Here is a 230,686-nt window from a genome sequence, read left to right on the forward strand (position 1 = left end):
CAATGGCAATATCACCGACAAAGAATTGAACAGTTTCACCCAATTTGTAGCCGAACATTCCGCTCTCGTCGGTCATCCCTTCATACCGGCCAGATACCACACGTAAACCGGCTACCGGACTATCCACCAATTGTCCATAGGCGTCGGGCGTTGCTGCAGCCAGTTCACAAACTCCTTCATTATTACAAGAAGGATACTGCTGTGGCGCAAACTGAAAACAAGCACCGCTTGTATCTTCATTTACGGCAGCATGATAAATATCTGCTTTGGTGTCGATAACACTGTCACGCTCCTGAGCCAGCATATCGAGTTGTTCAAGATTAGTTGTAGTGCCTGATAACACGCGTTTATCATCCAGAGCGGAACAGAAAACTACGTCAGCACTGGTAAGGCTATACTCCTTACACTGACTATCTTCTGTACAACCAGACGTATTCAGAGTTGCATCAATCTCTACATCAAGTTCACTGATAAAACCATCAAGAGTCGAGGAAAAATGTAAGTACGCCTCCTCAGCTGCAACGGTATAACGAGCACCGGCGCTGCTTTGCGCGGTCAAGGCATACATCATTTCATCTACTGGCGAATCACCGTTACCGGCTGATTCCCAATCTGGCGAGGAAAAATCCAATACGCGACTTGCGGCACTTTGATGAGTAAGAGTAGTAATCTGGATCCCGTTTTCAGGGTCGGCATCATCATCCAGCGTTTGTAAAAAGCGGGCAATATTGAGTGCGGAATAAGCGTCATTATTGGCAAGGTCTGCCGGCGTCAGAACTGATTTTGGCTCAACCTGCTCACCCACAGCAATATCACCAACAAAAAACTGAACCTGCTCGCCGTTTTTATAACCAAAAGTACCATCCTCACTGGTAATGCCTTCGAACTGGCCAGATACAACACGGATACCAGCCACCGGACTATCCAGTAACTGACCATATGCATCAGCTGTTACTTCCGGTGGTACATTAACCTGCTCTTCAGAAGAGCTACCACTGCCGCCACAGCCATTCAACACAACTAATAACGCCAATACTCCTAACGGCTTTATATCCATATTCATCACTGCTCCATCATACTGAAACTTAGCCTTGTTTTTCGCTAGCATATACTAACATCGGTTCTATAACCGAGTCACCACCACCACACCTGTTATCACCAGCCCCACCAGAATATTTAGCATGGTGCCCTCGCGCACCATAGTTTGAATGGGGATCCGGCCGCTGCCATACACAATGGCATTGGGGGCCGTCGCCACCGGCATCATAAACGCACAACTGGCACTGATGGCGGCAGGCATCATCAGCACAATCGGATCCACACCAATCGCTGCCGACGCACTGGCCAGAATAGGCATCAGCAAGGTCGCGGTTGCAGTGTTCGAGGTAATTTCGGTGACAAAACTCACAGCCAGGCACAATACCAATAACGTTAACACAATGGGTAGTGTTGAAAGTCCGGTAAGTGCTTCGCCCAATAGCAAGCTTAAGCCAGATGCAGTAAATGCCTTGGCCATGCATATGCCACCTGCAAACAGCAATAACATGCCCCAGGGGATCGCCTCGGCGGTTTTCCAGTCGAGCAGTTGACCCGGTTTTTCTTTATCGCCATCAGGCACTAAAAACATCAGCACCACGCCGGCAATAGCAATAGTACTGTCGCTCACTAACGTCATGCCGGTCCATACCGACCAGTACGGGCGGAATATCCACGCCAGCGCCACAATGCCAAACACTGCCAGTACCCGTTTTTCCGCTGAGCGCCAGTCACCGGCTTTCGGTAAGTCGCAATCCGGCATATCACTTAATTTGCGGGTCAGCCACAAAGCCATTATCGGAATCGCTATCAGCACAATGGGTACTCCGGTCATCATCCAGTTAATAAAACTAAGTTCTGTGCCGGTGGTTTGCTGATACACACTCATAAAAATAATATTCGGTGGCGTGCCGATGGGCGTGCCCACCCCACCCAAACTGGCTGAATAGGCAATACCGAGTAATAAAGCGGCCGCCAACTTAGGCGAATTCATCGAGGTAATAATGGCCATGGCAATGGGCAGTAACATCAACGTTGTGGCCGTATTGGATATCCACATGCTCAGCACCGCCGAAGTGAGCATAAACCCAAGCACTAAGCGCCTGGCACTGGACGCACCGCATAAGCGCAGCATATACACCGCAATTCGACGGTGTACGCCCGACTTTTCCAATGCTTTAGAGAGCATAAAAGCGCCCATCAGTAGCAGGATCACATGGCTTCCCAGCGCCGATGCAGCCTCTTTATAATCAATGACTCCTGCCATAGGAAAGGCCACAAACGGAATCAACGAGGTAACCGGAATGGGCAGTGCTTCGGTTACCCACAAAATAGCAATTAAGAGCGTAAGCGCGGCTGTCAGACTGAGCGCCTGATCAAAACCATTAGCAGCCAGAGCACCCCACAACAGGGCGCTGACGACAGCGCTAAATACGATAACTTTATTTTTAACTTTCATAGCGTTGCCATACCTTACATGCTTGTTCGTAAGCTTGTTCTGCGGTTGCCGAAAGTTGCCAGCCGGTAAGTCTGTTCAGTCGATGAGAGGGCTCAGTAGTGCCTGGCAGGCCGTTTAAAATAGCCAGCGCACCGGCTGTATTGTTACACGCCAGCACCATATCGCAGCCAGCAGCCAGGGCGTGTTGAGCGCGTTCAGGGTAAGAGCCGGCCACCGCAGCGCCTTCCATAGACAAATCATCCGAAAATATGACTCCGTCAAAGCCAAGCTTTTGACGCAAAATGGTTTGAAGCCAGTAGTTTGAAAACCCCGCAGGTTTATCATCTATGGCCGTAAAACGCACGTGGGCGGGCATCATGGCATCAATTTTATGCTGCGCGATTAACTGGACAAAAGGCACCAGATCCTGTTGTTCTATGGTTTGCCAGTCCCGCTCATCCACCGGGGTATCAATGTGTGAGTCAGCCACCACGCTGCCATGACCGGGAAAGTGCTTGCCGGTAGAGGGCATTCCCACAGCATGCATGCCGTCTATCAGGCTCCCGGCCAGACGGGTAACCGTTTCTGGCTCAGCAGAGAAACCGCGATCGCCTATCACGTTGGACACGCCGTTAATATCAAGCACCGGCGCAAAACTAATATCGATATCCAGTTGCTTCAGCTCGTAGGCCATAATGACGCCGCAGGCATAACTTAATGTCTCGGCTTCATTATCATCAACGGTAAGGTGCAGTATCTGTCCCATGGCCGGTAGCCGGGTAAATCCGTGGCGAAAACGCTGCACCCGGCCCCCCTCGTGATCCACCGCAATGATCAGCGGTTTGCCCGCCGCAGTACGAATATCCCGTATCAACGCTTTGAGTTGCTCTACCGACTCGTAGTTGCGTGTAAACAGGATCACACCACCGGTAAGCGGGTGCGCTAGCATGTCGCGTTCATCTTGCTGTAAACTGACACTGCGACAATCGATCATTACTGGTCCCATGCTGACTCCTGGACTCCAATGCACTGTTTTAAAATGCTAAACTGCTTAGGACGTGGCGACAAACAAAAGATAAACCTGACCCGTGCAGCACAACGCTTTGGCCCGGCCAAAAGCACTGTGAAACGGGAGAGCTAAACCACCAGACTGCCGCCGAAAGGCTTTAAGCATAAGAAAAAACAGGGAGTATTACACGTGTTAAATTGGTTAAAACGGATCACACTGGCTGCGATTGGCCTGCTTATCATTGCCGTGATGGCAATTTACTTTACCCTTCGACAATCGCTACCGGCCCTAGACGGTGATCGGCTTGTCAGTCAGGTTCAACAACCAGCCACCCTGTCTCGTGACGCCCTTGGGCAGGCAATTATTCAGGCCGATTCACGCAAGGAAGCCATGTATTTACTTGGTTTTGCCCACGGTCAGGACCGCTTCTTTCAAATGGATCTGCAACGTCGGCTTGCCGCTGGCGAATTGTCCGAGTGGCTCGGCAGTATGGCCCTCGACGTCGATAAAACCGGTCGTTTTCATGAATTCCGTCGCCGTGCCAATACCATATATTCACAGTTACCGCAGGCACAAAAAGACATTCTTCTTGCTTACAGCGAGGGAGTTAATCAGGCCATCGCCGAACAGTCTGCCCGCCCCTTCGAATATCTCCTGACCAATTTTGAGCAAGCCCCCTGGTCGCCCCAGGATAGCATACTGGTTATCCTCAGCATGTACCTGGATTTACAAAGTGGTAATGTCAATCGAGACCTTACCCTGACCGAAATTAAGCATCAGTTTGGCCAGCCCATGGTCGATTTCATTCTGCAGCCAAGTCAGTATCAGGCTGCACTGGATAACAGCCAGCTCAGCGATGATGTGGAAATTCCATTGCTCAAAGCGCGGGCAGCCGCCGTGAGCAACAGCACGGCTCAAATGGCATTTCGCACCGAAATTGGCAGTAACAACTGGATTGTAGGCGGCGCGCTAACCGAAACCGGTGACGCTCTGTTGGCCAGTGATATGCACTTAGGTATGCGCGTACCCATTATCTGGTATCGCGCCCAGCTCAATTATGCGGTGGAGCAATACGACGTGTCGCTTACCGGTGTTACCTTACCCGGCGTGCCTGGCGTCATTGCCGGCACTAATGGTCATATCGCCTGGGGCTTCACCAATGCCTATGTGGATACCGCCGACTGGGTGCTGATTGACCGCAGCGAAGTAACCGCTGTGGATGAAACCATCAGCGTGAAAGGTGAGCCAGAAACTTATCAGCGGCTAACCAGCCAGTATGGCCCGGTTCGTCAGTTGGGTACGCGCTTTTACGCATTAAAATGGACCGCTCAGGAACCCTACGCGGTTAATCTCATGCTTAACCAGCTAGACACCAAGCTGTCGGTGCTGGAAGCCATTCCGGTAGTCAGAAAGCTCGGCATCCCGGTGCAGAACATTGCGCTTGGCGACACTGCCGGTAACATTGCCTGGATGCCAGCTGGTGCAGTCCCTGGCCGTAAAGTGCCTCATAACACGGCCATTGCACCAGCGCAGCTGGACGGGTTATGGAGCGTCGATGAAATGGACCTGCCAGTGGTGATGAACCCGTCATCACATCGTATCTGGACCGCTAATTCAAGGGTAATAGGCACTGACGACCTCGCCCGCTTTGGCGACGGTGGTTATGCCCTTGGCGCTCGTGCTCAACAGATCCGCGACCGCCTGTTCGATTATGAACAATTTGACGAACAACGTTTCTATCAAATCCAGCTCGATAATGAAGCCCGTTTTCTGCAGCCCTGGCATGCCCTGCTCCGGCAGTTGTTAAAGCGCAATTCCGGTTACTTTGCTGCTGATATCGAAGCACTGGATAACTGGCAAAGCTGCGCCTGCGCTGATTCGGTGGGCTATACCCTGGTGAAGCACTTTCGTCGTCAGGTAATCAACACCACTTTTGCGCCTGTTAGTGAGGCCCTTAAACCCAAGCATCTGAGCCTGCGTTTTGTATCCAGTAACCTCGAACCGGCTATCTGGCAGCTTATTCGCAGTGAAAACACTCAGTGGTTACCTGAGGACCATAACGACTGGCAAAGCTATATGCTGAGTCAGTATGAGCAGGCTCGCCAACAGTTGCTGGATAAACACGGCGCGTCGAAGGACTTATCGACCCTGGCCTGGGGTAAGGTCAATAAACAAGCAATCACTCATCCCTTTGCCGGCCAGATCCCGGTGTTCGGCAAGGCGTTAAACATGCCGGAAATTCCCGGCTATGGCGATACCTTTATGCCGGCGGTTCAGGCCCGCAGCTTCGGTGCATCCCAGCGCCTGTTTGTGCGTCCCGGCCATCTTGATAAAGCGGTATTAACCATTCCCGGCGGGCAGTCCGGTCATCCTTTATCGGCGTTTTATAAAGCCGGTTTCGATGACTATGCTAAGCATCGAATGACGCCATTACTGCCAGGTAAGCCTTTGCATACGCTCACTTTTATGCCAGAGTAAACAACTAACCAGTAAGTTGAGAATGACCTAAATGACCCCTGCAATAACACTGCTAGAGCGCGGCAAACATGCTCACAAGGTGCTCAGATATGAGCACGATAAACAGGCCGAGTCCTTCGGCCTGGAAGCGGTTGAAAAACTTTCGCTAGAGGCGCCCACGGTATTTAAAACTCTGGTTGCCGAACTGGACTCAGGCAAACTCGCGGTAGCCATTGTGCCGGTAACCCACCAGTTAAATCTCAAACAACTGGCCAAAGCAGCCGGCGCGAAAAAAGCGCAGATGGCGCCACCGGCAAAAGTGGAAAGCACTACCGGCTATGTGCTTGGCGGTGTCAGTCCGCTGGGCCAAAAAAAAGCCCTGCCCACGTTTATCGATGACAGTGCGACCCGGTTTGAACTGATTTATTGCAGTGCTGGCAAACGGGGCCTGGAAATCGAACTCGCCCCGCAATTACTTGCCAGCCTGACCCGCGCTACCTTTTCACCACTGACCGCGTAAAGGCCCAATGAACATTTCGCTACGGGATATTACCCGGCATAACTATGAAGCGGTTTGCGATATGGACGTCAGTGCGGCGCAGCAGGAATACGTGGCGTGCAACATGTGGTCTTTGTTGGAATCCCATTACAACGAAGGCTATACCTGTAAAGCCATTTACTGCGACGACAAACCTGCAGGCTTTTTTATGTGGGTGCAGGAAAACCCGAGCAAAGTCTCCATCTGGCGTTTTATGGTAAATGAACCGTTTCAGCAACGGGGTATTGGTCGGATTGCCCTGCAACTGGCAATTGAGCAAATAAAAGCCTTGCCGGGACTGGCAACCATTGAAATTTGTTATCACCCTAATAATCCGGTAGCCGGTACTTTTTATGCTTCCTTTGGCTTTATTGAAACCGGTCTCGACGAGGACGGCGACGACATGCTGGCAGAAATTACGTTAGCCACTGAGAAATAACATAAAAATACAGGGAAAACCAATGAAGTGCCCGCGAACTCACAATGAACTCACGCGTATTAATGTCGGCAACGTACCGGTGTTTGTAAGCGAGGCTTGCGGTGGTGTGTTTTTAGAAAATCAGACACTCGCTTTGTTTGAATCTCCCCAGGAAAAGCGCGGCCAGGCGCTGGAAAAGCACCTGCGCCAGTTTCACCATCAGCAGTCTGAACTGAATAGGCGGTGTCGCTGCCCAATCTGTACCGACACGGTTATGCTCCGTCGCTACTATAGTCCGCTGCACGTGGTAGAAATTGATGAATGTCCCGGCTGTGGGGGCATTTGGCTGGATACCGGCGAATTAAAGCAACTACAGTCTTTACTGCTAAATGCCAAAGAAAGGGCTATTTTACGTCAACAACTCATGCACGATCATCAGCCTGTCAAAATCGAGAGAATGGAACACTTGCGAGACCGTTGGATAAAACGCAGCGACAAAATCGACAAGCTGTTGGAACTGGCCGATTATCTGACCCGCTGGTAACGCCTTACTCGGGGTTTACCGGCTGGTCAGCTGACTGACGAAACCGTTCTTGCCACAGTGCTCTGGCTTGTTTGATATCGGCTTCATCGGGCGTCTCCGTTTCGCTTAACTCCCGCGCAATATCCATAATAATGGCGTCGCGCGCGGCAATCAGACGGTCTGCTTCAGCAAATAAATCACGGGCTTGAGGGTATTTGGATTTTAATGCATCAATCCCCTTAAGCTCATAATAATGCTGCTCAAAAGCGTCATTAAATAAAGCTCGTTTGGCGTGAAAAATCAGGTATTCCCGACCTTTTTCTGAGCTGACAAAATCGATATCATTTTGCGTCAACTCGGCCGCTTTGGCCACCTCTACTGCTTTTTGTTGCCATTGCGCAATAGCTGCCTGGTCATTATTTTTAACCGCACTGGCCATACCGGCCACCAGATCACTGGCATGCAGAATTTGTTGCCGAAACGCCATTGACGCCAGCTCTGTCTCATCGTATTCCGGCATCGCGGGCTCATCAGCCCCGTTAAACTGCCAGAATGCGGCCACGGCTAGCAGGACTACACCAATAAAGACGACGATTTTCTTAGAAAACATAACAACCTGTATGACACATTGGAAAGAATTTTTGAATGGATAGTTTACTATGACTGAACACAAAACGCATTGCGCGCCTTCACCGTATTAACGGCCATCAGCAATATTTAAAAGGGAAAATAACGAGCCAGCAAGTTGCTGGCCCGATTTTTATACCGTGTTTACTCTGACGGTGGCTTAGAGTTTTCCACCCGGCTTTTCAACTTTTGACCCGGGCGGAACGTAACCACCCGGCGCGCTTTAATCGGAATGTCTTCGCCGGTTTTTGGATTCCGGCCCGGACGTTCGTTTTTGTCGCGCAAATCAAAATTACCAAAACCGGATAGTTTCACTTGTTCACCGGATTCCAGTGCGCCTTTAATTTCTTCAAAAAACGCTTCTACCAGATCTTTGGCGTCCTTTTTATTAATACCCAGTTTTTCGAATAAGTGTTCAGCCATTTCGGCTTTGGTTAGTGCCATAAAATTTACTCTCTTAACGCTGCCCCGAATTCTGACTCAAGCCTTTGAATCACTGAATCTACTGCTGCTTGTATTTCCGCATCTTCCAGAGTTTTGCCTGGATCCTGCAGGATTAAAGACAATGCCAGGCTCTTATAACCGTCAGCAATTCCCTGTCCAGTGTACACATCGAACAAGTTTAGGCCAACTAGTTGATTTACGCCAATTTTTTCAACAAATTTTATTATATCGCCTACTTTTACGGTTTGTTTAACCGTAATGGCGATATCACGGCGGTTTGCCGGGTACTTGGAAATCGGCTGTGCCTGAGGTAATTTGCGGTCAGTAAGGGCCGCTAATTCAAGCTCAAACACAAATACTCTTCCGTTGGTGCCCAGTTGCTTACTGAACTGCGGATGTACCGCGCCCAACCAGCCAACACATTTATCGTCCAGGTAAATCGCCGCCGACATCCCCGGATGTAATGCAGAATGTGTTTCTGTATTAAAAGTGACCGTTTTTTCCTTTCCCGTCAATGCTAAAAGTGCTTCAACGTCTGCTTTTGCATCAAAAAAGTCAACCGGCTTGTCATTCGCATCCCAATGTTCATCGTAACGACGACCCGCAACAACCCCTGCCAGCATTGCTTCCTGACGAATACTGTTAGGCGCTTCTGCATCCGGAACAAACCGTAGTCCGGTTTCAAACAAACGAATACGCTGTTGCTGACGCTTCTGATTGTATGACGTAGCCTGCAGCAAACCCGGCCATAAACTCACCCGCATAATCGACATGTCTGCCGATATAGGATGTGGCAGCACAAGACCATTACTCTCAGGGAAAAGTGCATTTTGTATTTTCGGATCAACAAACGAATAGGTAATCGCTTCGTTGTAACCACGGTTTAACAGCACGGATTTCACGGCATTAACCGATAACTGTTGTTCTGAGGCCGGCAACATCGACAAGGCCGCTACCGGGGCTTCGTTTGGAATACTGTTGTAACCGTATACCCTGGCCACCTCTTCAATGAGATCTTCCTCAATCTCAATATCAAAACGATAGCTTGGTGCCGTAGCAACCCAGCCCTCGTCCGTTTCTTTGGCATCCAGCCCTAAACGCGCAAGAATCTCGCTCACCGTGTCAGCGGCAATATCAATACCCAGCACCTTAGCTAAGCGCGCTTTACGTAAAGTCACCTCAGCACGTGCCGGAATATCACTTTCGCTCACCGCTTCTACTACAGGGCCCGGTCCACCACCACAAATTTCAACAATCAGTTGTGTAGCCCGGTCCATCGCCGCAGCTTGTAATTGCGGATCAACACCACGTTCATAGCGGTGTGACGCATCGGTGTGCAGGCCATACTGACGGGCTTTACCCATAATCGCATCAGGGTGGAAAAACGCACTTTCCAGCAGAATGTCGGTAGTATTTTCGTCAGTCCCCGAATGCAGACCACCAAAGATGCCGGCCATAGCCAGCGCTTTTTTATCGTCGGCAATCACCAGGGTGTTGTCTTTTAACTCAACTTCGGTTTCGTCCAGTAAGGTGAGCTTTTCACCCGCCGTAGCCATACGTACGTTAATACCGCCTTCAATAGAAGCGAGATTGAACGCATGCATCGGATGACCCAGCTCCAGTAGTACGTAGTTAGTCACATCCACAATCGGGTCAATACTACGAATACCGCTGCGACGCAGCTTCTCGGTCAGCCATAAAGGCGAATCGGCTTTCACGTTTACGCCTTTAACCACCCGGCCAAGATAACGCGGACACGCCTGGGGAGCACTTAAGGTAATCGCGAGTTTGTCTTCAATGGCCGGGGCAACCGGCGCGACAACCGGCTCGCACACATCGGCTTTATTGAGTACGCCCACTTCACGAGCAATACCACGCAAACCTAAGCAATCTGCTCGGTTAGGAGTAAGGTCAACTTCTATAGTGACATCATCCAAACCAAGGTAGTCACGGATATTTTCGCCTACCGGTGCGTCCAGCGGCAATTCAATAATGCCGCTGTGGTCGTCACTTACGCCCAATTCAGAATAGCTGCACAACATGCCAAAGGAGGGTTCACCACGCAACTTGGCTTTTTTGATTTTAAAATCGCCCGGCAGTACCGCACCAACCTTGGCAACGGCTACTTTTAGGCCCTGACGACAGTTTGGTGCACCACAGACGATATCAACAAGTTCATCATCGCCCACATTAATTTTGGTGACTCGCAGTTTGTCAGCATTAGGGTGCTGACCACATTCCACCACTTCACCCACAACCACGCCGCTGAACTCACCCGCAACTGGTTCAACACCGTCGACTTCCAGACCAGCCATGCTCAATTGTTCGCACAACTCATCCCGTGATACGGCGGGATTCACCCACTCTCTTAACCATTTTTCACTGAATTTCATTTCGCTTTGCCTTAATTGAACTGCTTGAGGAACCGGAGATCGTTTTCAAAGAATGCGCGCAGGTCGTTAACGCCATAACGCAGCATGGTTAAACGCTCAACGCCCATACCAAAGGCAAAGCCAGTATATTCTTCCGGGTCGATGTTCACAGCACGCAGTACATTAGGATGCACCATACCGCAGCCCAGCACTTCCAACCACTGACCGTTTTTCCCCATCACATCCACTTCTGCAGACGGTTCGGTAAACGGGAAGTAAGACGGACGGAAGCGCACCTGCAACGACTCTTCAAAGAAGTTTTGCAGAAAATCATGCAGAATGCCTTTCAGCTCGGTAAAGCTCACGTTCTTATCTACCATCAGACCTTCTACCTGGTGGAACATCGGGGTGTGAGTCTGATCGTAGTCATTACGATAAACACGGCCGGGAGAGATGATCCGCAATGGCGGTTTCTCGGCTTCCATGGTGCGAATTTGCACGCCTGAGGTCTGCGTACGCAGCATGATTTCAGGGTTGAAATAAAAGGTATCATGGTCGGCCCGGGCCGGGTGATTAGCCGGGATGTTCAGCGCATCAAAGTTGTGAAAGCTGTCTTCCACTTCAGGGCCGGTTTTTACCGCAAAGCCAAGTTCGCCAAAAAACTGTTCGATGCGCGCGATAGTGCGCGATACCGGATGCAGATTACCGTTTAATTCGGTACGGCCCGGTAAGGTTACATCAACCGCTTCTTCGGCCAGTTTTTTATTTAATTCAGCGCTGCGTAACGCTTCGCCTTTGGCACTGATAGCCTGCTGAATGTCTTGTTTGGCTACGTTAATTTTTTGTCCGGCCAGAGGACGCTCTTCGGCTGACAATTGCCCTAACCCTTTTAACAGGTCGGTCAGCTTGCCTTTTTTGCCCATGAACTCAACTCTCACCTGGTCGAGCGTTGCTGCGTCATTGGCAGCGTCAATCTGCGCTTTGGCCTGACTGACTATCGCTTCAAGCTCCATGATTTCCCCAACTTGGTACTTAATATGCTGCAAACACCCGCTGCTGTGATTACCCACCCGGGTCAGCCGCAGCAGCGGGTAAATAAAAGGCCGTTATTTTACACAAAGGATAAAAGCCGCGGCTACCCTAACAAGCTGATTTCAGCAAATAAAATCAAAAAAAACGGGAAATGGTGCGAAAACCACCCTATCCGGCGATTTTTTTGCTCCGTCAGGCTACTTTATTAACGGTAGAATCGATTTAAACTGATCAGTATCGGCTCTTTCAAGCAGTTCAAACAACGCCATTTCCACACAGCTCAGCTGTGCCCCGGCGCCCTGCATCTTTTGCAGCGCCAGTTGTTTGTTGGCAGGGTTGCGTGACGACACGCAATCACTGAGCAAATGCACCTGTTTGCCTAATGCCAGCAGGTCTGTCACAGTCTGGTACACGCAGATATGGGCTTCGATGCCGCACACCAGCCACTGTGAACGATTCAGGGCATTAATTTGCTGCTCAATACTTTCGGTGCGAAGTGCACTGAAGGTAGCCTTCGCAAAGGCTTCGCCGGCAGGCATAAACTGATTAAGTTCCTCTACCGTCGCCCCCAGTTTGTCGGGCAATTGCTCGACAAACAACACTGGCATCCCCAGGGTTTGCATGGCTCTTATCATGGTGGCTATGGATTCAATCATGGCATCACTGTTGTCGACCAATCTTGCCAGTTTGCCCTGCACATCAATAACGATAAGGCCGGTTTGTTGTTGACTTAACAAGGGTAACTCCATTTTCAAAAAATTATCGTAAGACTATAACAGACAATTTGTTTGGAAGGGACGGCTGCAACACGGTTATCCTTAGTAAAAAGCCCCGGCATGATGCCGAGGCTGTGACTGAATCAATGGAACTCACAGGTTTAACTGTTCAGTGAATCAAATTCCTGACGCGCTTTGTCGCGGCTCATGCCATATTTTTCCTGCATTTTGCCGTAGAACTCTTCGAAGTTACCTTCCATTTGTTCCACTTCGTCATCAGTAAGTTTGCCCCACTTCTGCTTTACTATACCGGTTAATTGATTCCACTTACCTTTAGCAATATCGGTATTCATGTCTTGCTCCTTGTGTTTGAAAAATTGCGCAAACGTTGAAAAACGGATGCGCATATGAAAACAACACGAGAAGTGATGCTAGAGTCATACCAGAAATTAACCCTATAAATTTCAATGCATTAAAAAATTTAAAGACAGAGACAAAGGCATGATAGAAAACTCTTACAGGCTGTTAGTGCAAGAGTTACAAGGCAGGTTGCACACGCAACCTGCCGGCGGGCTATTTGTGAATTTTAAATACCAGACTGTAGAGCACCGGCACAAACACCAGTGTTAGCAGTGTGGCAAAGCCTAATCCAAACATGATCACCACCGCCATGCTGGCGAAGAAGTCATCGAATAACAGCGGTATCATGCCCAGGATCGTGGTAATCGCGGCCATACAGACCGGCCGTACCCGGCTAAGTGTGGCATGAAACAACGCAGAATAAGGTGCTTTACCCTCTTCCAGTTCCAGCTTCACCTGTTCAACCAGTACAATACCGTTTTTGATGATCATGCCCGACAGGCTTAAGAAGCCCAGCAAAGCCATAAAACCAAACGGGGCACCAGTGATCAGCAAACCATAACTTACGCCAATCAATGCCAGCGGGATACAGGCCCAGATAATGCCGGCAATCCGCGCAGAGGCAAACAACAGCACCGTAGTAATGAACATGATCAGATAGCCCAACGGTAGCGAGCCAAAAATCGCTTTCTGCGCTTTACTGGCGGCTTCAAACTCACCGCCCCACTCCAGCTCATAGCCATCAGGTAACGGGACCGCTTCTATTTTGCTCCGTACCCGGGAGAACAGTTTAGCTGCGGTTTCATTACCCAGAATGTCATGATCGGCCATTACGGTTAGCGTGCGCTTGCGGTCGCGACGCATGATAATGGGATCTTCCCAACTCACATCAAAGCGTTTTACCACCTGAGTTACCGGGATATACTGCTGGGCCGTAGCAGAATATATTTGCAGGTTTTCCAGGTTATCGGCAGTTAAGCGCTCTTGTGGTGGTGGTCGGCTGATAATCGGCAATAAATCTGTGCCATCGCGGTACACACCAATTTGCGCGCCGGAAAAACTGGTGAGCAGCAGATTGTCCAGATCCGCTTTACTGATACCGACCTTGCGCGCAGCCGCTTCATTAAGGATTGGACGGATCACTTTGGTTTGCTGACGCCAGTTGTCGCGAATATTACGTGCCCCGTTATCAGCCGCCAGAATTGCTTTGGCTTCCGCTGCCAGGCGACGCAGTTCGGTTGGCTCAGGCCCGCTGAAGCGCGCTTCAATCTTGGCGTCGGTGGAAGGGCCAATCTCTAGCCGTTTAATTTTATAAAAGACTTCGCCGAATTCTGCCTCCATGTAGTCACGTAAGCGCGGTAACTGTGCTTCCAGAGCATCCCGATCACGCATCCGGATCACCAGTTGAGCATAGGTCGGATAGCTTTTCTCGGTCTGGTAGGTCAGCATAAAGCGGGTTAGCCCCTGACCAACCGTAGAAGTGACTTCCTCCACGCCGTCTTCGTTTAACAGGTGTTGTTCAATGTGATTAATTTTATCGGCATTCACCCGAATATCGGTTCCGGCCTTATGCCAGATATCCACTAAGAACATGGGCGTAGTCGACGGTGGGAAAAAGGACTGTTTAACACTGCCAAAGGCAATCACCGCGCTCACCAACAAAGCCACCATGGCCACTACCGTAACCACCCGAAACTTCAGCGCTACGTGCAGTATGGTACTGAATACGTCAAAAATAAGGCCGTTGTAGAGCTCTTCGCTGCCTTTGAGTTCGTCGTTGCCGGCATTGCCTGTATCTTTAAACAGCAATGAGGCAAAAAATGGGGTAAGCGTAATAGCGGTCACCCAGCTCAGCAACAAGCTGACAAACAACACCCAGAACAGGCTACCGGCAAATTCACCGGTGGCATCACTGGATAATCCGATAGGCGCAAAGGCAATAATGGCAATCACCGTGGCACCCAGTAACGGCCACATGTTCTGACTCACCACATAAGAGGCCGCCTGGGATTTGCTGTACCCCCTTTTCATGGCGATGAGTATGCCCTCGGTCACCACAATGGCGTTATCCACCAGCATCCCCAGCGCAATGATCAGCGCCCCCAGGGAAATGCGCTGCAGATTAATCTCCATTTGCTGCATAAAGATAAAGCTGCCGAGTACGGTTAACAGCAGGATGAGGCCAATCAATAAACCGGATTTAACCCCCATAAAAATCAACAGCACCACAATAACGATGCCAACTGCCTCGGCCAGGTTGAGAATAAACCCTTGCACCGAGTTATCCACTTCGATGGGCTGATTGTAGATAAAGCTGGTTTGTATCCCGACCGGGCGCATGTATTCAAGCTCGTCGAGACGCTGCATAATGCGTTCGCCCACATCAACCACGTTTACGCCATCGGCAAAGGATATGCCCAGCAACAAGGACTGCTCGCCGTTATAGTGAATAAGGTTAGAAGGGACTTCTTCATAGCCACGGTAAATGCGCGCTACATCACCAAGGTAAATACGTTCCGAAGCACCAGCCTGGCTGATTAACAGGTTTTCCAGTTCCTGTACCGATTCAAACTCACCAGTGGGATTAATGCGGATATATTCATCACCAATTTTCACCTTACCGGCATTAGACACCTGATTCTGACTGACCAGCAAGGCACTGATGCGGCTCGGACTGATCCCCAGTGAGGCAATTTGTGAACGGGCAATCTCAACAAACACCTGTTCCTGCTGTTCGCCCTGCACGGTTACCTTGCCCACGCCTTCAACCAGTATCAGCTCACGCTTAAGATAATCCACATAATCGTTAATATCCTTGTACTGATACCCTTCGCCATTGATGGCAATGAGCATACCGTAGACATCGGCGAAGTCATCCATCACTTTGGGCGGATGCACACCGGATGGCAGTGATGGCGTATGGTCGTTAATCTTACGGCGCATTTCCTCCCAAATCCCGCGCAGCGCCTCTTTGCGATAGATGCTTTTCATCTCTACGGTAATTTGCGACTTTCCCGCCGTGGAAATCGACGTGATATTATCGACGTAAGGCAATTCCTGGATGGCGTTTTCGATAGGATAGGTCACTTCCTCTTCGACCTGGGTAGGCGAAGCCCCTGGATATTGGGTGATCACCATGGCTTTTTTAATAGTAAACTGCGGATCTTCCAGTCTGCCCAGACCAAAAAAGGCAATGGTCCCGCCAATCAGCAGGATCAACGTAACCAGCCAGCTCGTGGTGCGGTTTTTTACAAAATATCCGGCGATATTCACCCTTACAGCCCCCGCTCTTTTTGCCAGACCCGAATGGTTTCACCGGTCTTTAAGCGGTGCACGCCAGCGGCGACAATTTGCTCGCCATTTTCTAACCCGCTGGTCACCACAAAACCATCGTCGGTTATGCTGCCGAGAGTAATGGCGCGCTTTTCTAACTGGTTACTGTTGGTTACCACGAAAACGTAGCTCTGCCCGGCCTTTCCGGTGCCATCCGAAAAAATGGCCGCAGCGGGCACGTTCCAGCCGCCGTTTTTCACTTTCATGATCTGATCGAGTTGCGCTCTGACAGTGGCCGACATGCCGGGGAACACATTGAAGGTTTCTGGGCGGGAAAGCTGAAATACCACTTTGTAAGTATTGGTCGCGGCATCAGCATCGGTGTTATATTCTTTTAGCTTGGCTCTGAAGACTTCGTCGGGGTGTGTATCAAAACGGACCTCAGGCTGATACTGGCTGTCTTCGTCAACGTTCGACAACATGTCTTCCGGGATTTGCACTGCAACGTCCACTACGGTGTTTTTCTGCAACGAAAAGACCGGCTGCTGAGCCGTGATACTTTCGTAATTTTCCGCATAGCGCTGCGCAACCTGACCAGCAAACGGCGCATGCAGCTCGGTATAAGCCAGGTTGGTCCGGGCCGACTTTAACGCCGCTTCGGCTACTTTAAGCTGCGCCTGTGCTTCATCGAAACCGGCTTTAGAAGCCAGTTGTTTATCGAGCAGGGTTTTGGCGCGGTCAAACTGCACTTTGGCCAAATCGTAATTGGCTTTGGCCTGATCCACGGCTATCTGATAATCAGTGGGATCCAGCGTAGCCATGATGTCGCCCGCTTCCACATGCTGACCGGCGGTAACATTAAGTGAATTAAGCTCTCCTGATACCCGAAAAGCCAGGGTTGCTTCCTCACTGGCTTCAACCACGGCTGGAAATTCACGGTAACCACCGCGATCCACACTACTGAGGGTAATGGTCTTCACCAGTTTGTTATTTTGGTTTTCCACGGCCGTGGGTTGTGCTTCACCACTGCAACCGGTAGTGGCAATCAACAGCGCAGCGATCAGGCTGCTGCGAGTCAGACTTATGGGGTTCACTTCATCTCTCCTGATAGTAGGTACTGGCAATATACGCCAACTTAAACCAAAATAATATTTAATCTATTTTACTGATAACTTAAATTTAATTTATGACATTAGAGCAATTACGCATGTTTGTTACCGTAGCAGAACAAGGCAGTATCGCCAGAGCGGCGGAAATATTACATAAAACTCAGCCTGCCTTGTCGATTGCCATTAAACGTCTTCAGGAAGAACTACAGCTCACCTTATTTAGTAAAGCCACCAATCGATTGCAGCTGACTACTGATGGTCAGAGCTTGCTTCCCCATTGCCGATACTTATTACGTCAGGAAAAGGATATTGGCGCACTGGCCTTCCATTTGAAACAGGGGCATGAAAGTAAAATCGAATTTGCCTTTGACAAATTTTGCCAGCAGGACGGCTTTTTAGACGCCATCATACAAACCCAACAGCATTTTCCTCAGACCGAGGTAAACGTTACAGCGGTCGTGAAACGACTGGGGGCAATACAGCGGCTTATCGACGGTACGGCGGATATTGTCGTGTCACCCTGGACGTTTTCGTTTCATGAACTGGCGAGTTTCGAAACCTTACCCTTTGCACGCTTTGAAGTCGTGGCCGTGATCCATCGGCAATTGCTTCGTCGGCCCGACAGAGTGCCTGTTTCCTCCAGTGAAATGCGCGATATTCCGTTGCTGATGCCACAGTCTTTTGATATTGACCTGAATCTTGAAAAAGTCATGGGCGTTGTTCCCAGCTCTACTATACGTACTAACGACACCACCATGCAAAAGGGCTTATTATTACGTGGCGCTGGCTGGGGATATATCACTAAAGACCGGATAGTCAATGAGTTACAGCAGGGCGAGTTAATACAATTACAATTGGACGACGTCAATTCGACGTATCAGGGCGAGGTAAATCTGGTCCGGGAGAAAAAAAGACCCAAAGGGCCAGTGGCGACGTTCTTGTGGCAGGCATTAATGGCTCTGGCAACGTCTTAACCGGCTGTCAGGCCGGTTAAGACACACTGATTAGCGGTTATCAGCCACTTTGCTCTCATTCCCGGCAAGCCAGTCCAGACGCATATCCCAGTGATAGCGATGTTCCGGCAATAGCGGCGGTTGCTGGGCATCGATTTCGCTCAACACATTAGCCGCTTCGGTAATAGTGGCATCACGGCCAAACAGATAGCTCTGTTCCTTTACAATAGTCTGATAAGCTTTGTTCAGCGCCAGCGCGCGCTCCGGGCTCGGTGTGATAAGCTCATAAACAGAATTGGCCTGCTTCACTTTTGCTTCGTTTACCTCACCGTCTGCATTAAACCAGCGTGCCAGCATTTCAGCATTCTGGCGGAATTCATCCCCCCCACCCACACGTTTCATGTAAGTGAGAAATTCGCCTTCCTGTTCATTGATATTCGGCACATCATCAATCTCGTGCAGGTTAATGTAACCCCAGCCTTTGGCACCAGGAACCTTACGGGCAAAAGAGAAAGTCTGATCAAAGGTAGACCCCACCGTTTTATGGCAGCCATTACAGAAAGCCAGCTCCTGCTCATGCTGCGGACGAAGTTGACCTTCAACATCCTCAATATAAGCATTCAGCGTCCAGCCAAAGCCATTATCGATGCCCTTTTCCTTGCCCAGATAACGCGTTTGAGGGAGCTTCTCAAAGGCTTTGTCCTTGGCTTCAGCATAGTAAGCCGAAGCCAGACTTTCTTTGCTACGAAACAGTGCTTTTTGCATATAGCGCACTTCTTTCATCCGCGGCGCGTTATAAATCTGCCCCTCGTCATCCACACCAATATAACGCACCGTGTGTAATAGCTCGGTACCCTGCGGATAGAGCTGATAACTCAGCTCTATACTGCTGGCATCGCCAATATAATGGCTCTGACGCTGGATATAAGCGATTTCTTCACTGAGTGCTCCGTCACCATTTAAATCCATACCAATGGCCTGTTCATTGAGTGGCGGCACCGCCAGGGTATTCACATCTTTGAGGGCCATTTCCAGCAGTGTCAGGTTGGCCAAATACACATCTTCGCTGTATTCGCCCTTATGCTGCTGAAACGCTACGGGCAAACGGATCATGGCATCGCCGGTTGAACCGTTGGTGGGCCAGAACGTACTTGGGAAAGGCTTATAGTTATACGCTACCCAACCGCTACCATCATTAGCAATACCATGCTCACCGAATGCTTTATCGGGGTAACTGAGTTGCTTAATTTGCATCTCGGCCGGTAGGCCAGCCGCCGCCTCAGTGCTGGCGGTGTAATTATCTTCGCCAATGTATTCAAGAATCGCTTCGTCACTAATATCGGCAATCAGTTCGCGGCGATCGACAAACAGGTTTTTCCAGCTGTTGGTGAGTCCCACATCAGAAAATTCATAGTTGCCCTGCAACGTACCGTCACCCATCTGGTTGGGCCGGTTCTCGCTTCTATCGTAACTCTGGTGACAAGCGTAACAAGGGTTATTTTTACCGTTAGTCTTGGTATAGCACTGCGGCGGAATGACCGACTCAGGGTTATATACCTCATTATGTTCCAGGTACGCCAGAGCGGGAATGTCATCCCCTTCCGAATAGGGATAAACGGTGTCTTGCGTGCTATTTTGTGCAGCACTTTCGTCGTTGCAGGCACTGATTAGCAATGAGCTCAACAGTGTTAGCAGTGATACTGATATCGATGTTTTTTTCATAGTTTTATAAACGCAAAAATCCGGGTGCCAGGGCACCCGGACAAATTGAACAGTGTGTTACTTATTTTTGAGCTGGCTCATACATCCACAGGGTGTTGTTTTCCTGGAAACCGTCTTCACCAATCAGAATACGTCCGTCGTTCATGACGATAACGTTATCCGGCTGAGAAAGCTGATCCACATCACAACGCTCTGCACCAGTCAGGCTTGACCGGTAAGTAGACCCCATCACTACAGGCTCAATACGAGAGATATTGTAGTTCTCGCCAAGACGGGCACGGTACACGCCGCCACAGTCTTTAACGCGGGCAGACAGTTGCATGTCACCTTCACCGTCTACCATGGTGTTGTCGATGTCAGAAATACCAATGTAAACGTAAGCATCGGTAATAATTTCGCCTTCGATAGTATCTACACCTTCAACGGCTTCCTGAGCACGTTTGTGGTTAACCGAGATACCTTCCAGCTTGCGCCATTCAGCCGTTGCGCCCTTGGCTTTAGCCGCGGCACGTGATTCAAGGAACGCCACACGGTCATCCATTGGCTGACCGGCAGTCACTTTGCCACCGCCATTTGCAACAGTAGGGTAAGTCGCATCGCCGTTGGCCCAGGCTGCAACATCGGCCAGCGTGATATAAGAGCTTTCGCCTTCGACGTAATCGTCGGTGCCGATACCGTTGTACTCGTCAATCCAGGCACGGATCGTCAGGTTATCGCCACTTGCCAGCTCTACCCACTCTACGTCAAAACCAGTGGTGGCCGGATCATTCTGCCCCACATCCTGAGTCAGTTTCGCACCATATAAGGTACCGGCGCTTAAGTCTTCCGCCACATCAGCAACAAATTTAAACAGTACACCACCAGTGTCGTCCTGAGACAGGTAGACAGTGCGGCCATCAGGCATTACAGTTGAGTTTTCGTGCTCATAACGGCCCATCGTGAAGTGTTTAACAATCACCGGTTCAGCAGCTGCTGGCTCCGTCACTTCAGCGATGTAGCCATAGTTATAGGGGTTTGGTACGTCTGGCGCGGTCATTTCCCACATACGGCCGATGCGCGCATTGGTGGCCACTGCGTTGGGATCATTCCAGCTGGCATCTGTGGTGCTGTCGACTGACGATTCGACTACCCACTCTTCTGATGTCAGTGGTGTACCCCACGGTGACATTGAACCAAAGCAGTTAGCTGCGGTGCCCCATACCGGCGAGAAATCCAGCATCATCACATCGGTCACTGTCCACATGCCCTGTTCATCACGTTCGATCTGCATACGGCTCATGCCACCTGGCAGCTCTTCCCAGTTAGAAAACAGGTAGCCCTGGCCTTCGCCCGTTGGCAGGAAGCCGTTAAAGTCAGGCATATCGTTTTCCAGTACCAGCGTTCCGCCATCAAGGGTATAAATGTGACCAAGACCTTCAGGCAGATCACCGTTGTAAGTGTCACCAGTCTGACCTAACACCTGATACTGACCAATCGCAGTGGTGACCAGTTGCTTTTCTTCTTCCGATGCTGGTACCGGTGAATCCGGTAAAGTAGCTGGCAGGTTATTAAAGTTAACGCCGGCCAGTACCCCTACAGTACCGGTATTGATTGGCATGCTGTTAATGCTGTTGGTGGCAGTATTGGTGCCCGATGGGTGCTGTACGTTAAAGAACAGATCGCCCTCGTCAGTCAAAAAAATACCGGTCACTTCAGCACCCAGTGGTACAGTGGCGATACGGGTTAATTTACCTACTGAATCGCCACTTTCTCCTTGTGGACCTTGTTCGCCTGGTGCGCCCTGTGGGCCTTCTGCACCAGGTGCGCCATCAGCACCGTCATCGCCATCAAGTGAACAAGCTGATAAACCCATTGCGATAGCGAGCGCTAACGCAGAGTAACGAATACCGCGAAATAGTTCTTTTTGCATTATTTTTTCCATCTTGTATGTGCATGAGTACAACGGCCTGATTGCTGTACCCGGATTAATTTTGCGCGAATAGGTTGAACACAAGGTGTGAAAATGCGGTGACAGCCACATGACAAATGGGTGAAGGTTTTATTAATACAATATGATAATCAGCAAGTTAGAAAAGCCTTGCGGTGATAAGACAGGCCAGCAGCCATGCAGCATCCGCCTCTTTTGAGCAGCGGTTAATGCGCCTGTGCTTTTTTTGTGAGAAAGCGTTTTTTAATTGCGGGCTTAAAAACTACGCGGCCTGCTTGGCGGCATTAAAGCCTTCAATAAAGCCACTGATAAATTCAGGAGCAGCCAGCCCGATTAGCAGGCATAAGGCAGATATCAGCATCATATTGCGGTTATTTTTTCTGTAGCCCAGGGTCATTAAGACGATAAAGAGAATAAGGCCGGTAATTTCCAGATAGACCATGGTTAAATCCTTTTAACTTATAGAGATATTACGGCAAGCCGCGTACCAGACAATTTGATCGCAGTTATTACAGTGGCCAGCTTCTATACTTAGCTGAAGTGCTAGTATTGCCGGTTTTATTTTTGTGGTCAAGTGTACTAGCTGTGGAATCTTCGTTGCAGAAACGAAAAACGGCGAGCATCCTGCTCGCCGTTTTCCGAAAGAACTTAAACTTAATTAGTTAATAATTAAGCTAATGCGCCTTTAGCCGCGTCGACTAATGCGCTGAAAGCCGCTTTGTCATGAACTGCGATGTCGGCAAGGATCTTACGATCGATTTCGACAGACGCTTTTTTCAGACCGTTAATGAAACGGCTGTATGACATACCGTTTTGACGAGCCGCAGCGTTGATACGTGCAATCCACAGTTGACGGAATTGACGCTTACGCTGACGACGGTCACGATAAGCATATTGACCAGCTTTAGTTACAGCCTGTACCGCTACGCGATAAACGCGTGAACGAGCACCGTAATAACCTTTAGCTTGTTTTAAAACTTTTTTGTGACGTGCACGTGCAATAGTGCCGCGTTTAACTCTTGCCATTATTCAGTCTCCTCGATTAAACGTAAGGCAGCATGCGCTGAACTAATTTAGTATCAGAGTCATGAACCAGTTTTTTGCCACGCAGGTGACGTTTACGCTTAGAGCTCTTCTTAGTCAGAATGTGACGTAAGTGAGACTGTTTGCTTTTAAAGCGGCCTGAGCCCGTTTTCTTGAAACGTTTGGCAGCACCACTAACAGTTTTCATTTTAGGCATTGCTAAAACTCCGCATTGTTTAGGGTGGCTAATTATCGGTGTGCAGTCACCTTTATAGCCAGTTAATGTTTGCAGCAGGGTGTTTTGGGGTGCAGATTCCCAAAAACTTTAAACCACTACTACTTCTTAATTGGGGCGAGCACCATGATCATCTGACGGCCTTCCACACGACGTGGGAAAGACTCGCAGTTAGCAATCTCTTCCAAATCACCTTTTACGCGGTTTAAAAGTTCAATGCCAATCTCTTGGTGAGCCATTTCACGTCCGCGGAAACGGATCGTGACCTTGGCTTTATCGCCACCTTCCAGAAAGCGACGCAGGTTGCGCAGTTTTACCTGGTAATCGCCTTCATCAGTGCCAGGGCGAAATTTAATCTCCTTGACCTGAATTTGCTTCTGTTTTTTCTTCTGCTCTTTCTGAGCCTTCGATTTTTCGAAGAGGAACTTACCATAGTCCATAACTTTACAGACTGGCGGCTCAGCGTTCGGACTAATTTCAACAAGGTCTAAACTTGCTGCTTCGGCAGAACTCATTGCTTCACTTATCGAAACAACGCCTACCTGGCTTCCATCAGCGCCAATTAAGCGCACTTCTCTTGCAGTAATTTCATCGTTAATCCGGGCTTTATCACCCTGAGCCTTATTGTTAGCGCCTTTAATGTGCTATTCCTCCAACTACTTTAATCTTTACCTGATTCCCTGTTTTCAACAAATTATGTGGAAATCAGACACTTGCTTATTTACATACTACAACGACAGCCACGCTGCATAATTAGATGCGCGAGTATACCGTTATTTGATGATTTTTCCAGCGATTTCTTCATTCGCTAACGCAATAAAGTCTTCCACAGGCATACTGCCTAAATCTTCACCACGACGGGAGCGCACAGCAACCTTGCCTGCTTCCATTTCTTTATCGCCAACCACCAGCATATAAGGTACGCGTTTTAGCGTATGTTCACGAATTTTAAAGCCAATCTTCTCATTTCTCAAGTCGGTCTTCACTCTAAAGCCCTGCGCTTGCAGAGAATCGACCACCTGTTGGGCATATTCGGCCTGATTATCGGTAATGTTCATCACCACCATTTGCTTGGGTGCAAGCCATAATGGGAATAGCCCGGCGTACTCTTCGGTCAGAATACCAATGAAGCGTTCCAGTGAACCCAGTACCGCACGGTGAATCATCACCGGTACTTTACGCTCACCGTCTTCGGCAACGTAAGAAGAGCCTAAGCGACCCGGCATGGAGAAGTCAGCCTGCACCGTACCACACTGCCATGCGCGATCCAGACAGTCGTAAAGGGTAAACTCGATTTTCGGACCGTAAAACGCGCCCTCACCCGGCAAGTATTTAAATTCAATGTTCTTGCTGTGCAGCGCATCGGCCAGGGCTTTTTCGGCTTTATCCCAAATTTCGTCACTACCAACCCGTTTTTCCGGACGAGTAGACAGCTTGACTTCAATTTTTTCAAAGCCAAATGTGCCATAGGCATCGTAAATCATGTCGATACAGCTACACACTTCGTCGAGCATCTGTTCTTCGGTACAGAAAATATGCGCATCGTCCTGGGTAAAGCCACGCACCCGCATCAACCCGTGTAAGGCTCCGGATGGTTCATTACGGTGACAGCAACCGAACTCAGCCATGCGTAATGGCAAGTCACGGTACGACTTAAGCCCCTGGTTAAAGATTTGCACGTGACCCGGGCAGTTCATGGGCTTAATTGCATATTCACGCTTCTCTGATTCGGTAGTGAACATGTTTTCGGCGTATTTATCCCAGTGTCCGGATTTTTCCCACAGGGTGCGATCCATCATCAATGGCCCTTTCACCTCATCGTAAGCGTACTTCCGCAGCATCTCACGAACAAACTTCTCCAGCTCAGTGTAAATGGCCCAGCCATCATTATGCCAGAACACCATACCTGGAGCTTCTTCCTGCCAATGGAACAAATCCAGTGTTTTACCAATTTTACGATGATCACGCTTTTCTGCTTCTTCCAGACGCGTCAGGTAAGCCTTTAACTGTTTCTTATCTGCCCAGGCAGTACCGTAAACCCGTTGCAACATTTTGTTATCGCTGTTGCCACGCCAGTAAGCACCGGCTACTTTCATCAGTTTAAAGTGATGACAAAACTTCATATTCGGTACATGCGGGCCACGACACATATCCACGTATTCTTCGTGGTGATACAGGCCTGGCTTGTCATCCTGGCTGATATTTTCATCCAGAATTTCGATTTTGTATGGCTCATGGCGTTCTACAAACGCATCACGGGCTTCCTGCCAGCTAACGGTTTTCTTCACCACATCGTAGTTGGTTTTAGCCAGTTCCAGCATGCGCTTTTCGAGCTGCTGAATATCTTCCTGGGTCAGCGAGTGCTCCATATCCACGTCGTAGTAAAAGCCGTTGTCGATAACCGGGCCAATGGCCATTTTGACATCCGGGTAGAGCTGTTTAATCGCATGCCCTAATAAGTGCGCGCAGCTGTGACGAACGATTTCCAGACCTTCTTCGTCTTTAACGGTGAGGATCTGTAAGTCTGCATCGTGTTCAATGATATCAACCGCGTCAACCAGTTCGCCATTTACTTTACCGGCAACGGTGGCTTTGGCCAGACCAGGACCGATATCGTTAGCAACATCTAAAACTGAGACAGGGTTATCGAAGGAGCGCTTGCTTCCGTCAGGAAGAGTAATAACTGGCATGAAATATCCTTACAGTGGTGACACCTACTCTGTGCCACTTGTGTTAACGTCTGATGTGAAAATACCGCTGACCGCGGCTATGGGTAAGTTCCCAATAAGGCTCGGATTATAACCATTGAGACGCCACATGCAATGGCTGAGTGACCGGTTTAGCCGTGATTTTAGCCAGCGCTGCGATTTCGCCGTTTTTTTCACCTGTTTTTGACTCTTTTGGCAGCTGGTAACACTGTTTGCGGCAGGTCACAACAAATTATTTATGAATTTTAAATAACCATATTGCAATAAAGTATTTTTATTTCTGCAACTTTATGTAACAAATTAGACTTTACATTAATGCGCGCAGCACTTTCACTCATTAACAGCAGGAAAGCTATGAACGCGTTAACCAAAAAGACTTTAATACCCTCTTTGCTGGCAACAGCAGTATTAACCGGATGTGGTAGTGACTCATCTCCCACGACGCCTGTAACCTCTCCCAGCGAAACGCCTCCGGAATCAACCACGCAGACAATTGAGCCTTTTACTATCGGATTGTTGCCCGACACTCAGGGCGGCACAGACGCCACAGGTCAGGCCCATGTATCGGTTTATCCTATGCGCGAAGTACTGGCACATCAGGCTGATGCCGGAGTAGATATGGTTATTGCAGTGGGCGATTTAACCGATAAAGGCTCAGATCTTGAGTTTGCCGAATGGCGTTCGGTTGCTGATGCATACAAAGAGCAAGGCATTGAATTTATGCCGTTGATGGGTAATCACGAAACCAGTTATGCTTACACCTATAACTGGATAGAAAACATGAAACACTTTATCCCGCAAGATGCCGTACACATGCCGGATTATGAGTGGATAAACTACTATGTTATTCGCGATAACGTGCTGGTATTTGCCCTCGCCTATTACAATTTGCCAGTGGCGTTTGAATGGATCAAAGAAACAGTTGAAGCAACCAAGGACATTGACCATATTGTTGTGGCCAGTCACGATGGCCTGATTGGTGCCAAATACGGGCAAACCCGGGAGCAAATCGTTGAAGGCACTAAAGATGATGACTGGGTGTATTCAGTTCAGCCTCAAATCCGCAAATTTTTTGCCGATCATGACGTGATTTATGTACAAGGTCATGAACATCAGTATCAGCGGTCACTAGTCAGCGCAAAAACCACACTGCAGACCACCCCGTCAAGTTCCACGCCCAGCGGTGGTAATTATCGTATGGATACCTACACCCAAATCATGTCGGGTAATGCCTCATACAAAGGTTATGAATTCCGCTACGGTGAACGTGAGCTGGTACAAATGATCGTAGCGCAGAAAAATGCGACAATGGATAAGGGTTCCGAGCATTTTGATGTAAACTCAGCGCTATTGACCTTCACCGGCGAGCGCGTCGACTATCAGGCCTATTATGCGCCGCATACCGCAACATCCAACGATCCCGATCAGGACTTTTCCGCAGATTGGCACTTGATGGACAAATTTTCACGAACTAAAAACCGCTGTGAATCAGTTATATACCCCAACTCCATTCTACCCAACACCAGACCGGTGTTGGTATTCCAGACCCACTATCTTAGCAATGAATGTTACGCCGATGATGGCAGTTACGTTAATCTGGTTGGCGGTCAGAACAATACCTTTAATCGTACTGACACCCGTACAAGAGACATGGGCTTTACACCCGGTATTACCCGGGCAGAGTCAATGAACGATCTGCTTCGACTAGCTTACCAGTGGCTGTATCAGGCGCATGAAAGCTGGAGTCCGAACCTGAATAGTCCGGTTCGGGTGATCCCCGATTATGACGCAAATGAACTGTTGATCCCAGAAACCACTATCGACCTTAAAGAGCACGTCACTCTGAGTTGGCAAACCGGGGCAGATACCGCTTCAGATATCCTAATTATCAGTGGTACACAAAATCAAACCGGTGTCTATCAGGATGACTACGGTGTGCCAATAGATATAGAAGCAGAAACCGGATTAGGTAACTCACAGACTGACAGCACCGCAAAGCAGCCTATTACCTTACCGGCCACAGCCACCAAAGACTGGGATATCAGTACTGCGGTAAGCGATGCTTATGCCGTTCAATTTACCGGGGCAGAATCATTCGATGCAACTACAGTAACTCTTGGTATACAAAACAACGGGACATGGCAAGCATTAGCTCCGGCCAACTGCATAGTCGATTCGGCCTGGACAGATACCTACCTCAGTGAACCTCCTGTACTTGATACTGAGTGTGCAGACTATCCGTTAACCGGTTATGACAGCGATTTTGGCAATCGCTGGTGGGTAGTACTGAGCAAAGATGCAGAAATCGCACTAATCAACCAATAACGCCTCAACCAAGCGGCCGGAACTTACTCTCTGGCCGCCTCCTGCCTTTCTGAACCACAAACGCTTACTACTGTTTAAACCCTGCCGGAAAGCCATTCAGATCAAAGCCCCATAATACGGGCAATAGCCAGTACACTGCGAAGGACAATAAAATAATTGAAATAAAGTTCATCCAGATACCGGTTTTGAACATATCGGCAATTTTTAAATAACCTGAACCAAACACAATGGCATTGGGTGGCGTGGCGACGGGCAACATGTATGCGCAGGAAGCCGCAACGGTTACCGCTACCATCAAAGTATAAGGATGCACATCCAATGCCAGCGCCATGGGTGCCAGAATAGGCAATAGTACGGTGGTAGTGGCCAGATTGGAGGTGATTTCAGTCAGAAAATTCACCGCCGCAATTAAAATCGCCACCAGCAAGAATAACGGTAAGGCTTCCAGTAATACCAAATGCTGACCAATCCAGTTGGCCAGCCCGGATTTCTGGAAACCGCCGGCAATGGCAATACCACCGCCAAACAACACAATGGTCCCCCAGGGCATTCTCACCGCTTCCTCCCAGGTCATGATGGGCTGTTTTTTATCTTTAGAGGAAAACAAAAATAAGCTGGTCGCGGCGGTAATGGCAATAATGGTATCGTCGAGTTGCGGTACAAAGTGTTGCAGATAAGAGCGGAAAACCCACATCAAAGCGGTCCCTACAAATACCGTTAGCACCAGTTTTTCTTCATAACTCATGGGTCCGAGGTCATGGCGAAGTTTAGCAATTTCTTCACGTCCGCCCGGGAACTGACTGTCTTTACACGCAAAGGCAAAACGGGTGAGGTATACCCAGCATATCGTCAGCAACACCACACTGATAGGAAAACCAAACATAAACCAGGTGGCAAAGCTGATATCAATACCGTAGATTTGCTGCAAGATGCCAGCTAACACCAGATTAGGCGGCGTACCGATAAGCGTAGCCATACCACCAATGGAAGCCGAATAGGCAATCGCCAGCATCAGCGCTTTACTGAACTGCTCCCCCTCTTTGGGATTTAAGGCAGAATGCCCCAGAAACTGACTCGCTACCGCCACACCAATGGGTAACATCATTACCGTGGTAGCGGTGTTAGAAATCCACATCGACAAAAAGGCGGTAGACAACATAAAGCCCAGGATAATACGCGGTACGTTACTGCCTACAACATAAATAATGGTGAGCGCGATACGCCGGTGCAGGTCCCAGCGCTCAATAGCAATCGCCAGAATAAAGCCCCCCATGTATAAAAAGATGTATTTGTGGCCATAAGAAGCCGTAACATCGGCGATATTCACGCCACCAAATAAGGGCAGCAGCACAATGGGTAACAGTGCTGTGACGCTAATCGGTATGGCTTCTGTGATCCACCAGATTGCCACCCACAGGGTGACGGCCAGCACAGCAACGCCCTGCTGACTCAGATTGTCAGGACTAAATCCCAGTAAAATACCCAGAAAAACCGCCGGGCCAAGTCCCAGCCCCACTTGTTTGGTTGAAAGCGCCATAAGAAGAAACAACGTGTTGTTATGGTAGTACTTGTTATAAAGACAAAAAAAGTGCATTAAATCAAGCGCTCTAGTTTGTTATGTTGAATTATTTGTCGGACTCAGACTGTTAATGTCGCCGAAAACACTACTATTGGTCATGGCTGGAACTGGCAAACAGGCCAATATATTCCATACTCAGGAAAAGCGTGAAGATGCATACAACCATGTGGCAATTTATCAGCGAACAAATCAGTGAGCACTCCGGCCACTTATTTGTCTGTCAGAACCGTCAACCGGTAGCCGGAGGCGACACTCACCAATGCGCGGTTATTCGCGATGACAGCCAGCGCTACTTTGTTAAATACCGTCCCCTGACCTCGGTTGACAATACCGAACTGGACGCCGAAGCCGACGGTTTAAAAGCGCTCGCCAATACCGCTTGTATTCGCACTCCCAAAGTGATTTGTTACGGCGTACTGGAAGAGGACCGCCAGTTACATGAGTATCTGGTAATGCAGTACTTAAAACTGTCGCAAAGTGCCGGCGAAGACTGGCTCACCTGTGGTAAACAACTGGCCCATTTACACCGAACCAGCTGCGGCCCGGAATATGGCTGGCCCCGGGATAATTACATCGGCCGCTCGGTACAGGTCAATACTGCCACCAACAGCTGGGCGACGTTTTTTGCGGAAAGCCGGATCGGAGCCATGCTGGAACTACTGGCCCGGCAAGACCATGTGTGGTGTAACATTGATGTCTGTACCACGCAGATTTACCATTTTCTGCAGGACTATCAGCCGCAGCCATCCTTATTACACGGCGATCTGTGGCGCGGTAACCTGGGCTTCCATCATCATCAACCGGTATTATTCGATCCGGCGGTATACTTTGGAGACAGAGAAACTGACCTCGCAATGACCGAGTTATTTGGGCGCCTGCCCGACCCGTTTTACGAAGGGTACAACGCTATCTGGCCGCTCGATGAGGGTTATCCAGGCCGGCGCAAGTTATACCAGCTTTACCACATCCTTAATCATGCCGTATTATTTGGCGGTCACTACCTGCAGGCCGCGCAGGACGACATTGTACAACTGAATCAACAACTACTTTAAGGGCAGTTCATTGCAGGAGTCTGACTGGCAGCACAGTGCCAGGGGGATGCTATTTTCCCTCGCTATCTTAGTTTGTATCACCGCATGTTCACGGCATCAGGTAAGCGACGATATCAACGAATACAGCGAACGGCTGAGCCGGGTGCTGGACACCGAATTAATCGCAGCCGAGGAACCACCAGGAGCTGATTATCCACAGCGTGAGTTGTTGTTTCTGGAACCGGTCCAGCTGGATATTAACCTGACCCGTTTTTATCAGCTTCAACAGTGCGAGCTGGGCAATCTGGTGGCCGAGCGCAACACGGCACTGGGTAAAATACAGCACTATTCCCAGCGTTTGGTCTATGAACGCCAGCTATTGGCGGCACTAGCAGACTGTATCACTTTTGTCGGCAAGCAAAGCGATCAACCCGCTCGTGAATTGCTGGCGGCTATGCAAACCTGGTACGCGGCCAAGCAGGCTGCTTATCCTGAGCACTGGAGCAATATGCTGGTACTCAGTGATGAAACCCGGGCTGCCTTCGACCGACCTCTGCCAGCCCAACTGCTTACTGATACCATGGATATTGCCGGCCAACTCACACTGTTTCAGCAACTGGACAGTTATTTATCGCCCCGCGCCGGTGCAGAAGCCAACCTGGAAGCGCCGTTGCAGGCTATTGGCGCTACCCGTCTACCCGCCTCGGTATGGCAGGCTCAGCATCAGATAGCGACACGCTTACCGCCACTCACCGCACAGCTGGATCCCCTGCTAGCTAAGATAGCCTGCCCCGAAGGCAGCGCCACAGAGCAGGCAGACATTTTACGTAATGTGTTTTATTTGTTTTTTATTGAGCGGATCCAGCCCATTGGTGGTCACATCAACGATTTTAACTATCAGTTTGCCCCGCTGCTTAGCAAATGGCGTCATGAAGACACACTGCCCGAGCCATTCAGACAGTTTTTAAGCACCCAGCAAACTCGCTTTACCGCCTACCAGCAGGCCATGCAGGATCATGTGAAATTATGGCAACGCTTTTTGGGGCGGTGTCATTTATCACCTACCGCCCCCGGGTAACAGAGTAAACCCTAAACCGTATGTTGCAAAGAGAGGTACGAACCCAGGCCGATGGTAAACAGGAAACAACCCCATAAGGAATGCTCAATTACCACTACCACCGTGGAGCGACTTTGCAGATAGCGTATACCAAACATGGCTCCGCCAACCGCCGACAACGCCACTGCCAGCCAGTTACCGTAAATCGCATGAGCAAAGCCAAATAAAAAGGTACTCGCTCCCAGCCGTAAGGAGTGCGTGGGCAAGATAGATTTGTAGCGGTGAAAGAAAAACGTGCGGTAGATGATTTCCTGAGGGAGCACCGAAAACAGCGGATAAAGCAGCAAGGTTAACAGCCACAGAGAGGTTTGTTCGGCCGGCCACTGCAGAAATGACTCTGGTAACCAGAAGTAAACAATGGCAGCGGTTGCCAGCGCCCAGGGTAAAAACAGGCGCAACGAAGCTTTGAGGTGAGGTTTACCCTCCTGCCAGTTCCATAACCGGACCCGCTTAAACGTGTGATCAGACATGAGTAACCACAAACAAACGCCCCCGACCCCTGCCAGTAGCACCAACAGATAAGGACCAAATTGATTTACCCCGGCCAGGAACAGCAGCGGCAGAACAATAAACAGGCTGAACAACTCTAGCCAACGTTTTGCTTGCATTAGTAAAACCCACATCAATGTGAAAAATTTATGACGTTATGATGAATTTTATACTATTTTCCCGTGACAAACGATGAGTCAGCGCATTTTTTATACTTTTAACCAAACTCTGGTAGCTAGTTCACACAACGCTGTTTGTACGGGTGATTTACGCAAACTATGAGCCCAGCAGCCATACAAGGTTGAAAATTAAACAAAGTATTTTTAATATCAATTAGTTAAAGCAACGGCCGTCGTCATCGACGCAACCGTTGTACAAGTAGATGTAGCGCAAAAGCTAACATGAAAGGTAAATACGGCTTTGTTCGCGGTAATCACTGCCAGCCATTCTTAGCTGCCTGGAAGTAACTAACTGTCAACTTTTACCGCATGACCAAGACTGTCGGACAGGATGCGCCGGATTTCATTACCCAGTTCGCGGAAAAACACCCGTCCTGGCGCGGTGTTCCGCCACACCAGATTGTGCTGACGTTCAATCGGCGTGTCTTTTAACTCACAAACATGCAGTTCATCTGGTTGATGCAGTTCGGAATGAACATAAAGGCCCGGCAGAAATGCTACGCCCATGCCCATTACCACCATTTGCCTGAGTGTATCCAGACTCGTGCCCTCATAATCCCGCGTTACCTGAGCACCGATTTTCATACAGATCTCATGCACCTGATGGTGAAAATGGTGAGCCTCTTCCAGCGTCAGTACCGTTTCGCCATGAATCTGCTCCGGCTCTATATACTGTAAACCGGATAAAGCATGGTCACTGGGCACCACAAATTTTAAGGGCTCAATAAACAGTTTACTGGCTACCAGTTGGGAAGATTTCTGTGAGCCCGGAGAAATAATGATATCAAAATGACCATCGAACAAGCCCTGCACCAACTGTGTGGGCGCAGCCTCACGCACGTAGAACTTTAATTTAGCGTAACGTTTGTGCAGTTGCGGCAGAATAAAAGGCAGTAAATATGGTCCTAGTGTGGGCGGTACACCCAGCCGGTAGGTGGTTTGGTTACCACCGGCTATGTCCCGGGCTTTCTCTTCAAACCGAATGGACGATTGCAACACATCTTCTGCCAGCGGCAACAAGGCACGGCCCTCCGGCGATAACAGAGTACCACTGCGGGAACGTTCAAACAGTGATATGCCGAGACTTTTCTCCAGCACATTAATTTGTGATGTCAGGGTTGGCTGACTTATACCCAACACCTGGGCAGCGCGGCGGTAACTTAACTCCCGGGCCAGTGCCACAAAATAACGAAACTGCGTATAAGTAACTGACTTGGATGAGGCGACCATAATCTTAAGTCCAAATAAATAAAGTCAACATATAGTCAAAAACTATCACGAATTGAACTATTTTTCTATTAACCTATCAGGTAACAATGATTTGGTATTTTGTATAATTTTCTATTTTCATATTTAGGAGCGACTAAATGGACCACGTTATCTCTGGGGTTGCAAAATTCCAACAAGAAGTTTTTCCAGAAAAGAAGGCTGCATTTAAAAAGCTCGCCACTAGTCAAAATCCTGAAGTACTTTTCATTACCTGTTCTGATTCACGTATCGACCCTAACCTGGTCACTCAAACAGAACCGGGCGACCTGTTTATCTGCCGTAATGCCGGTAACGTAGTGCCGCCACACAGTAATCAAACCGGTGGTATGACAGCCTCAATAGAGTTTGCCGTAGCGGCCCTGGGTGTCACGCACATTGTTGTGTGCGGCCACTCTGACTGTGGCGCCATGAAAGGCGCCATTGCCCCGGAAGCGCTTACCTCGCTACCGCATGTAAAAGAATGGCTGGGCCACTGCCGCGTTGCTACCGATGTGGTAAAAGAACGTTGTGGCTGTGACTCACTGAATAAAGATGACCACTTACAACTGGTTACTGAAGAAAACGTGGTACAGCAACTTCAACATCTGCGCACTCACCCGGCGGTAGCGGCTAAAATCGCCACCGGTCAGGTAGAACTGCACGGCTGGTTCTACAACATTGAGACTGCTGAAGTGCTTAACTACGATGAAAAAACTGGTAAATTTGTGCCTATGGAGTCTGCTTTTGCCGCCGAGGAGCAATTGGTAGCAAATAAATAACGGGATCTTTTAAATGAAATTGGACCTATCTTTCAGTGAAATAAAAAACGATTTACCCGCGAGTATCGTGGTGTTCTTCGTTGCTCTGCCGTTATGTCTTGGTATTGCGCTCGCCTCTGGTGCGCCGCTGTTCTCAGGTATTATTTCAGGTATCGTCGGCGGTATTATCGTCGGCCTTTTCAGTGGTTCACGACTGGGCGTAAGTGGCCCGGCTGCGGGCCTGGCAGTTATTGTATTCGACGCCATTGGTACACTGGGAAGCTGGGAGTTATTCCTGGTTGCCGTAGTGCTATCCGGAGTCATCCAGCTCATTATGGGCTTTGCCCGGGCTGGCTTTATTGCGTACTTTATTCCCACATCAGTGATCACCGGTATGCTTGCCGGTATTGGTTTACTGATCATCCTTAAACAAATCCCTTACCTGTTTGGCTGGCATGCCGACTTTCTTGGCGAAGAAGCCTTTGTTCATGCCAATGGCGAGAATACTTTCTCTGCCATAGAGCATGCGCTAGGCCTGATGTCGCCGGCAGCGATATTAATTTCCGGCGTGTCGCTGGTTCTGCTGGTAGTTTGGGATAAGTTTTTGGTACCGCGTCACAAAATCTTCCAGCTTATCCAGGGCCCTATTGTCGTGGTGCTGTTAGGTATTCTGGCATCAGTGATGATGCGTCAGGCTGGTACTCCGCTGGATCCGAGCATGCTGGTATCACTGCCTGTGATTAACAGCTTCAGTGACTTTACCCAGGAACTCGCGTTCCCTGACTTCTCGCAGATCTTCAATATGGACGTGCTAACTATTGCAATCGTAATGGCTGCAGTGGCCAGCATTGAGACACTGTTATGCGTAGAAGCTACCGATAAACTCGATCCGCACAAAAATGTCACGCCGACTAACCGCGAACTCAAAGCGCAGGGTCTGGGTAACATTATCTCTGGTCTGGTGGGCGGTCTGCCGATTACGCAGGTTATCGTCAGAAGCTCAGCCAATATTGCTTTTGGCGGTAAAACGAAGATGTCTGCCATACTACACGGTGTATTCCTGCTGGTGGCGGTTCTGGCGATTTCTTCCATGCTCAACCTGATTCCGCTGGCGTCATTGGCTGCAATCTTAATAGTTGTCGGCTATAAGCTGACCAAGCCGGTGATGTTTAAGGTAATGTACAAGAATGGCTGGGAACAGTTCCTGCCGTTTATCACGACCATTGTGGTCATGATTTTTACCGACTTATTAACCGGTGTATTTGCAGGTTTAGGCGTGAGTATTTTCTTTACCCTGAAAAGCAGCTTCCTTAATGCCTATCAGTTTAAAGAAACCATCAATGAAGACCATGGTGAAATGACACATCACATTGTACTGGCCGAGGACGTATCATTCTTTAACAAGCCAAGCATTCTGAAAAAGCTCAATTCAATTCCGGGCAATTCTAAAGTGGTGCTGGATTTTTCTAACACCAAGTCCATTGCATTTGATGTGAAAGAAATGATTAAGGATTACATCGACCAGGCACAGACCAAAAATATTCGAGTCGAAACCATTAAGTTCTGATCACACGCCAAAAACCGGGTATCCCAACCTACCCGGTTTCACACAGCGTCGTTAACGTAAAAGGCAGCCATTTGGCTGCCTTTTTGTTTTGTCTGTCCCACTATAGTTGAAGAAAAAAGCCCACTCTTATAGCTTTTAACTATCATGAGGTACGCTATTTTTCTATGAGACTATAATATAACAATCTTTTAACAAATATGAATCTTATAAACGACGAGGAGTTAGTTGGTATGGATCATGTCATTTCTGGCGTAGCAAAGTTTCAAAAGGATGTGTACCCAGGTCAAAAAGCGGCATTTAAAAAGCTGGCGAATGGCCAAAACCCGGAAGTTTTGTTTATTACCTGTTCCGATTCACGTATTGATCCTAACCTGGTAACGCAAACCGGTCCGGGTGATCTCTTTATCTGCCGCAACGCGGGTAATGTCATTCCACCACATAGCAACGAAACTGGCGGCATGACAGCGTCGGTAGAATTTGCCGTGGCGGCTCTAGGCGTTACCCACATTGTGATTTGTGGTCATTCGGATTGCGGTGCCATGAAAGGTGCTATCAATCCTGAAGCATTATCGAGCCTGCCCCACGTTAAAGAATGGCTTGGCCACTGCCGGGTAGCAACCGAAGTGGTGAAAGAAAAGTGCGGTTGTGACGAACTTAACGCCAAGGATCATTTGCTGTTGGTCACCGAAGAAAATGTTATTCAGCAGCTACAACACATCAAAACGCATCCTGCCGTTGCTGCCAAATTAGCGACGGGGCAGGTGAAATTGCATGGCTGGTTCTACAACATTGAAACCGCAGAAGTGACCTGTTACCAGGAAGAAACCGGTAAATTCGGGCCTATGGACGAAAAATACACCGCAGAGCTGGTTTCCAAACACAAGTAAACCTAACGGTTAAGGAAAAGTCATGAAGAACTTATTTGCTAATGTTCGTGGCGATATCACCGGCGGTATTACCGCCGGCGTTGTTGCTCTGCCGCTTGCACTGGCACTGGGCGTAGCGTCCGGTGTTGGTCCTATGGCAGGTATGTATGGCGCCATTGCGGTGGGCTTCTTTGCGGCACTGTTCGGTGGCACACCATCTCAAATTTCCGGTCCTACCGGGCCGATGGTCGTGGTACTGGCGGGTTTGTTTGCCAGTTTATCCGGGAACGTAGAACTTATTTTTACCGCTGTAGTACTGGCGGGTTTATTCCAGATATTGTTTGGATTTTTAGGGATTGGTAATTATATTCGGCTGGTCCCCTATCCCGTAATTTCCGGCTTTATGTCGGGGATCGGGGCCATTATCATTATCCTGCAAATTGGCCGTTTACTGGGCCACGAGCCACCGGGAGGTACCCTGGGGGCGCTGGGTTATATCCCTACTGCGTTGGCCGATATTAACTTTGCCACCCTCGCACTGGGTATCGGTACGCTGGTGATTGCCTATAAGTGGCCACCCAGCCTCGGTAAATATGTACCGGGCGCATTGGCTGCACTGATTATCGGTACACTTGTTAGCCTGTTCGTTACCAATGTCCCCATTTTAGGCGACATTCCAACCGGACTACCAAGCCTACACTTGCCCACTTTTGAAAGCTCAACCCTATTACTAGTGCTCGAGGCGGCATTTATTCTTGCCATTCTGGGTGCCATAGACAGCCTGTTAACGTCACTGGTTGCCGACAACATGACCCGTACCCGTCATGACAGTTCCAGGGAACTGATTGGTCAGGGAATTGGTAACACTGTTGCCGGTTTGATCGGCGGTATTGCCGGTGCGGGGGCTACTATGCGTACGGTAGTTAACATTCGTAGCGGAGGTAAAGAGCGCTTATCAGGCATGATCCACGCACTGGTACTGCTTGCTGTAGTGCTTGGCCTGAGCCCATTGGCCAGTGCTATTCCCCATGCCGTACTGGCCGGTATTCTGGTAAAAGTCGGGTTGGACATTGTTGACTGGAGTTACCTGAAACGGGCACACAGTGGCCCGCGCTGGGACTTTGCTCTGATGCTGCTGGTGCTCGGTCTTACCGTATTTGTTGACCTGATCACAGCCGTAGGTGTTGGTGTGGTGCTGGCTGCGCTGGCTTATGTTCGTCAAATTGCTCAGTTGCAAATTGAAGAGCTGAAGAAAATCCCCGACACGCTCAACGATCCTAAAGAAAACGCCCTGCTTGAGAAAGCCAAAGGCAAAGTCAGTATCTTTAGTTTTGGTGGCCCGTTAAGCTTTGGTGCGGCGGCCGATTTAGGTCACCACGTACGCGAGTGGGTCAAACCGGGCTCTCGGGTGCTTATTCTGGACTTCTCAAGAGTACCTTCCATGGACGTTTCAGCGTCAATGGCAGTTGAAACGGTGACTTCAGATGCCAAAAAGTCAGGGCGTCAGTTAATCGTATGTGGTGCTTCCAACAAGATAAAAGAGGTACTGGGTAATGTGAATGCCTCTTCGTCGGAAATCCTCACCTACCCGACTTTACTTGAAGCGCTGGAGTCGGCTGTGTCGATTATCGAGGATAGTGGAAAAAAGTCGCCAAGGCATGACGGCAGTTCTACACTCTCTCATGCTTAACGTCTAACCTGAAATACTAAGAGCGCCGCTTGGCGCTCTTTTTTTGCCGCGAAAAACAGATATCCCTTTAGCGGTTTGTCGGCTACACTAATTATGAATTATACGTAATACCTGGACTTTGAAGTGGCTGATAATAATGGTGTTTTAGCGCGAATTCGTGACAAGTATACCGACTTGTCACCCTCTGCGCGGGCTATCGCCAATTACCTGCAACAGTTTCCGCTGACCATCATCAGCGACTCCACCGCCGAAATTGCGGCCAAAACCAATACCTCAAAAGCGACCGTTAGCAGACTGTTTCGTCAGTTGGGTTACGCTTCCCATCAGGATGCCAAACAAGACGTAGTGCTGCAGCGTGACGCCGGCATTCCGGTTAAACAAACCCTTACTCAGCATGATTACATTGCCGCCGAGCTTGGCAATCTGCAACGCACCCTGGAGTCGATCCCGGCTGAGGAAATCAACCAAATCGCCGCTATACTGGCTAAAGCGCCACGCATTACCTTAATTGGCTATCGCAACAGTTACCCAGTGGCCCTGCATTGCCGCCAGCAACTGAAACAGATCCGGCCGAATGTGCGCCTGCTGCCGCAACCGGGCCAGAGCCTGAGCGAAGATTTAATGGATCTCGCCGATGACGAAGTGATAGTCGTGTTTGGCTTTCGCCGTCGGCCGCGTATCTTTGCCCGCATGATTGAAGCCTTGCCAGCGCAGCGCACGATTTTACTTACCGACCCCACAGGACAGGTTTATCAGGACCAGGTGGGTCATACGCTGGTGTGTCAATTGGGCAACCAGTTTGCTTTTGACAGCTATGCCGCGCCTATGAGCCTGGTGTCGGTCATCTGTAATCAGGCTTACACTCTGCTTGGTGAAGAAGGCGATCACCGCGTTTCCACCATCAGCCAGCTCTATGCCCAAATGGGTGAGCTCGACCCCGAGTGACTACATTCGTAATGAACAATAAGTGCCATTGAGATGGCACTTATCACAATCACAGCCCTTTAAATTAAGGCTGATAAGGAAGTGATGACTGATGCAGGATGATGCGTATTTTACCATCTTCACAGGCTTTAAACACAAAGCTCTTGTTAACAAAAATATGGCTATCGTCCTGGCCAATAAAATGGACATTACACTGCACCATCGCTAAATCCCCATGCAGGATAAAATCTTCCTTGCTGTACCAAACTTTCACCCAGGGCTTGAGTTTGAACCCGTTGTCATCCGGGAAATCGCTATTGCCCCCAACAAAATATGACAAAGCACCTTCCTTTGTGGGACGGAACGTTTGCTGACCAAAGGTTAAAGTTGGCTTAAACAATACCTTACCATTGTCGTAGTCGTAATTATCAGACAATACCTGATTGGAAAATGCCTCGACGTCGCCGCCTTCCGAATAGACTTTACCGACTTTTACCACATTGTCACACCAGGTTTGTAATGCAGTATGGACCATTTCTTCAGTAAACATGTTGTTTCATTTCTCCTAATAGATTTTCTTATTGGGCATAGCTGGTACTAATTACGAACCGCGCTATCTTCTTATTTAACCGGGTTAGTCAATCTTCAACCCACTTTATTGCTTGTTTCATCCTGCCGATTTCGCCCAAATGTCTGTTTAAAGGGTAAAACCTCTCACTCAATTTACGTTATAACGTTACACGCCATTGTTAATAGCATGCACTCTGACTTGCTGATAGTTATAGGCTATGAATTATCGACCGATGGGTTTGATTTAGTATCAAGTATCTTCCGCTATACCCACAATGTCTTGTGCATTGCAATCAATATACGTTATGTTATAACATAATTTACAGTAGCTGGGTTTAGTCAGGAAGGTGCAGTGATCAGTCAGAATTCGCAACGCCGTAGTAACGTAAAAGACACACTGACCATTCAAGGCCACCCAATGTTACGAGACAGTGAAGCGTGCCACGCCTCTTCCTCTTATGCGGTGGCACTGGCAAAGCAATTTAACAGTCAGTTAGATGTTTTGCATATCACAACAGCCAGGAGACTCGCTTTATTTGACCAGGGGCCAGTAGAACATAAACACATGACTGCAGAAGCCTTTGTTCATCACCTGTGGTTTAGCAATGAGAACTACGATAGCCCGGCCAATTTAATCAAATGTAATCCGGCGATTAAAATCCCGGCCGATCGCAACGCGTTAATCACCGCTGTAAACAAGGATGTGACCGATATTACTGCTACCGATCACGCACCTCGTAGCTGGCAGGAAAAACACGCTGAATATTCCGCCCCCGCTGGTCTGCCATTAGTGCAGCATGTATTACTCACTCTGCTTGAGCACGTTAAGGCGGGCAAAATGTCACTCCCAAAGGTGGTTAAGAAAGCGACCCATAATCCCGCTAAGCGCTATGCTCTGGTAGATCGGGGCTTTTTGAGGGAAGGCTGTTTTGCAGATTTGGTTTTGGTGGATCCGCAGAAACAAACGCCGGTTACCCATCAAAACAGCCTGTATAAGTGTGACTGGACACCTTTCGATGGTCATATTTTTTCAGCACCAATTGCCGCCATCGGGGTAAACGGTCACCTGATGTTTGACGGTAAGAGCCTGATTATCCCAGGCACCGCAACCTAAAGACTCTCATTCAATAAATCATAGAGGTACGGAAAATGACAACACCCGTTATTGCCACTACTTACGAACAATGGAAGCACTGCATTACCGTAGAATGTGGCATTCCAATGACGAAGCCTTTTATCGAAACAAGAATCACGTCATTAACCAACAGACAAAATGAAGCTACCCGCCAGTTCATCCGCTTATATGGTGAATCTCATTATCAGAATGTGCTGGGCTGGATGGACCAGGCACGCAGGGGGTTTCAATGAGTTCATTACTAACCAAAGAGCAGCTGTTGAATGCTGCTGAAGACGACTATATGAACGACGAGCAACTGGCTTTTTTTAAAGCGATGCTGCTTGACTTAAAACACCAGACCATGAAACACATCGACGCGGTTAAAACAGAGTTCGGCAGTCCCCCGGAGCAGAACGATGAGGTCGACCGTGCGCAATATGAAGAGGAGTCTCGCCTGGCTTTGCGCATGTTAGACCGGGAGCGGCAACTACTGGTAAAAATCGACAAGTCACTGAAACGTATCGCCGATGGTGATTACGGCTTTTGTCTGGAAAGTGGCGATCCCATTGGTATACCCCGATTATTAATCCGTCCGGTTTCAGAGTACTGTGCCGACATAAAACAGATTAACGAAGGAAAAGAGCAGCACTTTGCCAGCAAACGCGGGCACAGTGTAAAATAAAATCAAGACAAGTAACCCGGTAAGCGGGTTACCGGACATTCACGCACAATAGTTGCGAACAACAATACGACAGAAAACAGGAACTTCAATGCAAAAAAAAATCATAACACTTGCCATACTTTCAGCACTATCAATGGTAGGGTGTTCTGACGCCCCGATACAAGCGGAGAACGCAGACACCATGCCCAGCGAGAGCGCAACAGAGCAAGCGCAAACCAATCCATTATTTGCGGCCAGCACCTTGATCTATCAGGCGCCGGCATTCGATAAGATTAAAGATGAGCATTTTTTACCCGCCTTTGAGGAAGGTATTAAGCAACAAGCCGCCGAAATCGACGCAATCGCAGAAAACCCGGCCCAACCGACTTTTGAAAATACGTTGGTGGCAATGGAGAGAAGCGGCAAATTACTGACTCGGGTCAGTCGTATTTTTTATAATCTCGTCGGCACTGACAGTTCACCAGAACGTCGGGAACTGCAAAAAACACTGGCACCAAAACTGGCAGCCCACCGGGATAATATCAACTTAAACAAAGCCCTGTTTGAACGTATTGAAACACTGTACAACGCCCGTGATTCACTTAATCTTGATGCCGAATCGGCCCGTTTACTAAGCGAAGTGTACAGTAACTTTGTTCATGCCGGCGCAAAACTCAGCGATGACGATAAGCAGATCATTCGCCAAATAAACGAAGAGCACTCCACGCTGACCACCCGGTTTTCCCAGAATCTGCTGGCCGAATCTTCGGCCATTGCGGTGCGGGTCAGTGATGAAACAGCACTTGCCGGCTTGTCTGACAACCAGATTAAAGCCGCAGCCGACGCTGCCAAAGCAGCAGGCTACGACGGGCAGTATCAGTTCAATATTACCAATACAACTCGTCAGCCAATACTGGCGTCTTTGCAGAACCGTGAGTTAAGAAAGCAGATTTGGCAAGCCTCAGCCTATCGGGCTCAATCAGGCGAAAACGATAACAGCGATGTGATTATCCGTCTGGCAGAACTGCGGGCACAAAAAGCCGCGCTACTCGGCTTTGAGAACTGGGCCAGTTACAGCCTGGCACAACAAATGGCAGGCACCCCTCAGGCAGTTTACGATATGTTTGCCAGCATGGTGCCAGCCGTGGTGAACAATACTAAACAGGAAGCGGAAGATATCCAGGCATTTATCAACGCAGAAGGCGGCGATTTTAGCGTTCAACCCTGGGACTGGGCGTACTATGCTGAGAAGGTGCGTCAAGCCCGTTACGATATTGACGAAAGTGAAGTAAAACAATATTTTGAAGTGAACCGGGTGCTGGAAGACGGCGTATTTTTCACCATGAACAAGTTGTTTGGTGTGCGCTTTGAACCCCGTCCGGATTTACCCGTTTATCACCCGGATGTAAAAGCGTACGAGCTGATAGATGTTGATGGCGAAAGTCTGGCTATCTTTTATGCCGACTATTATGCCCGGGAAGGTAAACGTGGTGGTGCCTGGATGAGTTCATTCGTTGGCCAGTCAAAACTGCTTAATCAAAAGCCCGTAGTGGTTAATGTTATGAACATCACCAAAGCGCCTGAAGGTGAGCCTACGCTTATCAGCTACGACAATGTAACCACCATGTTCCATGAAATGGGACATGCCCTGCACGGCATGTTCTCTGATGTTCGCTATCCTTCACTGGCAGGCACCGCCGTCTCCCGTGACTTTGTTGAGTTTCCTTCAACGTTTCAGGAAGACTGGGCCGCTTACCCTGAAGTGATAGCCAATTATGCCAGGCACTATCAAACTGGCGATCCTATTCCGGCAGAACTTCTGGACAAAGTGATCCGCTCCAGAAACTTTAATATGGGTTTTGACACCCTGGAATACATGTCTGCCGCACTGCTTGATATGGCATGGCATACACTTTCTGTCGATGAAGTACCCAACGATATCAACAAATTTGAAGCCAGCGCGTTAGCAAAACATAGAGTAAATCTAGCGTATGTGCCGCCACGCTATAAGTCTGCCTTTTTCGCACACTCCATGGGCGGCGGCTATTCGGCGGGCTACTACGCCTATATGTGGAGTGAAATTCTCGCCGCAGATGCCTTTGCCTTTGTTCAGGATAATGGCGGCCTGACCCTGGAAAACGGCATGCGATATCGCAAACACATACTGGCAACAGGTAATACACGCCCTACCATGGAGTCTTACCAAGCATTTCGAGGCAAGCTGCCTGAAACCGACGCTCTGTTGATCCGACGCGGCTTAAAAAGTCAGGTAAACTAGCCCTAGCAATACAAGGTGGTGGTTTTTAGCCGCCACCTCTGCTCAGGCTTTGTTTGTTGACCCAATAGCATTACTCGTCTTTTAAAAAATTCATCAGGACTGTTTTACCAATGATTTTCTCAAAAAAATCGATGCTGATCTTCGGTGTTTTGGCAATAAGTGCCTGCTCAACGCAAAATCCAGCGGGACAAATCTCCCCCGTTCCCATGTCAACTCAAAGCGAAGAACTTCGCACGATCTCGCCCATTACACTCGCCACATGGAATGTTGAGCATCTTGCTTACCCGGCCGAACTCGGCTGTAAGCCCAGAGATAACGAGACGCTTCAGGCCATGCAAACGTATGTTGATAGCCTCGACGCCGACATTATTGCACTGCAAGAAGTGGCATCTGTCGAAGCGCTCGCCCAGATATTTCCGCCCCGGCAGTGGCAACTTATTCTCTCCGAACGCCCTGATAGCAAAACCTACGAATGCAGAGGAAACGGGCTGATCTCCAGCCAACAAAAAGTCGCTTTTGCGGTGAGAAAAACTCTGCCCATAAACAGTACGGCGAACCTCAAATCACTGGCACTGGATAATCCCGGCCTTCGTTATGGTTTAGAAATTAACGTCGACACGCCTTTGGGCACGCTGACAATATTAAATGTTCATATGAAAAGTGGCTGTTTTAGCGATGATTATCTGCAACAGGACTCCTCAGCCTGCCTAACCTACGCGCAACAAGCACCTGTACTGGATAATTGGATAAGCAAGCAGGAAAACACCGGACAGCCTTACGCAGTGCTGGGAGATTTTAATCACCGTCTCTCTGCCCCCTACAATCGCTTAACCCGCACGTTAATAAAAGAAGACCGCAATCTAACCATTGCCACCCGTGATTTACTGGGGTGCCATCCGCGCTACCCGGCCCCCATTGATCACATCTTACTCGGTGCCCTCCCTCCTCAAATGGCCTTTAATAACCCCCGCTTTCACGCCTTTGTCGATATGGCCCCCGAGTCCATGCTCAGTGACCATTGCGCGGTATCGGTTGAGCTCACCGCCAAAGCAGTAGAATTATCGTCAGCTGTACGCTGGCAAACAACCAGTAAGGAATACCAGGCTTTAACCGAAGGGTTGTATCAGCAAGCCACGCAGGCTTTACCAGACAATGCGTCTGCTGATGACTGGGTGGTAGTCATGGATGTGGATGAGACAATACTGGATAACTCGCCCTATCAAATCCAAACAGAGCAATCCGGGCGTGGCTATACGACTGAAAGCTGGACTGCCTGGGTGGCACGGGAAAAAGCAGACCTGGTACCCGGCGCGAAAACATTTATACAACAGGTGTATGCTGCTGGCGGCAAGATTGCACTGATCACCAACCGTGACCGCACGCAGGACCACCATACCTGGCGTAACCTTGTTAGCCTAGGCTTGCCCATTACGGCGACCAATACCTGCCTGATGGGGCGAACAGATGAAGACATACAAGCTGTCGACGGTAGGGTGTTTTTCAATGATAAAGACTGGCGACGGGAGCAAGTGCGTCGCGGAACAGCAACTTGCTTTAACCCTGAAGGTTCTACAGGAAGTAACTGGTCACAACCGCATCAGGTCCTGATGCAGATAGGCGACAATATAGAAGACTTTGCCGGCGTTACCCAACAAAATGTCGACATCAATCAACTTTTGCCTGCATTGGGTAAACAGTTGTACTTGTTACCTAACCCTATGTACGGCTCCTGGTAAGGCTGTCATCTACGCCTAATGGCTGTTGTCATCATTGCAGCAGCCTTTATTTTGCAAGCCCCTGACCTTTGCACTTGGTTACACGATTTTGATGTATTCACAGGCCACCGGACAGTAATCGGGATCACTCAGCGGCTAATCACAAACTAAACCGCCAAAGCCGCATAGTGTTGCCGTGATGGCCATCATGGAGATTTTGCAGATTGGTAGTCCAGAGTACTGGGTGTCCCCCCTTGAGCTACATGATGATCTCAGCACTCGCTGGCTGCGAAGCTATGCGTTTACAGACTTTTTGGCTGGCGCCAGTAGTAGCAACAGGTCTGTTGTGGCTCAGTGCGCTCAGGCTATACGAGAACAAACGAGCAGGTTAAGTACGGTTATCGCCCACTTTTTAGTGGTTGCAGCGCATTGGTTAACAAAAAACACAACCTGTTAACAAACGTTTCACTTGACTTATTGGTGAAACGATTGTTTCATAGAGCTATCCTTCTGTAATAGTAAACTTCATGGATCATTTTACCGTTAGTTCGCCATTTGTCTGGCAGCCAACGTCTGCTGTGGCGCCTGTCGAACAACCTGATATTGCACCTGATAGCGCTAGAGCGCTGTCCGGGTTGGGTGTTGCTGTCAAAGACTTATTCGCTATCAGCGGTGCGCCGACTACCGCGGGGAATCCTGACTGGCTGAACAGTCATGCAGTGCCCGACAGCACAGCAAGCGCTCTAACCAAACTGCTTGCTGCCGGCGCTCATGTGGTGGGCAAAACCATCACCGACGAGCTGGCTTACAGCCTAAACGGGCAAAATATTCACTACGGTACGCCACAAAATCCAGTCACGCCGGACCGCCTGCCCGGCGGATCATCGAGTGGTTCAGCGGTAGCGGTTTCAGCGGGTCTGGCTGATATTGGTTTGGGCACCGACACCGGTGGTTCTATCCGGGTTCCGGCCAGTTACAATGGTCTTTGCGGCATGCGCCCGACCCATGGTCGCATCAGTACCGACGGCCTGGTTGCCCTCGCCCCGGGCTTCGATACCATCGGCGTCATGGCAAAAACGCTGGATGTGCTTGAATGCAGTATGAATTGTTTGTTCGATGCGCCGGTGAAAGATGTCTCCGCTCTCACTTCACTGGTGGTTTATCAATCGGCAGTAGATTTATGTGAACAAGCAGACGTTGCCAATCAATGGCTCGCTTCGCAGCCGGTAAAATACCGAGCAGGCGACTTCAGCCAATTGGAACAACAGCCACTGGCTGAAACGTTCAGAGTGTTACAGGGGCGGGAGATCTGGCAGACCCACGGTGAGTGGATCACTGCCGTACAGCCGGTATTTGCCCCGGACATTAGCGAGCGATTTAACCAAAGCGCGCAAATAAGCGACGCTGAGATAGAAAATGCAACACACATACAACAACAGGTACGTCAGCTGTTAGCCTCACTGCTTGGTACAAGCAGTGCTATTGTACTGCCCACCACACCGGGTTGTGCGCCACTGTTAACCGCCACTGCGGCCGAACTGACTGACTACCGCAAACAATTATTATCATTAACTGCCTTAGCCGGACTGGCGGGTTTACCGCAACTGCATTTGCCGTTATTTCGCCTGAATAACGCCCCCTGTGGCTTATCACTGATAGGCCCGGCGGGCAGTGAAACTGGTCTGTTCGCTCTGGCTCGTACCCTTACGGAATAAGAATAGAAAGCATGACAAAACAACAACACACTGCTTTTACTGCGCCACATTATGCTGCATCGACAGTAGGCAACGATATCCTCCAACGCGGCGGCACCGCCATTGAAGCCATGGTCGCCGCAGCGGCTTCCATCGCGGTGGAATACCCGCATATGAACGGCCTTGGTGGTGACGGTTTTTGGCTAATTAGTGAGCCGGGCAAAGCGCCGGTGGCTATCGACGCCTGCGGCACGGCGGCCGGACTGGCCGACAGCGACTTTTATCAGGGTCTGAACGCTATCCCCTCGCGTGGTGGCAAAGCAGCATTAACCATGGCTGGTGCGGTGGCAGGCTGGCAAAAAGCCCTTGAAATCAGTGCCGACTGGCAATCCGCCATGCCGCTACAGGACTTACTGGCCACCGCAATCAGTCAGGCTAACTGGGGCATTGAAGTGACCCAGAGTATGTCGGATGCCAGTTTCAAAACCTTCGATGAATTAGCCGCTGATGAACACTTTGCGCAGTTTTTAATTAAAGGCAAGGCCCTTAAAAAAGGCAAGATCGTCAAACTTACTAAACTTGCTAACACCCTAAAGCGCCTGGCCGACAGCGGCCTTAACGATTTTTATCATGGCGATATCGCCCGCGAGCTGGCCGCCGATCTTGAAGCGGCAGGCTCACCTATTCGCTTAAGCGATTTTGAGCAATATGAAGCCAAAGTGGTCACGCCGCTAAGTGTATCGACCTCAAAGGGTAAGCTTTACAACCTGCCGGCGCCCACCCAGGGCATCGCCTCGCTGATTATTCTGGCCCTCTATGACCGCGTGGTCAGCCAGGGCAACAGCGACGCCGATATGGTTCATCTGCTCATTGAATGTACTAAACAAGCCTTTATTAAGCGCAATGAATACCTTACCGATCCAGGCCGTTTGAGTGTTGACCTCGACAGTTTCCTGACCGATGAAGCATTAGATGAAATGGCCGCGGCCATTAAGCTGGACAACGCTCTGCCCTGGCCTCAGGAAGCCAAACTCGGCGATACTATCTGGATGGGAGCCTGCGATAACCAGGGCCGTATGGTCAGCTATATTCAAAGCCTGTACTGGGAATATGGCAGTGGCGTGGTAAGCCCGCAAACCGGTATTGTGTGGAATAACCGCGGTACGTCATTCAGCCTGACGCCTGGCCACTTACAACAACTCAAGCCCGGTTTAAAACCGTTCCATACCTTAAATCCTGCGTTTGCTGAGCTGAACGACGGCCGCCGTATCAGCTACGGCACCATGGGTGGCGAAGGGCAGCCACAAACTCAGGCCGCCTTGTTTAGCCGCTATGTGTACCACAACCAGCCACTGGATAAATCTATCGCCCTTGGCCGCTGGCTACTGGGTCGCACCTGGGGCGATCAGTCACATAACCTTAAAGTGGAACGCGACCTCAACGAATATGTTGGCGAGGACCTGCTTGCCCGCGGTCACGATATGGTAGTAGTCGATGCCTGCAATGAACTGATGGGTCATGCCGGCGCGGTAGTATTGCATCCGGATGACACCACTGAAGCGGCCACCGATCCACGCAGCGACGGCAAAGCCTTCGCACAAGCTTACACCCCAGCAGGAGAAGTACAGTAATGGAAGCATTTATGGAGTTGCTGCCTACAATTCTGGCATTAATGGCCACCGGTGTCTTTGCCGGAATTCTGGCCGGCCTGCTCGGCGTAGGTGGCGGTATTGTGATTGTACCCGTACTGTACTTTCTGTTTCAGGCCCTCGGCGTGTCAGCCGACTCCGCCATGTTGATTGCCACAGCGACCTCACTGGCCACGATTATTCCCACTTCAGTAAGCTCAATCCGCGCCCACCGCAAAAAAGGCAACGTGGATACCGACCTGCTCAAACGCTGGGGCCCGTTTATTTTGCTCGGCGTATTGCTGGGCAGTTACGCGGTAACCCAGGTCAACGGTGAAGTCTTAACCCTACTGTTTGGTACCATTGCCAGTTTATCTGCCATCAATATGTTTGTGGGCAGTAAAAGCGCCTGGTTTAACGATCTGCCCGGCGCTCTTGGCCAGCGCATTATTGCTATCTGTATTGGTTTATTCAGTGCCATGGTGGGAATTGGCGGTGGAACGCTCACCGTCCCCACCCTGACGTTTTGTAATTACCCGGCGCATCGTGCGGTGGGTACCGCCGCCGCGGTTGGCCTGATCATCTCGCTGCCAGCAGCGGTAACCATGCTGATTTTTGGTCAGGCACCAGCCGATGCCCCCGATGGCACCATCGGCCTGGTTAACTTAATTGGCTTTGCCGCCATAGTCCCCCTTACTGTGTTATTTGCACCGGTTGGTGCTGGCCTGGCCAGCAAACTGGATGCCGCAAAGCTCAAGAAAGTATTTGCCGTGGTACTGCTTATCACCGGCGTAAGAATGCTTGCTCAGAGCGTGCTCTAGGAGAAAAAATGAACCCCTTATCCATGCCGCCCCGACTACTGATGGGTCCGGGCCCGATTAATTGCTATCCACGGGTGTTAACGGCCATGTCACAACAGCTGGTTGGCCAGTACGACCCGGCCATGACCAGTTGCATGAATGAAGTCATGGCGTTATATCGCCAGGTTTTTCAAACCAACAATCACCATACCATTTTAGTGGATGGCACTTCTCGTGCCGGTATCGAAGCAGTGCTGGTTTCCGCACTGGAACCCGGCGATAAGGTGCTGGTCCCCATTTTTGGCCGCTTTGGACACCTGTTGTGCGAAATTGCAGAACGTGCCGGTGCCGAAGTACACAGTATCGAAGTGCCCTGGGGGGAGGTATTTGAGCCGGAGCAAATAGAAAAAGCCATCCATGAAGTACAGCCGAAAATGCTGGCCGTGGTGCAGGGCGATACCTCAACTACCATGTTGCAACCGCTGGAGCATTTAGGCGAAATATGTCGTCGTTACGATGTGTTGTTTTATTCTGATGCCACCGCTTCCATTGGCGGCAACCCGTTTAAAACCGACGAATGGCAGCTCGACGCTGTATCAGTTGGCCTGCAAAAATGTTTGGGTGGCCCTTCCGGCAGTGCCCCGATAACGCTGAGTGATCGCTACGTTGAACTGGTTCGTAAACGCCATCACGTAGAAGCTGGTATTCGCGAGTCGGCCCATCAGTCTGGCTCTGGCAGTCGTATTCGTTCTAACTATTTTGATATACCTATGCTGCTGGATTACTGGGGTGAAGAACGACTTAATCACCACACGGAAGCGGCTACCATGCTGTTTAGCGCCCGGGAATGTGCCATTAATCTGATTGAAGAAGGTATTGATAACAGTATTGCGCGGCACAAGCAGGCCGGTGATGCCATGCTTGCCGGTGTTGAAGCCCTTAACCTGGAGCCCTTTGGCAATCTTAAGCATAAGATGCACAATGTGGTCGGCGTAGAAATACCCGACTGTGTGGATGGCGAGCTGATTCGCCAGCAGTTGCTGATGGATTTCAACATTGAAATCGGCACCAGCTTCGGCCCGCTTAAAGGCCGGATCTGGCGTATCGGCACCATGGGTTATAACGCGCGTAAGGACGCAGTGCTGCATACCCTGCAGTCGCTGGAAACGGTGTTACGCCGCGCCGGGCATAAACTGCCTGCCGGTGGTGGTGTGGATGCCGCGCTGGATAGTTTTTCGGGTTCATCACTATGATGGATTTTGCCAGCCTGGCCAACCAGGTGATGTTACGTTGCGATCAGCTCGGTGCGATTACTCAGTCGCCCGGCATCGTTGACCGTCGCTACCTTACCCCCCAGCACCGTCAGGCGAATGATTTGGTTGCCCAGTGGATGCGCGAGGCCGGTATGACAGTCTGGCAGGACGCCGCAGGCAATCAATGGGGCCGCTATCACAGTACCGATGCCAATGCCCGTTCACTGGTGCTTGGCAGTCACCTGGATACCGTGCCCAACGGCGGCAAGTACGATGGTATGCTGGGCGTTGTGGCGCCGCTGTCTGTGGTTCACCATTGTTTCGAAAACGGCATCCGCTTTCCGTTTCATATTGATATCGTTGGCTTTGGCGACGAAGAAGGTACCCGATTTGGCTCAACGTTGCTGGGCAGCCGCGCGTTAACCGGCCGCTGGAAAGAAGACTGGCAGTTATTGCGTGACGAAAACCATTTATCCCTGCCTGAGGCAATGGCCGAATTTGGTCTGGCTTTTGACAAAGTCAGTGACGCTACGCTCAAACCCGACAGTGTGCTCGGTTATCTCGAAGTGCATATTGAGCAAGGGCCGGTGCTGGAAGACAAAAACCTGCCAGTGGGCTGGGTTACCGCGATTGCCGGTGCCAAACGGCTGAATGTGCAGGTTAACGGTATGGCCGGCCATGCCGGTACGGTACCCATGGGCATGCGTCAGGATGCGCTGACAGCCTCCAGTGAAATGGTATTGGCAGTGGAATCCATTGCCAGCCAGTTTGGTATTGTTGCCACTGTAGGAAGGCTTGAAACCCGTCCCGGCGCAGTGAACGTTATCCCCGGTCAGGTGAATTTTTCGCTGGATATCCGCAGCGAACATGACCATAAACGCGATGCCGCATTGCAATTGATTGAAGAGGTATTCCGCGATATTACCCAGCGTCGCCATGTGGATGTTAACTGGCAACAAACCCACCATGCCGATGCGGTGCATTGCGATCCTTACCTTTCGCAAACCTTATCTCAGGCTATTCAGCTTAGCGGCCATAACGCCGTAAGCTTACCCTCGGGCGCTGGTCACGATGCCATGGCGATGGATGCGATCTGCCCGGTAAGCATGTTGTTTGTACGCTGCAAAGGCGGCATCAGTCACCATCCCGGTGAGTCAGTCACCAGTGCCGATGTGGCCGCCAGCTTACAGGTTATTTATCGATTTTTTGACGCTTTTTCGCCTGATTTTTAGGCCATTTATCAAGTAGAAGGATGATACGCATGAAAATACCCAGAATTTATAATGATGCAGACGGCAAAAGTCATTTTGGTGAGGCCGATATCCCGCTTAAAGATGGCGGCCCAATCGGCTTGCTCTCAGAGAAGCTCCCCGCCGGCTCGATTATTTTTCGCGAAACACCTGCCGACTACGATTTTAAATGGCACCCGGCTCCGGCGCGTCAGTTACTGTTTATTTTAAAAGGCCGGGCAGAATTTACCGTATCAAATGGTGAGCGCCACGTGTACGGTGCCGGTGATGTACTATTACTGGAAGATACCGAAGGGGAAGGCCACTGCAGCCGCGCCATGTACAACGAAGTACGTCATTCTATTTTTGTTACCCTACCCGACGGCTTCCCCTATTAATGACTTGCATTGAGTTCTCCGAAGGGGCTGGCTGCTAATGAGTCAGTCACGCCCCTCTCTGGTGCAATCGCTTTTTAAAGCCGCCAACCTAAACCACATTGTGTAATTATAATCCTTTAATTACAGCAACTTAAATATCACCACACCATCCGGACCAAATGGTCAGATTATTGCTTCATCCGTAACGTCTTTTTTTTACGTCTACAGTGAGCAATATGTGCAGTATGTTTTACCGGTGGAATAGCCGCCGTTCAGCCCTTCCATTTTTACGTTTCCTGTTTGCCACCTTACTGTCGCTGGCTTCGCTGTCGGTATTCAGCGCCGACATGAACACCTGGTTCCGGGAATTTAAGCAAACCGCCAGTGATAAAGACCTCTATCAGATGCTTTGGTCGTTGCCTAAAGGCGGCGATCTTCATCATCATTTAAGTGGTGCGGGATTCAGCGAGTGGTGGTATGACATTGCCACCCGCCCAGAGCAAAACGGTGGTTATATCTACTACACTAAAACCCGTCTGCTGCAATGCCGTGGATATGGCACCAATGAGTATGGCCCTAACCCGCAAAACCTGCTATTTCGTACTATTCAGGCTTCCACCTACAACAGTCTGAACGACTGTGAAAAGGATGAGTATGAGTTACTCAGCGACCTGGATACCACAGAAAAACAGGCCTGGTTCAACAGTATCCGACTGGATAAAGCCCACGAAGGGCGCAATGAGTTTTTCGAACGTCACTGGCAACGACTCAACGAACTCACCAACAATCCGCACGTTGGCGCTTACATCCTGCTCAAAAATATGCAGGCTTTCGCTGCTGAAGGTTTGCAATACCTTGAAACCCAGGTAAATGTCGATCGCAGTATTACTCCGCAAGGCGAGTTAATGTCGCCGGCGGCATCGCTGAAAGTCTATACAGATATGCTTGCCTCAAAAGCCGCATTACAAACCGGCGTTACCGTGCGCTTTCAATACGCTTTGCTGCGGTTTTTACCCCACGCTGAACAGCACTTGCGCTGGATGTATGATTTTGTCGATCAGCACCGCGACCTCTATGTAGGCATCAACATGGTGGGCCGCGAAGACAACGACAAAGGCTATCCGCTGCGCTTCCTACCGGTTTTACGGGAATTACGCCGCCAGTATCCGACTATCAATCTGGCCATTCACGCCGGCGAAGTCGATGAACCTAACCAGCACGTGAAAGACACCTTGCTGCTTGGTGCCCAGCGCATTGGTCACGGCCTTAACACGATTACGGATCCGGACACCCTGCTGCTAATGCGCCACGGTCCGTACCTGATTGAAATTAATCTCATCAGCAACCGTTTACTCGACTACACCGAAGACTACGCCACCCACCCGTTTCCGGAATATTTACGCACCAACATTCCGGTGGCACTGACCACCGACGATCGCGGTATGTGGGACAGTACGCTCACCGATGAATATTACGTGGCAGTTAAAGAGTTCAACTTGTCCTGGCAGGAGCTGACCGGCCTTGCCCGTCAGTCTCTGCAGCACAGTTTTTTAGCCGAACAAGATAAACAACAAGCGCTTAAGGCCTATGAGCAGCGATTACGTCAATTTGCAGAAACCCTTGCTGATGAAGGCATTTTGTCACTACCTCAAGCCGCAGCCAAACGACGTTTTATCTGCGACTATCAACCCACTTTGTGCCATCAAGGATAGCGAATGTCACAGCATCACATACTCTATACACTGGAAGATAAGCCCGGATTTATAGTTAGCCTGACCGCAGCTGTGCAGCATGTACTGGCCAGTTTTATTGGCGTAGTTACACCGACACTGATTATTGCTTCAACACTGGGCTTACAAGCTGAGATCCCTTACCTGATAAGCATGGCGTTACTGGTTACCGGTATTGGCACCTTTATTCAGACTAAAGGGTTTGGCCCTGTGGGCAGCGGGCTGGTAGCCATTCAGGGGACCAGCTTTGCCTTTATCAGCGCATTGTTAATGGTCGGTACTACGATTAAATCACGCGGCGGATCGAACGATGAGGTCCTGGCAATGATGTTTGGCGTGTGTTTCTGGGGCGCATTTGTAGAAATCATCCTGAGTCAGTTTATTACTCAGCTCAAACGCATAATAACCCCTATCACCACCGGTGTAGTGATTATTGCCATTGGTATTTCACTAATCAAGGTGGGCATGACAGACCTGGCAGGCGGTTTTAACAGCAGCGATTTCGGCAGTGTGGCGAATTTAAACCTGGGTCTGACTGTGTTGTTGATAATCATCACCTTTAATGTCCACAGGAACCGTTGGTTGCGTCTATCCGCCATTTTTATTGGCATGAGTATTGGCACACTGATCGCTTTCTTTGCCGGTATGACCGACTTTACGTCGCTAACTTCACTGCCAGTATTCAGCTTTCCACAACCGTTTAAATACGGGTTTAATTTTGACTGGGCGCTATTTTTGCCCGTCGCATTGATTTACTTTTTTACGGCCATTGAAACCGCTGGCGATCTTACCGCCAACAGTTTGTTTTGCCAGTTACCGATTCGCGGCGAAAAATACCTTAAACGGATCCGCGCCGGTATTCTGGGCGATGGTTTTAATTCATTAATGGCTGCCATCTTCTGCACCTTTCCAAATACCACCTTTGGGCAAAATAACGGGGTCATTCAGATGACCGGCATCGCCAGCCGCAAAGTGGGCTACTTTGTGGCGGCAGTATTTGTTTTTCTTGGTATTTTTCCATTTATTGGCGCGATGCTGCAAGCCATTCCCAAACCCGTTCTAGGTGGGGCCACGCTGGTAATGTTTGCTATGGTGGCTGTGGGAGGCGTAAAAATACTCACCAGTGAACCACTGAATCAGCGTAACAGCCTGATTACTGCCTGTTCGCTGGGAATGGGATTGGGCGTGATGATGGTTGGTGACGTGCTCGCCCAGTTGCCGCCCTGGTTGGGCAATATCTTTATATCGCCGGTCACCACTTCGGGGTTAACCGCAATCGTTCTCACCCTTGTATTACCAGAAACTAAAGACGCCAACACCAACAATGAAAGTCTGCAGCCCCACGACTCACAGGCAAAAGCTGCTACTGAAGTATAACCCACAGGCCCTCCCCTATCGGGCCTTAGATTTACGTGGTGCAAAGTTCAGATAATGCTCCCTTAATTGGTGCAATGGACTGAACAATCTTTCACCATTAACAATTAAGTAACGAAAAAGACCACTCAAGAAATGTTTTTATTTTTAAATATCAATCACTTAAAAACAAAACAAACCCTGACCACATGGACAGGATTTTGGCACTAAACCTGCAATGTGCAAGTCTGCATAGCTATATCTCACTTACATTTACAAAAATACCGAGAACATGAGGAACACCATGAAAACGACCAAATTTAGAGTGGCGCCGATTGCGCTGGCCGTCACCAGCAGTCTGATGCTATCAACTGCTGCCTTTGCGCAGGAAGAGCCATCTGATGCTGAAATCGAAAAAATTGAAGTAAAAGGTTCACTGGGTAGCTTACCTGGTCAGGACGTAGAAGCGGTTTTCGGTTTCGGTAAGTCAATTCTGGAAACCCCTCGTTCCGCATCTACCATTTCCGCCGAAATGATGGATCGTTTCGACATCGCCGATATTGATGAGTTGGTCGCCTTCGCACCGGGTACATTTACCCAGTCATTCTTCGGTGTTGCCGGCTCATTGGATGTTCGTGGTACTCCGGGTGAAGCTTATTTTCGTGGCGTAAAACGTTTGGATAACCCAGGGAACTACCCTACCCCAATCGGCGCATCAAGTCAGATTGATATTGTCCGTGGTCCGGCATCGCCTATTTATGGTCCGGCAAAAGTAGGTGGATACCTAAACTTTATTCCGAAGGCTGCCCGTTCCAGTCGCGGACAATACCTTGAGAAAGAAACAGGTGCATTTTCATACACTACCGGTAGCTGGGATAAAAATATCCTGACCGCAGAAGTGGGTGGTCCCGGGGAAATCGCGGGCAAGCAAATGGGTTACTATGTCTACGGTGAGATTGAGAATTCAGATAGCTACTACGACAATACGGCTACCGACCAAACAATTCTACAAGCCTCTTTCAACGTTGATGTAACCGATAACCTGCGTTTCGAATTTGGTGGTATGTACCATGATTACGATGGTAATCAGGTTGCTGGTTGGAACCGTCTGACCCAAGAACTGGTGGACAATGGAACCTACACCACAGGTTCAGCACAACCACTGGATGCCAATGGCGATGGCCTGATCTCTCACGATGAGTTTGATGCTGTTGAAAGTGGTCTTGAGTACTGGGCATATTTAGGTGGTGCGACCACTAATGCCAACCTGGCTGATTATGAGGCGCTAGCTTTGGTTAATCCAGGTACCGCTAAACTAAAACGTAACCAGGTACTGGTTGCAGAAGAAAACCAACTAGGTAATGAATCACTGACATTATATTTCGATACGATTTATTACATGGCCGGTGGCTGGGAAATGAAAAACCAGTTGTTCTTCGACAGCTATGACAACATTAATGAAAACCTCTACGGTTTCTCTCAGGAACACCAAACCTGGGCCGTTGAGGATAAGCTGGTATTTTCTAATCAATTTGATTTTGATTCACTGGTAGCATCTGTGCAAATCTCACCGTCATTCCGCTACACCGATTTTGAACACGGTGATGATTTTCATGATGAGTATTTTGATCGTCGCGATCTGACTGTTGGCCCTACTGCGCTGGATAAAGTACAGTTAGCCTCTCAAACCGGCCAGGATTACAGTAACTATGTCAGCGGTAACTTTATGGATTATGGTATCGCTGCCATGACAGATCTGACCTGGGAAAATGGTCTGAATATGGTTTTAGGTGTGCGCTATGACTATCTGGATATGGAAAGTAAGTACCATATGGATAAACTTTACGCCCCTGAAGAAGTGGATGTTGTAGAAGCTTCAGATACCGACGGCGGTGTGTCCTGGACAGCCAGTATCTCGTATAAAACAGAGTGGGGTTTGATCCCCTACGCGACTGCGTCAGAGCAAACAACGGTTGTTGCCGGTCAGGGTAATGAGCTATACGCAGGTGATATTGCCGGTGGTACTGCGTTATCGGCCTCTGAAATGCAGGAATTTGGTATTAAAGGCAGCTTACTGGAAGACACGCTGTATTTCGCATTGGGTTTCTACACTCAGGAAAGAACTGACCGTAATGCTCAAAATACCGTAACGAACAACACCACCAAATCTGAGGGTACCGAATTTGAATTACGTTGGGTAGTGACCGACCAATTAGTCGTGAGTGCCGCCTATACCAGCTTAGAAGTCTTTAATTTAACAGCAGCCGCTAACGGTAACCAGTACGGTCGCCTGGGTGCAGACGATTTACCATTGGTTGATCCATACTTACTGTACGGTGGTTATGTTGATAACCTCAACTCACTGGAAAACAACCCACGTGCGAAGAAAGCGGGTATGCCAGAAAATATCTACTCTGTTACCGCTACCTATGATTTCCAGAACGGGATCGCTGCCAATATTAACGTTGTAGACGTGGACTCAACGGTTGCTGGTTTCACCGGTTCCGTTAAACTACCTGGTTATACACTGGTTAATGCCGGTGTGGTATATGAGTTAGACAACTGGAAATTCAGCGTAAACGTGAAGAACTTAACGGACGAAAAATACTTCCGTGCTAACTTCCCGGATCTGTTTGGTAACGGTATCGTGTTACCTGAATTACCACGTAACTATACCGCGAAAGTGTCTTATAAATTCTAAGTGTAGAATCACTTTAGCTTAATCGGCATGCCTTGGCATGCCGTTTTTTTATACTCACTGGAGATATCATGCGAGTTTTATTATTAAGTTTATTAAGCTGTCTGGCTATAAGTGCCTGTCAGCCGGGCACGGATGCGCCTGCACAATCCACGGCCGCAGAAACGGTAAAACAATCGGCTGAAAGTGCCGAAAAAATACAGGTGAAAGCGGTTGTCGTGGCCATGTTTGAAATTGGCGCAGACGAAGGCGATCGCCCCGGCGAATTCCAGTTCTGGAAAGAACGCTACGGCCTGACTGAAAAGTTTGCCTTTCCTCACGGCTTCCATGACCTCTACTACAATCCTGAAAAAGGCGTGCTGGGCATGGTCACCGGCATGGGTATTGCCCGGGCCTCATCGGCATTTACCGCGCTGGGTCTGGACCCACGCTTTGATTTAACCAAAGCCTACTGGCTGATTGCCGGCATAGCCGGTATCGACCCGCAGGATGGTTCAATAGGTTCTGCGGTATGGACGGATTATCTGGTCGACGGCGACCTGGCGCATCAGATTGATGCCCGTGAAATTCCGGAAGACTGGTCAACCGGTTACTTCCCACTCTTCGCCAATGAACCGTATCCAGAGCAGGAAGGTGAGGTTGTCGCCCGGAACGGTGAAGTCTTTCAGCTCAATACTACGTTAGTCGACTGGGCTTTTAACCTCACCAAAGATATCGAGTTAATGGATACCGATGCCATGCTGGCTTTACGCAGCAAGTACACCGAAATGCCAGCAGCGCAATTGCCCCCTAAGGTTTTACGAGGCGACCACCTGTCCGCATCAACCTTCTGGCACGGCAAACTGCTTAACGACTGGGCGAACGACTGGACCGCCTTCTGGACCAATGGCAAAGGTAATTTTATGACTTCTGGTATGGAAGACACCGGCAGTTATCAGGCGCTAACCTATCTGGATAACGCCGGCCTGGCTGATAAACAGCGGGTACTGGTGTTACGCACAGCGAGTAACTTTACCATGCAGCCAACCGGTATGACGGCAGCAGAGAATCTGGCTTCAGATAGTTCGGGCGCCGGTTACGCAGGCATGCTGCCCTCACTTGAAGCCGCTTATAAAGTGGGTAGCACCGTGATTGATGAAATCGTGCTGAACTGGGACACCTATCAGGATACCTTGCCGGGTGAGCAATAATCCCGGATGATTAATGCAGACGATTAAAAAATGAAGGGGCCATAAAGGCCCCTTTTGCTTAGTCAGTGCTAGGCGGCTTTAGTCACCAGGTTATCGATACAGCGTAGCCATTTGTTCTTTTCATCGGCGGGTAAAAATGAGCCAACAAAACTGTTTTTAACCAGTTGAACCAGTGCTGTTTCATTCATGGCCAGATGAGTCATCAGGGCCTTGTAGTTATCGTTGAGATAGCCGCCAAAATAGCTGGGATCGTCAGAGTTTACCGTGACGCACAACCCTTGTTCCAGTAAATCCAGAATATTGTGTTGCGCCATATTATCAAACACACACAACTTAATATTACTTTGCGGACATACGGTTAATGCCATGCCACTGTCACGCAGACATTTGATAAGTTGTTCGTCTTCTTCAGCCCTGACGCCGTGATCAATCCGATCGACTTTTAGCAGATCCAGCGCCTGCCAGATATACTCCGGCGGACCTTCTTCACCGGCATGGGCAACACATTTAAAGCCCAGCGCCCGGGCGGCGGTGAACACCTTAACGAACTTTTCCGGCGGGTTCCCCTGCTCCGAACTGTCCAGACCCACCGCCTTAATCACCGGATAATAATCCCGGGCCTGATTGAGGGTTTCAATGGCCGACCTTTCCGACAAATGCCGCAAAAATGACATGATCAGATAGACACTCATTCCCATCTTAGCTTTCGCTTCATCAATAGCGCGCTGAAATCCTGGCATAAAGACGTCAAACCCCACTCCGCGTTCGGTGTGGGTTTGCGGGTCGAACATGATTTCAGTATGGACAACATTATCGGCATGACAATGTTGTAAGTAGCTGCGCATCAACAGGTAAAAATCCTCTTCGTCGCGCAGTACATCTGCGCCCTGATAATAGAGATCCAGAAAGCTTTGCAGGTCCTGAAACTGGTAGGCCGCTTTAATCGCCTCAACAGAATCGTAAGGTAACGACACACCGTGTTTTTCTGCAAGCGTCCACATAAGCTCCGGCTCCAGTGTACCTTCTATATGCAGGTGCAACTCTGTTTTTGGCAACTGCTCAATTAAATGAATTAGTCTCATCGCGTAACGGGCTCCCTCGCGCACTGTTGTCAGGCAAATTCACCATTAAGGTGCATCTTTGAATGGCTCCATGCCAAAATAGCCTGCATCAAACTGATTTATAGTAAGATTGGTCTGTTCGGTACCAACCGTTTATTGTGATATATAAAAGTCTAGCAGATACCAGACCAACTCTTTGACTAAATGGTCAGTTTTTTGCTTGCACTAAGCCAACACACTCAACAATTACAAACCATAAAGAGATTCACTATGTCATCGACGCTGATAGAGCGGCTTTTCAAACTTGAGGCCCACGGTACCACCATTAAAACTGAGGTAATTGCCGGCCTGACCACGTTTGCAGCAATGTCTTATATTCTGGTGGTTAATCCGGGCATTCTGGGTTTAAGCGGTATGCCGGCTACCGGCTTAATTACGGTTACAGCACTGGCTGCCTGTTTAGGTACCATGCTGATGGCGTTTATGACCAACTACCCTATTGCACTGGCTCCGGGTATGGGCCTTAACGCCTTTTTTGCGTTTACCATTTGTATGACCCGTGAAATTCCCTGGGAAGCAGCCCTGGGCATAGTGTTCTGGAATGGTGTGTTATTTTTACTATTAACCCTGACCGGGGTGCGAACCTTAATTGCCGAAGCCATTCCGCCGTCACTGAAAATAGGTGTGCAGTGCGGAATAGGTTTATTTATCGCTTTTATCGGCCTTAAAAATGCCGGTTTAATCGTATCGAATCCGGCCACGTTTGTGACCATTGGCGATCTGTCAAATCCGGCAGTAATGCTTGCCTTAGCAGGTATTCTGTTAACCGTAATACTGGTTAAGAAAAACGTCACCGGCGGGATTCTGTTATCGATTATTTTACTCACCCTGATGGGATTTATTATTCCTACCGAAGACGGCATGTTAACGCCCACACCAGAGGCTATTGTGGGCATGCCTGAGCCTATCAGCGACACCTGGTTTGCTATGGATATTATGTATCCGCTGGAACATTTCACCGAAACCTGGGATCTGATTTTTGCGCTGATGTTTGTCAATATGTTCGATACCATCGGTACCTTGATCGGCGTTTCGCGCCGGGCTAACCTGCTCAATGAAGAAGACAAACTGCCGAAAATTGGTGCCGCAATGACCGCCGATGCATCTGCCAGCGTGGTCGGGGCGGCATTAGGTACCTCACCGGTCACCAGTTATGTGGAATCAGCAGCCGGCGCTTCAGCCGGTGGCCGCACTGGGCTGACAGCCATCGTGGTGGGTATTTGCTTCCTGTTGGCGCTATTTTTAACGCCACTGATGAAAATCATCCCGTTGATGGCTACCACACCGGCACTGGTGATGGTAGGTATCCTCATGATGGAATCGATTCGTCATCTGGAGTTTGATGATCTTGGCGCCACCGCCACAGCAGTGGTAGCACTGATGGCTATGCCCCTTACCTTCAGCATCAGTGAAGGGATAGCGCTGGGTTTTATTACCTATGTAGGCGTGAAACTGGGCACCGGTAAACATAAGGAAATCAGCATGATTACTTATATGCTGGCGCTGGTGTTTATCCTGCGCTACGCCTTCGGTCTTTAAAGTAAAAAATAGACCTGATTGCAAAATGCCTCACGGATGAGGTCTCAGCCGATAACGGCGATGTTTGAACTCAGCCCCCCGTCATGCCGGAAGCGGCTCCAGCCGCTATCCGGTATCTCCTGAATAGTTTGGCTCACTCAATAATACAGGTTCGGGTAGTCAGCCTTCCAGGAAGATACCGGCTAGAAGGCCGATACGACAGTGATGTTTGAAGGCTGCAATACGATGTCAAAACATCCGCTTTTTACCCGTTCGGTTATTGCGAACTATTGGCCGACAAAAAGTTTCAGGTAATCCGTAGGTTTGCCCTGTTTGTCTGCAAATTGGCTTTTTCGCAATTTAGAACTGCGGGGGGTCAAGGGGATCACCCGCTCAGCGGTCGCCCTACGCCCCTTGTTGCTGTCGGCAACCCGACGAATGCTGAGACTACTTCAACGTTGTGGCTGTTTTTGCGGAGTCGTTCTGTTCAGGAGATCCTGGCTCAGAGGCGAGGATGACTGCCTAAATCAGACAGTATGACGGTAATGTTTGAAGGCTCAGATTCTGTGCCTTAAAAATAACAACGTCTCAATGTGTTAACAGAATTATTCTGAATAAGGGAAATGCTTTGCCCAGTGCTGAGCGATTTGCTCTCTGGTACAACACCACACCTGTTCATGGCTCTGCACATATTCAACAAACCGCTTTAATGCAGCAAACCGGGCCGGACGGCCAATTATACGATTATGCAGACCTATGGATAACATTTTTGGGGCATCCTGCCCTTCTTCATACAAAACATCGAAAGCATCTTTGAGATAAGTAAAAAACTGTTCACCACTGTTAAAGCCCTGTGGGGTGGCAAACCGCATGTCATTGGTATCCAGTGTGTAAGGTACCATCAGCAAGGGCTTACTGTAATGCGTATCATAATAAGGCAAGTCGTCTGCGTAGGAGTCAGCGCAGTAAAGAATATCGTCGCGCTCGGCGATTAGCGCCAGCGTATTCGGACTTGTTCTGCCGGTATACCAGCCTGCAGGCGGTTTGCCGGTTAGCATTTTATGACGGTTCACCGACTCTTCAATCTGGGCGCGTTCTTCGTTGATATTCATGTTCTGAAAATGGATCCAGCGCAAAGCATGACTGGCAATCTCCCAGTCTGCTTCCAACATAGCCTTAACGGCTTCAGGATGGCGCTCAAGGGCCATGGTCACACCAAATACCGTTAGCGGAATACTCGCCTGGGTAAACAATCGATGCAGTCGCCAGAAACCAGCACGAGAGCCATATTCATAGATAGATTCCATGCTCAGGTGTCTGTCCGGATAGGGTTGCGCACCAATGATTTCCGACAGAAAGATTTCAGAATGGCTGTCACCGTGCAGCACACAATTTTCTCCACCTTCTTCGTAATTCAGGACAAACTGCACTGCCACCCTGGCATCACCGGGCCACTGGGGATGCGGTGGGTTGGCACCGTAGCCAATCAGATCTCTAGGATAATCACTCATTTCGCGAACTCCGCGTACTTTTCAGGCACAGTGAGACCACAGCCTGACAATATCAGTTGCACCAGTTGCCGGGTTGCTTCATCAAAGTCTTTCCGTTTCATCGCTTTGCCTCGCAAACTGGTAATTTGTGCCGAAAAATCGGCGTAGTGTTGGGTGCAGGCCCAGATATGAAACAGCAGATAAAGCGGGTCTACCGCAGTCATCCGCCGCTGTGCAATCCAACTGTTTAAAATGGCCACTCGGCCTTCCATCCAGGCTACATGTTCATTGCTAAAAAATTTATTCAGGTAAGGTGCACCATTGAGCACCTCCATAGCGAAAATTTTAGACGCTTGAGGATGGGTCCGCGACATGGTCATTTTATCCGCGATATAGTCGGCCAGGGATTCTGCCGGATCGTCGTCTTCGGTTACCTGATCGAAACGTGAATTCCACAGCGACATAATGTCCTGCAGCATGGCCACGTATAAGCCCTGCTTGGATTTAAAATAATACAGAATATTAGTTTTCGGTAATTCTGCTTCATCAGCAATTTGCTGAACTGAAGTCCCCTTGAATCCATAAGTCGCGAAAGCCTTTTCAGCCGCGGTCAGAATTTTCTGTTTATTCTTGGTCCCGATACTACCGTCCATTTTCGATTTACTCGCCATTAATACTGCATTCCTTGTTTTCCACTGAAATTGACTGAGCCATTGAATGTCATCTGGCATCGCCCCTGAGATACCGGGCGGATGTGCAATCATACCAAAGCTTGTCACTTTCTCGTTACATTGTCTCAGTACTCATCCTGTTTTACAGCAAATTCCTGACCAATTAGTCATTTTTTAACGAACCGAGTGGTCAGTCCACGTAATTGTCGTAACAGTGTCCTACACTACACTTAACAGAGACCGTACATACACCTAACAGGCACCGCTTATGATGACGGCCTTTACGCATGCCGGTTAGGCTGCAGCGCTATTTAAACATAAAAAACTGACCAACTGGTCTACTTTTTGAATAGTATTTCCGGTATGGTATGCGCTAATTCGCCAGCCATCTCAGGCCCGGAGCACAGGATGATAAAATTTTTACTTAATAATGAATTGGTTACGCTAGAAAATGATGCTGCAGAAGTGTCTGTACAGCAGTACTTGCGTGACCAGCAAGCGCTGACAGGCAGCAAGGAGGGCTGTGCAGCGGGCGATTGTGGTGCATGCACGGTCGTTCTTGGTGAAATTGCCCCTTCCCAGACAGGCATTTTTTACCGCAGTGTGAACAGTTGTATTACGCTGATAGCTGCTCTGCACGGTAAACAGTTGATCACGGTAGAACATCTCAGTGATGGCAACACACTGCATCCGGTACAGCAGGCCATGGTAGAACATCACGGCAGTCAATGTGGTTTTTGTACTCCAGGTTTTGTGATGTCGATGTTTGCGCTTTATCATACTGACCAGCCCGCCACTCGTGAAACCGTTAACACCGCCCTGTCCGGCAATCTGTGCCGCTGCACCGGTTACCGGCCGATAATCGAAGCTACGCTGGATAGCTGTGCTCACCGCGAAGCCGATAAGTTTACCGCACAGGAAGCCAGGGTACTTGAGCAGTTACAAGCTATCACAGACGAACCGACCATTCCGGTGTTAAATGACGTGTATTTGCCATCAAACCGTGAGGCGATGGCAGCCTTGTTACAGGAACATCCCAATGCACGTATAGTGGCCGGAAGTACCGATTTATCGCTCGAATATACCCAGCAGTTAAAAACATTTCCAACCCTGGTTAGCACTACCCGAGTGAAAGAATGCCGCGAGATAATTGTGGACCAGCAGGCAATCACCGTTGGCGCAGCATTACCGCTAAATGATATTGCACCGGTCCTGCACAAGCATTTTCCTCAGTTACATGAACTGATTGACCGCTTTGCTTCTCTGCCAATCAGGAATCAGGCCACACTTGGCGGTAATGTCGCCAATGCGTCCCCCATTGGCGATATGCCACCTGTGCTACTGGCGCTGAATGCCACCGTCATTATGGATAACGGTAACACATACAGCGAAGTTCCGGCCCGCCAGTTCTTCACCGGCTATCGCCAGACCGTTTTGGCCGATAAAGAGTGGATCAGCGCTATCCGCTTCACCCCTCTCGATGACCAGACGCAGTTAAAAGCGTACAAAGTATCGAAACGCCACGAAGATGATATTTCAGCAGTCTGTGGTGTATTCACGGTAACGCTGGATAATGGCGTAGTGAGCGCCATTACTTCAGGCTTTGGCGGCGTGGCGGCGACACCGGTAAGTTGTGAGGCACTGGAGCAACGTTTACTCGGTAAAACCTGGAGTGAACAAAGCACCCGCCACCTGGGCATGGAAATCCTTGCTGAGGCATTTTCCCCGATTGATGATGTGCGGGCCAGCGCCAGCTATCGTAAACAACTTCTCGCCAATTTATGGCAGCGCTTCTGGTTTGAAACACAATCTGAATTATTAGCCACAACCCGGGTGACAGCTTATGCGTAAACTTGTTGATCAACCTTCACACAAGGCCGAACACTCACCGCTGTTACGTTCAGAAAAGCATGAAAGTGCGATCAGACAAGTCTCGGGAAGCGCGCGCTATGTCGACGATATCCCCGCCCCTGCATCGTTATGCTATGCCAGCGTTGGAGTTACCAATGTCACCAGTGGCACGCTGACCTCACTGGATCTCAGTGCTGTTAAACAATCTCCCGGGGTTATCGACGTCATCACCATCAGCGATATTCCCGGCCACACCGATATAGGCCCGGTGTTTGGTGGCGATCCCATTTTACTCGATAGCGAAGTCAAATTTCATGGCCAGCCGGTGTTCGCCGTGCTGGCAGAAACCCAGGAGCAGGCCCGAGTGGCAGCCACCCGGGCTACTATGACCTTTGCCGAGTCAGAAGCGATTCTGACCACCGATGCAGCGCTGGCTGCCGATGCCAAAGTTCGCCCCACCCACGAGTTTGGCAGGGGCGATGTCGGTAAAACCTTCGCATCGGCCCCTATGACAGCCACAGGCCACCTTTCGGTAGGCGGGCAGGAACATATGTATCTGGAAGGACAGGTTAGCCTGGCGATCCCTGAAGAAGAAGATCGCATGAGCATTTTCACTTCCAGTCAGCACCCCAGTGAGGTGCAAAAACTGGTTGCCGAAGTACTCGGTGTGAAGTTGCACCGGGTGGCGGTAGACATGCGCCGCATGGGCGGTGGTTTTGGTGGTAAGGAATCCCAGGCGGCCCAGTGGGCCTGTTTAGCTGCGGTATTTGCGCTGCGTACCCGGCGAGCGGTAAAAATGCGCCTGCCGCGTATGATGGACATGCAGGTAACCGGCAAACGCCATCCTTTTGAAAACGACTATGACATTGCGTTTAATGAAGCCGGCAAAATGCTCGGTGCCAAAGTCACCGTATCGGGCAACTGTGGCCACTCTCCGGATTTGTCTGATGCCATTGTCGACCGCGCTATGTTTCACGTCGACAACGCCTATCAGTTAGGTGACACTCAGATCACCGGCCACCGCCTTAAAACCAACATTGTGTCGCATACGGCATTTCGTGGCTTTGGCGGCCCCCAGGGGCTGATTATGGCCGAGCTGATGATGGACGTAGTAGCACGTAAAACCGGTCTGGATCCGCTAAGTGTGCGTAAGCTTAACCTGTATGGTGCCGAGAATGGCAAGGTCACACCCTACGGCATGCCACTGGAACAGGATATTCTGGCCGATCTCATTGGCAAGCTGGAAACCGATAGCAATTACTGGCAGCGCCGCGAAGAGATAAAAGCCTTTAATGCATCGAGCCCGATAATCAAGAAAGGCCTGGCCCTGACCCCGGTAAAATTTGGTATTTCATTTACTGCCAAACACCTTAATCAGGCCGGTGCACTGCTGCATATCTACACCGATGGCAGCATTCAGGTAAATCACGGTGGCACCGAAATGGGCCAGGGCCTGCATACCAAAATCGGCCAGATAGTCGCTCATGAGTTTGGCGTGACGCTGGATAATATTGAGGTGACCGCGACACGTACCGACAAAGTACCGAATACCTCGCCCACTGCGGCATCAAGTGGCACCGACCTTAACGGCAAAGCCGCACAAAATGCGTGTATTACCATTAAGGAGCGTCTTGCCGTTTTCTTTGCCGAACAATTTAACGTGCCGGCTGAAGATGTGATCTTTGCAGCGGGTCAGGTGAGCGCAGGCGGCCATCACCTGCCCTTCACTCAGTTGATTCAGAATGCTTATATGGCGCGAATTTCACTTTCAGCCACCGGCTATTACCGAACCCCCAAGATTTATTACGACCGCGATACCGGCTCTGGCCGACCATTCTTTTACTTTGCCAACGGCGCCGCCGTTTCTGAAGTCAGTGTTGATACCCTGACCGGCGAATATACGCTGGATAAGGTGGACATTCTGCACGATGTCGGCACCAGCCTTAATCCGGCCATTGACCGCGGGCAAATCGAAGGTGGCTTTATTCAGGGTATGGGCTGGCTCACCACCGAAGATTTACGTTGGGATGACACGGGCCGGTTAATATCCAATAACATGGCGACCTATAAAATACCGGCGATTGGCGATACGCCGGCACACTTTAACGTTGCTCTGTATGATCGGCCTAACGCTGAAGACAGTATTTATCATTCCAAAGCGGTCGGTGAACCGCCCTTTATGCTGGCCATTTCCGTGTGGTGTGCCATCAAGGACGCCGTAGCCAGTCTGGCAGATTACAAAGTAGATCCTGACTTGCCCGCCCCGGCCACACCTGAAAAAGTCCTGATGGCCATTAATGCCATCCAGTCTGCCGGTGGAGAGCGGTAATATGCAAAACGAAAAATGGCAGGTACGGCGCTGGTTTGAAGCCATTCACTATTGCGAACAACACGCCGAAGGTTATGCCCTTATCACGGTGCTAACTACGGCTGGCTCAACACCTCGTGAACAAGGCACAAAAATGGTTGTAACCTCCGACCGGCAATTTGACACCATTGGCGGCGGACATCTCGAGTTCAAGGCCATTGAACTGGCACGCCTGGCGTTGGCTGACAGTGTTAAACAAGGTCATAACCAGCAGGCCGTGCATAGCTTTCCGCTGGCCAGTAAACTGGGGCAATGTTGTGGTGGCGCAGTGAAACTATTGATTGAGACCCATGTCAGCCATCGTCAGGTGCTGGCGCTGTTTGGTGCCGGTCATGTTGCTCAGGCGCTGGTGCCCATCCTCGCGCAATTACCTCTTTCAGTACGCTGGATTGATAATCGCGAAGCTCTTACGCCGACGCAACCGCTGGCGGCCAATGTAGATTACTTATGTGACGACGAGCCAGTCGGAGAAATTCCCTTATTACCCGACGGTAGCTGGGTAGTGATCATGACCCACGATCATCAGCTTGATTTTGAACTGGCAGAAAAAGCCCTGAAACATCCGAATTTACCCTACGTCGGCATGATTGGTTCACAAACCAAAGCCAAACGTTTCGTACACCGCTTAAAAAGTAAAGGGGTTAGCGAACAACAACTCGCGCGATTCGTGACGCCCATCGGCCTTAGTGATATCCCGGGCAAACTGCCTGTGGAAGTAGCGGTATCGGTCAGTGCACAAATTATTCAGCGTCTGCACGGTGCTACCCCCTCTGCACCTACCAGCGCTGCCGACATAAAAAAGGAACTTCTTCATGACACTCAATGAACTTAATCAACTGGATGAAAACGCCGCTTACGACTGGTTTGAAGCCAGTTGCGCGGCTGAGCGCTGGGTTAACGCTATGGTAACTGGCCGACCGTATAAGAGCCCCGCCGACGTGTACAGCTATGCAGTAGAAGTGTGGGAGTCTCTCACTGAAAACGATTACCGCCAGGCTTTTGAAGCGCACCCGATGATTGGCGATATCAACAGTTTAAGAGCCAAATTCGCTACCACCAAAGACACCGCAGCATCGGAACAACAGGGTACCGCGGTGGCCAGTGAAGCCACACTACAGGCGCTGCATACGCTCAATTATGAGTACCTCAACAAACATGGCTTTATCTTTATTATCTGTGCCACCGGGCTTAGCGCCGATACGATGCTTGACGCGCTGCAACAACGCCTGCCCAACGACACGGTCAGTGAGCTTGAAAATGCCGCTGCAGAACAAATCAAAATCACCCTGCTACGCCTGACTAAAGGGTTAAGCACACCAACACAGGAATCTTCATCATGATCAGTTTATCCAGCCATGTGCTAGATACCACGTCAGGTAAACCGGTTGCGGATATGCCGGTCACACTCACCGGCCCCGACAGCAGTCAGGTAACCGCCGTAACCAACAGCGATGGACGTTGTAATAACTGGCCAGAGATGACACTCAGTGCCGGTGTTTATACCATTCGTTTTGAGTGCAAAGACTATCTGATTGCCAATCATGGCCAGTCATTTTATCCCTTCGTCGATATCCATTTTGAAATGACTGAAGACGGTGGCCACTACCATGTGCCACTGCTTATCTCGCCTTACGGCTTTAGCAGTTACCGGGGTAGCTAGTGGCAACAACACAACTCATTCGCGGGACCATTTATCATTACCCGCACTCTACAACGCAGTTCCAGGGCGATCTGCAGAGCTTCAAAGATGGCGCGCTGCTGCTTAATGGCGGTAAGATTGCCGATCTTGGCGACTTTTCAACGCTAAAAGCGCAATATGCTGATGCTAATGTCATCGATTATTCAGGCCGGATTATCATTCCGGGACTGATTGATACGCACCTGCATTTTCCGCAAACCGAGATCATTGCCAGTTACGGTGAACAATTGCTGACCTGGCTGGACAATTTTACATTTCCGGCTGAACGTCAGTTTGAAGATGGCGAATTTGCCGCAGCCATGGCAGATGCCTTTTTAACCGAATGCCTGAAAAACGGCACGACTACCGGTTTAGTGTATTCAAGCGTACATAAGGTAGCCACTGAAGCGCTGTTTGAAGCGGCCAGCCAGCGGAACATGCTTACCGTAGCCGGTAAAGTGTGCATGGACAGACACTGCCCGGACTGGTTGCAGGATACGCCCGAATCAGCCCAGCGCGATAGTGCCGACTTAATCGACCGCTACCATGGCAAGGGGCGCAATTACTATGCCCTCACCCCGCGTTTTGCCCCCACCAGTAGTAGCGCACAAATGGCCGCATTAGGCGAGCTTGCTCAGCAGTATGAGGACGTTTTCATTCAGACCCATCTGTCGGAAAACCACGATGAAATCGCCTGGGTAAAAACCCTGTATCCCCAGTGCGAAGATTATCTGGCCGTGTATGAAAAATACCATATGGTGCGCCCCAGAGCCGTTTATGGCCATTGTATTCACCTGTCTGACAGTGAATGGCAACGCATGGCCGCTAGCGGCGCCATCGCCGCATTCTGCCCAACGTCTAATTTATTTTTAGGCAGCGGCTTATTTGAAATGAGCAAAGCCGATAAGTTTGGCGTGCCGGTCACCCTGGCCACCGATGTGGGCGGCGGCACCAGTTTTAACCTGTTAAGAACCCTGGGCGAAGCTTATAAGATTTGTCAGCTAAGACAGTATAATCTGTCGGCTCTGCAAGGGTTTTACATGCTGACCCAAGGGGCAGCTGATTGTCTCGGTCTCAGTGATAAAATTGGTAACCTGAATCCGGGAAGTGATGCCGACTTCGTGGTGTTTAATCCCCGTTTTGATACGCTTACGCAGCGACGAATCGATGCCGACAGTACCTGCGAAGACACCCTTTTTGCCCTGACCATGCTCGGCGACGACCGCGCTACGGTGGCCACCTATGTGGCAGGTCAGCCACAATATCAACAACAGGAGCTCTAACCATGCCGTGGCTTGATTGGCTTTCTTTATTTGTCCGCTGGTTTCACGTAGTTGCGGGTATCGCCTGGATTGGCGCTTCGTTTTACTTTATCTGGCTGGATAACAGCCTGGAAACACCGCCGGAATGGAAAAAGCAAAAAGGCATCAAGGGCGACCTCTGGGCTGTTCATGGCGGCGGTTTTTATGAGGTTAGCAAATATGCCTACGGCCCTGAAGTAATGCCAAAAAACCTGCACTGGTTTAAGTGGGAAGCCTATTCCACCTGGCTCAGTGGTTTCGCATTGCTGATCATCGTGTATTACTTCGCGGCGTCGGCGTATCTTATCGATCCTTCTGTCATGGCGCTGAGTGAAGGTGAAGCCATTGCGCGAGGACTAGGTTTGCTCGCCGGTGGCGTAGTACTGTATGAACTGGCATGCCGTACGCCTCTGGCTAACTACCCCAAACTGTTTGCCATTGCGCTGACCGCCCTGCTGGTTGTGGCCAGCTACCTTGCCACTCACTGGTTCAGTGGCCGCGGTGCCTACATCCATGTAGGTGCACTGGTTGGCTCCATAATGGTGGCCAATGTATGGCTTAATATTATGCCAGCACAACGTAAAATGGTCGATGCGGTAGCGGCTAAACAACCTGTTGATCCAGCCTGGGGCGCAGGCGCAAAATTACGTTCGGTACACAATAACTATCTGACATTACCCATCCTGTTCATCATGATCAGTAACCACTATCCGATGACCTATCAGCATCCGCAAAACTGGTTAGTACTGGTGGCTATCATGGCGCTATCCGCCTGGATAAGACACTTTTTTAATCTGCGCCATGTAGGCAAGTTCAGCCCGGCAGTACTGGTAAGTGGCTTGCTGGGTTTACTGGCTGTAGCGCTGTGGGTGTCCTGGCCAACACCGCAGCCTGAGGTTAGCGCGGCGCCGGCGGTGGCTGTCAGTGAACAACAAACAGCTTCGTTGTCGTCGTTGGATAAGCAGGTGCTCGCACTGGTGCAAACCCACTGTGTAGGCTGCCATTCAGCTAATCCAACCGACGACATCTTCAAGGTTGCGCCACTGGGGGTTAAGCTCGACAGCTGGGCCGATATAGAGCGCCAGGGGCGCCAAATTGTGAATCGCACCACCATTACCCGGGATATGCCCTTTTTAAATAAAACCAAGATGACCGATAGCGAAAGGGCCATTATTGCTGCCTGGGGTAAAGCACAAGGTTATTAGACTTACGCCAGGCCATGTAACCTTACCTGAGTGTTAGACGCATAAAGGTAAGGCTACTGTGCTGTGCAGCGCGGCTAACAAAGGTGATAGTTAACCAAAGTGACATAAGTTAGGACGCCTTATTGCCTTTAACGTGATACATCTGTCTGTCTGCTTCTTCAATCCATTGCTTAACACTTTCCAGCTCGTGATGCCACTGAGACATACCTATAGAACACTGAATGAGGATCTCCCTGGAACGTTCATCCCGAACTATCAGCGGTTCCTCAAAAATGCGATCAATGAGATGCTGGGCTTCATAGTCTCGGGTATCTCTTAACAACAGCAGAAATTCATCGCCGCCATAGCGCCCTACCAAATCATTTTGACGCATCGTGGATTTTATCCGTTCGGTAAGAAGCACCAGCGCCTTATCACCCGTCGGATGGCCGTACTGGTCGTTGATCTGTTTAAACTTATCAAGATCTAAGAACGCCAGGGTGGACGTGGTGCGTTCGCCAATCCGCCGCAGGCGTTTAAATTCTGCATCCAGCGCATATAAACATTCGCGGTGATTATTTATCCCGGTCAGGCCATCAGTTCTAGACAGTACATGGAGTCTTTCGTTGGCTGATTTAAGCGCTTCATGCATTTGTTTATCGTGGGTAATGTCATCGGCGGTGATAACCAGACTTATTACCTCACCACCCGGGTCGCGGATCACTTCGCCACGTTCACGAATGTAACGTAGCTCACCGTCATCCCGCATGATGCGATATTCAAAGGTCCAGGGTTTGGTAATGGCATGGCGGTAAAAATCCATCACCCGGGGCCGATCAGCCACATGAATGTGACTAATAAAGGTTCTTGGGTTTTCATAGAGTTCTTTGGCACTGCGCCCCCAGATACGCTGATAGCCCTCATTAATGTAGACTAAAGTAGTTAAATCCGGGCTAACAACACTTACCGCCATACGGTCTGACAACGAACTGATAATAGAACGAAGCGTTTCCTGGGACTCAAAATAATCCTGCTCTATACGCTTCTTATCGTCGATATCCTCCACCACAGAGATGAAAAAATCCGGGGTATCATCCTCCTTTCGCACCAGTGTAACGGTCAGGGTACCCCACACCATATTGCCATTTTTGTGGATATAGAGCTTTTCCATTTGATAGGAATCGTAGAATCCGTCCAGTAACTCCGCCACATGCTGAAGGTCCTTGTCGAGATAATCAGGATGGGTAATATCCTGAAACCCCAGCTTCACCAGCTCTTCTTTACTGTAGCCAAGAAAGTTACTGAAAGCGGTGTTTACACGAATGATTCTCCCTTCAGGGCTAACATGGGCCAGGCCTATGCCACACTGTTCGAAGGTTGATTCAAATACTTTCGTTGTTGTCCCACTAGCCATTGATTCCTCCACTTTGAACCGGCTGTAAACGTCCTTTTTGTTACCCTGCACTCTCTTTGCATCGGTTATTCGCTAACCCGCGGTAAACGGATCAAAAAGCAAGTGCCTTTCGCATTGCTTGATTCAAGCTGTAACTCGCCACCATATTTTTCAACAATGGCTTTTGATATTGACAATCCCAGTCCGGTTCCCATTCCCACGGTTTTAGTGGTGAAGAATGGATCAAAAATTTTGGCCGCCACCGCAACCGGAATACCTGGGCCGTTGTCTGCTATACGGCAATCCACGGTATTTTTTCCCACTTGAATAGTGATGGTGACCCTACCTGATTTATCGGTTATCGCCTGAATTGCATTAGTCACAATATTGATAAATACCTGGGCAAGCTGATTGGCGTTAACATGAATGACAGGTTTTTCTTCGCAACGCTTAAAATCGATATCCACTACCGTTTTTGCCTGGGTTTTTATTATTGTCAACGCCAGTTCAATAACGGAGTTCAAATCCAGATCAACCCGGGTTTTCTCATCCGGATGTGAGAAGGACTTAAGATTGGCAATAATATCGCTGGCACGCCGAATACCCTGCAGCGATTCATCAATCAAATCGTCCGTATCTGTTAAAATATAGTCTATATCCATTTTTTTGTGCAGCATTTCCATCGCCACAGACGATTTTGTTGCCTTGCTGACAAACTCACTGATATCGCCAATATAGTCCTGCAAACTGGACAGATTGCTGTTAATAAAACCCAGCGGGTTGTTGAGTTCATGGGCGACCCCCGCAGCGAGCTGTCCCAAGGCAGCCATTTTGTCCTGGTGTATCATCGATTTCTCAATACGATCTCGTTCCTCAAGCAGGGTTTCGCGCTCGCGGATCAGACTACGTTGTTCAAAATGAGACAAGGTATTCGCAACAAACGCACTAAAAGACACGAAGATATCTTCGTATTGTTTAGAAAATGCCCCCATACTTTTATCGGAAATCAGCCAGATATATTTTGCCTGAGAGGTACTGATAGGGTGAATAAGCACTGAGTTCGCATCCGGTAACCAGTTGCCAAGATGAGTTTTCCACCCGGGGATCAAAGCTACATTAAATACGTTCATGGTTTCTTCAAAAACGTTGGTTAAATCGGTATACCGCAAGGGTTTGAAGGTTTTACCCTCAACACTGCTACAAACCGGAATCACCGTACTTTGCTCTTCATTATGATGGGCAATGAGTATTTGATTACAAGGCAATATCTCACCAATTACCTCAAATAAACGTGCAAACACCTCACTTCGGTGAGTCGATGTCATGATCGCATCCAGGCTATGCAACATTAATTGATTAATCTGCTTAAAACGTTGCAACTGGCCATTCTCGTATCGTAATTTTTGAATGATTTCGTGGAGTTTTTCTACATCGCTCACAAATTATTACACCCTATCGCCGTTGCAGAAATCATCAAATTACCGTGGCGACTGATACCGTCAGAAAAACACCCCTGTTCGCCAAAGGTAAATCCCACAATAAATGGCACATCCTGGACCAATACCAGTAACGAACGCTGAATCTCATCAAGATGCTCTTTAACGGCCAGCATACAGCCGCCGCAAAAAACAATAATTAACGCCTTAGGGCGACATTCATAATTAAGCTCATGAGTTCGCAGAACAACTTCCGTGACTTCGGTTGCCCGCCGCATAAGATTATCCGGTTGCCCGCTCATCAGAGTGACTTGCTCCCCGACGTCCAGGCTGGCAAACAGTTCAATGCTGCCATCGTCATTCAGCCATGCCGGATGGCTAAGCAGCGGCACACCGAGGCTCATTGTTCCCTGGTGACGACTAATCGGGAAATAGGTACTTGCCTGCAGTATATTGCCCGGCGTCAGTGGCGTTTGTTCCATTAGTTTAAGCCAGCGGTTGTAGACCGTGCCAGCCGGTTCTCCGTCAAGGGTGTAAAGTCTCCGCCCTTCCCCTGCTGTGACCCGGGCAGACAGTTCTGTCGGCTTGTAACCGGAACTAAAATAACAGGACACCGGCTCGCTCATATAAAGTACCGCAACGACAATACCGTTATGATGCAGCGCATGACCATCAAATTGTACCCACTTACCTTCGATACTGTTGTCCGCACTGCTGCCACCAAATATCGGGACGCTATCACCAAGCACGCCATGCAGGCCGTTAAGCACTTCTTCTTCGTTACCCGGCGCCACAATCAACCAAACCAATGAAGGCATTTCACCCAGCTTACCCACGTCCTGCATCGCTTTCACCAGTGTCGCCTCGGCGATAGACCGTTCCTTCCCCGAGGCCAGTTCTGCTGAAGCCACACCCGCGCCGCCATCAATGTCAGTCACAGACAGTACATGCAGGCAACTTTCGCCTTTATCAGTGCCTAAATGACTCATCGCGCCCAGGCAGCTAGAGGAAGCAATCCATCGCGCTCCAGAGCTCTGATTGTCGGCGTTAGTCGTTTCTGCCAGAGCGGTCACCGCAGCGACGTCACCGAAAGCGATATTGATGTCAGCTGTATCCAGTTCAGATATCACGCACGTTTCGCCATAGGTCCCGTTCGCGTCCAGAGGGAAGCGATTGACATTGATATGCATAGCCAAAACCCTTTGAATGTCACAATTGTCACATTTTAAACAAATATAACTTTGTATTTTTATTTTTACATTGATTTATATAGGTTAAGAACAGTAAACTTGCAAAAAATATCGTATAACTAAGCATAACAAGTAATGCCAATTATTTCCTTTGAGTCGGGTGTAGCGACTCAAGCGGGAATAGATGCACGGCGGCGGGCAGGGTTACTTTCGCTTTTGAGGCTGGCAGTAAAGCAACGATGACGAATAATTACTATGCAGTGTTTATCGACGACGATGAACTGATGCTCAAGGCGATTAGGCGTACAGCAAGGCGCCTGATCCCAAGCTGGGATGCCACTTTCATAAATCAGCCGCTGACATGGCAGCACTCACTGCGAGAAAAGGCTTATCCGGACATTGTATTTTGCGATTACCGGATGCCGGGAATCAACGGCGCGGAGTTACTCCAACAAGTCGCCCAAAAGTATCCGTTGTCTATTCGAGTACTGATGACCGGCGATACCCGCGATGAAATCCTGCTCGGTAATAGCGGAAATGCCCACAGTCTACTCAATAAACCATTTAGTGACGAACACATTGGTGAACTGTTAAGCCACGTAGAAAAGCTTAAAGCTCTGCCGGTAACCCACTCCCAACAGAAATGTCTGGGTCAGTTAAGCCAACTGCCGGTATTACCTGAAATTATCGAAAAATTACGTACCGCGTTGAACGATGAACACACTAACGCCAGTCAGATTGCCGATATTATTCTTGAAGAACCGTTAATCGGCGCACGTATCATGCAGGTTGCTAATTCGGCATACCTGGGTTTCCAGCGCACAACCGACACCCTGGAAGAGGCCATTAGTCGACTCGGTACACAATTGCTTTATGCCCTGACCATCAGTTTTGTACTGGAGAGCGAAACCGCGCACCTCATGCCCGCCTCACTTCATCAGCAAGTCTGTGACAGCACCCGTCAGATGGCCGCCTGTGGTAAAACGCTGGCAATTGCGCTGAATTGTCCGGCCAAATGTAAGGAACAGGTATTTACTGCTGCAGTATTAAACGGCACTGGCCGGTTGGTGCTGGCTATGGTTAATGAAAACTCACCGCAACTGGCTGCCCAGCTTAACAAGGTTAGCACTCACCCGGATATTCTTATTACGGTATTTTTACTGACCCTATGGTGTTTCCCGGAAGAGTTAATCGCGCCGTTACTGGACATTCAGGATGCGCCGTTTGATGATAAAACCTGGATTAATTTGCTCTATTATGCCCACCAGTTTATTTCGGTAAAAGACGACGAACGACATCTGGCAGCGTTTACCAGTACATTGCCCAAGGAAGTAAAGGAAGCCCTGTTAAACACCTGAATTCAACGCAGCCAGCTCTTCCGGACGGTTTATATTTATCAGCTCTGCCGATTTGCCGCTGAATGCTACTGACCGGGCATTCAGGCTGGCCAGTAATTTACGTACCGATGGCGACGAATCAGCCGCAATCAGAGACCGGGCGGCCTCCTGAGTTTGCGGGGTAACCGGGATAACCAAAGGTAAATAGTGCGCGCAGTAATAGACGGTCTGTTCGTTACGCCTGGCACACTCCAGCAAGGTATTAATGCTAAAAACAGTAAGACGGGGCATATCAACCGGCATAAACAAAGCCAGTCTCTGACTATCCTCCGCAGCGGAAAAACGCGCCAGCACGTCACAAATGGCACTGGCAGGCCCGTGCCCCGACTGCTGTTCGACTAAATCCGCCGCAACGCCGCCCACCACAAAATGCTGATTGACCGCCGCCGTTCGAAGTACATCAGAGGCGATATCCAGCATGGTTTGCTGACCCACTTTGAGTTGTGCTTTGTCACTTCCCATTCGTCTCGAGCTGCCTCCAGCCAGGATGAATCCCAGGCTGTAATGTGGAGGCTGCTGGATCAGCTTGTCTATTACGGCTGCTGTCATTGTTAATTAAAATTTAGTGGCTATCCATACCCATAGTTTATCAGTATCGACCTTGATGTCGCCTGCTGAATAATTGGCATATTTGGCACCAAAGCTAAATTTTTCAGCTATTTTGGTGGTATATTGAATATTGATCTCACTGCCCAGATCGTCAACTGTGCTACTTGCCTCATCTGCACTGAAGTCGTGGTACACAAACAACCAGTTGCCACCGGCAAACTTGGTTGCCGCGCTTACGTAAACATCCTGTAACCCTTGCGCTGGTGTGCCTAACCATTGATCAGACCAACCGTTAAATTTATGCAGGGTCGCCAGTGGTGTGGCAAAGCCGTACATCCCCTCATCAGATCCCAGCAACTCGTAGCCTAGTTTAGCGGTAACACCTGAAATCACAGCGCCAGCTTCTAACATTGCGTAAGTAGCAGAATAATCAGTTGCTGCCGCTTCGCTTGACTGGGTAGCAAACTCGGCGCTGTAAAGCCATTTAACGGAATCCGTTTTATAAGCGCCGGCATAACTTACGCCGTAGGTATCTAAACTGTTATCGGTGTTGTTATCCACTTCAAGCAGGTACGCATAAGCGGTTAACTTACCAAAATCGTCCTTATAGCTTACATTGAGTAAGTGATCTTTAGAATCAATATCGGCGGCTTCTGCAAAGATGCGGTTACGCTTGTTAAGATAGGCATAAAACGCGTTCAGCTTTTCACTCACCTTGTAGTTTACCGACACCGCATCATAGGTTTGCCAATCCTGACGCCAGCCAACGTGACCAACAAAACGGTGGCCGTCGAGCGCGATAATCTGACGCCCGGCTTTCACAGTCAGGCCGTCACTTTTAAATTGCAAATAACCCTGGTTTAGTTCGGTGGTTTCCGGGTCGGCAATCACTGAATACTCGCCGGGGTTATAGCCCGCCGGCCCTACGGTGTAATCCCCTTGTCCCATCACGATAGTGACATCTTCTAAATCTGCTTTAAATGAAAAACCGTTGTACTCGCCGGATTCGAAGCTCAGCAAGGTACGCAGCGTCAGTGCACTGGCATCCTTTACCGCATTATCCTGATTCGCACCTTCGTATCGCAGGCGAAAACTGGCTGATGTCTTGGCGTCAGACAGCGCGTCATGCCATTCAGTCGCGGCTTGCGCAGCGGGCAATAACGAAACAGAAATTACAGTAGCTAACAGGCCACGTTTAAAGACAGAAACTGGTGTTTTCATGATAAATTCCTAAATTGAGCGTGAGATTACCCGGCCCGGCCCTTTAAGGCCGAGCTAAAAATTTGTTTTTTTAAGATTACTTAAGCGGCGTCAGATTTTTTTTGGGCGCCGGACTGCTTTGCTTTTTTATGTCCCGAAACGGTTTCTACCTTCTTTTGTTTTTCATAAAGGAAGGTCAGCACTTCATGCCGGTAATGGTTGTACTCCGGGTTATCAGCCAGAGCCAGTCGGTCACGAGGGCGTTCAAGATGAACGTCAAGAATTTCGCCAATGGTGGCAGAAGGACCATTGGTCATCATTACAATGCGGTCGGATAACAACACGGCTTCATCCACGTCGTGGGTGATCATAATAACGGTATTGCCCAGATCCGCATGGATCTCCATCAGCGAGTCCTGCAAATGGGCCCGAGTCAGGGCATCAAGGGCACCAAAGGGCTCATCCATTAACAGCACTTTCGGCTCCATGGCAAGCGCCCGGGCGATCCCCACCCGTTGCTTCATTCCGCCGGAAATTTCTGCAGGCAGTTTGTCCAGTGCGTGAGTCATGTGCACCAGTTCCATGTTGTGCATTACCCAATCACGGATTTCCTGTTTGGATTTACCTTTCTGGGTTTGCTTCACGGCCAGCTCAACATTTTTGTAGCAGGATAACCAGGGCAACAGGGAGTGGTTCTGAAACACCACTGCCCGCTCAGGGCCTGGCTCCTTCACTTCTGCACCGTCAAGAATAACGCCACCGGTGGTCGCCTGATGCAGGCCAGCTACTATGTTTAACACCGTAGATTTACCACATCCTGAGTGACCAATCAGGGAGATAAACTCGCCTTTCTGAATCTTCAGGTTAACGTCGGTTAATGCAGTAAACGGCCCTTTTGGCGTAGGAAAATCAATGCCTACCTGACTGAGTTCTAAATATCTGCTTTGCATAATTTAATTCCTCGAATGTGTTAGCCGCTTAGCGCAGCACTGCGTTTTTGTCCCAACTCACCAGACGCTGTACAGACAGCATCAGACGGTCCAGCAGGAAACCAATTAAACCAATGGTGATCACCGCTACCATGATGCGCGCCAGCGACTCTGAGCTGCCATTCTGGAATTCATCCCAGACAAACTTACCCAGGCCGGGATTCTGTGCGAGCATTTCAGCCGCTATCAGTACCATCCAGCCAATGCCCAGCGACAATCGCAGGCCGGTGAAAATCATTGGAATTGACGCTGGCAAAACGATTTTCTGTACATGACTCAGAGGCTTTAAGCGCAGCACCTTACTGACGTTCACCAGATCCGAATCGATGTTAGAAACGCCTACCGCAGTATTAATTAGCGTGGGCCATAAGCAGCACAGCGAAACCGTGAAAGCGGAGGTGATAAACGATTTGGAAAACATCGGGTCGTCGCTCACATACACCGCACTCACCACCATGGTGACCAGCGGTAACCAGGCCAGTGGCGACACCGGTTTAAAGATCTGGATCAGCGGGTTCATGGCCGAGTACGCTGATTTACTCAGACCACACAAAATCCCCACCGGCACCGCCACGATGCTGGCAATAAAAAAGCCCACCATTACGGTGTATAAACTGGTCCAGATTTGATCGAAGAACGTTGGCGCGCCGGTGAAATCACGGATTTTAGGCACGTAGGTGGGATCTTTTGCTACCCGTGCAGCGTTGCGTTCTTCCTGGCGGACATAGAAAGCTTCTGCTTTCTCACGTTGGGCGCTGTGTTCATCGATTAACGTAAAGGTTTGTTCCCATACCTGTGCCGGACCAGGAAACTGTCCCAGCGACGTATCGATGTTTTTGGCTACCACATTCCAAATCGCGAGGAATAATAATATGCCAACAACAGGCATCAATAATTTGGGTACGGTGGACATAATATTCCCTAACACATTTTTACCGCGGATCTGGCCAATATGGCTGACAACTGGTACCGATTTACTCATCGTCTTTACCTTTTATCATCGAGGGTCCGAGAGACACGGTTATAAAACCGTGTCGCCTTTCAGACCAATTGAGAATTGCTCTAAATATTCATTGGGCTTGCTGCCATCAAACGTCACGTTGTCGATAAACTCAGTTTGTGGCTGCTTAAAGCCGGTTTCACTATCGAAATCAGGGAAGTCTTTAGCATCAGCAACGCCTTCATCAATAAGCGCTTGTGCCGCGACAGCATAGATATCAGGACGATACACACTCTTAGCCGTTTGCATATACCAGTCATCAGACTTAGGCTCAGCAATCTGACCCCAGCGGCGCATTTGGGTTAAGTACCAGATCGCATCACTGTAGTACGGATAGGTGGCGTTATGACGAAAGAACACGTTGAAATCAGGCACCTCTCGCTTATCGCCTTTTTCATATTCAAAAGTGCCGGTCATACTGTTGGCAATAACGTCGGCATCGGCACCGACATAGCTGCTCTTGGCAAGAATTTTTACCGCTTCCGGGCGGTTAGCGTTGTTGTTAGCATCTAACCACATGGCCGCGCGGATCATCGCTTTGACCACACGGATATGCGTATTGGGGTTTTCTTCCGCCCATTTTTTGCTGACACCGAAGACTTTTTCCGGGTTGTTTTTCCAAATCTCATAGTCGGTAATCACCGGTACCCCGATACCTTTAAATACCGCTTGCTGGTTCCACGGCTCACCTACGCAGTAACCATAAATGGTACCGGCTTCCATGGTCGCTGGCATTTGCGGTGGTGGCGTAACCGATAGCAGCGCCTGGGCGTCGATTTGGCCAGACGTATCGCCTTTGTGCGGCGCATAGTAACCAGGGTGAATACCGCCGGCGGCTAACCAGTAACGCAGTTCATAGTTATGGGTGGAAACCGGAAACACCATGCCCATTTTAAAAGGCTTACCCGCTTGTTTGTAGCTCTCGACAACCGGCTTTAAATACTCGGCTTTGATCGGGTGGACCGGCTTGCCATTTTCAACCGGAATGTGCTTTTCCATTTCAGCCCAGACATCGTTGGAAACGGTGATCCCGTTACCGTTTAAGTCCATGCTGAAAGCGGTAATAATATGTGACTGGGTTCCAAAACCAATAGTAGCGCCTAAAGGCTGGCCAGCCAGCATGTGTGCACCGTCCAGTTGTCCGTCGATAACACGATCAAGAAGCACTTTCCAGTTAGCCTGGGCTTCCAACGTGACATACAGCCCTTCATCTTCGAAATAGCCTTTTTCATAAGCTATGGCCAATGGCGCCATATCGGTAAGCTTGATAAAGCCAAACTTCAGCTCTTCTTTTTCTGGCCAGCCAATATCCTCAGCAGACACGGTAGTCACTGAGGCAGTAAATAATGACGCAACCAGTGTCAGCGAACCTGCCACCTGCTTGAACTTATGTTTTACAGTCTTGTGTAACATGTACTTTCCTTAAGCCAAAAAAAAACCCACCCGTTCGAAATGACAGCGTCATTGTGAACGGGTGGGCTTCGTTGCCGTGTACCTCGCCTCATAAGAAGACCGCAAGGTATCAATAAATTGTTTAGGTTTAGCGCATACTCGTATTGCTAAAAAGAGTTATTCATATTTAGTGCCAACATTAAATAACATTAATTTTCAAAAACTTATAAGAATGGGTTATTTGTCGTTGAAATTCAGCGACTCATCGTAGTGCATTTTGTGCACTGTCAGTGCTCACTGTGAAAAGGTAATGCCTGCTTATAGCGCATTTGCCATAGCGCTGATGCCCGCTGTAGGGCCTCTTGCTGACTTAATTTTTCCAGTAACATCAGATACACCGCCAGCGAAGCAATTACCGCCTGACGGGCATAACCATGCTCCAGATCACCGCGCCACACGGCTAACAGGGTCGCGACCGAGAAATCACGCTCTTTCATTGCCCAGCCCTCGGCCTCAGGCAACACAACCTTTTCGGTTTTACCCTCGCATGTGTAATAAAGGTCTGTGGCACGGTCCCGGTTAACTTCGGGATCACCACCGTCACCGCGAAACACCAGGGAGTGCTGCGAGCTAAAGGTTTCATTAACCTGCGCATGCCGCTCATCCAAATGGGTATGGTAAACCCCCTGTACCGCAAACGGTGCACCACTAGGGTTTAACAGCCTCGCCAGGGTATTGGCGCAGGACCGCAAACCAAATAATTCACGCAGTTTAATGATGCGATCAAGCTCAGGTAAGGCAATGCCTAAATCCAGATAACAGGCATTCAGGGTGTCCATAGTCTGCGCGGCGTGTTGCACCGACGTTGCCAGTGGCAGCCCTAACTCCGCCAGGGCATGGCTGGCATAAAAACGTTTTGAACCGGGCTCGGAGGCACCATGCAGGCACACCCGGTAACCGGTGCGAGCAAGTAACGCCACGCTCAGCAAATACCAGGGTAATTGACGGCGCTTGCCAGCATAACAACCAATATCCACACTGGCTTGCATTGCGCTTAATGCGGCGGGTAATTTTCTGCGACAAGCAGCAATAAAGCCGCACAACTCTTCTACAGATTCCTCCTGCATGCGCAGCAGCATTAAAAAAGCGCCGGCTTGTTCCGGCGCAATAGACTGGTTGAGTAATTGAGAAAAGGCATCGAAGGCTTCAGATTGCGTAAGATGCCGGGCGCCCCGCTGGCCTTTGCCGAGGACTTTGATGTATTCGCTAAATGGCGCGTTGCTCATAGGTATGATGTAACAAATCGGCGGTGATGGGCTGACGGGCAGAAACCACATGACCTATCACGACGAGCGCCGGTCCTTCGATTTCCGCGTCGACCACGCGTTGATAAATATCGCTGACGGAACCAACGATAACCTGTTGATGATTACAACACGCGTTCTCAATCACTGCAACGGGTAAAGTGCCCTCGACACCCGCTTCATCCAAACGCCGGGCGAGCAAAGCCAAGCGTTTTAGCCCCATATAAACAACCGTTGTTTCACGCGCACTGCTCTGAGCAATGGCCCGCCAGTCTGCCTCTTTGGCCGGCTCCTTAAACTGCGCGGTCATAAATCGCACAGACTGCGCAAAGCGGCGGTCGGTTAACGGAATACCGGTGTAAGCAGAGGCTCCGGACGCTGCGGTAATACCGGGCACAATGGCGAACGGTATGCCCGCCTGATGCAGCGCATCGGTTTCTTCACTGGTGCGGGCAAAAATCGCCGGATCGCCGCCCTTTAAGCGCACTATCCGCTTGCCCTGTAGCCCAAGCTCGACCAGTCGCTGACAAATTTGTTCCTGAGGCACACTGTGCTTACCGCAACGTTTTCCCACAAATTCACGAGCGACATGTCGCGGGATGCAATCCAGTACTGACTGATCCACCAGCCAGTCAAATAACACCACATCGGCTTCCTGTAATAAGCGGTGCGCCTTCAGCGTGAGTAATTCAGCATCGCCCGGCCCGGCACCAACGATAAACACTTCACCGGGTTGAGCAGCCTGTCCGCAAGCTTTTCTGCCTGTCGGTGTAGCATTTTGCTGGCCAAACAACGCCGCGCCCAAACGGGATACTTTTAGCATCAGCGGCATCACAAGTGTATTAAAGCGCATAGTCATTGGTCTTTTCCTCATTGTTTTGCACATCGACCGATGTCGATGCAATCAGGCTGGCCAACTCGGTTTTGCACGACCCACAATTGGTCCCGCATTGCAGTGCCGTACCGAGCTCGCTAACTGTGTTAGTGCCATCGCTAATGGCTAGTCTGATGGTATTTTCACGCACACCAAAACAGCTACACACCACTTTCCCCAGGCGAAATTCTTCATCTGGCTGTTGTTCCAACAACCCGTTTATCTGTTCGGCAGTTAGCGACTCACTGCTATACACAGAGTCCAGCCAGTCACGCGGAATATCGTTGGGCCGGTGGTTAATAAGAACGGCGAGAATAAGCTTTTCTTTCCGGGTCACGACAACACTTAACAGCTCAGGGCCTTGCTTAGTAGCCCACTGTGCATCACGGGGTAAGCATGACAGGACATCGCTGAGCATTTCCTGTGGCATACGCGGGTCAGCCACATCGATGCTTTGCGCAACGGGCGTTGGCATCTTCAGAAAATAATAAGCAGCCTTTTGTAAATTCTGTACCAGCGTCTCATCACCAAAAATAACGCCGTAACTCTGCATCATTGCCGGGCTTAATTTAATTGCCCCGTGTTTTAATTCTGGCTGACCAGACAACGGATCATTTGCACCGTTCAACAATGCGCCTACCCGGGCATGAGAGCCCCAGGTAGCAGACCAGTGAAACGGCGCAAAGACTTCACTTCGACGCTGTTTGCTATCGATTTTTACCGGCAGAATAACCTCAATATCATCACTGCAGGCGGCTTCGGCTTTTACCAGTTCGCCCTCTTTTAACCGCAATGCCCGGGCATCTTCTGGATGCACACTCAGCCATGGACGGTCGATATGTTTCAACAAACGCGGCGCATTGCCGGTGCGGGTCATGGTATGCCACTGATCGCGCACCCGACCGGTATTTAACACAAACGGATAGTCGGGGCTGGTTAACTGATCAGGTAAACGTGGCGTAATGGCCACAAAATTCGCTTTGCCATTTGAGGTATAAAAAGACCCGTCAGCAAACAGGCGGGCTGTCCCAATACGGTGGGTGTCGCTCAGGGGCCATTGCTGCGGGCGCAGATTATCGTATTGTGCAATAGTCAGGTTAGCCAACGGGCCTAAATCCAGTGCGCGGGAGCCGTTATTGTTGGCTGCGGTTAATGCACAATGCTCTGCAAAAATCTCGGCCGGATGCTGATACGCAAAGGCATCTTTAAAGCCCATAGCCCGGCCTACCAACGATAGGATTTCCCAGTCGTGTTTAGCTTCACCCATGGGTTCAACCAATCCTCGCTGACGGGAAATGCGCCGCTCAGAATTGGTCACTGTGCCGTTTTTTTCTGACCAGCCAGTGGCTGGCAGGGCTATGTGCGCGTAGTTCAGCGTGTCGGTTTGTGCCGCTGTGTCAGACACGATAACCAGCTCACAGTTTTTTAGTGCAGCTTCCACTAACGCTCGGTTTGGCATACTCGCCACCGGGTTGGTTGCCATGATCCAAAGGCACTTCACCTTGCCCTCGGCCGCAGCCTGAAACATATCCACCGCCCTTAAGCCGGGCTTAGTGATTAGATTCGGCGCCTGCCAGAATTGCTTAACCGTGGCTTGGTGCTGTGGATTATCGATATCCATATGCGCGGCCAGCATATTGGACAATCCCCCCACCTCACGGCCCCCCATGGCATTGGGCTGACCGGTAATCGAAAACGGACCGCAGCCCTCTTTACCAATTTTGCCGCAGGCAAGATGGCAGTTAATAATGGCATTGCCTTTATCCACACCACTGGTTGACTGATTAATGCCCATGGAGAAAAAGGTGATAGCCCGGGGCAAGTTGGCAAACCAATTGAACAACTGCTTTATTACAGCAACCGGTACATCACAGGTATTCGCAACTTTTGCAACATTCCACTGCGCAGCATCCGCCAGGGCTTGCGCAAAGCCGTTAGTTGAGCTTTGAATAAACTTATCATCGAGGGCCTGATGATTGGCCAGATAATTCAGCAAGCCACAAAACAGCGCGGTGTCGGTGCCGGGTTTGAGGGCAACATGCAAATCGGCCAGTGAACAGCTGTCGGTCTCTCTTGGATCCACCACCACCACTTTCATGTCCGGATTACGCAGTTTAGCCCGTTCTATGCGTTGGAATAATACCGGGTGCGTCCAGGCCGCGTTGCTGCCGGTTAAGATCAGTAAATCGGTGTATTCAAGGTCTTCGTAATTACACGGCACAATGTCTTCACCGAATGCCCGTTTATGGGCAACCACCGCAGAAGACATGCACAGCCGCGAATTCGTATCGATATTCGCCGTTCCAATAAAGCCTTTCATCAGCTTGTTGGCAACGTAGTAATCTTCGGTGAGCAACTGCCCTGAGCCATAAATCGCCACAGCATCCGGCCCATGTTGCTCAACAATACTTTTCATTTTGGCCGCAATAACAGACGTTGCCTCATCCCAGCTGGCTTGTTGGCCATACACTACCGGCTTGAGTAAACGCTTATTGCCGTCCAGGGTTTCCAACAGATGAGTGCCTTTGATGCAAAGGCGCCCAAAGTTAGCCGGATGTTCAGTGGAACCTTGCAGCTCGCTGAGGCTGCCTGCCATGCCGCCGCTTTGCACTACATCCACACCACAGCCCACTCCACAGTATGGACAGGTGGTTTGCACCAGCTTACTGGCTGGTTGGCCTTTGGGAGTTACATTTGGCAGCGCGGCATTCATAGTTTCACCCGTGATTAAAGTTCGATAAACACGCGGTTGTGATCAACACGCACCGGATAGGTGTTAACGCTGATATCATCACGTTCCAGACACGTTCCCGTTGCCAGGTCGTAGTGCTCTTTATAAAGCGGTGAAGCCACCACAATTTTATCAGTCAGCGTGCCTACAATGCCGCGGTACAGCACATTGGCTTCACCAATAGGATCCCAGTTGCTGATTGCATAGAGGTTCTCTTCGCCATCGAGCTGGACACTGAAAATCGCTACCTGCACCTCGCCGATTAGCGCACACACACCACTGTTAGTGACCAGGTCATCCACATGACACACATCATGCCATGGAGCAATAATATTAGCCTGAGCCTGCATGATAATTCTCCTAAACGAGTTCTACGGGAATGGCTTTACCAGCCGAAAATTTTTCGGCCTTGGTGGCCGGACGAATTTGCTCGCGCTCAGTCACAAATTGGATATTCGAATCCGATTCATCACTGTTAACGAACTGACGAAAACGTTTTAATGCTTCAGGCGATTCAATAGTGGTTTTCCACTCGCACTGGTAAGAGTCAGCAATATGCTGCATCTGCGCTTCAAGCTCTGCACAAATACCCAGCGAATCGTCAATGACCACTGACTTTAAGTACTCCAGACCGCCTTCGAGGTTTTCCATCCACACCGATGTCCGTTGCAGGCGATCGGCCGTTTTGGCATAGAACATCAGCACGCGGTCCATGTATTTCACCAGCGTTGCATCATCTAGATCAGTGGCAAATAAATCGGCGTGGCGCGGCTTCATGCCGCCGTTTCCACATACGTAAAGGTTCCAGCCGTTTTCGGTGGCAATTACACCGATGTCTTTACCCTGCGCTTCAGCGCATTCACGGGTACAACCGGAGACGGCAAATTTAATTTTGTGCGGTGCACGCAGCCCTTTATAACGGTTTTCCAGATCGATAGCCTGAGTCACCGAGTCCTGCACGCCGTAGCGGCACCAGGTACTGCCCACACAGGATTTAACAGTTCGCAACGCCTTGGCATAAGCGTGACCGGTTTCAAAGCCACCGGCCACCAGCTCTTCCCAGATAGCCGGAAGCTGCTCGACGCGGGCTCCGAACAGGTCAATACGCTGCCCACCGGTAATTTTGGTGTACAGGTTATAACGTTTAGCCACGTCGCCGAGCAGAATAAGTTTGTCGGGGGTAATTTCCCCGCCGGCAACCCGTGGCACGATGGAATAGGTACCGTCTTTTTGCATGTTACCCAGATAGGTATCGTTAGTGTCCTGTAACGGCTGATGCTGTTTTGCCAGAATGTAATCATTCCATACCGAGGCAAAAATCGACGCGGCAGCCGGTTTACAAATATCGCAACCTAAGCCCTTGCCGTGTTTTTCCAGCAGCGCTTCGAAACTCTGGATTTTCCCTACCTGAATCAGATGATAGAGCTCCTGACGAGAGTAGTTGAAGTGCTCACAAATGGCTTTGGATACTTCTACGCCGCGTTTTTCCAGTTCGCTGTCAACCACATTCTTCAGTAACGCTGCACAGCCGCCACAACCAGTGGCCGCTTTGGTACTGGATTTAACATCGCCTACTGAGCAGCAACCGCCATCGATTGCACCCACGATGTCGCCTTTAGAAACGTTGTGGCAGGAACAAATGGTCGCCGTATCGCCCAGTGCATCCGCCCCCAGGAGAGGCTTTTCTCCTGCCGACGGCAGAATTAACGACTCAGGACTGGCCGGTAAAGCAATACTATTAAGGGCATACTGCAAAAGGGTGTCGTAATCGCTGGTATCACCAATTAACACAGCACCCAGTACCAGTGATTTATTGGCATCCACCACCAGCTTTTTATATACGCCCTCCGGTTGGTCATGATAAGTGTAAGACAACGCGCCTGGCGTGCGACCGTGGGCATCACCAATAGAGCCCACTTCCACGCCCATCAGTTTCAGTTTGGTACTCATATCAAAGCCGGCAAATTCGCCTTCATTACCGATGATATTGGCGACGGCAGCGCGTGCCATGGCATAACCGGGGGCGACCAGACCATAGATTTTCTTATCCCATAGCGCACATTCACCAATGGCATAAACATTCTCATCAGAGGTTTTACACTGGTTATCGATGACGATGCCACCACGTTCACCGACAACCAGGCCAAACTCACGAGCCAGTTGATCGCTGGGGCGGATCCCGGCGGAAAATAGCACCAGGTCGGTTTCCAGGTGCGTGCCGTCTGAAAACTTCATGCGGTAGCGACAGGTTTCACCGGCTTCGATACATTCGGTGGCTTTTTGCGTGTGAACCTGCACACCGAGCGCTTCAATTTTGTCTTTCAGCAATTCACCGCCCATGGGATCGAGCTGTACCGCCATAAGCTGCGGGGCAAATTCCACCACGTGGGTATCAAGTCCAGCCTGTTTCAGCGCATTCGCCGCTTCCAGTCCTAGCAGACCACCGCCCACCACAACCCCCACTTTGCTTTGTGCGGCAGAAGCGCTGATAGCTTCCAGGTCCTCTATAGTACGATACACCAGGCAATGTTCCTGATCGTTACCAGGAATCGGCGGTACGAAAGGGTAAGAACCGGTTGCCAGTACCAGGGTGTCGTACTCATAAGTCTCGCCTGATTGGGTGGTGACGACCTGCTTGTCACGATCGATGTTGGTTACCCAGCCGTTGGTGACGGCATTAACGCCCCAGTCCTGATAGGTTTGCTCATCAGTAAGCGCCAGATCGGCCGCGGTTTTGCCGGAAAAATAAGAAGAGAGATAAACACGGTCATAAGCCAGTCGGCTTTCGCCACTTAATACCGTGATATGGCAGGTGTGCTCACTGTTAATCAGTTGCTCGACAAAGTGGTGACCCACCATACCATTACCAATAATAACGATGCGTTGTTGCCTTGATGACATGTTCATTTCGTCCACCCTTTTTAAAGGCAAAAAAAAAACCCACAACCATTCCTGGTTGTGGGCTTCATTGCCTGTTTAAGCATTTGCTAATCTGTTTGTTCAGGCCTTTGGGTCTGTCACTGGCTAATAGCAGACAGGCCACAAGAGTCTTGATATAAATACTGATACAAATTAAGTGCCAATATTTATAATTAATTATTTTCAATTACTTAGTATTTTTCATCTCCCTTGCCCCATACTAATACGCACCAAAACAAAGCAAAATCCTGTTCTTGGTGCACAACCCTGGCTACTCTAGGCTGCGCCAAAAAGCAGCACCAGCAGTATTAATACTGCAATAACCAGTATGCCAGAGATGCCCTGCCACACTCGCACCGGGTGCCGCTCTATTAGCGGTAGCGTGCGCCCATAGGCCGGATTAGGATGATGCAGATCATAGACAAACTCCGATAAACTTTCGTAGCGTTTGGAAGCCTGGGGCTGACAGGCACGCTTTATGGTGGCATCCACCCACGCCGGCACCGAGACATTACGTTGATTTAAGCTAATGTAACGCAGCGTGAGTAAACCTGAATAACTGGTCTTTTTGGCAACATTCGCATCATAGGGATATTCCCCCGACAACAGGTAATACATTAATATCGCTAAAGAGAACTGCTCGGCGCTCTCATCTGGCCACAGGCCAACGAAATACTCAGGCGCAGCAAACAGCAAATCGCCGGGAATAAACAACTGCTCACTGGCCATTAAAAAGTTGTGACCGGACAAGCTCGCTGCACCATAGTCAATCAGCGTCAGGGTATTGTTGTCGCCAACCAGGACGTTCTCAGGTCGAATATCCTGATGCAAAATCCCCTGCCGATGCAGCGCGGTTAAAGCGCCGGATAGCTGCGTAGCCCAGTCTCTGAGTAGCATCAGACCAGGTGCACCGTTATCATCACGCCACTGCCGCAAGCTAATGCCCGGGCGGTATGCCAGTACGACGTAAAAACAGGTACGTGAAAACGCCTCACTGACACCGTTAAGTAATTGCGGGTGAGTAACACGCTTAGCCACCCACTCCTCTTTGATCATCTCATCCAGAAAGCCGCGGTTTTCCTGCATCGACACGGCCGGCACTTTAAGCACCACCTGCTCATTTGAATGGCTATGGCGGGCAAGATACACGCTACTGCGTTCGGTGTTGCTGAGCAGCCTTTGGACACACCAGTCATCAATAACACTACCAGCTGTGATTGGGCTCGTAATAAATGGCAGATAACCGGATGATTCATAGCTGACCGGCACCGGCTGATTAATGGCCTTAACGTTAACCGCGGCGATGGTCAGGTTATCATTGCAACCAAAATCCAGAGCCATGTTAGCAACCTGTTCACAGCCTTTATTTAAGTCGGTGTCAGCTTGTTGCAAAACGGCTAACCAGTCCTCAACCGAGAGGGTTTCGGCGATACCGTCGGTCATCACCACGAAGGTATCCCCGGGCTGAATATCCCTGGCGGTAATGTCTACATTTAATTCGGGTTTAATGCCCAGTGCATTACTCAGATAATGATGGCCGCCTTCACCTTGCTGACGATGATCCTGCGTACACAGTTCGACCTGATGTTGACGAATGTGATAAATACGGCTGTCACCGCAGTGCAGTAAAATGGCTTTATCACCGTGCAGAAGCACGGCACTAAAGGTACACACGTAGCCCTTATCCGGATTCTCCCGATAGGGGCTAAGTTGTGACTTGATATATAAACGGGTGTTAATGGTTCGCAGGACCAACTCGGCGGCCCGTGCCGGTGACCATACGTTAGCCGTCATCAGGTAATCGCGAACAAACTCATTAATGGCCAGTTCGCTGGCGTATTGACTCACCTGACTACTGCTGATCCCGTCTGCCACGGCGGCAATAATGCCACGACGCTGCAAACGCGAAAAATCAGGCACTGTCACAGCGTGACAGTCCTGATTGATGTTTTTTATTCCTTTGCCGGAGAATGCTCCCCAGCGAACTTCAGGCATAGGAGCTTATACTTTATCGTTCACTTTCGCCGCCGGCACTGCTTTGTTAGTGCCGCCAGTGGCCAGTATACGCTTAGGTGCCGTTTTAACGTGAGTGGAATAAAGCGTCAGACCAGTAAATGCTAAGCCTCCTACCAGGTTACCTAACGCGGTGGGGATTTCATTCCAGATAAAGTAATCCATGATTGAAAACTCACCGCCCATGATCAGACCAAACGGGAACAGGAACATATTAACCACTGAGTGTTCAAAGCCCATAAAGAAGAACAGCATGATAGGCATCCACATCGCCAGTACCTTGCCACTGACATGGGTAGAAATCATCGCGCCAACCACGCCCAGTGATACCATCCAATTACACAACATGCCGCGAATAAAAATAGTAAACCAGCCAGCTGCACCGTATTCGGCGTACCCCAGAGTTCGAGCTTCACCGATCCCGGCAACTTTAGTAGCAATAGCTCCGCCATCGGTGTTGTAACCCATGGTAAAGATAAACGACATCATTAAGGCAACCGTTAACGCACCGGCAAAGTTACCCACAAACACCAGCCCCCAGTTTCGCAAGATTTGCGGCCAGGTAACCCCGGGCCGTTTTGCCAGCCAGGCCAGCGGCGCCAGTACAAATACACCAGTTAACAGGTCAAAGCCCATCAGATAAAGCATACAGAAACCAACCGGGAACAGGATAGCCCCAATCAGAAACACGCCGGTTTTAACGGCGATAGTTATAGCAAATACTGCCGCAAGTGCCAGAATAGCACCGGCCATAAACGCACGAATTAACGTGTCGCGGGTCGACATGTAAATCTTCGACTCACCCGCATCAACCATTTTGGTTGCAAACTCAGAAGGTAGTAAATACGCCATATTAATCACCTAAATATATTGAACAAAAACACACCCACAAACACTTCATTACAATCGTCAGGCACAAAAAAAGGCGTCCGCACTCACTCCTAAGAAGTAAGTTGCGGACGCCTTTATCCGAATTCTATTCCAATTGTAAAACCATTACGGTTTGCTGATTTTACCGATACAATTTCGATGCCAACTCAAGTGAAAATAAATAAACAATAATTATCAACAATTTAAAATAAAGCGCCGATTTTTTGAAACGCTTACCCTTAAGTGTGGCGCGCCACGATAGCGCAGTTTCACCATTAAAGTGCATTATTAACGGTGCAACTTCCTTTGCTGCGGTAATAATTGCGCGTGTTTTTGGCAAAACGCGCTATTACTGCCTATTTAAAACACAAACTGCATTCTTTGCGACCAAAGTATTACATGGGAATAAGAATTGCTTGCCTCCAAAGTTAATTTTAATAGCTGGTCTACTTTACGGAGCGCCTGATGAGCAAACACAGTGACATTACCAAGCGATTCTTATTGTCGGCGAAGCATCAGGAAATTCAGGCATTACAGCACCTGTCATCGAACTGTAGAACCGTAAAAGCGGTTAAGGACATGATCCATCAGTTACAGCGCGAACGTGGGCTCAGCAATGTTTACTTAGGCTCAAAGGGCGACCGGTTTTGTAAGCAGCGTCAGCAGCAAATAGCAGCCAGTGAGCGGTGTGAGCAGGATTTACGCAGCCTGCTGAAATCACTTTACCTTGGTCAGCAGGATAACGGCCAGTCCATGCGTTTACTCAGCAGTATCACCTTTGCCCTGCAAGGTATGGATCACCTACCCGATTTACGCAACAAAATTGCCGCTCAACAACTTACGCCTTTGGAATCCACTAACGCCTACTGCCGCTTAATTACCGGTTTACTCGACGTTGTTTTTGAGGCGGCCGATGTGGCCAGCGATCCCACCATGACCCGCTTACTGGTAGCCCTGTTTAACTTTATGCAGGGTAAAGAATATGCCGGGCAGGAACGGGCGTGGGGCGCTATTGGTTTTGCCGAAAGTCACTTCGACAGTGATCTGGGAGATCGGGTTAATGCCCTCAGTGACTCGCAGCAGCACTGCTTTGAAACCTTCGAAAACTTTGCTGATGAAGAAGAAATGCAAATGTGGCAGGGACAGCAAACCAGCGATACGGCCTCTCAAATCACTCGATTAAGAGCGATGATTCAGTCACTGGCCGCAGGCGGGGAATGCTCAGCTGAGCTCAGTGAAATCTGGTACGACATCGCTACGCAGCGCATCGATGCCATGCAGTCTATTGAAGAGCATCTGACCGACCGTCTAACCGACCAGGCTAGCCTACGCATTCAACAGGCCGAAGAAGAACTGCGCAATCATGAGCTGCTGATCGCTTCCCTGAACAGTTCGCCGCCACTTACCGATACGCCTATTACCATGCTTTATGACAATACGGTAAAGGGCCTTAAGGGTGCCGACAGAGAAGCGAATAAACTGCCCGAAGGCTCAGCCCTTTCGGCGCATAAATCGTTTTACGATCTGATTCGCGGCCAGGCTCAGCGTATCGAGGATATGGCCGACGAACTCAGTGCCGCCAGACAAGCACTCAATGAACAAAAAGTCATCGACCGGGCCAAATTGCTGTTGATGCAACAAGGCGAACTTTCTGAACAGCAGGCCTACCGCAAACTGCAAAGTACCGCCATGGAACAGAATATGCGCTTATCCGAACTGGCCCAACGGGTAGTGAGTCGTGTTGGTTGATGACACACTGCTAAAATTTTGCTATAAATCGCTGCCAACTAAATTTAGCTAAAGGATTTAGCAATGAAGAAAACCCTTTTTATCAGTCTGATTAGTCTACTCGCTGGCTGTGCGAGTAACCAACTGACCACAGATTCACAAGATAGTCGTAACAACGAAAACAACTTTGCACACCTCTCACTGACCACCGACGCCGAGTTTAATACACTGTGGACAGTTCAACGACGTGTGGATCCGGGTTATACAGCAGATGCGGCCAGAAACGGCCTGTCAGGTTGTGTAACGGTAAAATTTGTAGTGAACAGCCAGGGTAAAGCAGTGGTTCAGAAGATCACCGACTCATTTCCATTTGGTGTATTTGACAAAACAGCGATTAAAGCCATAAAGCAATGGCGCTGGCAGCCCACAGCGGCGAACACCGATAAAACACCGGCCCTGACTGAGGTTAAGTTTGATTACATGGTAGAAGGCACACAAAATAAAGCGTCAGCGGAAAAACACTGCAATATTACCCTTCCCTCTTCCTACTAAATGCACTTAATACTTTATTGGGTGCTGCCATCAGTAGCCCGTTTACGTTCATTTAACAAGGAAATCTCTGATGCGATTATGGACCTATCGACGTCCCTTCAAATATAACCACGACAACTATGAAATCCGCTATACCTTTACTATGACGACTTATACGTCGCGCCTGTACAAGGACGGAAAGGTGATTGATGAATTAACCGGTAACTTTATCGACGAGCTTAAAGTTCTTACTCACACCGTCCGTTGTGATGACGCAAACAATACGCTAAAAGTGTCGGTGGGCTACATCAACTGGCTGACCGTGGGCATTGAGGTTTACCAGGACGATAAGTGTATCTATGCCAGTCACCCGGGCAAAGATATTTACTTTGCCGATAAAACATTACAAAAACTAGCCGGTGCACAAGATACCGAAACGCTCAAACAAGAGCGCCAGCAACAAACTGACCTGTGGCAGAAAAACAAACACTCTATCTTCGCCGATATCGGCTTAGGTGCTGCGTTTTTTATAGTGTCCAAAACAACGGGCGATTTAACCGTTGCGGCATTTACCAGTATTGCTCTGGGCTTAGCTCTGGTTGTCATTCAACGTTTTGTTAAAGTTGACTTACTCGGCGGCTTTGCTGTTTTTGGTACGGTTATGCTATTGATATCCGCACTGTTATCACTCACTTTCGACAGTGAATTTTTTGTCCAGCTCAAAGGCACCATCATGGGAATTTTAGGTGCCGGTGTGCTATTAGCTGACGGCGTGTTTCGCAAGGGTAAATATTTCGCACCGCGTTTTGAGCGTTACCTTAACTCGCCGGTTAAACATCAGCCTTTCGTAATAGGGCTGAGTGTTCTAGGACTATTGATGGCAGCAATGAACTACGCCATGGCGCTGCTGCTCACCGAAAATCAGTGGTTAACCTACACCACGTTTATTGATATGCCACTGTACCTCATTTTGTTTTTTATTTTGATTTCGATAACGAGTCGTAAAACCACGCCGCAAGGTGGCTGAAGGGTATTTACCTTTCAGCGAGTGCATCAGCTAATTTTTCCCGGGCTGGACAACTTCAACTCAGTAACCGGTAAGTTCCATATAGCCCTTACCAGCATGGCTGCCGCTAAACGAAATTGCCCCTTCGTAATAGGGAAAGCGGCTGTTATTCCATTGGTCGGTTTTAAACGCTTTAGTGGTGATATCTATTTGCTGTTCGGGAATACGCACTTGCCATACAACCGGTATGTCTCGGCCTGCAACCTCACTGGTGGTAAGCGGTGAAATCTGTAGCTCATCCGGGCCCAGCGGTTGCGTCTCGCCTTGTGCACTGATTAACGTACCGGTGGTGTAAGCCTCGCTACCTTCTACGTACATGGTAAAGGCCATCAGTTTTCGGCCGTCGTCAAAGTGCAGCGAAAACCAATCCCAGCCCAACGCGTCTTCGTCGGCCAGTTGCGATGTCCACTCGTGATCGTACCAGCCTATGCCGCTAATACTGTGGGTTACGCCATCAACGGTGATCTGACCGCTGGCGTTAATAAACGGCTGGCTGTAGTAGTACGAGCGATAGCGCCCGTCACCAGTTTTAAAACTTACGCCCTGTTGGCCGTGCTTAACAAAGGGTTTGTCGGCAGTCATCGTCAGTTTAAGCGCTGCGGGGCCAGAGGTGGCGTTAAGTTCGGCGGGAAACAGCGCTGCTTCCTGCTCACTTTGCCATTGCCAGTTATCAATATAAAACGTTACCGGCACCGTGCTAAAGCTGGCAATACCCGTACCCTGCTGAGCAAATTTTTCATCAAAATAATGCTTTGTTTGCGTATGCAGGGAAGAATGCCCCATCCACACAATCCCTTCGCCCCAATTAGAGGCTAATTCAGGACGGGCAAATTTAAACAAGGTAAACTGATAATTAAACGGCTCACCGGCATCATTCTCCAACAGCAGCGTAAGGTACCACCACTCTATCTGATAGCCCTGATGCGGGGCATGGTCGGCGGGTAAAGACACGGGTTGTGTAGTGCTTACCTGTGCCTGGTTATCAGCCTTGAAGCCGCCAAACAATGAAGAACGATTGACTTGCTGAGACTGTAACGACCCGGAAAAGGCGCTGATTACAACTAACAGTATCAGCCATAGTCTGTTCATAACGCCTCCTGCTGCGAGTAAAACCTGGCCTGCAACCGGCCAAGGGGTAACGCCATGAGCAGCACCAACAGACCCAACCCAATGAACAGGCTTTGCGAAACAATGATTGGATCCAGAATTAATGGATAGGTCCAGTGAAAGGCAAAACGGTTAACCTTGTTTACCAGCAACCAGGCCAGTAATAGCGCAAATGGCAGAGCCAGCAACGCACAGCTCACCGCAATAAAACAATACTGTGAAAACAGTGATAATTTAATACGAAATGGGCTGACACCGACGCTGCGCAGCAGTAGCAGTTGCGGCTTAATATCCATTACCAGCAGCGTAATCGACACAAAAAACGATAATGCCGCCACCAACATAGTAACCAGATTTAACGTATCAGTGGTTAAAAAGGTGCGGGAGAACACCATCATGGACTGCTCAATCAGGGTACTTCGCGGGATCAGGCGCGCTGATTGACTTTGCTCGCTGAGCCAGCTTTCCAGCGCCGCCTGTTCTGAAGGGGATGCAAAGGCGGCATAAGCTGAAATCAGTTCATACTCACGAGAAAGCAGCGCCTCTGGCAGTAACACCTGCGCTTTGGGATTACCGTAATCAGGATAAACGCCAACGACTTCAAAAGCCCGTAACCCAGCGCTTAAAGGCAGGCTAACCATATCGCCGGTTTCAAGGTTTTGTCTGTAGGCCAACTGTTGGTTTATGAATACCCCGCTCTGAGCATAAAAAGCAGACCACGCATTGAGTGACTGACTATCTAGCATTAAGTACTGTTGATATTCAGCAGCATCGGGAAAACTGCGCAGCTCGATAGTTTGCCCGGTAACATGAACGTCTTTACCATACCGGGCTAGCAACGGCACTGGCGCGCCCTCCTCGGCCGACAGATCACCTGCAAAATCCGTGTAGAGATAAAACGGCGCAAACAGGCGTTGCTCAAGCCACTGCTCAGTGGCCTGTCGAAAACTGTCGACCATCACATTCATGCCGATATTGGCCGCCAGGGCAATAAAAAATGCACAGGCCGCCAGCCTGGTGCGTTGTGACAGACTCACCGCATTGTGCATACTCCAGTGCAGCAGCGGCTTTGTTGTACTTACCCGCCGCGCTACCAGGCTCATTAACTGCGGCATTAGCAACACCACCGTAGTGCAACCAGCAATCAACACCAAACCAATGTATAAAAGTGCCTGTAACTGGCTGGCTAACAACAATGCCCCCAGCGCGACTATCACTAAACCCACCACTAACCACAGCGTGTAGCCTGATTTAAACCGAACGTTAAAAGCGGCGGTTAGATAACTGCGACGGGCCAGACTATGTGCCAGACGCTGTTTAATAAGCAGGCCCATTACCAACACCGCGACGGCGCAAAACACCACGGCCAGCAATATCAAACGTGCAGCAGAAAACTGACTACCACTAAACTGACCATCCAGCAACAACCGGTAAATATTACTGAGCACCGGTGTAATAACGCTAACTAACCATGCCCCAGCAATCACGCCACAAACCGCGCCAGCCAGGGCCAGAATCAACATTTCCAGTTGCAGAACCCGTAACAATACAGCCTGACCCACTCCCAGCTGACGTAACTTCACCAGCACCGGCGTGCGCGCGGCCACCAGAAGGTTAAAGGCATTGAACACAATAAAAATGCTAACCAGCACCATCAATGCACCCATGGCCCACAGATTGAGGCTGAAACTGTCACTCAGGTTGTTGGCGGATGAAGTAAACACAAAGGGGGTTAATTGCAGGTGTGAAGGAAGGGATGCCTCCAGCAGCTTATACTGCTCGGGCGACAGCTCACCCACAACCAGCAGACCGCTTAGCGGATGGGTTTGTAGAGTGATTTCTTCGCGGTAAAACTGATTGATATCCTTAATACCGCTCAACACCGCCTGTTGTGCAAAGCTGTTTTGCTGCGACGAAGTGCGATTGGGGGAAGGTAACAGATTAAACAGCGTAACCGTATCAACCGCTAACTGCCCATTAGCGGTTTGAGTATAAGCCACTAAAAAGTCCAGCCCCTGGCGGCGAAGATCGGCATAGTCCGAGCGTTTAAGCGGTCTGTTTTCGCTGCGCGGAACGATATGAAAATTAACGGGCACATCACCCACAGAAAACTGTTTAAGCTGAGAGGACGCCCCGGCGTTGATCAGTGTAACTGCAGTCAGGCCGGCACTGGCAATAAAGATCGCCACGATGATCAACAAGGGCTCCCAAAACCTTTGCCGATAAGTAGCCAGTTGAGTTTGCAGTGCCAGGGTAAGGATTCGCATGGCCTGTTAAATCACACTTGTATCAACCGGCCCTGATGCAACCGGTACTGCGTTTGTGCGCGTCTGGCAACATCGCCACTATGGGTTACTACCACTAACGACGCGCCCTGCTCCTGACAGTAATTAAACAGCAATTGGCTCACTACCTCGCTGGTTTGTTCATCAAGGTTTCCTGTAGGTTCATCAGCAAGCACCACATCAGGCAGGTGATTAAGGGCGCGAGCTATAGCAACCCTTTGCTGCTCACCTCCGGAAAGCATACTGACCGGTGCGTTATGCCGTTCCGCCAGTCCCAGATTATTCAATAAGGTTTGCTGCCGAGAGGCCTCGTAATTACCTTTTAAACGAGCCGTAAAGGCGATGTTATCCCACACATCGAAACAATCGAGCAAATTGAACTGTTGAAAGATAACGCCAAGATGATGCATACGAAATTTATCGGCCGCCTCCTGAGAAAGACTCTCGAAAGGATGCCCGGCAATCACTATCGAGCCACTGTCGGCCCTTTCAAAGCCAGCCAATAGCGCCAGTAAGGTAGATTTCCCGCAACCGGATGCCCCCTGAATACTCACCGATTGGCCAGCGGCCACTTCTAACGAGAGTTTATCGATAATGGGCGAAGTCGCGTTCGGATATTGTTTTGAGAGGTTAGCTACTGCGATCATTATTCGCTTTAATTCCTTAATTGACCTTACCTCACGAGACGCTGAGCCCCCTTTTTAACGTAAGTTAATCTATTTTAGTTTAATTACAAGCTAACCCGCTTTATCAATAAAGCAATTTTCAGTAATAAAGACTCTCTAACGCTAAATTAAGTGCCACCACTGTCTGACAGTTCACTATGATCAAGCGACCCTGCTCGTCCCAAATTTTGCCGCGGTATTCGCATAGTCATTGGCAGCAAAGGTCGCGCGCCCCTGCCCTGCTCACCAGGCCAACCGGGATAAGTTACCTGCCATTGGTTATCGCTTTAACGGCAGTCATGCCCGCAATCAACTGATCTATAAGGTGCATAGGTCTTTTGCTTGTTGTTACCGGTTATCAGAATGACAATGGCTGCGTAATACGAATACGTTATCGGTATCTGATTGTTTTAAACTAAGTATCAGATAGTTAGGGAAGACGAACCGCTCATTGCCGCCGCTCTCCCTTTCAGCACACACAAACTGATAACATCCCACTGTGATAACCTTCTGATTAGCAAGAGATTTGGCATGCAAAGTGCTTCTTCCACTGACTTATTCGTGAAACGCACTGTTAGCACTGCAGTTGCGCAAAGAGAGTGCAAATGGTCCTTAATATCTCCCCAAAGCTGAGCTTTCCCTTACGGCGTTCCGGCCTTTTTCTGACTTGCTGGTTATTCGCTCTGGGATTGAGTCCTTATTCCTTTTCCCAGGCGCAGGTATTTACCCGTGATCTGGCTGCCGATATCATCGACGACCGATGCGAAACCTGCCACAACGATTATGAGTTTGCCGGCAACTGGTCTGTCGCTGATATTCATGTGAGCGATTTAACCAAAGGCAAAAATCAAAAGCTCTGGGAAGGCATTCTAAAATCGGTCGCCATGGGCGATATGCCTCCAGCCGATAAAAAACAACTAACCACACAGGAAAAAACAGCCTTTCTGGACTGGCTGGAAGGTTCGCTGGATGATTACAGTACCGCGAATCCTAATCCGGGGAGAGCAACTATCAGGCGATTAAACCGCGATGAATATGCCAGATCTGTGCGCGATCTGCTGGCGCTGAATGTGGATATTGCCGACTCACTGCCCGGTGATGATTCTGGCTATGGTTTCGATAACAACGCCGATGTACTGGGTGTTTCCACCACACTGCTTGAACGCTACCTATTCGTCGCTGGCAAACTAAGCAGGCTGGCTACCGGTACTGCTGGCGAGTCAGCCGGAAAAGAGAGCTACGTAGTCCCCAAGGACGGCCCGGTAAAAAATAGTGGCGTTCCTGCATTTGATTTACGCATGAATGATAACCTTCCGCTAGACTCCAGAGGCGGCGGTAGTTTCGATTTCTATGCACCGGTGAGTGGCCGTTACGAAATAGCCGGGTATTTAAATGCCAATACCAACAACGAAGTAGACCGTCTGGATATTCATCGTTATAGCCATACGCTGGAACTGAGTGCCGGCAGTCATCAGATTGGCATGGCGTTTCGTAAAAATCTGGCCCTCAGTGAGCATGTGCCGACCATTCGTAAAGGCACAGACTACGTAGTATTACCGGACAGAAAACCAACCGAACTGGATCTGGATTTTATTATCGATGGTGCTCGCCGTCATTCCACCAAAGTCCTCTCATACCACATGTCAGCACGCTTTTCACAAGCTACATTTTTGCGTGACGTGCTGGAAATAGAAGTCATAGGGCCATTTAACTCAGGTAGTACTCCTGCGTCTTCTGAAACCGCCAGTACCCGTAAAATTTTTAGTTGCCTGCCCGGCTCTAAGTCTTCTTCAGCGTCGGAACTGAATTGTGCCAGGCAGATCATCAGTAAATTATCCGCAGAAGCATATCGCCGCCCGGTTACCGACGCGGATATCCAGCCATTACTGGCCATTTTTCAGCGCGCCCGGGAGGATGTAAACTTTCGCGCCAGCATTGCCACCACTCTGCAGGCTCTGCTGGTGTCACCCCAATTTTTATACCTGCAGGAAACTCCTCCGGCCCATGTGACGCCAGGCAGTATTTACCGCATCAGTGATATGGAGTTCGCCGCCAGACTGGCCTTATTTTTGTGGAGCAGTCTGCCGGATAAAGAACTCACAGTACTCGCTACGGCCGGAAAATTAAGAGAACCTCAGATCCTCAGACAACAGCTAGAACGCATGCTGGCGTCAGACAAAGCCAATGCGCTAACCGATAACTTTGCCGGGCAATGGTTGTATTTGCGTAACCTGCCCTACCATTTTCCTGATGTTTTTGAGTTTCCGGAGTTCACTATCCCACTGCGACACTCCGTTAAGCGCGAAACAGAACTGTTCTTTACCCGTATTCTGCAAGACGATTTACCGATATTCGATTTTTTAAACGCCAATTACAGTTACCTTAATGAGCCTCTGGCTAAACATTATGGTATCGACGGCGTTAAAGGCTATGCACTGCGCAAAGTTTCCTTAAGCGAGCAGTCTCATCGCGGTGGATTGTTGGGCCAGGCAAGTATATTAACCCTCACGTCTAATCCTAATCACACATCGCCAGTAAAGCGAGGCAAGTGGATCCTGGATAATCTGCTTGCCGCCAGCCCTCCGCCACCGCCACCGGACGTGCCGGCACTGGTGGCCGAGCACGATGGTATGGCGCTATCGGCCAGAGAACAGTTAAAGCGGCACCGCGCCGATCCGGTGTGTGCCGCCTGCCATGTGCGCATGGATCCGCTCGGTCTCGCCCTGGAGCAGTATGATGCCGTAGGTGCATTCCGTACCCGTTATGCCAACCAGGCCATTGATGTTTCAGCCACCATGCCCGATGGCACGCAATTTGAGGGCTTAAGCGGCCTTCACGATGTGCTGTGGGATAGACGGGAGCGCTTTACCCAGGCCTTTATCGACCGCCTGCTCACCTATGCGCTTGGCCGCGGATTAGAAGCCTACGATCAGCCCGTCATCCGCACCATCGCCAGACAAGCCAGTCAAGATGATTACCGCATACACAGCATTATCGAAGCGGTGGTTACCAGTACGCCATTTAACTTTAAAAAAGCACCAGAGGCAGCAAATGAACCACAACAATTCACTAAAGCGCCGTAATTCAGCGTTATCTCGCCGCACCTTTTTAAAAGGCCTGGGCGTTAGCATGGCGCTGCCGGTGATGGAATCATTGGTGCCTGCTGCCATGGCCAAATCCCTGGAGCAACGCCCCAAGCGGATGACCGTTTTTTACTCTCCTAACGGCGTAAGAATGCAGCGCTACACGCCAGCAACTGCAGGCAAACATTACGCGATGACGCCCATTTTAAAGCCCCTTGAAAAAGTGCGTGATACGTTTTCGGTCATCTCGGGGCTGGCTCATTACCAGGCCAGTGCGTTTGGTGCACCACCGGCCGGACATGGACGCAGTTGCCCGGCCTTTTTAACCGGAGTTCATGCCAAAGCGACTGAAGGTGCCGATATTCAGTGCGGTATTTCTGCCGATCAGGTAGCCGCCAGTTACTTCGCGAAAGACACGCAACTCGCCTCGCTGGAGTTGGGTATCGAGCCCCCCAGTTTAATGGGCAGCTGCGATATTAATTACAGTTGTACCTATACCAACACCATTTCCTGGAAGAGTCCTACTCAGGCATTACCCGCCATGGTTGCCCCCAGCGATGTATTTGAACATCTCTTTGGCGACGGCAATAAAATCGACGAGCAAACCCGCCAGATGCGACTGGCGCATAAAAGCAGCATCCTTGATTTTATTAGCGATGAAGCCAAGCGGGTGAATAAACGCTTAGGCATCAACGACCGGCATAAAATGGACCAATATCTGGAGTCCGTGCGCGATGTAGAACGGCGCATTGCCAACGCCCGGAAAACATCTATCGAAATGGATTTGGAAGGTCTGTCGGTGCCGGCTAACATCCCAGCCGACTACGAAGAACACGTGAAGATCATGCTCGACCTTCAGATGCTCGCATTACAAACGGATATGACCCGGGTTAGTACCTTTATGCTCGGCCGTGAGCTGAGTAATCACGCCTATAATAATCTGGGTATACCCGATGGACACCATGCCCTGAGCCACCATGCAAATATCCCGGAGAAAATCGATAAGCTGGTCAGGATTAACACCTATCACATGCAGCTGTTTGCCGACTATCTGGAAAAAATGGCCAGCATCCCGGACGGTGAATCAAACCTGCTCGACAATACCTTTGTGATTCGAGGTGCCTGTATTGGTGAGTCTAATGAGCACGACCATATGGATCTGCCCATTCTTCTGGCTGGTGGTGGTCTCGAAGGAAACCGCCATATTGCCGCCCCAAAACATACACCAATGTGCAACCTGTTGCTCTCGGTATTGCAACAAATGAATGTGCCTGTCGACAGCTTTGGCGACAGTACCGGGCCGCTGGACGGTTTGATTGCCTGAGGAGTAAGAAATGAAATCAATCATTAATCACCCGGTTAAAGCTCTGCTGGTTGCGCTGGGCATTGTTGCGTTATTGGCCTGTCAGTCAGAGTCACAGCGAACAAATGTGAAACCTGCGCTATCCAGCCAGCAACATGATAGCTTGCTCACCCAGGCCAAACAGGCCATTCTTGCTTCTGATATTAGCCGACTCGCTGAGCTTAGCAGCCGGATTGACGTTAATCGCCCGTTACCTGATAACGCCAGTTTGCTGGCCTGGGCAGTGGAAACGCAGGATCCGGCCATGGTAAATCTGTTATTAGAAAGCGGCGCCAACGCTAATCCAACCGGTGGTAACCGTTTTACGCCTATCATCCAGGCGTGCCGTTACGGCAACCCTGTGATCATTAGTGCTTTACTGGCATCCGGCGCAAATCCTGGTAACACAGTAGAAGACGGTACCACTGCATTCCACCTGTGTGCGGGCTCAACTAACAGTGAAGTGTTGGCTAAGATGGTAAGCCTTGGCGCTGATATCCATGCCACCAATCAATATGGCCAAACCGCGCTAATGTTTGCCGCTGATCAGGGAAATACTGGCAACCTGTACTACCTGGTCAACGCCGACGCCGACATCAACAAGCAAACACTTGAAGGCTATAGCCCGTTGTTTTTCGCTATTAAAAGCCAGGATCTCAGCACTGCTCAGGCTGCGATATTACTGGGGGCCGACGTATTTGCAGCCGCCCGTGACGGCACCACAGCCACCCAGCTTGCTGTGTATGCCAAAAACTTTGAATTTTTAAACTGGTATCTCGGCCAACTCACAGAATTAATGGATGAACAAGCCATTGAAACCGTTCTAACGGCCTTCGATCGGGATGGTTATCAACTGCTCCACGCTGCCGTTAAAGCAAATCAGCCTGGGTTGGTTGCAGCGCTGCTCGCCCTTGGCGCAAACCCTGGTCAGCGCAGTGAACCTTCAACTCTGACCTGGCGCTATGAAGCCAACTTTAAAACGGAAAACTATATTCCACCCCAGCTGACGCCCATAGAAATTGCAGAGCAAAATAACTTTTCACAAATTGCCACCATGCTACAAAAAGAAGACTCGCCACTGGCTGGTATTTAATAGCGGGCCGTAAGGCCCGGTAACCAACATGTTACAGTTGCTGAGAACAACATGATTGCCTGCCGTCTCTGTCGTAACACCTGCAAAGAGCTAAAAAGACAGACCAGGCATACATACCTTGTCGCTGCAGCATTTAGCTGTTTAGTACGAGTTAAAAAGGTATTTTCTGCCAGAAACCGTCAAACCATCTCTACCTGAATGACTTCGACTTCGCCGGTTATTTGCCAAATTTAAAAATAAAGCGATCGGTTTTGCCACGAATATCAGGTGCAAAGACCGATTTTTGCAAATCATCTTCCGGATTACGCAAATAAAACGCCTCTTCTATTAAATTAAAGCCTGCGGTTTCAAACTGGTACTTAATAATATTGGGATCAATACGATGAATAGTGTTCGCGGCGTGAATACCTGAGCCCGCCCTGGCACTGTGATCAATAATGACGACCACACCATCGTCTTTAAGAATGCGTTTAAAGGTACTAAGCACTGGCATGTAATCAACAACCTCGTCGCGGAAAGTCATTACATTTCCATCGCGGACAGTATCGGTGAAATACATATCGTGATAGCCCAACGCGGCAAAAATAATATCCACCGAATTGTCAGGAATTGGCATTTCAGCAAGTGCAACGTTGTCCAGTCTTACCACATTGGGCAATCTGTTATCCTGGGTGCGTTTGATGATATCTTTTTGCGCAAATTGCCAGTAAACACGGTCATTTTGCATATAAACGGTACCTGTTTCCCCCACAGCTTTTGAGAAAAGTTCGGTGTACCAACCACCGCCAGCAAAAAAGTCCAGCACCACGTCACCCTGACCAACGCCTGTAAAAGAAAGCACTTGCGCCGGCTTTCTGGCGTCATCCCGCTTGCTGTCTTCCTGCGGCCTTTCACTGGCACTAATAACATCATTAATTTGCTGTTGGGTTAAAGGTGCGCTGGCAGCCTGAATTTGAAAAGACGTCGCTGAAACGGTAAGGATAAAAGCAACGGATTTGCAGAGACTACCTGTGAACATACTGTTTTTCATTGAACTTAGGCCCAAATCGCTAAATAGACGCACAAGATTATCCTCGACTGTTCAGTGTGTGTACAAAAAACTGTAACAGAACAATTCAAATGTCGAGTAGCTTCACTGCGTTGGTAATTTAACGGTCAGGGTTCATTTACTGTATATAAAATTCGAACCTGGAAAGCCAAAGTGTTCAGTAAGTTCATAAATACTGTTTTATTTGTCGTAGTAATTGGTCATCAGGGTAGTATTGCCCAAGAAGAGATAAAGCATTACTGAGCGACTCTCTATCTTTTGTCTGAAACGCATACTTAACCAACGTGACAATGGTGTCATAATCTGTCGGCCACCGTTCTGTATTCATAGTAAGGGCTTCGATTGCTTGTTTTGTTTGCCCGGTTTGCCAAAGTGCAACGCCGTATACAAAGCCAAATCTAGCCATTGCATCCTCGCCCTGAGCTGCCCGAGCCAGATGCGGTAGTGCTGCCTGATAGGCTTTTTCCCGGATCTTGTGTAACCCATATGCAAACTGGACAGCTGCTGAATCAGCACCATAACGAAGTGCTTTTTCATAAAGTTCTGCGGCGCCATCGGCATTTCCCATACTGCGCATTAAATCAGCATAGCCCAGCAACGAAGGCAGATTCGATGGTTCAATCGCCAACGCAGCATCAAAGGCATGTTTGGCAGCTACAATATCACCCTGAAATAAAGCCAGTTGTGCCAACCCAAGATTGGCGGCCGGATTATCAAGCCCTGACCTCAACACATTTTTATATTCCGCCATCAACGGGTTTACCGCGGCATGATTTTTTAACGTATCAGGCGGTAACGACAATAATATACTGGCAACTTCCATCCGAACCGACTTTTGTTCATCGTTGATCAATTCGCTTAGCAATGATTTCTGCACTGTCGGCGGGAGTGACAAGGCAGCATTAGCGGCCCCTCGTCGGGCTATGGGATCATCCGACTTAGCCAGCTTACGCGCAGCCTTAATTGCTTGTTCAGGTACCAGGGTTACCAGTTTGTTAAGTAGCGCGACCTGTTGTAAGGAAGGTAAATCATCCGCCAAAATAAGGGCATTTGCACCGGTTACCGCATTTGTATCTGAGTCAGCCAACGCCTGGTTAATCGCCGCCCAATCTCCATGGGTATCTGGTGCTGCCCCTTTACGTTTCGGCCAGCTTTCCAGCGCTTGTATTAACCACTCTTGTGACGCATCCTGATGGCAACTGGTACAGGCTGAACCGCTGTTTGCGTGTTTAGCTGAGGGGCGGTGAAAACGATGATCTCGCCTGGCATCAACGCCCATGTATACACGCTCCGGCATATGGCAACTCAAGCAGTCTGCATTACGATGACCATTGGTGTGAGTGGACGTTGCAAAGGTCTCAGCCTGATGGCAGGTCAGACATACCTGAGGCCCCGGTAAGATTGTTTGCCCCGAGTGAGGATCGTGACAATTGGTGCAGGTTACCCCGGCCTGAGCCATTTTACTTTGTAAAAAGGAGCCCAGGATAAAAACTTCATCGTGAATTTGACCATCGTTAAAATAAAGCGGCTCATTGATACCATCGAGCTGATATTGCTGATGAAATGGTTTACTCGTATCCGGTGCACTTAACTCAGCCCGGCGGGCATGGCAACCGCCACAGGTATCACGTGCCAGCGATGGCCCCTGCGAGGCGGTCTTCGGCCGGGCGATAGGATCACCCTGATTAAAATGAAACTCCAGTTGTTTACCCAATGCCTGTAGCCCTGAGCCCTCGGTCAAAGCCGGGTTAGCTTTTACCAGCTTAATATGCTTCTCCCCCGGCCCGTGACAACTCTCACACGCAACGTTCACATCAATCCAGTTTGAATTGAATGTGCCGGAATCTGAGTCATAGTTTTTGGAGAAAGCTGTAGAATGACAAGCCCCACAACGGCTATTCCAGTTTTGATAATATCCGGTCCAGAAAAACGGATGTTCAGGATCGGTAACGTCGTCATCCTGTAGCTGATACCAGCGCTGTCCCCCCTGCTCGGCAGGCCGACTATCCCAGGCAACATCAAAAGCTTGTAAGCGCCCGTTACCAGTATCCAGTAAATATTGCTGGAGCGGACGATAGCCAAAGGTGTATTTAACTAAAAACCGCGCAGTTTCGCTGTTTGCATCAGTTGTCTCAACATAGTATCGGCCATTTTCGGTGAAAAAACGGCTGGTACGTTTACCTGCGCTAAAGGTGACATCACTAAAGTCTCCCAGGACTAACTCAGCCGTTGTTGGTAACATACTGTTGGCATGGTCGGAGCTTGCCCACAATGTCGCCTCCCGCTCATGGCAAGACACACAGAGTTGCGCACCGACATACCCTTCAAACGGTATTGCCATGCAGCTATAAAACATCAGCCACAGCGCAATAATTTTTACACCCGACAACCTGTGAATCACTGAGTCCCTCAATCATTTATTGAAACGGGTCCCTTTTTTACATTTATCCTTCGGGTTTTCAACTTCTTTTACGCCTTGAACAGCTATGAGCTAGTACAACTAATGGCAATTACACAGAATGTGTTACAGGCTCGGCTTTGTTGGCTACAAAATGTCGTGTGCACACAACGCCACCGCTATTCAGTGACAGATAGGTGCCTTTATAAATGGTAACGTGGTCACGAGCTGTAACCATCAGAGACCAAACTAACAGCACTCTTATGATTTTAAGGAGTATCCACAAAGCATGAAAAAATATAATAAAAGTACGTAATATGGGATTTTTTATGCCGTTAGTAACTGAGCAAATAACAAATATTACATAACCAATGGCTGAACGACTTTTTTGGAGAAAAATAGATGGTGCGTCTACCCTGATTCGAACAGGGGACCTCTACCATGTCAAGGTAGCGCTCTAACCAACTGAGCTATAGACGCAAATCTGAACGCCGGTGATTACCGAGTGGCGCGTATAATAGCGATGCCCCTGTCACTGTGCAAGCAGAAATTGCAAGAAAGACTCTAATTGCCTGTAGTTTAACCAATCACAAACTAACTTGCCCGGCACAAGAAAGGCAAAGGCTGGATAACATCCATTATACTGCCCTTGCGATAGATATTAGCAAAACATTCACCTAAACGGTCTGACTCGCTGATTACCGTTTGCCAGTACTTAATGCGAGTGCTGGCATCCAGCTTTTCGAAGTCTTTTCGGTCCGGAATTTTACCATAGGGTAAGGATGCCACAAATTCATCAGATGGCACCAGCATCACCACATTGTCGAAACTGCTAGCGTGGGGAATACGTCGTTTCAGGGCTTTGTCAAACCAACCGGGAATTGCCCGAGGATAAAAATGCGGATACAACACCAGACCGTCCTGAGGACCGAACGATAAATCAAAGTGATAATCGATAATCCCGCCGTCGCGGTACATTCCCTCTGGCGCAGCCACCATACGCTCTACCCCGTCAATCACCAGAGGAATCGAGCCAGACGCTAACAGTGCATCCTTAACGTTATTAAAGCCCAGCTCAATATATTCGGTATTTAACTCATAGGGATCAGTAATATGCAACTCACTGTCCGGGGCCGAAAAAACACTGCGGGTATACAGCCTTTTAAGTAAACGGCGATTCATGGTGTTCGCGGCCGCACTCACGCCCAACCCCAGCATCTGGCGATATCTGCCGTAATGTTGCATTAAGCCATGGCAGCGAGCGGCAATGACATGTAACTTGAAACGTCTGTTAGTCAATACCTCCATCACACCATTACGCCCCATCACATAATCAATCAGCTCACGGGCTTTATACGTGATCTCGGCAGAATTCGGCCTCGGAGAATACACCGTTTGAGAATAATTCTCGGCCAGCCGGTTGATGGCGGCAACCGGATCGCGCTGCACAAAACACGCAGAACGAAAAGCGCCGGCGGAGGATCCAATAACATTTACCGGTTGTTTAGAAGCGGCAAAAAACGCCGGAAACAGGATACGGTCGATACCGGCCAATACAAACCACTTTGGGCCACCAGAGGCGCCCAGCACATGAGAGAATAACGCGGGCGTCAGCCCGTGTTCACGAATACGTGCCAGTGCGGTTGGCCCGGCGTAAATGGAGAGCGACATTCCCAAAACGGTATGTACCTGTACGGTGAAATTATGATTTTATTACGCAATCCTACCCTAATGGCCTAATCACGTAAATTGCCCCGAGGTACAGGTTTTAAGCACCGTAAAAAGTTGTGAAAAAGTCTGGATTCCTACTCTGATTTATGCACATCTACATACTGAACATATATTATACAGAAAGATAAAATCATTAATTTCATCAACTTACAAGTTACCACATAACTACTCAACAAAGTTATCCACAGATATAGTGGATAACCTTAGTCTGGCTAAATAACGCTTGGGTTCGTTTTTTGATTAAGGTATAAATGGTGGGGAATTTAGTCACCCGGCCATGTATGACCTTCTCAATTGCAAAATCGCTCATTTATTCTGCGCCCGCCTCCGGTGAAGCGGTAATGCGGCTCAATGCACCTGCGACCGGCGAAGTTCTTCGGCTCGATGAATTGCCTCATCCGCTACTTCAGGCTGGTCTGCTGGGTACCGGCGCAGCTATTAAAATGACAACCGGTGAAGTGAGTACTCCAGTTGCCGCCGTGGTACACAGTATTAATATTGCCAAAGCGCAATTAGTGTTGGTGCATTCCAAAGGCCTTAAACTCCAGTTGCAAATTGGCCAGCCAGGTGAGATCAGCTACGGTGAGAGACTGCGATGGCTGGTAAAACAAGGTCAGCAGTGTGAAGCCGGTAGTCCATTAATACAATGCGATCCGTTGTGGATAAAACAACAGGACGCACTTCCGGTGTGCGTCCTTACCTTATTGAATGCTGGCAAGCTCAGTGCCATCGTATTGACCTCCGATCCGAAGATCAGAATGAATGACGAAGACTTTCTGACCCTTTACGCCTGATACAAAACCCACTATTTATTCAGCGTGTAAGTCAGGGTAATATCGGCATTCAGTACTTTTGAAATCGGACAGTTTTCTTTTGCTCCACTGGCAATTTCCTTAAACTGTTGTTCCTCAATGCCATCGACTACCGCATCAAGTACCAGGTCTGATTTTACCACGCTGAATCCATCGCCATCTTTTTCCAACGTCACATGTGCTTCCACTGAAAGTTCGCCATCCTCGAAGCCCGCGTCGGCAAGTGCAAACGATAAGGCCATGGCAAAGCAGCTGGCGTGGGCACTGCCCAGCAACTCTTCCGGATTCGTCCCGGGCGCATCTTCAAAGCGGGTGTTAAAACCATAAGGCTGATTTTGCAGCGCGCCGCTCTGGGTACTGACTTTGCCTTTCCCCTGTTTACCCAGTGGCTGATAGTGTGCAGATGCCGTTTTCACAATGCTCATCGTTGACCTCCGATAGTCTGTTTTGAAGCCGGCGCTGAATCGGCCGGTAAAAATGATGTATAAGTTAGGAAGCATGCACCATGCCGATGTGAGTTAATGCCCTACACGCCTTTATTGGCAAGCAATAAGGTTAACCATGAACTATCAAATAGTTAAAATCCGCCGGCTGTCTGTGTCATAATTACCGGCATTGCACAAAATTTTCATACTGGCAGTGGCCTCTTCGCCCGGCAGATTTTACAGCTCGAGATGGTCAGGATAGACTTGCCAGCATTTATCGATTCAACGAGGCAACAGCATGACGGTAGTGATGTACGGTATCCCAAATTGCGATACCATCAAAAAAGCAAAAAACTGGTTAACTCAGCACGATATCTCTTTCACTTTTCACGACTATCGCAAACAAGGTGTGCCTCAGGATGTGCTCTCTGAAGCGCTTAATGAACTGGGCTGGGAAAACGTGCTGAACAAGCGTGGCACCACTTACCGCCAGCTCTCCGACGAACAAAAAGCCAGCCTGTCGGCATCTACCGCTTTGGCACTACTGATAGAAAACCCGGCAATGATTAAGCGCCCCTTACTGGTTGCCGATAACGCCATGCATCTGGGCTTTAAACCAGCGCAGTACGAGGAGATTTTTAGCTAATGACCGACGTTCTCGAGTTAACCAAAGCGCTGATTAATCGACGTTCTGTGACCCCTGAGGACGCGGGTTGTCAGGACTTTATGAAAGCCTGGCTGGCCGAGTCAGGATTCGAAAATGAAACCATGGTGTTTGAAGATACCACCAACCTATGGTCCCGTCGCGGTACCGATGGCCCCGTGTTTTGTTTTGCCGGTCATACCGACGTGGTGCCCAGTGGTCCCGAAGATGCCTGGCAAACACCACCGTTTGTGGCAACCGAAAAAGACGGTAACCTGCATGGCCGCGGCGCAGCCGATATGAAAGGCTCATTGGCCGCGATGCTCGCGGCTACCAAACAGTTTGTGGCAGATTATCCGGATCACCATGGCAGCATTGCTTATTTAATTACCAGTGATGAAGAGGGCCCTTTTATTAATGGCACTACACGGGTTATCGATACACTGGAAGCACGCAATGAAAAAATCACCTGGTGCGTGGTGGGCGAACCCTCCAGTACCGATATTGTTGGCGATGTGGTAAAAAATGGACGTCGTGGCTCGCTCACCGGTGATTTGGTGGTAAAAGGCATTCAGGGACACGTGGCTTACCCGCACCTGGCCCGTAATCCTGTGCATCAGGCGGCACCGGCCCTCGACGAACTGGCTCAAACCCACTGGGATGATGGCAATGCGTTTTTCCCTCCCACCAGTTTTCAAATCTCCAATATTCACGGAGGTACCGGCGCCGGTAATGTGATCCCCGGCGAACTGCATGTTTGCTTTAACTTCCGCTTTTCAACCGAAGTCACCGATAAGCAGCTGATTGCCCGGGTTGAAGAAATACTCGATAAACATGCACTGGCGTACGAGATAAAGTGGACCTTTAACGGTCAGCCATTTTTAACCGATCATGGTGATCTGTTAACCGCTACGCAAAAAGCCATTGCCAGTGAAATGGATTTTGACACCTGTTTATCGACTGCAGGTGGTACTTCAGATGGTCGTTTTATCGCGCCTACCGGTGCTCAGGTAGTTGAATTGGGGCCGGTGAATGCTACCATCCATAAAATAGACGAACATGTGCGGATTAAAGATCTGTATCATCTGGAGCGTATTTATTATCGCCTGCTGGAAAACCTGCTGACATGAACCTGGAACAAGCCTGGCTGGGGCGCGATGACAGCGCTCTGATTACTGTAGATGAACAGCATCGGCTGCTGCCGGCGGTTGCCGAGGCGTTTATTGCCATGCAACAGCAGGCCCGGAAGGCAGGCCAGGATATGCAAATCATTAGCAGCTATCGTAACTTTGACCGCCAGCTGTCTATCTGGAATCGCAAATGGCGGGGCGAATTGCCACTTTATAACCATCAGGGCGAGCAACTGGATGTAGCGTCCTTGTCAGATGAAGATAAGGTATACGCAATACTTATCTGGTCGGCCCTGCCTGGTGGCAGTCGTCATCACTGGGGCACCGATCTGGATGTCTACGATAAAGCCACGGTAGATGCCTGTGGCGGCCAGTTCGATTTGGTTGATGCTGAATACCGCCAGGGTGGTCCATGTTATGCGTTAGCTCAGTGGATGGATAGGCACCTGGCAGACTTTGGTTTTAGCCGGCCCTTTTTGCTGGATAACGGCGGTGTTGCCACCGAATTATGGCACCTTACTCACCGTAGCAGCGCGGCAGAGTTTGAGGCCAGTCGCAATCAACAGGCACTTTATGAATGCTTAAGCAACGCCCCCATGGAAGGTAAATCCACGGTGCTGGCCATGCTGGACAAGTTATTTAGCCGTTTTGTTCTAAATCAGGGAATACAACAGCGATGAGTATGTGGGTCGTTATTGGCATTATTGTCGGTGTACTGGGGATTATAATAAGCAATATAATGTTGCTGAAATACAGCGCAAAATTCAAAATGCCGAAAGCCTATACGCCACCGGAGGCCCCCGGTAAAAAGCAGGCAGAAGCGGATAACAGTGAAAAGCCGGAGCAAAAGCGCTCCGGCCAGGACTAACCCTGTTAAGCCACAGTTACCGCTGTGCCACTGATACTTACCATCAGCATGCTGTTTTTGTCGCCCAGTACTTCGTAATCCAAATCGATACCCACTACGGCGTTTGCTCCCATGCCCAGAGCTTCCTGTTCAAGCTCGCGAAAAGCTATCTGTCGCGCTTTGGTTAACTCATCTTCGTAAGAGCCGGAGCGCCCGCCCACAATGTCACGGATAGAGGCAAACAGATCCTTAAAAATATTGGCTCCCATAATGGCTTCGCCAATCACAATACCGTGATAGCTTTTAATCTCTTTGCCTTCAACGGTTGGTGTTGTCGTTAGTATCATGCTGATTCCTTAAATAATACTTGTTGTAATTGTGCGACCTGACGGGCCGCCTCCGCATCGGTATAGTTTACTGCGGGTAATTTCCCCCACACAGGTGCCGGCCAGGTTGGATCGTCCTGAAAGCGCACCACATGATGAACATGTAACTGGGCCACCACGTTGCCCAAAGCAGCGACATTCATTTTGTGGCCTGCGTAATGCTTCATCATCGCTATAGCTACGGCACGACTTTCGGCACAAAATTGCAGATAATCCTGTTCATCTAAATCGGCGAGCTCCACCAATTGTGGGCGGCGGGGTACCAGAATGAGCCAGGGGTACTGACTATCATTCATTAACAATACTCTGCACAGTGGTAAATCCCCTACTACCAGAGTGTCGGCACTGAGTATCGGGTCCAGTTTAAACATCCAGTTTCTCCACCTTAGTTGGCACCACTGTTAACAATGCCCGTTGACCCATGGCAACCTTTGCATTGGGAAATACTATCGCCTCACCTTCATGTTCAGCCACGTATTTGCGCTCAGGCTCAGAGGCTAAAACTTCTCCTTGCCTGAAATCGGTAAAATTGGGCGTATCATCATCGAAATGTAATTTAAAATCGGCGTGATTACGGTTAATTACCTGATTAACCCGATAAATAAGTAAATTGTCCAGGTTGGCTTCAGGGGCAAAATCCGTTTCGCTTAGCAGGGCAATTAAAGACGCCCGGGCCGCCGCAAAACGCGCCATATCATTTTCACCAAATGGCCGCACTTTACCCAGCTCAACTGTAAAACCACGGGCTTTACAGGTGGCCGTAGAAAAATAACTGAAAGTCGTGGTAGGTGCCGAGGATAACAGGAAGGTATTTACTCCACAGGCCGCCAGGAAGCCAAACTGTTTGGCGCTGTGTTCACGCTCGTCATCAAGGTAAGGCATGACCACAAACTTTTCATTCTTGGAGTCACGGATGGCGGTGTGCAAATCATAGTGGATTTTTTCATCTCCCTCGGCAGCCTTGCTGAAAAAGCGGATGACCGACTCCTCGAGTAACTTTGCGCGCTGGCACTCTGGATTATTCCCCTGCTGCCAAGCGCCACTGAACAGCCGGTTCATGTTTTCTTCGACAAACCGTTTACCAATATTCATGGCTGGCAGATTGCCAAAGATCAACAATACCCGGTGCTTAAGCTGTAGTGTACCGGTGACTACTGCATCCAGAATATCGGAGCAAATCTCTATGGGTGCGGTTTCATTGCCGTGTACACCACAGGAAAGCACGATGTGCTTATTGCCGGCGTTTGTCGGTTCGATAACAATAATACCCGGTGCCGTGACCACCACTTTGTCACCCGAGGGCAACGCCCATTGCCGGGTTTGTACAAAGGTATCGGGCTGAAAACGGGAAAGATGCAGAAACTGGCCATTCTCCAGATCGGAAAGTTCCATATCGAGTCTGTGTTAAGTCCTGAAAATAACGTGGGAGTAGTTTAGCGCGATAGGACAGCGGATAACAGCAGCACAAAAAGTTCTTAGAAAAGAAGTGTCAAGCTTGCGTTTCAGCGCTGTCCTGCGGACACCACTTTACGTCGGAAAGGCGAATTGCCAACAATAATATCGCTATGGGCCAGGCGCACGAATTCATGACGCGGGACCGCCTTGGAAAACAGGTAGCCCTGCCCGGTTGTAATACCTATCTCTCTGAGCACATGCAATTGCTCTATGGTTTCCACCCCTTCGGCAATCACTTCGCAATGTTTAGCATTGCCAATCACCCGGGCCGCTTCAATGATAGCTTTGTTCACCGGGTTATCGCTGAGTTCCATCACGAAGGTTTTATCAATCTTGAGCGCATCCAGAGTAATTTCACGAATGTATGCCAGGTTGGAATACCCTTTACCAAAATCATCCACGGCTATTTTGATTCCCAGCTCACGAAGCTCAGCTAACTGCTTTTTCACCATCAGTGAATTTGACACGGCAATATCTTCTGTAAGCTCGAGCTCAAGACGGGACAGATGGATATTGTATTTGTGACTTAAAGATTTGAGATTAGTAATCAGGCGGGTGTTGTATAACTGTGTGGGGGAAATATTAACTGATAAGGTAATATCAAGCCCCTGCAGGTCAAAATCAACCAGGTCTTTCAAAGCCGTTTCCAACGTCCAGTACCCCAGCTCGTTGATCATGTTGTATGACTCGGCGGCTTCGATTAGCGGCCCGGGAAACAACAAACCGTCTGTCGGATGGTTCCACCTTAGCAGGCATTCTGCCCCAACTATTTCCAGCGTTTGTAAATTGACCTTGGGCTGAAAGTACAGCTCCAGCTCATTTCTGGCCAGCGCCCGCTGTAAATCGGCTTTTAGCGCCAGACTGCGACCGGTCTCGGCCTTATCCATCATGGTCAGCAGGTAAAAGTTTTCGTATTTATTTTCTTTTGCCTGCTTAAGCGCGGTTTCCGCCCGCGAAACAAACAGAGTCAGATCGAATTCGCCCTCGGATTTAGACACTACACCTACATTAAAGTCGGCGATAAAAGCATGCTCGTCGTAATACATGGGCGATTTGAAATGCTCAACCAGAAACTCAAATTGTTGCTGCAGCACCACCGGCGAATGGATACCAGGTAACACCACACCAAACACATCACCGCTAATGCGACCAAATTCAAAATCGTGGTTAAACAGTCCCTGCAATCGGTTAGCAATTTTCAGCAGGAATTGATCGCCCACCTCTATGCCGAAGCTGGTTGTTACATCCGAGAAGCGCACCACATCAATCAACATCAGAGAAAGCTGGTCGTGAAGGCCCCCGCAATGTGCTATTTTATCGATAAAGGCATATCGATTGGGAATGGTTGCCAGCGATAAATGTGTGCGAATCATGCAGTGATAAAATCCTAAAACAAAATAACGCAAGCCATTGATAATAAACTATAGAAACATTGAACACTGCGACATGCAAGCGCAATCACGTATACTTTGGAATACCCTGGTATTATTTACAAATTCGCTTAATCAGCCTACAAAAAAAGCCCCGTTACGGGGCTTTGGAAAAACGAGCAGTTAACCTTTTCGCACCGGGCAGGCATTCAGTTTCCAGATGCGTTCAACGTAATCCCTGATTGAACGGTCGGAAGTAAATTTCCCCATTTTAGCGGTATTAATAATCGCCATTTCCGCCCAGCGTTCTTTGTTACGGTAGGCTTTATCCACCTCTTCCTGCGCCTTGGAATAGGCTTCATAGTCAGCCAGTACAAGATACTGGTCGCCATGGTCCAGCAGGCTTTGCTTAATCGATGCCAGCGCACCGGGTTTACCCGGCGTGAAGTAATCGGTTTCCAGCCAGTCCAGCACCGCTTTAATTTCGGGGTTTTTGTAGTAGTAGTCATACGGCTTGTAGCCCGACGCTTTGAGCGCGTTCACTTCATCTACGGTTAAACCAAAAATAAAGATATTGTCATCGCCCACTTCCTCGGCAATTTCAATATTGGCACCGTCCAATGTGCCGATGGTCACCGCACCATTGAGTGCCAGTTTCATGTTACCGGTACCCGAGGCTTCCTTACCGGCGGTGCTGATTTGCTCTGATACATCAGCAGCGGGGATCATCTTCTCGGCCAGCGACACACGATAGTTAGGCAAAAACGCCACTTTGAGTTTTTGATTCACCCGTGCATCGTTATTGATTTTATCGGCCACTTTGTTAATGGCGTAGATAATATCTTTAGCCAGTTTATAACCCGGTGCTGCTTTCGCGCCAAAGATAAATACCCTTGGGTGCATATCGTAATCCGGGTTTTCCAGCAATCTGCGATAAAGTGCCATAATGTGCAGTAACGCCAGATGCTGACGCTTGTACTCATGCAGACGCTTTATTTGCACATCAAAGATCGCATTCGTGTCTACATCAAAGCCCAGCGACTCTTTAATCTCGGCGGCCAGCAATTGTTTATTTTGCTGCTTCACCTGCATAAATTGCTTCTGGAAGGTTTTATTGCCCGCGTATTTTTCCAGCCCTTCCAGCTTTTTAAGATCCAGCGGCCAGTCGGCTCCCACTTTTTTGTCAATGAGTTTGGATAAGGCCGGGTTACAGGCTTTTAGCCACCGACGCGGCGTAATACCGTTGGTGACGTTGGTCAGCTTACCTGGCCACAAAGCGTCAAATTCCGGGAACAGATTTTGTTTAACCAGACGCGAATGCAGTTCAGCCACGCCGTTAACAGCAAACGAACCAATGACAGACAGATGTCCCATGCGGACCATCTTCTCATTACCTTCTTCAATAATCGATAATCTGGCTTTTACGGCATTATCGCCCGGCCACTTTTTATCAACCTCTTTCATGAAGCGATGGTTAATTTCATAAATGATTTCCAGGTGACGCGGCAGGATCTTCTCCAACATACGTGCCGGCCATCTTTCCAGCGCCTCTGGCAGCAAGGTATGGTTAGTATATGCAAACACCTTGGTACAAATACCCCAGGCTCTATCCCAGTCCAGTTCAGCGCGATCAACTAAGATACGCATCAGCTCCGGAATAGCGATAGCCGGGTGGGTGTCGTTTAACTGGATAACCACCTGATCAATAAAACGGCTCCAGTCATCACCGTGCGCCCGCTTGTAACGGCGAATAATGTCTTTCAGTGAACAGGCACAAAAGAAATACTGCTGGATCAGACGCAGCTCTTTACCCGCTTCAGTTTCATCATTCGGGTATAACACTTTGGAGATAGTTTCTGCCCGCACGTTTTCGACCTGTGCATCTACGTAACCACCGGCATTAAATACATCCCAGTTAAAGTAACCTGATGATTTACTTTGCCATAAACGCAAGACGTTAACGGTTTTACCGCCGTAACCTACTACCGGAATATCCCATGGGATACCTTTCACTATGTGGCCCGGGTGCCATTCTTTCTGGATCCGGCCATTTTCGCCGTATTTGGTTTCTACATAGCCATATAAGGAGACTTCCTGAATCGACTCAGGTCGGCAGATTTCCCACGGGTTGCCATAATCACGCCAGCTATCGGGACGCTCAATTTGCGCGCCGCCCTGAATCTCCTGGCGGAATAAGCCGTGTTCGTAATGAATACCATAACCAATAGCAGGTAGTTCCATGGTGGCTAATGAGTCGATAAAACAAGCGGCCAGACGACCCAGACCACCGTTACCCAGCGCCATGTCAGGCTCTTCTTCCAAGACATCGCTCAGGCTAACCCCCAGTTCATTGAGCGCATCATTAGCGACCTCAAACAAACCAAAGTTTTGCAGGTTATTAGACAGTAAGCGGCCCATCAAAAACTCGGCCGAGAAATAATGTACTGCACGGGTATCATTCAGATAATGGGTTTTCTGGGTTTTACGGATCCCTTCCAGCACTTGCTCCTGCATAGCTGAGCAGGTTGCCTTCCACCATGCATGGTTATTGGCTTTGTTCTCATCTGTACCTAAAGTACAGTGCAGGTGCTTAACAACCGCAGCTTTGAATTCACTTTTGTTGATGGTCACATTGCGTTCAACGTTGGGTTTCTTGGCGCTCATGTGTGGTTCTCACTATAGATGTCTGGTTAACAGTAAAATGTAATTTAATTACAGTTCTATAGTTCAAATATAACAGCAAAGGAATAGCTTGTTTGTAAAATATTTGTTAAAAATAGAAAAATCCAGCGTACTTTTTAATCAAAACGCCGGACCTTAACATTAACTTTACAATTATTAATAACTAAAAAGGCTACTTTATAATTTTCGCCACCAGTTGCTCTGCTTCCTTGATGAGTTCCTGTAAGTGAGTTTCACCATTAAAGCTTTCTGCATAAATCTTATAAATCTGTTCGGTACCAGATGGGCGGGCAGCAAACCAGCCATTCTCAGTAGAGACTTTCACACCGCCGATTGCGGCATTATTCCCTGGTGCGTGAGTCTGTACATTGGTGATCGGCTCACCGGCCAGCGATTCGCTGGTTACCACACTGGCGTCCATTGCTGACAGTTTTGCTTTCTCTTCCAGGCTGGCTGCCACATCAACACGTTGATAACAGGGTGAACCAAATTTCTCGGTCAGTGCCTGGTAATGTTCGCCTGGATCTTTACCGGTGACGGCCAGAATTTCCACCGCCAGTAAACACATAATGAAACCGTCTTTGTCGGTCGCCCAGGTCTGTCCGTCACGCTGCAGATAAATACCACCGGCACTTTCCTCGCCTGCAAACCCAAGCGTGCCATCTGACAATCCCTCAACAAACCATTTAAAGCCCACGGGCATTTCTGCCAGCTCGCGACCCATATCACCCACCACGCGATCGATCATTGAACTGGATACCAGCGTTTTGCCTACTTTCAGGCTGGCGTCCCACTGCGGGCGATGCTGGTACAGGTAATTAATAGCGACCGCAAGGTAATGGTTGGGATTCATCAGGCCGCTGCTGGGGCAAACAATACCATGGCGGTCAAAATCCGGGTCGTTACCCCAGGCCAAATCAAACTTATCTTTTAGCTCTATCAGCCCGGCCATGGCATAAGCCGAGGAACAGTCCATACGTAACTTACCGTCTTTATCGCGGCGCATAAAACCAAACTGGGGGTCGACCTGTGGATTAACCACGGTAATATCCAGCCCGTAGTGTTCAGCCAGATATTTCCAGTAACCCACACCGGCGCCACCAAGCGGATCGGTGCCCAGCTTTAAACCTGCCTTGGCGATGGCCTGCATATCCACAACTTCAGCCAGCTCCTCAATATAAGGCACCATAAAATCTTCTGCTGACACGAAGTCAGAGGCCATGGCCGCTTTTAAGTCGATGCGCTTAACGTCTTTATTGTTATTCGCAATCAGGCTGTTAGCCCGTTCCTGAATGATTTTGGTTACATCACTATCGGCTGGTCCACCGTGCGGCGGGTTGTATTTAAAGCCGCCATCAGACGGCGGGTTGTGTGAGGGCGTGATGACAATGCCATCAGCAAGGCCTTCACTGCGACCGCGGTTGTAACGAATAATAGTGCGGGAAATAACCGGCGTTGGGGTGTAGCCTTTTGAATCGTTATCGTCGCGTTGAATCACAACCGCCACATTATTAGCACTGAGCACTTCGATAGCCGTAATCATCGCCGGTTCTGAGAGCGCGTGGGTATCCTTACCAATAAACACCGGGCCGGTAATTTGCTGATGCTCGCGATACTCTGCCAGTGCCTGGCAAATTGCAGCAATATGCATATCGTTAAAGGTAGTCAGGGTCGCCGTGCCGCGATGGCCCGAAGTGCCGAAGCTAACCGCCTGAGCAGGGTCGGTGGCATCCGGTTGATAGCTAAAATACTGGCTAACCAGTTGGGCCACATTAATAAGCTGCTCAGGAGCAGCCGCCTTACCAGCTTGCGGGTGTAACGCCATGAAAATTTCCTTTTGTAAGTCGTTAAATCACATCATTGTTTACGAATCAAAGGTTTCGCTAACGGTTTCCACTACCTTATCGTCATATCCTAAAATCTGCAAAACCTGGCTCAGCATAGCCAGTTTTTTCGCCGTGTTGTTGTTAGTCACTACCCAAAAACCACTGTCCGGAATTGCTTTTGGATTAGTACTACTGCCGGATTTGAGCAGTTCTTCTTTGCTGCTGGCAAAGTACTTACGGTTTTTCCCGATAATCGATTCAACTTTGGCAAAGTCGCCCGGGTGCTGCAGATAAATTTGTTGCAGAATAAACAGGAACTGATCGACCCGTTTATCGAACTGGCTAAGAGCATCTTTATTAACGCGCAGAAGTAAGTCATCGCCAGACACCGCCGGCTCACAGGTTGGTGTTACCGGCGCAGGCGCTGGTTTTGCTTTTTGGGTGGTTTTAACAGGCGGTGGGGCAACCGGCTCCGCGACAGTTTCCACCTGAGCGGGAGCTGCTGATGTAGCTGGAATCGACGCGCCACTGGTTACTACAGTAGTTACTATTCCGGGTTCGTCGATCAGTAACCGACGTAAAATTTCACAAGCACTCTCACCAATATGTTTTGTCTGGCTGGCGATAAACGCATACAGCTCATCATCTATTTCTATTGTTTTCATACATACTACTTCCATTTTTTGGCGGTCATTATAGTCAACCCAGCTAAGGATCGCAGCACTTTATACAGACAACTTCCACCGATCGCCAATCGACTGACTAAAATCTCTGCCAGCTGTGCCACTCTTTCCTATACTTAAGTATCAGGACAATCACCTAAGTTGCTGTTTATATTTGCTAGAGTAATCCTGCTAATGGAATTAACGTATAAAAACTAAAGCGCTAAAACCGGACATTATCATGCATACAGATCTCTCACCGGCACTGGCTTATCTCAATAGCCAGGTCCTTGGTAAGCAACATCAGATTAAGCTCGCGGTTAGCTGTCTGCTGGCAAACGGTCACTTACTGATAGAAGATTTACCCGGGATGGGGAAAACCACACTCTCCCATGCTTTAGCAACGGTGTTTGGATTGCACTTTTCCCGCATTCAGTTTACCTCGGATCTGCTCCCCGCCGACATGCTCGGGGTCAATATTTACAATACCCGGCAGGGCGAATTTGAATTTCATCAGGGTCCTGTATTCAGTCAGGTGATCCTGGCTGATGAAATTAACCGGGCCAGTCCGAAAACGCAAAGTGCACTGCTCGAGGCCATGGAAGAAAATCAGGTCAGCATAGACGGCCGAACTCATTCACTGCCCTCGCCGTTTTTCGTTATTGCCACACAGAATCCCAGTTATCAGGCCGGCACCTACCCGCTGCCAGAGTCTCAGCTTGACCGCTTCTTAATGCGTATCAGCCTCGGCTATCCCGATGGGGAAGCTGAAAAGCGCATGCTGCGTGAATCGGCAGGTGTCAGCAGCCATCACCAAAAACCAGCCAGTCAAGCCTTAAGTGCAGAACAATTACAGGCGATTCAAGCGCAGGTCAGGGACATTCATGTAAGCGATCCGATGTTGGATTACCTGCTACGACTGGTAAATCAAAGCCGTGATAGCAGCGAGTTTCCCTACCCGCTATCTCCCCGAGCCAGTAAAGCACTAATGCGCGCCGCGCAGGCCTGGGCACTGCTGCATCAAAGGGATTTTGTACTGCCTGAAGATTTACAGGCAATCTTTACCGCTGTTGCCGAGCACCGCCTGCGTGGCAGTCAGACCGACTACCGTGATGACGGCTTGCTGAGCCAGCGTATTCTTGACCTTACCGATCCACTCGCTGCCTGATGGTCTCGCGCCTAAAACGGTCGGTTTACGATCTGCAAAACCGTTGGCTGCAGCGGCGGATACCGCCCAGCCCCCGCTATCAGCTAAATCTGAAAAACGTATTTATTTTTCCCAGCCGGTTTGGCTTTGGCTACCTGCTAACCTGTGTGGGATTGTTTATTCTAGGCACCAACTATCAGAACAACCTGATGCTGTTATTGTGCCAGTTTCTGCTGGCTATCTTCTTACTGCATTTATTTGTCAGCTATCGTAACTTTACCGCCGTGTCACTATCGTTAAAGGATATCCAGCCAGTCTATGTTTCAGAGCACGCCCTGTTGTGTTTACAGTTGCATGTAAATAATGAGGACATGCCCTTTTACGGTGGTTTACATATTCGACTGCGAGGCACTTCTCTGGCGTTGCTGCATCGGCGCGCAGATCAGGATCGCGAGGTGAAATTACTGCTTCCCGCCGCACAACGCGGTATCTTTCGCTTACCGAGAATTACCCTGTCATCAACCTACCCACTAGGGCTGTTTCGCTGCTGGACACACCTTGATTTTAATAAGTCGCTGGCCATTTACCCCAAACCCATTGCCTCAGCGTTAAAGCTAACCTCCACAGACGCCAGTCAGGGCAATACCGCCGGCAATGTGGCCGGTATTGATGAGTTTGACAGCTTGCGCACTTTTAAGCCCGGTGATCCGATGAACAGAGTGGCCTGGAAACAAGCTGCCAAAGGCGGCGAACTAAGTACAAAAACCTTTAATCAGGCCCAGCAGGAAGGCGGCTGGCTAAGTCTGGAGACTTATGCCGGTGAACCACTGGAGAGGGCACTGGGTTTGCTTACTTATCAGATTAACCGGTTATCTTCCCAGCAACATGTTTTCGGCCTGAGTCTTGGCAACCAACGTATCGAACCTTCCACCGGAGAGACGCACAAGCACCATTGCCTGAAATCACTGGCCCGTTACCGGCAGCCCGAGCAAGACTATGCAGCCGATTGATAAACCTATCCGCAACCAAACAGCCAGTGCACTCATCGCTCTGGTATTTTGTGTATTAAGCCTGAGTCTGTTTGAGCCACTGTTATTTTGGGTATTACTGATCTCCCTGTGCGCTACGGGTATTCGACTTGTCATGTATTTTGGCTGGTATCAGCCCATGCCGTCGCTACGCACCATTAACCTGCTGGGCTTATTGTGTTGCTTGTGTCTGGGATGGTTCAGCCTGCAAATTGGTCTGTTACTTACCATGGTCAATCTGCTGATCCTGGCTGGCGCCTTAAAGCTCATCATACTCAACCGGCCACGGGATTTGTTTCACTTGTTTTGTACCTGTCTGTTTATTATTGGCATGGGCTTTACCTTTCATCAGTCAGTCGTCATGACGTTATTTTATGGCCTGCTAACCTTATCGTTGTTAGTCGCCCTTGGTCGCTACTTTTCACCGTCCCAGCACTTGCCCTGGCATATCAAACGGCTGTCGGTGATGAGTGTACAGGCACTTCCTATTGCAATTTTATTGTTTCTGATATTGCCCAAACTACCTCCCTTGTGGAAAATGCCGGTGTCGAAAAGTACCGAAACCGGTTTAACCGATACGGTGAGCCCGGGGGACATTGCTAATCTGACCCAATCCAGCGACCTGGCCTTCAGGGCAACGTTTAGTGGCGCCATCCCGCCACCGCCGGAACGATACTGGCGGGCCCTGACACTGGAGTATTTTGATGGAAAACAGTGGTCTGTCAGCCCGTTGCGCAAGCAGGTACGCGAGCAATATCGGTTACTCAATAACGAGTTTAAACCCCGGGTAAGTGGCAGTTGGTGGGAGTATGAGGTGATCACCGAACCCACCAGCAAGCACTGGTTATTCAGCATTGACGTAGGTATACCTGACGATCTGAGCAGTTCACAAGCCATCTGGCAAAGCAGCGATTACTCGTTACTCAGCGAAACACCGGTTACCTCACGGCGAGCTTACCGGCTGCGCTCTTATCCCACCACGCCAATGGACCAAACCCTGTACAGCATAGACAGCCGGTTAAATCTGCAGCTACCGAATAATACAGCGGTGAATCCGCAAACCCAGGCCTGGGCCGAACAATTAGCCGTCGAACATGCCACGCAGGTTGAAAGAGTGCAGGCTGTGTTGGATTATTTTGTCGACCAGGGCTTCCGTTACACCCTTACACCGCCGCCCATGCCGGATCACCCCATTGATGATTTTCTGTTCATCCATCAGGAAGGCTTTTGTGCTCATTATGCCAGTGCCATGAGCTATGTACTGCGTTTGCTGGGCATTCCGGCCAGGATGGTAGCCGGGTATCATGGCGGCGAATCGTTACAACCAGATGTGCTTAGTGTTTATCAGTATGATGCCCATGCCTGGGTAGAAGCGTGGCTGGACGGCCGCGGCTGGGTACGTTTTGATCCCAGCGGTATTATCGCTCCGGCCCGGCTTGAACTGGGGTTGCAGCAAGCCGTAGAGGAAGAGTCGTTTCTGGCCAACAACCAGATGGCCAGATTGCAACAGCTGCCGCTGTTTGCCGAGCTACGCAACCTTTATAGTTTACTGGATTATCAGTGGAGCCGCTGGGTGCTTGGATTCGATGCTGAACGCCAGCAAAACCTGTTAGCGCTGTTGCTGGGCAAGGTGACCACTCAGCGTATCATGATCCTGATGCTGGGAATATGCCTGGTGATCGGGTTGCTGCTGGCGTTGTACTTCATCCCGCACTGGCAGCGTAAACGCCCACCAGCCAATCTGCGCTGGTTTCTGCAAGCTGCCCAAAAAGCAGAGCAACTTACCGGACTCGAACGCCACAATGACGGTCCGGAATACTTTGCCGAACGTGCAGCTCCGCGACTATCTGCCCAATCGGCTAGTCAGTTTAAGGCAATCTGTCAGGCTTTTATCGCCTTACATTACGCGCGCGATGGTGAGGCCAGCGCCCAAAGCAATGCCTTTATTACCCAGTGCAAAACGTTTATCCGCCAGGCTAAGGCGATATAACCGCTACGCTTTAGCAGTAACGGCTTAACAGATAATTAAGGTGGGCCCGTACTTCCGGCCATTCTCCCTGGCGCAGGCTGAACATAACTGTATCGCGTATGGTGCCGTCACGGCGCCTCTGATGGCCGCGGATCACACCGTCTTTTTTCGCCCCCAAACGCTCTATGGCCCGCTGACTGGCATAATTGTAATTATCGGTGCGCCACCCTACTACGTTGCAATTCAGTACGTCGAAGGCGTGGGACAGCATTAGCAGTTTGCAGGTGGTATTGACGTGCGTTCGCTGAGCACTTTTGGCATACCAGGTATAGCCAACTTCAAGACGCTTAACCTCCGGCAGAATATCGTGATAACTGGTTGTTCCCAGCACGTTTCCTGTTCGCTGCTCGATAACCGCAAACGCAAACCGTTCGCCGGCGTCGCGACTGCGCAGTGCAGCGCCAATATAATCCGCCGTGTCATCAGGCTCAGGTACCGAAGTCACCCGCAGTTGCCATAATTCGCCGTCAGCGGCAGCAGCCTTTAAACCTGCCTCGTGAGCGCCCTCCAGTGGCACCAGCTCCACGCCGTTAGCGCTAAGGGTTACTGCTTCAACAAAGGTCGTCATGCCATGCTCTCAATAATTAATAGTATCCGCTTAGCTTCCCTGCTCGCTGAGCGGTTGATTAACTTTCATACTGCCATATTCATCATAATCCGGGTACAAACTAATGGTGTCAACTTTGCCGGCAACCACCCACAGTGACACATCCTTGTCGGCCAACAGGTAGTCCTGGCCAAACTCATCGAAATCATCATCCAATTCCAGCTCAGGAAACATTAAGCGTATTTCCAGAATCGATTTACCAATAACACATTTGCCTTCCAGCTCAGCTTCGGTGGATGAGACCGAAATCGTTCCGAGCACAAAATTATCGCAGGATGAGAAACTCAGCTCAGTACCGTTGGCGTATTGCCAAACCACATCCCGCTCTTCCAGGCTGTCGCACAGTGGGTGGAAATGGTATATGTCTTGTGGTTGTCCCCAGGCATCGCGCACCTGGGTCATGGTCATGCCAAAATATAACCGGTCTATTCCGGCTTGTGGATAAATTTTCACTGCTGCTCATGACTCATAAAAGCGTAGTATCTACGTTGATTTACCGCCCTTGTACAGTAACGTCTTACAAAATGCCAGCACCAAATGCTGCCTCGCGTTCGCCACGGGTAAGGTGATAGCCATGGTTAACCCCTGCCTCACTAGCAAATGCGCTATCGTGACTCACTAAAATGAAACCGCCCTGATACTGGTTAAGCGCCTCTGCCAACATGATTTTGGCGTATAAATCCAGGTGATTATCGGGTTCATCGAGTAACAAAAACGGCTGCTCTGGCTGATGACTGACGATTAACATGGCCAGTTTCATCTTTTCTCCGCCACTTAAGGTTTCGGCCTGGTTAAAAACACTGTGCCGACGAAAGCCGATACCAGCCAGTAATGTGCGAGCTTCAGACTCGTTTAAGTGCGGGCACTGCTCCAAAAGATTATCCAATACACTAAGCGTGGGTATCACCAAGCTAAAATGCTGATCGAGATAACACAGCGCAGTATTAACATGCAGCTCACCAGCTTGCAGCGGGAGTTGGCCCGTCAGTGTTTTTAGTAACGTGGATTTGCCACTGCCGTTACCGCCCTGCAGATGCAGCTTGTCGCTCTCCCCAACCTTTAGGTTAACAGGTTGCGAGCAGCCAAATGCCAGCACGCCGTTAAGAATTGTAATGGCCTTTTTATTGCCCGCATTAGCTGATTGTAAATAAATAGCCTGTTTTTGCGTTATGCATTGCGCTGCCTGCAACTGGTTGGCTCTTTGTTGTAACTGTTTTTGCCTGCCGTCGATATTTTTATTGCGGCTGGCGGCACTGGCTGTCGCGCGGTCCTTTTGTTTATCCAGTATACATTTGGCCTGACTGCCCCGCAGTTTTTGCCCCTGAGTGGCCCGTTGCGCAGCCTTCTCCAGGTTGCGCTGCGCTTGTTGCTGCATTTGTTTCTGCTGCTTTTGCAGTGTTTCAATCTGGCGGTTTAGTGCCTGCTCATGTAGCCGTTTTTGGTTCGCATAATAGCCGTAATTACCGCCATATACCGTTACACCCGATTGATTAAGCTCCCAGATTTCTGCCATTCCCTGCAATAATTCTCGGTCGTGACTTATCAGCAATACCGCTGCAGCAGTGGATTGGATCTGCCCTTGTAACCAACGCCGGGCACGGCGATCCAGATGGTTGGAAGGCTCATCAAGGATTAACAGGCTATGATCAGCCTGAAATAGTTGCCACAACTGCAGTATCGTCAGTTGACCGCCACTGAGGGTTGCGCATCGGGTTTGCAGATCATCAGGCAGTCCCAGCGCTTTAAGCTGGCTGGCTAGTTGCGCAGGTAAATCCCATTGTTCGCCGACTGTCTCAAACAAATAATCACTGCATTCACCGGCAGTAATTCGCAGGATCGCGTCAATGACCGGCGCCACACCAAGCACTTCGGCAATCGTCGCTTCACTCGTCAGTAAGTGTGAAGGTTGCTGGCGGAACACACCAATATCGGCATGACACGTAACCGTGCCACCGGAAGGCTTCCGCTCACCACTTAATATAGTGGCCAGCAGTGATTTACCGGCGCCGTTATGACCCACCAGTCCCACCCGACGGCTGGACATCGACACTGAAACAGAATGAAAAAGCGTGTCGCCCGCAGGCAGTTGATAACTAAGATTGTGTGCTTGAAGTATCGGCATGAGCGCCTCCCGAAAAGCGGGCTTCAGCTTAGCAGCACATGCAAAGAGTAAGAGGCAGTATCGCGCCTGTAAAACGCCATACCAATACGACAGTGAGCTACGCCGACTAACCCTGTTGATCCAAAAAATAACAATAAAAATGGATGACAGGCTTAGTTGTTCATGATGGCGCTAACTCCGAATAATGTAGTGCGCAGAATTTAACCAACAGCAACGACTTTTGCAAGGCCTCACAACAATTTGTTACAGATTCGGCGCTTATATAAGCAGCTAAACAGCAAAGAAAAAACAACGAACAACGATAAATATTTATTGTTTTTCGATAAATATTTATTGCAAAAGAAAAAACTAACGCTAAACTAATAGTCAGCATAATTAAACAAGGAAACGACCATGACAAGTCAGGAATCATCAGACATTATGAATACCAGCAGCCCGTTACCGCCACCTAAATACACCCTACAACTCAAAATATGTTTCGATCTGCTTTATTACTTCAGTCTGTTTTTAATGCTTGTAGGGATTGGGTTTATCCTGGTTGTCGGATTAAATATTCCTGCCGACATCAGTGAACGTCATACCGATATTCAGTACTGGTTTAACGCCAAAATGCTGCCTGCTGGAGAAACGGATCCTGCCGTCAGCGAAGTTATTCTGGCCCATGGTATGTTAAAGCTTAATAACACTACGGGTTATGCCGCCTGGTTTATCGCCAACATCGAAACAGTCTTTAATGGCCTTATTACGCTGCTGGGGCTGTATAACCTGCGCAAATTATTTGCCAATCTGTCCAGCCACCGCACTTTTGAGCCATCCAATGTTTGGTATATAAAACGACTGGGTTACATTGTATTGAGTTACTGTATATTAACGCCGGTCATTACCTACCTGTGTGGCTTGGCTATCCTCACCGATATCGGGGAGTTTCATGAACAACTGCAACTCTCCCCGTACTTTTCTTTTCCTTTTGAAGGTCTGTTAGTTGGCGTGGCATTATTAGTGTTAGCACAGATTATTAACGACGCCACGGCAATGAAACAAGAACAATCACTGACCATATAATGATGTCTAAAACGATTAAAATAAATCTCGATATGGTGATGCTGCAACGCAAGATGTCACTTACTGAATTGTCTGAACGCGTTGGTATCACCATGGCTAACCTTTCAACCCTGAAAACCGGCAAAGCCAAAGCGATACGATTCTCTACACTACTGGCATTGTGTGAGGCACTGGATTGCGAACCGGGCGACCTTATTCAACTGGAAGAAGATTAACCTTAGCCCTGCCCCTGCCAGCAAACCGGGATTTACCGCCATCTGTCGGCCCCGGTTTGACTTTACTGACTTTCTCTCGTTTACTGCCCTTTGCTCGACCTACTATAAAAAATGACGACAAAGTGAATAACACCATGAAAAAACGAACTATTGTCGGCATGAGTCTGTTGCTCATGTCCTTCCATTCCATGGCTAAATCCGGCTATTACCGCGACCCGGACCTGCACGATAATCAGGTGGTATTTACCGCCGAAGGCGACCTCTGGCTGCATGACATAACAAGCACTACCACCCGCCGCCTGACCACCAACCTGGCGCAGGAACAACAAGCGTCCTTTTCATCGGATGGTAAACAGGTAGCGTTTACCGCTAACTATGAGGGCGCAACAGAAGTGTATGTGATCCCCACCGAAGGCGGACTGGCCAGGCGGGTAACGTTTGAGAACAGTTATGTGTATCTGCAGCAGTGGACCAGCGACGGAAAACTGCTGTATAGCACTAATACCCGGGTAGGCCCCACCAACAACTGGTCGTTAAAACAGGTGGATCCGGATACCCTGAATACCGAGGAAGTGCCGGTTGCCGATGCCATTGAAGGTGTGATTGACGAAGCCTCTGCCACGCTTTATTTCACCCAGTTTGGCCTGCAGGTGTCACGCGACAACGCTCGTTATTATCGCGGTGGTGCCCAGGGCGAATTGTGGCGTTACAAGCTGGGCAGCCAGACCGAAGCGCTGCTGCTTACCGACGCCCACGACGCTTCGGCTCGCGAACCTATGGTGGCTGGCGATAAGCTTTATTTTGTGAGTAATCAAAACGGTAACGACAACCTGTGGGTGATGTCGGCTACCGGTAAAAACGCCAAAGCGCTTACCAACTTTCAGGACTACCCCATTAAACGGGCCAAGCTCGATAATGGCCGGATTATTTTTCAGCATGGCGCTGACCTTAAAATCTACGACATTGCCAAACGCCGCACCCGCACGCTGGACATTGCCCTGAGTGGCGACTTTCCTCAGCTACGGGACAACTGGCTGACTAAACCCACCAAATACCTGACTTCACTGGATTTTAATGCCGACAACAAACAGGTCATGATTACCGCCCGCGGCCGCCTGGCAATCGCCAGCACTGATGGTAAACGCCTGGTAGAAATTGATACACCCGCAGCTTCGCGCTCCCGTAAAGCGATTTTAAGTCATGACGGTAAATGGGTGTATGCCATAAATGATGCCAGTGGCGAAATGGAAATCTGGCAGTTTGCTGCCGATGGTTCATCCGAGCGCAAACAGCTCACCAAAGACGCCAGTATTAGCCGCTGGCAACTGGTGTTATCGCCCGACGGTGAAAAGCTCGCCTACGACGACTTTAACGGTGATTTGTGGATCCTCGATATCAATACAGGCGATACTGAAAAGCTCTACGCCGGCCAGACCGAAATGAGCCCCTACGCCGATATTGTGTTTAGTGCTGATAGTCAGTTACTGGCTATTACCACCAGTAAGCTCGGCGATGAACGCCAGCGTATTTATGTGCATAACTTTGCCGAAAACCGCGGCGAGGTGCTGACCAGCGACAAATACAACTCATACTCTCCGGCCTTTAGTCAGGACCAGCAATGGCTGTACTTCCTGTCGGACCGGGAATTTACCCCCACTACCGGTTCGCCCTGGGGCGACCGCAACATGGGGACCACCTTTGACCGCCGCACCCAGATTTTCGCCTATGCACTTAAAGCCGACGCAACCTTCCCTTTTCAAAAGCCTACCGAACTGACGGCACAGGCTGAACCGGAAGAAAACAACGACAGCGAGGAAGCTGACAAGACACCTGAGGCGCCACTGGTCGACTGGGAGCAGTTAACTAACAGACTCTGGCAGGTACCGGTGAGTCCCGGTAACTATAGCGACCTGGCAGCCAACGCCAAATACCTGTATGTCAGGGATCGGGTTACTGAGCCCGGCAGCAAACCGGTGCTTAAAGCCATTGAGCAAACACCGCATCATAAAACCAGCACCTTTACCGCTGGCCTAAGTGACTACAAACTCAGTAATGATGGCAAAAGTATGCTGGTGTTAAAACAAAGCAGCAATAACGATCAGATTTATATTGTGAGTGCCGGCAGTAAATTTCCTTCAGACACCACCGATCAAAAAGCCGATGTGTCAGCGTGGAAGTTACGCATCGATCCGCAGCAGGAATGGCAACAACTGTTTCACGATGCGTGGCTGATGCATCGTGATTACTTTTACGACAAAGCCATGCGTGGCGTTGACTGGGCAGCGATAAAAGAAAAATACCAGCCACTGGTTGCGCGGATCACCGACCGCGCCGAACTGAATGATGTGCTAGGTCAGATGACCGGTGAGCTTAATGTGTTGCACTCACAGGTGTATGGCGGCGACGCACCGCAGGAGCCTGATCGCCCCTCGCCGGCCAGTTTAGGGGCCAATTTGCTGCAAACCGATGAGGGCGTACAAATTGCTAGTATTTACCAGTACGACAACGAAGTGCCTGCCAAAGCCTCGCCGCTGTTAAAACCCGGTACCGATGCCAAAGAGGGTGACATTATTACCAGTATTAATGCCCGCCCGGTTGCCACACTCGCTGAATTAAATCAGGCTTTGCTTAATCAGGCTGACCGTCAGGTACTGTTGGGCCTGAGCCGCAATGGTGAAGCCCTGCAAACCATTGTGTACCCGGTGAGTAATCGCACCGATGCCCGCCTGCGCTACCAGGACTGGACAACCCGCAACCGCCAGAAAGTAGAACAGGCCGACCCGGATATTGGCTATCTCCACCTGTATGCCATGGGCAGCAATGATGTGTCGGATTTCGCTCGCGAGTTTTACGCGGCCTACAAGAAAGACGGCCTGATCATTGATGTACGCCGTAATCGCGGCGGCAATATCGATAGCTGGATTTTAGAGAAGCTGCTGCGTAAAGTCTGGATGTTCTGGACCAGTGGTAACCGCGAGCCGAATACCAACATGCAACAGACTTTCCGTGGGCACCTGGTGGTACTGGCCGACCAATACACCTACTCCGACGGTGAAACATTCACCGCGGGCGTAAAAGCCATGGATTTAGGGCCGGTGATCGGCAAACAAACCGCTGGTGCCGGCATTTGGTTGCGCGGCAGAAACCGTCTGGCCGATAACGGCATGGCGCGGGTAGCGGAGTTACCGGTGTTCGCCGAAGATGGCCGCTGGATCACCGAAGGGCTCGGTATTGCACCGGATATCGAAGTAGACAACCTGCCTCATGCCACTTTTATGGGTGAAGATGCACAGTTAGATGCCGCTATTGAGTATCTGCAGCAGCGTATCGAGCAGCATCCGGTAAAACCACTATCGCCTAAGGCCTATCCCGACGTGACTGACCCCGCAGAGGACATTGAGCCATAACGAAAGCTGCGCGGCCTTGTAAAACAGGGCTGCGCTCTCTCATTGCTACGACGTAATCGCCGCAACCACTTTATACAGGGTGAGCTCTGCGGAAAGTAAATCCACCTGCGCCTCAATGGCTTTTAATTTTGCCTTGAAAACGCCCGACTCCCTGGCATTTAGCTTAAACATATCGCTGTCTCCGGCATCAAACCGTTTACGCTCAAGCTGCGACAAGGTCACCGCCAGCTCAGCATTTTGCTGTTGCAGTGCCAGCACTTCATGGGCCTGCTGCCAGTAAGCATAGGCTTGTTCAAATTGCTGATTGAGCTGGTCCTGAGCTAACGTTACTTCATACTCCAGCACTTTAAGTTTAGAGCGCATGGTCGCCTGTTCAGCTTTGGCTTTGCGGTTACCCAGGGTATAAGAGAACGTCAGTCCGATTTTACCTTCGGTTTCAGCCAGTGATGTCGGGCCGCTGCCCATATCTTTCGCCACCAGCGCCTTTACATCGAGCTTGGGCAACAATTGGTTTTCTGCCAGTCGAAATTTATTCTGCGTGACACTCTGCTCCGTGCGCAGCACCGCTAATGCCGGGTGTTGCGTTATGGCATTCCGTAGCCGTGCTACCTGCGTTGGTGTAATGTTAAACGGCCACTCAATATCCTTTGGTAGTGCTGCATCGCTGGCAATCACCTGTGATTGGCCATTACTGTTACGCCAATAAAAGGCCAGAGCCTGTGCCGAGGCACGCTGAGTTTGATGCAGTTGCGACAATGCCAGTTGCTGCTCCAGAATACTGGCTTCAAACTCCGTGAGATCGACCTCGGCTAAATCGCCGCGCTCCAATCGGGTAGAGAGCCCTTCGCGTCGGTATTTCAGGGTGCCAAGTAATTCCTCTACCGCCGCAATTTTAAGGCTCACTTCGTACCACTTTAAATACTGGCTGAGGCCCTTATACAAAAAATCGTTCATGCTCAGAGCCAATTCAGCCTGGTACTGTTCTATGGCTAACGCGGCATTACTTACGCCTACCCGGCGCTTATCGATACTGCGGTTTTGCAACAATGACAGTGCCACACCAATACTGGCTTCACCGCCAGATAAGGTATTGTACTGCTCCTCGTAAACCGGAAAATCACCACTGGCAACACGGTACTCACTGATAAGCTTGGCATTCATGTTACCCAGAGGTTTTACAAAGCGCTGGGCCGCGGCAGAGCCGTCGTAATAGCCAGCCACACGGCCGCTGACATCCTGTTCAATGCGCCCATCGAATTCGCTTTGGGCGCTATCCAGGCCGTAAACCAGCTGATTATTTTTCTCGTTCAGCACATTCACGTAAGGATGCAACTGCTGCATATTATTGATAAGCGAAGGGACCGTGGGCAGTATCTGCTCAGCCTTAAGTGACGTACCAGTGAAAGCCAGCAGTGCCACCGCTAACATGCGTTTAGTCATTGCTACCCCCTACCAGCCTGGACCAGACTGACTGGCCTGAGTGGCCGGTTTCTGGGGCGGGAAGTTGTTCAGCTGTCGCCACAATTCATAACCCAGGCGCACTTCTTCCAGCAGGATCCAGGCTTTCACCCGACTGCCTAAGCGGGCAATATTTTCCTCCGGCCAGGGCATCTCGGTTTCATCGGGTCTGATCCACACCTGAAATGCACCGGTAGCATCCGCGACGGGTTCTACGTAGGTCACTACACCGCCAAAAGTACCAATGGCGGTGCCCGGCCAGCCGCTAAACTGAAAGACTGGCCAGCCCTCAAACTGCAGGCGGGCTTTTGCGCCAGGCTTCACCAGTGGCGCATCCAGCCCGCTAATGATCACCCTTACCGTACGATCGGCATTTTTCGGAATAAACTGCGCTAACACGTCACCAGCTTTCACAAACGTTGAACCACCACCGTTAAATAAGCGCAGTATAGTGCCATCGACCGGTGCCGTTTTGGTCATGGTAGCCTGACGAGACAGCACCATGGAAACCTGATTAATATCAGCCATAGAGGAAGCTGCCTTGGCTTTTAGCTCCTGTACTTTGATCAGTGCCGCTTCTACATCTTTGCGCGACACCAGCCCCTGTTCCTGCAGTGCCTGCTGTCGTTGCAGGTTGCTTTCGGCATTGGTCACAGCAGTTTGGTTGGCCTGATGAGCCAGTCGCGTAGCCGCTAATTGCGACTGCAGTTTTTCCAGCCGCTGGGCATCTACATCAATCAGGGTCACGATGGGATCGCCCGCTCTGACTTGCATACCCTCACGCACATGCCAGGTTTGGATCTGGCCATCAACCAGCGCCGAAATTGCCTGCATGCGATCCACCGGATCCAGTGAGTCCACCGCGCCCGAGCCGTAGGCAGTTTGGATCCAGGGCGTAAAGTACAGTCCAGCCGCCACAAGCAGCACTAAAAATGCGATCACCCAACACACTACTTTGTGCACGCTGGGAATTATTTGCGCAGGTAAAGAGGTGATATTTTGCATAAAACGATTTTCTGCTTTACTCATGACCTTCTGCCTTATTATCGGTTGCGCTGTCTTCCACGTATAACACGTCCTGCAAATTTAAAGTGGCATTAAACACGCCTTTAAGCGGCATATTAGTAAAGTATAAAACGGTACAATCTAATCGGGCGATGCGTTCCAGCAAGCGCTCTTTAATGCTATGAGGAATGGCATCGAAATGTTGATTAATCACCAGCACCTGCGGTTTGGACAGTACGGCGGCGGCCAGTTTTAACAATAAAAACTCCAGCGGTTGCAAGGGATCGCCGAGCACCGAGATACGCGTTGCAATGCCCTCGTTCAGGTTATCAATCACTTCATCCAGCCCGACATACTCCAGGGCTTTTCGTACCTCTGCTACGGTTGCCTCGGGCGCCGCCAGGCGCAGATATTCTTCGATGGTACACTCCACAATCAACGAGCGGTCGAGCGTACTTACTGCTTGCCTTAACTCATACATGTCGTAGTCGAATAAGCTGTAATCGCCGAGCAGAATCTCGCCCTTAGCGGGCCGTTCGAAGCGCTTAAGAAAGCCCACAAGCTGCTTTTGCACCCAACTTTTGCGGGTAGTTATAAAGTACTTATGACCCGCTTCCAGCGTGGCATCCAGATAACAGCTGTCTTCAAAATGGGAAAGTGCCAGGCGTTTAAACACCAGTTTTGAGGATGAGGGAATGCGCGCGCCATCATCGTGGGTTTCTTCTTGCGGAATAACTAATGCAGAGCCTATCTTTTCTGCTGCACCATACAGTTCGTAATACAGTTTGAGGTACTGGCTGAACCGCGAGATCCCAAAGAACACCGCCGACATAATCAGTTCTGCCGCTACCAACTGACCAATGGACAACTGCCCCTGCACGACCAGAAAGCCGCCGAGGCCGAGCAAGGTGGCGCTGGCAAAGGCGTACAGCAGCAGAAAGGAGACCGCCTGGGAAAAGGTAAAGGTAAAGTGGCCCTTGTGTTTGGCAATGTAGTTTTTGATAAAGCTTTCGGTATTGCGTCCGGCGTAATCCATATGATCCGAGGATTTGAAAAACTCATGGGCAGCCGCCACATCGTTTAACCACTTCGCGGTATCGTATTTGGTTTGAGAAAGTTCAATGGCAGTGCGTTTAGCACCCGGCCCCCATATTTTCCACACCAGATACATCACCAGCAGAATGATCATATTGAGCACAAACAAAAACGGGTGATAAAACGACACCAGGGTAAAACCAACAATAATTTGCAGCACTAAGGCAAACCCATCGACCATCAGTGACGGGATGTTTTTCTGCAACGTCATGATGTCGAAATAACGATGGGTAATCGACGTGTTGCGCCGACCTTCAAAAAAGCTGTGGGGTGCCATAATGGTTTTGAGCCCCAGTTGAGAAACCAGTCGGGTATACACGCGGCGCTCGTAGTACTCCATTACCCGCATGCGCAGCGCGCTGAAAATGCCTGACACAAAAAGCGTAGTAAACAGGATAGCCGCCAGAATAGTCACAGCGCGGATGGAGCCAATATTGGCAATACTGTTGATCAGGGTTTGCACTGCAATCGGCACGGCCAGTGTGAGCAAACTGATTGCCACACCGTACACCGCCGCCACACCAAAGAAGCCGCCTTCCGGCTTTAATAAGGAAACCAGGTATTTTTTGGTTTGTCGTAAATCGATGTCTTTTTCCATTTCAATATTTATCCAGCTAAAGATAAGAATGCAATATCATTTACTAAAAGCAATAATAAACTGGCCACAAAAAAGAATAAAACTGTTATATTCTACTATAAACATCGAATTTTCCTTATTATGCATCAATTAAATTATCATCATCTTTACTACTTTTACCTCATCGCCCGTGAAGGCAGTATCGCCAGTGCCGCTAAACTGTTGCATGTTACACCGCAAACCGTTAGCGGTCAGCTTAGTACATTTGAGAAACAACTGGGTTATTCACTGTTTGATCGGGTAAGCAAACGCCTTTACCTTAACAGTAAAGGCAAACTGGTTTACCAGCATGCCAGCGAAATATTTCAAAAAGGCGCCAGATTGGTTGAGTTACTCCATGCCGATAATGAAACCATTGATCAGACTTTTGTTATAGGAATTACCGATGCTATCCCCAAGGTGCTGGCCTATGATTTTGTGCATTCCACCATGGCATTGTCGAATAAGGTACGCTTTATTTTCAGAGAAGGACCATTTGACTCCCTAATCAGTGACTTAGCGTTAAACCATATCGATCTTATACTAGCCGACCGAGGGGTTGCTCCCGGCACTCAGTTAAATGCCAGCAGCTATTTTCTGGGCGAATCCCACTTAAGCTTTTTTGCCAGTAATACTCAACTCAGTCATCATCAGGATTTCCCCCGCTCGCTCAACGGCGTGAGTTTACTGTTACCGGGCATTAAATCGGGCATTACCCTTGGCCTTACGAGCTGGCTCGAGGCCAACCAGTTGCACCCCAGAATTGTGGCTGAATTTGACGACAGCGCGCTGCTCAAAGTGTTTGGCAGCGAAGGCTTTGGTGTATTTTGCGCACCATCGGCGATTGCCGACCACGTGGCAGATTTTTACAACGTTACCTGTATTGGTGAAATTACCGATATCACCGAACGTTTCTATGCCATTACCGGTAAAAACCGCGCGCAACATGCTCTGGTTAATAGCATCGTGGCTGAGGCGAAAACATTACTCACCTAAAATTGGTTTAAAAACAGTGACTCTGTGTAACCGGTTTAACTAAAAAATACCCAGCTCGCAGAATTCACGTATAATACAATCTACGTGGCACTAACCACCCCATAGTTCGAGCCTGTTAGCCCCACCAGCTCAACCTGCTTCAAGCTACCTGACGATAAAACCAGGCTTTACAGGCCGTCAATAATCAATAAGTCCCAATATGAATCACAATGATGTTTTGCGCAGAGTGCGCTTTGCCCTGCGAATAGACGATACTGCCGCCATTAATATTTTCCAGCTAGCTGGTTATAAAATGGATATTGAGTATTTAAAGGCCAATATGCGAAAAGAGGAAGAGGCCGGTTACCTGCCCTGCCGGGACAGCGTGATGGCAATGTTTCTCGATGGTCTGATCATCAAAATGCGCGGTGCTCAGTCTGATAAGCCTCCCACACCTTTGGCTAAAGGTGTATTTTTAAGTAACAACGAAATCCTGCGTAAACTGAGAATAGCGTTGTCCTTTCGTGACGACGACATGCTGGAAGTCATGAAGCTGGGTAACTTTAATATGAGTAAGGGCGAAATGTCGGCTTTCTTCCGTAAGCCTGATCATCGCAATTTTAAACCCTGCGGCGACCAGGTACTGCGTTATTTTCTGCTCGGTCTGGCCCGCAAGTTAAGACCCGATGTAGCCACCCCGGTAACTGACAATGGTGCCCCGGTTAACTCACCAGCGATCAAAAAATCGTTGAAAAAGAACACCAAACCCAAACGCACCGGTGCCGTTAAAACTACTGATGAAAAGCGCACAAAATCCGGTGGCCGTATATCCGTTTGGCATAAGCCTGATGATAGTCACAGTACCAAACGCCCGGCTAAACGTCGCAAGCAGGATTAATAGCCGCCGCTGACCTTATAAGCAGAACCTGTTATGCCATTTACACCGCTCCATATGGGTCCCGGCTTGCTGATTAAAGCGCTGCTGCAAGGTAGCTTTAGTGTAATGGTATTTGGCTGGACACAAGTACTTATGGACGTGCAACCGTTGTGGGTGATGCTGGCAGGGCACGGCCACCTGCATGGTTTTTCTCACACCCTAGTCGGTAACACACTGATCGCTGTATTCGCCGCGTTAACCGGTAAATATTTATCGGAGTTCGGGCTGAGAATGTTAGGTATCGCTAAGCCCGCCCAGCCAATCATTATCGCCTGGTGAGTCGCTTTTCTGAGCGCGTTTATTGGCAGTTACAGTCATGTGGGGCTTGATGCCATTATGCATGGAGATGTCCAGCCCGCGTATCCGCTGACCGCAGATAACCCGCTGCTCGGAGTGATTTCGGTGAACACGTTGCACAAACTCTGCCTGTACACTGGTATGCTTGGAGCAGTTTTATTTTATGCCGTGCACTGGCACACCCGAAAAAATCATCAACGCAGTTGGAGAAAATAAACGATATGGAGCTTAATCAGGTTACCCTGCCTGTGCAGAACATGTCAGAAGCGGTGCAGTTTTACTTAACTCTGGGGTTTACCCAGATTGTTGATACGCCCCACTATGCCCGTTTTAGTTGCCCCGACGGCGATGCCACCTTCTCACTGTCGCTGGAAGATGCCGAGATAACCAATCCCACGGTGATTTATTTTGAACATGAAGCGCTCGATGAGCTCTACGAGGCATTACTTGAAAAAGGAATCGTTTTTGAGCAGCCACCCACAGAGCAACGCTACCTGTGGAAAGAAGCCATTTTGAAAGATCCGTCGGGCAATAAAATTAAATTATACTGAGCCGGCACTAATCGTTTAAACCCGCCCTGGAAGGTTAACATTAAAGCCTGATAGCTTAAAAAGGCTTATCGTAGGTTTCTCCTATTTGGAAATAATCGAACTCAACATAGCCGCCGGCCTGCTCGGTGGCATAGTTAAATAACCCATAGCGATACCCCATAAAGTGCTTGGTAAAGGTATACAACATGGTTAACGGTTCGCCTATTTTATGCCAATTTTTCCCATCCAGGCTGTAATAGAACAAAGCCACATCACGGTTAAAATCCGTATCGATTCGTAAATAAACCCGGCTGTGTTCTACCGGCAGTGTGGCCAGCGTTTCGTAGTCCCGACTGAGTTGATGAACACCAACCACCCCTTGTTTTTCGTCTTCGTTATCGATCCCCAGAATAGAGCGCACCATGACCAGGGACTTCTGCCCATTGTTGCCGGCTTTCACCGCCACATAACCATATTTGTTCTGCAGCGCAATCAGGCCTGCAACGTCACCCGCCTTCATGTGCTGAACATTGATGGCAGTGGTTGCGGCACTATGAGGGCCAAAGGTTCTTTGTGTCAGGGTGTTTTTGGCAGTGAGTACGGTTTTGTCTGTACGTCCGGTGGTAATTCTTAGACGGCCGGGGTTATTCAGCACCGTCCAGTTGGTGTTATCCGGGTTATGATTCCATTGCCACACCAGCGGTAATGCTGGCTGCCCTGCACTTCTTTCAAAGTTGTCTGAAGCGACAATCCCCTGAATCCCATTTTTATTGTCTGGTAGCGGCAATTTATCCGGCACGTTACCGTCTTCGCCGAGTACCGGCCAGCCATCTTGCCAGGTCACCGGCACCAGATACGGAATACGCCCTACACTGCCCCTGTCGCCAAATAGCATGGCATACCAGTCACCATTGGGTGTGTCGATCAGGCCGCCCTGGGCAATGTGCGCATAGTCGAGTGCCACACGACTTTCGTAGGGCCCTTCAATGTTGTCAGCACGGCTGATAATAACAGAACGTGCCCAACGGCTTTTCGGCGAGGCAATAGTAAACAGGTAGTATTTACCGTTAATCTTATGCATTTGCGAACCTTCACCTGGCAACCCGCCAACTTCATTATCACCAAAAGCCTTGTTAACATTTTCGATGATAACTTTGTGAGCGCCGCCCGGCTTAATAGCAGACGCATCAGATTTAAGCTCAATGAGAGAAATCTTGCCGCCGCCATATATCATATAAACACGACCGTTATCGTCGAAAAATAACGAATTATCATGCAACACCGGCGCAAATTCGTAGGCCTGCCACGGACCATTTTCTATGTCCTGGGTTTTATATACATGGGTTTTACCGGTAGTGGCAGAAAACGTCGAGGCGTAGTAAATGCCGTTGTGATATCGCAAGCTGCTGGCCCATGAGCCTTTGCCGTAGGCATCCTGACCATTCTCAAGGTTCATTTTGTCGTTTTCGACCAGACGATCATAGGCGTAGCCTGCGATCTCCCAGTTAACCAGGTCACTGGATTTCATAATGGGCAGGCCCGGACTCATATGCATGGTGGTGCTGCTCATGTAGTAGGTGTTACCCACTCTGATTATGCTGACATCCGGTACATCGGCCCAGATGACAGGGTTTTGTGCAGCACTCGCCTGATGACCAAGAAAAGCAAATAACAGACTGCCCACTACAACGAACCATTTCATTATTAACACCCACATGTTTAGCTCTTACAACCAACACCACAACGGTATTCGGCATTGCAATGTGTTCCACACTAGGCGAATTCTCAGGGAGGGTAAATGCCACTGGCTTTACCTTTTAAGACGAACGAATTGTTATATTTAACTTTTTATAAACCTGCCTGTGCTATAAAACAGTCATAGCTGGCTAGCGCGTCCACCAATGCGTTACGAATTTCGCAAGGAAGAAAAAGCCTGGGGATTTGCGGCCGGCCTCCACAAAGAGGGTAACGATGGTAACACTGCTACCCGCTAAGCAATGTGCTTTCTTTTGACATGGCAAAACACCTTTTCAGAGTATTTTGATGCTTTAAAAATAGTGTAAACGGTCAATTAACCATTCTCCACTTTCGCGCAAAAGAGACTCTAGAGTTGCCATGCCGACACTACTGAACTGTTCGGATTGTTGTGTCTGACAAAAGAATACAACCATACCTATTCGAAAATAGCCGCCATCAACCAAAGTAGTCAATTCAACAACAGGGATAATCTGTGCAGCTGTTGCTGTCTTTGACCCGATATCACTTTCTGAAGCCCTTTGCTTTTAAGTACTCTAGCAGGAATTTAGGTTCATCGGTTTGAATAATCGTCGCGCCATTTTCTACCCAAAAGCCGAACACGCTATCGGGGTAACGAAGGCCTAAGATATCGTGCCTTCCGCCATTCCATTGAAGTTTATCTAAGCGTCCTCTCAAGGCATCAATATACAAAGTGTTTATCCAAAGGTGTGTATCAAACTCTTTTGCCAAGGCCTTGACTGAGTCAGAGAACAGAACACCGCCTGATTCTGTCAAATGGTTTTTACTATGTTGAGGAATGCCGACCACCATTTCAGCTGCTTTGGGTTTTAACAGAGTAAAGCTGGCTTTGATCTGTTCAATGGATTCAAAGTTTTTATCCCAGTGCATTGGCATATAGTCAACGTGAAAAGGAAGTTGAGATAAGAGTTTTTCAATCTTCTTTCTTTGGGACTTAGTGTCAGCACCGGATTTTAAGATAATTTGTTTTTCAACACCGTATCCTTTGGCAAGAAGAAGTGATTCAGCAAGTTGAGAAATATCAACTTTAGGATCGAGGTTAACCATGATCTTGCCTTTTACAGCAGTGTAGACTTCTTCTAGTGAGGGGATTTTATGTGGCGTCAACTCACCGGTTACTTCATTAATAAGCTGAAGCTGACGAATTTCTTCAAAGGTAAAATCAGAAGCCTTTCCTTTACCATTTGTGGTGCGATCTACTGTTGCATCATGCAAAAGCACAAAGCGTCCATCTTTGGTCGCGCGAATATCCAGTTCGACCATATCTACGCCTAATGAGATGGCATAGTCTATGGCGGGTATTGAGTTTTCAGGAAGAATGATTTCGCCACCTTCCATAAAAGCGGCGCGGTGTGCGACTACCATGATATTCTGGCTATCAGGAGACTGCCAGCGAGCTAGGATTTGCTCGATGTTACTTTGTGATGCCTGCACACTTAAAGAGCAAACAATAAGCAAAAGGGAGAATAAACGTTTCATTAAGACGCCTTTTATTTTCTGCAATACAACAGCTTGAAATTTAAAAAGATAATAAAATTGAAACAAAGCCGTGACTTATGTCGCGGCTTTCTCTTCAGGCTTTAGTACTTGTAAATTACACCTATCCATACTGAGCGGCCGTAGTCTCTGGACCACGCCGTTTCTCCATAGGACAATTCTCTAGGTGTGCCGTCACCCAATAGATTTCTGGCATCAAGGAAAGCTTTCCATCCATTGCCAATCTTGTATCTGGCTTGGAAGTCCAACTTATTGGTCTCACCGATGAACTCATCATAGGTAGGCGAACTGGTACTGGTGGTAACCAGTTTTGCATCTGAATAGCGGTAAGCCAATTTGAAGTCGAAGTCATTTGGCGTCCAGAACAAGGTTGCCTGGGCGATATTCTTAGGCTGGTACACCATACCGTCAAGTTTACGCAAGCTGCCGTCATTCATTTCAATATTAAAGTTGCTGTCAATGTTGGAGTAGTTCGCAGTAAAGCCAACGTCTTGTAAAGAGGCATCAATAAAGTCGAAGGAGTTGATGGTAAAGCCGATTTCAATTCCTTTCAGCTTGGCTGAGTTGGCATTATCTGGGCGCTTATCAGTTACTTCATATTCAACACCGTTGATCACTTCGGTGTAATTAGCTACACGTTGGAAGATCTCGTTCTCGATATCTTTTTGGTAAACACCAATTGCTAGTGCACCATCGATACCACTGAAGTAATGCTCGAAAGAAATATCGTAATTATCTGAGATACGTGGCTTTAGACCCGGGTTGTCAGAGCTAATTGAAACCTTCTTCATGCCGTGGTCGATCTCGTATCTTCCTAGTACCGTAAGGTCTTTGTATTCAGCACGACCTAGTGAACGACTATAAGAAGCGCGTAAGCGCCACTCATCGGTGATATCCCAGATATAGTTCGCTGAAGGGAGCCAGTTGTTATAGCTGTTGGTTTCTTTGACTTTTATGTACTTATCAGTTGTGTCATCGTCATCAGCGAGTTCACGATAACCACTAGAAGTTAGGTCTGTTTCTTCATAACGAAGACCTGCATTCAGGTTAAAGTTTTCACCTTTAAAGCGCCCCATCCAAAAGGCTGCCGTGATCTCTTCTTTGACGTTGTAGTCACTCTTCAGCATTTCGTCATCTTGATTGCGCTTGTCATACCAATCAGACTTGTTTTGATCCCAATACGATAGGAACTTTCCATAGTCCAAATAAGAGATATCTTGACCTGGTACGAGATTAGGCTTGAACTTACCTGAGTAGTTAGAGTAAAAGTCGGCCGGTGTTAATGACTTGGCGGCATCTGAGCTTGGTTTAAATTCATAGTAATACTCCATGCCTTCCGATCGCTCATCTGATTTAACATTCAGGCCTGTTTTAAAACCGAAGCCCTGGTCTGCGTCCATCTTGTAGCTGTAATCGATCTTGGCTTGTTTAGCCTGCTGATCATTTACTTTTAACCAGTCCTTGTAATGATTAGCTTTCAAGTATGAAGGGTCTTTGAAAGCTTCTGGGTTTTCAAATGTAATAACTGGGTATTTACCTGAGCTATCATATCGGTAGGCTAAATCTTCCGAGGTGGCAAAGAAGCGGAATTCGTTGAACGGGTTATTGCGACTACCTTCTGAGTTTACTACAAGGAAGTCGACTTTGTGATCCCAATCTGGTGTCCAGCTACCTGACAGTGAAACACTGCTTATTTCATTAGTATCGCCTTGGAAGAAGTAACCTTGATAAAGCTTACCCTTGTTAACTTTGCCTGAAGTCGCAGTGACATCTTCAAGTGCTTTGAAATCTTGATAGATGGAGCCTGCCCAGCGGTCTTCTGAATCGTCTTCTTTAAACATGTATGCCGTTAATGCTGAATGAAATTGATCGCTTGGTTGCCATTCTAATTTTACCAGGCCACCGGTACGTTCAATTTGGTTCTTGTAAAGGTAGAACTGATTACCAGCTGGAACAGCAATCGCTTCATTTGAGGCTTCTTCACGCAGTTTGCCAATGGTGCCATCAGACTCCAAAAAGCGATACTCATCCCAGTTGTTGCCAGGTAGGTAGGTGTAGTAGTCCTGGTTTAGGTAACTGCCAGATACGACCACGCCGAATTGATCATCACGCCCAAACCTATCTGCATAGGCAAAGTCCCACCGATTGGAAATGTCTAAGTCCACAGGTCCATCATCGTTTTCAAACGCGCCAAGTGCGCCGCGAGCTGCAAAATAGGTATCATCTTGATCAAAGGCACTTCGAGTGTTTACAAACACCTGCCCACCAATGGCATTGCCATCCATGTCGGCGCTGAAACTTTTGGCTACTTCGGTGTTTTTAATGACGTAAGAAGGGATAATACTAAGCTGAGTCGCGCGGCCACCCGAACGAGTGGAAGGTACAACACCACCGTCAATACTCAAGTAATTGAAATCTGAACGCAAGCCACGAACCACGATGAATTCCGCATCACCATTACGCTCTTCAACGGACACTCCAGAAACACGAGTTAAGGCCTCTGCAACTGAAAAGTCTGGAAGTGAACCGATATCATCTGATGTGATGACATCAACGATAGTTTCGGCATTACGCTTTTGCTCCATCGCTCGTTGGTTTTGCAGGCGAGTACCCGTAACCATTATTTCTTCAATGAATTCTTGGTTATCTGGGTTATTCGCATTCGCCGTCGACTGTGCCATAGCAGCGGGGATCGCTGCTAATGCAAACATGGGTAACGCGGTTATAAGTGACTTTCTCATTTGTGTGTTCTCTCAACTGAGTATTTTGATGGCAGGCAGTCTAGATTCGCAATATGACAAACCTATTACATATAATAAATTTATTTTATTTAATACTCGATATTGAAAGTCTTGGTTGAGTTTGGATAATGGACAAGAATGAGTGTCAGCGTGGATAAAACGTTCAATGATTCAAAGTTTAACTAGTAATGAAAAGCGAGTATTAAGTGCGATACACCGGTCAGGTGATATCACCAGAAACGACATCGCTGTGGCCGTCAATGTCTCGAAAATGCAAGCGACAAATATTGTTAAGTCGCTGTTGGATAAAAAGCTCGTTATTGATGAGGCTGTTACAAGAGGGCTGAGAGGACAACCCACTCGATCTTTACGGCTAAAGTCCGATGGTCTTTATGCCGTAGGAGTGAACTTTACCTCTCGTCATGTTGACTTCGTGCTGGTTAATTGGATGGGGGAAATTCTTACTGAAGAAACTCACACAATCGAAGATGTCACCTTTGAGCGGATTATCAACCTAACCCAAACCTTTATCGATATGGTTTCTCAGAGCCGACGCATTGCGAAAAAGCGCATTGCCGGCATTGGCGTGTCGGTTCCCGGGGATTTTGTCAAAGATCGAAAGACCATTAACCCAGTTTATTTTCCTCAGTTTACTGACTGTGATTTTGAAAATGAGTTTAAAGCTGCCTTCAATTTTGACGTGTTTATCGAAAACGATAGCAATTGCGCAACGTGGGCAGAATACCTTGCTGGCGCAGGTCGAACGCTAAAACATTTTATTTTTGTTCACATAGGCCACGGAATTGGAGGAGGAGTTATCGCTAATGAGCGACTTTATCGAGGGGCAAATGGTAATGCGGGGATATTTGGTACGCCATTTCCTGATGTAACAGCATCTCGTCCTTCAGGAAGTGATCTGCTAAAGAGTTTGCAGGCTAAGGGGATTCCTGTAAAGAGCTTTCGAGAGTTGGAAAAGCAAAATTTACTTCACGATGAAAGACTGGAAAGCTGGTTGCAAAATGCTGCCAGTCAATTGGCTGATCCTCTTACCGTCTTAGCTAGAGCTTTCGATCCTGAAAAAATCATAATTGGAGGTAGACTACCGAGCGCCTACTATCAACGTTTATCAGAGTATTTGGGGACAGGAAGCTTTTGTATTAATGATAGAGACGTGTTACCGACACCCACTATTCAGCCAACTCAACTAGCCGCAAAAGGGGGCGTTATAGGATCAGCCGCGCTGTGTTTTGAGAACCTGCTTTCTCCCCTGACTTTTTAGTTAGCTATTTTATTGTGAGAAATTTAACGTTAATTGGCTATGCCAATGGCAATTTAGGTAAGCAGGTTTTGTACGGTACAGTGGACCTGTGCTTGCTGTATTACCTCACTGATATCATTGGTTTTTCGCCATTGATTGCCGGCTATATATTATTTCTATCATTAATTTTTGACGCTTTACTCGACCCTATCATGGGAGTCTGTATTGAAAAACTGAGTAAGTTTGGGGGGAATTTTTCTCGTTATATTTTGAATGGTACTCCTGTATTTGTGGGAGCCTTTGTTTTGCTGTTCTGGGTAGAAGGACTAAGCACCGGAGTTGAAATTGTCCTGGTGGTTACCTTACTTGTTTTTCGGTTGGGGTATACCATCATTGACGTGCCCCACAATGCAATGATCTCTCGGCTGATTCAGGACAGCCACCAGCGCACCGTGGCAGCAGCTTGGCGCTTCTTCTTCAGTTCAACAGGGTCACTGGTTACCGCACAGGCACTGCAATTTGTACTTACTGGTGCACCTGAGCAAGAAAAAATCTATTTTCAGTACTTTTCGCTAGTTGCAGCGACTATTGCGGTGAGTTCTCTGCTTGTTGTATATGTTTCCACTAGAAACATCAAAGTACAGTTGGGTGAAAAAGGCCTTAGCACAGGGAATCATTCTTTAACTTCGACCTGCCTAGCCATTTTGACTCATAAGAAACTCATTTTTATGTTATTGGTCATTTCACTGACAGCCCTGTTCCCTCCAATCTTGACCAAGGGCATCATTTATTTTTCAAAGTACAAATTAGACAGTGATTTATCTGCTGGAGAGCTCCTAACCTTTGTCACTGTTGGCCAAATGGTGTCTTTACCTTTTTGGACAAAGCTTTCCAGGATTATGTCTAAAGTGATTGCACTTAAGGCTTCCCATTTACTTCTTACTGCATCAACCTTAGGAATACTCTATTTAGGTGATAGCGCTTACTTCATTTGTTTTTTGTGTGCTTCGTCGGGGTTTGCTCTTGGGGCTATTTACATGATGATTTGGTCAATTTTAGCGGATATTATTGATGAGCATCATGAGAAAAAAGGCTTAAGGCTAGAAGCCTCTATTTTTGCTATTGCTATTATGTTGATGAAAATATCACTTGGCGCCGGCAGTGCAATACTCGGCGCAAGTATGGGGTTTATAGGGTATGAGGGGAATACACAACCAACGGCACAAGTTCTGGCTAATCTAGAGTATGTGTATTTTGGCTTACCCGCACTTGGTGGATTGCTATGTTTTGCCTTTTTGCGACGAGTCGAAGAAAAGGCGCTAAAGCTTTAGCGCCTCTATTACGTTTTTAGCTTTCATAATTCAGTGGGGCAACAGCGTCTTTGTTCCGAAAAGCTTCCAGCCTTTTATGATAAGCGCCGTATTTACCACAGGCATTTTCTCGCCAGTTATAGCAAGCCCATGCCATAATCCAACGCCATGGCAAGGCCATCGGTTAATATGGCAGTTTTACTGACGTCGATATAAGGAGTGACGATTTCAATGGCTTCGTAATTCGCGATAGCGCATACGTCATTCATGGCGAGCACACACTCAGGTCGACAGTCAGGGTATATTATGGGTACTAACGGATTAGCATCAGTCTTGAAAAACTGAGAGTTACAGCATTACTCATTCACATTATTCAGAAACCCAAAAATTAATCGCGCCGAGCTACTCAACGACACCCGTAAAAAGTGAGTTTTCACACAGCCTGTGTACATACGCCTTTAGAGTTTCATTCATTGACCAAGGTTTTGAGGTCTACGAGATTCCTCGCCAGCCTATCAATACTATGCACATGAACCGTATCGCCTTCTCTGACATACTCCTTTAGCGCTTCTAGTGCTGGACGATTATCAGTACCGCCGCTACAGCAATCAATGAACTCCTTGGTAAAGCTCACACCTGTAACAGCCAATTGACGTTCAGTGTTTTGCTCTGTTGTTGATACTCTTATATAAGCGATATCAGCCACATCCTGTACCTGTTTAAATTATAGAGGTGGAGAATATAGCTATACCTATAATTTAAAGTCAGCCCTATTGGGTACTAATTGGACTCAGTGTGACCACACCCGTATGGGTATACCTAATAGGTATGCATTTTTATGTATTAGAAAGCACTACTTTGAGAATTAGATCTGTGACTGGTAATGATAAGGTATTAAAACAATACATAAGGATATAGAAAATTGAATAAAATGAACCATTCAGACTTCAAGGCCGAGAATTCTTTTAGGCATGCAGAATCGCTCAGACAAGCACTTAACACTATTAACTGGATGTCTATTGAATGGCGCTTAAAAGGTGGCGAGGACATGGAATATATGGGTGCCACTCACTCCTCAAGGGTAATAATGGGTGCTCTTGTGACAGAAATCTACTTAAAAACACTGATGAAAATCACTGGTAAGGAGATTCCCAAGAGTCACTTGCTATTTTCCCTTTTCAAAAAATTAAATAAAAAGGATAAGAGCGAAATAGAGAAGGAGTTCTGTAGAATTCAGGGAACTATTGACCAGAGATTTGTTAATTCAGGTATACCGTTCATTCCTAGGTCACCCTCTCTTATTGAGGTAATTAAGTCATATAACGACTCTTTTGAATATTGGCGATATGCATATGAAGCAGAACAACCAAAGCACCCGCCTGACCTAAAAGGCTGTCTGGAGATGGTCAGTGATGCGGTTAGAAAAAGAATCGTGTCGTTGAAGCCAGAATGGGTGGAATACCAAATGCACGATGCATGGCGCACCAAATTAGGAGAAGGTAAGAAGCCCGACTTGAAAGAGAATAATAACTTTTTTTATATTCCCACGATTTTTCACGACATGAGGAATCAAGGATGACCCCCCATCAAGTATGATAAGCATAGTTGACCAAATAATAGATTAGACGTTTGGTCTCAGGGGCAGTTTGTGGCTTCACGCAAATCTGCATTCTTAGGTCAGCACTATAGTATGAAAATGGGCGACAAGCTAAGCCAAGCGACTTTATCAATCACTTGCTTCTTAGTATTCAGGTAAACAGTGCCGTACTTGTCGCCAACTGACCCAGAAGTGTGTCCTGTTATAGCGTCACTTACTCTATCGCTTGCCCCTAGCGAGCGTAGCATTGTCTTAAAAGAGTGCCTGAATGCATGTGTAGGCTGGCGTATGCTAATACCCTGCTCTCTAACGACCTGCCCCCACCACGTAGCAAACTTAGTGGATTTAGCTCCATACTTGTCAGCTGGCACTTCAGGGAATAGCCAATCTTTACAGCCCTTAACAAACTCTAAGAAGCCAAGCTCAATCAAATGGTCATGTAATGGGATATGACGGAGAGAAGCATTGTTCTTCACTGACTGCCCTTCTCCGCGCCTTACATTGATGTAGTGGATACCATCATGGTCAGTCTCAATATCAGACCGCCTCAACTGAAGAATTTCTCCGCTACGCGCCCCAGTATAGCGGCAAAGGAGAGGCACCCAGTAACACGCCATACCGTATTTCTTTGGAGCATTAGGATCAGTGAACAAAGGCAAACTAAATAGCTTGGTGACCTCTTCAGACGTATATCCCCTGTCTTCTTCAGCCTCAATGTGTTTAGCAATCTTAGGAGGCTTAACCTTCAGGGCTGGATTTTCATCTATCAATCCCAACTCCACTGCAAAGGTAAATACACTGGAAACGAGGTTGAAGTTTTTCTTAGCGACTGCTCTGGACAATGTAGGCAAGCGTTCCTTTTTGGCCTTCTCGACTTGCTTAGCAACTGGCAGCGTACGTACATCATGACTCTTCTTTTTAGGTAATTGTAGAAGTGTATCTCTAAATACGACGAAGTCAGCAGAGGTCACCTCCGCAACGTCTTTGTCACCATGTAACGAGATAAATCGCTGTACATTGTTGCCTGTCTCATTAAGGGTCTTTAAGACCTTCTCACCGCCCTCTGAGTTGACTTCCCGTGATATTCTGAACTTCTTATAGACCTCAGACAAAGCGTTCTCAGAGGTCCCTGACGTCCTCCTAAGAGGCTTTGGTTTGAGAGGTGATTCAACCATTTTCATGGGGCTGGGCTCACTCTCCCAATCGTTCTGAGCTCTGGCAATGCAAAGACGTTCAAACTTATACAGGTAGTGATAAAACTGGACATCCAACTGACGATAGGACTTACTGCGCTTGGGTACGGTGATGCCCTCTATGTCCAACTGGCTTGCTATGTAAGACTCCAGCTCATCACCCAGTATATCGAGTTGCTGTTCAGTAGCTCTATCGATATCACTCCCCTGAAGACTCAAGGTGTCAGACAGACCAAATGTAATATGCCCTTTACTGCCATCGATGCCTTCGTATTCGTCACGGGACACGTGGGAGGACATACTCCCCTGAGACTCCACCTCATCACGCATACGAGCATACCAACGCTCAGCAATGATGACGCATTCCCTGAGGGACAACTCTACATCAGACTCACCAGACAATTTACTTGTGGCCAGTGCCAATTGTTCATAGGCTTCCTTCAGCCACGGTATGGCCCGCAGCTGTGCTTCACTCTTGTCAGTGGTCTTAAGAGAGGACTTAAACTCCCGCTTGCCAATGACTGACCGGAGCTCTTGGGGAATAACGATTCTAATGTAGTAATACTTGGAATATGAAGGAATGTAGGGAGAAACCATGATGCCCATTTGTACCACCTTTTTGTACAAGTAGGTGGTTATGCCGTTTCTCTGTAGGCCAGATACAACAAAGCCCCTAGGGTTTTAGGGGCCTGTAGGTATTTGGCGGAGAGAGGGATTTCTCCGGGCATCCTGCCCTTCGCCCTTTGGGCCGCGCTGAAGCGCGTTCAAAATCGCTCCCGGCGATTTTGTCGAACCTTGCTTGAGGGTTCGCATCCTCTTTCTTCCGGACATAAAAAAACCGGCAAAAGCCGGTTTCTTTATATCTGGCGGAGAGAGAGGGATTCGAACCCTCGATACGCTATAAACGTATACACACTTTCCAGGCGTGCGCCTTCAGCCACTCAGCCATCTCTCCAAATTGTTTCTTCGAAACACATGATCGTAAACACATCCCTGATGATCGTCACCCAGTCTCGACGTCCTGTCGAGCCGTTGCGCTTCTAAAAGCGTGACGTCAAGTCACCCTTTTTTGTCTTCGACAACTGAATGCTCACCCACTCAGCCATCTCTCCAAATTGTTTCTAATTACATCGCTGCAATCAAGTGCGCGTATAGTAGGTAAACCCGCGCTGTGAATCAAGAACTACCCGCAAAAAAGCAGCCAAATGCTGATTAATTAAACACTATGCGCTTTTCTTTGCCTTTAGTTGCGCTGAAAAGTCCAGCATACGGTTTAATGGGATTAGTGCTTTTTCACGCAGTGCATCATCTACGAAGATTTCGTGAGCACTGGTATCGTCGGTAGAAAGCGATTCATAGATGGCTTCAAGACCATTCATTGCCATCCACGGGCAGTGCGCGCAGCTTTTACAGGTAGCGCCATTGCCTGCCGTAGGCGCTTCAATAAATTGCTTCTCAGGCATCAACTGCTGCATTTTATAAAAAATGCCTTTGTCGGTAGCAACAATAAACATCTGATTAGGCATATCCTGCGCAGCCTGAATGAGCTGGCTGGTAGATCCCACGGCATCGGCCATCTCAACCACGCTGGCCGGCGATTCAGGGTGAACCAGTACTGCAGCTTCAGGATACAGTGCTTTCATGTCCAGAAGGGCCTGTGAGGAGAATTCGTCATGAACAATACACTCCCCCTGCCACATGAGCATATCAGCACCGGTTTTCTTGGCAATGTAAGAGCCTAAGTGACGATCCGGACCCCAAATAATCGGTTTACCCAGGCTATCCAGGTGCTCAACGATTTCAAGCGCAATGCTGGACGTTACCACCCAATCGGCACGGGCTTTAACTGCGGCTGAAGTATTGGCATAAACTACTACCGTATGATCAGGGTGTGCATCACAGAACGCCGAGAATTCTTCAATGGGACAGCCTAGGTCCAGCGAACAGGTAGCTTCCATGGTAGGCATGAACACGCGCTTTTCGGGGCTCAGAATCTTGGCTGTTTCACCCATAAACTTCACACCGGCAACCAACAGAGTCTGTTCGTCAGCATCACGACCAAAACGCGCCATTTCCAGTGAGTCTGCCACGCAACCGCCAGTCTCTTCCGCCAGCGCCTGAATTTCAGGGTCGGTATAATAATGCGCGACCATAGTTGCATTTTTTTCTTTCAGCAACGCTTTGATCTTATCTTTAAGCTGCGCCTTGCGGGAGTCAGACAGCACGGCAGGCTTTGCCGGAAACGGATAATCAATCTGGTCGATACGATACGCTATTGTCATGGCTACTAAATACCTAACCTGGTTATGGCTTAACGGGCGGCGATTATACACGAGTGTCATAAAAATTTCATACACCCGGGCGTTTGTTTATTAAATAATCAGGATAAAACTCGCGCTCCCTCACTCTTTTTAAATGTGGGGCTGATAAATGCTAGTTTCAAGCGCCCTGGCTCAAGCGCATACAACACCCTTTAAGCTATGTCTTCTTCAGAATGGTTAGAGTAATAATTTAGTGTGATGTGGCATTGAGGCGGAGCTAGAGAAAGCCGACGATGATGGATTGTGTTGGATGATTCGCCACTGTGAGGCTCACCCTGCGGGCCGTACTAAAGCACGTTCACTAAACAAGTTTAGTGTCGAACAGCTTCGCTGGTTCGTATCCTGCGCGAGCATATATTGTTTGTGCTGACAATGATAGGCTTATTAAGATTGAGGAAGATGGTGGGTCGTGCTGGATTCGAACCAGCGACCAATTGATTAAAAGTCAACTGCTCTACCAACTGAGCTAACGACCCATCTTAATCTGGTGTAAAACCGGGAGTTACTTTGGAATTTATGAAATGGTGGGTCGTGCTGGATTCGAACCAGCGACCAATTGATTAAAAGTCAACTGCTCTACCAACTGAGCTAACGACCCATTTCAAATTGGTGATAAATCGAGGATTGGTGGGTCGTGCTGGATTCGAACCAGCGACCAATTGATTAAAAGTCAACTGCTCTACCAACTGAGCTAACGACCCTTCGATTTATCGCGTCACCTTGTCTTGGCAACGGGCGCATATATTACTCATTTCCGGCGACGGTGCAACCTTAAAAAACGATTAATTTGCACTTTTGTGTCAAAAACCGTTTAACCGCTTAAAAACAAATCAATTCGGATGGTAATCGAACTGAATAATCCTCAGCAAAATAAAAAAGGAGCCGCTGGCTCCTTTTTTAAACATTGATACCGCATCAGAAATTATAGTCTGGCTTCGGCTAATTTTCGAGCCGACGAGTCCGGATAAGTATTAATCACTTCTTCGAATAACGCTTTAGCCCGTGCCTGGTTACCCACTTTCTCGGCAATCACACCAAGTTTAAGTAACGCATCTGGACGCTTAGCTGAATCCGCAAACTTGGTAGCCACCACTTCAAACTGCGCGGCGGCCTCTTGCCATTGCTGCTTGTTAAACAACAACTGCCCAAGCCAGTAATGGGCGTTAGGCGCATAACTGCTGTCCGGGAAGCGTTCAATAAAGGCCTGAAATTCAGGGATCGCTTTATCATACTCGCGGGATTTGAGGATCAAATTAACCGCTTTTTCGTAAGCATCAGACTCCGACATCCCGGCGCCAGTGGTTGCCGGTGAAGCAGGCGTTGATGTCGGGGTAACAGTTGGCTGAGTGCCAGTTGCAGCGGCACCGCCGTTGCCTGCACCACCACTAAATCCTGACTGTTTTAACGCCTCTACGCGCTTATCGATTTCCAGATACAATTCTCGTTGTCGGTCGAGCACTTTTTGCAATTGGTTGGTATGTACCTCTACGGCTCCGCGTAACTCATCCAACTCGTTTTGCATGTTATCGATTTGCTGTTGCAGGCGATGTTGCATTTGCGAACGGTTATCGACTTTTCTCTCTAACACGGTTAGCCGTGATTCGATATCGTTGTCGTTAACGTTGTAAACAGGCGCACCTGTTGACTGGGCTAATGCCCCTAACGGCAGACACAACAAAGCCACTGCAGCAGTTGCAATGGCTCTTTTATAGGATTTGTTGGAATTGCTCATCTTATTGGTAAACAATTACACCACGACGGTTCTGAGCAAATGCATATTCAGAAGAGCCCATCACTTCAGGTTTTTCTTCACCGTAAGAAACAACTGAAATCTGGCTTGAGCTCACACCGGCATTAAGCAGGTAAGTTTGTACAGATTTAGCACGACGCTCGCCCAGAGCGATGTTGTACTCCGGTGTACCACGGCTGTCAGTATGACCTTCAATCACCACTTTAGTCCCTGGATTCTTGATCAGGAACTCGGCATGCTTATCCAGTACCGGGAAGAAATCAGATTTAATGTTAGAACGGTCGAAATCAAAATAAACAGTTTGTTCATTTTGCAGAGCCTGCAGCTCTTGTTTAACCATTTCTTCAGCCATTTGCTGACGTTTAACTGCTTCAGCTTTAACGCGCGCTTCTTCTGCTTCCTGAGCGGCCTGCTCTTCAGCTGCTTGTTGTTGCGCGATACGGTTACGCTCTGCAGCCAGTTCCTCTTCACTAGGACCTGATGAACATGCCATCATAGTCACCACTGGCAGGGCGATGATGAAGCTCTTCATTACTTTATTCATTTGCATCCTCTTAATCCTTATACTTATATCGTTGTGATTCTATCAAATCTGTTAAAACAAATAAGGTGACCAGCTTGGCGATTTAACCTGCCCGTCAGCCACCGGTAATCTCGCTTTAAAGCGCCCATCCAGTGACACCAACGACAATACCTGAGTATCCCCGTATAATGTACTATAAATTATCATGCTTCCATTCGGAGCGATACTGGGAGATTCATCTAAATATGTTCTCGTCAGCACCTGAATCGCGCCGCTATCCACATCTTGTCTGGCAATGTGGTAGTCGCCGCGGGTCCTGTTCACCAAAACAACCTCCTGGCCGTCGGGTGTAAAAGTGGCTCCTAAGTTCTGTTCACCTTCAAAGGTTAAACGTCTAACTGTGCCAGTATCTAAATTTACGCGATAAATCTGTGGTTTACCACCCCGTTCAGAGCTAAATATCAGACTCTTACCGTCGGGAGCCCAGGCTGGCTCGGTATCTATTGCCCGATTTCGGGTAATTCTGCGCAAATTTTTACTGGCTAAATCCATTACATAGATTTCCGGGTTACCATCTTTCGACAGTACCATGGCCATCTGCTTGCCATCCGGCGAGAACACCGGGCTGCCGTTAATACCCGGGAAGTTCGTGATCCGCTCACGCTCCATGGTATAGATATTCTGTACAAAAATTTGGGGGCGTTTATTTTCAAAACTCACATACGCGAGTTTCTCGCCATCCGGAGACCATGATGGTGACATTAATGGCTCTGGTGACGACAACAATCGGGTTTCGTTAAAGCCATCGTAATCCGCGATTACCAGCTGATACGGCAGTTTTTCCTTGGTCCGGTCACGCACAATAACGTAAGCGATACGAGTTAAAAACGCGCCTTTAACGCCGGTCAGCTTTTCGTAAATGACATCACTGATACGGTGAGAGTACTGTCTGAAATCATCCCCACCAATCACTACCGCGCGCTCATCAATAATATGATCTTTACTGTTAATCAGACCGCCGTCTTTATTGAGTACTTTCGACTGACCACCGGTTATTTGTCCGCGCAGTACATCAATGATCTCAAAACTGACCAGATAACGGTCGACACCTTGTGGTTTAACACTGCCTACCACCACGGTATCAATGCCCTGCGCTGCCCAGGCACCGTAATTTACCTCGCCATCGGTAGACGGGTATTCCGGCATAGCCGAACGGGCTACCGGGTTAAACTTGCCACTGCGACGTAAATCATTCATCACTACGTCGGTCAGATCACCGGGCAACATCCCCTCGCCTTCCCATTTGAAAGGCACCACTGCAATAGGCCGGGCACTGTCCACCCCTTCAGTGATAACAATTTCAAGCGCGGCCTGTAACTGGCCAACCACGCTAAAATAGGCCAGGGTAATCCATAAACCCAGTTTTCTCATAGGCATTACAACTCCACCTTCAAATCAATGTCTTTAAGTTCTTCGTAAACCGCCGGGTCTTCTGACATAGGCAGCGTTTCGGCCCGCCTGACTGCACTCTCGGCAGCCCTGCACAATGCGGCATCGCCATCGACTATACTGACCTGTGAAACAAAACCAGTGGTTGCCAGTTTTAATTTCAGCCGGCAGCTTTTGCCTTTAAAGTCGGCATTCAGATAACGCATTATGGTCTGCTGAATCATTATTTGATAACGCTCAACTTCCGACAATACCTGCTGGCGACGTTGCTGTTGCATAGCCGCCTGCTCTTTTGCCAGCTGTTCTTGCATAATTCTTTCCATTTCGGCGCGCGCTTTGGCTTCTTTTGCCTTACGTGCCTTCGCGGCTTTCTCGGCCTCTTCCCGTTCCTTACGTTCACGGGCTTTTTGTTCGGCTAACCGGCGCAATTCAGACTGGCGTTTTGCTTCTGCTGCTTCCCGGGCTTTTTGCTCGCGGGCTTTACGAGCAGCCGCTTCCTGGCGTTTGCGCGCCTCGGCAGCTTGTCGTTTGCGCTGTTCCTCAGCCCTGGCCTGTGCTTCCGCCTGCGCTTGCGCTCGTTGCTGATCATAAATAGCCTGCGCGTCAATAAACGTCGCTTTAATCACCGGCGCAGGCGTGCTGTTGGCCACTGGCATTACCGGTGACGATGACAAACTGACGCTTATTAGCAACACTATCACAAGGAGCAGGTGCAAACCCAGTGATTTAACCAAGGCTGATTTATCCGCTTGAGTCACAATCTGCGCCTGTCTTACTTTTCAACCGGATCGGTCATCAGGCCGACCGAAGGTACACCCGCTTTCTGCAGCAGTACCATAAGTTGAATCACTTCGTTGTAAGCCACCTGGCCATCCCCTTTAACCACAACCGGCGTATCGGGGCTTTGCTTTAACTGCGCCTGTACCAGTGCCGCCAGTTCTTCTTCATCAACGGCCTGCTCCTGGTTATCACCGAGATTCAGGTAGTAGTTACCCTTAATATCTACCGACGCAATAATCGGTGGCTTATCTTCCTGTTCAATAGGTTGGGCACTGGCTTTGGGTAAATCCACTTTCACGCCCTGCGAGATAAGAGGCGCGGTAACCATAAAGATAATCAGCAGCACCAGCATCACGTCGATGTAAGGTACCACGTTTATTTCAGAAACCGGACGACGGCGTTTACGCACATACATAGCGGGACTCTCCTGTTAAGTTAGGATGTTATGCGCTTTGCTGCGACGCATGGGCCTGACGTTGCAGGATGGCTGAAAACTCTTCCATAAAGTTGACGTAACTGTTTTCCAGCTTCTCGACCTGGTGGCTAAAGCGGTTGTAGGCAATGACAGCCGGTATCGCAGCAAACAAGCCAATTGCCGTAGCAATCAGTGCTTCTGCAATCCCCGGAGCAACCATAGATAAGGTAGCCTGTTGTACTTCGCCCAGAGCAATAAAGGCGTTCATGATACCCCATACGGTACCAAACAGGCCGATATATGGGCTGATGGAGCCCGCCGTAGCAAGGAATGAAAGGCGACTTTCAAGGTTGTCCACCTCTCTGGATAATGCAACGCGCATCGCCCGGTAAGTGCCGTCGACAACCACATTCGCATTGGTATTACTTTTACGCAGGCGAACAAACTCTTTAAAACCGGCACAAAAGATATGACCCATACCACTCACCTGCTCCTCGTTGGAGAGTTGTTGGTATAAACGGTTAAGATCGGCGCCCGACCAGAACTCATCTTCAAAGCTCTTCATTTCACTGCGTGCGCCACTTAGCGCTTTCTGACGCTGAAATATGAACGCCCAGGAGGCAATGGAAACACTGATTAGTAATAACATAACCAGCTGTACTACGAAGCTTGCCTGTAAAAACAAGCCAATAAAGGTTAAATCAGATGACACGCGAAAATTCCCCTAACATTGCCTCTGGTATCCGACGCGGCCGCATATTGGCCAAATCCACACAGGCGATTTTTGCTTGCACGGTAACCAGTAACTTTTGATCCTGTGCATTTATAATATCTTGTTTAAATGTCATGCTAGCGCCCTTCAATTCTACAATGTGCGAGTGAATACTCAACATTTGATTGAAGCGAGCAGGCGCATTATTGTGCATTTCAACGTGTTTGACGACAAAGGCAATGTTTTGTTCCAGAAATTCGTCTTGTTCGAATCCTAAATCTCTTAGCCACTCGGTTCTGGCCCGCTCCGCAAACTTTAAATAATTTGCGTAATACACTATGCCACCGGCGTCGGTATCTTCGTAGTAGACTCGTATACTAAGTGTATGCACCGCTAAATCTCTGTTATTTAAGATGCCGCACATGGTAGGTAAAAGGCGCTTAGCTGTCTATACCGCCTGAGAACTACGACCAAATAAATGTATTGCAAGATGAATTGCATTAACCACAAGAAATCTGTCGCAAAAGCTTAATATTACTAGCTTAAGACGAAAAATAAACATAATTAACATTTCATTCACAGATTAGTTTTTCTAATCTCAAACCTAAAATATTCTCAATTGTCGGCACGCAAATTATCTCTATAATACATCTCATCAAGTCGACAGATGAATGAGTTCTCTATTTATTGCCTGTTAGACATGAGTTCCCTGGATTTTTTCCTTCAACACTTGTTGTTCTCACCCCGCTTCTCTGAAGCGGGTTTTTTTTTGCCTGTTTTTCAGATAACTCATTGTTTCGCGCAGGCATTGATAACCGCAACGCATTAATGTGTATCGTCAGAGAGTAGAACAGGATATTAGCGGATTATTCTTTCTTACAGGAAGAGATCCCGAATGGCAGGTATAACGGGCAAAATTTAATCAGGCCGGTAATCAGAATGACAGCGCCAACAGCGCCCCACCAGGACTGATAATACGCCCCGGCCGAAATGACGAGTAGCCCAAACACTACTCTCAATACTTTATCTATACCGCCCACATTTGCATTCATGCGCTATCCTCCACTAATACGATAATGTCATTGTTATAGTAGATACGCTGGCAAATTACTAATTGATTACAATCAGACTCTGGTATTGTTGGGCAGTAATTAGCTGCCCACCTGAAATCCCAGATGCAGATAAGCGCGTTGGGTGGCAATGCGCCCACGTGGTGTGCGCTGCAGGAAGCCTTGCTGAATAAGGAAAGGCTCGATAACATCTTCAATGGTTTCTTTTTCTTCGCCAATGGCCGCAGCGAGGTTTTCCAGGCCCACAGGCCCGCCATCGAATTTTTCGATAATGGCATTCAGCAGCTTGCGGTCCATGTAATCAAAGCCTTCTTTGTCCACATCGAGCATATCCAGTGCAGCGGCGGCTACCTGACCGTTGGCCGTGCCGTCAGATTTAATCTCGGCATAATCCCGCACGCGGCGCAGCAGCCGATTGGCAATACGCGGGGTACCACGAGACCGCTTAGCTACTTCAAACGCCCCGCTGTCGTCCATTTCCAGTTGCATATAATGGGCACTGCGGGCAACGATGTCGGTGAGATCTTTTACCGAATAAAATTCCAGGCGCTGAACAATACCAAACCGGTCTCTGAGCGGTGAAGTTAGCGAACCAGCCCGGGTGGTCGCCCCTACCAGGGTAAACGGCGGTAAATCCAGCTTAATGGAACGGGCTGCCGGCCCTTCGCCAATCATAATATCCAATTGATAGTCTTCCATGGCCGGATAGAGTATTTCTTCCACTACCGGGCTTAAGCGGTGAATTTCGTCAATGAACAGGACATCATTGCGCTCCAGGTTGGTCAGCAGCGCCGCCAGGTCACCGGCCTTTTCGAGTACTGGCCCGGATGTGGTTTTAATGTTTACCCCCATCTCATTGGCCACAATGTTTGCCAGGGTGGTTTTGCCCAACCCCGGCGGGCCAAAAATCAGCAAATGATCGAGCGCGTCTGCGCGACGACGGGCGGCTTCAATAAAGATTTCCATCTGATCGCAGACGTGTGGTTGCCCGGTATAATCCTGCAACAGCTTAGGCCGAATCGCCCGGTCAATCACGGCATCTTCGTCACTTTCGCTGGCAGATATTAAACGGTCTGCTTCAATCATTTACTGTTCTCTCTATCACTGCTTATACTGACTTCTGAATTCAAAGCGCTTCTGTCTTGCGTTTACAGAGCGGCCTTTAACGCCTGGCGAATTAACGCTTCGCTATCCATACCGTCCTGATACACCGCATTCACCATCTTACTCGCCTGCGGCGGTTTATAACCTAACGCAACTAATGCGCTCATGGCTTCTTCTTTTACGTCGCTGAGTGCCACTATCGCGTTTTCACCACCATTATCGATACCACCAGAGGCAAGCAGCTCGCTGCCAGAGGTTTCTAAATTCTGGGTAAACTTAGCCAGTCGGTCCCGCAGCTCTACCACTAATCGTTCCGCGGTTTTTTTACCTATTCCGGGTAGATTGGTCAGTGAGGTAACATCTTCGTGCTGAACAACCTGTAAAAACTGCTTGGCAGACATCCCTGACAAAATCGCCAAACCGAGTTTTGGCCCGACCCCATTAGCCTTAATGAGTTCACGAAACAGGCCGCGTTCGAGCTTATCGGCGAAACCAAAGAGCAGTTGGGCATCTTCACGCACGACAAAATGCGTGTATAAGGTACAAGTCTCCCCTACTGCGGGTAATTGGTAAAAACTGGTCATGGGGAGTTGCAACTCATAACCCACTCCGCCAACGTCCACCAGCACATCGGGTGGTGATTTTTCCAGCAGCTGGCCGTGAATACGTCCAATCATTTAATTCTTTTACTCCGTTTTGCTATGCCTGCTTTGAGGCGTTTACCGCAACCGGCCGCGTACGGTCTTACGGGCCTGCCCGGCTAACTTCACCAGGTTTTGCTCACTGTGGGCATGGCATAATGCCACTGCCAGCGCATCGGCCGCATCGGCCTGCGGCGTGCCGGATAACCCTAACAGGTGTTTCACCATGTGTTGCACCTGGGTTTTATCTGCGCCGCCGGTGCCTACTACCGCTTGCTTTATTTGCCGGGCGGAATATTCAGAAACACTTAAACTGGCCTGCGTTGCTGCAATCATCGCCGCTCCCCTGGCATGCCCCAGCTTTAACGCTGAGTCAGGGTTACGGGCCAGAAACACCTGCTCGATGGCCAGACAATCCGGCTTAAATTGCTCGATTAACTCACTCACACCAATAAATATTTTGTCCAGACGGGGCGCCAGTGGTTTATCGGTTAAGCGGATACAACCGCTGGCAACATAGCTTAATTTACTCTGATGCCGACGGATTAAACCATAACCGGTTACGCGAGAACCTGGATCTATACCCAGTATTACCATTATTTTGACTCAGGTACAAATGCCAGGATGGCAGCTTGATTAGAAGGTGACCAAACACGCTTTGCCGCAACGGATTTTTCTACCCATTGGTAAGCGGAGTGTTCGGTTAAAATGATCGGGGCCTGACTGCTGATTTGTACTACGAACACGTATTCTGTATTCACAAACGCATTGGGCGGATAACGGTATCGCCACTCGGAGCGTATCTCGTACTGATTAATGTGTTGGCAATCAATGATAGCGCCAGATTCGGGAGACAGCACAACCCCTGTTTCCTCGGCCACTTCACGATAGGCTGTCGCGAGCGGTAACTCACCTTCCTCGATGGTACCAGTCACCGACTGCCAGAAATCGGCATCATCATTGCGCTGCATAATAAGCACCTGGTTGTGCTCATTATAGAGCACAACCAATACCGACTCCGGACGCTTATAAGCCATTATTCGGCGTCTTTTTTCACTGTCGCGATAGCCAGATCAGCCAGTTGCTGCGGGTTAGCCGGGCTTGGCGCATCGGTCAGCGGACAAGCTGCCGTGGTGGTTTTCGGGAACGCCATTACATCGCGAATAGACGTGGCGCCGGTCATCAGCATCACCAGACGATCCAGACCAAAGGCTAAACCTGCATGGGGTGGCGCACCGTAGCGAAGCGCTTCTAACAGGAAGCCAAATTTCAGCTCGGCTTCTTCTTTATCGATACCCAGAATGCTGAACACTGCCGATTGCATGGTCTGGTCGTGAATACGTACCGAGCCACCGCCTAATTCAACACCATTGAGCACCATGTCATAGGCATCAGACAAAGCGGTAGCAGGTGCGTCAGCCAGTTGCTCCGGCGTTAAGTTGCGCGGTGCAGTAAACGGATGGTGCAGCGCATGTAGCTGACCATCGGCTTCTTCGAACATTGGGAAGTCAACGACCCACAACGGACGCCAATCACCTTCCAGCAACTCGAAATCTTCACCAAGCTTCAGGCGTAATGCGCCCATCGCTTCGGTGACAACCGTTGCATTATCAGCGCCGAATAACAGAATATCGCCATCTTCGGCACCCGTGCGGGCAAGAATTTCGTTAACGATTTCCGCATTCAGAAACTTGAGGATCGGCGACTGTAAACCATCCAGACCATTGGCTTTTTCGTTAACTTTAACCCAGGCCAGGCCTTTGGCGCCGTAGATGCCAACAAACTTGGTGTATTCATCAATTTGCTTACGCGACAGCGATGCGCCGCCCGGTACGCGAATAGCCGCAACGCGCCCTTTCGGATCGTTAGCCGGGCCACTGAATACTTTAAAGTCAACACTCGCCAGCAGGTCTGCCACATCGGTCAGTTCCAGCGGGTTACGTAAGTCCGGCTTGTCACTACCGTAGCGCTTCATCGCTTCGGCGTAGGTCATTTTTGGGAAGTCGCCTAAGTCCACATCAAGCATTTGCTTAAACAAATCGCGGATCAGACCTTCGGTAATGGCCATTACGCCATCGGCACCCAAAAAGGTGGTTTCGATATCGATTTGAGTAAATTCCGGCTGACGATCGGCTCGTAAGTCTTCGTCACGGAAACACTTCACGATTTGGTAGTAGCGGTCCATTCCCGACATCATCAGCAATTGCTTAAACAATTGCGGCGACTGCGGCAGAGCGAAAAATTCGCCCTTGTGGGTCCGGCTCGGCACCAGATAGTCGCGGGCCCCTTCCGGCGTAGCTTTGGTCAGGATTGGGGTTTCGATATCCAGAAAACCTTCGCCTTCAAGATAGCGGCGAACAGCAGCGGTAACCTTGGCACGAAACTGCAGTTTGTTGCTCATTACCGGGCGACGCAGATCAAGATAACGGTAGCGTAAACGCTGTTCTTCAGAGTTTTCCTGATTCCAGTCCAGTGGTAACACGGCCGACTTATTAAAGATTTCCAGGCCCGTACCAAGAATTTCTACTTCACCAGTGGTCATTTGCTTATTCACCTGTCCTTCAGGACGAGCACGCACTGTACCGGTTAACTTGATACAGAATTCTGCACGCAATGTATTGGCCAGGGCTTGTACTTCTGGTAAATCAGGGTCAAAAACAACCTGCACTAAGCCTTCGCGGTCACGCAGATCGATAAAAATCAGGCCACCCAAGTCGCGGCGTTTGTTTACCCAGCCACACAGTGTGACTTCTTGTCCAATATAAGATGCGTTAATTTTCCCACAGTAATCTGTGCGCATGGTCTTCGACCCCTAATTACTTTGTTAGCTATTTTGTCGTTGCGTTAAGGTGCTGGCTATACCGACCTGAATCTACCGATAATCAGCTGATTATTCCTTTACCTGCTTTACCGGCATCAGGATAATGACCGCCAACGCGTCTGTAATGTTTTAAATTTAAGGCCGCATAGTATAAACAAATGCAACTCAAAGCCCAATGACAAATATCCATTCAACAAGCACATTAGGTCCTGTTTTTATCGGTCTTCCCCAGTGGCAGCACAACAGCTGGCCGAAACGCTGGTTTGCTAACCGATCCGCCACGCAATTGGCCGATTACGCTAGGCAACTAAACAGTGTTGAGGGAAATACCACATTTTATCACCTGCCCTCACCTCAGACCGTGGATAACTGGGCAGCGGCAACACCAGCAGATTTTCGTTTCACCTTTAAATTTCACAGTGACATAAGTCACAAAAGCAGCTTACAGCATTGTGACAAACTGGTAACGGAGCAACTTAATTTGCTGGCTCGCTTAGAGCATCGGCTAGGCCAGGTAATGCTGCAGTTACCCGCAAGTTTCGGGCCCACTCAACTTCCTTTACTGGAGGGGTTTCTTAAGCGTTTATCGCCGGCTTTCAACTATGCAGTGGAGGTCCGTCATCTGACATTTTTTGCCAAGGGAGAAGAAGAGAAAGCCCTCAACAGGCTGCTTATGGCGCATGGTGTTAATCGGGTGATAATGGATACCCGCGCCCTGTTTACCGGACCCGATGACAGTGCGCTGACTGCGGAAGTGCGAACCAAGAAGCCACGCGTGCCAGTGAATGTTATTGCCACCTCAGATCAGCCAGTAATGCGCTTTGTGGGTAACAATAACGACAAAGACAATGCGGTCTGTTTACAACCCTGGATTGCTAAATGTCAGCAATGGCGGGAACAGGGCAAATCCTGCTATTTATTTTTTCATCGTCCCGATAACCAGGATGCCCCCTGGTTAGCTCAACAATTTATTGCTGCGTATAACCAGTGTTATCCCGACTATGCGTTACCTACACTTCACTTTGCTCCACAGCAGGAGACCCTGCAAAGCCAGCTATTCTGATAATACTGACAGCGTTTAACTACGCGAGCGTGAACTGCGCCGACGACGGGTGGACTGTTTCTGGTTTTTGAGGCGTATATAGAAGTAGCTCAATACTGCAATAATGCCCATTAGCAAGCCAACAATAACAATTAGCAGGTTATTAAAAGTGACTTCTTTGCCCACCGCTTCTTTTTTACTTTCGAGCGTCTGATTAAGTGACAGTATTTCCCGCTGAGTGCTGCGCTGCATGGCTGCGAAATCCTGGGAGATCTGGTCCATTGTCAGCCTCAATACGCGGCTTCGCTCTGCATCCATCCAGGCAATCAGCTCTTCATAGGCCGAAGTAATACCGGCGATATTATTATTCGCCGCAGCAAGACTAACCTGATTGAGCAAATGTTGGCGGGTGGTCAGGTAAGACAGTAAAACGCCTTCCTCATTCCCCTCCGTCACAGACTCTTGTAGCGCCTTTGCCGCAAGCAAGTCACCGGATTCAATCAAATAGGTAATTTTATTCAGGGTATACAGCTTTGGTGCTACAAGTTGTGGGTGGTCATCCAGCCAGTCTTCGATTTTACGGTTCCAGCGCACTACCAGATCCATGTTCTGTTGCTGAACATTAACGTGCATTAGCCAGCAGCCTGCAATAAATTGCCCTCTAATACTGCCGGTTTCTGCACTGTCTTCCAGCAGCGTCAGAGCAACCTTCTCCATATCATCCCACTGATTATCAGCTGCCATAATGGCCAGTAACTTATCGTATAAAGCAATGCCAGCTTCGCCGCCGAGATCTTTTGAAAAGTAGACTAACTGACGAACTTTCTCCAGTGCCCGGTCAAACCATTGCATAGCCACCAGTAACTCGATTTGCTGATTGACCACTTCATGCCAGCTAACGTAGTTACTTTGAGTCCAGAATGCTTCCTGGGCCTGATTAAAGTATTCCAGTGCCGACATTACATTGCTGGTTTGGATATCTGCCAGACCAATATCAAACAATATCTGTGCTTTATCTTCATCCGATAAGCGACGTGACAGCAGGCCGAGCAACTGCTGTTTGCTCGACTCCACATCATTGGGAGAAGCGATGGCCTGATAGCTTAGTTTAGCCCGCAAGATAAACGCCTGCGAACGATAATCCTGACGTCTGACGGCGGTAGTCAGCACTTCATCGGCCATGCTGCGAACGGGTTCGAAGTTTCCCTGTTGTGCCGTGATGAGTAGCTTGTAAGCCAGAATAGCATTTTCGGCGGCATCGGCATGCAATGCATTGGCACTGGCGAGTAACTCATTAATTTGCTCGATTTGCTGATTGGCGGGTGTATTTTTTGCGCGGATGGTGTCATTTAACCGGGTGACAATCTGCGATTCCTTCATTGCCTGAGCCTGAGCAGGCTGCCCACAAAACATGACAATAAAACTTGATACAATAATCCAGATTTTAATACGTGGTTCCATCACTAGCTGTCAAAAAGTAAACTGTCGTCCAATATCGACACAATATCCCATGACTGACTCTCTTTGCCAACCAAAAAATGGGCACCGTGTACAATTTATTAACTTTCGATGGAAGGCCCGGAAAGCCGGAGGAAGCAATGTCCACCGGCGTTACCAGGTAAAATCAGACTAGCGGAAGTCGCCGGCGTCGAGGTTGTGCTTTTTCATCAGTTTGTGCATATCGGTGCGGTTGCGGCCAGCCAGTTCTGCTGCACGGGTGACATTACCGTCGGTCATTTTCAGCAGCTTAAACAGATACTTCTGTTCAAAAGCATCGCGGGCTTCAGTAAGGGTTGGCCAGCTCTGTCGGGTGGCAGACAGCGCCTGTTCAACCAGATGCAATGGCACCACGGGCGTCTGCGTGAGGGCTACACACTGCTCCACCACGTTTACCAGTTGGCGCACATTGCCCGGCCAATCACTTTTCACCAGCAACTGCATGGCATCTTCAGAAAACTGGGTAACCTTTACACCGTGGCGCTCGCCACTTTGTTTTAGCAGGTTGCGGGCCAACAGAGGAATATCTTCACTGCGTTGTTTAAGTGCAGGTAATTTAAGGTTAACCACATTCAGGCGATAGAACAGGTCTTCCCGAAAACTACCCTCTTCCATTTCCTTGTGTAAATCTTTGTGCGTGGCGGAGATCACCCGTACATCGATATCAACCGACTTACTACTGCCCACCGGGCGAATCTGACGTTCTTGCAATGCACGTAGTAACTTCACCTGCAGAGTCATGGGCATATCGCCAATTTCGTCAAGGAACAAAGTACCGCCGTGGGCTTCTCTGAAAAGCCCCTGATTAGCGGTAACAGCGCCGGTGAAAGCACCTTTTACATGACCGAATAATTCTGACTCCAGCAGGTTTTCCGGTAGCGCTCCGCAGTTAATTGCCACAAACGGATAATCCGAACGGTCACTGGCACGGTGAATGGCATTGGCCAACAGCTCTTTACCTGTTCCGCTGGCACCGGTCACCAGCACACTGACTTCCCGCTTGGCGATACGGTAAGCCTGATCGAGTACATGTAACATTTCGGGTGAGCGAGTGATAATTTCCTTACACCATTCGCCCGGTTCTGCGGCTTTCGAATGTTGAAGTGCTTTGCCCAGTAGTTCCCTTAATTTATCGTGATCCACTGGCTTGGTTAAAAAGCCAAATACGCCACGCTGGGTCGCTTCTACGGCATCGGATATGGTGCCGTGGGCAGTCATCAGGATCACCGGGATATCGGAGCGAATGGCCATAATTTCTTCAAACAGACTGAGACCGTCAAGGCCCGGCATTCGCAAGTCACTCAACACCAAATCAAAAGTGCCGGTATTGATTTTTTTGAGGGCTGCCTGACCATCTTCAACCGCTGTTACCTGAAAACCCTCGCTTTGCAAGCGAATGGTCATTAACCGTAACAGACTTTGGTCGTCATCGACCAAAAGAATATGCGATGGCTGCTCTGCGTTATCACTCACTGCGGTGTCTCCTCTTCCTGACTCATCAGGTTTGATTCGATATTGAGTAATGCCTCAAGCTGGGCTTTTAACTCGTTAATCTGATTTTCTTGGGCCTCAATGGTTTTATCCTGGCCGTTATTCATTTTACTCAGTAGTGTCACTGCCGACTCAAACTCGAGCATATGTTCACTCGGCTTGTGAATAATCGCTTTCATGCGCTGCTGATTTACCGGTGATAACGCTGGCAACAGTTGTTCAAACCAGTGCTGAGCGCGCAATCTGGCTTTATAGGGTGTATTTACCGGCTGCGACAAAATCACTTTTTGCAACAACCTATCCGGCGCATCCCCGAGCTGCTCAATCAGCGACTCCCGTTTGGGCCAGGTCATTTGGTCAACCTGCGCCCAGTAATCTAGCCAGAAGCCTAAATCACAGCGAGCTGGGTCTAACTGCGCGTCTGACTGAAACACACATTCGTCGTTAGTTGGCTCAACGGTCGGTTGATAGTGTTCAGACTGAATCTGCGGTTCCTTTTCCGGTGTCAAAGTACAGCCGGTCAAAATTAAAGCTGCGCTCAGGGCAGCAAATTGCTTCATTGTTATTGGTCTTCCTGCTGAGGGATTACAACCCGAAAACAAACTTCGGCGTAATCTACGTCAATCACATTTACTTCTCCGTGCATGATCCTGGCGCAATCCGCCACAATGGATAATCCCAGTCCGGTGCCGATAACGTTATCATTTCGGACACCATCCCCCCGCACAAAGGGTTCAAATAAATTACTAATTTTTTCCGTCGGTATTTTGCTGCCGTGATTTGCTACATCTATCAGCGCTTCATCACCTTCAACAGCTACCCGGATATAAATGGTTTTGCCCAGCGCGCCGTGCGCCACCGCATTAGACAATAAGTTATCGAATATGCGGCGCAACAGTTCAGCGTCAGCGCTGATCGTGGTGGTTTCAATCTTCACCGCTAATTTATGGTTCTGCAAGGCCAACTGATAATCTTCAATACACTGGCTAACCATTTGTTCCACATCCACACGGGTAAAACTGGCCTGAGCCTGTTGCAACAGCAGATTGTAGTCCAGTAGCTTCTCAATCAATGTGTTTAACCGCGACGTACTGCTGGCCAGTAAACTCATCACCTCTTGCTGGGGTTCTGATAATACACCAACGCTGCCATCAGTAAGTAATGCACACCCTTCCTTTATACTCGCTAAAGGGGTTTTTAATTCATGGGCGGCGTGTCTCAGCAGCGCGGTGCGAATATGCTCCAGTTGGGCCAGACGCTCACCAAGCCAGTGCAGGTCTTTCTCAACACCTACCAGTTCTTTCGGCGCCCGGGTCGACAGCGGGGGTAATCTGCCCTGTTGCCTGGCAAGCATGCGGATGATTAATTTTAACTTGCGCACCGGGTTAATGACTAATTGGCTGCCTAACAAAATCAGCGCCAGTGAAACCGACACCAACAACGCGCTCAGCCAGGACTGTTTAGCCTGCATGTCTGCCACGTCCTGACGCTGCAACGTTAAGCGTGCTTCAATGGCTTCATCAACACTGTCGTGAACATCCACCAGCGCAGTACGTAAACGCCCCAGCCCGGGCGATAAATCGGCTTCGCTGGTGAAGGCCGTAAAAGATTTCAGTTCAGCCAGCCCCCTGTCAACCGATTCACACCCTTCTACACTAACCCGGGCCTCACAGAGCGCCGCATAGCGTTCATCAAACCGCGTCAGAGCATTTTGCACCAACCGTTCAGCTACATCGTTTTTAAGTACCTGGTACTGGCGCAAGGCACGCTCCAGCACGACGCTGGCACTTTCGAGTTGTTGCACTTTAGAGACGATACCGGCTATTTGCTGAGTTTCATCAATGGTCATACGACTGACTCTGGTTAAGTCAGTATGACTTTGCCACAACAATGCAGCCAACGGGATGAGTGCAACTAAAAAGCTGCCAATAATGAGCTGACGTAACGACCCTAAACGCAAGAGCGAACCACTATCAATTATACGTGACGCAAGCATCGCATAGCGTTGAGAGTTCGACAACGTGTTAACGCCTATTTGGCAAAATCACCGGACTAAATGGCTGTAAACGCTGATTCAGACCGACAGCGATAATACTTCACGGCCATAATCTGAACTGATCAGTTCGGCTTCACTGATTTTGCCGTCTTCGTTTATATCAATGTCACCAAACTCGCGCAGTAAATCGGTATTTTTCACGGCTTCACGCAAAGTAATGAATCCATCGTCGTCAGAATCCATTTTTTCCATGAATTCCTGACTGGTTGGGATCGCTGCTGCTGAAAATGTGGTTACTGCTGCTAGGGCCAAAATAATAGAACGCATGGCTGTCTCCGCTTATTGTCTTTATTTGGATATATCATCCGACTAGAGCAGAACTCGTACCAACGCGACATTTACTATAAATTTCAAATAGTTATAAAATAACGATGGATATTACATCGCTCTTACAAGACTTATTTGTTGCAATTAAGCAACACTCGGTTGCTACAAACCCCACTGGTTTTTAGCGCGTTGCAATGATAATGGAGCACGTAAACTTGTGAAAAACCAAGGCGTGGATTACTTTTAATCCATTAGTTTGTTTGGTAAATGATGATGTGGCCTGAAAAGCACTTATCTCCCGCTGTCTGCCTGTTCTGCACTTTTTTTATACTCGCCCCGTCTGCGAATCAGGCTAAAATGGAGCTTGTTTCCGGGTTTAAAGTGTCCGGCTTAGGCCGCATTATTGGCGACTATCAGGATACCGACGGTGCAGCTTATCTGGACTACACAGACGACGTTAAATTTAATAGTCAGTCATTGGCTGCATTGCAGGCCGACTGGCAAGCGACTGATAAGCTGAGCCTTACTACGCAATTACTGGCTCACAGCAATTCTGACAAAGAGTCTGGTGTTGAATGGTTTTACCTGACATATCACCTGAACGACAACGGGCCTTTTTTGAAGTGAAAAATGCCGACTTCGACAATTCTGTCACGCTTTACCAGGTCGCTTTGGAGTGGGTATTCTGATGAAACGCCTACTCCTTTTTACTTGTCTGTTAGTAAACTGCATAGTAACTCATGCAATAAGTAATGATCACGTAATGGTTGTTACCCATCGCGACTCATCCATTACTACCATCACTAAACCCCAACTAAGAAACCTGTTTATGGGTAACCTGATATTGCCAGATGTAACGCCTATTGCACTGTCGCCAGGCGAAATGGCCCGTGCCATTTTTAACATCAGGGTCATTGGACTCACTGAATCCCGGATCCAGGCCTACTGGGCGCAAATGCGCTTTAATGGCCGACAGCAACGGCCGGAGGCCGCAGACAGCATAAATGAGCTGATTCTAATGATAGAGTCATCAACAAACACTATTGGGTATCTGCCGGAGGGCACGCCATTGCCTGAGGATATTAAGGTGATTTATCGCAGTTCTACACAGTAGCTAACCAGCCTGGCGCTGGTAGTCCGGCTGTTTTTTAATATCGGCTAATGGCCGGGGTTTGCTGAACAGATAACCCTGTACCGTGTCGCAGCCTAATGCCTTAAGATAATCCCACTGAGAAATCGTTTCCACGCCTTCTGCACAAATTTTCAGCGACAACCGCCGCGCCAGATCAATAATCGAGATGATCACCAGACGGCTACGTTCAGAGGTATCCAGCTCCATCACAAACTGACGGTCAATTTTGAGGGTATCAATGGTAATCTGGGTCAGATAACTTAACGAAGAGTAACCGGTACCAAAGTCATCCAGCGCGATAGTACAACCGAGGTTATGCAAACGCTTAAATAATGATTCGCTACTGGCAAAGTTGTCCAGATAGGCTGACTCGGTTACTTCAAATTCGACATTCTCAGGGTTAACCGAATGCGCCTTAAACGCATTATATATCCAGTCAAATAGCTCGCCGTGACGCAAATCATGCACCGATAAATTAATCGCCAGACGAATTTTCGGTGAATAAATGCTCTTCAGTTCGTCCAGCTCCTTACTCGCCTGATTTAGTACCCACTGCGTAATGGAGGTGATTTTACCAGCCTGTTCAGCTACCAGAATAAATTCAGAGGGCATAACCAGCCCTAAATCAGGATGCTGCCAACGGATCAGTGCTTCCAGAGAATCTATCTCACCGTTAAGATTGATTTTCGGCTGATAGTATAAACTGAACTGATTTTCTTCTATCGCCGCTTCAATACTGTTGGCGATCAGGATCTTCCGTTTATAAGACTCAGACATCTCAGGGTTGAATATAGTATAACTTCCCCTGCCTCTGGCTTTTGAGCGATACATGGCAAGGTCGGCATTACTGACCAGCTGACTGAGCTCGTAACCGGCCTCGCGGGCTTTCGCCACACCTATACTCACGCCAACTCTTAGCGACAGGCCTTTAAATATGAAAGGTTCAACAAATGCCGACAGCACTCGTTCGGATACGGTGGCCATATTCAGTTCGGTGGCTTCGCGGTCCGGGACGATCAAAAATTCGTCGCCGCCCAATCGGGCGAGAATATCGCCGTCACGAAGAATCGCTTTCACCCGCTCAGCCACTTCGATGAGGATCATGTCACCAGTTTCATGGCCTAAGGAATCGTTAATGCCTTTGAAGCCGTCAAGGTCGAAAAACATCAGGATCAAGTCGTTGTCTGCCCGTTTCGCGCGGGACAATTCAATGCGAATAGTATCCATAACAAACTGCCGGTTTGGCAGACCAGTCAGGCTGTCATAGTTGGCCAGCCTGGTCATCGTACCCTGCTGCTCCATCAACGTTTGAGTTTGCTGCTGGTTTATTGATAATTCATCTTCAATGGTCGCCATAAGGCGATTGATGTGTTCGCCAAGACGCTTGATTTCTGAGGTACCCTGCACATCATGACGGGATGTGTAATCTTTGGAGTCGATGACCATCTGGGTGAAACGGGACAACCCCTCCAACGGCCTGAATGACCGCCGTAGCATCATTAAAGAAAGAAAAATGGTAGTGCTAAGAAGCAGAACCACCCAGGGCATTGTCCTGAAAATTAACGAGCGGCGGCTTTCCGCCAGGCTGGAGCTTAAATCGTTAACGATCAACAAATAACCAACCGGGAAAGCCTGTTCGCCGATCCGTTCAAGGCTTATCAGTTTGCCCTGTTCAATATGAATGCCCAATTCATACACTGAAGGGTCAACAGGCCAATCCTGCAATCCCTGCCCAGTGTGGCGTGCGTCCCGCCCTACGTAATGTTCAACCTGGTTGTATTCATTGTCATAAATGGTGGCGTTTATCACATTGTTGTAAGGCTCCAGCCTCAACAGTACGATAGTCAGTGCAAAGCTATCCCGCTCCGTCTGCTCCATATAGGGCACCAGGTCGTTGGCCATATTGCGGGTTAGCGCAAACAGATTGTTCTTCTGTGATTCGAGAAACAGTTCTTCATGTTCAGCAACAGTGAGCCATAGTACCCATGTTGAAGATGTCATCACAACGATGCTCAATATCACGGCTATCGCCGTTCGGATACTACCGAACATTATACAGTTTTTCTCATCATTATCTTATTGCGTTGATTGCGCTTCCAGCTTTGCCTTAATGAAACGGCTATGAGGAATATAGAGCAGATCGGCAATCTTGCGTATTATATGTTCTTCATCCGGGCTAAGCGTTGCATCCGCGTAAGCAATCTGCCATAGCCCTCTCATCACCCGTTCCTTGTGTTCAACACTCATCCCCTCGTTCAATGCTTTGGTGAACTGCACTAAATCAACAGCCTCTTCAGAACGTTTTTCCCCCGTGCTGACGATATTTGTTATCTCTTCTTCAGTCAGATCAAAATTTTCGCGAATTAGTTGTGTAAGTGTAGCTAATTCACGCTCATCAGACAGGCTATCTGCTCTGACCACCTCACTCAGTAACGCCGCCGTAGCGATCTCCACCTGATGGGAAGTCTGGCTTATTTCTGGTGAGCCTTTAAACAGTTCCAGGATGGATTCCAACATGCTTTACTCCACTTTGCTATTGTCCATTAGTTTGACCGCTAACTGAGCCAGATAGTTTTTCGTTAATCCTACAATTTGTAGCACTGAACCTAATTGGGAATGCCGATATCATCAATAACGGGCTCGATGGGTATTATCACTTTGATTTGCTTGCCTGAATCGGATATATGTAAAGACTGACATAATTCTCTTATCAGTACGAACCCGCGGCCGAAGGTTTCATCTTCTTCGCAATTTTTTAGCACAGCTGCATCAAAGCCCGGACCACTGTCCTGCATACTAATTTCCAGCACGTTATCCGGCATCAGTCGCTGTAAGGTGATCCAAATGTCGCCCTGCTTTAACTGATCAATCCCCGCCCTGCGCCGTTCATAATATTCAATGAATCCTTGCGGTTCGGCTTTCAAATCTGATGATAAACCCAGAATGCCATGTTCTATAGCATTATTGGTAAGCTCTGTGATAACCGTAAACAGCTCAGAACGTATCGCGGCCAGACCAGGAATACTATTTACGATAGCAACCACCTGGTCGATCACCTGAGCATCTTTGATGTGTTGTGCAGTTAAGTGAAAAGACAGGTTAAATGGTATCGGTTCAGCAAGCAGCTCTGGGAGTTTAAACTGGAATGGTCGGCTCTTATACAGGACAATAGTGATATCATCTTCCGCCGCTGCACCGGCGCGATAGAGTTCTGCCTTGTCTACCAATAGCTGAGCATTTACCTGGCTGTTGTGGGTAAACCACTTTTCAACGCCTTCTTCGCCGAGCATCCCTAACTCTTTATGATGACTCTCCATCAGGCCATCGGTGTAGAGCAGTAAAGTATCGCCCCATTCGGTTTCAAAATACTGTGTCTGGTTGTCAAACTCATGCTCTTCCAGAATCCCCAGAGGCATATGTTGCGGATCAATTAACAGCCTAACCTTCTGCTCTGGTGTTTTCACCGCCAGTCTTGGTAAGCCGCCACTCCATAATGTGAAGCTTTTACCATTAGCATGAATCTCCAGTATGCTCGCTACGCAAAACATATCTGCCGGCAGCAGGTTAACCAGCAAATGGTTAAGCCGTGTGGCCATTTCGCCTACAGCAAGGCCTTTTAATGTCATCGCAGTAAATAACTGTGCCACTGGTATGGCACCAATAGCCGAAGCCAGACCATGACCGGTAAAATCGCCAATAAACAAATAAACCCCGCCCGAGGGGCTTTGCTCGCACAAAAATAAATCGCCGTTGAATTGTGCTTCGGGCTGCGTATAAAAATCAAAATAATCTGTGGTTACCGGGCTACGGTCAATGGCATTATCAAAAATATGCTCAACAATACGGTGATTTCTTTCCACTTCGAGTTGGAAATAAGTGAGCGACTGGTTTTTATCCTGAATTTCCAGGCTCAGTCGCCGGGTTCGCTCGTGGGCTTTTACCTTGGCATGCAGGATGATTTTTTCAAAGGGTTTGGAAATAAAGTCATCGCCGCCGCTTGCCAGGCACTTCACCAGACTTTGCTCATCATCCAGACTGGTAATAAACAATATGGGCAAATAACAATCCGGTGATGAGGCTTTTATTTGTGGGGCGGCTTCAATTCCCGACATCCCCGGCATAATCACATCGAGTAAGACAATATCCGGCTTGTGCAGCCGGGCCGTTTCAACCGCCTCCAGGCCGTTTCCCGCTTCGATAAAATCACTGTAGCCCGCTTCACTGAGTATTTCCCGTAAGATAAGGCGGTTGATCTCTTCATCATCAACAATCAGGATTTTTATCATGCGGAGACCATTACCGCCATTTACTGAATATCAAATTTTTTGTTAAACCGCGAAATTTGCAGGATCCGCGCAATTTGTGGCCGGGTATTGAGAATACGGTAGGTTAGCTGGCGTTCTGCCAATACTTTCTGCATATTCAGTAACATTCCCAGTGCCGAACTATCCATATACTGTGTAGCTGATAAATCAATGTCGATTTGCTTCACTTTGGGATCAAGATCTTCGTAAGTATTACGAAACTCGGTGACCAGTGAAAAGTCAAACCTCTCACCAATTTGGATATTGAAGGTCGAATCATTGACAACTTCAGCTTTTATATTCATTTGTGCTCCCACTCACAACTGGCGTTTGCTACTATTAATACTAGCAACGCGTTAATTTATCCACTGCAGAATAAGTTGTTAATACCACTTCGGCTTATTTGATTGTAGTCCAGTTTTAAAGAGTTACAGCAAAGTATGCAAAATTCGAGACTTGTTTACAGCACCGACGGCGGCAAAGTTGATCAATCGCGGGAATCAGCAGATACCCGCTCGGTAAATAAAGACGGTATCGCCCGAATTCAGCGCGAAACCAAAGGTCGCAAAGGTAAAGGGGTGTCGATCATTACCGGTCTTGACCAAAACGCTGATGAATTAAAAACGCTATGTACTGTACTGAAGAAAAAATGTGGCTGTGGCGGCGCTGTCAAGGCAGGCACCATTGAGCTGCAAACAGACGCCCGGGATAAAATTCAGCAATTACTCGAACAACAGGGTATCAAATCCAAAGTGGCAGGTGGCTAGTACAAACCTCATAGTCAACAGAATAACAATCAGAATAAACAACGAAGAGAATTTGAATGGAAAAATTATCAATATCAGATCTGAATATCGTGTTGGTAGAGCCTTCCGATACTCAGCGCAAGATTATTTCCGGCATGCTCACCAAAGAGAATGTGAAGCAAATCGACACCGCTGCCAATATTGCTGAGGCAAAAAACCTGGTAGAACTGCACGGTGCCGACCTGATTATCAGCGCCATGTATTTTGAAGACGGTACGGCACTGGATGTACTCAAATTTACCAAAGAACATGCCTCTTACAAGCATATCCCGTTTATGCTGGTGTCCAGTGAATCTCGCACCAGCAAACTTGAAGAGTTTAAACAAGCCGGCGTAGCCGCCATCCTGCCAAAACCGTTTGAAACGATTCATTTGCACCGGGCGCTGAATGCCAGCCTCGATCTGCTCAACACCGACGAACTCGAACTCGATCTGTTTGACATCCATGAAGTACGCGTACTGTTGGTAGATGACAGTAAGCTGGCCAGAAATCATATTCGCCGGGTATTAGAAGGTATGGGCCTGCAAAAAATCAAAGAAGCTGAAAATGGCGCCATGGCACTGACACTGATAAAAGATGAACCCTTTGATTTGGTGGTCACCGATTACAACATGCCGGAAATGGACGGCCGTGAATTATCGGAGTTTATCCGTTTCAATCCAGAAACGTCGCATATTCCCATTATTATGGTGACCTCCGAAGCCGCCAACAGTGTTCATATGGCCAATATTCAGCAAACCGGTGTGAATGCTTTGTGTGACAAACCGTTTGAGCCGGCGGAAGTGAGAACCATGTTAGCAGCGCTTCTAAGCGACTAACACTGTCAAGAACTGCCCATGAATATTATTACGTCACGCGTAAAAATGGGTTGACAGTCAGCCGACAGCGAAATAAAGTACTGGTATGAAATTATGTAATCCAAACATCGTCGCTCGCTTTTTCGTGTTTATCACCTTCATCTGAGGGAGGATACGTAGCGCGTGCGAATAAACCTCCCTACGGGAGGTTTTTTTTTGCCTGAAGTGTTAAGAGAGAATTTATGTCTGCCCCTGAATTAGATCAAATTAGAGAGCGCATTACTGCGCTGGATACTGAGCTACTCAGCTTGCTATCTGAACGTCGCGGCCTTACCAACCAGGTTGCTGAGACCAAAATCAAGCACCATATTCCAGTGCGCGACCAGGCTCGCGAAGAGCAGTTGCTCATTCGGCTGATAAAAGAAGGTCAGCAAAAGGGTCTGGATGCCCACTACATCACGCAGATTTTCCATGTCATCATCGAAGACTCCGTATTAAACCAGCAGGCTATGCTTGCCGAACGGGCCAACCCTGGCAGCGCCCTGCCCCTTAATCGTGTAGCGTTTTTAGGTGATCGCGGTTCATACAGCTACCTGGCTACCCAGAAGTACTTTTCCCGTCGCCCTGGCGATTTGTTGGAGCTGGGCTGTCAGAGCTTCCGCGAAGTTGTCGGTAAAGTGGAAAACAATGAAGCTGACTACGCCGTACTGCCGGTAGAAAACACCACCTCTGGCAGCATTAACGAGGTTTATGACCAGTTGCAGAATACTGAATTAAGCATCATTGGCGAACTGACTCATGCCATCAAGCATTCTCTGCTGGTGGCCAAAGAGACCACGCTGGCCAACATCAAAACGCTTTATGCTCACCCTCAGGTATTCACTCAGTGCAGTCACTTCCTGGCCGAGCTGGGTAACGTTGAAGTAAAAACCATGGATGCCACCTCTTCTGCCATGTTAAAGGTGAGTGAGCTGAACCGTGATGATGTCGCCGCTATAGGGAGTGAAGCCGGCGGTAATTTGTATGGGCTGTTTGCTATCAAGTCGAACCTGGCTAACCAGAAAGAAAACCACAGCCGCTTTATCGTGGTGGCCAAACAACCGGTGGTGGTGCCGTTACAGGTTCCTGCTAAAACCACCTTTGTTATGTCGACGGTGCAAAAGCCAGGCGCACTGGTTGAGGCGTTAATGGTACTTAAAGAAAATAACATCAACATGACCAAGCTGGAGTCCCGCCCGATCCCGGGTAACCCGTGGGAAGAGTTGTTTTATATTGATGTGGAAGGTAATACTCAGGATGGACCATTGCAGAGCGCATTGATAGAGCTTAAGCGCATCACCCGTTACCTGAAGGTACTGGGTTGTTACCCCAGTGAAGAAATTAATCCCACCAAGGTTGCGGCTTCAAAAGCACTGACGGCGGGCTAATTTCCTCAAATAAAGACGCACTCTGCTGCGGCAGAGTGCCCTGTTTAATACCCATTACACTTTAAAGCGCGACAACAGCCATAATTCAAATAGTGACAGCGACCAAAGGAATGATAGTCAGTAATAAGCGTAACTTTAAAGTCATGGCGAACACGTCCACTCAAAAAACAATATTGCAGTGCTTGGTTATCTTTCGCCGGCCAGGATATTACGCTGCTTAGAATCAGGTTCTCAGCATTTGGTCATCATCAGCTTTGAGCAAAAGGCGTTTACTATCTATCAGGCAAGTTTTTGCATAATCGCCAAACCAATCACCAATTTCGTTGAACTGGCGGATAAATTCGGCTTTGTCTCCGTTGTCCAAAATGGACAGTGCTTCTCCAAAACGTTGGTGGAAACGTTTTAATAATAAAAAGTTTTCTGGGTTATTAAAAATAATATCGGCATAAAGTTGCCCGGATTGGGCAAAAAGTCGTCCTACCATCGCCAGCTCCAGCCGATAAATAGGTGAACTGAGCTGGGTAAGCAAATTAAGGTTCGGATTTTCGCCGGCCAAATGGGCACCATAAACAAAGGTATTGAAGTGGCGCATAACCTGAATGAACGCCATGGCTTTGTCATGTTCCTGCGCGGAGACTTCAAACAGCGTGGCACCCCAGGTTTGCATCTGCCCCAGTAGCCAGCTGTATTGTGACGCACCACGTCCGTGACACACCACCACAACCTGCTTAATCATACCCGGCGCATCCGGGCCAAACATTGGATGTAAGCCCACTACCGGCCCCTTATGGGCCTGCATCATGGCTTCCAGCGGCTTATGTTTGATACTGGTGATGTCAGCCAGAATACAATCCTCAGGCAGACTATTCAGTTTGGCCACTACGTCAACAGTCAGATTAATAGGCACGGATACCAGCACCAGACTGGCTTGTGCAAACAGGCTGTCTGCCCGGCTCCAATCATCTTTTTCAAGAATATCTACGTTATAACCACTACGCTCGAACAAACCGACAAACACTTTACCCAGTGCTCCGGCACCACCGATCACCACGACCCGCTTAATACCCGGGTTAATACAACGGTAGCGATTGTTCTGAGTATGGTAGGATTCACGTATAATCCGCCGCATGAGGTCTTCAATTAACGATCCGGAAACGCCGCGCTGTGCGGCCTGCTCCTGGCGTTTTTCGAGCATTTTCGCTTCGCGCTCCGGCACATAAATGGGCATACCGGTTTTGGCTTTTACTTCACCTACTTTACTGGTGAGTTCGGCGCGCTTTGCAAGAATGTCGATGAGCTGGGTATCCAGCTCATCAATGCCATGACGTAATTCACTCAACTGCTGAGCAAACTGTTCCTGGTCGTTCTGTGACATAGATTAGGCTAATTCCGTACGCTTGTTTTGACGCAATGGTAGCACAGTAATGAGTTTGTCACGCATTTGATCCAGCAGGCTCTCTGTAGTTTCCCAGTCAATACAGCCATCAGTAATCGACACACCGTATTCGAGGTCTTTAAAATCGACGCCGTCAGACTTTTGATTACCTTCTTTCAGGTGACTTTCCAGCATGATGCCGATGATCGATTGATTACCCTCAAGAATTTGATTTACCACATTCTTAGCCACCAGCGGTTGGCGACGATAGTCCTTATTGGAGTTAGCATGTGAACAGTCGACGACCAGACCGGCTGTCAGGCCGGCTTTATCCATCCATTCTTCGCATTCAGAAACACAAACTGAATCATAGTTTGGTTGCTTACCACCACGCAGAATAATATGGCCGTCAGGGTTACCGGCGGTTTCGATGATGCTTACCTGTCCTTGCTTGTTAATCCCCATAAAGCGGTGAGAAGACGCTGCAGAACGTAAAGCATTCACTGCAATATCCAGACTACCATCAGTGCCGTTTTTAAAACCTACCGGCATCGACAGACCGCTGGCCATTTCGCGGTGAGTCTGTGACTCAGACGTACGCGCGCCGATAGCGCTCCAGCTAAACAATTCCGCCAGATACTGTGGACTAATAGGATCCAGTGCTTCTGTCGCAACAGGTAGCTCAAGTTCAGCCAGCCAAATCAGTAATTCGCGTGCTTTACGCAAACCGGTTTCAATATCAAATGTGTCGTTGATATGTGGGTCGTTAATTAACCCTTTCCAACCCGTGGTGGTTCTGGGCTTTTCAAAATACACCCGCATGACAATATACAGGGTATCTTTGTAGCATTCGTGCAGCTCTTTCAGGCGCAGCGCATAATCCTTGGCAGCTTCAATATCGTGAATAGAGCAAGGTCCACACACCACCAGTAAGCGATGATCACGACGATGAATGATATCAGAAATGATCTGACGGGATTGTCGGATAACATCCAGACCTCTTTCCGAGGCCGGAAGTTCTGCCGCCAGCGCGTCTGGCGTTACCAGCACCTTCTCTGCGCTAACGTGAATATTGTTAATAGTGTCCTTAATCATAGGGTCGCTCTTATTTGGTGAAAAGTCATTTCAATGCCGCTTAAACAAGGCCTCAGCCTTGGTATTAATTAAAGCAGAGCCAGGCAAAAAATACAGATGTAAAATTATATTTACAATGAAATATTACTACATTTTTTAAATCGTTGACTTTTTATCAAGATTCTATAAGCGAAGCAAGTAAAAGTTCCAAATTTATACTAATTTGTAACGAACTGTTACCAGAGCTCACATGGCGTATTTATTGGGTTGTATGACAACGCAGACACCACTAAAGTAGCATTTTGATGTCTGAAAATCTTTCTGACAACACAATAATAATGAGCGAAGACAGATGATTACACTCAAGGATATTCGTAAGAGTTTTACCAATGGTGAGGAAACCATAGTCGCACTCAACGATGTGTCTTTATCCATTCAGGAAAATGAATTTGTCGCCTTCATGGGCAGTTCAGGTTCCGGCAAGTCAACCATGATGAATATTCTTGGTTGTCTCGATACGCCGGACAGCGGCGAGTATTTGTTAAACGGTAACGCCGTGAATCAGTTAACCGATGAAGCGCTGTCGAAAATTCGCAACGAGCATATTGGCTTTATCTTCCAGACTTTTCACCTGCTGCCCAAACTCGACGCCATTGGTAACGTTAAGCTCCCCCTGCGCTACAGTGATGTGTCGGATGAAGAGGCTACGCAACGTGCTCAGGCGCTGCTGGAAAAAGTCGGCCTTGGCCACCGTATGCATCACCGTCCTTTTGAAATGTCGGGTGGACAACGTCAGCGGGTTGCCATCGCCAGGGCGTTAATTAATCGCCCCACTATGATTCTGGCGGATGAGCCCACCGGTAACCTCGACAGTAAAACCTCCGACGATATTATGGCCTTGCTCACAGAGTTACATCAGCAAGGACAAACTATCGTCATGGTCACCCATGAAGAAAACATTGCCGCCTACGCGCAGAAAGTGATCACCATGAAAGACGGCCAAATCATCAGCGAGAACATCAACTCATGAGACAATCAATTGTTTGCTTATTGATGTGCAGCCTCAGCATGGCGACATTAAGTGCCAGGGCAGAAAACACTGCCAGCCAACTGATTGTGACCGGCAAGGTCACCTCATCCAATGTGCAGGTTGTTTCCGCACCCCGTACCGACCGCTGGAATATTCAGATCCAGTGGATGGTTGATGAAGGCAGCATTGTTGAACCAGGCGATACCATTGCGCTATTCGACTCCGGCAGTGTGGATGCACAGCTTGAACAAAATGAAGACTCACTAAGTACCCAGACCCTGGAAATGGAAAGTAAACGAGTGGAGCTGGCTCAGGCCGTGACCGATGCCCGCAGTACATTAAAAATTGCCGATCTGGAAGTAGAAAAAGCCCGCATAGAAGCTGAAATTGAGAGTAAAGACGTTAGCGAGTACGACAAGGGGCAGTACAAACTTGCCCTGGAGCGTGCGCTGGTAGAGCAATTTAAAGCTCAGCAGGCACTGGAACAAAAGCTGATAGAACAAGAAAACACACTGCAAAAGCAACAGATCGAAATAACCAAGCTGGAAGAGAACATCAATTATCAGCGCTATCAGTTAACCCGGCTAAAAGTAAAGTCGACTATCACCGGTGTTGTCAGTCATATGTACCACCCCTGGACCAACGAGAAAATTACCGCTGGCACCACATTACAGGCCGCCATGAAAGTAATGGAAGTACAGGATATTGATGGCTTTAAGGTTGACGCCTGGGTGCATGAAATTGATGCCGACCGGGTTGATGTAGGTCAGCAGGCACTGGTATCCCTCGATGCCTACCCAGGAGTGAGTTACGCCGCCACCGTTACCAGCGAAGTTTCTCAACCAGAGAAGAAAGCCGGCTGGGGCGACAGCGCTTATTACCAGATTGAACTGTCGTTTACCGATATGCCCGACAAAAAATTACTACCGGGCATGAGCGTCAGGGTGGTTATCCCTGCGACACAGGAGTTAAGTCATGCACGTTAAATTCTCTTTCTTGCTGTGCGCCGCATTAATGCTTGGCGCTTGCAGCAACGATCGGGCGGCTGAGGCGTCATCCGAAAAAACGTTAAACGCCCCGCTCACCGCATCCGGTGAAATTGTTTCGCTGGACAGTGCCAGTGTGTCGCCGCCATCAATACGTGGAATGTGGCAAATGAAAGTGCAGTTTTTGGTGCCAGAAAACACCCATGTTAAAGAAGGCGATATGCTGCTCAAGTTTGATGGCCAACAATTGCAAACCAAGCTGATTGAGCAACAAAGTGAGCTGGATGCAGAAAAAAAGAATTTTGAGAAAGAACTGCTTGAAAACGAAGCCCGGGCAGAAGAGTTAAAACTCGCGCTTGCCGAAGCGCATATGAATTATGAAAAAGAAAAGCGCCTCGCAGAAATTGTTGATATTTCTACCAAGCGGGTGGAAAAAGAAAAACAACAAAAAGAGTTTGAGATAGCCAAAGCCAAGCTAAGTCAGGCGACTCAACAGGCCAAACAGTTTGCCGAAACCCGCGAGCTCAATGAGCAACTGGCGCAAAGCAAAATTAACCGTTTGCAATCTAAGTTAGGGCAAACACAACGGGACATAGCCAAGCTCACGGTTAAGTCGCCGAAACCGGGGTTGATAATGTACAAAGCCGCACCGGATGGTGAAAAAGTCGCAGTGGGAGATTCCGTCTTTATGGGCCGAACGATTCTGACCATTCCGTCACTGGATAAGCTGGCAGTTAAAGCACAGTTTGATGAGGCAGACACAGCTAAACTTAGCATCGGCTCGAAAGTGAAAGTGACACTGGATGCCTACCCGGAAGTCCCCTACGCCGGCAAGATAATATCCCTTGGCGAAGCCTACAAAGAAAAGTCCTCCACTAATCTGAGTATTGTGTTTGATGTGCAAATTGAACTGGAGAAAATCGATCCATCACGGATGCGCCCGGGCATGAAAGCGAATATCGAAGTGCAGGAGGATAACTTATCATGACCCCTAAATGGTTTACCTGCCTTCTGGCAGCTGCACTGTTAAGCGGTTGCGGCGAAACAGAACAAACAATCCCTACCTATCAGGTTGAACGTCAGCCTTTCGAACTGATGGTGCCAGTAAAGGGTGAGCTGGAAGCCGCCAGTGCAACCGCCATTGGCGCGTCGAGTCGACGCCCAATGACCATTGCCTGGCTGGAAAAAGAATATACCAACGTTAAAAAAGGTCAGTTAATTGCCCGCTTCGATGCTGAACAGCTCAATCTAGACATGCGCAAAGAGATGCTGGCTATGATGCTCCTTGAGGAAGACATGAAGCTGAACCGCTCTACCCTGACTCAGGAAGAGCTCGACGTGGAAAAGGACAAGGCCCTGGTAGTTAAGGAGTTTGCCTTTGCAGACGAGTTTACCATTGATGATTTGCGCGTCTATTCGCGCATCGAAATCATCGAAAACATGCAGAATAAAGAATACCTGGGTGCTAAAGATAACTACCTGGACTGGAAAAAAGAAAGTGTGGTTGAGCAAAACTCCAGTGCCATAGACGTATTAAGCATTCGCAAAAAAGGCAGTGAACAAAAATACAACCAGATTAAGTCGGCCATTGAGACGCTGGAAGTCCATGCGCCGTACGACGGTTTGCTGGTATATGAATCCAACTGGCGTGGCGAAAAGCCATCGGTAGGTGAAACCGTGTTTCCGGGACGGCCCATCGCCAAACTGCCTGACCTTTCGAAAATGCAGGCTAAGGGCTACGTGCTGGATAAACAGGCCATCGGCCTGGCACCCGGCCTGCCGGTCACCATTGCATTGGAAGCTTACCCAAATAAGGTATTTACCGGCACATTAAAACAGGTATCCGGTTTTTCCAGAACCATCTCCAGAAATGATCCCACCAAGTACTTTGAAGTGACAATTGATATTGACGATCAGGACTCGCCAATCCTATCTCCGGGGCGCAAATTAAATGCCCGGATTGAGGTATCCAAAGGCGAAAGCAAACTGATGGTGCCGATTCAGGCCATTTATAACGAACAGGGAGTGAACTACGTGTTCCGTGAAAATGGCAATGGCTTTAGCCGCCAGCAAATTGAAATTGGCCAGAAAAACCTGCACTTCGTGGAAGTCACCAAAGGCCTTAATGAAGGCGATAATATTGCCCTGTCGTACCGGGAGCTCATTTAATGTTAAACCAACTTACGTTAACCAAAACCCGGTTGCTGGTGAGTGACGCCTTGCATGAACTACTGGCGCAAAAGCTACGCACATTCTTAACCCTGCTGGGCATGATCTTTGGCGTTGGCGCAGTAATCGCGATGCTGAACATTGGTAAAGGTGCCGAGCAGGAAGCGCTGAAGATGATTGGCTCCATGGGGTTACAAAACCTGATTGTCGAATCAAAAAGCTACACCACTGAAGAACTGAAAGATATACGGGAAGAATCACTCGGCCTTAATCTGGCCGATGTGGAAGCCGCCATGGCTACCCTGCCCTTCATTACTCACTACAGTGGTGAAAAACAAATAAAGCTATTTGCACTCTACAGCGATTATGCCAAAGCCGACGCGTCTGCGGTGGGCGTAACCAGCAGCTACTTTGAGCTTGCCAGTATGAATGCCGCGCAGGGTCGCTTACTCAGCGAGGATGATGAGTTGCACGTGTCGCAGGTGGCGGTACTGGGTGCCGATGTAGCCAACAGCCTGTTTCCCGACAAAGATCCCCTGGGCCAGTTTCTTAAAATTAACCATGTCTGGTTTGAAGTAGTAGGCGTGATTGCAGCGCCGGAATTTAATAAAGAAGCCTTTCAGGGGGTGAAAATTAATGGTGACAGAAACCGAGTGTTTATCCCATTATCCACCAGTCAGAAAAAACTCAACATGGAACCCCTCGCCAGCGAACTGGATGTGGTAAAGTTTGAAGTCGAAGAGGATTACTCTACCGTACTGGCAGCGAAAGCGGTTACCCAATTGCTTGCTCAACGCCATGGTGGCATTGACGACTACAGCCTGATCATTCCGGTGGAACTGCTGGCCCAGCAAGAGAATACCCAGCGCATTTTCAATATTGTCATGGCCTGCGTGGCCGGTATCTCATTACTGGTTGGCGGTATCGGCATTATGAATATCATGCTGGCCAACGTACTGGAGCGAACCAAAGAAATTGGTTTGCTGCGAGCAGTAGGTGCCACCCAACAAGACATCAAATTACAGTTTATTGCTGAGAGTTTTGTGATTTCAGTGATTGGCGGCTTGCTGGGCATTTTCTTCGGCCTGGTGTTATCCGAGATTATCGGTTTCTACTCAGACTGGGCGGTAAGCTGGTCGTTAACAGCGATAGTTTTATCAGTATCGATTTGTCTATTGGTAGGTGTAGGCTTCGGTGTATTCCCGGCGATAAAAGCCTCAAAACTCAACCCGATAGACGCCCTCCATTCAGATTAAAACCGGACAAAGTCCGGTTTTATCCCGGAAACGCCGTAAGGTGTTATCCGGGATCGCCTCTTCTATTTGCCGGTTTTTTCCCGGGATCGCCCTAAAGGATGTTTTTTTTGGGTCAATAACACACCGTCATGCCGGAAGCTGCTTTAGCCGCTATCCGGTATCTCCTGAAAAGTTTTACTCACACACTAAGACTGCTGCCTTTATAGAAGATACCGGCTCAGAGGCCGGTATGACGGTGTTGTTTGAAGACTGCAATGCGATGTTAAAACATCGGCTTTTTACCTGTTCGGTTATTGCGAACTATGGGCCGACAAAAAGTTTCAGGTAATCCGTAGGCTCGTCACGGACGACGAGCCAGGGCTGCGCGGGCAGGACGCCCGCTCAGCGCGTTAGGGTTGCCCTTTTTGTTTGCCAATAGGCTTTTCGCAATTTAGAACTGCGGGGGTCAAGGGGCGACGCACTTTGCCCCTTGTTGCTGTCGGCAACCCGACACAAAGTGAAGACTACCTTAGGGTTTCAAAAGAAAATTTAACCGCGTCAGCCTTTTTTTAGAAGATCCCGGCTCAGCGGCCGGGATGACTGTATAATTCAGCCGAGATGACGTATTGAGGCAATCCCTGAGGGCAATCCCTGAGGGCAATCCCTGCTTAAAGTCCGGAAGGATTAAACTCATAACTTCCTATCTTCCAACTCGACCAGATACCAATATCGTAGCCGTAATACAGGTCGACTGAGATAACATCTTTGTCCATGGCTTCGGGATAATTCTCTAACACTTTTTCAGCAATCTCCCTGGCATATTCCATCTCATTCACGCGATTGGAATCGATATATACCGCCAGATCTACGCTTTTCTGCGAAGTATTCCCCCGGTCCGCGGGATCGGCGTAATAGGAAGTTGAGCTTGCCATTATCCCTACGGTATTCACGCCGGGTTCCTGTAGCAGTAGGGTCCGCGTTGCTAGCATCTGTTCAAACTCGCCGTGGGAAAAAAGTATATTGATAAACGAAGGGCTTATACCGCCGAGTATGAACCACAGCGCCACAATCACCAGATGTGGCGTCCATACTTTCCTGACCTCTTCCTGTTTTGCACCAGCGTAGACCACATAGGTACCAACGACCAGATCGTGCAGGGATTGCCGGGTTCGGCGGTTAAACAAATACAAATAAAGTATCGAGAAGGAACCGCCAACAAGCAAAGCCCCTATGGGGTACATAAGCCAGAAAAATCCCTCATCTACTGGCAGAAAATCAATCTGTAAAGCAAAAGGGATGCCGTACACACAATATCTCAGCAGTGAGCGCCCCAGCGAGATAGTTTGGTTATTACCGTCGACTACCCGGATACCCAAAAGCCTTTTACCCAAAGTCTGGCCATCAGCGTAGTGACTGTTCATCACGCCGAAATAACCCAGTGAGATAAAGAAGCCTATGAGTAACGACCAACCGCCCATTTGTATAAACACCGGCTCGAGCACCAACCCCAGCGCAAACCCACCCAGCGCCAGTAATATTGAGTCGACAATCAGTGCGACTATTCGCCGCCAGAATCCGGATATCCACGGTAAATCAGGTTGCTGCGTCATTTTCCATTCCTTATGTGCTTTGACTGACTTGTTGGGTGTGATTGATGCGAACCTCCGGTGAGAGACGAGAAAGAAAATCAGTTCATCATGAACTGATGCCCGAGAAGCTACTACCGGTTATATTATTTATCGCTTTGCTGTACCAATATAGCAAGCACAATCAGAATGTTAAGCAAAAAATCATCGATAAAACACCTTGTTAAAAAGGGTGCTGGTAATCCGTCACAACTGGCCTTAGGCTATGCCTATTCAACTCAAAACATAGACTCGCGGTAATGCAACGTAAAACCGTTAATGCCCTGCGGATACTGGCACTGGTTATCGTAATATCCAGCATCGTATTATTTGCACCAGTTAATGCCCTTTTTATTTATCTGACGCCCCAGTCCGAAGATATACAGGCTGAACTCAACCGGGCCGTAAGTAATGGTATTGCGGGCATGATTGTTTATGTGGATGAAGGTAATGGTATACCGGCAGAAAGCTACGCAGCAGGCCTGCATAACCAACAAAGCGGACAGGTAGCACACACTGATGCACTGTTTAAAATTGCAAGTATCAGCAAACTCTATGTGGCAGCCGCGGTTACGCGTCTAGCCGCAGGTGGCCAGTTAGATCTCGATACTTCCTTGCTTGATTATTTACCCCAACAAGCGAGTCGAATAACCAATGCTGAAACAATTACCCTGCGTATGCTGGTACAACATCGAAGTGGTATTGCCAATTACACCGACGACCCGGCATTTAACTGGTTTGCACCGTTTGATGAAGCCAGTGTTACCGCACAAAGTCTGGCTTTGATTTATGATAAGCCTGCCTTATTTGAGCCGGGAACGGAATACGCCTACTCCAACACTAACTATCTGTTGCTTGGCCGGATAATGGATAAAACGCTGGGTTACAGTTATCGTGATTACATCCAGAAAGAATTCATCGAGCCGCTGGGATTACACCACACCTTTGGGTTGTTAAGCGAACCATTACTCCCCTCACTAATGAGTGGCTATGTGTCAGGTTACGACGATGACCTCAAACACCTTGCCTTTATGAGCCCTGCCGGCGCAATGGTAGCCACTGCTGAAGACGTGGCTATTTTTCTCAGAGTACTCAATGATGGCTCATTACTTACTCAAGGAGAACAGGCGCTCTATAACAGCCTTTACGTGACTAGTCATGATGGCTGGTTACCGGGCTATTTGAGTTTTGCCCGTTATGATGAACCAAGCGATACTGTGGTGGTGATATTTGCCAGCACCAGTGGCGATGAACCCTGGCTGATTTGTGATATTGTGCACCGACGAATTCTTGCTGTGCTTAAAGCAAGGAAACAACAATAATGATCTGTTTGCGCCGCTCGCTGCTATCAATTGAGAAGTGATAATACCGTTGTGGTTAAAAAACGGGGAACCTATTATTAACCTGAAAAACAATAAAATCCTGCTGACGTTAGTCGCAATCCTGGTCGCCATTGCCTTATGGTTTGCATTCTTTAGCCGCGTAACGCCACCGGATTTTTCACAATACCAGGCAGGACCTGAGCGTAAAACGGCATTTTTTGGCTACTTTGCGCCTCTTGTAGCCGATGTGAACAAAGAAATCCTGGCCGACAGGGCTGAAGTGGAAAAAGTATGTACCGCGGATGCCGAGAATAACGCGGCTCTTTCTGATCTGGCAGTTAAATACCGGGTAGATAAAACGGATGTCGAGAAGGAGTAATTGTGCACAGTATTACTGCGTAGAGTGGATATTGTACCCGCTTCGCTGGCGCTGGCTCAGGCCGCTAACGAAAGTGCCTGGGGCACCTCAAGGTTTGCTCAGTTGGGCAATAACTTTTTGGGTCAGTGGTGCTTTGTAAAGGGCTGCGGCATTGTGCCTAACGATCGCGGTCAGGACCAGGTGCATGAAGTAGCGGATTTTCGCTCACCCCGCGACTCAGTAGCCAGCTATATGATGAACCTCAACAGTCATGATGCTTACCGAACGTTGAGAAACATCCGCCAGTCACTCAGAAAAAAGGATGCCGATATTACCGGTATTGAATTAAGTCACGCCTTAAGCAGTTATTCAGAGCGTGGCGAAGAGTACGGCAAAGAGCTAAGAGCCATGATTAATTTTAATAAACTTACGCAGTACGACTAACTGCTCGAACAGCTAACTACCGGGCAACCACTTTACCCGGTTCGACAACTGCACCTGCCGGGATAACTGCGCCCGGCAGTACCGTGCAACCTTCACGCAGTACCACGTTTTCGCCGATTTTAACGGGGCTGGCTTGTTGCCATCCGGCTTTGCGTTTGGCCGCTTCCAGTGGGTGCGTTAGCGACGCGATCACGACGCCGTTCTCGACTCTGACGTTTGCGCCAATATGAACTGGCGCAGCATCCAGGATCACCACCCTGTCACCCAAAGTAACTTTATCCCCGGCATAAATATTGATCCCGTAGTCACAGGCAAAATCATTGCCGATAACGGTATTTGCTGCGTTAGGTAAGAGCTGCCTGATGAGTGTCTGGCGCTTTGCCACGTTGCTAACCGGCAGTTGATTAAGTTCACGGCAAAACCGCTTAGCCTGTTCACGTGCTTGTAATAATTGTGGATGCTGGGTCTGATACCACTCGCCGCTGTATACCTGCTGCCAGATAGCATCCTTAGAATGAGTCATAGTTAGATCGGTGAAATGAATATTAGCTGATGGTAAGCCACAAAAAAGCCCGCAACAAGTGCGGGCTTTTTGAAGTTAACAGTAACGCAAGGATTAGTAATCTTAGTTAAGCTTCTCTTTGATACGTGCAGACTTACCTGAACGCTCACGCAGATAGTAAAGCTTGGCGCGACGCACTGCACCGCGACGTTTCACTTCAATAGAAGATACCGCCGGGCTGTGTGTTTGGAACACACGCTCTACGCCTTCGCCACTTGAAATTTTACGTACTGTAAAAGACGAGTGAAGACCACGGTTACGCTTAGCGATAACAACACCTTCGTATGCCTGAAGACGTTCTTTGTCACCTTCAGTTACACGAACTTTAACAATCACTGTGTCACCTGGGCCGAACGCAGGAACATCAGCTTTAAGCTGTGCTTGCTCAATTTTTTTGATGATATCTTGACTGACTTTGCTCATCATATCCTCTCATCCTAGTTAACTGTCATCTTGCTGCAACGACGCCTGAAATGCTTCTAGCAAGCGTTGCTGCTCCTCAGTCAGAGCTAGGTCGTTTAATAACTCAGGGCGACGCAACCAGGTTCTACCTAAAGATTGCTGCAGACGCCACTGTCTGATTTTTTCGTGATCACCGCTTCTTAACACATCGGGTACGGCTTTACCGTCGAGTACTTCCGGGCGAGTATAGTGCGGACAATCCAGCAAACCATGAGTAAATGAATCTTCAACTGCAGAATCACTGTGACCGAGTACTCCCGGCACTAACCGTGCAATTGCGTCCATCATCACCATGGCAGGCAGTTCACCGCCACTTAACACGTAATCACCAATTGACCATTCCTCATCAACGTGGCTTTCAATTACGCGCTCATCCACCCCTTCATACCGGCCACACAACAAGATTAACTTGTCGTTGGCTGCCAGCGACTTAACACCAGCCTGGGTTAGCGTTTTACCCTGTGGAGACAGGTAAATCACTTTACTGTTTTCACCGCCGGCCTGTTTGGCTGCGGTAATTGCGTCGGTTAGCGGTTTAACCATCATTAACATGCCAGGACCACCACCATAAGGGCGATCATCGACAGTGCGATGACGATCGTGTGTGTAGTCTCGTGGGTTAAAATGTTCAACTGCCAGTGTGCCGTTCTTCACTGCCCGCCCTATTACTCCTTGTTGAGTAAAGGGTGCGAACATTTCAGGAAACAAACTGATAATGCCGAACCATTTTTCCGCGGTCACTTAAAACCCCGGATCCCATTCAACCGTAATCACCCGCTCGGTTTTATCTACTGTTTGTACGACAGAGTCGAATACAAACGGTAATAGTCTTTCTTTTTGACCAAAAGCATCGTTTGCCTTTGCTTTAACGCGAATCACGTCATTAGCGCCGGTATTAAACACTTCTTTAACTACACCCAACTGATAACCTTGCGTAGTTACCACCTGCATGCCGTTAAGCTCACGCCAGTAAACCTCATCGTCACCCAGTTCAGGGAGTTGCTCAGCGTCGATGCTGATATCCAGATTTTTAATGCGCTCGGCATCATCACGGCTATCAATATCAATCAGCTTCGCTACGATGGCTTTGCCATGCGGTCGCCATTGATCAATCTGATATTCTCTGTCATCAGCCAGTAACCACGGGCTGTAGTCGAAAATACCTTCTGGCACTTCGGTATAGCTGTTGATCTTGACCCAACCTTTAACGCCGAAAGGCGCACCGATTTTGCCAATAACCACTTTGTCAGACGCTTGACTCATCTAAACCTACCAGAATGAAGGACAGCTTATGCTGCCGCTTTTTTAGCTTCTTTTACCAAGCTGTTAACGCGCTCAGATAAGCTTGCGCCAACACCAACCCAGTACTCTACACGCTCAAGATCTAAACGCAGACGCTCAGCCTGACCTTGTGCAGTTGGGTTAAAGAAACCGATGTTTTCAATAAAACGACCGTTTCTTGCACGGCTGCTTTCTGCAACCACTACTTGATAAAATGGACGCTTTTTGGCGCCACCACGCTGTAAACGAATAGTAACCATAAATGCCTCAAACTCGTTGTAGCGTTACCGTTAACTTACCTTTTCAAACCCTGAATGAAATACATACAAGGCGAAAGGCCGCGGAATTATACGTATACGCAATGAAATTGCAAGGCTTATCAGCGATTAATTGTCTGAAATAGGAGGAATAAAGCGGGTTCGAAAGTAACCTGGCTGGTCCTTTACACTTCTTAACTCATCTTAACTGGGCTTTCGTCAGTCTCTCACCCATAATGCCATTCACTGAATAATCACTTCTGTGGCAATTTCATTGATATTAACCAAAGACGTACTGAAATGGCTGACACAGCTGCTTACGCCCTATAAACTCAAAGTGGCCTATGCGGTTATCGCGCTTACCGTTGCTGCTGCCGCCTGGCTGATGCTCGGACAAGGCATTAAGCTGACCGTTGATGAAGGGCTCAGCGCCGGTAATATCAACCGGCTGGATGCTGCTATCGGTTGGGTTATCCTGTTTGCCGTGGTTGGCTGTCTGGCAACCTACTTCCGGTTTTACCTGATGACCTGGCTTGGCGAGCGTATCAGTGCCGATATTCGTATCCAGGTATACCATCATCTGCTCACCCTGACACCAGGCTTTTTTGCCGAAACCCGCACCGGCGAAGTGATTTCCCGTTTTACCAACGACACCAGTGTGATTCAAACCGTTGTGGGCATGAGTTTATCGATGGCCCTGCGGTCGTTGGTGGGCTTTGTGGGTGCACTCATTTTAATGACCTTTACCAGCCCCATGCTGACATTGTGTGTGCTGGTTGCCGTACCCTTTATTCTGGTACCACTCAAACTGATTGCGCCAAAGGTGCGTCATTATTCACGCCTCAGTCAGGATCGCATTGCCGATATGGGCTCACAAATAGATGAAACCCTGCATGAAATCATGGTGGTGCAGGCATTTAATGCGGTATCCGGTGAACAACAAAAGTTCACCCAAAAAGTCAGCTCTGCGTTGCAAGCTGCTGCCACCCGAATTCATTACCGGTCGATGTTAATCGGTGTCATTATGCTGGTTAGCATGTTATCGGTAATTGGCATCGGCTGGCTGGGGATCAGGCAGGTCATGAGCGGCGAAATTAGCGCTGGTCAACTCTCAGCATTCTTATTTTATGCCGTGCTGGCCGGCAGCAGTATTGCCACCATCAGTGAAGTACTCGGTGATATTCAGCGCGGTGTAGGTGCCAGTGAGCGCTTGCTGGAACTCTTGGCCACGACTGCCAATAATAATGCCGGTCAGGTAGTGCTGCCAACTCTTGATGCGCCGCCCCAAATCAGTTTTGAGCAGGTGAACTTTGGTTATACCGAACACGCCACCTTATTTGATAACTTCTCCTTAAAGGTGAAACCGGGCGAGTGCGTAGCGCTGGTAGGGCCAAGTGGCGCGGGTAAATCGTCATTATTTCAATTGCTCCAACACTTCTACCCTATTCAGGGCGGCACCATCAAACTCAATGACAGCCCGGTAACCGAACTCACCCTGGACAGCCTGCGTCAACAGATTGCCCTGGTGCCTCAGGAACCAGTAATTTTTGCCAGCACGGTAATTGAGAACATTCGCTATGGCCGACCCACCGCCAGCAAAGCCGAAGTCATCGAAGCGGCAAAACAGGCGTTTGCCGATGACTTCATTAATGAGTTGAGCGACGGTTATCACACCCAGTTGGGTGAGCGCGGTGTTAAACTCTCCGGTGGCCAGCGTCAGCGTATCGCCATTGCCCGGGCGTTTCTGGCTGACCGGCCGATATTGCTGCTCGATGAGGCCACCAGCGCACTCGACGCGGTGAGTGAACATAAAGTACAGCAGGCGCTTAAATACCTAATAAAAGGTCGTACCACACTGGTAATTGCTCATCGTCTGGCCACGGTGCAAATGTGCGATCGCATTGTTGTAATGGATAACGGCACGGTCAGGGGCTCAGGCAAACACGAGGAATTAATAAAAAACGACACCCTGTATAAGGAGTACGCCGAGTTGCAACTCATTCCCTAGCCCGCCAATACACCTTTGGCGATAATACGAATTATTAACAATAAAATAATAATGCGCCCTCTTTAGTGTTAACTACGTAGCAGTTGATGATGGAGGTATTCAGGAAGCGACATGATAAAAAATTTGAAAAGAATGCTTTGTATAGGCGCTCTGGCACATCTGGTGCTAATGGCTACGCCGGTCTCAGCACAAAGCTGGGGCGGCAAAGGAAACAGTGCCAAACTGGTAGTCCTCAATAAAATTGAGTTTATGCACGAACAAAAAAACGTCGAGGCTGTGGGTACCGCAGAAGCAGTTAAATCTGTCACCCTCTACCCCGCAGTGGCTGATGAAGTGACCGCGGTAAATTTTGTGCCGGGTCAAAAAGTGAAAAAAGGCGATATTTTACTGACCCTGGATGATCGTCGTCAGGTGGTTGCTGTGCGCCGCGCTGAATTGCAGCTTGAGGACGCTGAGCGGGCGCTGAAACGTCTGGTTGACAGTCGCGACCGGGGCGCAGTAGCAGAAAGTGAAATCGATATCGCCCGCACCGCCCGCGATCTGGCGAAAGTAACTCTCGACGAAGCCAAAGCTGATTTGGAAGATCGTCACATTGCGGCGCCTTTTTCCGGCTATGTGGGTTTAACCGATGTGGAAGTCGGCGATCGGATTACCACCACGACAGTGATAACCACCCTCGACGACCGTACCAGTTTATATGTCAATTTCCGTGCACCAGAGTCTGCCGTGTCGCTGTTAATGTCGAAAACCTCGGTGACCTTGCAGCCCTGGTCTTCGAGGGATGTGTCGCTAACCGCGGATATCGCGCAGTTGGACTCGCGCATCAATAATACCGATCGTACCATGGCGGCCCGTGCTCTATTACCTAATGCACGTGATTTATATCGCCCGGGTATGAGCTTTCGGGTAAAACTCAATCTGCAGGGTGAGCGTTACGCCGCTATCCCTGAAGCCGCTTTATTGTGGGGAGCTACCGGCGCTTACATCTATATCGCAGTGGATAATAAAGCCAAGCGTGTGGATGTGAGCGTGCATCAGCGTCTGCGCGGAACTATTTTGGTGAGTGGCGATTTAAACGACGGCGATATGCTGGTTGCTGAAGGTATCCAGTCGCTGCGTGAAGGTCAGTCCATTACCACCTCATTGGCGCGGAGAGACACCAATGAGTAACCTTGCTGACAATCATAACGACCTCCCCTCGTTATCGATTCGCCGTCCGGTACTTATCATTGTTTTAAACCTGCTGATTGTTATTGCAGGCTATGCCGCCTTAAACGGGCTCGAAGTGCGTGAACTGCCCGATGTGGATACGCCAACCATTACGGTAAGTGCACAGTATCCTAATGCGTCACCGGAAACCGTGGATGCTGAGGTGACTGCCCACCTTGAAGGTGCCGTTGCCCGGGTGAGCGGCGTTAAGAATATCTACGCACAGAGCGAAGAAAACTCTGCCCGGGTGCGGGTGGAGTTTCGCCCCGGCATTAACCTCGACGATGCCGCCAACGAAACCCGCGAGTCAGTCAGCCGGGTACAACGGCAATTGCCCGACGAAGTTGAGCAGGTTTCTATTATTAAAGCAGACAATGATGCTCAGGCCGTTGTGAGTCTGGCTATTTCCAGCGAAACCCTCGACACAGAAACACTCACCGAACGGGTTGATACCGATTTAGCACCGCTATTTTTAAGTATCCCCGGGGTGGCAGATGTGACCCTGAATGGCGACCGCGCGCGAGTACTGCGGGTATCAGTGGATCCATTACGTCTTACCAGCTTTGGTTTGTCGATGACAGACGTAGCCAATGTGCTGCGTACTGCCCCGTTTGACGTTCCGGCGGGCAGCATCCAGTCCAGCGATCAGATGCTGATTGTACGAGCCGACGCCACCTCGCTAACCGCCGAAGATATCAAAGACATTGTGATCACCGGCGATACCCGCATAGGTGATGTGGCCAGTGTTTACTTTGGCCCGGCCGACTCAACCAGCGCTGTGCGTCTGGACGGAAAACCGGTTATTGGCCTTGGCGTTATCCGTCAGGCCAGCTCAAACACCATCGAAATTTCCGATGAAATTCTGGCCATGGTCGACACCTTTGATGAGCGCTTTCCTGAAATGCAAATTCAGGTCACCTCCGACGACGCCGAATTCATTCGCGACTCTGTTGAAGAGGTCGCCTTTTCCCTGGGGTTAACCATTATTCTGGTGGTCTTCACCCTGCTGTTTTTCATCGGTTCATGGCGAGCAACCATCGTACCTGCGTTATCCATTCCGGTGTCACTGACTGGTGCACTGGCGATTATCTGGTTACTCGGCTTTTCGGTAAATATTCTGACCCTGCTGGCGCTGGTGCTGGCCACGGGTATGATTGTAGATGATGCCATCGTGGTATCAGAAAACATTCAGCGCCGCCGGACCATGGGTTTAGGCGCCAGAGCAGCAGCTGTAATTGGCACCCGTGAAGTGTTTTTCGCGGTTATCGCTACCACGGCGGTGCTGGCTTCGGTGTTTATCCCTATTGCTTTTCTGCCCTCAACGGCCGGACGCTTGTTCCGGGAGTTCGGCGGTGTGCTGGCCGGCTCAGTGATCATTTCATCTTTTGTGGCCTTGTCTTTGGTGCCCGCGTTAACCGCCCGACTGCCGGTGAAATCACCAAAAGCCAATAAACGTAGTTTGTTTGACGCCACGCTGGGCCGTGTTGGTCACTATTGCCTGCAGTTTTATAAAACCTCCCTGGTCTGGTCGTTAAAACACGCCTGGTTAGTGCTGGTTCTGTGTTTACTGGCTGCTGGCGGCGCTTATTTTACATCACAGAGCATTGAGAACGAGTTACTGCCCAGCGAGGACCGCGGCACCATTCGTATATTTGCCCGTGGTCCTGACGGTGTGGGGCGCAACTTTATGGACCGCCAGGCCATGAGCATGGAAAGCCTGCTAATGCCTTATGTAGAAAGTGGAGAAATCGCTTCTATTTATACGGTGGTGGGCAGTTGGGATCCCAATATCGTGTTCATTACCGCAGATTTGAAACACTGGGATGAACGTGACAAATCGGTTCAGGAAATCATTAGCGAAATACGGCCTAAATTGCAATCAGTGCCTGGCGCACCAGGGAATGCTTTTGGTGGCAACAGTCTCAACCTGCGTGGCCAGAGTGGCGGCCTTGAACTGGCGCTTACCGGTGACACCTACGAGCGTATTTATGACGCCGCCCTGATTTATGCTGCAGCCATAGAAGAGCAAATGCCAGAGCTGGGTACGCCCCGAATCAGCTATAAACCTACTCAGCCACAACTGCGGGTTAATATCGACCGCCGCCGGGCAGATGAGTTAGGTGTTCCGCTCAGTGATATTTCCTCGACGCTGCGCGCCGCTATCGGTGGTAATGACATCATTGATTTGAATATTGGTGATCAGGCTATCCCCATCATTCTGCAAACCAATGACAGAAACACCAGCGATCCGTCTGACCTGACCAACCTGTACGTGAAGTCAGATAACGGCAGTCTTATTCCGTTATCCAGCGTGGCCTATATTACTGAGGAAGGCGTAGCCGCGGAGCTTGAACGTCAGGCCCAACGCCGGGCAATTAAACTCGACATGAGCATGCCGGAAGATATCACCATCAATGAAGCCGTAACAAAGTTAAGGAACATTGGTGACGAAGTGCTGCCGGAAGGCATTGGTACGATTTTCCTCGGCGAGGCACAAGCCTATGAAGAAACCTCACAACAAGTCGCCATGACGTATATCCTGGCTTTTGTGATTGTGTTTTTAGTACTGGCCGCGCAGTTTGAAAGTGTGAACAGTGCCGTGGTTGTTATGCTCACCGTGCCGTTCGGTATCGCTGCTGCAATTTATGCCCTTTACCTTACTAATACGTCTATAAATGTGTATTCACAAATTGGTCTGGTGATGCTGATAGGTCTGCTGGCCAAGAATGCGATTTTGCTGGTTGAATTTGCTGACCAATTACGTGATCGTGGTTATGGTGTATACGACGCAATAGTTGAAGCCGGTAAGGTTCGCCTGCGGCCGATTATGATGACGCTGGTTTCCACGATTTTAGGTGGACTACCGCTCATTCTGTCCAGCGGCGCCGGTGCCGAAGCCCGTAACGCCATTGGCTGGGTGGTGTTTGGTGGGCTTGGTATTGCGGTAATCTTTACCCTTTACCTGACGCCGGTTATCTACCTTGGTCTGGCCCGTTTTACCAAACCACGGGCAGATGAGACCAGACAGCTCGAGGATGAACTGGCGGCTGCCGAAGTTTAAAACCATTCCTTTGGTACTAATCAGCCCGCTTAGTGCGGGCTGTTTTCGTTACGGCGGAAAATACTGTAGCTTACCTTCCAGGAAGGTTATGAGCGAATAGCACACATCAGAAATTCAGGTAGCTTAGTCTGCTTAAGACAAACAGCGGACCTTGAAACGCCTCAAAAATCGGCAGTGTTTACAGTCTACACTGTCCGAATGATGAGACTTGTTAGCTTCATCTCAATGTTCATCCGCTAATATAAGGTTAATTGCTTTCTCTATAATTTGGTACCTGTTGTTTCGGTAAGTATCAATTAAGTCGCTAGTCTCAATATTCTTTAAAGAATGAACATCTTCGAGTATTGCGTCCATCATAATTACGAAGTACGCCATTTGACCTATTGAGTGATGTAGAGTCTGATACGAGCAAGAAGATGCTCTGCCATATAGCGTTGAGAAAAATGGGCCATCATCTAGATTGCTAAATGGGTATGCTACGGAACCCGCGTATATACTAATGCTCGCTCCATGAATACTATCAGAATAATACTCTTCATTTTCTTTTCGTATAATTAGCGCTTCCTGAGTATTTTTTTGTTTTAAGTACTTTTCTTCTAAAGCCTTAATCTTTTTAAAGATAAATTTCTTCTTACTAAATAGTTCATAGTGCGCTTGCTTTGAGCTTTCCGCTGCATCCCATGTTTTGTAATCCTCAGAGTTCGAGAATAGGATTAGATTTTGATAGATCCTCTCATCCAAGACTCTAACTAAAGATCTTGCTTGGGTATCAAACCCGTTTATACAGAGCTCTTTTATTGAAATAAAAGTATTAATCAAATCTGTCAGGTGGGCGTGAAATTTCCAATCGCTAGATGGGTAAGTACTAGAGAGTAATATGTTTTCATTGCGCTGGTTTGTCATTGTAAAAAAAGCTAAACCACTAAGTACTGCAGCTATAAAGTCGATTAATTCTATTTCTTTCTTGAAGTGCTTTTGGCTATCTTTTAAAGATTCTGCCTTCATCTCTGAAAGACCAGAGAGTAGCCAAGAAAGGTTTTGCTTTTCTTCACTCATCTTAATATCCATGTGGGAACCTAACACCGCGCTCTGCGGCAAATTTGGAGCGCAGCGGAAAATCTATCCGACAGCAGCGCCTTGTTAGCCCTGCTCTATTTTCTCGATCAAGGAGTTTGCTAGATCTTCAGGCTTGCATCTTCTCAGATCTATGTAACCGACATTTGACGATAGCCCTACAATAGGAACTTCATCAATCACCACTGGGAGTAAATATGTTTCAGTTCTTTTTCCTCTCGCCTCTTTTCCTATTTCCAGTTCGAAATTTGTCCAATCTTTTTCAGGGTAATGATTAGATAAAAATATGACCATATATTGGGCATCGTTTGCATAAACATCTGCTAGCTTGATTCTCAGATCGGTTCCCCAAAGTTGATGTTGAACATCAAAGTCATAGAAAACCGTATAGCCAGAACTATTCAGGATATCTTTAACCTTCTCAACAATAGGCCTGTCCTCTCCAGCAAATGAAACTGCAACATCCCAAGGATAGCCTGTACGCCTTAGTTTAATTGACTGGCCGATTTCATCTAGGTTTGTAAGGCTTAAATACAGCCCGAAAGAAGGGTCTTCAATTGATATACTCTCCGAATCACGATTGACATATATAGCGTCTTCGAGACCTCGCTCTTCTATGACTGAAGGCAGGTATTTAAGACAATTGTGAAAAGATGTTGTCTTCTTTGCTTTTTCTTTAGCATCATCAATTGACGCCAATAGTCTTTGTTGGATTTCTTGGAACTGAATTTCTCCTTTACCAACAATCCCTATTATCTTGATAATATCGAAATAAGTATTATGAACAGATCTAGCTTGTTGCTTTCCTTTACAAAGTCCTACTAGCTTATTGTGGTACTTTCCTCTATAGATCCTTAATACTCCATCCTTAATTTCTTCCATTTGGCAATCTACACTTTGTGGAGATTCCTGGGTTTTGAGTATCTTTTTTCTAATACAAGCAACCCTACAAATTACTTGTATCGCTGATGGTATTCCATCAGCAGCTTTTACGAATTGAGAACGCGCATCATCAGAAACTTTTATGTTTAGATGCTTTTCACCAAGTTCAATTACTTGTTCACAAAACTTGTCTTCTTGGCGCTTCATTTCGTAAACGTCATTTCTTATCCCAAGCTCAGAATCAATATCAAGCATTTTTTTACTTGAACTAGCTATCCCGATAACAAAGAACCGAACCTCTTGTTCATGCCATCGTTTGAGCTTGTAACCTATATCATTTCTCACTTTTTCAGTAAGGTGATGAAAGTCATCAAGGACAACAATTCCAGCTGCTTGCAAACATAAAAGAATCTCATCTTGATCATTTTCACAAGAAAATTCCTTGCAAAATATTTGGCTCAATTCTTCTGTATGAGAATGGTCCCTGCCAGATATCCAATGAGTTTTGCCAGGGCCGAAGCCTGCTTCATCCAATGACTTTTTGGCGAGTGTTGTTTTTCCACAGCCAGACGGGCCGCTCAAAGTTACATGCTTACCACTAGTAACTAGAGAGCCAACACAGTCTTTACATGAAAAAATTGACGCCGGAGATAGAAATCGAAGGCGCAACATACTTATTTCTAGCCCAACAACTTAGCTCTATACCCGAAGACGTGCTCCATGACCGAGTTGGTTCGCTGGAGCAATCCAGAGAAATGCTAATAGATGCTATAGACTTCGCTATTACTGGAATATAACAAGTTATTGCTAAGACTTCATAGTAAGACCTGTTTCTCCTGAAAAACTATAATCTGGGTTTTCAGAGAAAGGGATATTAGGCGCCTTCTATACGTACAGACTGTCCGTAGGCAGCCATCCAGCTAACGACGGCTTCAGCCATAATGAGAATTTATCACTGTAAAAGTATATGCTTGATGAGATAGTTTATTCGGGCAATTGCTCGACGTTGACTGAAGTACCTGGTTACTCCTTTACCACCTTTTGTGGGTCAATTTCCAGCAGTTGTTCAATCGCCCCGATCATAGTGTCGAAGTAAGGGTTATAAGTAAGACGTGCAAACACCTTGCCTTCCTCGGTTAAGCCCCAGGGGCCATACCAGACCTCCTCGCCCGCTTCACAACGCTTTGTTTTACTGCTGCCCTGACCATTATCACAAATCCTCTGGGCTCCACCGATCCCATACAAGGGATTGGCCGCACTAAACAATACACTCATATGCGAGGCTGCACCGATCCGCTGCGCCGGTATTGTCATGCTAAGCACCTGGCTGTCAGCAGGCGCATCTTCTTCTTCACCCAACCACAACAACTGACTCGTCGGGTGACGAAAATACGCCATGTAAAGCTCGGCTACCGTATTTACATCAACCACACTATCGCCCTCTGGCACCACCAGTAACGCGGGTACAGTAACCGGTTGCTGATGCAATGACGCCTGAACCGCATCAACGCTTTTCTGATAGGCGGCAAACCCTTGCATGGCCATGGAATTATAACGTGTCGGGTTATCTTCAGGTTCAACATTGGGCCAGCTAAAGACAGCGGTTAAATACGGTGCCAGCCAGGTTACCGCAAACCGGGATTCAAACGCCGGCGAAAACAGCAATAAACCGGCAATATCATCACGCTGACCTACGGCTACGACGGCCAGATTAGTGCCGGTGGAAAATCCGGCCAGATATAACTCATCAACCTCGCGTGAGAACTGCTCAACGTGGAAATTCGTGGCATGTTGCCATAGTTTATAGCTGGCGTTCAGCATATCGCCGGGTTTGGAGCCATGGCCTGGCAACAAAATAGCCCTAACCCACACATCACGGGCACACAAGCGTTTGGCAACATCCCGAAAAAAGTACGGCGAATCACCCAGACCATGGATAAACAACACCCCTTTTGTATTACCGACACCACATTCGAAAGGGGTATTGATTTGGACTTCCCAGCGCTTATCTGAACCGGTGGCTTGCCGGTGTCCACTAAGCCAGTTGGCAACGGCTTGCTGGTAAGCGCTAAATGGGGTAATTGTGGTCGGCACAAGGCTGTCCGACGGAGAAAATCGTAGATCGCGGGTTTGCTGACAACTGCTTAACAGCATGGCTGAGCCAGTTATCACCAATACCACCAAGCAAAACAGCCGAAATAGTTTCATCAGGCAGGGATAGTTTGATTACACTAAATACCCATGACCCTACCTTCGTTCCGGCTGCTTTTCAAGAAATGCGTCAGGAAGCTACTGGTAACTCTACCCGACTAGCGGTGAGTTGCCGGGCCAGTATTTTGTGGGTTAACAAGCTCAGTAACTCAGTTTCTTCTTCACTGCGCTCGCCGTCTACACCGGACATCGCCATGGCCACTTCCAGTGCCTGGTTAGCATTAAACGCCAGATCAGATTGCAAGCTACGCAAAATATCCGCGGCTTCACCGGTATCCAGGGCCGTTCGGGTTTGGTAGATAACTTCGTTAACGTAAGCTTCACGGCAGATTGGACTGTCCCATTCAAGGGATTCTACCAGCTCTTCAAGGTAGTCCTGCTCGCTGAGCAGAATTTTTCTGTCGACCTGATAAAACAATACCGCAAGTTTTATCAGTGCCTGATTAAATTTTTGTTCTTCTGACAAATGCATAACAGCTCCTGTTCACTACAACCAGCATCCGGCCGGTAACTTCTTTAACAGATAGTACCCTATCATGTTATACAAATGTTAAGTATAAGTTTAAATTCTGATTTGCCAAGACCAATTTCATCTAAAAACCAGCTTTTTATGGCAATAAAAAACGGCTCCTGTCTCCCCGACAGCGGGCCGTTTTTGTATCACGCTGATTGGGTACTGTTATTTTAGTCCTAAAGTCACATCATGGATCACAAAATTACCGGTATATCTTTCATCCACGCGCCCGACCGGATCAATAGCAAAGAATAACTTGTCTTCATCATCAAGGGCCTGATAACCGCCAATCACCTGATAAATCCACACTTCCGGATCAAACTCCAGCTCGTGCTGGCTGAAATAATCCAACGCCGATAATGCCTGACCGTTGTCAATCACTTCACAGAAATAGGCATCCACTTCTTCCTGTAGCGGATCGCTTTCTAAATCCACTGACTGCTGTTCACTGATATCAATGGTCGATGCTTTCTCCGGTTCACTCACCGTGGGCTTACGGCGATACACACAGCTCAACGAAGCAACAATCTGCTGTAATTCCTGTTCGTGAGCTACCTGATTAACGTCAATGCTGGCCGGCTTCAGCATCGCCGCAGACTGATTAAACAGCACCGGCACCTGGGTAAGATTGGGGTAATTCCCCGGCGCAAAGTCAGGGTGATGCTCCAGGTGCAGTAAAAAGCCCTTAAGCAACCGTGTACGCCCCTGAAACTCACGAAAACGCCCAAGTAAGTCGAGCAGTCGTGCTTGCGCAACAGACAGTTCCTGGGTGGCTTTAGAAAAGCTCTGTTGCAGTGCCACTACCAATAAATGACGAAGTTCACGATTGCTGCCAGCGATCTCACTGAGCTCATCAAAGCGGAAACATTCCAGTTGATTAAGCAGTTCTGACACCTGCCCCTGCGCCAGCTCGTTTTCACGGATTTTGGCTTCCACCGACGACACATAACCAAACTCGTTATTAATGCGGCTAAACATCACCCGCACGCTGTTAGCCAGCGATTCGGTAAGCTGGTATACGTGCTCGGTCAGGTCGGTCATGTACGCGTGGGCTTCGTTAAACCGGTTGTAGTGCAGCGACTCTTTATAGTGCTCCGCAATGGTTTTCAGGCTCGCCAGCGCGGTGCCGATATTGGCATTAATGTTGCGGTTACGCTCATCCTGCAGGCCGCTTTCCAGCAAATTTCTGACCGCACTTTTAAGCCGCAACGCGCTCTGTGGGTCCGGGCGCCACAAAATCCCCAACTGAATGAGCTGCTCAAGTATCTTGCGACTAAAATTAGACTCATCCACCGACCCATTCACGTAAGCATGCATAATCAGGTCGCTGTGGCGACCCAGTGCATTCAAAAATCGGCTCCCCGCCTGGATCAGCACCTGACTCATAGCAGACTGCCCTGTTGAATAGCCGCTTCCGCCTGCTCAGATAACGACAGCGATTCAGTTTCGTCTATGAAACGGATCACTTCGAACAGGTGCTCAACCTTACCGGTAGCCAGGTAGATTTGCTTTTCCGGATTCGGTTTCATCAGGTAACCTAAATCCGTGAGTTTTTTAAATACCTGTTTGAGCTGACCTTCCAGGTTCACACTGGTGGAGCCGAATAATCGGTACCGGGAGATTTTCTCCAGTTGTTCACTGTAAGCCGGCGTGTCTTCGATAACGGTTTGCAGCTCATTTAAGCGTATCGCGTTGCCCATGGTGAGCGGCATATCCGATTCACTGGCCTGTTGAACCAGTAACAACCACTCCACCAATGGCACCAGACTGGAGGTGGTTTCCTGAAACTGCTGCAGTAACACTTTACGCTCTTCGTCACCCAGGGTGAGGTAGCCGGCAAAAAACACTTCGCCTTCACCGGTGGTGGCCAGAGTGCGGTTAAGCAGATTTAAGTGGGGTTCAAGTTTACTGGCATTATCGCGGCTTTTTAAAAACCGCCAGCTGTCTTCATCACTCACCTGACAAATAAACTGGCCATTAAGTAATGCGCTTAATACCTTGCCCTGTTCGGTCATCATGCTGACACCTCCTGCTTGGCTTTACGGGCCTGAATCAATGATGACAGGTTAGAGCTTTTCGGCTGAACCACCTGCAATTGTTTGGACACTTTGTCGATGAGATAACGGTTCTCAAACAGTTTTAACACATCGGACTCCGGATTCGGGAATGCGCCGACCACACTGATATTGTTGGCCTGACAGGCATCGAAAATCTTTTTCACATTGCTTTGGTGCAAGGTACCCAGCTCGTCGATTGGCCAGTGGATCACCGCGTCCGCTTCACCACGCAACAAACGGGTAAAGGCCAGCAGGAACTTACATAAAATCAGGTAAGCCATACCATGGCTGGAAGACTCATTCAGTTGCCTGTCGGTGCGGATCACCAAATCACTGTTGCCCTCACGCAGGTGAAGTTCAATATCCAGCAATTTACTGATACCACCAGACAGTGCAGCGCGGCCAAGGATATCCAGCACGCGGCGCATACTCTGCCCGTATTCATCATCCGGCAGTTCGTGGGCGCCCTCTTCCATCCAGCTGTCGTACAAAGTGCGAAAATGCTCCAGCTCCGGCCAGAATTCCAGTTCACTGATGCGTGAACGAATCTTCACCGCGGAATCAGACACGCCGTCGAGGAACAACTCCCCATCGACTTCTTTACTAATACGACGGCTCTGACTGACAATGCGCTTATCAATATCGGCCAGTACAAAGTAGTACTGACTCAGATCCGCACCAAAGATCCGGCCCTGCTCGCGCAGCCCTTGAATCTTCTGCGGCACAATGACGTTTAGTAACTGGGATAAGTGCCCCACCATGCGGCGATGATCAATGCCTTTCACGCCATGAGAGTTAATCACTGCGCATTCTTCCCGCGCGCGCTCCCAGGTGTCTGACAGACCGGTGCCGGCCTGGGCGGCAATCAACTGGTCGAATCGCTCCACATAATTACGAATATCACCGAGTAATTCTTCGCGCTCTTTCAGTAACGCCTGAGCGCGGGATAGACGCTGCGTGATGCTAAGCTCATCATGTTGCCATTGTGCCACGGCATCAACTTTGGGCAGCGTTTGTTTGGCCAGATTCTTCGCCAGTGTATCCACCTGACCAAGCTGTTCGGTAGCCACGCTTAGCAATTTTTCCAGCTCAGACTGTTTGGTTTTTAAAGTCTCGCGGGTTTCCCGATACTGAACCTGCAGCTCGTTGAGCTCCCTTTCAGCCTCACCCAACGCTTTACGGGCTTTGGTTAACCCCTGCTGCCAGGTCACTTTATGACCGGTGAAGACGGTCTGATACCAGCGGTCGTAATCGGCGACTTTATGGCGCTGGGTCTCTGTTTTATAAATGGACTCTTTCAGGCTTTTTACCTGCTTTTTGAGCTGACCGATTTCATCAACATCCAGGCCCCGCTGATTAAGCTCGTTTTCCAGCCATTTGGCCATTTCCTCCCGGTCATTGGCCGCTGACGCTTTAGCCTGCTTGATTTCACCATCAAGCTGAGCCAGACGCGCGTCACTGTCGGCAATCAATTGCTGCCAGTGGAAGCTGTGTTCAGTCATGGCTTCACGTTGCTGATCTTTAATATCGTCACGGTCCATTTCAAACTGGCTTTGCAGTTTTTTCTGCGCTTGCTGGTTTGCCTCAAGCTGCGTTTTGGCGCGCTGCTTACGCTCTTTGAGCGCATGCTGATATTCGCTTAGTACCGATTCTTTATCCTGTGTGGCGCGTTTACGAGCCGCTTCTGCACTGCGCACTGCGTTGTCCTGACGGGTCATGGCCAGTTCAGCAACCCGCACGGCTTCGTTACACCTGGCCAGCTCGGCTTCACATTCGTTTTGTTTATCCAGCGCATCGGAAAGCGCCGCTTCGGCTGCACCGAGCGAGTGTTTTAAATCCTGCTCAGTTTGCGCATAAGCTGGCGCTGCCAGATGCTCCAGCGACAGTTCTACGCCGTACAGGCCACCAGCAATCTCAGCCGGCTTAGGATGCAGATCCGTGCGGTCGAGTAATTCCGGGCGGATCAGGCGGCCAATTGAGCTCTCCCATTCATCCACATTGGCGCGCAAATACTCCAGCAGCGAACCTTCACCGGGGTACAGCAGTGCATTAACATCTTCCACCTGCTGTTCTGCTTTGCGGTGCGCAGTGCGGGCTTTCTCAAGCGCCTGATTAGCGGTGTCGCGTTGCTGAACCGTCTTTTGATAACTGCTTTGAGTTTGGCGGTACTCACCACGCACACTGTCTTCGCTGATACTCGCCTCTTTAATAGCGGCATCGAGCAGCTCCAACTGCGACTGTTCAAATTCGTTGTAACCGGCGTTGGCGAGCGCCACTTTAGCTTCGGCTTCACTGACCTTCAGCTCATTGAGTTTGGCATGGTAGCTGTCGCTCAAAGTTTGAATCTGTGCGTCGTAATCGGCTTTAATGTCCTGTAAAGCTTCCCGCTCCTGCTGTTGCTGCTCACTGCGTTTTTCCGCCGCTTCCTGACGGGCTGCCGACAGTTCTTCTACCTGGGCACTTAAGGTTTCGCCAATTTCAGCTACCCGGCGGTTATAGGCCGATTCAATATCCTGATGCTGCTCAGTAAGCAATGTATAACGACTGGAGACCAGCTCTAAATCGCGCTGCCACTGGGGCAGTTTGGCCACATCTTCTTTGAGCTGTTCGATATTCTGATCCTGCCAGTTATCAAACTCGCGTTCCACGGCATCCAGCTCTGCGGTGTACTTTTCCACATCGGCACGCGAGGCGGAGACCTGCTGGTTAAGTTCATCCCGGCGTTCATTCCAGGTGCTATCACTCAACTTTTTCTGATGAAGTACATCATCGAGTTGTTGTCGGGCCTCTTCACTGCGGGCGGTGAGCTTGGATTTATCCAGTTCAAAGGCCTGGCTGATTTCTGCCAGGTTACCCTCGGCCTCCTGCAAGGCCATATTGGCTTGTTCGAGGCGGGTAAACTCAGGACGGACTTTGTCGAATGCGCGGATCAGGTGGCATTCACGGATCCAGTCATCCACCCGATTCCTCGACAAACTTGAAGTAGGTGGCTGTACACCGTCTTCTTCCAGTATAGCGGCAATCATGGCCTTGATGGTTTCCATTTTGCCTTCTTTCGAATGAACCGCTTTCGCCAGCTTTTCGATATGTCGCAAATGCTCACTGGACTGGCTTAAACTGAATACCTTGGCATAACCGAGTAACTCGCGGGCACTGCTGCTTTGATTTAACACACCCTGGTCATTTTGTAATACCGCTCGGAAGTCCTTGGTAGTTAACAGGCTTGACACCACAATATTATTGCGCTTCATCGCGCGAGCAATTTCGGTAGATGTCAACGAAGCATGCTTACCGCTTTTTTGCTGATACAAGTAGTCATCCAAATCGAAGGGCTTGGCAATAAAACGGTAGTTAACACCAGTGCCATTGGAACTTAATACGGCCTGACACAGTTCGCCATCAGCACGAGCGTATTCATAAATAATAAAAGACGACTGACGAGGCAGATACCAGCGTTCAAAACTATCACGCGTTGCAGGGACTACCCGGCTGGGATATTCACCGTAAAAAACCGGGATCAAACGTTGCAACGTGGTTTTACCCGATGCGTTGGTTCCGCAGATGTTGGTGTGCCCGTCAAGCTTAAGTTCAACGACGCCCGGTAAGTGAGTGTCGATAAGTATAATTCGTTTAAGACCGGCCATAGGATTCCTGTTTCTTTATTAGAACAATCTTCGCCGTGTTCGTCTGATTAATTAAATGAAGATCCGCTGCCAGCGCTGGTTGTAGCTGGCTTATCTGCACGGCGAAATTAACGCGTCAGTTTATTATGAAATCGTGCTGTTGCACAGGTTTGAAGGGGCCAGTTTTAACCTCTGGTGGAAAAATCGCACTAATCGTATATTAAATAAACAAGTCATCGCGATTTAAGGATTTTCAGGAAGCGTATTCAGCCAAAATGTCTGATTTTCCCTGTAATCTGGATCAGCAATAACGTCATCAAGCACAGAGTCGATAGTTTTTATCGCACGCTTACCCCAAACATTGTTGGTGCAGCCAATGGCGCCATAAACGGGCTGGTCACCGTACTCCGTAGTAGGCAGGTAGGTGAGCGACTGGTTGTTTTCTCTTATAGCGAAATAGCGCAGTATACCGGGATAATCCAGTGTGTAATGGATCCTTTCTAAATCAATTTGCTGCAGTAAGCGCAAAGGCCCTAATACACCTGGCAGGGCTAGCACATTTTTGGCCCCCTCATAGTCATCGATGGCTGTTTGTAACACATCCGGGAAACGTCGTGCACCGGCAAAACCGAATATCAGCGAATCGTTACCGAGCAATTCAGTGAGTGATAGGGTCGGCGGATTATTCGGGAACAATTCTGACATCAGCTCTTTCCGCAGAATAATACCCAGAGGCGGGTAAACGGTGGTTTTTTTGCTATACACAAAACGGTCGGTATCCTGGCGCTTAATCATGCAGGGAAAACAAAACTTCTCGGTGCTCCCGGTTAATCTGTTAATTCTTGACTGCGGGTATATATCGATTGTGGTAATTAGCGGTGTCAGCTTGTCATTTATTTTATCAACCAGCACATCACAAATACCATAGCCGGTATGCTGTCCTTCCAGAATATGAAAAGGCGGTGACGGGTTTTTTATCCAACGTATCTCTGCCTCGGGCTTCGCAACCGATACCTCTGTGGCCAATGCGGCTATACCAGAGTACATACCCAACCAAAATGCTGTGATCAGTAACACGCCACCGTGAGATCTTTCCATGTAACGATCAACTACCTGATTTTAATCAACTGAGATTTCAAGTATAGCCGCATTACATCGTTTTAGTATGCAGTGCCAGATACTAAAACGCCGAACAGACTCATCAGACTGTTCGGCGTTGGCGACATTACCGAGGAGGGAACATTCCGCCCATACCACCCGGACCGCCACCACCTGGCGGCATCATGCCTTTCATCTGACGCATCATTTTCTTCATGCCGCCGCCAGACATTTTTTTCATCATTTTTTGCATTTGCGTAAACTGCTTGAGCAACCGGTTTACGTCCTGAATTTGGGTACCGGAACCCGCCGCAATACGACGCTTACGTGACCCTTTAATCATATCTGGCTTTTCACGTTCACCCGGTGTCATGGAATTGATAATCGCTTCCATCTGCACAAACTGCTTATCGTTAGCCTGATCTTTGATTTTGGCGCTCATGTTACCCATGCCAGGTAGCTTATCAAGCATCCCCATCATACCGCCCATGTTACGCATTTGTTCGAGCTGCTCTTTAAAGTCCTGCAGGTCAAAGCCCTTTCCTTTTTGCACTTTCTTGGCAAGTTTCTGGGCCTTGTCTTTGTCGACTTTGCGCTCTACCTCTTCGATAAGGCTTAGCACATCACCCATGCCCAGAATACGTGAGGCAATCCGTTCCGGATGGAAAGGCTCAAGGGCATCGAGTTTCTCGCCCATACCGAGAAATTTAATCGGCTTACCAGTAATCTTACGTACCGACAGGGCAGCACCACCACGGGCATCACCGTCGGCTTTAGTCAGAATCACGCCGGTTAGTGGCAGAGCTTCATTAAAGGCTTTCGCCGTGTTCGCCGCATCCTGACCGGTCATGGCATCTACCACAAACAGTGTTTCCACCGGCTTAACCGCAGCATGAAGGCCTTTAATTTCGTCCATCATGTCGTTATCGACATGCAAACGACCGGCGGTATCCACTAACAGTACATCAAAGAACTGTTTGCGCGCGTCATCAATAGCGTCATTAACAATATCGATAGGCTTTTGCAAAATGGTGGACGGGAAAAACGTGACGCCCACTTCTTCAGCCAGGGTCTCGAGCTGCTTAATGGCAGCCGGACGGTAAACGTCGGCACTAACCACCATGACCTTTTTCTTCTCACGCTCGGTGAGATACTTTGCCAGTTTACCCACAGAGGTAGTTTTACCCGCCCCTTGTAAACCGGCCATCAGTACCACTGCCGGCGGTTGTGTTGCCAGGTTCAGCTTTTCGTTCGCTTCCCCCATTACCGCTTCCAGTTCGGACTGAACTATTTTAATGAAAACCTGACCCGGTTTAAGGCTTTTGGTGACCTCGGTGCCGACAGCTCGGGCTTTCACCTGACTAACGAATTCCTTAACAACCGGTAAGGCTACGTCTGCCTCAAGCAGTGCCATACGCACTTCTCGCAACGTATCTTTGATGTTGTCTTCGGTCAGACGGCCGCGCCCGCTGACATTGCGAAGTGTCTGGCCGAGGCGTTCGGAGAGATTCTCAAACATAAATCAATAACCTGAAACAAAAAGTAATCGCTGAAGTATACCGAAATTTACGCTGTTTACGTAGGGGGGATTAACGATTTATCGCAATCAGGCAGACATCTGGTTGAATTCTTTGTTATTCTCACGTATCTATACGGACTTATTTATCATCAACGGGTTATCTACAACGAATGGCTACCTTGTTTGCGCTGCTGGCAGTTGCTGCCTATTTGTTTTCAGCGGTTTCGGTGACGGGGCGATTTTTCCATAATCAGGGACCCAACCGCATGCTGTCGCTGAGTATTGCGGCACTGGCAGTGGTGTTTCACTCATTTTATCTGGGCGATGCCATTCTGGCCGCCCAGGCCGGGCAAAATATGAGTATTACTAATGTACTCTCACTGGTCGCCTGGCTGATTACATTATCAATGCTGGTTAGCAGCAGCCTGTTGCCCAATACCATTTTACTCCCCGTCGTATTCAGCTTTTCCGCTTTTACCATTCTGGCGTCAATGTTTGTGCCGGTCAGCCATATTATGCACATCGACATGCGCCCGGGACTGGTCATTCATATTACTTTGTCACTGTTTGCCTATGGCGCACTGGTGATTGGCTTTTTATATGCGTTGCAAATGTCATATATAACTCATCAGCTAAAGCATAAAGGCGCAGGATTATTACATTCTTCCCTGCCGCCACTCATGCTGGTTGAGTCTATTTTGTTTAAGCTAATATTGTTGGGCACCATTTTACTTGTAATTGCCCAGTTAAGTGGCTTTATCTTCCTCGATAACATGTTTAGTCGCGGATACATTCATAAAACGGTATTATCGATTGCCGGTTTGATTGTTTTTATTGTGCTGCTGGTTGGCCAGAAATTATGGGGCTGGCGGGGAAAACAAGTCATATCACTGACCGTAGTTGGCGTAATTCTGCTCTCTCTGGCTTATTTCGGCAGCCGGTTTGTCAGCGAAATACTCTTATAGTCGCATTCACCGAATAAACACTTGAAACCACGTAGCTGACTGTCTACATTGGTGGTTCTAATTAGTACAAGGGATTCCTTAGTTGGACGACATATCTACCAGTGCACTGCTGATTGCACTGGGCATTTTGATTGCACTTTCAGCCTATTTTTCCAGTTCGGAAACTGGAATGATGTCTATCAACCGTTACCGCTTAAAGCACCTTCAGAGCGAAGGACACCGCGGGGCTAACCGGGTCCAGAAACTCCTCGATCGTCCGGACCGTTTGATTGGTTTGATCCTTATTGGAAATAACCTGGTCAACATTGCCGCCTCAGCCATCGCTACCATTATTTGTACCCGCTGGTTTGGCGAATACTGGGCAGTGTTTGCCACCACTATTGGCCTGACTATCATTCTGCTGATTTTTGCTGAAGTTACCCCCAAAACCCTGGCCGCCCTGTATCCGGAAAAAATTGCGTTTCCCAGTTCGCTGATCCTGTCTCCGTTGCTGAAAGTCCTTTACCCTTTCGTTGCTTTTATTAACGGCATCACCAACGGCATTCTGGCGATTATGCGTATCAGGCCTCATGATGGTGCTGGTGACTCTCTCAGCCGGGAAGAGCTTCGCACCGTGGTTTATGAAGCCGGCACCATGATCCCTAAAAAGCACCAGGATATGCTGGTAAGCATTCTGGATTTAGAAAATGTTACTGCGGAAGACATTATGGTACCGCGCAGTGATATTGTGGCGATCGATATTAATGACGACTGGAAAATTATCCAGAAACAGCTCACTACGTCACAACATACTCGCGTATTGTTGTATCGCGACAGTATTGATGACGCTGTTGGCTTTGTACATGTGCGCGATGCGCTGCGCTTATTGTCCAAGGATCAATTTACCAAGGCGTCCTTGCTACGCGCAGTAAGAGAAATCTATTTTGCGCCCGAATCAATTCCACTGCATACCCTGATGTATCAGTTCCAGGCAGAGAAAGAACGGATTGCTCTGGTAGTTGATGAATACGGCGATATTCAGGGTCTGGTAACGCTGGAAGACATTCTGGAAGAAATTATTGGTGACTTCACCACCACTAACCTGCCCGATCACAGTAAGGAAGTTTCCATTCAACAAGACGGTAGCGTATTGGTGGATGGCAGTGCCAATATCCGCGAGTTAAATAAAGAGATGGACTGGAACTTTCCTACCGAGGGCCCGAAAACCCTTAACGGTTTAATTCTGGAGTACCTGGAAGAAATCCCGGAGAATAATGTCAGCCTGCGGTTAGCAGGTTATCCAATTGAAATTATTGACATTAATGAAAATATGATTAAAACCGTGCGGGTGATGCCTGAGTATTATCGGGAAAACTCACCTACCCCTAACGAGTAATTTTCCGCTTGGCCAGGGCTTTCGCTTTGGCCGCAGCCACCTTGGCCGACAAATCACTTAACTTGCCCATTAATTGCGTCAGCTCTTCGTCTTCGTGCAGGTCTGCCTCCTCAACATGACGCTGAAGCGATTTACGCAACTGTTCAGGGATCGACTGACCGGACATACTCTCTCAAATAATAGATTCACTACAGGTTCTATATCGGAAAGCGGCGAGATTTCTAAAGCAGAAAATTTGTCGGAATAAACAGAAATTCGAGGCAATGAAGGTTTGAAATAAAGCCGGTTTAGTGCGGCTCTGCCAATTACAATCCCTGAAAATGCTGAAGTAAAACACCTTTACTTCGGCTTAATGAATATCGCACCACCGCAACTGAGCCCGTAGCAAACAATGACATCTTGGGCACATCGCAGATTTCATCGAGAAAAAACGACACAAATGGCATATGACTCACCAGCAAGAGCGGCTGCCCAGCGTTGTTTTTCATGCTCTGACGAGCCAGTACGTCGATATAATCATGAACCAGTTTTACATTACCATCAGGCGTAATGTCGGCGCAGATCTCAAACTGACTGGCATGCAAAGTACTGGCAACCAGCTGATAGGACTGACGGGTACGGGTATATGGACTGACCAGTGCTATTGCAATCTGGCTGTCGAGACAATAGCTGTCTGCCAACCAATGGCTGGAAGCCCCAACTTCCGCGTTACCCACGGCAGTCAGGCGCCGACTTTTGTCATCGGTAAGGAGTCCCTCGGCCTCACCATGGCGCATGATAAAAACTAAAATGTCGTCTTTGCTACTTTGACCTGACATAACATTGCTAATATGATGAGAAATAACAAGTGTACGATAACAAAGGTCGCGCCCCTCGCCTAGTACTATCGCGTTGACTTAGACTAAGGTTGGATAACTCAGTCCGTGAGCCGGGCGTGAAGTATAATAATAAGCGAATAAGCGAATACATATACATTGAATATTTCCCAGGACTTAAACAGTACTGAATCACTTGTTCTCGAAAATGGACTCCGGGTACTCGTTATTCATAAACCTGAAGTGGACACCTGCTGCGTGTCGGTTAGCTGTAAGGCTGGCCACTTCTTTGACCCTGCTGATTGCCCCGGTCTTGCGCATCTGCTGGAACATATGTTGTTTATGGGCAACGACCTAACCCCCGAACCAAATGGGATTAATGACCTGATAGAACAGGCTGGCGGGTCTGTAAACGCGTGGACCGGTACCGAATTTGCCAATTATCATTTTCAGGCTCATGCCCAGGCGCTGCCACGTTTACTGTCGGCTTTTGCTGCGATGTTAGGCGCACCACACTTTAAACAGGCGCGCATAGCGGCTGAAATTCAGTCCATCGATGCTGAGTATCAGTACAAGCGTAAGGACGACTTACGACGGCTCTATCAAATCCATAAGGAAACGGCTAACCCGGAGCATCCTTTCGCTAAGTTTTCGGTTGGCAATGAACTGATATTTAATCAGTTCCCGGTGTCTACGCTGCAGGAAATGCTCAGCAATTTCCATGAGCAGTACTATTGCGCGAAAAACCTTACCTTATGTATCTATTCGCCTTTTAGCGCCAAACAGCTGACACCCTGGATTGAGGGCTCATTTGGTCTGCTTGCCGCAGGAAACGCCGCGGAACTCGAATTACCGCCACTGTATAGAGCCGGGCAACTAGGCATTAAAATTAATATTGAGCCGTTGCAGGCCGCAAGACGCCTGATCATAACCTTTGCTCTGCCGGCCTTACAGCTCGATATCAGCAGCAAGCCACTGGATTTTATCAGCCATGTGCTGGGAGATGAGGCATCAGGCAGTCTGTTTGCCTACCTGAAAGCCAAAGGCTGGGCCAGTAACCTGATTGCCGGCTCCGGTATCGAAGGACAGAATTTCAAAGATTTTAATATTAACCTGCAACTTACCGAAAGCGGGCTCAAGCACCAAAACGACATCATCAACGCTGTCTTCTACGTTATCGAATTACTGAAAGAAGCAGCTGAAGAGGATTGGCGTCTACAGGAAAAAGCAAAGCTGAATCAATTAGCCAGGCAATATGATGATTCACATAAGCCCATGCAGGCTATTAGTGAACTGGCTGAACTACATCAGTATTTTAGCTGGGACAACATCGCCAAAGCCTGTATATCCGAAACCTTAACTCAACACAGTTTGTGTGAAGCTCTGGCTTATTTTACGCCGACAAATATGCGGGTAAAAGTAATAGCTCAGGGCGTACCTACCGAAAAAAGGTGCGCCTATTACGATGCTGCTTATGCTATTGTGCCTTACACAAAACAGCAACTGGCAGCGTGGCAGACGCCCACAGCGGTGCAAGCCATATTTATGTCGCCCCCTAACCCTTTTATCGGTGACAGCTATAGCTTGTGTAAAAACGAAGCAAAATTTACACTGCCACAACAGATAGTAAGCAATAAAGGGGTTGATTTCTGGTTCTGTCAGGATCACATCTTCCATGTCCCCAAAGGCGATATTTTTGTTTCTTTTGACATCCCGTCGCTGGCCCAAAATATTCATCAGGTAGCGGCTAAACGGTTATGGCTGGCAGCCCTCAATGATTTTCTGCAAGGCCGGTTTTATCGGGCAGAAATTGCCGGATTGCATTATCGTATATACGGCCATCAGGGTGGGTTTAGTATTCACACCAGAGGGTTCAGTGCCCAGCAGGGACAATTGCTGAATCATCTTATTGATGCCATCAAAGGGTTTACACCGGACCCTCAAACCTTTAAACAGGTACAGTTGCTGCAGTGTCAAAGCTTGCACAACACACTGCTAAACAAACCGATTAACCGCTTATTCTCGCGTTTAAGTGTATTAATCCAAAAGAACACACACGCGCCGATAGAAATGCTGGACGCTGTGCAGCATTGCCAGTTTGATGATATTCAACGACTGCGAGACAGAGCGTTTGATTATTATCATGTTGACGGGCTGATTCACGGCAACTGGTCGTCTGGCGCTGCCCAGCGCATTGTTGACAGCGTGCTGGCACAAGCAGGATCAGCCAAAGCGCCGCCTCTGCCCCGTCCGGTAGCCAAGTTACCGATAGGTAAAACCTTGTATCATAAAGTGGCTTGCGAGCACGATGATGCCGCGGTTGTTTTATATTTACAGGCGCCCAGCAATGATATCCAGGATGTAGCCATGTGTATGGTACTGGAACAGATGTTGGCAGGCTCCTTCTTTACAACCCTGCGCACAGAGAAGCAACTCGGCTATCTAGTGGGTACCGGTTACGTTCCGCATAATCAGCATCCGGGCATCGCTTTTTATATTCAAAGCCCTAATAATACGCCCCAGGTATTACTCGATCACATCTCCACGTTTTTACAGCAGCAAACCAGCGAAAGAGCGTTTTACGAAGGGTACTGGCCACACATCCAGCGCAACCTGTTAAAGCAGTTACAGGATGTTGATATTAACCAGTCCATGCGCTCACAAAATATCTGGCAAAGTCTGGGCGCTGGCGACCCGCAATTAAATACCAACCAACGCCTTGCACAGGCTATCGAATCCATGCGCTTCAGCGACATTGAACGCTATGCCACAGACATGAATCTGAACCAGACTTTTGGACAACTGGTATTATTTGCCCCAGGAAAATTTAAAACCATTAACGTGGCAAATGACGCCTTTATTCCGAATATCGCAGATTTTAAATCTAAAGTTGAATTTTACCTCTGAGCAATAATCACCCGCTATTCTCCTGCTGTCATCACTGTTTGCCCAAGAAATACGCAGGCAGTGGTGGCAATCAAAAAAAACCTTGTAGAGACGCTGTTTATTGGGCATATTGGGTAGCGAATAGTAGGGAAGCTAGACACGATAAGAAGTACAAAAAAGATAAGGCAGTCAATGCCAAAGGTGTATGGTGCGCTCAACCCAAAGAACGACTTTTGCACTGATAATGTCAGTGCTATTCCTATTTACCCGTGCAGTGTTTGCTGCTACGGTGCTTACTGATATCAAATTCGCTGAGTACACCAGAGAAGACGGCCTTCCTGAAGGCACAATCATGTCTGTAATAGAAGATTCCCACGGCTACATCTGGGTAGGTTCTATGGAAGGTGTTTTTCGCTACGACGGCTACCATTTTAAAGCGTACAAACACACACCCAAAAATCCAAATTCGATCCCTTCTGGGCCTGCCAGGACAATGTTTGTATCAGAACAAAAAGAGTTGTGGATAGGGACCTTTGGCGGGCTCGCCAAATACCGGCCTGAAACTGATGATTTTCAAGTTTACGACAGTAATAATTCAGTGCTTCGTAATAATGAAATCAGGTCAATAGATGAAAACGTTTCAGCAGACATTCTGGTTGCGGATGTTTCAAACATTTATTCTGTTGACCAAAAGTCCGGGACACTATCACTTCTTGACGAACGCATAGACTTCCCTGATGAGATCTATGAAATTCGCAACGAACCCACCCGTATTTGGATAGGCACCTTTGAATCAGGCGCTTACATTTATGACAAGAAGCGTCGCCAGCTTTTTTCATTAAAGTCAGTAAACCCCTGGGGGATAAATCTGCCTGCCAATGCAGTATACGACATTAAGGTAATCGATGGCCTTTATTGGTTGGCAACTAATACGGGCATTGCTGTACTAAACAATAATGGCGAGATAGTAAAGCGAATCAATAAAGCAAACTTTCCAAATCTGAACAATGAAAATGTCCGCTCAATTACTGAAGTATCAGAGGGAGTAATTTGGTTTGGCACAGAGGATGGCCTGGCGGTCTATAACCGGGTCAAAGACAAATTGATAGTAATTGGTGCCGAGATGAAAAATATCACTTATCTCGACAACCAGTTCATTCCTCACATCTATAAGGACTCGTCATCTTCAATATGGGTAGCCACCCTTGAAGGCCTTTACCGTTACTCCGCTGGCTCCAACCTGCTTCGGCTTTATCCGGTTATCTTTTCAGATGAAAAAAATGGGTCACCGCGGATTTGGGGAGTAAAAGAAGACAGTAAGGGTAATTTGTGGATTGCAACACAAAGTGCCGGTTTGCATCGCCTTAACTTTAATGATGAAAGTCAGGCATCATTTTTAACCGGTAGGGCTACACAGCTGTGGAATCTGGCAATAGATGAATACGATCAGATCTGGCTCGCGACTTCCAACGGAATAGAGCTTTACAAGTACACAGAACATAATCTCGAAAGAATAAACACTTTTTTAGTCAATGAGTTTGTTGACGACGTTTACCATGGTGGAGGTAAAATTTGGGCATGGACTGAACTGGACGGACTTGTTTCTATAGAACCGGAAGATTCGGACTCAAAATCGCCCCCCAAATCTTATAAAGTGAAAACACATAATGCTTCACTCAGAGATACTATTGCATCCCCAATATACACGGATCTGGATGGGAACCTATGGTTAGCTGTTGATGGCCGAATTAACGTGTTTGATTTCAAAAAGAATAGTGTCAATAACGTTATCGACTTCAGTGCAAAAGGGACAAATCCATCACCCAAATTAAAATACGTTTATTTATGGGGAAACTATTATTGGGTAGTTTCCCATGCATCAGGTGTTTACCAACTGGACAAAAACACCCTTAGCGTAATCCGACATCATTCATTAAATATCGATGCGCCTATACTGGCGTCAGTCGGCCTAAAAGATGCTATTTGGGTAGCAACGGAATCGAATGAGATTAAACAGATCCTGCTACCCAATTTAGAAGTTGTTCTTACCCTTTCCAGTACTAAACTTGAATTAAATGATTATTCAGAAGGCGCTGTCACTAAAACCAAAGAAAATGCTTTAGTATTTGGCGGTGACCGCGGCTTTCACTACTTTCATCCTGAATTATTGACGTTCGATCATTTTACAGACACCCCATCGCAAAAGCCGCAGCTTGTATCCCTTAAACTGTTTGGTAAGGAACAGACTTTTGGACAAAAAGGCGCTGTTCTTGATAAACCCATAAACCTGAAAGACTCGCTAACATTATCGATAAGTGACTCCCGCTTTAGTATTGGTTTTGCGGTGCTCAATGCAGTATCACCATCTACGGTAAAATACCGTTACCGGTTAACTGGTTTAGATAAGAACTGGACAGAAGCTGGAAAAGAGAGGCAAGCCCCGTATAACAACTTGTCTTTTGGTGACTATACATTTGAGGTGCAAGCTCAGGAAGACGGTAAAGCCTGGTCACCTTCGCGAAAGCTGAACCTGACAATTTTACCGCCGCCATGGCTTCACCCTGCGGCTTTAATATTTTATGGCTTCTTTGCAGCCATTATTACTCTTTACGTTGTACGTCAGTATCATGTACGTCGCCGTCAACGCATTGCCGTATCAGAGTCGGAAGAGCGCTTAAAACTCACACTGTGGAGCAGTGGTGATGAATTATGGGACTGGGATGTTTACCGTGGTCAGGTTTACCGGTCAAATACCTGGGGTACACTTGATTTTCCCCAGGACGATATCCGCACTAGCAGCGCTTATGACGCAAATATCCACCCCCACGACCTTAAGCGCGTTCAGGATGCCCTGAAGGAGCACCTGGAAGGTAAAACTGACTTCTACGAAATAGCGTATCGTGCCAAAACCTTCACCAATACCTGGCGATGGATCCTGGATCGCGGCAAAGTTGTACAACGAGACCACAACAATGAGCCCATTCGGATGACGGGCACATTGAAAGATATTCAGCATCTGAAAGATGCTGAAGAGCAGCTCAACCTGTTTAAGCGCTCAATTGAAAACATTTCGGAAGGCGTGTTCATTACCGATACTAAGTTCCGCTTTATTTCGGTGAATAATGCCTATTGTACCTATACCGGTGAAACCCGGGATCAGGCGTTAGCGACCTACCTTTATTTCCATCAGTACCCGGAGGCCTTTACCGAAGAGATCAAGAAAACGCTGAGATCAAGAGGCAACTGGAGTGGCGAGGTGGAAAGTAGCCGGGTAAATGGTGAGCGCTATGAAATCGAACTGAATATCGATGCAGTGCATGACGACGACGGCCGTATCTCGCACTTTGTAGGCGTATTTTCAGACATCACCTCCCGTAAGAGTACAGAAAAAGAACTCTTGAAGCTGGCGAACTCCGATCCGCTCACCGAGTTACCTAACCGTTCGTTCTTCCAGGCCAGTCACAACAACCTGGTACGCCGAGCGACTCCCCATGCCCTGCTCTGCCTGGATATGGATAACTTCAAAAAAATTAACGACTCGCTGGGACACCAAACCGGCGATATATTGATTAAGCAAATTGCCAAACGTATCCAACGCATGGCCGACAGCAATTCTACTTGCTATCGACTGGGCGGTGACGAGTTTAGTATTCTGATGGAAGACTTCTCGGAGATACATACCATCACCCATTTTGCTCAAAGTATTTTAAACACGCTTTCACGACCTTTCATCATCAATAAACAAGAGTTTGTGCTGGGTGCCAGTATTGGTATTGCCTTGTTCCCTGAAGATGGCTCATCACCTCAGGAGCTGCTGAAAAACGCCGATACGGCCATGTATTTTGCCAAGAATAACGGCGGTAACAGTTACCAGTTCTTCAGTGGTGAGATGAACCAGAACGCCGTCAGGCAGTTACAGATAGAAAACCTGATTCGTCAGGGCATAAAAGACAATTTGTTTACCGTTTACTATCAACCGAAAGTAGATATCACCACGGGTAAACTGGTAAGCATGGAAGCGCTAGTGCGCTTTGAACATCCAAATAAGGGCATCGTAAGCCCAGGACAGTTTATTCCTCTAGCGGAGCAAACCGGGCAGATTATCGAAATTGGCGAACAGGTTTTACGCAAAGCCTGCGAAGATACTAAACGTTGGGTCAGCGAAGGCTTATTCAGTGGTCGTGTAGCGGTAAATATTTCCGCCAAGCAGTTTGAATTGCCAGATCTTGATGACCGCATTGAAAACGTGCTTCGTCAGGTCGGCCTGTCTCCCCTCCACCTGGAATGTGAGATCACCGAAGGTACCTTGATGGAAAATCCGGAAGAAGGCCTCAGAATGATGCAGCGGCTGCGTGATCGTGGTATCCACCTGGCACTGGATGACTTTGGTACCGGCTACTCTTCCTTGGCTTACCTGAAAAAATTCCCGCTCAATACCTTAAAAATTGATAAAGCTTTTATTGATGATATCGCCAACAGTAACGTTGATCGCCATATGGCTGCTGCAATTATTAATATTGCCCACAATCTGGGCCTGAAAGTAGTTGCAGAAGGGGTGGAATATGAAGAGCAATTGAACATTCTGCGCCGCTATGACTGCGAAATGCTGCAGGGCTACCTTTACAGTAAGCCACTCAATGCAGAACGCTTCGAGAAGCTACTTCGCGAAAACAGCTTACTGCATAAAATCATCAATAAGGTCTCTCCAACCTAACCCTGTGGTAGCTATTGCCACAGGTACTCAATTTCCATTGCCATTAATCTATCCTGTAAGCCACGCGTCCTAAATTAGGCCTGACAGAAATTACTGCTCACGCGTAAGTGCTTCACCACATTTAACGACTAAATGTCTGAAATCTTCTCTGTAAACTGCTATCTGCAGCAGCTCTTTGTTAAAACCCCTTATGTTATTAACAGGGTTACAATTATAAATATCTTTGTCACTTTTATTTAAACATGTGCCAAATAGTGCCATTTCATCACATAAAGGCAATTTTTTGACTCTTTTACCTTAAGTATTCTGATAAGCGGCAAATAAATGCATAGAACGGCAATAATTACCGATAACGGAAAGTTGACGCCGCGCCAAATAATTCCACAAACCTTTGTTTTTAAAGGATATTAAAAGTTGGCATAGGGTTCGCATTACTAAGAATGACAATGAGGATTGTCAATCAGTTTTGTTTGTTTTGTATATAAGAATATAACGAGGAAAGAAAGATGTTGAAAGCATATGCAGTAGCCCTAGTACTTTCTACAACCGCACCTGTAGCAGCCGATAAGCAAGAAGGCGCCAAGAAAGCTCCAGTACAGAAAAAAGAAGTCGCAACTGAAACGCAGTCTTACAGACCAAAAACCGGTAGTGTTCGCGTTTAAACTTCTACACAAATTCTCAAAAAGGAGCTCAGGCTCCTTTTTTTTATGCCTGCTGCTACGCCCGTAAATAGGTGTTATTAAAGCCGCAGTCCTTTCTCATCCGCACATGGCGGCTTATTGAAAACATCGGCCACACCAACGGGCCCATCAATAACCCTACTAACGCCCACTGCTTTGCCGATAATCCGGCTTTTGTCGCTTCGACAAAAAAGTAACAGCTACTGGCCAGACAAACTAAAATCACTGTCAACATATTGACACCCTTTTAATCTATAAGGTTTTTTGACTTGCTGGAAAAACGCTCAGCATTTTCAGCGGCCGCATAATACCTTTTTCTGGTAACAAAACCATCATTTATTTGGCTTATAATGAAAAAATCCGGCCTAGGCCGGATTTTTTAACATTTTTATTACAGTGGATTAATAAAAGGTAGTGTTTTCGGCTTTCATTGTTTCCAGTACTGCAGCAGGTTTAAACTTGGTGTCTACCTTGTCAGCATAATAATTCAGACGTTCTACCACTTTTGCAACGCCTAACTGGTCCATGTAACGGAAAGGTCCGCCGAGGAATGGCGGGAAACCAATTCCGAAGATAGCACCGATATCACCGTCCCTGGCACTACGGATGACCCCTTCATCCAGACAACGTGCGGCTTCATTGAGCATCATCAGCACGCAACGCTCTGAAATCTCTGATTCACTGCGGCTTTTAGACGGTGAAACACCGAGCAGCGGGTAAATACTTTCATCCACCGCTTTGCCTGGTTTTTTGCCGCTATAGTCGTAAAAGCCTTTTTTATTCTTCTTACCCTTACGATCGTCTGCCAACACCTTATCGAACGCTGATGGCGCGGTAAAACGCTCACCAAAGGCATCTATAAGGATAGGAATAATTTTGGTGCCTACGTCTATACCTACCTCGTCGAGCAGCTTCACCGGCCCTACCGGAAAACCAAAGTTAAGCAGCGCTTTATCAATGTGATAGATAGGCTCGCCAGCCAGAATCAGACTGGCAGCTTCATTCATGTAAGGCGCCAGGATTCGGTTGACATAAAACCCTGCCCCATCCTTCACTACTACCGGTGTTTTACCTTGTTTCTTGGCAAACTCTACGGTGGTAGAAATAGTCTGATCAGAGGTTTTGTCGTGGGCAATTACTTCGGCCAAAGGCATTTTATCCACCGGCGAGAAGTAATGCAGACCAATCACGTTTTCCGGGCGTGCCGCTTCAGCGGCTATTTCACCAATTGGAATAGATGACGTATTAGAGGCAAAAATGGTTTCGGCTTTACAAGCCTCCTCCACATCCGCCACCATTTTGCGCTTAAGGCTTACATCCTCAAACACTGCTTCAACGATAATATCCGCGTCCTGCAAGCCTGAATAATCCAGCGTACCGGTTAATAAGGCCATCTGTTTTTGCATCTCAGACTTACGCATAAAACGGCGTTTGACCTTTTTATTCAGCAGGTCATAGCTGTACTTCATAGCATTGGCGATACCGGCCGACTGAATATCTTTAATACGCACCGGAACGCCTGCTTTAGTGGCAGTTACATATGCTATACCGCCGCCCATTAAGCCGCCGCCAAGCACACCCACCTTATTCACTTTCTCTGGCGGGACATCAGCAACACCGGACTCCTTTTTCATCGCTGTGGTAGCAAAGAAAATTTGTCGTAGCTGTTTTGATTCAGGCGTCATCACTAATTGGCCAAACGCCTTAGCCTCTGCTTCCAGGCCAGCCTGCATACCTTTGTTTATGCCGGTTGCTACCACATCGAGTATTTGTTGTGGTGCCGGGTAATTGCCACGGGTCTTGGCCTGGGTTTGCTCTGCTGCCTTTTTAAATACAATATTGCGACCTGGCGCAGTGCCCTCAAGAAATTTATTTACCAGCCCTTTAGGTTCGGCCTTGCGAGAAGGTTTCGACTTGGCGGCAAATTGAGAGGCTACATCCACGAGCACAGAGCGTGGTACCACGTCATCCACAATGCCGTATTTTTTGGCTTGCTTCGCCCGTACTGAAGCGCCCGTCAGCATCATTTTAATGGCTTGCTGAATGCCAGCCAGTTTCGGTAAGCGTTGCGTGCCACCGCTGCCAGGCAACAGGCCGAGTTGCACTTCTGGCAAACCCAGTTGGGTGGCGGGGCTTTCTGTGCAAATACGGTAATGACATGCCATGGCAAGCTCCAGACCTCCGCCCAGGGCTGGTCCGTGAATAGCTGCTACAAAGGTCTGGCGCATCTTTTCAATACGGTTAAAGATATCCTGTCCGCCTTTGGCCAGCGCCATCGCTTCGTCTGTGGTGGTACAGGCATCCAACATGGTGATATCGGCACCGGCAACGAAGGAGCTATCCTTGCCGCTTACCAACACGACCCCTTTAATGCTGCTGTCATTTTCAATGTCATCCAGCAGGACGGTCATTTCATCGCCAAAGGCTGCCTTCAGAGTGTTCATCGACTCACCTGGTACATCCATAGTTAAAATGGCGATACCGTTATCCTGCTTAGTCAGCGTAAATGCGCTTTGAGTTTGTTCTGTCATTATGCTGTCTCCACAATCATCGCTGCACCCAATCCACCTGCCGCACAAGCGGTTACCAGGCCGGTTCCACCGCCACGGCGGTTCAGTTCGTTAAGCATTTGGGTGATCATTCGGGTGCCGGTGGCCGCAAACGGGTGACCATACGCAATAGAGCTCCCCATGACATTAAACTTGTCCATATCAATTTCGCCGGTCGCTTTACTGCGGCCCAGTTTTTCCTGGGCAAATTTGTCACTAG

The 230,686-nt window shown here is 48.7% G+C and carries 194 protein-coding genes, 5 tRNA genes and 3 pseudogenes (2 of these 202 cut by a window edge); 84 read left to right on the forward strand and 118 right to left on the reverse strand.

Annotated features, from left to right (window positions below):
- The 3 genes in view from AC2T0J_RS20895 to nagZ are tightly spaced (at most 60 nt apart) and all read right to left on the reverse strand, a layout consistent with a single transcriptional unit that may run on beyond the window.
- Nucleotides 1–1,063, reverse strand: the beginning of a protein-coding gene (locus AC2T0J_RS20895) for a hypothetical protein (RefSeq protein ID WP_489807666.1). 2,279 nt of this gene lie to the left of the window's left edge; 1,063 of the gene's 3,342 nt are visible here — the first part of the coding sequence; it begins with the start codon at nt 1,061–1,063; its stop codon lies off the left edge, out of view.
- A 60-nt stretch (nt 1,064–1,123) separates the two neighbouring features.
- Nucleotides 1,124–2,494, reverse strand: a complete 1,371-nt coding sequence (locus AC2T0J_RS20900) for an SLC13 family permease (RefSeq protein WP_489807667.1) — start codon at nt 2,492–2,494, stop codon at nt 1,124–1,126.
- Nucleotides 2,484–3,479 (reverse strand): beta-N-acetylhexosaminidase, encoded by a 996-nt coding sequence (nagZ, locus tag AC2T0J_RS20905; RefSeq protein WP_489807668.1) that lies wholly within the window; start codon nt 3,477–3,479, stop codon nt 2,484–2,486. Before nagZ ends, AC2T0J_RS20900 begins: the two co-directional genes overlap by 11 nt.
- Nucleotides 3,480–3,671: 192 nt before the next feature.
- On the opposite strand from nagZ, the gene AC2T0J_RS20910 reads away from it, so the two are divergent.
- From AC2T0J_RS20910 to AC2T0J_RS20925, 4 genes are read left to right on the forward strand one after another with little or no spacing between them, the layout of a single operon-like run.
- Nucleotides 3,672–5,960 carry a penicillin acylase family protein gene (locus AC2T0J_RS20910; protein ID WP_489807669.1) on the forward strand — a complete coding sequence of 763 codons (2,289 nt, stop codon included), beginning with the start codon at nt 3,672–3,674 and terminating at the stop codon, nt 5,958–5,960.
- 31 nt (nt 5,961–5,991) lie between these two features.
- Nucleotides 5,992–6,459, forward strand: coding sequence for a Cys-tRNA(Pro) deacylase (ybaK, locus tag AC2T0J_RS20915; RefSeq protein WP_489807670.1), 468 nt, complete (start codon nt 5,992–5,994; stop codon nt 6,457–6,459).
- A 7-nt stretch (nt 6,460–6,466) separates the two neighbouring features.
- The gene (locus AC2T0J_RS20920; protein ID WP_489807671.1) at nt 6,467–6,916 is read left to right on the forward strand and encodes a GNAT family N-acetyltransferase; all 450 of its coding nucleotides are present in this window, start codon (nt 6,467–6,469) and stop codon (nt 6,914–6,916) included.
- A 22-nt stretch (nt 6,917–6,938) separates the two neighbouring features.
- A complete protein-coding gene (locus AC2T0J_RS20925; RefSeq protein ID WP_489807672.1) occupies nt 6,939–7,439 on the forward strand; it encodes a TFIIB-type zinc ribbon-containing protein in 501 nt (166 codons plus the stop codon).
- Between the two features lie 4 nt (nt 7,440–7,443).
- Here AC2T0J_RS20925 and AC2T0J_RS20930 read toward each other — a convergent pair whose 3' ends face one another.
- The 8 genes from AC2T0J_RS20930 to AC2T0J_RS20965 form a co-directional block, all read right to left on the reverse strand.
- Nucleotides 7,444–8,028: a hypothetical protein gene (locus AC2T0J_RS20930; protein WP_489807673.1), complete on the reverse strand. Its 585-nt coding sequence runs from the start codon at nt 8,026–8,028 to the stop codon at nt 7,444–7,446.
- A gap of 161 nt (nt 8,029–8,189) precedes the next feature.
- Nucleotides 8,190–8,489, reverse strand: coding sequence for an integration host factor subunit alpha (gene ihfA, locus AC2T0J_RS20935; RefSeq protein ID WP_489807674.1), 300 nt, complete (start codon nt 8,487–8,489; stop codon nt 8,190–8,192).
- Between the two features lie 5 nt (nt 8,490–8,494).
- Entirely contained in the window at nt 8,495–10,882 is a 2,388-nt protein-coding gene (gene pheT / locus AC2T0J_RS20940) for a phenylalanine--tRNA ligase subunit beta (protein WP_489807675.1), read from the reverse strand.
- A gap of 11 nt (nt 10,883–10,893) precedes the next feature.
- Entirely contained in the window at nt 10,894–11,874 is a 981-nt protein-coding gene (gene pheS, locus AC2T0J_RS20945; RefSeq protein ID WP_489810375.1) for a phenylalanine--tRNA ligase subunit alpha, read from the reverse strand.
- Nucleotides 11,875–12,090: 216 nt separating this feature from the next.
- On the reverse strand, nt 12,091–12,630 hold the full coding sequence (locus AC2T0J_RS20950; protein WP_489807676.1) for an isochorismatase family protein: 540 nt from the start codon (nt 12,628–12,630) through the stop codon (nt 12,091–12,093).
- A 140-nt stretch (nt 12,631–12,770) separates the two neighbouring features.
- Nucleotides 12,771–12,962 (reverse strand): CsbD family protein, encoded by a 192-nt coding sequence (locus tag AC2T0J_RS20955; RefSeq protein ID WP_279321746.1) that lies wholly within the window; start codon nt 12,960–12,962, stop codon nt 12,771–12,773.
- 220 nt (nt 12,963–13,182) lie between these two features.
- Complete coding sequence (locus AC2T0J_RS20960) at nt 13,183–16,242, reverse strand: efflux RND transporter permease subunit (protein WP_489807677.1); 3,060 nt, start codon at nt 16,240–16,242, stop codon at nt 13,183–13,185.
- A gap of 2 nt (nt 16,243–16,244) precedes the next feature.
- Nucleotides 16,245–17,336 carry an efflux RND transporter periplasmic adaptor subunit gene (locus AC2T0J_RS20965; protein WP_489807678.1) on the reverse strand — a complete coding sequence of 364 codons (1,092 nt, stop codon included), beginning with the start codon at nt 17,334–17,336 and terminating at the stop codon, nt 16,245–16,247.
- Nucleotides 17,337–17,428: 92 nt separating this feature from the next.
- On the opposite strand from AC2T0J_RS20965, the gene AC2T0J_RS20970 reads away from it, so the two are divergent.
- The gene (locus AC2T0J_RS20970; protein ID WP_489807679.1) at nt 17,429–18,325 is read left to right on the forward strand and encodes a LysR family transcriptional regulator; all 897 of its coding nucleotides are present in this window, start codon (nt 17,429–17,431) and stop codon (nt 18,323–18,325) included.
- Between the two features lie 30 nt (nt 18,326–18,355).
- On the opposite strand, the gene AC2T0J_RS20975 is transcribed toward AC2T0J_RS20970, so the two are convergent.
- The 7 genes from AC2T0J_RS20975 to thrS all read right to left on the reverse strand — a co-directional run bounded on the left by AC2T0J_RS20975 (nt 18,356) and on the right by thrS (nt 25,901).
- On the reverse strand, nt 18,356–20,026 hold the full coding sequence (locus AC2T0J_RS20975; RefSeq protein ID WP_489807680.1) for a hypothetical protein: 1,671 nt from the start codon (nt 20,024–20,026) through the stop codon (nt 18,356–18,358).
- Nucleotides 20,027–20,087: 61 nt separating this feature from the next.
- Complete coding sequence (locus AC2T0J_RS20980) at nt 20,088–21,935, reverse strand: alkaline phosphatase PhoX (protein ID WP_489807681.1); 1,848 nt, start codon at nt 21,933–21,935, stop codon at nt 20,088–20,090.
- Between the two features lie 280 nt (nt 21,936–22,215).
- A complete protein-coding gene (locus tag AC2T0J_RS20985) occupies nt 22,216–22,395 on the reverse strand; it encodes a hypothetical protein (RefSeq protein ID WP_489807682.1) in 180 nt (59 codons plus the stop codon).
- A gap of 227 nt (nt 22,396–22,622) precedes the next feature.
- Nucleotides 22,623–22,979: a 50S ribosomal protein L20 gene (gene rplT / locus AC2T0J_RS20990; protein ID WP_070174515.1), complete on the reverse strand. Its 357-nt coding sequence runs from the start codon at nt 22,977–22,979 to the stop codon at nt 22,623–22,625.
- Nucleotides 22,980–22,995: 16 nt separating this feature from the next.
- A complete protein-coding gene (gene rpmI, locus AC2T0J_RS20995; RefSeq protein WP_012518091.1) occupies nt 22,996–23,193 on the reverse strand; it encodes a 50S ribosomal protein L35 in 198 nt (65 codons plus the stop codon).
- Nucleotides 23,194–23,312: 119 nt separating this feature from the next.
- Nucleotides 23,313–23,852, reverse strand: a complete 540-nt coding sequence (gene infC, locus AC2T0J_RS21000) for a translation initiation factor IF-3 (RefSeq protein ID WP_489810376.1) — start codon at nt 23,850–23,852, stop codon at nt 23,313–23,315.
- 132 nt (nt 23,853–23,984) lie between these two features.
- A complete protein-coding gene (gene thrS, locus AC2T0J_RS21005; protein ID WP_489807683.1) occupies nt 23,985–25,901 on the reverse strand; it encodes a threonine--tRNA ligase in 1,917 nt (638 codons plus the stop codon).
- Between the two features lie 372 nt (nt 25,902–26,273).
- On the opposite strand from thrS, the gene AC2T0J_RS21010 reads away from it, so the two are divergent.
- On the forward strand, nt 26,274–28,244 hold the full coding sequence (locus AC2T0J_RS21010) for a metallophosphoesterase family protein (protein WP_489807684.1): 1,971 nt from the start codon (nt 26,274–26,276) through the stop codon (nt 28,242–28,244).
- A 67-nt stretch (nt 28,245–28,311) separates the two neighbouring features.
- On the opposite strand, the gene AC2T0J_RS21015 is transcribed toward AC2T0J_RS21010, so the two are convergent.
- Nucleotides 28,312–29,781: an SLC13 family permease gene (locus AC2T0J_RS21015; RefSeq protein WP_489807685.1), complete on the reverse strand. Its 1,470-nt coding sequence runs from the start codon at nt 29,779–29,781 to the stop codon at nt 28,312–28,314.
- A 194-nt stretch (nt 29,782–29,975) separates the two neighbouring features.
- Here AC2T0J_RS21015 and AC2T0J_RS21020 point away from each other — a divergent pair, with 194 nt between their 5' ends.
- Entirely contained in the window at nt 29,976–30,875 is a 900-nt protein-coding gene (locus tag AC2T0J_RS21020; RefSeq protein WP_489810377.1) for a fructosamine kinase family protein, read from the forward strand.
- 10 nt (nt 30,876–30,885) lie between these two features.
- Complete coding sequence (locus AC2T0J_RS21025; protein ID WP_489807686.1) at nt 30,886–31,932, forward strand: DUF3080 family protein; 1,047 nt, start codon at nt 30,886–30,888, stop codon at nt 31,930–31,932.
- Between the two features lie 11 nt (nt 31,933–31,943).
- On the opposite strand, the gene AC2T0J_RS21030 is transcribed toward AC2T0J_RS21025, so the two are convergent.
- Together AC2T0J_RS21030 and AC2T0J_RS21035 are read right to left on the reverse strand one after the other, a co-directional pair.
- Nucleotides 31,944–32,579, reverse strand: a complete 636-nt coding sequence (locus AC2T0J_RS21030; RefSeq protein ID WP_489807687.1) for a CPBP family intramembrane glutamic endopeptidase — start codon at nt 32,577–32,579, stop codon at nt 31,944–31,946.
- A 348-nt stretch (nt 32,580–32,927) separates the two neighbouring features.
- Nucleotides 32,928–33,869, reverse strand: a complete 942-nt coding sequence (locus AC2T0J_RS21035) for a hydrogen peroxide-inducible genes activator (RefSeq protein WP_489807688.1) — start codon at nt 33,867–33,869, stop codon at nt 32,928–32,930.
- 137 nt (nt 33,870–34,006) lie between these two features.
- Between AC2T0J_RS21035 and AC2T0J_RS21040 the strand changes: the two genes are divergently transcribed.
- The 5 genes from AC2T0J_RS21040 to AC2T0J_RS21060 all read left to right on the forward strand — a co-directional run bounded on the left by AC2T0J_RS21040 (nt 34,007) and on the right by AC2T0J_RS21060 (nt 39,713).
- Entirely contained in the window at nt 34,007–34,666 is a 660-nt protein-coding gene (locus AC2T0J_RS21040) for a carbonic anhydrase (protein WP_489807689.1), read from the forward strand.
- 13 nt (nt 34,667–34,679) lie between these two features.
- Nucleotides 34,680–36,212, forward strand: a complete 1,533-nt coding sequence (locus tag AC2T0J_RS21045; protein WP_489807690.1) for a SulP family inorganic anion transporter — start codon at nt 34,680–34,682, stop codon at nt 36,210–36,212.
- Nucleotides 36,213–36,442: 230 nt separating this feature from the next.
- Complete coding sequence (locus AC2T0J_RS21050) at nt 36,443–37,099, forward strand: carbonic anhydrase (protein ID WP_489807691.1); 657 nt, start codon at nt 36,443–36,445, stop codon at nt 37,097–37,099.
- Nucleotides 37,100–37,121: 22 nt separating this feature from the next.
- A complete protein-coding gene (locus AC2T0J_RS21055) occupies nt 37,122–38,768 on the forward strand; it encodes a SulP family inorganic anion transporter (protein ID WP_489807692.1) in 1,647 nt (548 codons plus the stop codon).
- A gap of 123 nt (nt 38,769–38,891) precedes the next feature.
- Nucleotides 38,892–39,713, forward strand: coding sequence for a MurR/RpiR family transcriptional regulator (locus AC2T0J_RS21060; RefSeq protein WP_489807693.1), 822 nt, complete (start codon nt 38,892–38,894; stop codon nt 39,711–39,713).
- 64 nt (nt 39,714–39,777) lie between these two features.
- Here AC2T0J_RS21060 and AC2T0J_RS21065 read toward each other — a convergent pair whose 3' ends face one another.
- A complete protein-coding gene (locus tag AC2T0J_RS21065; RefSeq protein ID WP_489807694.1) occupies nt 39,778–40,242 on the reverse strand; it encodes a hypothetical protein in 465 nt (154 codons plus the stop codon).
- 372 nt (nt 40,243–40,614) lie between these two features.
- Here AC2T0J_RS21065 and AC2T0J_RS21070 point away from each other — a divergent pair, with 372 nt between their 5' ends.
- From AC2T0J_RS21070 to AC2T0J_RS21140, 15 genes are all read left to right on the forward strand, one after another.
- Nucleotides 40,615–41,376, forward strand: coding sequence for an amidohydrolase family protein (locus AC2T0J_RS21070; protein WP_489807695.1), 762 nt, complete (start codon nt 40,615–40,617; stop codon nt 41,374–41,376).
- Between the two features lie 35 nt (nt 41,377–41,411).
- Nucleotides 41,412–41,630, forward strand: coding sequence for a hypothetical protein (locus tag AC2T0J_RS21075; protein ID WP_489807696.1), 219 nt, complete (start codon nt 41,412–41,414; stop codon nt 41,628–41,630).
- A complete protein-coding gene (locus AC2T0J_RS21080) occupies nt 41,627–42,061 on the forward strand; it encodes a TraR/DksA family transcriptional regulator (protein WP_489807697.1) in 435 nt (144 codons plus the stop codon). Before AC2T0J_RS21075 ends, AC2T0J_RS21080 begins: the two co-directional genes overlap by 4 nt.
- Before the next feature lie 88 nt (nt 42,062–42,149).
- The gene (locus AC2T0J_RS21085; RefSeq protein ID WP_489807698.1) at nt 42,150–44,318 is read left to right on the forward strand and encodes a M3 family metallopeptidase; all 2,169 of its coding nucleotides are present in this window, start codon (nt 42,150–42,152) and stop codon (nt 44,316–44,318) included.
- Nucleotides 44,319–44,524: 206 nt separating this feature from the next.
- Nucleotides 44,525–46,054, forward strand: coding sequence for an HAD family acid phosphatase (locus tag AC2T0J_RS21090; RefSeq protein WP_489807699.1), 1,530 nt, complete (start codon nt 44,525–44,527; stop codon nt 46,052–46,054).
- Between the two features lie 506 nt (nt 46,055–46,560).
- On the forward strand, nt 46,561–47,748 hold the full coding sequence (locus AC2T0J_RS21095; RefSeq protein WP_489807700.1) for an amidase: 1,188 nt from the start codon (nt 46,561–46,563) through the stop codon (nt 47,746–47,748).
- A gap of 11 nt (nt 47,749–47,759) precedes the next feature.
- Nucleotides 47,760–49,358 carry a gamma-glutamyltransferase family protein gene (locus AC2T0J_RS21100; RefSeq protein ID WP_489807701.1) on the forward strand — a complete coding sequence of 533 codons (1,599 nt, stop codon included), beginning with the start codon at nt 47,760–47,762 and terminating at the stop codon, nt 49,356–49,358.
- Nucleotides 49,358–50,176 carry a sulfite exporter TauE/SafE family protein gene (locus AC2T0J_RS21105; RefSeq protein WP_489807702.1) on the forward strand — a complete coding sequence of 273 codons (819 nt, stop codon included), beginning with the start codon at nt 49,358–49,360 and terminating at the stop codon, nt 50,174–50,176. Before AC2T0J_RS21100 ends, AC2T0J_RS21105 begins: the two co-directional genes overlap by 1 nt.
- Nucleotides 50,177–50,184: 8 nt before the next feature.
- A complete protein-coding gene (locus AC2T0J_RS21110) occupies nt 50,185–51,408 on the forward strand; it encodes a pyridoxal-phosphate-dependent aminotransferase family protein (RefSeq protein WP_489807703.1) in 1,224 nt (407 codons plus the stop codon).
- Complete coding sequence (locus AC2T0J_RS21115; protein WP_489807704.1) at nt 51,405–52,640, forward strand: allantoate amidohydrolase; 1,236 nt, start codon at nt 51,405–51,407, stop codon at nt 52,638–52,640. Before AC2T0J_RS21110 ends, AC2T0J_RS21115 begins: the two co-directional genes overlap by 4 nt.
- A 29-nt stretch (nt 52,641–52,669) precedes the next feature.
- Entirely contained in the window at nt 52,670–53,035 is a 366-nt protein-coding gene (locus AC2T0J_RS21120; RefSeq protein ID WP_489807705.1) for an AraC family ligand binding domain-containing protein, read from the forward strand.
- 215 nt (nt 53,036–53,250) lie between these two features.
- Nucleotides 53,251–54,726, forward strand: coding sequence for an adenosine deaminase family protein (locus AC2T0J_RS21125; protein WP_489807706.1), 1,476 nt, complete (start codon nt 53,251–53,253; stop codon nt 54,724–54,726).
- Nucleotides 54,727–54,729: 3 nt separating this feature from the next.
- Nucleotides 54,730–56,121 (forward strand): uracil-xanthine permease family protein, encoded by a 1,392-nt coding sequence (locus AC2T0J_RS21130; protein WP_489807707.1) that lies wholly within the window; start codon nt 54,730–54,732, stop codon nt 56,119–56,121.
- A 280-nt stretch (nt 56,122–56,401) separates the two neighbouring features.
- Nucleotides 56,402–58,798, forward strand: a complete 2,397-nt coding sequence (locus AC2T0J_RS21135) for a TonB-dependent siderophore receptor (RefSeq protein ID WP_489807708.1) — start codon at nt 56,402–56,404, stop codon at nt 58,796–58,798.
- A 68-nt stretch (nt 58,799–58,866) separates the two neighbouring features.
- Nucleotides 58,867–59,985: a purine nucleoside permease gene (locus AC2T0J_RS21140; RefSeq protein ID WP_489807709.1), complete on the forward strand. Its 1,119-nt coding sequence runs from the start codon at nt 58,867–58,869 to the stop codon at nt 59,983–59,985.
- A gap of 68 nt (nt 59,986–60,053) precedes the next feature.
- On the opposite strand, the gene AC2T0J_RS21145 is transcribed toward AC2T0J_RS21140, so the two are convergent.
- Entirely contained in the window at nt 60,054–61,067 is a 1,014-nt protein-coding gene (locus AC2T0J_RS21145; RefSeq protein ID WP_489807710.1) for an adenosine deaminase, read from the reverse strand.
- Nucleotides 61,068–61,316: 249 nt separating this feature from the next.
- On the opposite strand from AC2T0J_RS21145, the gene AC2T0J_RS21150 reads away from it, so the two are divergent.
- Entirely contained in the window at nt 61,317–62,645 is a 1,329-nt protein-coding gene (locus tag AC2T0J_RS21150) for an NCS2 family permease (RefSeq protein ID WP_489807711.1), read from the forward strand.
- A 584-nt stretch (nt 62,646–63,229) separates the two neighbouring features.
- On the opposite strand, the gene puuE is transcribed toward AC2T0J_RS21150, so the two are convergent.
- Both puuE and AC2T0J_RS21160 read right to left on the reverse strand, forming a co-directional pair.
- Complete coding sequence (gene puuE, locus AC2T0J_RS21155; protein ID WP_489807712.1) at nt 63,230–64,135, reverse strand: allantoinase PuuE; 906 nt, start codon at nt 64,133–64,135, stop codon at nt 63,230–63,232.
- Nucleotides 64,132–64,785 carry a TetR family transcriptional regulator C-terminal domain-containing protein gene (locus AC2T0J_RS21160; protein WP_489807713.1) on the reverse strand — a complete coding sequence of 218 codons (654 nt, stop codon included), beginning with the start codon at nt 64,783–64,785 and terminating at the stop codon, nt 64,132–64,134. The genes puuE and AC2T0J_RS21160 overlap by 4 nt, the downstream gene beginning before the upstream one ends.
- Nucleotides 64,786–65,193: 408 nt before the next feature.
- Here AC2T0J_RS21160 and xdhA point away from each other — a divergent pair, with 408 nt between their 5' ends.
- The 7 genes from xdhA to AC2T0J_RS21195 are packed head-to-tail and all read left to right on the forward strand — an operon-like array spanning nt 65,194 to nt 73,188.
- Nucleotides 65,194–66,636, forward strand: coding sequence for a xanthine dehydrogenase small subunit (gene xdhA / locus AC2T0J_RS21165; protein WP_489807714.1), 1,443 nt, complete (start codon nt 65,194–65,196; stop codon nt 66,634–66,636).
- Entirely contained in the window at nt 66,629–68,965 is a 2,337-nt protein-coding gene (gene xdhB / locus AC2T0J_RS21170; protein WP_489807715.1) for a xanthine dehydrogenase molybdopterin binding subunit, read from the forward strand. Before xdhA ends, xdhB begins: the two co-directional genes overlap by 8 nt.
- Before the next feature lies 1 nt (nt 68,966).
- A complete protein-coding gene (xdhC, locus tag AC2T0J_RS21175) occupies nt 68,967–69,830 on the forward strand; it encodes a xanthine dehydrogenase accessory protein XdhC (RefSeq protein ID WP_489807716.1) in 864 nt (287 codons plus the stop codon).
- Nucleotides 69,817–70,344 carry a 2-oxo-4-hydroxy-4-carboxy-5-ureidoimidazoline decarboxylase gene (uraD, locus tag AC2T0J_RS21180; protein ID WP_489807717.1) on the forward strand — a complete coding sequence of 176 codons (528 nt, stop codon included), beginning with the start codon at nt 69,817–69,819 and terminating at the stop codon, nt 70,342–70,344. The genes xdhC and uraD overlap by 14 nt, the downstream gene beginning before the upstream one ends.
- On the forward strand, nt 70,341–70,664 hold the full coding sequence (gene uraH / locus AC2T0J_RS21185; RefSeq protein WP_489807718.1) for a hydroxyisourate hydrolase: 324 nt from the start codon (nt 70,341–70,343) through the stop codon (nt 70,662–70,664). The genes uraD and uraH overlap by 4 nt, the downstream gene beginning before the upstream one ends.
- Nucleotides 70,664–71,965, forward strand: a complete 1,302-nt coding sequence (guaD, locus tag AC2T0J_RS21190) for a guanine deaminase (RefSeq protein ID WP_489807719.1) — start codon at nt 70,664–70,666, stop codon at nt 71,963–71,965. Before uraH ends, guaD begins: the two co-directional genes overlap by 1 nt.
- A gap of 2 nt (nt 71,966–71,967) precedes the next feature.
- On the forward strand, nt 71,968–73,188 hold the full coding sequence (locus AC2T0J_RS21195) for a urate hydroxylase PuuD (RefSeq protein ID WP_489807720.1): 1,221 nt from the start codon (nt 71,968–71,970) through the stop codon (nt 73,186–73,188).
- A 109-nt stretch (nt 73,189–73,297) separates the two neighbouring features.
- Here the strand turns inward: AC2T0J_RS21195 and AC2T0J_RS21200 are convergent, their stop codons facing one another.
- The 3 genes from AC2T0J_RS21200 to AC2T0J_RS21210 form a co-directional block, all read right to left on the reverse strand.
- The gene (locus AC2T0J_RS21200) at nt 73,298–74,581 is read right to left on the reverse strand and encodes a diguanylate cyclase (protein WP_489807721.1); all 1,284 of its coding nucleotides are present in this window, start codon (nt 74,579–74,581) and stop codon (nt 73,298–73,300) included.
- A 65-nt stretch (nt 74,582–74,646) separates the two neighbouring features.
- Nucleotides 74,647–75,999 carry a sensor histidine kinase gene (locus tag AC2T0J_RS21205; RefSeq protein WP_489807722.1) on the reverse strand — a complete coding sequence of 451 codons (1,353 nt, stop codon included), beginning with the start codon at nt 75,997–75,999 and terminating at the stop codon, nt 74,647–74,649.
- Complete coding sequence (locus AC2T0J_RS21210; protein ID WP_489807723.1) at nt 75,996–77,186, reverse strand: FIST signal transduction protein; 1,191 nt, start codon at nt 77,184–77,186, stop codon at nt 75,996–75,998. Before AC2T0J_RS21210 ends, AC2T0J_RS21205 begins: the two co-directional genes overlap by 4 nt.
- A gap of 239 nt (nt 77,187–77,425) precedes the next feature.
- Between AC2T0J_RS21210 and AC2T0J_RS21215 the strand changes: the two genes are divergently transcribed.
- On the forward strand, nt 77,426–78,544 hold the full coding sequence (locus AC2T0J_RS21215; protein WP_489807724.1) for an HDOD domain-containing protein: 1,119 nt from the start codon (nt 77,426–77,428) through the stop codon (nt 78,542–78,544).
- Here AC2T0J_RS21215 and mobA read toward each other — a convergent pair.
- The 14 genes and pseudogenes from mobA to AC2T0J_RS21285 all read right to left on the reverse strand — a co-directional run bounded on the left by mobA (nt 78,533) and on the right by AC2T0J_RS21285 (nt 94,406).
- Nucleotides 78,533–79,045, reverse strand: coding sequence for a molybdenum cofactor guanylyltransferase (mobA, locus tag AC2T0J_RS21220; protein WP_489807725.1), 513 nt, complete (start codon nt 79,043–79,045; stop codon nt 78,533–78,535). The two genes, AC2T0J_RS21215 and mobA, sit on opposite strands and share 12 nt — an antisense overlap.
- Nucleotides 79,046–79,138: 93 nt before the next feature.
- Complete coding sequence (locus tag AC2T0J_RS21225; protein WP_489807726.1) at nt 79,139–80,353, reverse strand: alginate export family protein; 1,215 nt, start codon at nt 80,351–80,353, stop codon at nt 79,139–79,141.
- 80 nt (nt 80,354–80,433) lie between these two features.
- The gene (locus AC2T0J_RS21230; RefSeq protein ID WP_489807727.1) at nt 80,434–81,282 is read right to left on the reverse strand and encodes an ABC transporter ATP-binding protein; all 849 of its coding nucleotides are present in this window, start codon (nt 81,280–81,282) and stop codon (nt 80,434–80,436) included.
- A 28-nt stretch (nt 81,283–81,310) separates the two neighbouring features.
- On the reverse strand, nt 81,311–82,234 hold the full coding sequence (locus tag AC2T0J_RS21235) for an ABC transporter permease (RefSeq protein WP_489810378.1): 924 nt from the start codon (nt 82,232–82,234) through the stop codon (nt 81,311–81,313).
- A 108-nt stretch (nt 82,235–82,342) separates the two neighbouring features.
- The gene (locus tag AC2T0J_RS21240; RefSeq protein WP_489807728.1) at nt 82,343–83,734 is read right to left on the reverse strand and encodes a CmpA/NrtA family ABC transporter substrate-binding protein; all 1,392 of its coding nucleotides are present in this window, start codon (nt 83,732–83,734) and stop codon (nt 82,343–82,345) included.
- Between the two features lie 266 nt (nt 83,735–84,000).
- Nucleotides 84,001–84,999, reverse strand: a complete 999-nt coding sequence (locus AC2T0J_RS21245) for a glycosyl transferase family protein (protein ID WP_489807729.1) — start codon at nt 84,997–84,999, stop codon at nt 84,001–84,003.
- Nucleotides 84,980–85,876, reverse strand: a complete 897-nt coding sequence (gene cobA / locus AC2T0J_RS21250; protein ID WP_489807730.1) for a uroporphyrinogen-III C-methyltransferase — start codon at nt 85,874–85,876, stop codon at nt 84,980–84,982. The genes AC2T0J_RS21245 and cobA overlap by 20 nt, the downstream gene beginning before the upstream one ends.
- Nucleotides 85,860–86,447, reverse strand: coding sequence for a (2Fe-2S)-binding protein (locus tag AC2T0J_RS21255; RefSeq protein ID WP_489810379.1), 588 nt, complete (start codon nt 86,445–86,447; stop codon nt 85,860–85,862). Before AC2T0J_RS21255 ends, cobA begins: the two co-directional genes overlap by 17 nt.
- Nucleotides 86,448–86,531: 84 nt before the next feature.
- Nucleotides 86,532–86,768, reverse strand: a pseudogene (locus AC2T0J_RS21260) (molybdopterin dinucleotide binding domain-containing protein); the annotation flags it as partial.
- A 414-nt stretch (nt 86,769–87,182) separates the two neighbouring features.
- Nucleotides 87,183–88,604: pseudogene (locus AC2T0J_RS21265) on the reverse strand (molybdopterin-dependent oxidoreductase); the annotation flags it as partial.
- Nucleotides 88,605–88,618: 14 nt separating this feature from the next.
- The gene (gene nirD, locus AC2T0J_RS21270) at nt 88,619–88,972 is read right to left on the reverse strand and encodes a nitrite reductase small subunit NirD (protein ID WP_489807731.1); all 354 of its coding nucleotides are present in this window, start codon (nt 88,970–88,972) and stop codon (nt 88,619–88,621) included.
- 10 nt (nt 88,973–88,982) lie between these two features.
- The gene (gene nirB / locus AC2T0J_RS21275) at nt 88,983–91,523 is read right to left on the reverse strand and encodes a nitrite reductase large subunit NirB (protein ID WP_489810380.1); all 2,541 of its coding nucleotides are present in this window, start codon (nt 91,521–91,523) and stop codon (nt 88,983–88,985) included.
- Nucleotides 91,524–91,817: 294 nt separating this feature from the next.
- Nucleotides 91,818–93,536, reverse strand: coding sequence for a bifunctional protein-serine/threonine kinase/phosphatase (locus AC2T0J_RS21280; protein ID WP_489807732.1), 1,719 nt, complete (start codon nt 93,534–93,536; stop codon nt 91,818–91,820).
- A gap of 6 nt (nt 93,537–93,542) precedes the next feature.
- Nucleotides 93,543–94,406, reverse strand: a complete 864-nt coding sequence (locus AC2T0J_RS21285; protein ID WP_489807733.1) for a formate/nitrite transporter family protein — start codon at nt 94,404–94,406, stop codon at nt 93,543–93,545.
- 483 nt (nt 94,407–94,889) lie between these two features.
- Here AC2T0J_RS21285 and AC2T0J_RS21290 point away from each other — a divergent pair, with 483 nt between their 5' ends.
- The 3 genes from AC2T0J_RS21290 to AC2T0J_RS21300 all read left to right on the forward strand — a co-directional run bounded on the left by AC2T0J_RS21290 (nt 94,890) and on the right by AC2T0J_RS21300 (nt 97,710).
- On the forward strand, nt 94,890–96,173 hold the full coding sequence (locus AC2T0J_RS21290; protein WP_489807734.1) for a nitrate- and nitrite sensing domain-containing protein: 1,284 nt from the start codon (nt 94,890–94,892) through the stop codon (nt 96,171–96,173).
- A gap of 63 nt (nt 96,174–96,236) precedes the next feature.
- Entirely contained in the window at nt 96,237–96,704 is a 468-nt protein-coding gene (locus AC2T0J_RS21295) for an energy transducer TonB (RefSeq protein ID WP_489807735.1), read from the forward strand.
- 70 nt (nt 96,705–96,774) lie between these two features.
- The gene (locus AC2T0J_RS21300; RefSeq protein ID WP_489807736.1) at nt 96,775–97,710 is read left to right on the forward strand and encodes a septation protein IspZ; all 936 of its coding nucleotides are present in this window, start codon (nt 96,775–96,777) and stop codon (nt 97,708–97,710) included.
- A gap of 60 nt (nt 97,711–97,770) precedes the next feature.
- Here AC2T0J_RS21300 and AC2T0J_RS21305 read toward each other — a convergent pair whose 3' ends face one another.
- From AC2T0J_RS21305 to AC2T0J_RS21315, 3 genes are read right to left on the reverse strand one after another with little or no spacing between them, the layout of a single operon-like run.
- Nucleotides 97,771–98,838: a lipocalin-like domain-containing protein gene (locus AC2T0J_RS21305; RefSeq protein ID WP_489807737.1), complete on the reverse strand. Its 1,068-nt coding sequence runs from the start codon at nt 98,836–98,838 to the stop codon at nt 97,771–97,773.
- Entirely contained in the window at nt 98,835–101,123 is a 2,289-nt protein-coding gene (locus tag AC2T0J_RS21310) for an FtsX-like permease family protein (protein ID WP_489807738.1), read from the reverse strand. Before AC2T0J_RS21310 ends, AC2T0J_RS21305 begins: the two co-directional genes overlap by 4 nt.
- A gap of 11 nt (nt 101,124–101,134) precedes the next feature.
- Complete coding sequence (locus AC2T0J_RS21315) at nt 101,135–101,788, reverse strand: ABC transporter ATP-binding protein (RefSeq protein ID WP_489807739.1); 654 nt, start codon at nt 101,786–101,788, stop codon at nt 101,135–101,137.
- A 623-nt stretch (nt 101,789–102,411) separates the two neighbouring features.
- Between AC2T0J_RS21315 and AC2T0J_RS21320 the strand changes: the two genes are divergently transcribed.
- The 3 genes from AC2T0J_RS21320 to AC2T0J_RS21330 are packed head-to-tail and all read left to right on the forward strand — an operon-like array spanning nt 102,412 to nt 107,324.
- Entirely contained in the window at nt 102,412–104,889 is a 2,478-nt protein-coding gene (locus AC2T0J_RS21320; RefSeq protein ID WP_489807740.1) for a DUF1592 domain-containing protein, read from the forward strand.
- Nucleotides 104,858–106,213, forward strand: a complete 1,356-nt coding sequence (locus AC2T0J_RS21325; RefSeq protein ID WP_489807741.1) for a DUF1552 domain-containing protein — start codon at nt 104,858–104,860, stop codon at nt 106,211–106,213. The genes AC2T0J_RS21320 and AC2T0J_RS21325 overlap by 32 nt, the downstream gene beginning before the upstream one ends.
- Before the next feature lie 10 nt (nt 106,214–106,223).
- The gene (locus AC2T0J_RS21330) at nt 106,224–107,324 is read left to right on the forward strand and encodes an ankyrin repeat domain-containing protein (protein ID WP_489807742.1); all 1,101 of its coding nucleotides are present in this window, start codon (nt 106,224–106,226) and stop codon (nt 107,322–107,324) included.
- A gap of 217 nt (nt 107,325–107,541) precedes the next feature.
- On the opposite strand, the gene AC2T0J_RS21335 is transcribed toward AC2T0J_RS21330, so the two are convergent.
- From AC2T0J_RS21335 to AC2T0J_RS21350, 4 genes are all read right to left on the reverse strand, one after another.
- Nucleotides 107,542–108,342: a class I SAM-dependent methyltransferase gene (locus tag AC2T0J_RS21335; RefSeq protein ID WP_489807743.1), complete on the reverse strand. Its 801-nt coding sequence runs from the start codon at nt 108,340–108,342 to the stop codon at nt 107,542–107,544.
- Nucleotides 108,343–108,538: 196 nt separating this feature from the next.
- Nucleotides 108,539–110,773 carry an ammonia-forming cytochrome c nitrite reductase subunit c552 gene (locus tag AC2T0J_RS21340; RefSeq protein WP_489807744.1) on the reverse strand — a complete coding sequence of 745 codons (2,235 nt, stop codon included), beginning with the start codon at nt 110,771–110,773 and terminating at the stop codon, nt 108,539–108,541.
- Between the two features lie 400 nt (nt 110,774–111,173).
- Nucleotides 111,174–111,250, reverse strand: a tRNA-Val gene (locus AC2T0J_RS21345).
- A gap of 114 nt (nt 111,251–111,364) precedes the next feature.
- Complete coding sequence (locus AC2T0J_RS21350; RefSeq protein ID WP_489810381.1) at nt 111,365–112,441, reverse strand: patatin-like phospholipase family protein; 1,077 nt, start codon at nt 112,439–112,441, stop codon at nt 111,365–111,367.
- Between the two features lie 341 nt (nt 112,442–112,782).
- On the opposite strand from AC2T0J_RS21350, the gene AC2T0J_RS21355 reads away from it, so the two are divergent.
- On the forward strand, nt 112,783–113,295 hold the full coding sequence (locus AC2T0J_RS21355) for a PTS glucose transporter subunit IIA (RefSeq protein WP_489807745.1): 513 nt from the start codon (nt 112,783–112,785) through the stop codon (nt 113,293–113,295).
- Between the two features lie 11 nt (nt 113,296–113,306).
- On the opposite strand, the gene AC2T0J_RS21360 is transcribed toward AC2T0J_RS21355, so the two are convergent.
- Nucleotides 113,307–113,738, reverse strand: coding sequence for an OsmC family protein (locus tag AC2T0J_RS21360; RefSeq protein WP_489807746.1), 432 nt, complete (start codon nt 113,736–113,738; stop codon nt 113,307–113,309).
- A gap of 298 nt (nt 113,739–114,036) precedes the next feature.
- Between AC2T0J_RS21360 and AC2T0J_RS21365 the strand changes: the two genes are divergently transcribed.
- The 4 genes from AC2T0J_RS21365 to AC2T0J_RS21380 are packed head-to-tail and all read left to right on the forward strand — an operon-like array spanning nt 114,037 to nt 116,379.
- A complete protein-coding gene (locus AC2T0J_RS21365; protein WP_489807747.1) occupies nt 114,037–114,384 on the forward strand; it encodes an ArsC family reductase in 348 nt (115 codons plus the stop codon).
- Entirely contained in the window at nt 114,384–115,511 is a 1,128-nt protein-coding gene (gene dapE, locus AC2T0J_RS21370; RefSeq protein ID WP_489807748.1) for a succinyl-diaminopimelate desuccinylase, read from the forward strand. The genes AC2T0J_RS21365 and dapE overlap by 1 nt, the downstream gene beginning before the upstream one ends.
- Nucleotides 115,508–116,191 (forward strand): M15 family metallopeptidase, encoded by a 684-nt coding sequence (locus tag AC2T0J_RS21375; RefSeq protein WP_489807749.1) that lies wholly within the window; start codon nt 115,508–115,510, stop codon nt 116,189–116,191. The genes dapE and AC2T0J_RS21375 overlap by 4 nt, the downstream gene beginning before the upstream one ends.
- Nucleotides 116,188–116,379 carry a DUF2897 family protein gene (locus AC2T0J_RS21380; RefSeq protein ID WP_489807750.1) on the forward strand — a complete coding sequence of 64 codons (192 nt, stop codon included), beginning with the start codon at nt 116,188–116,190 and terminating at the stop codon, nt 116,377–116,379. Before AC2T0J_RS21375 ends, AC2T0J_RS21380 begins: the two co-directional genes overlap by 4 nt.
- A 5-nt stretch (nt 116,380–116,384) precedes the next feature.
- Here the strand turns inward: AC2T0J_RS21380 and AC2T0J_RS21385 are convergent, their stop codons facing one another.
- The 7 genes from AC2T0J_RS21385 to seqA form a co-directional block, all read right to left on the reverse strand.
- Nucleotides 116,385–116,705 (reverse strand): heavy metal-binding domain-containing protein, encoded by a 321-nt coding sequence (locus tag AC2T0J_RS21385; RefSeq protein WP_489807751.1) that lies wholly within the window; start codon nt 116,703–116,705, stop codon nt 116,385–116,387.
- Nucleotides 116,702–117,115 carry an HIT domain-containing protein gene (locus AC2T0J_RS21390; RefSeq protein ID WP_489807752.1) on the reverse strand — a complete coding sequence of 138 codons (414 nt, stop codon included), beginning with the start codon at nt 117,113–117,115 and terminating at the stop codon, nt 116,702–116,704. The genes AC2T0J_RS21385 and AC2T0J_RS21390 overlap by 4 nt, the downstream gene beginning before the upstream one ends.
- A complete protein-coding gene (astE, locus tag AC2T0J_RS21395; protein WP_489807753.1) occupies nt 117,108–118,136 on the reverse strand; it encodes a succinylglutamate desuccinylase in 1,029 nt (342 codons plus the stop codon). Before astE ends, AC2T0J_RS21390 begins: the two co-directional genes overlap by 8 nt.
- 110 nt (nt 118,137–118,246) lie before the next feature.
- Entirely contained in the window at nt 118,247–119,572 is a 1,326-nt protein-coding gene (locus AC2T0J_RS21400; RefSeq protein ID WP_489807754.1) for a putative bifunctional diguanylate cyclase/phosphodiesterase, read from the reverse strand.
- 180 nt (nt 119,573–119,752) lie between these two features.
- A complete protein-coding gene (locus tag AC2T0J_RS21405) occupies nt 119,753–122,233 on the reverse strand; it encodes a glycogen/starch/alpha-glucan phosphorylase (RefSeq protein WP_489807755.1) in 2,481 nt (826 codons plus the stop codon).
- Between the two features lie 190 nt (nt 122,234–122,423).
- Nucleotides 122,424–124,076 (reverse strand): phosphoglucomutase (alpha-D-glucose-1,6-bisphosphate-dependent), encoded by a 1,653-nt coding sequence (pgm, locus tag AC2T0J_RS21410; RefSeq protein WP_489807756.1) that lies wholly within the window; start codon nt 124,074–124,076, stop codon nt 122,424–122,426.
- Between the two features lie 39 nt (nt 124,077–124,115).
- Complete coding sequence (seqA, locus tag AC2T0J_RS21415; RefSeq protein WP_489807757.1) at nt 124,116–124,742, reverse strand: replication initiation negative regulator SeqA; 627 nt, start codon at nt 124,740–124,742, stop codon at nt 124,116–124,118.
- A 238-nt stretch (nt 124,743–124,980) separates the two neighbouring features.
- Between seqA and AC2T0J_RS21420 the strand changes: the two genes are divergently transcribed.
- From AC2T0J_RS21420 to AC2T0J_RS21430, 3 genes are read left to right on the forward strand one after another with little or no spacing between them, the layout of a single operon-like run.
- The gene (locus tag AC2T0J_RS21420) at nt 124,981–125,907 is read left to right on the forward strand and encodes an AAA family ATPase (RefSeq protein ID WP_489807758.1); all 927 of its coding nucleotides are present in this window, start codon (nt 124,981–124,983) and stop codon (nt 125,905–125,907) included.
- Nucleotides 125,907–126,896 carry a DUF58 domain-containing protein gene (locus tag AC2T0J_RS21425; protein WP_489807759.1) on the forward strand — a complete coding sequence of 330 codons (990 nt, stop codon included), beginning with the start codon at nt 125,907–125,909 and terminating at the stop codon, nt 126,894–126,896. The genes AC2T0J_RS21420 and AC2T0J_RS21425 overlap by 1 nt, the downstream gene beginning before the upstream one ends.
- Complete coding sequence (locus AC2T0J_RS21430) at nt 126,883–128,904, forward strand: transglutaminase TgpA family protein (RefSeq protein ID WP_489807760.1); 2,022 nt, start codon at nt 126,883–126,885, stop codon at nt 128,902–128,904. The genes AC2T0J_RS21425 and AC2T0J_RS21430 overlap by 14 nt, the downstream gene beginning before the upstream one ends.
- 10 nt (nt 128,905–128,914) lie before the next feature.
- Here the strand turns inward: AC2T0J_RS21430 and AC2T0J_RS21435 are convergent, their stop codons facing one another.
- The 3 genes from AC2T0J_RS21435 to AC2T0J_RS21445 form a co-directional block, all read right to left on the reverse strand.
- Complete coding sequence (locus AC2T0J_RS21435; protein WP_489807761.1) at nt 128,915–129,511, reverse strand: GNAT family N-acetyltransferase; 597 nt, start codon at nt 129,509–129,511, stop codon at nt 128,915–128,917.
- 30 nt (nt 129,512–129,541) lie between these two features.
- On the reverse strand, nt 129,542–130,003 hold the full coding sequence (locus AC2T0J_RS21440) for a hypothetical protein (protein WP_489807762.1): 462 nt from the start codon (nt 130,001–130,003) through the stop codon (nt 129,542–129,544).
- A gap of 64 nt (nt 130,004–130,067) precedes the next feature.
- Complete coding sequence (locus tag AC2T0J_RS21445) at nt 130,068–131,672, reverse strand: ATP-binding cassette domain-containing protein (protein WP_489807763.1); 1,605 nt, start codon at nt 131,670–131,672, stop codon at nt 130,068–130,070.
- A gap of 393 nt (nt 131,673–132,065) precedes the next feature.
- On the opposite strand from AC2T0J_RS21445, the gene AC2T0J_RS21450 reads away from it, so the two are divergent.
- The 3 genes from AC2T0J_RS21450 (at nt 132,066) to AC2T0J_RS21460 (ending at nt 136,356) form a co-directional block, all read left to right on the forward strand.
- Nucleotides 132,066–132,734, forward strand: a complete 669-nt coding sequence (locus AC2T0J_RS21450) for a DUF2975 domain-containing protein (RefSeq protein ID WP_489807764.1) — start codon at nt 132,066–132,068, stop codon at nt 132,732–132,734.
- The gene (locus AC2T0J_RS21455) at nt 132,734–132,949 is read left to right on the forward strand and encodes a helix-turn-helix domain-containing protein (protein ID WP_489807765.1); all 216 of its coding nucleotides are present in this window, start codon (nt 132,734–132,736) and stop codon (nt 132,947–132,949) included. The genes AC2T0J_RS21450 and AC2T0J_RS21455 overlap by 1 nt, the downstream gene beginning before the upstream one ends.
- 134 nt (nt 132,950–133,083) lie before the next feature.
- Nucleotides 133,084–136,356 carry a S41 family peptidase gene (locus AC2T0J_RS21460; protein ID WP_489807766.1) on the forward strand — a complete coding sequence of 1,091 codons (3,273 nt, stop codon included), beginning with the start codon at nt 133,084–133,086 and terminating at the stop codon, nt 136,354–136,356.
- 45 nt (nt 136,357–136,401) lie between these two features.
- Here AC2T0J_RS21460 and AC2T0J_RS21465 read toward each other — a convergent pair whose 3' ends face one another.
- The 3 genes from AC2T0J_RS21465 to AC2T0J_RS21475 are packed head-to-tail and all read right to left on the reverse strand — an operon-like array spanning nt 136,402 to nt 140,512.
- Nucleotides 136,402–137,796, reverse strand: a complete 1,395-nt coding sequence (locus AC2T0J_RS21465) for a TolC family protein (protein ID WP_489807767.1) — start codon at nt 137,794–137,796, stop codon at nt 136,402–136,404.
- 9 nt (nt 137,797–137,805) lie between these two features.
- Nucleotides 137,806–138,843 carry an efflux RND transporter periplasmic adaptor subunit gene (locus AC2T0J_RS21470; RefSeq protein ID WP_489807768.1) on the reverse strand — a complete coding sequence of 346 codons (1,038 nt, stop codon included), beginning with the start codon at nt 138,841–138,843 and terminating at the stop codon, nt 137,806–137,808.
- Nucleotides 138,836–140,512, reverse strand: coding sequence for an ABC transporter transmembrane domain-containing protein (locus AC2T0J_RS21475; protein WP_489807769.1), 1,677 nt, complete (start codon nt 140,510–140,512; stop codon nt 138,836–138,838). The genes AC2T0J_RS21470 and AC2T0J_RS21475 overlap by 8 nt, the downstream gene beginning before the upstream one ends.
- Before the next feature lie 120 nt (nt 140,513–140,632).
- On the opposite strand from AC2T0J_RS21475, the gene AC2T0J_RS21480 reads away from it, so the two are divergent.
- From AC2T0J_RS21480 to AC2T0J_RS21495, 4 genes are all read left to right on the forward strand, one after another.
- The gene (locus tag AC2T0J_RS21480) at nt 140,633–141,526 is read left to right on the forward strand and encodes a LysR family transcriptional regulator (RefSeq protein ID WP_489807770.1); all 894 of its coding nucleotides are present in this window, start codon (nt 140,633–140,635) and stop codon (nt 141,524–141,526) included.
- A 199-nt stretch (nt 141,527–141,725) separates the two neighbouring features.
- Entirely contained in the window at nt 141,726–142,403 is a 678-nt protein-coding gene (locus AC2T0J_RS21485; protein ID WP_489807771.1) for a YehS family protein, read from the forward strand.
- A 33-nt stretch (nt 142,404–142,436) separates the two neighbouring features.
- Nucleotides 142,437–142,721, forward strand: coding sequence for a hypothetical protein (locus tag AC2T0J_RS21490; RefSeq protein ID WP_489807772.1), 285 nt, complete (start codon nt 142,437–142,439; stop codon nt 142,719–142,721).
- Nucleotides 142,722–142,960: 239 nt separating this feature from the next.
- Nucleotides 142,961–143,290: a VOC family protein gene (locus AC2T0J_RS21495; RefSeq protein WP_489807773.1), complete on the forward strand. Its 330-nt coding sequence runs from the start codon at nt 142,961–142,963 to the stop codon at nt 143,288–143,290.
- Nucleotides 143,291–143,345: 55 nt separating this feature from the next.
- On the opposite strand, the gene AC2T0J_RS21500 is transcribed toward AC2T0J_RS21495, so the two are convergent.
- The 3 genes from AC2T0J_RS21500 to AC2T0J_RS21510 form a co-directional block, all read right to left on the reverse strand.
- On the reverse strand, nt 143,346–144,971 hold the full coding sequence (locus AC2T0J_RS21500; protein ID WP_489807774.1) for a glycoside hydrolase family 43 protein: 1,626 nt from the start codon (nt 144,969–144,971) through the stop codon (nt 143,346–143,348).
- A 557-nt stretch (nt 144,972–145,528) separates the two neighbouring features.
- Nucleotides 145,529–146,524 (reverse strand): glycerophosphodiester phosphodiesterase family protein, encoded by a 996-nt coding sequence (locus AC2T0J_RS21505; RefSeq protein WP_489807775.1) that lies wholly within the window; start codon nt 146,522–146,524, stop codon nt 145,529–145,531.
- A gap of 101 nt (nt 146,525–146,625) precedes the next feature.
- Nucleotides 146,626–149,283, reverse strand: coding sequence for a TonB-dependent receptor (locus tag AC2T0J_RS21510; protein ID WP_489807776.1), 2,658 nt, complete (start codon nt 149,281–149,283; stop codon nt 146,626–146,628).
- Nucleotides 149,284–149,449: 166 nt separating this feature from the next.
- On the opposite strand from AC2T0J_RS21510, the gene AC2T0J_RS21515 reads away from it, so the two are divergent.
- Nucleotides 149,450–150,562 (forward strand): ROK family transcriptional regulator, encoded by a 1,113-nt coding sequence (locus AC2T0J_RS21515; RefSeq protein ID WP_489807777.1) that lies wholly within the window; start codon nt 149,450–149,452, stop codon nt 150,560–150,562.
- A gap of 14 nt (nt 150,563–150,576) precedes the next feature.
- Nucleotides 150,577–151,872, forward strand: a complete 1,296-nt coding sequence (locus tag AC2T0J_RS21520; protein WP_489807778.1) for an MFS transporter — start codon at nt 150,577–150,579, stop codon at nt 151,870–151,872.
- Nucleotides 151,873–151,888: 16 nt separating this feature from the next.
- Here the strand turns inward: AC2T0J_RS21520 and AC2T0J_RS21525 are convergent.
- Together AC2T0J_RS21525 and AC2T0J_RS21530 are read right to left on the reverse strand one after the other, a co-directional pair.
- A pseudogene (locus tag AC2T0J_RS21525) lies at nt 151,889–152,156 on the reverse strand (7-cyano-7-deazaguanine synthase); the annotation flags it as partial.
- Between the two features lie 161 nt (nt 152,157–152,317).
- The gene (locus tag AC2T0J_RS21530) at nt 152,318–152,557 is read right to left on the reverse strand and encodes a recombinase family protein (RefSeq protein ID WP_489807779.1); all 240 of its coding nucleotides are present in this window, start codon (nt 152,555–152,557) and stop codon (nt 152,318–152,320) included.
- A gap of 216 nt (nt 152,558–152,773) precedes the next feature.
- On the opposite strand from AC2T0J_RS21530, the gene AC2T0J_RS21535 reads away from it, so the two are divergent.
- On the forward strand, nt 152,774–153,430 hold the full coding sequence (locus AC2T0J_RS21535; protein WP_489807780.1) for a hypothetical protein: 657 nt from the start codon (nt 152,774–152,776) through the stop codon (nt 153,428–153,430).
- A gap of 104 nt (nt 153,431–153,534) precedes the next feature.
- Here the strand turns inward: AC2T0J_RS21535 and AC2T0J_RS21540 are convergent, their stop codons facing one another.
- The 19 genes from AC2T0J_RS21540 to aspS all read right to left on the reverse strand — a co-directional run bounded on the left by AC2T0J_RS21540 (nt 153,535) and on the right by aspS (nt 168,206).
- Nucleotides 153,535–155,247, reverse strand: a complete 1,713-nt coding sequence (locus tag AC2T0J_RS21540; RefSeq protein ID WP_489807781.1) for a DUF6538 domain-containing protein — start codon at nt 155,245–155,247, stop codon at nt 153,535–153,537.
- Between the two features lie 258 nt (nt 155,248–155,505).
- Nucleotides 155,506–155,596, reverse strand: a tRNA-Ser gene (locus AC2T0J_RS21545).
- 268 nt (nt 155,597–155,864) lie between these two features.
- Nucleotides 155,865–156,923, reverse strand: coding sequence for a quinolinate synthase NadA (nadA, locus tag AC2T0J_RS21550; RefSeq protein WP_489807782.1), 1,059 nt, complete (start codon nt 156,921–156,923; stop codon nt 155,865–155,867).
- A 439-nt stretch (nt 156,924–157,362) separates the two neighbouring features.
- Nucleotides 157,363–157,438: transfer RNA gene (locus AC2T0J_RS21555), tRNA-Lys, on the reverse strand.
- Nucleotides 157,439–157,484: 46 nt separating this feature from the next.
- Nucleotides 157,485–157,560, reverse strand: a tRNA-Lys gene (locus AC2T0J_RS21560).
- A 27-nt stretch (nt 157,561–157,587) separates the two neighbouring features.
- Nucleotides 157,588–157,663 (reverse strand) — tRNA-Lys (locus AC2T0J_RS21565).
- A gap of 221 nt (nt 157,664–157,884) precedes the next feature.
- Nucleotides 157,885–158,694 (reverse strand): tol-pal system protein YbgF, encoded by an 810-nt coding sequence (gene ybgF / locus AC2T0J_RS21570; protein WP_489807783.1) that lies wholly within the window; start codon nt 158,692–158,694, stop codon nt 157,885–157,887.
- A 1-nt stretch (nt 158,695) separates the two neighbouring features.
- The gene (pal, locus tag AC2T0J_RS21575) at nt 158,696–159,262 is read right to left on the reverse strand and encodes a peptidoglycan-associated lipoprotein Pal (RefSeq protein ID WP_105936047.1); all 567 of its coding nucleotides are present in this window, start codon (nt 159,260–159,262) and stop codon (nt 158,696–158,698) included.
- Nucleotides 159,263–159,307: 45 nt separating this feature from the next.
- On the reverse strand, nt 159,308–160,666 hold the full coding sequence (tolB, locus tag AC2T0J_RS21580) for a Tol-Pal system beta propeller repeat protein TolB (RefSeq protein WP_489810382.1): 1,359 nt from the start codon (nt 160,664–160,666) through the stop codon (nt 159,308–159,310).
- 5 nt (nt 160,667–160,671) lie between these two features.
- The gene (tolA, locus tag AC2T0J_RS21585) at nt 160,672–161,442 is read right to left on the reverse strand and encodes a cell envelope integrity protein TolA (RefSeq protein WP_489807784.1); all 771 of its coding nucleotides are present in this window, start codon (nt 161,440–161,442) and stop codon (nt 160,672–160,674) included.
- A gap of 14 nt (nt 161,443–161,456) precedes the next feature.
- A complete protein-coding gene (tolR, locus tag AC2T0J_RS21590) occupies nt 161,457–161,879 on the reverse strand; it encodes a protein TolR (protein ID WP_489807785.1) in 423 nt (140 codons plus the stop codon).
- Nucleotides 161,880–161,907: 28 nt separating this feature from the next.
- Nucleotides 161,908–162,591: a protein TolQ gene (gene tolQ, locus AC2T0J_RS21595; RefSeq protein ID WP_489807786.1), complete on the reverse strand. Its 684-nt coding sequence runs from the start codon at nt 162,589–162,591 to the stop codon at nt 161,908–161,910.
- Nucleotides 162,581–163,015: a tol-pal system-associated acyl-CoA thioesterase gene (ybgC, locus tag AC2T0J_RS21600; protein WP_489807787.1), complete on the reverse strand. Its 435-nt coding sequence runs from the start codon at nt 163,013–163,015 to the stop codon at nt 162,581–162,583. The genes tolQ and ybgC overlap by 11 nt, the downstream gene beginning before the upstream one ends.
- 442 nt (nt 163,016–163,457) lie before the next feature.
- Complete coding sequence (locus AC2T0J_RS21605; protein ID WP_489807788.1) at nt 163,458–163,643, reverse strand: YgaP family membrane protein; 186 nt, start codon at nt 163,641–163,643, stop codon at nt 163,458–163,460.
- Nucleotides 163,644–163,742: 99 nt separating this feature from the next.
- Nucleotides 163,743–164,747 (reverse strand): Holliday junction branch migration DNA helicase RuvB, encoded by a 1,005-nt coding sequence (gene ruvB / locus AC2T0J_RS21610; RefSeq protein ID WP_489807789.1) that lies wholly within the window; start codon nt 164,745–164,747, stop codon nt 163,743–163,745.
- 62 nt (nt 164,748–164,809) lie between these two features.
- Complete coding sequence (gene ruvA, locus AC2T0J_RS21615; protein ID WP_489807790.1) at nt 164,810–165,442, reverse strand: Holliday junction branch migration protein RuvA; 633 nt, start codon at nt 165,440–165,442, stop codon at nt 164,810–164,812.
- 42 nt (nt 165,443–165,484) lie between these two features.
- Nucleotides 165,485–166,006 carry a crossover junction endodeoxyribonuclease RuvC gene (ruvC, locus tag AC2T0J_RS21620; RefSeq protein WP_489810383.1) on the reverse strand — a complete coding sequence of 174 codons (522 nt, stop codon included), beginning with the start codon at nt 166,004–166,006 and terminating at the stop codon, nt 165,485–165,487.
- The gene (gene nudB, locus AC2T0J_RS21625) at nt 166,003–166,443 is read right to left on the reverse strand and encodes a dihydroneopterin triphosphate diphosphatase (protein WP_489807791.1); all 441 of its coding nucleotides are present in this window, start codon (nt 166,441–166,443) and stop codon (nt 166,003–166,005) included. Before nudB ends, ruvC begins: the two co-directional genes overlap by 4 nt.
- A complete protein-coding gene (aspS, locus tag AC2T0J_RS21630; RefSeq protein ID WP_489807792.1) occupies nt 166,443–168,206 on the reverse strand; it encodes an aspartate--tRNA ligase in 1,764 nt (587 codons plus the stop codon). Before aspS ends, nudB begins: the two co-directional genes overlap by 1 nt.
- Before the next feature lie 196 nt (nt 168,207–168,402).
- On the opposite strand from aspS, the gene AC2T0J_RS21635 reads away from it, so the two are divergent.
- Entirely contained in the window at nt 168,403–169,290 is an 888-nt protein-coding gene (locus tag AC2T0J_RS21635) for a DUF72 domain-containing protein (protein WP_489807793.1), read from the forward strand.
- A gap of 15 nt (nt 169,291–169,305) precedes the next feature.
- Here AC2T0J_RS21635 and AC2T0J_RS21640 read toward each other — a convergent pair whose 3' ends face one another.
- From AC2T0J_RS21640 to AC2T0J_RS21660, 5 genes are all read right to left on the reverse strand, one after another.
- Nucleotides 169,306–170,730, reverse strand: a complete 1,425-nt coding sequence (locus AC2T0J_RS21640) for a hypothetical protein (protein WP_489807794.1) — start codon at nt 170,728–170,730, stop codon at nt 169,306–169,308.
- Nucleotides 170,731–170,898: 168 nt separating this feature from the next.
- Nucleotides 170,899–172,239, reverse strand: a complete 1,341-nt coding sequence (locus AC2T0J_RS21645; protein WP_489807795.1) for a sigma 54-interacting transcriptional regulator — start codon at nt 172,237–172,239, stop codon at nt 170,899–170,901.
- The gene (locus AC2T0J_RS21650; RefSeq protein ID WP_489807796.1) at nt 172,236–172,817 is read right to left on the reverse strand and encodes a hypothetical protein; all 582 of its coding nucleotides are present in this window, start codon (nt 172,815–172,817) and stop codon (nt 172,236–172,238) included. The genes AC2T0J_RS21645 and AC2T0J_RS21650 overlap by 4 nt, the downstream gene beginning before the upstream one ends.
- Nucleotides 172,818–172,819: 2 nt before the next feature.
- Nucleotides 172,820–174,277, reverse strand: coding sequence for a sensor histidine kinase (locus tag AC2T0J_RS21655; protein WP_489807797.1), 1,458 nt, complete (start codon nt 174,275–174,277; stop codon nt 172,820–172,822).
- Between the two features lie 54 nt (nt 174,278–174,331).
- Nucleotides 174,332–174,580 (reverse strand): EF-hand domain-containing protein, encoded by a 249-nt coding sequence (locus AC2T0J_RS21660; protein ID WP_489807798.1) that lies wholly within the window; start codon nt 174,578–174,580, stop codon nt 174,332–174,334.
- 357 nt (nt 174,581–174,937) lie between these two features.
- On the opposite strand from AC2T0J_RS21660, the gene AC2T0J_RS21665 reads away from it, so the two are divergent.
- A complete protein-coding gene (locus tag AC2T0J_RS21665) occupies nt 174,938–175,207 on the forward strand; it encodes a hypothetical protein (RefSeq protein WP_489807799.1) in 270 nt (89 codons plus the stop codon).
- A 136-nt stretch (nt 175,208–175,343) separates the two neighbouring features.
- The gene (locus tag AC2T0J_RS21670; RefSeq protein ID WP_489807800.1) at nt 175,344–175,694 is read left to right on the forward strand and encodes a hypothetical protein; all 351 of its coding nucleotides are present in this window, start codon (nt 175,344–175,346) and stop codon (nt 175,692–175,694) included.
- Here the strand turns inward: AC2T0J_RS21670 and AC2T0J_RS21675 are convergent, their stop codons facing one another.
- From AC2T0J_RS21675 to AC2T0J_RS21690, 4 genes are all read right to left on the reverse strand, one after another.
- A complete protein-coding gene (locus tag AC2T0J_RS21675; protein ID WP_489807801.1) occupies nt 175,695–177,713 on the reverse strand; it encodes a putative bifunctional diguanylate cyclase/phosphodiesterase in 2,019 nt (672 codons plus the stop codon).
- Nucleotides 177,714–177,788: 75 nt separating this feature from the next.
- Nucleotides 177,789–178,229: a tellurite resistance TerB family protein gene (locus AC2T0J_RS21680; protein ID WP_489807802.1), complete on the reverse strand. Its 441-nt coding sequence runs from the start codon at nt 178,227–178,229 to the stop codon at nt 177,789–177,791.
- An 89-nt stretch (nt 178,230–178,318) separates the two neighbouring features.
- On the reverse strand, nt 178,319–179,998 hold the full coding sequence (locus AC2T0J_RS21685; RefSeq protein WP_489807803.1) for an ATP-binding SpoIIE family protein phosphatase: 1,680 nt from the start codon (nt 179,996–179,998) through the stop codon (nt 178,319–178,321).
- A 20-nt stretch (nt 179,999–180,018) separates the two neighbouring features.
- A complete protein-coding gene (locus AC2T0J_RS21690) occupies nt 180,019–180,321 on the reverse strand; it encodes an STAS domain-containing protein (protein WP_489807804.1) in 303 nt (100 codons plus the stop codon).
- Between the two features lie 135 nt (nt 180,322–180,456).
- Between AC2T0J_RS21690 and AC2T0J_RS21695 the strand changes: the two genes are divergently transcribed.
- The 3 genes from AC2T0J_RS21695 (at nt 180,457) to pheA (ending at nt 183,046) form a co-directional block, all read left to right on the forward strand.
- The gene (locus AC2T0J_RS21695; RefSeq protein ID WP_489807805.1) at nt 180,457–180,783 is read left to right on the forward strand and encodes an SUI1 family translation initiation factor; all 327 of its coding nucleotides are present in this window, start codon (nt 180,457–180,459) and stop codon (nt 180,781–180,783) included.
- 56 nt (nt 180,784–180,839) lie between these two features.
- Nucleotides 180,840–181,640, forward strand: a complete 801-nt coding sequence (locus tag AC2T0J_RS21700; protein ID WP_489807806.1) for a response regulator — start codon at nt 180,840–180,842, stop codon at nt 181,638–181,640.
- A 221-nt stretch (nt 181,641–181,861) separates the two neighbouring features.
- Complete coding sequence (pheA, locus tag AC2T0J_RS21705; RefSeq protein ID WP_489807807.1) at nt 181,862–183,046, forward strand: prephenate dehydratase; 1,185 nt, start codon at nt 181,862–181,864, stop codon at nt 183,044–183,046.
- A gap of 223 nt (nt 183,047–183,269) precedes the next feature.
- On the opposite strand, the gene tyrA is transcribed toward pheA, so the two are convergent.
- Nucleotides 183,270–184,421, reverse strand: coding sequence for a bifunctional chorismate mutase/prephenate dehydrogenase (gene tyrA, locus AC2T0J_RS21710; RefSeq protein WP_489807808.1), 1,152 nt, complete (start codon nt 184,419–184,421; stop codon nt 183,270–183,272).
- A 3-nt stretch (nt 184,422–184,424) separates the two neighbouring features.
- Complete coding sequence (locus AC2T0J_RS21715; RefSeq protein WP_489807809.1) at nt 184,425–185,516, reverse strand: 3-deoxy-7-phosphoheptulonate synthase; 1,092 nt, start codon at nt 185,514–185,516, stop codon at nt 184,425–184,427.
- Between the two features lie 331 nt (nt 185,517–185,847).
- On the opposite strand from AC2T0J_RS21715, the gene AC2T0J_RS21720 reads away from it, so the two are divergent.
- From AC2T0J_RS21720 to AC2T0J_RS21740, 5 genes are read left to right on the forward strand one after another with little or no spacing between them, the layout of a single operon-like run.
- A complete protein-coding gene (locus AC2T0J_RS21720) occupies nt 185,848–186,525 on the forward strand; it encodes an ABC transporter ATP-binding protein (protein ID WP_489807810.1) in 678 nt (225 codons plus the stop codon).
- Between the two features lie 38 nt (nt 186,526–186,563).
- Nucleotides 186,564–187,511, forward strand: coding sequence for an HlyD family secretion protein (locus tag AC2T0J_RS21725; protein WP_489807811.1), 948 nt, complete (start codon nt 186,564–186,566; stop codon nt 187,509–187,511).
- The gene (locus AC2T0J_RS21730; protein WP_489807812.1) at nt 187,501–188,499 is read left to right on the forward strand and encodes an HlyD family secretion protein; all 999 of its coding nucleotides are present in this window, start codon (nt 187,501–187,503) and stop codon (nt 188,497–188,499) included. The genes AC2T0J_RS21725 and AC2T0J_RS21730 overlap by 11 nt, the downstream gene beginning before the upstream one ends.
- Nucleotides 188,496–189,680, forward strand: a complete 1,185-nt coding sequence (locus AC2T0J_RS21735; protein WP_489807813.1) for an efflux RND transporter periplasmic adaptor subunit — start codon at nt 188,496–188,498, stop codon at nt 189,678–189,680. Before AC2T0J_RS21730 ends, AC2T0J_RS21735 begins: the two co-directional genes overlap by 4 nt.
- Nucleotides 189,680–190,936, forward strand: coding sequence for an ABC transporter permease (locus tag AC2T0J_RS21740; protein WP_489807814.1), 1,257 nt, complete (start codon nt 189,680–189,682; stop codon nt 190,934–190,936). Before AC2T0J_RS21735 ends, AC2T0J_RS21740 begins: the two co-directional genes overlap by 1 nt.
- 647 nt (nt 190,937–191,583) lie before the next feature.
- Here the strand turns inward: AC2T0J_RS21740 and AC2T0J_RS21745 are convergent.
- Nucleotides 191,584–192,525: an RDD family protein gene (locus AC2T0J_RS21745; protein ID WP_489807815.1), complete on the reverse strand. Its 942-nt coding sequence runs from the start codon at nt 192,523–192,525 to the stop codon at nt 191,584–191,586.
- A gap of 275 nt (nt 192,526–192,800) precedes the next feature.
- On the opposite strand from AC2T0J_RS21745, the gene AC2T0J_RS21750 reads away from it, so the two are divergent.
- The 3 genes from AC2T0J_RS21750 to AC2T0J_RS21760 are packed head-to-tail and all read left to right on the forward strand — an operon-like array spanning nt 192,801 to nt 194,664.
- The gene (locus tag AC2T0J_RS21750; RefSeq protein WP_489807816.1) at nt 192,801–193,862 is read left to right on the forward strand and encodes a serine hydrolase domain-containing protein; all 1,062 of its coding nucleotides are present in this window, start codon (nt 192,801–192,803) and stop codon (nt 193,860–193,862) included.
- Nucleotides 193,863–193,911: 49 nt separating this feature from the next.
- Nucleotides 193,912–194,241, forward strand: coding sequence for a glucosaminidase domain-containing protein (locus AC2T0J_RS21755; protein ID WP_489807817.1), 330 nt, complete (start codon nt 193,912–193,914; stop codon nt 194,239–194,241).
- Entirely contained in the window at nt 194,242–194,664 is a 423-nt protein-coding gene (locus AC2T0J_RS21760) for a glucosaminidase domain-containing protein (protein WP_489807818.1), read from the forward strand.
- Between the two features lie 16 nt (nt 194,665–194,680).
- On the opposite strand, the gene AC2T0J_RS21765 is transcribed toward AC2T0J_RS21760, so the two are convergent.
- The 5 genes from AC2T0J_RS21765 to rpsP all read right to left on the reverse strand — a co-directional run bounded on the left by AC2T0J_RS21765 (nt 194,681) and on the right by rpsP (nt 197,229).
- Complete coding sequence (locus AC2T0J_RS21765; RefSeq protein ID WP_489807819.1) at nt 194,681–195,187, reverse strand: maltose acetyltransferase domain-containing protein; 507 nt, start codon at nt 195,185–195,187, stop codon at nt 194,681–194,683.
- Nucleotides 195,188–195,289: 102 nt separating this feature from the next.
- Nucleotides 195,290–195,649, reverse strand: coding sequence for a 50S ribosomal protein L19 (gene rplS, locus AC2T0J_RS21770; protein WP_070174949.1), 360 nt, complete (start codon nt 195,647–195,649; stop codon nt 195,290–195,292).
- A gap of 18 nt (nt 195,650–195,667) precedes the next feature.
- Entirely contained in the window at nt 195,668–196,429 is a 762-nt protein-coding gene (trmD, locus tag AC2T0J_RS21775) for a tRNA (guanosine(37)-N1)-methyltransferase TrmD (protein WP_489807820.1), read from the reverse strand.
- Nucleotides 196,430–196,951: a ribosome maturation factor RimM gene (gene rimM, locus AC2T0J_RS21780; RefSeq protein ID WP_489807821.1), complete on the reverse strand. Its 522-nt coding sequence runs from the start codon at nt 196,949–196,951 to the stop codon at nt 196,430–196,432.
- 26 nt (nt 196,952–196,977) lie between these two features.
- Nucleotides 196,978–197,229 (reverse strand): 30S ribosomal protein S16, encoded by a 252-nt coding sequence (rpsP, locus tag AC2T0J_RS21785; protein WP_123324175.1) that lies wholly within the window; start codon nt 197,227–197,229, stop codon nt 196,978–196,980.
- A 265-nt stretch (nt 197,230–197,494) separates the two neighbouring features.
- On the opposite strand from rpsP, the gene AC2T0J_RS21790 reads away from it, so the two are divergent.
- The 3 genes from AC2T0J_RS21790 to AC2T0J_RS21800 all read left to right on the forward strand — a co-directional run bounded on the left by AC2T0J_RS21790 (nt 197,495) and on the right by AC2T0J_RS21800 (nt 203,504).
- The gene (locus tag AC2T0J_RS21790; RefSeq protein ID WP_489810384.1) at nt 197,495–199,234 is read left to right on the forward strand and encodes an ABC transporter transmembrane domain-containing protein; all 1,740 of its coding nucleotides are present in this window, start codon (nt 197,495–197,497) and stop codon (nt 199,232–199,234) included.
- Nucleotides 199,235–199,345: 111 nt separating this feature from the next.
- Nucleotides 199,346–200,404: an efflux RND transporter periplasmic adaptor subunit gene (locus AC2T0J_RS21795; RefSeq protein ID WP_489807822.1), complete on the forward strand. Its 1,059-nt coding sequence runs from the start codon at nt 199,346–199,348 to the stop codon at nt 200,402–200,404.
- Nucleotides 200,397–203,504 (forward strand): efflux RND transporter permease subunit, encoded by a 3,108-nt coding sequence (locus tag AC2T0J_RS21800; RefSeq protein WP_489807823.1) that lies wholly within the window; start codon nt 200,397–200,399, stop codon nt 203,502–203,504. Before AC2T0J_RS21795 ends, AC2T0J_RS21800 begins: the two co-directional genes overlap by 8 nt.
- Before the next feature lie 222 nt (nt 203,505–203,726).
- Here AC2T0J_RS21800 and AC2T0J_RS21805 read toward each other — a convergent pair whose 3' ends face one another.
- Entirely contained in the window at nt 203,727–204,560 is an 834-nt protein-coding gene (locus AC2T0J_RS21805; protein ID WP_489807824.1) for a DUF5677 domain-containing protein, read from the reverse strand.
- An 84-nt stretch (nt 204,561–204,644) separates the two neighbouring features.
- Nucleotides 204,645–206,042, reverse strand: a complete 1,398-nt coding sequence (locus tag AC2T0J_RS21810) for a TIR domain-containing protein (RefSeq protein ID WP_489807825.1) — start codon at nt 206,040–206,042, stop codon at nt 204,645–204,647.
- Nucleotides 206,043–206,089: 47 nt separating this feature from the next.
- On the opposite strand from AC2T0J_RS21810, the gene AC2T0J_RS21815 reads away from it, so the two are divergent.
- Complete coding sequence (locus tag AC2T0J_RS21815) at nt 206,090–206,257, forward strand: CcdB family protein (RefSeq protein ID WP_489807826.1); 168 nt, start codon at nt 206,090–206,092, stop codon at nt 206,255–206,257.
- A 226-nt stretch (nt 206,258–206,483) separates the two neighbouring features.
- Here the strand turns inward: AC2T0J_RS21815 and AC2T0J_RS21820 are convergent, their stop codons facing one another.
- The 7 genes from AC2T0J_RS21820 to ffh all read right to left on the reverse strand — a co-directional run bounded on the left by AC2T0J_RS21820 (nt 206,484) and on the right by ffh (nt 216,482).
- Nucleotides 206,484–207,632, reverse strand: coding sequence for an alpha/beta hydrolase (locus AC2T0J_RS21820; RefSeq protein WP_489807827.1), 1,149 nt, complete (start codon nt 207,630–207,632; stop codon nt 206,484–206,486).
- Nucleotides 207,633–207,741: 109 nt separating this feature from the next.
- Nucleotides 207,742–208,143 carry a TerB family tellurite resistance protein gene (locus AC2T0J_RS21825; RefSeq protein WP_489807828.1) on the reverse strand — a complete coding sequence of 134 codons (402 nt, stop codon included), beginning with the start codon at nt 208,141–208,143 and terminating at the stop codon, nt 207,742–207,744.
- Between the two features lie 207 nt (nt 208,144–208,350).
- On the reverse strand, nt 208,351–209,571 hold the full coding sequence (locus tag AC2T0J_RS21830) for a phosphoenolpyruvate carboxylase (protein ID WP_489807829.1): 1,221 nt from the start codon (nt 209,569–209,571) through the stop codon (nt 208,351–208,353).
- Nucleotides 209,568–210,203 carry a condensin complex protein MksE gene (locus AC2T0J_RS21835; protein WP_489807830.1) on the reverse strand — a complete coding sequence of 212 codons (636 nt, stop codon included), beginning with the start codon at nt 210,201–210,203 and terminating at the stop codon, nt 209,568–209,570. The genes AC2T0J_RS21830 and AC2T0J_RS21835 overlap by 4 nt, the downstream gene beginning before the upstream one ends.
- Complete coding sequence (locus AC2T0J_RS21840; RefSeq protein ID WP_489807831.1) at nt 210,200–213,886, reverse strand: ATP-binding protein; 3,687 nt, start codon at nt 213,884–213,886, stop codon at nt 210,200–210,202. The genes AC2T0J_RS21835 and AC2T0J_RS21840 overlap by 4 nt, the downstream gene beginning before the upstream one ends.
- Before the next feature lie 222 nt (nt 213,887–214,108).
- Nucleotides 214,109–214,963, reverse strand: a complete 855-nt coding sequence (locus AC2T0J_RS21845; RefSeq protein WP_489807832.1) for a hypothetical protein — start codon at nt 214,961–214,963, stop codon at nt 214,109–214,111.
- 127 nt (nt 214,964–215,090) lie between these two features.
- Nucleotides 215,091–216,482: a signal recognition particle protein gene (gene ffh, locus AC2T0J_RS21850; protein WP_489807833.1), complete on the reverse strand. Its 1,392-nt coding sequence runs from the start codon at nt 216,480–216,482 to the stop codon at nt 215,091–215,093.
- 170 nt (nt 216,483–216,652) lie between these two features.
- Here ffh and AC2T0J_RS21855 point away from each other — a divergent pair, with 170 nt between their 5' ends.
- The gene (locus tag AC2T0J_RS21855) at nt 216,653–217,447 is read left to right on the forward strand and encodes a cytochrome C assembly family protein (protein WP_489807834.1); all 795 of its coding nucleotides are present in this window, start codon (nt 216,653–216,655) and stop codon (nt 217,445–217,447) included.
- An 82-nt stretch (nt 217,448–217,529) separates the two neighbouring features.
- The gene (locus AC2T0J_RS21860) at nt 217,530–218,822 is read left to right on the forward strand and encodes an HlyC/CorC family transporter (RefSeq protein ID WP_489807835.1); all 1,293 of its coding nucleotides are present in this window, start codon (nt 217,530–217,532) and stop codon (nt 218,820–218,822) included.
- On the opposite strand, the gene AC2T0J_RS21865 is transcribed toward AC2T0J_RS21860, so the two are convergent.
- Nucleotides 218,812–218,988, reverse strand: coding sequence for a hypothetical protein (locus tag AC2T0J_RS21865; RefSeq protein ID WP_164464666.1), 177 nt, complete (start codon nt 218,986–218,988; stop codon nt 218,812–218,814). The genes AC2T0J_RS21860 and AC2T0J_RS21865 overlap by 11 nt on opposite strands.
- A 139-nt stretch (nt 218,989–219,127) precedes the next feature.
- Complete coding sequence (sixA, locus tag AC2T0J_RS21870; protein ID WP_489807836.1) at nt 219,128–219,640, reverse strand: phosphohistidine phosphatase SixA; 513 nt, start codon at nt 219,638–219,640, stop codon at nt 219,128–219,130.
- A gap of 156 nt (nt 219,641–219,796) precedes the next feature.
- On the opposite strand from sixA, the gene AC2T0J_RS21875 reads away from it, so the two are divergent.
- The 3 genes from AC2T0J_RS21875 to AC2T0J_RS21885 all read left to right on the forward strand — a co-directional run bounded on the left by AC2T0J_RS21875 (nt 219,797) and on the right by AC2T0J_RS21885 (nt 227,899).
- A complete protein-coding gene (locus AC2T0J_RS21875) occupies nt 219,797–222,544 on the forward strand; it encodes an insulinase family protein (RefSeq protein WP_489807837.1) in 2,748 nt (915 codons plus the stop codon).
- Between the two features lie 223 nt (nt 222,545–222,767).
- The gene (locus tag AC2T0J_RS21880; protein ID WP_489807838.1) at nt 222,768–227,237 is read left to right on the forward strand and encodes an EAL domain-containing protein; all 4,470 of its coding nucleotides are present in this window, start codon (nt 222,768–222,770) and stop codon (nt 227,235–227,237) included.
- 506 nt (nt 227,238–227,743) lie between these two features.
- Nucleotides 227,744–227,899 carry a hypothetical protein gene (locus tag AC2T0J_RS21885; RefSeq protein WP_489807839.1) on the forward strand — a complete coding sequence of 52 codons (156 nt, stop codon included), beginning with the start codon at nt 227,744–227,746 and terminating at the stop codon, nt 227,897–227,899.
- A gap of 55 nt (nt 227,900–227,954) precedes the next feature.
- On the opposite strand, the gene AC2T0J_RS21890 is transcribed toward AC2T0J_RS21885, so the two are convergent.
- The 3 genes from AC2T0J_RS21890 to fadI all read right to left on the reverse strand — a co-directional run.
- Complete coding sequence (locus tag AC2T0J_RS21890) at nt 227,955–228,152, reverse strand: hypothetical protein (protein WP_489807840.1); 198 nt, start codon at nt 228,150–228,152, stop codon at nt 227,955–227,957.
- 166 nt (nt 228,153–228,318) lie between these two features.
- Nucleotides 228,319–230,448 carry a fatty acid oxidation complex subunit alpha FadJ gene (fadJ, locus tag AC2T0J_RS21895; RefSeq protein ID WP_489807841.1) on the reverse strand — a complete coding sequence of 710 codons (2,130 nt, stop codon included), beginning with the start codon at nt 230,446–230,448 and terminating at the stop codon, nt 228,319–228,321.
- Nucleotides 230,448–230,686, reverse strand: partial view of an acetyl-CoA C-acyltransferase FadI gene (gene fadI / locus AC2T0J_RS21900; protein WP_489807842.1) — the final stretch only. 1,072 nt of this gene lie beyond the right edge of the window; the window shows 239 of its 1,311 coding nt (coding positions 1,073–1,311); its start codon lies beyond the right edge, outside the window — the gene reads right to left on this strand; it ends in the stop codon at nt 230,448–230,450. The genes fadJ and fadI overlap by 1 nt, the downstream gene beginning before the upstream one ends.

It is taken from the genome of Alteromonas sp. ISO5, from assembly GCF_058105165.1.

Coding starts and splice junctions, on each gene's coding strand:
- AC2T0J_RS20900 (WP_489807667.1), bottom strand. CDS start 2,494: ATGAAAGTTAAAAATAAAGTTATCGTATTTAGCGCTGTCGTCAGCGCC.
- nagZ (WP_489807668.1), bottom strand. CDS start 3,479: ATGGGACCAGTAATGATCGATTGTCGCAGTGTCAGTTTACAGCAAGAT.
- ybaK (WP_489807670.1), top strand. CDS start 5,992: ATGACCCCTGCAATAACACTGCTAGAGCGCGGCAAACATGCTCACAAG.
- AC2T0J_RS20920 (WP_489807671.1), top strand. CDS start 6,467: ATGAACATTTCGCTACGGGATATTACCCGGCATAACTATGAAGCGGTT.
- AC2T0J_RS20925 (WP_489807672.1), top strand. CDS start 6,939: ATGAAGTGCCCGCGAACTCACAATGAACTCACGCGTATTAATGTCGGC.
- AC2T0J_RS20930 (WP_489807673.1), bottom strand. CDS start 8,028: ATGTTTTCTAAGAAAATCGTCGTCTTTATTGGTGTAGTCCTGCTAGCC.
- ihfA (WP_489807674.1), bottom strand. CDS start 8,489: ATGGCACTAACCAAAGCCGAAATGGCTGAACACTTATTCGAAAAACTG.
- pheT (WP_489807675.1), bottom strand. CDS start 10,882: ATGAAATTCAGTGAAAAATGGTTAAGAGAGTGGGTGAATCCCGCCGTA.
- pheS (WP_489810375.1), bottom strand. CDS start 11,874: ATGGAGCTTGAAGCGATAGTCAGTCAGGCCAAAGCGCAGATTGACGCT.
- AC2T0J_RS20955 (WP_279321746.1), bottom strand. CDS start 12,962: ATGAATACCGATATTGCTAAAGGTAAGTGGAATCAATTAACCGGTATA.
- AC2T0J_RS20970 (WP_489807679.1), top strand. CDS start 17,429: ATGACATTAGAGCAATTACGCATGTTTGTTACCGTAGCAGAACAAGGC.
- AC2T0J_RS20975 (WP_489807680.1), bottom strand. CDS start 20,026: ATGAAAAAAACATCGATATCAGTATCACTGCTAACACTGTTGAGCTCA.
- AC2T0J_RS20980 (WP_489807681.1), bottom strand. CDS start 21,935: ATGCAAAAAGAACTATTTCGCGGTATTCGTTACTCTGCGTTAGCGCTC.
- AC2T0J_RS20985 (WP_489807682.1), bottom strand. CDS start 22,395: ATGGTCTATCTGGAAATTACCGGCCTTATTCTCTTTATCGTCTTAATG.
- rplT (WP_070174515.1), bottom strand. CDS start 22,979: ATGGCAAGAGTTAAACGCGGCACTATTGCACGTGCACGTCACAAAAAA.
- rpmI (WP_012518091.1), bottom strand. CDS start 23,193: ATGCCTAAAATGAAAACTGTTAGTGGTGCTGCCAAACGTTTCAAGAAA.
- thrS (WP_489807683.1), bottom strand. CDS start 25,901: ATGCCAGTTATTACTCTTCCTGACGGAAGCAAGCGCTCCTTCGATAAC.
- AC2T0J_RS21010 (WP_489807684.1), top strand. CDS start 26,274: ATGAACGCGTTAACCAAAAAGACTTTAATACCCTCTTTGCTGGCAACA.
- AC2T0J_RS21015 (WP_489807685.1), bottom strand. CDS start 29,781: ATGGCGCTTTCAACCAAACAAGTGGGGCTGGGACTTGGCCCGGCGGTT.
- AC2T0J_RS21020 (WP_489810377.1), top strand. CDS start 29,976: ATGCATACAACCATGTGGCAATTTATCAGCGAACAAATCAGTGAGCAC.
- AC2T0J_RS21030 (WP_489807687.1), bottom strand. CDS start 32,579: ATGCAAGCAAAACGTTGGCTAGAGTTGTTCAGCCTGTTTATTGTTCTG.
- AC2T0J_RS21035 (WP_489807688.1), bottom strand. CDS start 33,869: ATGGTCGCCTCATCCAAGTCAGTTACTTATACGCAGTTTCGTTATTTT.
- AC2T0J_RS21040 (WP_489807689.1), top strand. CDS start 34,007: ATGGACCACGTTATCTCTGGGGTTGCAAAATTCCAACAAGAAGTTTTT.
- AC2T0J_RS21045 (WP_489807690.1), top strand. CDS start 34,680: ATGAAATTGGACCTATCTTTCAGTGAAATAAAAAACGATTTACCCGCG.
- AC2T0J_RS21050 (WP_489807691.1), top strand. CDS start 36,443: ATGGATCATGTCATTTCTGGCGTAGCAAAGTTTCAAAAGGATGTGTAC.
- AC2T0J_RS21055 (WP_489807692.1), top strand. CDS start 37,122: ATGAAGAACTTATTTGCTAATGTTCGTGGCGATATCACCGGCGGTATT.
- AC2T0J_RS21065 (WP_489807694.1), bottom strand. CDS start 40,242: ATGTTTACTGAAGAAATGGTCCATACTGCATTACAAACCTGGTGTGAC.
- AC2T0J_RS21075 (WP_489807696.1), top strand. CDS start 41,412: ATGACAACACCCGTTATTGCCACTACTTACGAACAATGGAAGCACTGC.
- AC2T0J_RS21080 (WP_489807697.1), top strand. CDS start 41,627: ATGAGTTCATTACTAACCAAAGAGCAGCTGTTGAATGCTGCTGAAGAC.
- AC2T0J_RS21085 (WP_489807698.1), top strand. CDS start 42,150: ATGCAAAAAAAAATCATAACACTTGCCATACTTTCAGCACTATCAATG.
- AC2T0J_RS21090 (WP_489807699.1), top strand. CDS start 44,525: ATGTCAACTCAAAGCGAAGAACTTCGCACGATCTCGCCCATTACACTC.
- AC2T0J_RS21095 (WP_489807700.1), top strand. CDS start 46,561: ATGGATCATTTTACCGTTAGTTCGCCATTTGTCTGGCAGCCAACGTCT.
- AC2T0J_RS21100 (WP_489807701.1), top strand. CDS start 47,760: ATGACAAAACAACAACACACTGCTTTTACTGCGCCACATTATGCTGCA.
- AC2T0J_RS21105 (WP_489807702.1), top strand. CDS start 49,358: ATGGAAGCATTTATGGAGTTGCTGCCTACAATTCTGGCATTAATGGCC.
- AC2T0J_RS21110 (WP_489807703.1), top strand. CDS start 50,185: ATGAACCCCTTATCCATGCCGCCCCGACTACTGATGGGTCCGGGCCCG.
- AC2T0J_RS21115 (WP_489807704.1), top strand. CDS start 51,405: ATGATGGATTTTGCCAGCCTGGCCAACCAGGTGATGTTACGTTGCGAT.
- AC2T0J_RS21120 (WP_489807705.1), top strand. CDS start 52,670: ATGAAAATACCCAGAATTTATAATGATGCAGACGGCAAAAGTCATTTT.
- AC2T0J_RS21125 (WP_489807706.1), top strand. CDS start 53,251: ATGTGCAGTATGTTTTACCGGTGGAATAGCCGCCGTTCAGCCCTTCCA.
- AC2T0J_RS21130 (WP_489807707.1), top strand. CDS start 54,730: ATGTCACAGCATCACATACTCTATACACTGGAAGATAAGCCCGGATTT.
- AC2T0J_RS21135 (WP_489807708.1), top strand. CDS start 56,402: ATGAAAACGACCAAATTTAGAGTGGCGCCGATTGCGCTGGCCGTCACC.
- AC2T0J_RS21140 (WP_489807709.1), top strand. CDS start 58,867: ATGCGAGTTTTATTATTAAGTTTATTAAGCTGTCTGGCTATAAGTGCC.
- AC2T0J_RS21145 (WP_489807710.1), bottom strand. CDS start 61,067: ATGAGACTAATTCATTTAATTGAGCAGTTGCCAAAAACAGAGTTGCAC.
- AC2T0J_RS21150 (WP_489807711.1), top strand. CDS start 61,317: ATGTCATCGACGCTGATAGAGCGGCTTTTCAAACTTGAGGCCCACGGT.
- puuE (WP_489807712.1), bottom strand. CDS start 64,135: ATGAGTGATTATCCTAGAGATCTGATTGGCTACGGTGCCAACCCACCG.
- AC2T0J_RS21160 (WP_489807713.1), bottom strand. CDS start 64,785: ATGGCGAGTAAATCGAAAATGGACGGTAGTATCGGGACCAAGAATAAA.
- xdhA (WP_489807714.1), top strand. CDS start 65,194: ATGATAAAATTTTTACTTAATAATGAATTGGTTACGCTAGAAAATGAT.
- xdhB (WP_489807715.1), top strand. CDS start 66,629: ATGCGTAAACTTGTTGATCAACCTTCACACAAGGCCGAACACTCACCG.
- xdhC (WP_489807716.1), top strand. CDS start 68,967: ATGCAAAACGAAAAATGGCAGGTACGGCGCTGGTTTGAAGCCATTCAC.
- uraD (WP_489807717.1), top strand. CDS start 69,817: ATGACACTCAATGAACTTAATCAACTGGATGAAAACGCCGCTTACGAC.
- uraH (WP_489807718.1), top strand. CDS start 70,341: ATGATCAGTTTATCCAGCCATGTGCTAGATACCACGTCAGGTAAACCG.
- AC2T0J_RS21195 (WP_489807720.1), top strand. CDS start 71,968: ATGCCGTGGCTTGATTGGCTTTCTTTATTTGTCCGCTGGTTTCACGTA.
- AC2T0J_RS21200 (WP_489807721.1), bottom strand. CDS start 74,581: ATGGCTAGTGGGACAACAACGAAAGTATTTGAATCAACCTTCGAACAG.
- AC2T0J_RS21210 (WP_489807723.1), bottom strand. CDS start 77,186: ATGCATATCAATGTCAATCGCTTCCCTCTGGACGCGAACGGGACCTAT.
- AC2T0J_RS21215 (WP_489807724.1), top strand. CDS start 77,426: ATGACGAATAATTACTATGCAGTGTTTATCGACGACGATGAACTGATG.
- mobA (WP_489807725.1), bottom strand. CDS start 79,045: ATGGGAAGTGACAAAGCACAACTCAAAGTGGGTCAGCAAACCATGCTG.
- AC2T0J_RS21225 (WP_489807726.1), bottom strand. CDS start 80,353: ATGAAAACACCAGTTTCTGTCTTTAAACGTGGCCTGTTAGCTACTGTA.
- AC2T0J_RS21230 (WP_489807727.1), bottom strand. CDS start 81,282: ATGCAAAGCAGATATTTAGAACTCAGTCAGGTAGGCATTGATTTTCCT.
- AC2T0J_RS21235 (WP_489810378.1), bottom strand. CDS start 82,234: ATGTCCACCGTACCCAAATTATTGATGCCTGTTGTTGGCATATTATTA.
- AC2T0J_RS21240 (WP_489807728.1), bottom strand. CDS start 83,734: ATGTTACACAAGACTGTAAAACATAAGTTCAAGCAGGTGGCAGGTTCG.
- AC2T0J_RS21245 (WP_489807729.1), bottom strand. CDS start 84,999: ATGAGCAACGCGCCATTTAGCGAATACATCAAAGTCCTCGGCAAAGGC.
- cobA (WP_489807730.1), bottom strand. CDS start 85,876: ATGACTATGCGCTTTAATACACTTGTGATGCCGCTGATGCTAAAAGTA.
- AC2T0J_RS21255 (WP_489810379.1), bottom strand. CDS start 86,447: ATGATGCAGAGTTACGGCGTTATTTTTGGTGATGAGACGCTGGTACAG.
- nirD (WP_489807731.1), bottom strand. CDS start 88,972: ATGCAGGCTCAGGCTAATATTATTGCTCCATGGCATGATGTGTGTCAT.
- nirB (WP_489810380.1), bottom strand. CDS start 91,523: ATGTCATCAAGGCAACAACGCATCGTTATTATTGGTAATGGTATGGTG.
- AC2T0J_RS21280 (WP_489807732.1), bottom strand. CDS start 93,536: ATGCCTGAAGTTCGCTGGGGAGCATTCTCCGGCAAAGGAATAAAAAAC.
- AC2T0J_RS21285 (WP_489807733.1), bottom strand. CDS start 94,406: ATGGCGTATTTACTACCTTCTGAGTTTGCAACCAAAATGGTTGATGCG.
- AC2T0J_RS21290 (WP_489807734.1), top strand. CDS start 94,890: ATGAGCAAACACAGTGACATTACCAAGCGATTCTTATTGTCGGCGAAG.
- AC2T0J_RS21295 (WP_489807735.1), top strand. CDS start 96,237: ATGAAGAAAACCCTTTTTATCAGTCTGATTAGTCTACTCGCTGGCTGT.
- AC2T0J_RS21300 (WP_489807736.1), top strand. CDS start 96,775: ATGCGATTATGGACCTATCGACGTCCCTTCAAATATAACCACGACAAC.
- AC2T0J_RS21305 (WP_489807737.1), bottom strand. CDS start 98,838: ATGAACAGACTATGGCTGATACTGTTAGTTGTAATCAGCGCCTTTTCC.
- AC2T0J_RS21310 (WP_489807738.1), bottom strand. CDS start 101,123: ATGCGAATCCTTACCCTGGCACTGCAAACTCAACTGGCTACTTATCGG.
- AC2T0J_RS21315 (WP_489807739.1), bottom strand. CDS start 101,788: ATGATCGCAGTAGCTAACCTCTCAAAACAATATCCGAACGCGACTTCG.
- AC2T0J_RS21320 (WP_489807740.1), top strand. CDS start 102,412: ATGGTCCTTAATATCTCCCCAAAGCTGAGCTTTCCCTTACGGCGTTCC.
- AC2T0J_RS21325 (WP_489807741.1), top strand. CDS start 104,858: ATGAACCACAACAATTCACTAAAGCGCCGTAATTCAGCGTTATCTCGC.
- AC2T0J_RS21330 (WP_489807742.1), top strand. CDS start 106,224: ATGAAATCAATCATTAATCACCCGGTTAAAGCTCTGCTGGTTGCGCTG.
- AC2T0J_RS21335 (WP_489807743.1), bottom strand. CDS start 108,342: ATGTTCACAGGTAGTCTCTGCAAATCCGTTGCTTTTATCCTTACCGTT.
- AC2T0J_RS21350 (WP_489810381.1), bottom strand. CDS start 112,441: ATGTCGCTCTCCATTTACGCCGGGCCAACCGCACTGGCACGTATTCGT.
- AC2T0J_RS21355 (WP_489807745.1), top strand. CDS start 112,783: ATGACCTTCTCAATTGCAAAATCGCTCATTTATTCTGCGCCCGCCTCC.
- AC2T0J_RS21360 (WP_489807746.1), bottom strand. CDS start 113,738: ATGAGCATTGTGAAAACGGCATCTGCACACTATCAGCCACTGGGTAAA.
- AC2T0J_RS21365 (WP_489807747.1), top strand. CDS start 114,037: ATGACGGTAGTGATGTACGGTATCCCAAATTGCGATACCATCAAAAAA.
- dapE (WP_489807748.1), top strand. CDS start 114,384: ATGACCGACGTTCTCGAGTTAACCAAAGCGCTGATTAATCGACGTTCT.
- AC2T0J_RS21375 (WP_489807749.1), top strand. CDS start 115,508: ATGAACCTGGAACAAGCCTGGCTGGGGCGCGATGACAGCGCTCTGATT.
- AC2T0J_RS21380 (WP_489807750.1), top strand. CDS start 116,188: ATGAGTATGTGGGTCGTTATTGGCATTATTGTCGGTGTACTGGGGATT.
- AC2T0J_RS21385 (WP_489807751.1), bottom strand. CDS start 116,705: ATGATACTAACGACAACACCAACCGTTGAAGGCAAAGAGATTAAAAGC.
- AC2T0J_RS21390 (WP_489807752.1), bottom strand. CDS start 117,115: ATGTTTAAACTGGACCCGATACTCAGTGCCGACACTCTGGTAGTAGGG.
- astE (WP_489807753.1), bottom strand. CDS start 118,136: ATGGAACTTTCCGATCTGGAGAATGGCCAGTTTCTGCATCTTTCCCGT.
- AC2T0J_RS21400 (WP_489807754.1), bottom strand. CDS start 119,572: ATGATTCGCACACATTTATCGCTGGCAACCATTCCCAATCGATATGCC.
- AC2T0J_RS21405 (WP_489807755.1), bottom strand. CDS start 122,233: ATGAGCGCCAAGAAACCCAACGTTGAACGCAATGTGACCATCAACAAA.
- pgm (WP_489807756.1), bottom strand. CDS start 124,076: ATGGCGTTACACCCGCAAGCTGGTAAGGCGGCTGCTCCTGAGCAGCTT.
- seqA (WP_489807757.1), bottom strand. CDS start 124,742: ATGAAAACAATAGAAATAGATGATGAGCTGTATGCGTTTATCGCCAGC.
- AC2T0J_RS21420 (WP_489807758.1), top strand. CDS start 124,981: ATGCATACAGATCTCTCACCGGCACTGGCTTATCTCAATAGCCAGGTC.
- AC2T0J_RS21425 (WP_489807759.1), top strand. CDS start 125,907: ATGGTCTCGCGCCTAAAACGGTCGGTTTACGATCTGCAAAACCGTTGG.
- AC2T0J_RS21430 (WP_489807760.1), top strand. CDS start 126,883: ATGCAGCCGATTGATAAACCTATCCGCAACCAAACAGCCAGTGCACTC.
- AC2T0J_RS21435 (WP_489807761.1), bottom strand. CDS start 129,511: ATGACGACCTTTGTTGAAGCAGTAACCCTTAGCGCTAACGGCGTGGAG.
- AC2T0J_RS21445 (WP_489807763.1), bottom strand. CDS start 131,672: ATGCCGATACTTCAAGCACACAATCTTAGTTATCAACTGCCTGCGGGC.
- AC2T0J_RS21450 (WP_489807764.1), top strand. CDS start 132,066: ATGACAAGTCAGGAATCATCAGACATTATGAATACCAGCAGCCCGTTA.
- AC2T0J_RS21455 (WP_489807765.1), top strand. CDS start 132,734: ATGATGTCTAAAACGATTAAAATAAATCTCGATATGGTGATGCTGCAA.
- AC2T0J_RS21460 (WP_489807766.1), top strand. CDS start 133,084: ATGAAAAAACGAACTATTGTCGGCATGAGTCTGTTGCTCATGTCCTTC.
- AC2T0J_RS21465 (WP_489807767.1), bottom strand. CDS start 137,796: ATGACTAAACGCATGTTAGCGGTGGCACTGCTGGCTTTCACTGGTACG.
- AC2T0J_RS21470 (WP_489807768.1), bottom strand. CDS start 138,843: ATGAGTAAAGCAGAAAATCGTTTTATGCAAAATATCACCTCTTTACCT.
- AC2T0J_RS21475 (WP_489807769.1), bottom strand. CDS start 140,512: ATGGAAAAAGACATCGATTTACGACAAACCAAAAAATACCTGGTTTCC.
- AC2T0J_RS21480 (WP_489807770.1), top strand. CDS start 140,633: ATGCATCAATTAAATTATCATCATCTTTACTACTTTTACCTCATCGCC.
- AC2T0J_RS21485 (WP_489807771.1), top strand. CDS start 141,726: ATGAATCACAATGATGTTTTGCGCAGAGTGCGCTTTGCCCTGCGAATA.
- AC2T0J_RS21490 (WP_489807772.1), top strand. CDS start 142,437: ATGCCATTTACACCGCTCCATATGGGTCCCGGCTTGCTGATTAAAGCG.
- AC2T0J_RS21495 (WP_489807773.1), top strand. CDS start 142,961: ATGGAGCTTAATCAGGTTACCCTGCCTGTGCAGAACATGTCAGAAGCG.
- AC2T0J_RS21500 (WP_489807774.1), bottom strand. CDS start 144,971: ATGAAATGGTTCGTTGTAGTGGGCAGTCTGTTATTTGCTTTTCTTGGT.
- AC2T0J_RS21505 (WP_489807775.1), bottom strand. CDS start 146,524: ATGAAACGTTTATTCTCCCTTTTGCTTATTGTTTGCTCTTTAAGTGTG.
- AC2T0J_RS21510 (WP_489807776.1), bottom strand. CDS start 149,283: ATGAGAAAGTCACTTATAACCGCGTTACCCATGTTTGCATTAGCAGCG.
- AC2T0J_RS21515 (WP_489807777.1), top strand. CDS start 149,450: ATGATTCAAAGTTTAACTAGTAATGAAAAGCGAGTATTAAGTGCGATA.
- AC2T0J_RS21540 (WP_489807781.1), bottom strand. CDS start 155,247: ATGGGCATCATGGTTTCTCCCTACATTCCTTCATATTCCAAGTATTAC.
- nadA (WP_489807782.1), bottom strand. CDS start 156,923: ATGACAATAGCGTATCGTATCGACCAGATTGATTATCCGTTTCCGGCA.
- ybgF (WP_489807783.1), bottom strand. CDS start 158,694: ATGAGCAATTCCAACAAATCCTATAAAAGAGCCATTGCAACTGCTGCA.
- pal (WP_105936047.1), bottom strand. CDS start 159,262: ATGCAAATGAATAAAGTAATGAAGAGCTTCATCATCGCCCTGCCAGTG.
- tolB (WP_489810382.1), bottom strand. CDS start 160,666: ATGAGAAAACTGGGTTTATGGATTACCCTGGCCTATTTTAGCGTGGTT.
- tolR (WP_489807785.1), bottom strand. CDS start 161,879: ATGTATGTGCGTAAACGCCGTCGTCCGGTTTCTGAAATAAACGTGGTA.
- ybgC (WP_489807787.1), bottom strand. CDS start 163,015: ATGTGCGGCATCTTAAATAACAGAGATTTAGCGGTGCATACACTTAGT.
- AC2T0J_RS21605 (WP_489807788.1), bottom strand. CDS start 163,643: ATGAATGCAAATGTGGGCGGTATAGATAAAGTATTGAGAGTAGTGTTT.
- ruvB (WP_489807789.1), bottom strand. CDS start 164,747: ATGATTGAAGCAGACCGTTTAATATCTGCCAGCGAAAGTGACGAAGAT.
- ruvA (WP_489807790.1), bottom strand. CDS start 165,442: ATGATTGGACGTATTCACGGCCAGCTGCTGGAAAAATCACCACCCGAT.
- nudB (WP_489807791.1), bottom strand. CDS start 166,443: ATGGCTTATAAGCGTCCGGAGTCGGTATTGGTTGTGCTCTATAATGAG.
- aspS (WP_489807792.1), bottom strand. CDS start 168,206: ATGCGCACAGATTACTGTGGGAAAATTAACGCATCTTATATTGGACAA.
- AC2T0J_RS21635 (WP_489807793.1), top strand. CDS start 168,403: ATGACAAATATCCATTCAACAAGCACATTAGGTCCTGTTTTTATCGGT.
- AC2T0J_RS21640 (WP_489807794.1), bottom strand. CDS start 170,730: ATGGAACCACGTATTAAAATCTGGATTATTGTATCAAGTTTTATTGTC.
- AC2T0J_RS21650 (WP_489807796.1), bottom strand. CDS start 172,817: ATGAAGCAATTTGCTGCCCTGAGCGCAGCTTTAATTTTGACCGGCTGT.
- AC2T0J_RS21660 (WP_489807798.1), bottom strand. CDS start 174,580: ATGCGTTCTATTATTTTGGCCCTAGCAGCAGTAACCACATTTTCAGCA.
- AC2T0J_RS21665 (WP_489807799.1), top strand. CDS start 174,938: ATGGAGCTTGTTTCCGGGTTTAAAGTGTCCGGCTTAGGCCGCATTATT.
- AC2T0J_RS21670 (WP_489807800.1), top strand. CDS start 175,344: ATGGTTGTTACCCATCGCGACTCATCCATTACTACCATCACTAAACCC.
- AC2T0J_RS21675 (WP_489807801.1), bottom strand. CDS start 177,713: ATGACATCTTCAACATGGGTACTATGGCTCACTGTTGCTGAACATGAA.
- AC2T0J_RS21680 (WP_489807802.1), bottom strand. CDS start 178,229: ATGTTGGAATCCATCCTGGAACTGTTTAAAGGCTCACCAGAAATAAGC.
- AC2T0J_RS21685 (WP_489807803.1), bottom strand. CDS start 179,998: ATGATAAAAATCCTGATTGTTGATGATGAAGAGATCAACCGCCTTATC.
- AC2T0J_RS21690 (WP_489807804.1), bottom strand. CDS start 180,321: ATGAATATAAAAGCTGAAGTTGTCAATGATTCGACCTTCAATATCCAA.
- AC2T0J_RS21695 (WP_489807805.1), top strand. CDS start 180,457: ATGCAAAATTCGAGACTTGTTTACAGCACCGACGGCGGCAAAGTTGAT.
- AC2T0J_RS21700 (WP_489807806.1), top strand. CDS start 180,840: ATGGAAAAATTATCAATATCAGATCTGAATATCGTGTTGGTAGAGCCT.
- pheA (WP_489807807.1), top strand. CDS start 181,862: ATGTCTGCCCCTGAATTAGATCAAATTAGAGAGCGCATTACTGCGCTG.
- tyrA (WP_489807808.1), bottom strand. CDS start 184,421: ATGTCACAGAACGACCAGGAACAGTTTGCTCAGCAGTTGAGTGAATTA.
- AC2T0J_RS21715 (WP_489807809.1), bottom strand. CDS start 185,516: ATGATTAAGGACACTATTAACAATATTCACGTTAGCGCAGAGAAGGTG.
- AC2T0J_RS21720 (WP_489807810.1), top strand. CDS start 185,848: ATGATTACACTCAAGGATATTCGTAAGAGTTTTACCAATGGTGAGGAA.
- AC2T0J_RS21725 (WP_489807811.1), top strand. CDS start 186,564: ATGGCGACATTAAGTGCCAGGGCAGAAAACACTGCCAGCCAACTGATT.
- AC2T0J_RS21730 (WP_489807812.1), top strand. CDS start 187,501: ATGCACGTTAAATTCTCTTTCTTGCTGTGCGCCGCATTAATGCTTGGC.
- AC2T0J_RS21735 (WP_489807813.1), top strand. CDS start 188,496: ATGACCCCTAAATGGTTTACCTGCCTTCTGGCAGCTGCACTGTTAAGC.
- AC2T0J_RS21740 (WP_489807814.1), top strand. CDS start 189,680: ATGTTAAACCAACTTACGTTAACCAAAACCCGGTTGCTGGTGAGTGAC.
- AC2T0J_RS21745 (WP_489807815.1), bottom strand. CDS start 192,525: ATGACGCAGCAACCTGATTTACCGTGGATATCCGGATTCTGGCGGCGA.
- AC2T0J_RS21750 (WP_489807816.1), top strand. CDS start 192,801: ATGCAACGTAAAACCGTTAATGCCCTGCGGATACTGGCACTGGTTATC.
- AC2T0J_RS21765 (WP_489807819.1), bottom strand. CDS start 195,187: ATGACTCATTCTAAGGATGCTATCTGGCAGCAGGTATACAGCGGCGAG.
- rplS (WP_070174949.1), bottom strand. CDS start 195,649: ATGAGCAAAGTCAGTCAAGATATCATCAAAAAAATTGAGCAAGCACAG.
- rimM (WP_489807821.1), bottom strand. CDS start 196,951: ATGAGTCAAGCGTCTGACAAAGTGGTTATTGGCAAAATCGGTGCGCCT.
- rpsP (WP_123324175.1), bottom strand. CDS start 197,229: ATGGTTACTATTCGTTTACAGCGTGGTGGCGCCAAAAAGCGTCCATTT.
- AC2T0J_RS21795 (WP_489807822.1), top strand. CDS start 199,346: ATGATAAAAAATTTGAAAAGAATGCTTTGTATAGGCGCTCTGGCACAT.
- AC2T0J_RS21800 (WP_489807823.1), top strand. CDS start 200,397: ATGAGTAACCTTGCTGACAATCATAACGACCTCCCCTCGTTATCGATT.
- AC2T0J_RS21805 (WP_489807824.1), bottom strand. CDS start 204,560: ATGAGTGAAGAAAAGCAAAACCTTTCTTGGCTACTCTCTGGTCTTTCA.
- AC2T0J_RS21815 (WP_489807826.1), top strand. CDS start 206,090: ATGAAAAAATTGACGCCGGAGATAGAAATCGAAGGCGCAACATACTTA.
- AC2T0J_RS21825 (WP_489807828.1), bottom strand. CDS start 208,143: ATGCATTTGTCAGAAGAACAAAAATTTAATCAGGCACTGATAAAACTT.
- AC2T0J_RS21830 (WP_489807829.1), bottom strand. CDS start 209,571: ATGAGTCAGGTGCTGATCCAGGCGGGGAGCCGATTTTTGAATGCACTG.
- AC2T0J_RS21835 (WP_489807830.1), bottom strand. CDS start 210,203: ATGATGACCGAACAGGGCAAGGTATTAAGCGCATTACTTAATGGCCAG.
- AC2T0J_RS21840 (WP_489807831.1), bottom strand. CDS start 213,886: ATGGCCGGTCTTAAACGAATTATACTTATCGACACTCACTTACCGGGC.
- AC2T0J_RS21845 (WP_489807832.1), bottom strand. CDS start 214,963: ATGGAAAGATCTCACGGTGGCGTGTTACTGATCACAGCATTTTGGTTG.
- ffh (WP_489807833.1), bottom strand. CDS start 216,482: ATGTTTGAGAATCTCTCCGAACGCCTCGGCCAGACACTTCGCAATGTC.
- AC2T0J_RS21855 (WP_489807834.1), top strand. CDS start 216,653: ATGGCTACCTTGTTTGCGCTGCTGGCAGTTGCTGCCTATTTGTTTTCA.
- AC2T0J_RS21865 (WP_164464666.1), bottom strand. CDS start 218,988: ATGTCCGGTCAGTCGATCCCTGAACAGTTGCGTAAATCGCTTCAGCGT.
- sixA (WP_489807836.1), bottom strand. CDS start 219,640: ATGTCAGGTCAAAGTAGCAAAGACGACATTTTAGTTTTTATCATGCGC.
- AC2T0J_RS21880 (WP_489807838.1), top strand. CDS start 222,768: ATGTCAGTGCTATTCCTATTTACCCGTGCAGTGTTTGCTGCTACGGTG.
- AC2T0J_RS21885 (WP_489807839.1), top strand. CDS start 227,744: ATGTTGAAAGCATATGCAGTAGCCCTAGTACTTTCTACAACCGCACCT.
- AC2T0J_RS21890 (WP_489807840.1), bottom strand. CDS start 228,152: ATGTTGACAGTGATTTTAGTTTGTCTGGCCAGTAGCTGTTACTTTTTT.
- fadJ (WP_489807841.1), bottom strand. CDS start 230,448: ATGACAGAACAAACTCAAAGCGCATTTACGCTGACTAAGCAGGATAAC.